This window comes from Nonomuraea sp. NPDC049309, from assembly GCF_043196965.1.
GTDB classification, from domain to species: Bacteria; Actinomycetota; Actinomycetes; order Streptosporangiales; family Streptosporangiaceae; genus Nonomuraea; species Nonomuraea fastidiosa.
This window is the reverse complement of sequence record NZ_JBICSH010000007.1, coordinates 1-228,373: the sequence shown is the minus strand read 5'-3', so window position 1 is coordinate 228,373 and position 228,373 is coordinate 1. Positions and strand designations below refer to the sequence as shown.

203 protein-coding genes, 2 tRNA genes and 1 pseudogene (1 of these 206 cut by a window edge) are annotated in these 228,373 nt (G+C 71.2%); 110 read left to right on the top strand and 96 right to left on the bottom strand.

Annotation, left to right across the window (positions count from 1 at the left end):
* Positions 1-167 carry the 5' portion of an SGNH/GDSL hydrolase family protein gene (locus ACGFIM_RS35410; protein ID WP_393209856.1) on the bottom strand. The gene continues 802 nt to the left of window position 1, outside the view, so only the first 167 of its 969 coding nucleotides appear in the window; the start codon lies at positions 165-167; the stop codon falls past the left edge of the window.
* A gap of 145 nt (positions 168-312) precedes the next feature.
* Here ACGFIM_RS35410 and ACGFIM_RS35405 point away from each other — a divergent pair, with 145 nt between their 5' ends.
* Entirely contained in the window at positions 313-1,683 is a 1,371-nt protein-coding gene (locus ACGFIM_RS35405; protein ID WP_393209853.1) for a cystathionine beta-synthase, read from the top strand.
* A gap of 106 nt (positions 1,684-1,789) precedes the next feature.
* On the opposite strand, the gene ACGFIM_RS35400 is transcribed toward ACGFIM_RS35405, so the two are convergent.
* The gene (locus ACGFIM_RS35400; protein ID WP_393209850.1) at positions 1,790-2,926 is read right to left on the bottom strand and encodes a sensor histidine kinase; all 1,137 of its coding nucleotides are present in this window, start codon (positions 2,924-2,926) and stop codon (positions 1,790-1,792) included.
* Between the two features lie 138 nt (positions 2,927-3,064).
* Between ACGFIM_RS35400 and ACGFIM_RS35395 the strand changes: the two genes are divergently transcribed.
* A complete protein-coding gene (locus tag ACGFIM_RS35395) occupies positions 3,065-3,313 on the top strand; it encodes a hypothetical protein (RefSeq protein ID WP_393209847.1) in 249 nt (82 codons plus the stop codon).
* Between the two features lie 204 nt (positions 3,314-3,517).
* Positions 3,518-4,657, top strand: a complete 1,140-nt coding sequence (locus ACGFIM_RS35390) for a cystathionine gamma-synthase (RefSeq protein ID WP_393209844.1) — start codon at positions 3,518-3,520, stop codon at positions 4,655-4,657.
* Between the two features lie 36 nt (positions 4,658-4,693).
* On the opposite strand, the gene ACGFIM_RS35385 is transcribed toward ACGFIM_RS35390, so the two are convergent.
* Both ACGFIM_RS35385 and ACGFIM_RS35380 read right to left on the bottom strand, forming a co-directional pair.
* Positions 4,694-5,122 carry a hypothetical protein gene (locus tag ACGFIM_RS35385; RefSeq protein ID WP_393209841.1) on the bottom strand — a complete coding sequence of 143 codons (429 nt, stop codon included), beginning with the start codon at positions 5,120-5,122 and terminating at the stop codon, positions 4,694-4,696.
* Between the two features lie 10 nt (positions 5,123-5,132).
* A complete protein-coding gene (locus ACGFIM_RS35380) occupies positions 5,133-5,258 on the bottom strand; it encodes a hypothetical protein (RefSeq protein ID WP_393209838.1) in 126 nt (41 codons plus the stop codon).
* A 139-nt stretch (positions 5,259-5,397) separates the two neighbouring features.
* Here ACGFIM_RS35380 and ACGFIM_RS35375 point away from each other — a divergent pair, with 139 nt between their 5' ends.
* Complete coding sequence (locus ACGFIM_RS35375; RefSeq protein WP_393209835.1) at positions 5,398-5,820, top strand: DUF6292 family protein; 423 nt, start codon at positions 5,398-5,400, stop codon at positions 5,818-5,820.
* Between the two features lie 37 nt (positions 5,821-5,857).
* Here ACGFIM_RS35375 and ACGFIM_RS35370 read toward each other — a convergent pair whose 3' ends face one another.
* Positions 5,858-6,319 carry a VOC family protein gene (locus tag ACGFIM_RS35370; RefSeq protein ID WP_393209832.1) on the bottom strand — a complete coding sequence of 154 codons (462 nt, stop codon included), beginning with the start codon at positions 6,317-6,319 and terminating at the stop codon, positions 5,858-5,860.
* A complete protein-coding gene (locus tag ACGFIM_RS35365; RefSeq protein WP_393209829.1) occupies positions 6,316-6,903 on the bottom strand; it encodes a DinB family protein in 588 nt (195 codons plus the stop codon). The genes ACGFIM_RS35370 and ACGFIM_RS35365 overlap by 4 nt, the downstream gene beginning before the upstream one ends.
* Before the next feature lie 61 nt (positions 6,904-6,964).
* Between ACGFIM_RS35365 and ACGFIM_RS35360 the strand changes: the two genes are divergently transcribed.
* Positions 6,965-7,942: a helix-turn-helix transcriptional regulator gene (locus tag ACGFIM_RS35360; protein ID WP_393209826.1), complete on the top strand. Its 978-nt coding sequence runs from the start codon at positions 6,965-6,967 to the stop codon at positions 7,940-7,942.
* Here the strand turns inward: ACGFIM_RS35360 and ACGFIM_RS35355 are convergent.
* From ACGFIM_RS35355 to ACGFIM_RS35340, 4 genes are all read right to left on the bottom strand, one after another.
* Positions 7,937-8,320: a hypothetical protein gene (locus tag ACGFIM_RS35355; RefSeq protein WP_393209823.1), complete on the bottom strand. Its 384-nt coding sequence runs from the start codon at positions 8,318-8,320 to the stop codon at positions 7,937-7,939. The two genes, ACGFIM_RS35360 and ACGFIM_RS35355, sit on opposite strands and share 6 nt — an antisense overlap.
* Positions 8,321-8,382: 62 nt before the next feature.
* Entirely contained in the window at positions 8,383-10,344 is a 1,962-nt protein-coding gene (locus tag ACGFIM_RS35350) for a VWA domain-containing protein (protein ID WP_393209820.1), read from the bottom strand.
* A 354-nt stretch (positions 10,345-10,698) separates the two neighbouring features.
* Positions 10,699-11,433 carry a hypothetical protein gene (locus tag ACGFIM_RS35345; RefSeq protein WP_393209817.1) on the bottom strand — a complete coding sequence of 245 codons (735 nt, stop codon included), beginning with the start codon at positions 11,431-11,433 and terminating at the stop codon, positions 10,699-10,701.
* A gap of 63 nt (positions 11,434-11,496) precedes the next feature.
* Positions 11,497-12,888, bottom strand: a complete 1,392-nt coding sequence (locus tag ACGFIM_RS35340; protein WP_393209814.1) for a sigma 54-interacting transcriptional regulator — start codon at positions 12,886-12,888, stop codon at positions 11,497-11,499.
* A 171-nt stretch (positions 12,889-13,059) separates the two neighbouring features.
* On the opposite strand from ACGFIM_RS35340, the gene ACGFIM_RS35335 reads away from it, so the two are divergent.
* Positions 13,060-14,235, top strand: coding sequence for an FIST N-terminal domain-containing protein (locus tag ACGFIM_RS35335; protein ID WP_393209811.1), 1,176 nt, complete (start codon positions 13,060-13,062; stop codon positions 14,233-14,235).
* A gap of 238 nt (positions 14,236-14,473) precedes the next feature.
* Here ACGFIM_RS35335 and ACGFIM_RS35330 read toward each other — a convergent pair whose 3' ends face one another.
* The 5 genes from ACGFIM_RS35330 to hppD form a co-directional block, all read right to left on the bottom strand.
* Positions 14,474-15,157 carry a hypothetical protein gene (locus ACGFIM_RS35330; RefSeq protein WP_393209808.1) on the bottom strand — a complete coding sequence of 228 codons (684 nt, stop codon included), beginning with the start codon at positions 15,155-15,157 and terminating at the stop codon, positions 14,474-14,476.
* A gap of 53 nt (positions 15,158-15,210) precedes the next feature.
* Positions 15,211-15,756: an RNA polymerase sigma factor gene (locus ACGFIM_RS35325; RefSeq protein ID WP_393209805.1), complete on the bottom strand. Its 546-nt coding sequence runs from the start codon at positions 15,754-15,756 to the stop codon at positions 15,211-15,213.
* Between the two features lie 84 nt (positions 15,757-15,840).
* The gene (locus ACGFIM_RS35320; RefSeq protein WP_393209802.1) at positions 15,841-17,250 is read right to left on the bottom strand and encodes a M1 family metallopeptidase; all 1,410 of its coding nucleotides are present in this window, start codon (positions 17,248-17,250) and stop codon (positions 15,841-15,843) included.
* Between the two features lie 40 nt (positions 17,251-17,290).
* A complete protein-coding gene (locus ACGFIM_RS35315) occupies positions 17,291-17,578 on the bottom strand; it encodes an RDD family protein (RefSeq protein WP_393209799.1) in 288 nt (95 codons plus the stop codon).
* A 186-nt stretch (positions 17,579-17,764) separates the two neighbouring features.
* On the bottom strand, positions 17,765-18,874 hold the full coding sequence (gene hppD, locus ACGFIM_RS35310) for a 4-hydroxyphenylpyruvate dioxygenase (protein ID WP_393209796.1): 1,110 nt from the start codon (positions 18,872-18,874) through the stop codon (positions 17,765-17,767).
* A gap of 103 nt (positions 18,875-18,977) precedes the next feature.
* Between hppD and ACGFIM_RS35305 the strand changes: the two genes are divergently transcribed.
* Entirely contained in the window at positions 18,978-19,463 is a 486-nt protein-coding gene (locus tag ACGFIM_RS35305) for an Lrp/AsnC family transcriptional regulator (RefSeq protein WP_393209793.1), read from the top strand.
* 116 nt (positions 19,464-19,579) lie between these two features.
* A complete protein-coding gene (locus ACGFIM_RS35300; RefSeq protein WP_393209790.1) occupies positions 19,580-21,727 on the top strand; it encodes a transglycosylase domain-containing protein in 2,148 nt (715 codons plus the stop codon).
* A 123-nt stretch (positions 21,728-21,850) separates the two neighbouring features.
* On the opposite strand, the gene ACGFIM_RS35295 is transcribed toward ACGFIM_RS35300, so the two are convergent.
* Positions 21,851-23,812 carry a thioredoxin domain-containing protein gene (locus ACGFIM_RS35295; protein WP_393209787.1) on the bottom strand — a complete coding sequence of 654 codons (1,962 nt, stop codon included), beginning with the start codon at positions 23,810-23,812 and terminating at the stop codon, positions 21,851-21,853.
* 320 nt (positions 23,813-24,132) lie between these two features.
* Between ACGFIM_RS35295 and ACGFIM_RS35290 the strand changes: the two genes are divergently transcribed.
* Positions 24,133-25,281, top strand: a complete 1,149-nt coding sequence (locus ACGFIM_RS35290; RefSeq protein ID WP_393209783.1) for a hypothetical protein — start codon at positions 24,133-24,135, stop codon at positions 25,279-25,281.
* Between the two features lie 102 nt (positions 25,282-25,383).
* Here the strand turns inward: ACGFIM_RS35290 and ACGFIM_RS35285 are convergent, their stop codons facing one another.
* From ACGFIM_RS35285 to mca, 3 genes are read right to left on the bottom strand one after another with little or no spacing between them, the layout of a single operon-like run.
* The gene (locus ACGFIM_RS35285; protein ID WP_393209779.1) at positions 25,384-25,665 is read right to left on the bottom strand and encodes a GNAT family N-acetyltransferase; all 282 of its coding nucleotides are present in this window, start codon (positions 25,663-25,665) and stop codon (positions 25,384-25,386) included.
* Positions 25,666-25,917 (bottom strand): hypothetical protein, encoded by a 252-nt coding sequence (locus ACGFIM_RS35280; RefSeq protein WP_393209776.1) that lies wholly within the window; start codon positions 25,915-25,917, stop codon positions 25,666-25,668. It lies immediately after the preceding gene.
* Between the two features lie 34 nt (positions 25,918-25,951).
* Positions 25,952-26,839: a mycothiol conjugate amidase Mca gene (gene mca, locus ACGFIM_RS35275; RefSeq protein ID WP_393209773.1), complete on the bottom strand. Its 888-nt coding sequence runs from the start codon at positions 26,837-26,839 to the stop codon at positions 25,952-25,954.
* A gap of 135 nt (positions 26,840-26,974) precedes the next feature.
* Here mca and ACGFIM_RS35270 point away from each other — a divergent pair, with 135 nt between their 5' ends.
* The 12 genes from ACGFIM_RS35270 to ACGFIM_RS35215 all read left to right on the top strand — a co-directional run bounded on the left by ACGFIM_RS35270 (position 26,975) and on the right by ACGFIM_RS35215 (position 38,939).
* On the top strand, positions 26,975-27,394 hold the full coding sequence (locus ACGFIM_RS35270; RefSeq protein WP_393209770.1) for a DUF4307 domain-containing protein: 420 nt from the start codon (positions 26,975-26,977) through the stop codon (positions 27,392-27,394).
* A gap of 108 nt (positions 27,395-27,502) precedes the next feature.
* Positions 27,503-28,003 (top strand): transcription elongation factor GreA, encoded by a 501-nt coding sequence (gene greA, locus ACGFIM_RS35265; RefSeq protein ID WP_393209767.1) that lies wholly within the window; start codon positions 27,503-27,505, stop codon positions 28,001-28,003.
* Between the two features lie 122 nt (positions 28,004-28,125).
* Positions 28,126-29,292 carry a C40 family peptidase gene (locus ACGFIM_RS35260; protein WP_393209765.1) on the top strand — a complete coding sequence of 389 codons (1,167 nt, stop codon included), beginning with the start codon at positions 28,126-28,128 and terminating at the stop codon, positions 29,290-29,292.
* Between the two features lie 373 nt (positions 29,293-29,665).
* Positions 29,666-30,187 carry a hypothetical protein gene (locus ACGFIM_RS35255; protein WP_393209762.1) on the top strand — a complete coding sequence of 174 codons (522 nt, stop codon included), beginning with the start codon at positions 29,666-29,668 and terminating at the stop codon, positions 30,185-30,187.
* A gap of 215 nt (positions 30,188-30,402) precedes the next feature.
* Positions 30,403-32,232 (top strand): phosphoenolpyruvate carboxykinase (GTP), encoded by a 1,830-nt coding sequence (locus ACGFIM_RS35250; protein ID WP_393209760.1) that lies wholly within the window; start codon positions 30,403-30,405, stop codon positions 32,230-32,232.
* A 471-nt stretch (positions 32,233-32,703) separates the two neighbouring features.
* The gene (locus tag ACGFIM_RS35245) at positions 32,704-33,642 is read left to right on the top strand and encodes a TIGR04222 domain-containing membrane protein (RefSeq protein WP_393209758.1); all 939 of its coding nucleotides are present in this window, start codon (positions 32,704-32,706) and stop codon (positions 33,640-33,642) included.
* A 177-nt stretch (positions 33,643-33,819) separates the two neighbouring features.
* On the top strand, positions 33,820-34,692 hold the full coding sequence (locus ACGFIM_RS35240; protein WP_393209756.1) for a TIGR04222 domain-containing membrane protein: 873 nt from the start codon (positions 33,820-33,822) through the stop codon (positions 34,690-34,692).
* Positions 34,692-35,531 (top strand): DUF692 family multinuclear iron-containing protein, encoded by an 840-nt coding sequence (locus tag ACGFIM_RS35235; protein WP_393209753.1) that lies wholly within the window; start codon positions 34,692-34,694, stop codon positions 35,529-35,531. The genes ACGFIM_RS35240 and ACGFIM_RS35235 overlap by 1 nt, the downstream gene beginning before the upstream one ends.
* Positions 35,528-35,941 carry a hypothetical protein gene (locus ACGFIM_RS35230; protein ID WP_393209750.1) on the top strand — a complete coding sequence of 138 codons (414 nt, stop codon included), beginning with the start codon at positions 35,528-35,530 and terminating at the stop codon, positions 35,939-35,941. The genes ACGFIM_RS35235 and ACGFIM_RS35230 overlap by 4 nt, the downstream gene beginning before the upstream one ends.
* 117 nt (positions 35,942-36,058) lie before the next feature.
* Positions 36,059-36,604: a hypothetical protein gene (locus ACGFIM_RS35225; protein WP_393209747.1), complete on the top strand. Its 546-nt coding sequence runs from the start codon at positions 36,059-36,061 to the stop codon at positions 36,602-36,604.
* 47 nt (positions 36,605-36,651) lie between these two features.
* Positions 36,652-37,413, top strand: coding sequence for an isoprenyl transferase (locus tag ACGFIM_RS35220; protein ID WP_364068809.1), 762 nt, complete (start codon positions 36,652-36,654; stop codon positions 37,411-37,413).
* Between the two features lie 206 nt (positions 37,414-37,619).
* Positions 37,620-38,939 carry a PhoH family protein gene (locus ACGFIM_RS35215; RefSeq protein ID WP_393209744.1) on the top strand — a complete coding sequence of 440 codons (1,320 nt, stop codon included), beginning with the start codon at positions 37,620-37,622 and terminating at the stop codon, positions 38,937-38,939.
* Here ACGFIM_RS35215 and ACGFIM_RS35210 read toward each other — a convergent pair whose 3' ends face one another.
* Genes ACGFIM_RS35210 through ACGFIM_RS35200 form a run of 3 tightly spaced genes read right to left on the bottom strand, consistent with a single transcriptional unit; the run spans position 38,940 to position 41,556 of the window.
* Positions 38,940-39,449 carry a hypothetical protein gene (locus tag ACGFIM_RS35210; protein WP_393209741.1) on the bottom strand — a complete coding sequence of 170 codons (510 nt, stop codon included), beginning with the start codon at positions 39,447-39,449 and terminating at the stop codon, positions 38,940-38,942. It abuts the gene before it with no gap.
* Positions 39,446-40,885, bottom strand: a complete 1,440-nt coding sequence (locus tag ACGFIM_RS35205; RefSeq protein ID WP_393209739.1) for a sensor histidine kinase — start codon at positions 40,883-40,885, stop codon at positions 39,446-39,448. The genes ACGFIM_RS35210 and ACGFIM_RS35205 overlap by 4 nt, the downstream gene beginning before the upstream one ends.
* On the bottom strand, positions 40,882-41,556 hold the full coding sequence (locus ACGFIM_RS35200; RefSeq protein WP_393209736.1) for a response regulator: 675 nt from the start codon (positions 41,554-41,556) through the stop codon (positions 40,882-40,884). Before ACGFIM_RS35200 ends, ACGFIM_RS35205 begins: the two co-directional genes overlap by 4 nt.
* A gap of 353 nt (positions 41,557-41,909) precedes the next feature.
* Between ACGFIM_RS35200 and ACGFIM_RS35195 the strand changes: the two genes are divergently transcribed.
* Together ACGFIM_RS35195 and ACGFIM_RS35190 are read left to right on the top strand one after the other, a co-directional pair.
* Positions 41,910-42,533: a lytic transglycosylase domain-containing protein gene (locus ACGFIM_RS35195; protein ID WP_393209734.1), complete on the top strand. Its 624-nt coding sequence runs from the start codon at positions 41,910-41,912 to the stop codon at positions 42,531-42,533.
* Positions 42,534-42,603: 70 nt separating this feature from the next.
* Positions 42,604-44,598 (top strand): glycosyltransferase family 2 protein, encoded by a 1,995-nt coding sequence (locus tag ACGFIM_RS35190; RefSeq protein WP_393209731.1) that lies wholly within the window; start codon positions 42,604-42,606, stop codon positions 44,596-44,598.
* On the opposite strand, the gene ACGFIM_RS35185 is transcribed toward ACGFIM_RS35190, so the two are convergent.
* The 5 genes from ACGFIM_RS35185 to ACGFIM_RS35165 form a co-directional block, all read right to left on the bottom strand.
* Complete coding sequence (locus tag ACGFIM_RS35185) at positions 44,588-45,742, bottom strand: tannase/feruloyl esterase family alpha/beta hydrolase (protein ID WP_393209729.1); 1,155 nt, start codon at positions 45,740-45,742, stop codon at positions 44,588-44,590. The genes ACGFIM_RS35190 and ACGFIM_RS35185 overlap by 11 nt on opposite strands.
* Positions 45,743-46,741 carry an alpha/beta fold hydrolase gene (locus ACGFIM_RS35180; RefSeq protein WP_393209726.1) on the bottom strand — a complete coding sequence of 333 codons (999 nt, stop codon included), beginning with the start codon at positions 46,739-46,741 and terminating at the stop codon, positions 45,743-45,745.
* On the bottom strand, positions 46,738-48,003 hold the full coding sequence (locus ACGFIM_RS35175; RefSeq protein ID WP_393209723.1) for an MFS transporter: 1,266 nt from the start codon (positions 48,001-48,003) through the stop codon (positions 46,738-46,740). The genes ACGFIM_RS35180 and ACGFIM_RS35175 overlap by 4 nt, the downstream gene beginning before the upstream one ends.
* 62 nt (positions 48,004-48,065) lie before the next feature.
* A complete protein-coding gene (locus ACGFIM_RS35170) occupies positions 48,066-49,955 on the bottom strand; it encodes a helix-turn-helix domain-containing protein (RefSeq protein WP_393209720.1) in 1,890 nt (629 codons plus the stop codon).
* Positions 49,955-50,707 (bottom strand): 3-hydroxybutyrate dehydrogenase, encoded by a 753-nt coding sequence (locus ACGFIM_RS35165; protein ID WP_393209717.1) that lies wholly within the window; start codon positions 50,705-50,707, stop codon positions 49,955-49,957. The genes ACGFIM_RS35170 and ACGFIM_RS35165 overlap by 1 nt, the downstream gene beginning before the upstream one ends.
* Before the next feature lie 241 nt (positions 50,708-50,948).
* Between ACGFIM_RS35165 and trpD the strand changes: the two genes are divergently transcribed.
* A complete protein-coding gene (gene trpD / locus ACGFIM_RS35160) occupies positions 50,949-51,995 on the top strand; it encodes an anthranilate phosphoribosyltransferase (protein WP_393209714.1) in 1,047 nt (348 codons plus the stop codon).
* A gap of 94 nt (positions 51,996-52,089) precedes the next feature.
* Here the strand turns inward: trpD and ACGFIM_RS35155 are convergent, their stop codons facing one another.
* The 3 genes from ACGFIM_RS35155 to ACGFIM_RS35145 form a co-directional block, all read right to left on the bottom strand.
* Complete coding sequence (locus tag ACGFIM_RS35155) at positions 52,090-53,475, bottom strand: class II fumarate hydratase (protein WP_393209711.1); 1,386 nt, start codon at positions 53,473-53,475, stop codon at positions 52,090-52,092.
* Between the two features lie 553 nt (positions 53,476-54,028).
* Positions 54,029-56,023 (bottom strand): protein kinase, encoded by a 1,995-nt coding sequence (locus tag ACGFIM_RS35150; protein ID WP_393209708.1) that lies wholly within the window; start codon positions 56,021-56,023, stop codon positions 54,029-54,031.
* 35 nt (positions 56,024-56,058) lie between these two features.
* Positions 56,059-57,165, bottom strand: coding sequence for a serine/threonine-protein kinase (locus ACGFIM_RS35145; protein WP_393209705.1), 1,107 nt, complete (start codon positions 57,163-57,165; stop codon positions 56,059-56,061).
* A 760-nt stretch (positions 57,166-57,925) separates the two neighbouring features.
* Here ACGFIM_RS35145 and ACGFIM_RS35140 point away from each other — a divergent pair.
* A complete protein-coding gene (locus ACGFIM_RS35140; RefSeq protein WP_393209702.1) occupies positions 57,926-58,114 on the top strand; it encodes a DUF5999 family protein in 189 nt (62 codons plus the stop codon).
* A complete protein-coding gene (locus ACGFIM_RS35135; RefSeq protein ID WP_393209699.1) occupies positions 58,111-58,620 on the top strand; it encodes a GNAT family N-acetyltransferase in 510 nt (169 codons plus the stop codon). The genes ACGFIM_RS35140 and ACGFIM_RS35135 overlap by 4 nt, the downstream gene beginning before the upstream one ends.
* Before the next feature lie 94 nt (positions 58,621-58,714).
* On the opposite strand, the gene ACGFIM_RS35130 is transcribed toward ACGFIM_RS35135, so the two are convergent.
* Together ACGFIM_RS35130 and ACGFIM_RS35125 are read right to left on the bottom strand one after the other, a co-directional pair.
* Positions 58,715-60,367 (bottom strand): fumarate hydratase, encoded by a 1,653-nt coding sequence (locus tag ACGFIM_RS35130; RefSeq protein WP_393209696.1) that lies wholly within the window; start codon positions 60,365-60,367, stop codon positions 58,715-58,717.
* A gap of 80 nt (positions 60,368-60,447) precedes the next feature.
* On the bottom strand, positions 60,448-61,329 hold the full coding sequence (locus ACGFIM_RS35125) for a DMT family transporter (RefSeq protein WP_393209693.1): 882 nt from the start codon (positions 61,327-61,329) through the stop codon (positions 60,448-60,450).
* An 80-nt stretch (positions 61,330-61,409) separates the two neighbouring features.
* On the opposite strand from ACGFIM_RS35125, the gene ACGFIM_RS35120 reads away from it, so the two are divergent.
* Together ACGFIM_RS35120 and ACGFIM_RS35115 are read left to right on the top strand one after the other, a co-directional pair.
* Positions 61,410-62,840, top strand: a complete 1,431-nt coding sequence (locus tag ACGFIM_RS35120; protein ID WP_393209690.1) for a PLP-dependent aminotransferase family protein — start codon at positions 61,410-61,412, stop codon at positions 62,838-62,840.
* 37 nt (positions 62,841-62,877) lie between these two features.
* A complete protein-coding gene (locus ACGFIM_RS35115; protein WP_393209687.1) occupies positions 62,878-63,816 on the top strand; it encodes a Gfo/Idh/MocA family oxidoreductase in 939 nt (312 codons plus the stop codon).
* A 94-nt stretch (positions 63,817-63,910) separates the two neighbouring features.
* Here the strand turns inward: ACGFIM_RS35115 and ACGFIM_RS35110 are convergent, their stop codons facing one another.
* Both ACGFIM_RS35110 and ACGFIM_RS35105 read right to left on the bottom strand, forming a co-directional pair.
* Positions 63,911-65,071 carry an MFS transporter gene (locus ACGFIM_RS35110; RefSeq protein ID WP_393209685.1) on the bottom strand — a complete coding sequence of 387 codons (1,161 nt, stop codon included), beginning with the start codon at positions 65,069-65,071 and terminating at the stop codon, positions 63,911-63,913.
* An 88-nt stretch (positions 65,072-65,159) separates the two neighbouring features.
* Positions 65,160-65,828 (bottom strand): DUF998 domain-containing protein, encoded by a 669-nt coding sequence (locus ACGFIM_RS35105; RefSeq protein WP_393209682.1) that lies wholly within the window; start codon positions 65,826-65,828, stop codon positions 65,160-65,162.
* Between the two features lie 189 nt (positions 65,829-66,017).
* Here ACGFIM_RS35105 and ACGFIM_RS35100 point away from each other — a divergent pair, with 189 nt between their 5' ends.
* Complete coding sequence (locus ACGFIM_RS35100; protein ID WP_393209679.1) at positions 66,018-66,668, top strand: DUF1707 domain-containing protein; 651 nt, start codon at positions 66,018-66,020, stop codon at positions 66,666-66,668.
* Positions 66,669-66,707: 39 nt separating this feature from the next.
* On the opposite strand, the gene glpX is transcribed toward ACGFIM_RS35100, so the two are convergent.
* Positions 66,708-67,742: a class II fructose-bisphosphatase gene (glpX, locus tag ACGFIM_RS35095; RefSeq protein ID WP_393209676.1), complete on the bottom strand. Its 1,035-nt coding sequence runs from the start codon at positions 67,740-67,742 to the stop codon at positions 66,708-66,710.
* 170 nt (positions 67,743-67,912) lie between these two features.
* Between glpX and ACGFIM_RS35090 the strand changes: the two genes are divergently transcribed.
* The 5 genes from ACGFIM_RS35090 to ACGFIM_RS35070 all read left to right on the top strand — a co-directional run bounded on the left by ACGFIM_RS35090 (position 67,913) and on the right by ACGFIM_RS35070 (position 71,615).
* Positions 67,913-68,533, top strand: coding sequence for a TetR/AcrR family transcriptional regulator (locus ACGFIM_RS35090; RefSeq protein ID WP_393209673.1), 621 nt, complete (start codon positions 67,913-67,915; stop codon positions 68,531-68,533).
* Between the two features lie 11 nt (positions 68,534-68,544).
* Positions 68,545-69,075 carry a DUF4245 domain-containing protein gene (locus ACGFIM_RS35085; protein WP_393209670.1) on the top strand — a complete coding sequence of 177 codons (531 nt, stop codon included), beginning with the start codon at positions 68,545-68,547 and terminating at the stop codon, positions 69,073-69,075.
* A 19-nt stretch (positions 69,076-69,094) separates the two neighbouring features.
* Positions 69,095-69,343 (top strand): exodeoxyribonuclease VII small subunit, encoded by a 249-nt coding sequence (locus ACGFIM_RS35080; RefSeq protein ID WP_393209667.1) that lies wholly within the window; start codon positions 69,095-69,097, stop codon positions 69,341-69,343.
* A gap of 996 nt (positions 69,344-70,339) precedes the next feature.
* Positions 70,340-70,783: a hypothetical protein gene (locus ACGFIM_RS35075; RefSeq protein ID WP_393209664.1), complete on the top strand. Its 444-nt coding sequence runs from the start codon at positions 70,340-70,342 to the stop codon at positions 70,781-70,783.
* 385 nt (positions 70,784-71,168) lie between these two features.
* Positions 71,169-71,615 (top strand): hypothetical protein, encoded by a 447-nt coding sequence (locus ACGFIM_RS35070; protein ID WP_393209661.1) that lies wholly within the window; start codon positions 71,169-71,171, stop codon positions 71,613-71,615.
* A gap of 92 nt (positions 71,616-71,707) precedes the next feature.
* On the opposite strand, the gene ACGFIM_RS35065 is transcribed toward ACGFIM_RS35070, so the two are convergent.
* The gene (locus ACGFIM_RS35065; protein ID WP_393209658.1) at positions 71,708-72,118 is read right to left on the bottom strand and encodes a nitroreductase family deazaflavin-dependent oxidoreductase; all 411 of its coding nucleotides are present in this window, start codon (positions 72,116-72,118) and stop codon (positions 71,708-71,710) included.
* Positions 72,119-72,209: 91 nt separating this feature from the next.
* Between ACGFIM_RS35065 and ACGFIM_RS35060 the strand changes: the two genes are divergently transcribed.
* On the top strand, positions 72,210-72,809 hold the full coding sequence (locus ACGFIM_RS35060; RefSeq protein WP_393209655.1) for a TetR/AcrR family transcriptional regulator: 600 nt from the start codon (positions 72,210-72,212) through the stop codon (positions 72,807-72,809).
* A gap of 66 nt (positions 72,810-72,875) precedes the next feature.
* Here the strand turns inward: ACGFIM_RS35060 and xseA are convergent, their stop codons facing one another.
* Positions 72,876-74,093 (bottom strand): exodeoxyribonuclease VII large subunit, encoded by a 1,218-nt coding sequence (gene xseA / locus ACGFIM_RS35055; RefSeq protein WP_393209652.1) that lies wholly within the window; start codon positions 74,091-74,093, stop codon positions 72,876-72,878.
* Between the two features lie 28 nt (positions 74,094-74,121).
* Positions 74,122-75,108, bottom strand: a complete 987-nt coding sequence (locus tag ACGFIM_RS35050; protein ID WP_393209649.1) for a hypothetical protein — start codon at positions 75,106-75,108, stop codon at positions 74,122-74,124.
* 101 nt (positions 75,109-75,209) lie between these two features.
* Here ACGFIM_RS35050 and ACGFIM_RS35045 point away from each other — a divergent pair, with 101 nt between their 5' ends.
* Positions 75,210-76,178, top strand: a complete 969-nt coding sequence (locus ACGFIM_RS35045) for a 4-hydroxy-3-methylbut-2-enyl diphosphate reductase (protein ID WP_393209646.1) — start codon at positions 75,210-75,212, stop codon at positions 76,176-76,178.
* Positions 76,179-76,195: 17 nt separating this feature from the next.
* On the opposite strand, the gene ACGFIM_RS35040 is transcribed toward ACGFIM_RS35045, so the two are convergent.
* Complete coding sequence (locus tag ACGFIM_RS35040; RefSeq protein ID WP_393209643.1) at positions 76,196-76,705, bottom strand: DUF6542 domain-containing protein; 510 nt, start codon at positions 76,703-76,705, stop codon at positions 76,196-76,198.
* Between the two features lie 17 nt (positions 76,706-76,722).
* A complete protein-coding gene (locus ACGFIM_RS35035; RefSeq protein ID WP_393209640.1) occupies positions 76,723-77,979 on the bottom strand; it encodes a DNA recombination protein RmuC in 1,257 nt (418 codons plus the stop codon).
* A 96-nt stretch (positions 77,980-78,075) separates the two neighbouring features.
* Here ACGFIM_RS35035 and ACGFIM_RS35030 point away from each other — a divergent pair, with 96 nt between their 5' ends.
* From ACGFIM_RS35030 to ACGFIM_RS34970, 13 genes are all read left to right on the top strand, one after another.
* Positions 78,076-78,798, top strand: a complete 723-nt coding sequence (locus tag ACGFIM_RS35030) for a hypothetical protein (protein ID WP_393209637.1) — start codon at positions 78,076-78,078, stop codon at positions 78,796-78,798.
* A 76-nt stretch (positions 78,799-78,874) separates the two neighbouring features.
* Positions 78,875-79,951 (top strand): redox-regulated ATPase YchF, encoded by a 1,077-nt coding sequence (ychF, locus tag ACGFIM_RS35025; RefSeq protein WP_393209634.1) that lies wholly within the window; start codon positions 78,875-78,877, stop codon positions 79,949-79,951.
* A gap of 341 nt (positions 79,952-80,292) precedes the next feature.
* Positions 80,293-80,592 carry a hypothetical protein gene (locus ACGFIM_RS35020; protein WP_393209632.1) on the top strand — a complete coding sequence of 100 codons (300 nt, stop codon included), beginning with the start codon at positions 80,293-80,295 and terminating at the stop codon, positions 80,590-80,592.
* A gap of 825 nt (positions 80,593-81,417) precedes the next feature.
* Positions 81,418-82,239, top strand: coding sequence for a conjugal transfer protein (locus tag ACGFIM_RS35015; RefSeq protein ID WP_393209629.1), 822 nt, complete (start codon positions 81,418-81,420; stop codon positions 82,237-82,239).
* A 75-nt stretch (positions 82,240-82,314) separates the two neighbouring features.
* Complete coding sequence (locus ACGFIM_RS35010; RefSeq protein ID WP_364069128.1) at positions 82,315-82,566, top strand: hypothetical protein; 252 nt, start codon at positions 82,315-82,317, stop codon at positions 82,564-82,566.
* A 55-nt stretch (positions 82,567-82,621) separates the two neighbouring features.
* Complete coding sequence (locus ACGFIM_RS35005; RefSeq protein WP_393209626.1) at positions 82,622-86,839, top strand: TcpE family conjugal transfer membrane protein; 4,218 nt, start codon at positions 82,622-82,624, stop codon at positions 86,837-86,839.
* Positions 86,840-86,886: 47 nt separating this feature from the next.
* A complete protein-coding gene (locus ACGFIM_RS35000) occupies positions 86,887-89,364 on the top strand; it encodes an ATP-binding protein (protein ID WP_393209623.1) in 2,478 nt (825 codons plus the stop codon).
* Positions 89,361-91,631, top strand: a complete 2,271-nt coding sequence (locus tag ACGFIM_RS34995) for a type IV secretion system protein (protein WP_393209620.1) — start codon at positions 89,361-89,363, stop codon at positions 91,629-91,631. The genes ACGFIM_RS35000 and ACGFIM_RS34995 overlap by 4 nt, the downstream gene beginning before the upstream one ends.
* Before the next feature lie 19 nt (positions 91,632-91,650).
* Positions 91,651-92,277 (top strand): hypothetical protein, encoded by a 627-nt coding sequence (locus ACGFIM_RS34990; RefSeq protein WP_393209617.1) that lies wholly within the window; start codon positions 91,651-91,653, stop codon positions 92,275-92,277.
* Positions 92,274-93,368: an NlpC/P60 family protein gene (locus ACGFIM_RS34985; RefSeq protein WP_393209614.1), complete on the top strand. Its 1,095-nt coding sequence runs from the start codon at positions 92,274-92,276 to the stop codon at positions 93,366-93,368. The genes ACGFIM_RS34990 and ACGFIM_RS34985 overlap by 4 nt, the downstream gene beginning before the upstream one ends.
* Positions 93,365-93,754 carry a (deoxy)nucleoside triphosphate pyrophosphohydrolase gene (locus ACGFIM_RS34980; protein WP_393209611.1) on the top strand — a complete coding sequence of 130 codons (390 nt, stop codon included), beginning with the start codon at positions 93,365-93,367 and terminating at the stop codon, positions 93,752-93,754. The genes ACGFIM_RS34985 and ACGFIM_RS34980 overlap by 4 nt, the downstream gene beginning before the upstream one ends.
* 94 nt (positions 93,755-93,848) lie before the next feature.
* Positions 93,849-95,699 carry a hypothetical protein gene (locus ACGFIM_RS34975; protein ID WP_393209608.1) on the top strand — a complete coding sequence of 617 codons (1,851 nt, stop codon included), beginning with the start codon at positions 93,849-93,851 and terminating at the stop codon, positions 95,697-95,699.
* A gap of 98 nt (positions 95,700-95,797) precedes the next feature.
* On the top strand, positions 95,798-97,189 hold the full coding sequence (locus ACGFIM_RS34970) for a hypothetical protein (RefSeq protein ID WP_393209605.1): 1,392 nt from the start codon (positions 95,798-95,800) through the stop codon (positions 97,187-97,189).
* Between the two features lie 183 nt (positions 97,190-97,372).
* On the opposite strand, the gene ACGFIM_RS34965 is transcribed toward ACGFIM_RS34970, so the two are convergent.
* The 7 genes from ACGFIM_RS34965 to ACGFIM_RS34935 all read right to left on the bottom strand — a co-directional run bounded on the left by ACGFIM_RS34965 (position 97,373) and on the right by ACGFIM_RS34935 (position 104,845).
* Positions 97,373-98,146, bottom strand: coding sequence for a succinate dehydrogenase/fumarate reductase iron-sulfur subunit (locus ACGFIM_RS34965; RefSeq protein WP_393209602.1), 774 nt, complete (start codon positions 98,144-98,146; stop codon positions 97,373-97,375).
* Positions 98,143-100,047, bottom strand: coding sequence for a fumarate reductase/succinate dehydrogenase flavoprotein subunit (locus ACGFIM_RS34960; protein WP_393209600.1), 1,905 nt, complete (start codon positions 100,045-100,047; stop codon positions 98,143-98,145). Before ACGFIM_RS34960 ends, ACGFIM_RS34965 begins: the two co-directional genes overlap by 4 nt.
* 14 nt (positions 100,048-100,061) lie before the next feature.
* Positions 100,062-100,850, bottom strand: coding sequence for a hypothetical protein (locus ACGFIM_RS34955; RefSeq protein ID WP_393209597.1), 789 nt, complete (start codon positions 100,848-100,850; stop codon positions 100,062-100,064).
* Positions 100,851-101,043: 193 nt separating this feature from the next.
* A complete protein-coding gene (locus ACGFIM_RS34950; protein WP_393209594.1) occupies positions 101,044-101,493 on the bottom strand; it encodes a response regulator in 450 nt (149 codons plus the stop codon).
* Positions 101,490-102,740, bottom strand: a complete 1,251-nt coding sequence (locus ACGFIM_RS34945; RefSeq protein ID WP_393209591.1) for an ATP-binding protein — start codon at positions 102,738-102,740, stop codon at positions 101,490-101,492. The genes ACGFIM_RS34950 and ACGFIM_RS34945 overlap by 4 nt, the downstream gene beginning before the upstream one ends.
* On the bottom strand, positions 102,737-103,870 hold the full coding sequence (locus ACGFIM_RS34940) for a PP2C family protein-serine/threonine phosphatase (protein WP_393209588.1): 1,134 nt from the start codon (positions 103,868-103,870) through the stop codon (positions 102,737-102,739). Before ACGFIM_RS34940 ends, ACGFIM_RS34945 begins: the two co-directional genes overlap by 4 nt.
* 45 nt (positions 103,871-103,915) lie before the next feature.
* Positions 103,916-104,845, bottom strand: coding sequence for a LysR family transcriptional regulator (locus ACGFIM_RS34935; protein WP_393209585.1), 930 nt, complete (start codon positions 104,843-104,845; stop codon positions 103,916-103,918).
* A gap of 133 nt (positions 104,846-104,978) precedes the next feature.
* Here ACGFIM_RS34935 and ACGFIM_RS34930 point away from each other — a divergent pair, with 133 nt between their 5' ends.
* The 3 genes from ACGFIM_RS34930 to ACGFIM_RS34920 are packed head-to-tail and all read left to right on the top strand — an operon-like array spanning position 104,979 to position 108,384.
* On the top strand, positions 104,979-105,728 hold the full coding sequence (locus ACGFIM_RS34930) for a succinate dehydrogenase cytochrome b subunit (protein WP_393209582.1): 750 nt from the start codon (positions 104,979-104,981) through the stop codon (positions 105,726-105,728).
* Positions 105,725-107,647, top strand: coding sequence for a fumarate reductase/succinate dehydrogenase flavoprotein subunit (locus ACGFIM_RS34925; protein ID WP_393209579.1), 1,923 nt, complete (start codon positions 105,725-105,727; stop codon positions 107,645-107,647). Before ACGFIM_RS34930 ends, ACGFIM_RS34925 begins: the two co-directional genes overlap by 4 nt.
* A complete protein-coding gene (locus ACGFIM_RS34920; protein WP_393209576.1) occupies positions 107,644-108,384 on the top strand; it encodes a succinate dehydrogenase/fumarate reductase iron-sulfur subunit in 741 nt (246 codons plus the stop codon). The genes ACGFIM_RS34925 and ACGFIM_RS34920 overlap by 4 nt, the downstream gene beginning before the upstream one ends.
* Before the next feature lie 411 nt (positions 108,385-108,795).
* Here the strand turns inward: ACGFIM_RS34920 and ACGFIM_RS34915 are convergent, their stop codons facing one another.
* Positions 108,796-109,416, bottom strand: a complete 621-nt coding sequence (locus ACGFIM_RS34915) for a TetR/AcrR family transcriptional regulator (protein WP_393209573.1) — start codon at positions 109,414-109,416, stop codon at positions 108,796-108,798.
* A 79-nt stretch (positions 109,417-109,495) separates the two neighbouring features.
* Between ACGFIM_RS34915 and ACGFIM_RS34910 the strand changes: the two genes are divergently transcribed.
* Positions 109,496-110,944: a DHA2 family efflux MFS transporter permease subunit gene (locus tag ACGFIM_RS34910; RefSeq protein WP_393209570.1), complete on the top strand. Its 1,449-nt coding sequence runs from the start codon at positions 109,496-109,498 to the stop codon at positions 110,942-110,944.
* Here ACGFIM_RS34910 and ACGFIM_RS34905 read toward each other — a convergent pair.
* From ACGFIM_RS34905 to ACGFIM_RS34890, 4 genes are all read right to left on the bottom strand, one after another.
* On the bottom strand, positions 110,878-111,288 hold the full coding sequence (locus ACGFIM_RS34905) for a hypothetical protein (protein ID WP_393209567.1): 411 nt from the start codon (positions 111,286-111,288) through the stop codon (positions 110,878-110,880). The genes ACGFIM_RS34910 and ACGFIM_RS34905 overlap by 67 nt on opposite strands.
* Before the next feature lie 4 nt (positions 111,289-111,292).
* A complete protein-coding gene (locus ACGFIM_RS34900) occupies positions 111,293-112,447 on the bottom strand; it encodes an RtcB family protein (RefSeq protein WP_393209564.1) in 1,155 nt (384 codons plus the stop codon).
* Between the two features lie 127 nt (positions 112,448-112,574).
* Positions 112,575-113,381, bottom strand: a complete 807-nt coding sequence (locus ACGFIM_RS34895; protein ID WP_393209561.1) for an NAD(P)H-binding protein — start codon at positions 113,379-113,381, stop codon at positions 112,575-112,577.
* Positions 113,382-113,667: 286 nt separating this feature from the next.
* Positions 113,668-114,288 (bottom strand): phosphotransferase, encoded by a 621-nt coding sequence (locus ACGFIM_RS34890; protein ID WP_393209558.1) that lies wholly within the window; start codon positions 114,286-114,288, stop codon positions 113,668-113,670.
* A gap of 294 nt (positions 114,289-114,582) precedes the next feature.
* Between ACGFIM_RS34890 and ACGFIM_RS34885 the strand changes: the two genes are divergently transcribed.
* Positions 114,583-116,271: an ABC transporter transmembrane domain-containing protein gene (locus ACGFIM_RS34885; RefSeq protein ID WP_393209555.1), complete on the top strand. Its 1,689-nt coding sequence runs from the start codon at positions 114,583-114,585 to the stop codon at positions 116,269-116,271.
* Between the two features lie 7 nt (positions 116,272-116,278).
* Entirely contained in the window at positions 116,279-118,588 is a 2,310-nt protein-coding gene (locus tag ACGFIM_RS34880) for an ABC transporter ATP-binding protein (RefSeq protein ID WP_393209552.1), read from the top strand.
* A 783-nt stretch (positions 118,589-119,371) separates the two neighbouring features.
* On the opposite strand, the gene ACGFIM_RS34875 is transcribed toward ACGFIM_RS34880, so the two are convergent.
* The 3 genes from ACGFIM_RS34875 to ACGFIM_RS34865 form a co-directional block, all read right to left on the bottom strand.
* Positions 119,372-119,983: a VOC family protein gene (locus tag ACGFIM_RS34875; protein ID WP_393209549.1), complete on the bottom strand. Its 612-nt coding sequence runs from the start codon at positions 119,981-119,983 to the stop codon at positions 119,372-119,374.
* Between the two features lie 370 nt (positions 119,984-120,353).
* Positions 120,354-121,889 carry an alpha/beta fold hydrolase gene (locus tag ACGFIM_RS34870; RefSeq protein ID WP_393209546.1) on the bottom strand — a complete coding sequence of 512 codons (1,536 nt, stop codon included), beginning with the start codon at positions 121,887-121,889 and terminating at the stop codon, positions 120,354-120,356.
* 253 nt (positions 121,890-122,142) lie between these two features.
* Positions 122,143-124,209 (bottom strand): prolyl oligopeptidase family serine peptidase, encoded by a 2,067-nt coding sequence (locus ACGFIM_RS34865; protein WP_393209543.1) that lies wholly within the window; start codon positions 124,207-124,209, stop codon positions 122,143-122,145.
* A gap of 33 nt (positions 124,210-124,242) precedes the next feature.
* Between ACGFIM_RS34865 and mshB the strand changes: the two genes are divergently transcribed.
* The 3 genes from mshB to ACGFIM_RS34850 are packed head-to-tail and all read left to right on the top strand — an operon-like array spanning position 124,243 to position 126,089.
* Positions 124,243-125,148: an N-acetyl-1-D-myo-inositol-2-amino-2-deoxy-alpha-D-glucopyranoside deacetylase gene (mshB, locus tag ACGFIM_RS34860; protein WP_393209540.1), complete on the top strand. Its 906-nt coding sequence runs from the start codon at positions 124,243-124,245 to the stop codon at positions 125,146-125,148.
* Between the two features lie 11 nt (positions 125,149-125,159).
* On the top strand, positions 125,160-125,585 hold the full coding sequence (locus ACGFIM_RS34855; RefSeq protein ID WP_393209537.1) for a DUF6113 family protein: 426 nt from the start codon (positions 125,160-125,162) through the stop codon (positions 125,583-125,585).
* A 9-nt stretch (positions 125,586-125,594) separates the two neighbouring features.
* Positions 125,595-126,089, top strand: a complete 495-nt coding sequence (locus ACGFIM_RS34850; protein WP_393209534.1) for a flavin reductase family protein — start codon at positions 125,595-125,597, stop codon at positions 126,087-126,089.
* Between the two features lie 190 nt (positions 126,090-126,279).
* Here the strand turns inward: ACGFIM_RS34850 and ACGFIM_RS34845 are convergent, their stop codons facing one another.
* Complete coding sequence (locus tag ACGFIM_RS34845; RefSeq protein ID WP_393209531.1) at positions 126,280-126,981, bottom strand: hypothetical protein; 702 nt, start codon at positions 126,979-126,981, stop codon at positions 126,280-126,282.
* Between the two features lie 390 nt (positions 126,982-127,371).
* Here ACGFIM_RS34845 and ACGFIM_RS34840 point away from each other — a divergent pair, with 390 nt between their 5' ends.
* The gene (locus tag ACGFIM_RS34840; RefSeq protein ID WP_393209529.1) at positions 127,372-127,797 is read left to right on the top strand and encodes a hypothetical protein; all 426 of its coding nucleotides are present in this window, start codon (positions 127,372-127,374) and stop codon (positions 127,795-127,797) included.
* 90 nt (positions 127,798-127,887) lie between these two features.
* Here ACGFIM_RS34840 and ACGFIM_RS34835 read toward each other — a convergent pair whose 3' ends face one another.
* From ACGFIM_RS34835 to ACGFIM_RS34800, 8 genes are all read right to left on the bottom strand, one after another.
* Positions 127,888-130,386, bottom strand: coding sequence for a penicillin acylase family protein (locus tag ACGFIM_RS34835; RefSeq protein ID WP_393210109.1), 2,499 nt, complete (start codon positions 130,384-130,386; stop codon positions 127,888-127,890).
* Between the two features lie 112 nt (positions 130,387-130,498).
* Positions 130,499-131,740, bottom strand: coding sequence for a cysteine--tRNA ligase (locus ACGFIM_RS34830; protein WP_393209526.1), 1,242 nt, complete (start codon positions 131,738-131,740; stop codon positions 130,499-130,501).
* Between the two features lie 21 nt (positions 131,741-131,761).
* Positions 131,762-133,606 (bottom strand): sigma factor-like helix-turn-helix DNA-binding protein, encoded by a 1,845-nt coding sequence (locus tag ACGFIM_RS34825; RefSeq protein ID WP_393209523.1) that lies wholly within the window; start codon positions 133,604-133,606, stop codon positions 131,762-131,764.
* Positions 133,607-133,654: 48 nt separating this feature from the next.
* Positions 133,655-135,487: a UvrD-helicase domain-containing protein gene (locus ACGFIM_RS34820; protein ID WP_393209520.1), complete on the bottom strand. Its 1,833-nt coding sequence runs from the start codon at positions 135,485-135,487 to the stop codon at positions 133,655-133,657.
* Between the two features lie 4 nt (positions 135,488-135,491).
* Positions 135,492-137,570 carry a hypothetical protein gene (locus tag ACGFIM_RS34815; RefSeq protein WP_393209517.1) on the bottom strand — a complete coding sequence of 693 codons (2,079 nt, stop codon included), beginning with the start codon at positions 137,568-137,570 and terminating at the stop codon, positions 135,492-135,494.
* A gap of 226 nt (positions 137,571-137,796) precedes the next feature.
* Positions 137,797-138,573: a class I SAM-dependent methyltransferase gene (locus ACGFIM_RS34810; RefSeq protein ID WP_393209514.1), complete on the bottom strand. Its 777-nt coding sequence runs from the start codon at positions 138,571-138,573 to the stop codon at positions 137,797-137,799.
* 102 nt (positions 138,574-138,675) lie between these two features.
* Positions 138,676-139,746, bottom strand: coding sequence for an ABC transporter substrate-binding protein (locus ACGFIM_RS34805; RefSeq protein WP_393209511.1), 1,071 nt, complete (start codon positions 139,744-139,746; stop codon positions 138,676-138,678).
* Between the two features lie 17 nt (positions 139,747-139,763).
* Entirely contained in the window at positions 139,764-139,994 is a 231-nt protein-coding gene (locus tag ACGFIM_RS34800; protein WP_393209508.1) for a hypothetical protein, read from the bottom strand.
* Positions 139,995-140,099: 105 nt separating this feature from the next.
* On the opposite strand from ACGFIM_RS34800, the gene fdxA reads away from it, so the two are divergent.
* The 3 genes from fdxA (at position 140,100) to ACGFIM_RS34785 (ending at position 142,341) form a co-directional block, all read left to right on the top strand.
* Entirely contained in the window at positions 140,100-140,426 is a 327-nt protein-coding gene (gene fdxA, locus ACGFIM_RS34795; RefSeq protein ID WP_364068974.1) for a ferredoxin, read from the top strand.
* 90 nt (positions 140,427-140,516) lie between these two features.
* The gene (gene dapC / locus ACGFIM_RS34790) at positions 140,517-141,587 is read left to right on the top strand and encodes a succinyldiaminopimelate transaminase (RefSeq protein ID WP_393209504.1); all 1,071 of its coding nucleotides are present in this window, start codon (positions 140,517-140,519) and stop codon (positions 141,585-141,587) included.
* Between the two features lie 94 nt (positions 141,588-141,681).
* A complete protein-coding gene (locus ACGFIM_RS34785; protein WP_393209501.1) occupies positions 141,682-142,341 on the top strand; it encodes a DUF4178 domain-containing protein in 660 nt (219 codons plus the stop codon).
* Between the two features lie 4 nt (positions 142,342-142,345).
* On the opposite strand, the gene ACGFIM_RS34780 is transcribed toward ACGFIM_RS34785, so the two are convergent.
* Positions 142,346-143,125 carry a hypothetical protein gene (locus ACGFIM_RS34780; RefSeq protein WP_393209498.1) on the bottom strand — a complete coding sequence of 260 codons (780 nt, stop codon included), beginning with the start codon at positions 143,123-143,125 and terminating at the stop codon, positions 142,346-142,348.
* 73 nt (positions 143,126-143,198) lie between these two features.
* Here ACGFIM_RS34780 and ACGFIM_RS34775 point away from each other — a divergent pair, with 73 nt between their 5' ends.
* From ACGFIM_RS34775 to ACGFIM_RS34750, 6 genes are all read left to right on the top strand, one after another.
* On the top strand, positions 143,199-144,032 hold the full coding sequence (locus tag ACGFIM_RS34775) for a 2,3,4,5-tetrahydropyridine-2,6-dicarboxylate N-succinyltransferase (protein ID WP_393209495.1): 834 nt from the start codon (positions 143,199-143,201) through the stop codon (positions 144,030-144,032).
* A complete protein-coding gene (dapE, locus tag ACGFIM_RS34770; RefSeq protein ID WP_393209492.1) occupies positions 144,032-145,087 on the top strand; it encodes a succinyl-diaminopimelate desuccinylase in 1,056 nt (351 codons plus the stop codon). Before ACGFIM_RS34775 ends, dapE begins: the two co-directional genes overlap by 1 nt.
* 371 nt (positions 145,088-145,458) lie before the next feature.
* On the top strand, positions 145,459-146,256 hold the full coding sequence (locus tag ACGFIM_RS34765) for a TIGR00730 family Rossman fold protein (protein WP_393209489.1): 798 nt from the start codon (positions 145,459-145,461) through the stop codon (positions 146,254-146,256).
* A 10-nt stretch (positions 146,257-146,266) separates the two neighbouring features.
* On the top strand, positions 146,267-146,851 hold the full coding sequence (locus tag ACGFIM_RS34760; RefSeq protein WP_393209486.1) for a TIGR00730 family Rossman fold protein: 585 nt from the start codon (positions 146,267-146,269) through the stop codon (positions 146,849-146,851).
* Positions 146,852-146,933: 82 nt separating this feature from the next.
* The gene (locus ACGFIM_RS34755) at positions 146,934-147,713 is read left to right on the top strand and encodes a hypothetical protein (RefSeq protein WP_393209483.1); all 780 of its coding nucleotides are present in this window, start codon (positions 146,934-146,936) and stop codon (positions 147,711-147,713) included.
* Positions 147,710-148,261 (top strand): DNA-3-methyladenine glycosylase I, encoded by a 552-nt coding sequence (locus ACGFIM_RS34750; RefSeq protein WP_393209480.1) that lies wholly within the window; start codon positions 147,710-147,712, stop codon positions 148,259-148,261. The genes ACGFIM_RS34755 and ACGFIM_RS34750 overlap by 4 nt, the downstream gene beginning before the upstream one ends.
* A gap of 142 nt (positions 148,262-148,403) precedes the next feature.
* Here the strand turns inward: ACGFIM_RS34750 and ACGFIM_RS34745 are convergent, their stop codons facing one another.
* Both ACGFIM_RS34745 and ACGFIM_RS34740 read right to left on the bottom strand, forming a co-directional pair.
* Positions 148,404-149,180, bottom strand: coding sequence for an enoyl-CoA hydratase-related protein (locus ACGFIM_RS34745; RefSeq protein ID WP_393209477.1), 777 nt, complete (start codon positions 149,178-149,180; stop codon positions 148,404-148,406).
* On the bottom strand, positions 149,177-149,974 hold the full coding sequence (locus ACGFIM_RS34740) for a PaaX family transcriptional regulator C-terminal domain-containing protein (protein ID WP_393209474.1): 798 nt from the start codon (positions 149,972-149,974) through the stop codon (positions 149,177-149,179). Before ACGFIM_RS34740 ends, ACGFIM_RS34745 begins: the two co-directional genes overlap by 4 nt.
* Before the next feature lie 160 nt (positions 149,975-150,134).
* On the opposite strand from ACGFIM_RS34740, the gene ACGFIM_RS34735 reads away from it, so the two are divergent.
* Positions 150,135-150,302 carry a DUF3117 domain-containing protein gene (locus ACGFIM_RS34735; protein WP_020545024.1) on the top strand — a complete coding sequence of 56 codons (168 nt, stop codon included), beginning with the start codon at positions 150,135-150,137 and terminating at the stop codon, positions 150,300-150,302.
* 82 nt (positions 150,303-150,384) lie between these two features.
* Positions 150,385-151,791 (top strand): leucyl aminopeptidase, encoded by a 1,407-nt coding sequence (locus tag ACGFIM_RS34730; RefSeq protein WP_393209471.1) that lies wholly within the window; start codon positions 150,385-150,387, stop codon positions 151,789-151,791.
* 196 nt (positions 151,792-151,987) lie between these two features.
* Here the strand turns inward: ACGFIM_RS34730 and ACGFIM_RS34725 are convergent, their stop codons facing one another.
* Complete coding sequence (locus tag ACGFIM_RS34725) at positions 151,988-152,626, bottom strand: O-methyltransferase (RefSeq protein WP_393209468.1); 639 nt, start codon at positions 152,624-152,626, stop codon at positions 151,988-151,990.
* Between the two features lie 184 nt (positions 152,627-152,810).
* On the opposite strand from ACGFIM_RS34725, the gene sigE reads away from it, so the two are divergent.
* From sigE to ACGFIM_RS34705, 4 genes are all read left to right on the top strand, one after another.
* Positions 152,811-153,443, top strand: a complete 633-nt coding sequence (sigE, locus tag ACGFIM_RS34720) for an RNA polymerase sigma factor SigE (RefSeq protein WP_393209465.1) — start codon at positions 152,811-152,813, stop codon at positions 153,441-153,443.
* A gap of 1 nt (position 153,444) precedes the next feature.
* Entirely contained in the window at positions 153,445-153,975 is a 531-nt protein-coding gene (locus ACGFIM_RS34715) for an anti-sigma factor family protein (protein ID WP_393209462.1), read from the top strand.
* A 178-nt stretch (positions 153,976-154,153) separates the two neighbouring features.
* Positions 154,154-156,100, top strand: coding sequence for a trypsin-like peptidase domain-containing protein (locus tag ACGFIM_RS34710; protein ID WP_393209459.1), 1,947 nt, complete (start codon positions 154,154-154,156; stop codon positions 156,098-156,100).
* A 638-nt stretch (positions 156,101-156,738) separates the two neighbouring features.
* On the top strand, positions 156,739-157,107 hold the full coding sequence (locus ACGFIM_RS34705) for a sec-independent translocase (protein ID WP_378785171.1): 369 nt from the start codon (positions 156,739-156,741) through the stop codon (positions 157,105-157,107).
* A gap of 88 nt (positions 157,108-157,195) precedes the next feature.
* Here ACGFIM_RS34705 and ACGFIM_RS34700 read toward each other — a convergent pair whose 3' ends face one another.
* The 3 genes from ACGFIM_RS34700 to ACGFIM_RS34690 form a co-directional block, all read right to left on the bottom strand.
* Entirely contained in the window at positions 157,196-158,332 is a 1,137-nt protein-coding gene (locus ACGFIM_RS34700) for an Mrp/NBP35 family ATP-binding protein (protein ID WP_393209455.1), read from the bottom strand.
* Positions 158,333-158,491: 159 nt separating this feature from the next.
* Positions 158,492-159,016 carry a DUF1003 domain-containing protein gene (locus ACGFIM_RS34695; protein ID WP_393209452.1) on the bottom strand — a complete coding sequence of 175 codons (525 nt, stop codon included), beginning with the start codon at positions 159,014-159,016 and terminating at the stop codon, positions 158,492-158,494.
* On the bottom strand, positions 159,006-160,217 hold the full coding sequence (locus tag ACGFIM_RS34690) for a magnesium transporter MgtE N-terminal domain-containing protein (RefSeq protein WP_393209449.1): 1,212 nt from the start codon (positions 160,215-160,217) through the stop codon (positions 159,006-159,008). Before ACGFIM_RS34690 ends, ACGFIM_RS34695 begins: the two co-directional genes overlap by 11 nt.
* Before the next feature lie 100 nt (positions 160,218-160,317).
* Between ACGFIM_RS34690 and ACGFIM_RS34685 the strand changes: the two genes are divergently transcribed.
* Entirely contained in the window at positions 160,318-161,307 is a 990-nt protein-coding gene (locus tag ACGFIM_RS34685; RefSeq protein ID WP_393209446.1) for a DMT family transporter, read from the top strand.
* 65 nt (positions 161,308-161,372) lie between these two features.
* Here ACGFIM_RS34685 and ACGFIM_RS34680 read toward each other — a convergent pair whose 3' ends face one another.
* Positions 161,373-161,750, bottom strand: coding sequence for a hypothetical protein (locus ACGFIM_RS34680; RefSeq protein ID WP_393209444.1), 378 nt, complete (start codon positions 161,748-161,750; stop codon positions 161,373-161,375).
* Positions 161,751-161,826: 76 nt separating this feature from the next.
* Between ACGFIM_RS34680 and ACGFIM_RS34675 the strand changes: the two genes are divergently transcribed.
* Positions 161,827-162,759, top strand: a complete 933-nt coding sequence (locus tag ACGFIM_RS34675) for an HpcH/HpaI aldolase/citrate lyase family protein (protein ID WP_393209441.1) — start codon at positions 161,827-161,829, stop codon at positions 162,757-162,759.
* Here ACGFIM_RS34675 and ACGFIM_RS34670 read toward each other — a convergent pair.
* Both ACGFIM_RS34670 and ACGFIM_RS34665 read right to left on the bottom strand, forming a co-directional pair.
* Positions 162,749-163,294, bottom strand: a complete 546-nt coding sequence (locus tag ACGFIM_RS34670) for a DUF6529 family protein (protein ID WP_393209438.1) — start codon at positions 163,292-163,294, stop codon at positions 162,749-162,751. The genes ACGFIM_RS34675 and ACGFIM_RS34670 overlap by 11 nt on opposite strands.
* Positions 163,291-164,022 (bottom strand): hypothetical protein, encoded by a 732-nt coding sequence (locus ACGFIM_RS34665; protein WP_393209435.1) that lies wholly within the window; start codon positions 164,020-164,022, stop codon positions 163,291-163,293. The genes ACGFIM_RS34670 and ACGFIM_RS34665 overlap by 4 nt, the downstream gene beginning before the upstream one ends.
* Before the next feature lie 99 nt (positions 164,023-164,121).
* On the opposite strand from ACGFIM_RS34665, the gene ACGFIM_RS34660 reads away from it, so the two are divergent.
* Together ACGFIM_RS34660 and ACGFIM_RS34655 are read left to right on the top strand one after the other, a co-directional pair.
* The gene (locus ACGFIM_RS34660; protein ID WP_393209432.1) at positions 164,122-165,093 is read left to right on the top strand and encodes a CPBP family intramembrane glutamic endopeptidase; all 972 of its coding nucleotides are present in this window, start codon (positions 164,122-164,124) and stop codon (positions 165,091-165,093) included.
* 185 nt (positions 165,094-165,278) lie between these two features.
* Positions 165,279-168,344: a hypothetical protein gene (locus tag ACGFIM_RS34655; RefSeq protein WP_393209429.1), complete on the top strand. Its 3,066-nt coding sequence runs from the start codon at positions 165,279-165,281 to the stop codon at positions 168,342-168,344.
* Between the two features lie 26 nt (positions 168,345-168,370).
* Here the strand turns inward: ACGFIM_RS34655 and ACGFIM_RS34650 are convergent, their stop codons facing one another.
* Positions 168,371-168,775 (bottom strand): NUDIX hydrolase, encoded by a 405-nt coding sequence (locus ACGFIM_RS34650; protein WP_393209426.1) that lies wholly within the window; start codon positions 168,773-168,775, stop codon positions 168,371-168,373.
* A 74-nt stretch (positions 168,776-168,849) separates the two neighbouring features.
* On the opposite strand from ACGFIM_RS34650, the gene ACGFIM_RS34645 reads away from it, so the two are divergent.
* Genes ACGFIM_RS34645 through ACGFIM_RS34635 form a run of 3 tightly spaced genes read left to right on the top strand, consistent with a single transcriptional unit; the run spans position 168,850 to position 171,160 of the window.
* Positions 168,850-169,476, top strand: a complete 627-nt coding sequence (locus tag ACGFIM_RS34645) for a DUF6758 family protein (RefSeq protein WP_393209423.1) — start codon at positions 168,850-168,852, stop codon at positions 169,474-169,476.
* A 52-nt stretch (positions 169,477-169,528) separates the two neighbouring features.
* Entirely contained in the window at positions 169,529-170,257 is a 729-nt protein-coding gene (locus ACGFIM_RS34640) for an MBL fold metallo-hydrolase (protein WP_393209420.1), read from the top strand.
* Positions 170,258-170,284: 27 nt separating this feature from the next.
* Positions 170,285-171,160, top strand: a complete 876-nt coding sequence (locus ACGFIM_RS34635) for a RecB family exonuclease (protein ID WP_393209417.1) — start codon at positions 170,285-170,287, stop codon at positions 171,158-171,160.
* A gap of 78 nt (positions 171,161-171,238) precedes the next feature.
* Here ACGFIM_RS34635 and ACGFIM_RS34630 read toward each other — a convergent pair whose 3' ends face one another.
* The 3 genes from ACGFIM_RS34630 to ACGFIM_RS34620 form a co-directional block, all read right to left on the bottom strand.
* Positions 171,239-172,135 (bottom strand): oxygenase MpaB family protein, encoded by an 897-nt coding sequence (locus ACGFIM_RS34630; protein ID WP_393209414.1) that lies wholly within the window; start codon positions 172,133-172,135, stop codon positions 171,239-171,241.
* Between the two features lie 13 nt (positions 172,136-172,148).
* Complete coding sequence (locus tag ACGFIM_RS34625) at positions 172,149-173,039, bottom strand: alpha/beta fold hydrolase (RefSeq protein WP_393209411.1); 891 nt, start codon at positions 173,037-173,039, stop codon at positions 172,149-172,151.
* Positions 173,040-173,671: 632 nt separating this feature from the next.
* A complete protein-coding gene (locus ACGFIM_RS34620) occupies positions 173,672-175,522 on the bottom strand; it encodes a DEAD/DEAH box helicase (RefSeq protein WP_393209408.1) in 1,851 nt (616 codons plus the stop codon).
* A gap of 350 nt (positions 175,523-175,872) precedes the next feature.
* Here ACGFIM_RS34620 and ACGFIM_RS34615 point away from each other — a divergent pair, with 350 nt between their 5' ends.
* Positions 175,873-176,517, top strand: coding sequence for a ferritin-like fold-containing protein (locus ACGFIM_RS34615; protein ID WP_393209405.1), 645 nt, complete (start codon positions 175,873-175,875; stop codon positions 176,515-176,517).
* Positions 176,518-177,778: 1,261 nt separating this feature from the next.
* On the opposite strand, the gene ACGFIM_RS34610 is transcribed toward ACGFIM_RS34615, so the two are convergent.
* The 6 genes and pseudogenes from ACGFIM_RS34610 to ACGFIM_RS34585 form a co-directional block, all read right to left on the bottom strand.
* Positions 177,779-178,012, bottom strand: coding sequence for a DUF3107 domain-containing protein (locus ACGFIM_RS34610; protein WP_393209402.1), 234 nt, complete (start codon positions 178,010-178,012; stop codon positions 177,779-177,781).
* 88 nt (positions 178,013-178,100) lie between these two features.
* Positions 178,101-178,721, bottom strand: coding sequence for a TetR/AcrR family transcriptional regulator (locus ACGFIM_RS34605; protein WP_364069045.1), 621 nt, complete (start codon positions 178,719-178,721; stop codon positions 178,101-178,103).
* A gap of 123 nt (positions 178,722-178,844) precedes the next feature.
* Complete coding sequence (locus tag ACGFIM_RS34600; protein WP_364069047.1) at positions 178,845-179,060, bottom strand: hypothetical protein; 216 nt, start codon at positions 179,058-179,060, stop codon at positions 178,845-178,847.
* Between the two features lie 34 nt (positions 179,061-179,094).
* A complete protein-coding gene (gene ligD, locus ACGFIM_RS34595; protein ID WP_393209398.1) occupies positions 179,095-179,967 on the bottom strand; it encodes a non-homologous end-joining DNA ligase in 873 nt (290 codons plus the stop codon).
* Positions 179,964-180,077: pseudogene (locus ACGFIM_RS34590) on the bottom strand (hypothetical protein); the annotation flags it as partial. The gene ligD and the pseudogene ACGFIM_RS34590, both read right to left, overlap by 4 nt.
* Positions 180,078-180,095: 18 nt before the next feature.
* Positions 180,096-180,305, bottom strand: a complete 210-nt coding sequence (locus ACGFIM_RS34585; RefSeq protein ID WP_393209395.1) for a hypothetical protein — start codon at positions 180,303-180,305, stop codon at positions 180,096-180,098.
* On the opposite strand from ACGFIM_RS34585, the gene ACGFIM_RS34580 reads away from it, so the two are divergent.
* Together ACGFIM_RS34580 and ACGFIM_RS34575 are read left to right on the top strand one after the other, a co-directional pair.
* Positions 180,304-181,200 carry a Ku protein gene (locus tag ACGFIM_RS34580; RefSeq protein ID WP_393209392.1) on the top strand — a complete coding sequence of 299 codons (897 nt, stop codon included), beginning with the start codon at positions 180,304-180,306 and terminating at the stop codon, positions 181,198-181,200. The genes ACGFIM_RS34585 and ACGFIM_RS34580 overlap by 2 nt on opposite strands.
* 1,231 nt (positions 181,201-182,431) lie before the next feature.
* Complete coding sequence (locus ACGFIM_RS34575; protein WP_393209389.1) at positions 182,432-182,746, top strand: hypothetical protein; 315 nt, start codon at positions 182,432-182,434, stop codon at positions 182,744-182,746.
* A gap of 1,188 nt (positions 182,747-183,934) precedes the next feature.
* On the opposite strand, the gene ACGFIM_RS34570 is transcribed toward ACGFIM_RS34575, so the two are convergent.
* From ACGFIM_RS34570 to ACGFIM_RS34560, 3 genes are all read right to left on the bottom strand, one after another.
* Complete coding sequence (locus tag ACGFIM_RS34570; protein ID WP_393209386.1) at positions 183,935-184,237, bottom strand: hypothetical protein; 303 nt, start codon at positions 184,235-184,237, stop codon at positions 183,935-183,937.
* A 445-nt stretch (positions 184,238-184,682) separates the two neighbouring features.
* Positions 184,683-185,030, bottom strand: a complete 348-nt coding sequence (locus tag ACGFIM_RS34565; RefSeq protein WP_393209383.1) for a hypothetical protein — start codon at positions 185,028-185,030, stop codon at positions 184,683-184,685.
* Positions 185,031-186,206: 1,176 nt separating this feature from the next.
* Positions 186,207-186,587, bottom strand: a complete 381-nt coding sequence (locus ACGFIM_RS34560) for a hypothetical protein (protein WP_393209380.1) — start codon at positions 186,585-186,587, stop codon at positions 186,207-186,209.
* 156 nt (positions 186,588-186,743) lie between these two features.
* On the opposite strand from ACGFIM_RS34560, the gene ACGFIM_RS34555 reads away from it, so the two are divergent.
* From ACGFIM_RS34555 to nudC, 12 genes are all read left to right on the top strand, one after another.
* Entirely contained in the window at positions 186,744-187,643 is a 900-nt protein-coding gene (locus tag ACGFIM_RS34555; RefSeq protein ID WP_393209377.1) for an alpha/beta fold hydrolase, read from the top strand.
* A 44-nt stretch (positions 187,644-187,687) separates the two neighbouring features.
* Positions 187,688-188,869, top strand: coding sequence for an adenylyltransferase/sulfurtransferase MoeZ (gene moeZ / locus ACGFIM_RS34550; RefSeq protein ID WP_393209374.1), 1,182 nt, complete (start codon positions 187,688-187,690; stop codon positions 188,867-188,869).
* 38 nt (positions 188,870-188,907) lie between these two features.
* On the top strand, positions 188,908-189,630 hold the full coding sequence (locus ACGFIM_RS34545; RefSeq protein ID WP_393209371.1) for a hypothetical protein: 723 nt from the start codon (positions 188,908-188,910) through the stop codon (positions 189,628-189,630).
* Entirely contained in the window at positions 189,624-190,853 is a 1,230-nt protein-coding gene (locus ACGFIM_RS34540; RefSeq protein ID WP_393209368.1) for a S8 family serine peptidase, read from the top strand. The genes ACGFIM_RS34545 and ACGFIM_RS34540 overlap by 7 nt, the downstream gene beginning before the upstream one ends.
* 219 nt (positions 190,854-191,072) lie before the next feature.
* Complete coding sequence (locus ACGFIM_RS34535) at positions 191,073-191,813, top strand: hypothetical protein (RefSeq protein WP_393209365.1); 741 nt, start codon at positions 191,073-191,075, stop codon at positions 191,811-191,813.
* Positions 191,807-192,958 carry a S8 family serine peptidase gene (locus ACGFIM_RS34530; RefSeq protein ID WP_393209363.1) on the top strand — a complete coding sequence of 384 codons (1,152 nt, stop codon included), beginning with the start codon at positions 191,807-191,809 and terminating at the stop codon, positions 192,956-192,958. Before ACGFIM_RS34535 ends, ACGFIM_RS34530 begins: the two co-directional genes overlap by 7 nt.
* A 153-nt stretch (positions 192,959-193,111) precedes the next feature.
* A complete protein-coding gene (locus ACGFIM_RS34525) occupies positions 193,112-193,471 on the top strand; it encodes a hypothetical protein (RefSeq protein WP_393209360.1) in 360 nt (119 codons plus the stop codon).
* On the top strand, positions 193,459-193,773 hold the full coding sequence (locus ACGFIM_RS34520; RefSeq protein ID WP_393209357.1) for an MGMT family protein: 315 nt from the start codon (positions 193,459-193,461) through the stop codon (positions 193,771-193,773). Before ACGFIM_RS34525 ends, ACGFIM_RS34520 begins: the two co-directional genes overlap by 13 nt.
* A gap of 208 nt (positions 193,774-193,981) precedes the next feature.
* The gene (locus ACGFIM_RS34515; RefSeq protein WP_393209354.1) at positions 193,982-196,729 is read left to right on the top strand and encodes a CDP-glycerol glycerophosphotransferase family protein; all 2,748 of its coding nucleotides are present in this window, start codon (positions 193,982-193,984) and stop codon (positions 196,727-196,729) included.
* Between the two features lie 257 nt (positions 196,730-196,986).
* Complete coding sequence (locus ACGFIM_RS34510; protein WP_393209351.1) at positions 196,987-200,157, top strand: ATP-dependent helicase; 3,171 nt, start codon at positions 196,987-196,989, stop codon at positions 200,155-200,157.
* The gene (locus tag ACGFIM_RS34505) at positions 200,151-203,423 is read left to right on the top strand and encodes an ATP-dependent helicase (protein WP_393209348.1); all 3,273 of its coding nucleotides are present in this window, start codon (positions 200,151-200,153) and stop codon (positions 203,421-203,423) included. The genes ACGFIM_RS34510 and ACGFIM_RS34505 overlap by 7 nt, the downstream gene beginning before the upstream one ends.
* A 213-nt stretch (positions 203,424-203,636) precedes the next feature.
* Positions 203,637-204,608 carry an NAD(+) diphosphatase gene (nudC, locus tag ACGFIM_RS34500; RefSeq protein WP_393209345.1) on the top strand — a complete coding sequence of 324 codons (972 nt, stop codon included), beginning with the start codon at positions 203,637-203,639 and terminating at the stop codon, positions 204,606-204,608.
* A gap of 297 nt (positions 204,609-204,905) precedes the next feature.
* On the opposite strand, the gene ACGFIM_RS34495 is transcribed toward nudC, so the two are convergent.
* Entirely contained in the window at positions 204,906-205,154 is a 249-nt protein-coding gene (locus tag ACGFIM_RS34495; protein WP_393209342.1) for a mycoredoxin, read from the bottom strand.
* Positions 205,155-205,230: 76 nt separating this feature from the next.
* The gene (locus tag ACGFIM_RS34490; protein ID WP_393209339.1) at positions 205,231-206,094 is read right to left on the bottom strand and encodes an alpha/beta hydrolase; all 864 of its coding nucleotides are present in this window, start codon (positions 206,092-206,094) and stop codon (positions 205,231-205,233) included.
* 190 nt (positions 206,095-206,284) lie between these two features.
* Here ACGFIM_RS34490 and ACGFIM_RS34485 point away from each other — a divergent pair, with 190 nt between their 5' ends.
* The 5 genes from ACGFIM_RS34485 to ACGFIM_RS34465 all read left to right on the top strand — a co-directional run bounded on the left by ACGFIM_RS34485 (position 206,285) and on the right by ACGFIM_RS34465 (position 211,046).
* Positions 206,285-208,330, top strand: a complete 2,046-nt coding sequence (locus ACGFIM_RS34485) for an ATP-dependent DNA helicase UvrD2 (protein WP_393209337.1) — start codon at positions 206,285-206,287, stop codon at positions 208,328-208,330.
* Between the two features lie 834 nt (positions 208,331-209,164).
* Positions 209,165-210,034 (top strand): acyl-CoA thioesterase II, encoded by an 870-nt coding sequence (gene tesB / locus ACGFIM_RS34480; protein WP_393209334.1) that lies wholly within the window; start codon positions 209,165-209,167, stop codon positions 210,032-210,034.
* A 113-nt stretch (positions 210,035-210,147) separates the two neighbouring features.
* Positions 210,148-210,414 (top strand): hypothetical protein, encoded by a 267-nt coding sequence (locus tag ACGFIM_RS34475; RefSeq protein WP_393209331.1) that lies wholly within the window; start codon positions 210,148-210,150, stop codon positions 210,412-210,414.
* 130 nt (positions 210,415-210,544) lie between these two features.
* Positions 210,545-210,814: a WhiB family transcriptional regulator gene (locus tag ACGFIM_RS34470; RefSeq protein ID WP_393209328.1), complete on the top strand. Its 270-nt coding sequence runs from the start codon at positions 210,545-210,547 to the stop codon at positions 210,812-210,814.
* Positions 210,815-210,881: 67 nt separating this feature from the next.
* Positions 210,882-211,046 (top strand): hypothetical protein, encoded by a 165-nt coding sequence (locus tag ACGFIM_RS34465; protein ID WP_393209325.1) that lies wholly within the window; start codon positions 210,882-210,884, stop codon positions 211,044-211,046.
* A gap of 974 nt (positions 211,047-212,020) precedes the next feature.
* Here the strand turns inward: ACGFIM_RS34465 and ACGFIM_RS34460 are convergent.
* Positions 212,021-213,367: an ABC1 kinase family protein gene (locus tag ACGFIM_RS34460; protein WP_393209322.1), complete on the bottom strand. Its 1,347-nt coding sequence runs from the start codon at positions 213,365-213,367 to the stop codon at positions 212,021-212,023.
* A gap of 62 nt (positions 213,368-213,429) precedes the next feature.
* Positions 213,430-215,268 carry a ThiF family adenylyltransferase gene (locus tag ACGFIM_RS34455; RefSeq protein WP_393209319.1) on the bottom strand — a complete coding sequence of 613 codons (1,839 nt, stop codon included), beginning with the start codon at positions 215,266-215,268 and terminating at the stop codon, positions 213,430-213,432.
* 241 nt (positions 215,269-215,509) lie between these two features.
* Here ACGFIM_RS34455 and ACGFIM_RS34450 point away from each other — a divergent pair, with 241 nt between their 5' ends.
* The 3 genes from ACGFIM_RS34450 (at position 215,510) to ACGFIM_RS34440 (ending at position 217,456) form a co-directional block, all read left to right on the top strand.
* Positions 215,510-216,292: an enoyl-CoA hydratase/isomerase family protein gene (locus ACGFIM_RS34450; RefSeq protein WP_393209316.1), complete on the top strand. Its 783-nt coding sequence runs from the start codon at positions 215,510-215,512 to the stop codon at positions 216,290-216,292.
* 67 nt (positions 216,293-216,359) lie between these two features.
* Positions 216,360-216,875: a M48 family metallopeptidase gene (locus tag ACGFIM_RS34445; protein ID WP_364069107.1), complete on the top strand. Its 516-nt coding sequence runs from the start codon at positions 216,360-216,362 to the stop codon at positions 216,873-216,875.
* Complete coding sequence (locus ACGFIM_RS34440; protein ID WP_393209313.1) at positions 216,872-217,456, top strand: hypothetical protein; 585 nt, start codon at positions 216,872-216,874, stop codon at positions 217,454-217,456. The genes ACGFIM_RS34445 and ACGFIM_RS34440 overlap by 4 nt, the downstream gene beginning before the upstream one ends.
* An 84-nt stretch (positions 217,457-217,540) precedes the next feature.
* On the opposite strand, the gene ACGFIM_RS34435 is transcribed toward ACGFIM_RS34440, so the two are convergent.
* From ACGFIM_RS34435 to ACGFIM_RS34425, 3 genes are all read right to left on the bottom strand, one after another.
* On the bottom strand, positions 217,541-218,500 hold the full coding sequence (locus ACGFIM_RS34435; protein ID WP_393209310.1) for an endonuclease/exonuclease/phosphatase family protein: 960 nt from the start codon (positions 218,498-218,500) through the stop codon (positions 217,541-217,543).
* Positions 218,501-218,562: 62 nt separating this feature from the next.
* Positions 218,563-219,123, bottom strand: a complete 561-nt coding sequence (locus ACGFIM_RS34430; protein WP_393209307.1) for an NUDIX hydrolase — start codon at positions 219,121-219,123, stop codon at positions 218,563-218,565.
* On the bottom strand, positions 219,120-220,361 hold the full coding sequence (locus ACGFIM_RS34425) for a zinc-dependent metalloprotease (RefSeq protein WP_393210106.1): 1,242 nt from the start codon (positions 220,359-220,361) through the stop codon (positions 219,120-219,122). The genes ACGFIM_RS34430 and ACGFIM_RS34425 overlap by 4 nt, the downstream gene beginning before the upstream one ends.
* Before the next feature lie 130 nt (positions 220,362-220,491).
* Here ACGFIM_RS34425 and ACGFIM_RS34420 point away from each other — a divergent pair, with 130 nt between their 5' ends.
* From ACGFIM_RS34420 to ACGFIM_RS34395, 6 genes are all read left to right on the top strand, one after another.
* On the top strand, positions 220,492-221,565 hold the full coding sequence (locus ACGFIM_RS34420) for an NAD-dependent epimerase/dehydratase family protein (RefSeq protein WP_393210103.1): 1,074 nt from the start codon (positions 220,492-220,494) through the stop codon (positions 221,563-221,565).
* 16 nt (positions 221,566-221,581) lie between these two features.
* Entirely contained in the window at positions 221,582-222,007 is a 426-nt protein-coding gene (locus ACGFIM_RS34415) for a molybdenum cofactor biosynthesis protein MoaE (protein WP_393209304.1), read from the top strand.
* Between the two features lie 10 nt (positions 222,008-222,017).
* Positions 222,018-223,064, top strand: a complete 1,047-nt coding sequence (locus ACGFIM_RS34410; RefSeq protein ID WP_393209301.1) for a PDZ domain-containing protein — start codon at positions 222,018-222,020, stop codon at positions 223,062-223,064.
* A gap of 142 nt (positions 223,065-223,206) precedes the next feature.
* Positions 223,207-226,140, top strand: coding sequence for a UPF0182 family protein (locus ACGFIM_RS34405; protein ID WP_393209298.1), 2,934 nt, complete (start codon positions 223,207-223,209; stop codon positions 226,138-226,140).
* 54 nt (positions 226,141-226,194) lie between these two features.
* Positions 226,195-226,271 (top strand) — tRNA-Met (locus ACGFIM_RS34400).
* A gap of 127 nt (positions 226,272-226,398) precedes the next feature.
* A tRNA-Met gene (locus tag ACGFIM_RS34395) sits at positions 226,399-226,475 on the top strand.
* Between the two features lie 129 nt (positions 226,476-226,604).
* Here ACGFIM_RS34395 and ACGFIM_RS34390 read toward each other — a convergent pair.
* Both ACGFIM_RS34390 and ACGFIM_RS34385 read right to left on the bottom strand, forming a co-directional pair.
* Entirely contained in the window at positions 226,605-226,796 is a 192-nt protein-coding gene (locus ACGFIM_RS34390; protein WP_393209295.1) for a hypothetical protein, read from the bottom strand.
* Positions 226,797-226,904: 108 nt separating this feature from the next.
* A complete protein-coding gene (locus ACGFIM_RS34385; protein ID WP_393209292.1) occupies positions 226,905-228,089 on the bottom strand; it encodes a hypothetical protein in 1,185 nt (394 codons plus the stop codon).
* Positions 228,090-228,373: the final 284 nt, after the last annotated feature.

The window sequence follows — 228,373 nt, the reverse complement described above, 5'->3', positions numbered from 1 at the left end:
TAGACGCCGTCGGACGGCGGCCCGTCCAGGCCGTGCGGGCGGCCGATGGCCTTACGCGCGAGCAGGCTCTCCGCGATCAGCAGCCCGTAGGCGGTGGCTCCGAGCGCCGTCAGCCCGCCGCCCCCGAACGCCGCTGCCGTCGCGATCTTCTTCGCCGCTCGTGCCATGCCGGCAGGCCACACCACGTACGTGCCCTCCTCAGTCGAACTCGGCGGTAGCGTTTGCTTGAAACTAACCGAGGGCCGGCCACCCCCACTGGACCTCGGCCATCGGCAAGCTGACCAAGCTTCGGTAAAGAAGGTGAACACCCCGGTGCGCGTTTACGATTCCCTTGTCGACCTGATGGGCAACACGCCACTCGTCAGGCTGCACAAAGTCAACGCGGGCGTGCCCGCACAGGTGCTCGCCAAGGTCGAGTACTTCAACCCTGGGGGTTCGGTCAAGGACCGCATCGCGGTACGCATGATCGAGGCCGCCGAGAAGTCCGGCGAGCTGCGCCCCGGCGGCGTGATCGTCGAGCCGACCTCGGGCAACACCGGCGTCGGCCTCGCCATCGTGGCCCAGCAGAAGGGCTACAGGTGCCTGTTCGTGGTGCCCGACAAGGTGGCCCAGGACAAGATCGCGGTGTTGCGCGCGTACGGCGCCGAGGTGGTGGTGTGCCCGACCGCGGTCGCGCCCGACCACCCCGAGTCCTACTACTCGGTCTCCGACCGGCTGGCCCGGGAGATCCCCAACGCCTGGAAGCCCGACCAGTACTCCAACCCGAACAACCCCGACTCCCACTACCACTCGACGGGGCCGGAGATCTGGGAGCAGACCGAGGGCCGGGTCACGCACTTCGTGGCCGGCATCGGCACCGGCGGCACGATCAGCGGCACCGGCCGCTACCTCAAGGAGGTCTCCGACGGCCGGGTGAAGGTCATCGGTGCCGACCCTGAGGGCTCGGTCTACTCCGGCGGCACCGGGCGTCCCTATCTCGTGGAGGGCGTCGGCGAGGACATCTGGCCGGCCACGTACGACAGGAACATCTGCGACGAGATCATCGCGGTGTCCGACAAGGACTCCTTCACCATGACCCGCAGGCTCGCCCGCGAGGAGGGGCTGCTGGTCGGTGGGTCCTGCGGCATGGCCGTGGTGGCGGCGCTGCGGGTGGCGGCCACGGCCTCGCCCGACGACGTGGTGGTGGTCCTGCTGCCCGACGGCGGCCGCGGCTACCTGTCGAAGATCTTCAACGACGACTGGATGGCCGACTACGGCTTCCTGACCACCACCTCCGACGAGGGGCTGGTCGGCGACGTGCTGGCGCGTAAGGGCGGCGGGCTGCCGGAGTTCGTGCACGTGCACCCGCACGAGACGGTCGGCACGGCCATCTCGATCATGCGCGAGTACTCCGTGTCGCAGCTCCCGGTCATGAAGGAGGAGCCGCCGGTCATGGCGGCCGAGGTGGTCGGCTCCATCGTCGAGCGCGATCTCCTCGAAGCCCTCTACCACGGCAGGCTCTCCTCCGACGACCCGATCTCCGATCACATGTCGGCGCCGCTACCCACGATCGGCAGCGGTGAACCTGTGGCCATCGCGGTGGAAGCGCTGGAAAAGGCGGATGCGGCGGTTGTGCTGACCGACGGCAAGCCGACCGGCCTGATCACCCGCCAGGACCTGCTGGCCTTCCTCGCCAACCATTGACGCTCCCGGCACTCAGGCGGCACACCCCGGGGACCGGGCCGAGACCGGCGGGCGGTTCTCCGGGGAGGCGCCGCGGCTCGGCTTCGTCCCGCCCGCGCCGGCCGGGTCAGGGGAGCGGGAACTCGGCGACGACCTCCCACGCGCCCTCGGGGGTCGGGCCCGCGTGGAGCCTGCCGCCCAGCGCCTCGACGCGTTCGGCCATGCCCACCAGCCCGAACCCGCCGCCGAGCCGGGAGATGCGCGGGTCGGCGTCCGAGCCGAAGTTCCGCACCCGCAGCACCACCAGCCGGTCCACGCGGCGCAGGCTCGCCTCCACCCAGGCGGTGCGGGAGGCGTGCTTGCGCACGTTCGTCAGCGCCTCGAGCAGCACCCGGTGCAGGGTGGTCATGACCTCGGGCGGCAGCGTACGGTCGTCCAGGCCCTGGCCGATCTCGAAGGCCACCTTCGGCCCTTCGGCCGAGAACCGGTCGGTCATCATGCGCAGGTCGGCCAGCGTGACGCCCGGCGTCCTGTCGGCGCCGTCCTCGGCTCGTAAAACGGTGACCATGCGGCGCATCGAGGTCAGCGCGTCCGTCCCCGCCGTCGCGATCGCATCCAGCGCGGGCAGCACGGCCTGCGGGTCGGTCTCGGCGACCGTACGCGCCGCCTGGGCCTGGACGACGATGCCGGTGATGTGGTGTGCGACCAGGTCGTGCAGCTCCCGGGCCAGCTCCAGCCGCTCCGCCCTGCGTACGGAGTGGACCGCCTCCTTGCGCCGTTCCTGCTGGAAGCGCAGGTAGCCGCCGACGCCCGCGGTCATCGACCAGCTCGCGAACAGCAGGAACGAGACCGGCAGCCCCGACTCGACGCGCCCGTTGGCCTCCATCATCAGCACGAACAGGTCGAGACAGGCCAGCAGGGCGGCATGCCGCACGGGCTCGACATGGCGCAGCACGCCGAGCATGAGGATGAGCAGCGCGCCGGTCTCCGCCATGCCCGGCAGGCCGCGCTGGCCCGTGATGATGATCGCCGCCGTCGCCACGAACGACAGTCCGAGCACGGCGAGGAACACCTGTGTCCGGTATTTCTGCCGCAGCATGAGCGCCACGCAGCCGGCGAGCCCGCAGACCGGCACCAGCCACTGCGCGCCCCCGAGCTGCCAGGCGGCCGCGAGGTCGCCCAGCAGAAGCAGGCCGAGCCAGCCGTACATGGCCAGCTCGCTGAGCCGGCGGATCCAGTACACGACGCGTTTGGAGCTCACCACGGCGTCGAGCCTAAGCCGGAAGTCGGACATCTCGTATCAACCGTTCGGCCGAGCGAGCCTCCCGGAGACCAGCCCTAGAGCCGAGGTGGAACAGGCGGTGCCTGGACGATGCTGAATCATGTCGGAAAGGGGACAGACATGATGGTCATCGGATTCACCCTTCTCGGGGCCGGGCTGGTCGTCGCGGCATTGCTCGCGCTGGCCGATCCGATCCTGCTCTCCCGCATCAACGGCGAGCCCGCCGAGGGCGCCAGGGGGCGCTTCATCAAGGCCGAGCCCGTACGCGAGGCCGAGGCCGGACATGAGACGGCCGCCGTGCGCGAGGCGAAGGTCGTGCCGCTGCCCGCGCGGTCCGGCGGGGACCGGCACGCGACCCGGGCGGCCTGACCGCTGCTCCGGGCACGCGTTCCGGCAGGCTCAGGGCGGGTTCCGGGCACCGCCCGGAGGCCGTTTCGGACACCGCCCGGAGGGCTGTTTCGGGCACCGCCCGGAGGGCTGTTTCGGGCACAGTCCGGGGGTTGTTTCGGGCACGGCCTAAAGCGGGGGCGTAGGACGTCTTGAGCGCTGCCGGCGTCCACTAACGTGGCTGGTATGAGCAACGGTTTTGAGACCCTGGCCATTCACGCAGGTCAGGAGCCCGACCCGCTGACCGGCGCGGTCGTGCCGCCGATCTACGCCACCTCGACCTACAAGCAGGACGGCGTGGGCGGCCTGCGGTCCGGATATGAATACAGCCGCTCGGCCAACCCGACCAGGACCGCGCTCGAAACCGCGCTGGCCGCTGTGGAGGGCGGGGCACGCGGGCTCGCGTTCGCGTCGGGCCTGGCCGCCGAGGACACCCTCCTGCGCACGGTGTGCAAGCCGCAGGACCACGTCATCATCCCCGGCGACGCCTACGGCGGCACCTACCGGCTCTTCGACAAGGTCCTCCGGCGCTGGGACCTCCACTACGACCCCGTGCCGCTGCACGACCTCGACGCCGTCGCCTCCGCGATGACGCAGAAGACCAGGGTCGTCTGGGTCGAGACGCCCACCAACCCGCTGCTCGGCATCGCCGACATCGCAGGACTCGCGCAGCTCGCCCACGACAACGGTGCGCTGCTGGTCGTCGACAACACCTTCGCATCGCCGTACCTCCAGCAGCCCATCACGCTGGGGGCCGACGTGGTCGTCCACTCCACCACCAAGTACGTCGGCGGGCACTCCGACGTGGTGGGCGGCGCGCTGGTGGCCGCCGACGCGGGGCTCGGCGAGGAGCTGGCCTTCCACCAGAACTCGATGGGCGCGGTGGCCGGGCCGTTCGACGCCTGGCTGACGCTGCGCGGGCTCAAGACGCTCGGCATCCGCATGGACCGCCACTGCGACAACGCCGAGCGCGTCGTCGATCTGCTGCTCTCCCACCCGAGGGTGACCGAGGTGTTCTACCCGGGGCTGCCCGACCATCCCGGCCACGTGGTGGCGTCCAAGCAGATGCGCAGGTTCGGCGGCATGGTGTCGTTCCGCGTCGCCGGCGGCGAGGCGGAGGCCGTGGAGGTGTGCAACCGCGCCGAGCTGTTCACGCTGGGGGAGTCGCTCGGGGGAGTGGAGTCGCTCATCGAGCACCCCGGCCGCATGACCCACGCCTCGGCCGCGGGATCGCCGCTCGAGGTGCCCTCCGACCTGGTGCGGCTGTCGGTCGGCATCGAGACCATCGACGACCTGCTCGCCGACCTCACCCAGGCGCTGGGCTGAGCCGCCCGCGGCGGTGGGCCCGCGGCGGGCCCACCGCTACTCCGGCACCACCATCAGGAAGAGGATCACCAGCCAGATCACCGACAGCAGGCTGCTGATCGCGGCGATCCGCCCCTTCTCCACCTTCGCGTCGTCCTCGGGGCTCTCGTTGGAGAGCGCCTGTACGGCGGCGCGCAGGTCGCGGTCGATGATGAAGAGCAGCACGATGCCCACGATGAACAGCGTCATCGACGCGCTCATGTACCACCGGCCGAGCACCCCGTTGCCCATCACGATGCCGAGCACCAGGCCGAAGACGAACACGCCGATGCTGCCGATGGCGTAGATCCTGGTCGTGCGCTGGATGAAGCTCAGCGCTTGCACGTTCTTCTGCCGGATCACCCGGGGCGCGGCCATCGTCGTGGCGACGATCGGGCCGAGCGTGAAGATCGCGAATCCGATGTGCAGCCAGAGAAGCAGGGACATGCCGGAGAGACTAGTCCCCGGTGATCTCGCTGCGGGACTCGACACTCTCTTTGCTCTTCACCGAAGAGTGCAGGCACAGCTCCATGGCCGCCACCGTGACGACCATCAGCACGACGAGGAGCACCGCGAGCATCATGGGTCCCCCTCCTTCCCCGTCACGGACGTAAATATCGTCCGTAATGACTAGACGGCTGTGCATCGGAATAAGTTCGGCGCCGGTATGGTTGTTCAACGCCGCTTTTTCCTTACCGTTTGGGCACAAGGGGGTGCCGTCCGTGGCCATCAGGCATGTCGAGCCGTACACCGAGGAGTGGCTGCACCAGCCGATCAGCTACGTGCAGCGCGTCGTCGAGGTGCTCGGGTCAGAGGTCACGGACTGGTGGGAAGGGCCCTGTGACCCGCGCTGCGCCACGGTGCGGCTGAGCGATGGCGGCGCGCTGGTGTGGGACGAGGAGAGCGGGTGGCGCTTCGGCCGGTTCGTCTCCGGCGGTCGCGGCCTGCCGACCGAGCTTTCCGGCGTACGTTACCTCGGCCACGGCCTGCTGCCGCGGCCCGAGCGGGTGCCCGAGGCGCTGCGCGACGCGCGGGCCGGGGTGGGAGCCAGCTCGGCCTGGCGGCCCTGCTACCGCTCCCACCGCAACTGCCGCGACGGGTTCGACGTCGCACTCGACTTCTACTCCCGCCTCGTCGACGCCTGACCCCCGCGCCCCCGCGCACGGCCGCTGCGCGCGCCGTTCAGTCCAGGCAGAACTCGTTGCCCTCGGGGTCGAGCATCACAATGAAGCCGGCGCTCATCAGATTGTCGGGCTCGTGCCTGCGCACCCGGGTGGCGCCCAGCTTGAGCAGCCGCTCGCACTCCGCCTCCAGCGCCGCCATCCGCTCGTCACCCTTGAGGCCGGGCGCCACACGTACGTCGAGATGCACGCGGTTCTTCGCGGCCTTGCCCTCGGGCACCCGCTGGAAGAACACGCGCGGCCCGACGCCGTCCGGGTCCTCGATGGCCGAGGCCATGTTGCGCTGCTCCTCGGGCACTCCTGAGCGCTCCAGGAACTCGTCCCACGCGGCCAGCGGATCCGCGCCGTCGGGCAGCTCCACGCCGGGCGGCGCCGGATGGACGTAGCCCAGCACGTCCCGCCAGAAGGTGGACAGCGCCTTGGGGTCGTGGGCGTCGAAGGTGATCTGGACGTGACGGCTCATCGCTGGGCGCCTTCCGTGGCGGCGTGGGTGTGCAGGTAGAGGTCGCGCAGCAGGCAGACCTCCGCCAGATGGTGGATCAGCTCGCGGTGGATGTGCTGGATCAGGGCGGCCATGGGCGCGTCGGGGAAGGCCTCCTGCTCGCCGATCGGGCGGCGCAGCTCCTCATCGCTCAGGCCGCGCACCCCCGTCAGCCAGCGGTCGAGCTCGGTGTCGAGCTGGTCGAGCGCCTCGGCCGCGGTGCCGGCGTACGCCCAGGTCTCGTACGACGCCGGCGGGCCGCCGAAGTGGGTCGCGTTGCGGACGGCGAGCACGCCGACGATGACGTGGCCGAGCCGCCAGGCGATGGTGGTGAACGGCGCGGGCTTCGGCTCGGGGAAGGCGAAGTCGATGGTGAAGTCCCCGGAGCCGGCCTGGACGGGCGCCGTGGACTTGCCGCGCGGCCACACGTTCCAGGAGTTCGGCACCGGCGACCAGAAGTACTCGTCGTCGGTCAGGCCCTCGAGGCGGGGACGCAGCTGGTCGGCCCAGTGCCATTCGATCTGCTCGCGCAGCGTCCGGTTCCAGTCGATCTCTTTCGTGCTCATGCGCCCAGGCTGGCACCCCTAGCGGACAGGATCGGTCCGCATTCTCTGGCATGGTGAAGAAATGACTCTGGCGGGCGAGGACGAGCGCGGCACGACCGAACGAGTGCTCACGCTGCTCGGGCTGCTCCAGCAGCGCCGCGTCTGGACCGGGCCCGAGCTGGCCGAGCGGCTCGGCGTGACGCCGCGCACCGTACGGCGCGACGTCGAGCGCCTGCGCACGCTCGGCTACCCGGTGCACGCGAGCCAGGGCGTCGGCGGCGGCTACCAGCTCGGCTCCGGCCAGGCCCTGCCGCCGCTGCTGCTCGACGACGAGGAGGCGATCGCCACCGCCGTCTCGCTGCTGGTCGGCGCGGGCGGCGCGGTGGCCAGCGCGGGCGACGCGGCGCTGCGGGCGCTCACCAAGCTCGACCGGGTGCTGCCGGCCCGGCTGCGGCACGAGGTACGCGCGCTGGCCGACTCCGTCGAGTCCTTCGCGGGAGGCGGGCGTCCGCCGATCGACCCCAAGGTGCTCATGACCCTGGCCAGGGCGTGCCGCGACGAGGTCGAGGTCGCCTTCTCCTACCCGTCCCGGGAGGGGCGGCGGACGCGGACGGTCGAGCCGTACCGGCTGGTCGCCTCCGACCGGCGCTGGTACCTGCTCGCCTTCGACCTCGACCGCGACGACTGGCGCACCTTCCGGGTCGATCGGATGAGCGAGGTGGCCGCCCGCACGCGGCGGTTCCGGGCCCGGGAGGCGCCCGACGCGGCGGCGTTCGTGCAGGAGGGCGTGGCCAGCCGGGTCTACCGGTACCAGGCGCGCTTCCTCGTGCACGCGCCGTACGACACGGTGCGGGCGCAGGTGCCGTCGTCGGCGGGCGTCGTGCTCGACCTGGGCGGCGGGCGCTGCGAGGTGCGCACCGGCGCGGACAACCTCGACCACATCCTCATGCACATGATGCTGCTCGGGCACGGCTTCAAGGTGATCGAACCGCCCGAGCTCGCCGCCCGCTGCCGGGAACTGGCCGCCCGCCTTCTCGCGGCCGTACCGGGAGACTCATAGGGTGGGGACGTGACCGCCGGCTCGCGCCGCCGCCGGCAGCTCAAGGACTTCCTGCGCGCCAAGCGCGGGGCGCTCACGCCCGCCGGCGCCGGGCTGCCCGACGCCGGCCGCCGCCGCACCCCCGGGCTGCGGCGGGAGGAGGTGGCGGTGCTCGCCGGGGTCGGCGTACAGCGGCCGGATGGTCTCTCCGGCGAGGAAGAGCGCCATGGCCCGGCTGCCGACGCCGCGCCCCCAGAACGCGCGCCCGAACCAGTAGCCGATGAACCGCCGACCCTCCTCCCACCAGGCCACCACGCTGCCCGCCAGGTCGTCGCCGGCCGGCACGGCGCGTCCGAGGACCGCCGGGTCGCCGAGGACGTTGCTCAGCCGTACCTCCATGCCCGGAGTCTTCCAGCCGGCACCGACGGTTTCCGCCGCCCCGGCGGAGCCGGGCGGAGAGGTCAGCGCCGGGCGCGGCGCAGGCGCAGGAAGTCGCTCACGACGTACTCGCCGAGCCGGTCGGCGCTGGGCGAGAAGACCCGGCCGCCGTTGCGCCGCGCCACCTCGTCCACGAATTCGCGCAGCCGGTCGTCGGCGGCCAGCATGAAGATGTTGATCGTGGCCCGCCGCCGGGTCATCTTGTCGACCTCGGCCAGCGTCAGCTCCAGCGTCTCGTGCGAGGGCGGCCATTCGAACGCCGAGCGGCCGTTGCGCATGAGGTGGGCGGTCGGCTCGCCGTCGGTGACGACCAGCACCACCGGCTCGAAGTCGGGGTGGCGGTCGAGGTGGCGTCCGGCGATGAGCAGGGCGTGGTGCAGGTTGGTGCCCTGGACCATGTCCCAGTCGAGTCCGGCCAGCTCGTCGGGCTGCAGCACCCTGGCGTAGTTGGAGAAGCCGATGATCTGTACGGCGTCCTGCGGGAACTTCGAGGCCACCAGCGCCTGCAGGGCGAGCGCGGTCTGCTTGGCGGCGGCCCACGTGCCGCGCAGCGCCATCGAGTACGACAGGTCCACCAGCAGGCAGACGGCCGCCGCGCTGCGCCGCTCGGTCTCGGCCACCTCGAAGTCGTCGACGGACAGCCGCACGCCGACCCGGTCGCCGAACGTGACGCCGCCCCTGCGCACGCCGTTGACCAGCGTGCGGACGACGTCGATGGGCTGCTCGTCGCCGAACCGCCACGGCCGCGACGACCCGGTCAGCTCCCCGGCCGCGCCCGCGTCGTGCTGGTCGTGGTCGCCCCTGCGGCCGGCGTCGAGTGACGAGAAGACCCGGCGCAGCGCGGTCTCGCCGAGCCTGCGCACGGCCTTGGGCGTCAGCTCCAGCTTGCCGCGCTTGCGCAGCAGGTAGCCCTGCTCCTCCAGCTCGCGTTCGATGCGCTTGAGCGCTTCGAGGTCGTCGACCGCGGAACGGCCGAGCGCACGGCGTACGGCGGCCTCGTCGATGTCGTCGAGCCGCGCGCCCGGGTAGTCCTGGCGCAGGGCGGTCTCCAGCTGGGTGAGGTCGGCCAGCTCCTCGAGGGCGGTGACGGCGTCGCCCATGGCGAGCGGTTCTTCGCCGGTGAGGCGTTCGGGGGCGTTCCAGGCCAGGTCGGGACGGCGGGCGTAGAGGGCGTCGCCGAGGCGGCGCATCTCGTCGGCCAGGCCCGCCTGTTCCAAAGTCTGGTGCATGAGGTTGGCCAGCTCCTCGCGCTGGCGCGGCGTCATCGAGGCCAGCATGCGCTGGGTGGCGGCGGCGCGGCGGGCGAGGATGTCGACCAGCTCGTCCAGGTTCCTGGGCTTCTCCGGGAACAGGTCGCCGTACTTCGCCATGAACTGCTCGAAGTCGGCCTGGGTGTGCTCGCCGCGGGCGTCTTTGTCGAGCATCTCGTTGAGGTCCGCCATCATCCGGCGGATGCGCTCCATCGCCTGCGGGTCGGGGTTGGCCAGAGCGTCGCGCAGGCCCCTGAACTGGCTGTCGAGCACCTCCCGGCGCAGCAGGTCGCGCAGCTCCTCGAAGGTCTGCCTGGCCGCCTGGGAGCGCCAGTCGTACGTGCTCAGCTCCTGGATCGCGCTCGCGGTGTCCTCCGGCAGCGCGTCGAGGCCCGCCTCCCGCAGCCGCGCCTCGTCGGACGGGTCGGGGAACAGCTCGGCGCGCTCCTGGCCGATCGCCTTGTCCAGCAGCGCCCTGGCCCGCTCCAGTGTGCCGTCGAGCCGGCCGCGCTCGCGCAGGTCGCGGCGGCGCTTGCGGACCTCCCTGAGCATGTCGTCGAGCCCGCGCCGCTCCCGCGCGCCCGGCAGGCCGCGCCTGAGCAGGTCGCGCAGGGCGCGGACCGGGGTCGATCCCGACAGGATGGCATCGCCCATCTCGTCGAGCGCGGCGCGTACGTCGTAAGGAGGCGCCAGGGGATCGGGGCCGTCGTGGTACTCGCCATAGCGGAAGGCCATCACGAACCCACGCTAACCCCGAAAACCCTCCCATGGCTTACGCCCACGGCTGAGGAGCCCGAAACCCGCCTCTGCGCGCCGGGAAGCTCGTCTTCGGGGCGCGCAGGTGCCAGGAGCGGCGCGCTCGGCGGTGCGGGCCGGTTCAGAGTGCGGGCGCGCTCGGCGGTGCGGGCCGGTTCAGAGTGCGTGCGCGCTCGGCGGTGCGGGCCGGCGCAAAGTGCGGGCGTGGAGCGCCGCGCGCGCCGCCCCGGGTCGCCGCCCGGATCCCCGGCCTGTCGATCGTGGCCGGACACGACGGCGCGGTCGTCTCGGCGGCACGGCCGGAGAGGACCCCAGGGCCCGCGCCGGTCGGGGTCAGGCGTCGCCGTAGACCTCCCAGACCTGGTTGAGCGCGCCGGACCCGGGCGTGTAATCGATTTTCACCAGGACGGGGTGCTTGACGGTCTTCAGGGCCTTCGTCAAGTCCTTCCACGTGCACGCCTTCTTGCCCAGTCCGTTCTTGCCGGCGTTGACCGGGCGGCCGGCGAGCCAGCCGTCGCCGCAGCGGGCGGTGGTGCGCAGGAACGACGTCATGTACGTGGAGCCGAGCTTGACCGTCTTTCCGCCGCTCGCGAACAGCACGGTCGTGTCGTTGACCCGCTTGATCGTGCCGGTGGCCGTCCGCGGCTCGGGCCACTCGTCGAGCAGGATCTCGTTGATCCTGGTCGCCGTGCCGCCGCGGTATTCGACGCGCACGGGGACCGGCCCCTGGGCGAGCGTGGCGGTCAGGTCGGAGGGGGTGCAGCGGGTACGCCCGAGGCCGTTGCCGTCGAGCGCGACCCTGCCCTCGGTCTCCTTCAGGTCGCAGGCGGTGGTGACCCGGCCGTAGGCCGCCTTGGCGTAGCCGAGCCGCAGCTCCTTGACCCCGGTGGCGCTCGCCAGCCGGTGGAACTTCGTGCCCTTGACCCGGGTCGCCTTCTGCGGCACCAGCCGCAGGTGACCTTGCCCGTCGGCCCAGGCGTACCCGTACGCGGACGTGGCGGCCGCGGCGGGCACGGCGAAGGCGCCCATGACGAGAGCGGCGGCGGTGGCACAGGCAAGCAGGCGCATGACGGTCTCCCCCGGCGAAGTGAACGAACTCACCCCGTTTGACGCGGGAGACCGCCCGCTTGTTCACGTGCGGTAAACGGTCATCCCGTCAAGATCTTCCTTGGAAAGCCGCCGCATCAGGTAAAGACCTTCGAGCGCGAACTCCAGGGCCGCCGCCGCGTGCCCGGGGGACTCCTCGCCCTCGCCCATGCCGAGCCGCGACATGATCTTGGCGAGCCCGGCCACAGGACCGATGCGGGTCAGCAGCTCGCGGGCGGGCACCAGCTCGCCCGACTCCACCTGGTTGCCCTCGGCGAACTTGTCGGTCACCGCCGACAGGTCCATGCCGCCCAGCCGGCTCCTGAACGTCTCGGCCGTCGCCCGCCGCAGCAGGTGGGCCAGGATCTCGGTCTCCCTGCCCTCCTCGCTGACCTCGAACTCCACCTTGCCGCGCAGGCTGTGGACCACGCAGGCGAGGTCGACCACCCGGGTGACCGGCTGGTCCTCGCCCGCGATGGCGGCGCGGCGCACCGCCGAGGCGGCCGCGGTCTCGGCGGCGGCGATCGAGAAGCGCGCCGACACGCCGGACCTGGCGTCCACCGCCGTCGACTCGCGCACGAGGCGGGTGAAGCGGGCGATCACCTCGATGAGGTGCTCGGGGACGTCGGCTCCGATGTCCGGCATGGACTCCTGGCGGATCAGCCGCAGCTCGTCCTCGACCGTCAGCGGGTAGTGGGTGCGGATCTCGGCGCCGAACCGGTCCTTCAGCGGCGTGATGATCCGGCCCCTGTTGGTGTAGTCCTCGGGGTTGGCACTGGCGATGAGCAGCAGGTCGAGCGGCAGGCGCAGGTTGTAGCCGCGCACCTGGACGTCGCGCTCCTCCAGCACGTTGAGCAGCGACACCTGGATGCGCTCCGCCAGGTCGGGCAGCTCGTTGACGGAGAAGATGCCCCGGTTGGTGCGGGGCACCAGCCCGTAGTGGACCGTTTCAGGGTCGCCGAGCCGGCGCCCTTCCGCGATCTTGATGGGGTCGACGTCACCGATCAGGTCGCCCACGGAGGTGTCGGGGGTGGCGAGCTTCTCGCCGTAGCGCTCGTCGCGGTGCTTCCACGCCACCGGCAACTCCTCACCCAGCTCGCGCGCCAGAGCCTGGCAGCGGGTGCAGACCGGCGCGTACGGGTGGTCGTTGATCTCGCAGCCGTCGATCACCGGGGTCCACTCGTCGAGCAGGCCGGCGATCGTACGGATGAGCCGGGTCTTGCCCTGGCCGCGCTCGCCCAGCAGAACCAGGTCGTGCCCGGCGAGCAGCGCCCGCTCGAGGTGGGGCAGGACGGTGTCGTCGAAGCCCACGATGCCGGGGAACCGGGGCTCACCCGCTCGCAGCTTGGCCAGCAGGTTTTCCCGGATCTCGGCTTTGACGCTGCGATGAACGTGGCCGCTCTCTCGCAACTCGCGGAGAATTCGTGGCTGTTGCACGGGATCGAGACTACGTCCCCTGCGCGGAATGTGGCAGAGACTTTCGCACCTGGCGGAGATTTCGGATCTTGACTATTAGGTGACGGTTCGTGCGCGTGCTTGTCCCTTTAGTGGGGAGAATCGGGCCTAGGGAACTTGGACATGTCGAGGGAGGCGAGTTCCGTGGCCTTGATGACAAGCCGCATCGCCGACGGCCTCGCCGTGGGTTCCGACCTGGTGGAGGCCGCGGAGAACGCCGTCGGCCAGGCACTGTCGAGGCTCAGCGGCCAAGCAGATCTGGTCTGCTTCTTCATTTGCGGCGACGACCCGGATGACGTCGCCAGGGCCGGCGAGGCCGCGATGAAACTCGCGCCCGAGGCGCACGTCATCGGGTGCAGTGCCACCGGGGTGATCGGGGACGGCCAGGGGGTGGAGCTCACGCCCTCCGTCAGTGCGCTGGCGGCGACCCTGGAAGGGGCGCGGCTCACCACGTTCGCACTCGAGACCCTGGCCGCCGAGGACCGGTTCGTGGTCGTGGGGCTGCCGGAGCGCAGCCCGGACGACCACGTGGCGATCCTGCTCGCCGACCCGTACAGCTTCCCGACCGACGCCTTCGTGGAGCGCTCGGCCGACGTGCTCGGCGAGCTGCCGCTCATCGGCGGCCTCGCCAACGGCCTGCAAGGACGTGGCTCCGTACGCCTCTTCGCCGACGGCGAGATCTACACCGAGGGCGCGATCGGCGTGATACTCAGCGGGCCCATCAAGATCAGCACCGTGGTGAGCCAGGGCTGCCGCCCGATCGGCCCGAGCATGGTCGTGACCGCCGCCGAGGACAACCTGCTGCTCGAACTCGCCGGCCAGCCCGCGCTCGCCCGTCTTGAGGACATCGTCAGCGACCTCGACGAGGACGACCGCGAGCTGGTCGCCTCCGGGCTGCAGATCGGCCTGGCCATGGACGAGTACGCGGAGCGCCACGAACGCGGCGACTTCCTCATCCGCGGCGTCATCGGCATCGACCCCGACAGGGAGGCCGTCGCCATCGGCGACATCGCCGAGGTCGGCAGGACCGTACGCTTTCAGGTCCGCGACGCCGCCACCGCCGACGAGGACCTCTACGACCTGCTCGACGCCCACCGGGAGGAGATCGGCAAGGTGGACGGGGCGCTGCTGTTCTCCTGCAACGGCCGCGGCTCGGCCATGTTCGGCACCTCCGACCACGACGCGGTCGCGCTGCGCGACACGCTGGGCCCGATCGGCGTGGCCGGCTTCTTCGCCGCGGGCGAGGTCGGCCCGGTCGCCGGGCACAACCACGTCCACGGCTTCACGGCCTCCGTCCTGGTCTTCTCCAGCACTTCGGGCAACCCGTGACGGCGCGCTCAGAGGCGCTCGGGCGGCCGGGGCCGGGTGTCCGGTAACGGCGCAGGTGCTCGGGCGGCCGGGGCCGGTGTTCAGTAGCGGCGCGCCCCGGCCGGGTGGCCCGGGACAGGATCTGCGCGCAAGGGAAGCCGCCGGCCTGCCGCACCGGGAGCCCAAGAGCGCGACAGGCCGGCGGATTCGGTGCCCCCGAGCTGCTCGGGAGGAGGGGGCACCAGGTGATCGGAACCCGTCAGGGGTTCGTGGTGGCGGTGATCGTGGGGCCGTCGCCCGGCTGGATCTGCGAGGTCTGCGGGCCGTCCTCAGGCCCCTTGAACCGCTCGACGGTGCTGCCGTCCTTCGGCTTCTCCTCGCCCTTGTCGTCCTGGGTCTTCTCGTGGGTGTAGCCGTCGGCGGGCGGCGCCTGCGGAGCGGAGACGGGCTCGCACTCCGACACCGGCCCCTGGACGATCTCCATGGCGGTGGCCGACGGGGGCGCCGAGTCTCCGCCGGCGCTCTTGGTGACGGACAGGACCAGCGTGAACCCCTCGGGCACCTGCCCCTTCTCGATCTCGAAGGCGATGCCGACACCGTTCCTGCGGATGGCGGTGGCGAACCCGTTTCCACGGTCGCCGTGCTCGCCGCGCGGCCCCTTGCAGGTCTGCCCCTCGGGCAGGTAGTCGACATGCGCCGCGACGCCGGCCTCGGCCAGCTCGCGTTCGAGCCCTTCGGGGTCGGTGAAGGAGTTGATCCGCACGCTGACCCCGCCGTCGGCCGAGGTGGACACCGCGTACGCCGGCTCGCTGCCGGCGCCGCCCAGCACGACCACCGCCGCCGTGGAGGCCGCCGCGACCCCCGCCACCGCGGCGGCGAGCCCCACCAGCCGGCGCGAGCGCCGCGCGGGCGCAGGTGCCACGGTCGTCGTCCCGTTCGCCATCCGAGTCCTCATTTCGTCCTTGAGTGCACTGAGAAGGCGGTCCTCGAAGTTGCTCATGTCTGTCCTTCCAGGTACACGGTCGATGGCGAGGCGACGGTCGAGAGGGCACGCCTGGCCCGGTGGAGCCTGACCCGCGCGGTCACCTGCCTGATGCCCAGGGCCGCCGCGGCCTCGGAGACGGTGAGCTGGTCGATCGCCACCAGCTCCAGCACCGCCCGTTCGCCCTCGGGAAGGTCCGCCATGGCCTGCCAGGCGGCGCGCATCTGCCGCTCGGCGTCGATGCGCTCCTCCATCCTGGCCACGTCGTCGTCGTCCATCAGGCGGCGGCCGGCGATGCGTCCCGTGGCCTTGGCCTCCCTGGCCGCCTTGCGGTGCTGCGCCGACACGACGTTGCGTGCGATGCCGAACAGCCAGGCGACCTCGCTGCCCCGTCCGGGGCGGTAGGTGTCCGCCGAGTTGAGCACCGCCAGGAAGACATCCGCCGTGAGGTCCGCCGCCACGTGGGGGTCGCTGACCCGGCGGACCACGAATCTCTGGACGGCGTCGACGTGGCGGCGATAGAAGGCCTCAAAGGCCCCAGGGTCTTCGTTGAGGCGCACGGGCCTCGCTCCCTTCGTCGTTCGCCCTTACACCCCTTCTTGGACCGAGCGACGGAGAGCGTTTCCGGGTCGTCAGGCGGGTCGTCAGGCGGGGCGTTCGGGCCGGAAGAGCCAGGCGTCGAAGAGCGGGCCGAGGTCCTTGCCCGACAGCCGCTCGGCGAGGTCGATGAACTGCTCGGTGGTGACGTTGCCGTACCGATGTTCGGACGTCCACGTTCTGAGCAGCGTGAAGAACGTCTCGTCGCCGATGGCCTTGCGCAGCGCGTGGAGCGTCATGCCGCCGCGGGTGTAGACGGACTGGTTGAACAGGTCGTCGGGCTTGGCGCGGCCGGGCGGGTAGGCCCACATGGGGTCGGACGCGGGACGCTGGAGGAGCTCGTTGAACGTGGCCTCGGCGGTTCTCTTGCCCTTGTGCTCCGCCCACAGCCACTCGGCGTAGGTGGCGAAGCCCTCGTTGAGCCAGAGGTCCTTCCACCGCTTGATCGTCAGGCTGTTGCCGAACCACTGGTGCGCCAGCTCGTGCGCGATGATCGCCTCGTCGGGCGCGAAGCCGCCGTACAGGGGCTTGGTCTGGTTCTCCAGGGCGTAGCCCGCGGAGTAGTCGTCGATGATGCCGCCGGTGGAGGAGAACGGGTAAGGGCCGAAGACCGTCGCCCAGTAGTCGGTGATCTCGGCCGACTTGGTGTAGAGGGCGTCGAGCGAGCGCTTGAACCGGGGGTCGGTGGCGGCCAGGGTGGGGATGCCGGAGGCGCTCTTGCCCTGGCGCAGCTCGAACTTGCCGAGCGTGGCCGTGGCGAGGTAGGTGGCCATGGGGTGGCGCTCGCTCCACCGGTAGGTGGTCTTGCCGCCCTTGGTGGCGGGTGGGGCGGTCATCTCGCCGTTGGCCAGCGCGGTCACCCCGGCGGGCACGGTGATGGTGAAGTCGAACGTGGCCTTGTCGGCGGGATGGTCGTTGGCCGGGAACCAGGTCTTGGAGCCGTTGGGCTCCGAGGCCACGAAGGCGCCGTCGGAGGTGGGGATGAAGCCGTACGTGCCGAGGTTCGCGCTGTCGTTGGCGGGCCGCGGCCGGCCGGAGTAGGAGACCTTGACCGTGAAATCGGAGCGTGCGTTGATCATCTTCGCCGGGCGCACGGTCAGCTCGTCGCCCTGCCGGGTGAAGGTGGCGGGTGCGCCGTCGACGGTGACCCCGCGCACGTGGAGGCCGGTGAAGTCGAGGTTGAAGCTGATGAGGTCCTGGGTGGCCGCGGCGCGGATGGTGGCGGTGCCGTCGAGCCGCTTGTCGGCGGGGGAGTAGTCGACCGCGAGGTCGTAGTGGGCGACGTCGTAGCCGCCGTTGCCGTCCTTCGGGAAGTCGGGGTCGCCGATGCCCGCGGCCCCGACGTGTTCTTCCGCGACGACGGAGTTGCCCATCGGCGGTGGCTCGTCGCCTGGTGAGCAGGCGACCAGCGTGGTGAGCGCGGTGACCACGGCCAGCCCGCCCCTTGCCAAACGCATACGAGCCCCCTTCGCATCGTGACCAGGATATTACGCTGAGTCAGGCGATGACGACGGCGGTCCTCGCTGCCTTGTCGTGCAGTGCCTGCTTGCGCGGGTCGAAGAGGATCCGGCCGAGACCGAGCGGAGCGCCCGCGTGGCGCAGCCGGATGAGCGCCCTCCCGGCGGCCTGCGGACGGCCGCCTGCCCCCACACCCAGTCTGCCGCTGCTTTCCCGCACGACACGGATGCCGGAGAGTTTCTTGCCCGGGGGCTGACCGTCCCAGAACGCGTGCAGGGGCCGGATATCGAAAAAGGCCGCCAAACCGGTGAAGAACGTGTGCTCCACGGGATGGCGGGCCCGCACGCCGCTGCCCCGGAGGCCGTGCCGGCCGGGGGTGGCCGAAGGGGGCGGTGACGGCGTCGATGAGCGGCCGGCCGAGGACGCCGGCGAGCAGCCGCCGCCGGCGTCCGATCGGCCCCGGTGGCGGCGGCCCCATGCTCGGTGGACGACCGCCGCCTGCTCGCGGGAGGCCTAAAGGTTGCCCCTGCGTTCCTGCTCCCGCTCGATGGCCTCGAAGAGCGCCTTGAAGTTGCCCTTGCCGAAGCCGAGCGAGCCGTGCCGCTCGATGAGCTCGAAGAAGACCGTGGGCCTGTCCTGCACCGGCTCGGTGAAGATCTGCAGCAGGTAGCCGTCCTCGTCGCGGTCCACGAGGATCCTGCGCTTCTTCAGCTCCTCGATCGGCACCCGCACCTGCCCGATGCGCTCGCGCAGCTCGGGGTCGTCGTAGTACGAGTCGGGCGTGTCGAGGAAGCGCACCCCGTTCGCCCGCATGTGGTCGACCGTGGTGAGAATGTCGTTGGTGGCGAGCGCGATGTGCTGCACGCCGGGACCGCCGTAATACTCCAGGTACTCGTCGATCTGCGACTTCCTGCGGCTGATCGCCGGCTCGTTGAGCGGGAACTTCACCTTGCGGCTGCCGTCGGCGACCACCTTCGACATCAGTGCGGAGTACTCGGTGGCGATGTCGTCGCCGATGAACTCCGCCATGTTGGTGAAGCCCATGACCCGGCGGTAGAACTCCACCCACTCGTCCATCTTGCCCAGCTCGACGTTGCCGACGCAGTGGTCGATCGCCTGGAAGAGCCGGCCGTTCTTGGTGGCGGGCGGGGCGACCAGCGGCTCGGCGGCCACGTAGCCGGGCAGGTAGGGCCCGTCGTAGTTGGACCTGTCGATCAGGGTGTGCCGGGTCTCGCCGTACGCGGCGATCGCCGCGATCATCACCTTGCCGTGCTCGTCCTCCACCGTGTACGGCTTCGCCAGCCCCTTGGCGCCGTTCGCGACCGCGTGGGCGTAGGCGGCCTCCACGTCGGGCACCTGCAGCGCCAGGTCGATCACGCCGTCGCCGTGCGCGGCCACATGCCGTGCGAGGTCGGTGCCGGGCCGCAGCGAGCCGCGGAACTCGAAGACGGCGCTGCCCGAGGTCAGGACGTACGCGGCCGTGTCCCTGTCGCCGTTCTCCGGGCCGCGGTAGGCCACCAGCCGCATGCCGAAGGCGGTCGAGTAGTAGTGGGCCGCCTGGCGGGCGTTCCCGACGGCGAACACCACGGCGTCCATGCCGTTGACAGGAAAGACATCGCTCATGCCACCAACTGTCGATTTCTCTGGACGAGTTGCGCAAGAGTTACCTGAATGAGTGCACAATCTGCCTAGTGAAAAGCCGGTATCGCCGGTAAATCTGTACAGCATGACAATCGACGAGCTCGACGCTCGCCTCATCGCCCTGCTCGCGGCCGAGCCCAGGCTCGGCGTGCTGGAGTGCTCGCGCCGCCTGGGCGTGGCGCGCGGCACGGTGCAGGCCAGGCTCGACCGCCTCATGGACCGGGGTGTGATCACCGGTTTCGGCCCCGACGTCTCGCCCGCCGCGCTCGGCTACGGCGTGACCGCGTTCGTGACGCTGGAGATCAGGCAGGTGGCCGGGCACGACCCGGTGGCCGACCGGCTCGCGGCGATTCCCGAAGTTCTGGAAGTGCACACGATCACCGGCGATAGCGATCTTCTCTGCCGCGTGGTGGCGCGGACGAACGCCGATTTGCAGCGCGTTATCGATTTGATCGTCGATGTACGAGGCGTACTCAGGACTAATTCGATCATCGCCCTTGACACGCCGGTTCCCTACCGAGTGCTGCCTTTGGTCGCCGATGTGCCGCGTCGCGAGAGCGGGCGGTCGTAGTATCGCTAGGGACGAGGCACCGTTGTGGATCGTTTACCCTTGGCATTCGCCCAGCTTGCGGGGGTTGGGCGAGGCTCGACGAGGGGGGTGGCCGAGGGGTGCGGAGCAGCAAGGGAATGCGAAAGCGGCGGATTCTCCGAATAGTCCTGATATCCGGCGGCGCGACAATCCTCGTACTCGCCGGACTATTCGCCGTCGCGTGGGCGCTGACCCCCATTCCCGACGAGACGCAGAAGCAGGCGACCGCACAGGGTTCGGTGATCTATTACCGCGACGGAAAGACCGTGCTCGCCCGGCAGGGCGTCGATCGCCGCCGAGTCGATCTCTCGCAGGTGCCCGAACACGTGCGCGATGCCGTCATCGCCGCCGAAAACCGCTCGTTCTACGAGGACGCCGGTGTGTCGATCAAGGGCACCGCGCGCGCCGTCTGGTCCACGATCACCGGCCGCCAGCTCCAGGGCGGCTCCACCATCACCCAGCAGCTCGTCCGCAACTACTACAGCGGCCTGAGCCAAGAGCGCTCCATCACCCGCAAGTTCAAAGAGATCCTCATCGCGATGAAGGTCGACCAGTCCAAGTCGAAGGACTGGGTGCTGGAGCAGTACCTCAACACGATCTACTTCGGCCGGGGCGCCAACGGCATCCAGTCGGCCGCCCGCGCCTACTTCGGCAAGGACGTCGAGAAGCTCACCGTCGCCGAAGGCGCCTACCTGGCGGCGGTGATCCAGCAGCCCAGCCGCTTCGCCGACCCCAAGGGCTCCGACCTCGCCGCGGCCAAGGCCCGCTGGCAGTCGGTGATCAAGGCGATGGGCCAGACCGGCGCGCTCGCCCCCGAGCAGGTGGCCGCCCAGCGCTTCCCCAAGCTGGCCGAGCCGAAGAAGCCGTTCGAGCTCAAGGGCCAGGCCCAGTACATGCTCGAACAGGTCACCGCCGAGCTCAACCGGCGCGGCTACAGCGACGAGGACATCAACAGCGGCGGCCTCAAGATCGTCACGACGTTCGACAAGAAGCTCATGCAGGCCGCCAAGAAGGCCGTCGACGAGGTGCTGCCCGACAACACGCCGAAGAAGGTGCGCACCGGCCTCGCCGCCGTCGACCCCGCCACGGGCGAGGTCGTGGCCTTCTACGGCGGCAAGCCGTCGCAGTCGAAGTACTACGACAGCGCGTTCTCCGCCAAGGTCATGGCCGGATCGACGTTCAAGCCGTACACGCTGGCCGCCGCGCTCGACAACGGCTTCGACCTGTCCACCAGGGTCAACGGCAACTCGCCGCTGCGGGTCGCCTCGGCGCCGCAGGCCATTCCCAACGACGGCGGACGCTCCTACGGGCAGATCGACCTCGTCGCCGCCACCCGGAACTCCGTCAACACCGCCTTCGTCGACCTCGGGCAGAAGGTCGGGCTCGACAAGGTGGCCAAGGTCGCCGAGCTGGCCGGCATCCCCGCGGCGCAGCTCGAGCAGCACAAGAACGCCGCCGCCTTCCCGCTCGGCGTGGCCTCCGTCAGCGCCGTCCAGAACGCCTCCGGCTTCTCCACGTTCGCCAACAAGGGCGTGCACATGGAGGCCCACGTGGTGAAGTCGGTCACCGACGCCGAGGGCCGCGAGCAGGTCGTCGAGCCGGTCGCCACGCGGGTGGTCAGCGAGCAGGCCGCCGCCGACACCACGTACGCGATGCAGCAGGTCGTCAAGTACGGCACCGGCACCGCCGCCCGCCTCTACGACCGCCCGGTCGCCGGCAAGACCGGCACCACCGACGACTCGAAGTCCGTCTGGTTCAACGGCTACACCCCGCAGCTCGCGGTCGCGGTCGACATGTTCCGCGACGACAACGCCACCGTCACCATCCCCGGCTACGGCACCCAGTTCGGCGGCCAGCTCCCCGCGCAGATCTGGCGGGCGTTCATGACCGAGGCGATGGCGGGCAAGCCCGTCGAGGAGTTCCCCGAGCCGTCCGACTACGGCTGGTCGTCCGGCTACTCCGACCCCGGCTTCGACCGCGACGAGCCCAGGCACGACTACACGCCGCCGGCCGAGCCCGACTGGGACCGGCCCGAGCCCGACCCCGAGATGCCGCCGCCCGACGGCCCCGAGCAGGACGAGCAGCAGCAGCCCGACGACCTCGGCCGCTCCGGCGAGCCGCCGGCCGAGGTGGGGCCGCCCGAGCTCGACGAGCCGGACCCGCCGTCCCTCCAGGAGGACGTGCGCCCGCAGGAGGGCCGCTCGCAGGACACCGGCCGCGGCCGCGAACGCCAGCCCGCGGCCTGACCCGGGCGGGCCGGCGGCGGCCGTGACGGCTGGGGCGTGGAGCGGCCGTGACGGCCTGGTGAACGGCGTTCTTCCGCGGCGGCCGTGACGGCCCGGTGAACGGCGCCCTTCCGGAGGCCGGGGTCAGCCCGCCAGCTCCGCCTTGAGGTCCTCGACGGTCGTCACCGGCATCCGGCACGTGAAGTCCCTGCACACGTACGCCGCGGGCGCGCCGCCCACCAGATCGCGGCCCTCCAGCAGCGCGGGATAGCCGTCACCGCCCGGCCGGCCGAGCGCCACCACCAGGCCGGGCGCGCCGGACAGCAGCGCCGCCCGGTGCAGCTCACGCGTGCGCGGATCGTCATCGGGACCCACCACCGCGACCTCCACCGGCCCCGACAGCGCCGCACGCGCCACGGCCAGCCCCCACCCGGCGAACCTGGCATGCCGGGGAGCGAGCACCGACACCGTGCCCAGAGCCGCCTGCGCGGCCACGCGGTGCCGGGCCGAGCCGGTCAGCGCGGCGTACGACAGCAGCGCCCCCGCGGCCGCGTACTGGCCTGAGGGGGTGGCGTTGTCGGTCGGGTCCTGCGGCCGCTGGAAGAGGCGTTCGGCGTCGTCGGCGGTGTCGTAGAAGCCGCCGGTGCCGTCGGCGAACCTGTCGAGCACGGTGTCCAGCAGCGCGCCCGCCAGCCGCAGCCACCTGGCCTCTCCCGTGACGCCGTACAGGGTGATCAGGCCCTCGGCGACGTCGCCGTAGTCCTCGAGCACGCCCGCGTTGCCGCCGGGACGGCCGTCCTTCGACGTGCGCAGCAGCCGCCCGCCGTCGATGTGGACGCGTTCGAGCAGCTCGGCCGCCGTCGTGGCCGCCTCGACCAGGTCGGGCCGGTCGAAGGCGACGCCGGTCTCGGCCAGCGCCGCGATGGCCAGGCCGTTCCACGCGGCCACCACCTTGTCGTCGCGGCCCGGCCGTACCCGCCGCTCCCGGGCGGCCAGCAGCCTCGCGCGGACATCGGCGTAGCGGGCCGGGTCCTCGGGGTCGCGCAGGAGCTGCAGCACCGACGTGCCGTGCTCGAACGTGCCCTGCGGCGTCACCTCGAACAGCCCGGCCGCCCACCGGCCGTCGTCCTCGCCGAGCACCTCGCGCAGCTCGTCCGGCGTCCAGACGTAGAACTTGCCCTCCTCGCCCTCGCTGTCGGCGTCGAGCGCGGAGGCGAAGCCGCCCTCCGGCGTGCGCAGCTCGCGCAGCATCCAGCCGGCGGTCTCCAGCGCCACCCGCCCGGCCAGGTCGCCGCCGCCGTCGCGCCACCAGTGCGTGTAGACGCGCAGCAGCAGGGCGTTGTCGTAGAGCATCTTCTCGAAGTGCGGCACCACCCACATGTCGTCCACGCTGTAGCGGGCGAAGCCGCCGCCGAGCTGGTCGTAGATGCCGCCGCGGGCCATCGCCTCCAGCGTCGCGCCGCTCATCTCGCGCTCGCCCGAGCGCAGCAGGAACTCCAGCACCATCGACGGTGGGAACTTGGGCGCCCCGCCGAACCCGCCACGGGCCGCGTCGAACGACTCCCGCAGGTTGGCCACGGCCTGCCGCAGCGTCTCCTCCGACGGCAGCGGCCCGCTGGGCAGCGAGGCGTGCGCGTTCAGCGCCTCGACCACCTTGGCGCCCTGCGTGAGCACCGTCTCGCGGTCGCCCGTCCAGACGCGGTGCACCTCCTGCAGCAGGCGGCGGAACTGCGGGCGCGGGAAGTAGGTGCCGCAGTAGAACGGGTGCCCATCGGGCGTCGCGAACACCGTCATCGGCCAGCCGCCCTGCTGGGTCATGGCCTGGGTGGCGTTCATGTAGACGGCGTCCACGTCGGGACGCTCCTCGCGGTCGACCTTGACGTTGACGAAGTACGCGTTCATCAACTCGGCCGTCTCGGGGTCCTCGAAGCTCTCGTGGGCCATGACGTGACACCAGTGACACGCCGAGTAGCCGACGCTGATCAGCAGCGGCACGTCGCGGCGGCGCGCCTCCGCGAACGCCTCCTCGCCCCACGGGAACCAGTCGACGGGGTTGCCCGCGTGCTGCAGCAGGTAGGGGCTCGTCGCGTCTTTCAAGCGGTTCATCATGACCTCCACGGCCCACACTAAACGCCCCGATCACCCTCCCCCTTCCCCGCAACCCCTCCCCGCTGCCGCCGCCGTGGACCCCTCGCCCACCCCACCGCCCCGCGGACGTCCCCCGCCCACCGGTCGTTTCCCGCCGCCTGACGCTGACGGCGCGCCCCCCGACGCCGGCCGCTTGGCTCCTGACGCGGTCTCCGTCGTGAACCGGGTCGCCCTGCCGGGCCGGTGGTGCGGTGTGCGCACCGCAGACGGGTGCCGAGGGGCGCGGTCTCCGAGTGGCGGTCTGACGGGTGGCTTGAGGGCGGCGTAGGTTACGAGGGGTGGATATCGAGTACGTCTGCACGCACGCCGCCCGCCCCGCGACGGCCGTCACCCGCAGGGACGTCGCGCGCGCCCTGCTCGCCGTGCCGTCCGGCGTGGCCCTCGTGGCTCTGCCCGACCTGAGGCGCGCCATGGAGGCTGCGGGCAACCCGTTGTCCCCCCGCTTCTGGCAGTCCGCCAGAACGACGCTCAGCGCCATCGAGGCGGGCCTGGCGACGGTGGGGGACGTGCAGCACTGGCTGGAGTCCACCGGCACCGAGCCGATCATCCTGACGCCCTCGTACTTCAGCTGGCCTGAGGAGGACGAGCGCGGGCCGGTGGCGACGGAGATGCACGGGAAGCTGGTCGCCTACCTGGAGGAAAGGGTCGCGAAGGGGGAGATCGACCCCGACGCGCTGGCGGCGGGCGACGCCGAGGCCCGCACGGCGTACGAGGACATCCAGGAGCGCTGGCTGAGCACGCCGCTGCCCGACGGCCGGGTGCCGAGGGACGCGGTGAGCGACGAGACGGACCAGGCGGTGCTGCAGGACTGGCGGTTCGAGGACGAGGTCGCGCTGCAGGAGCTGGACGGCATACTCGCCGAGCTGCCCGCGCAGCCGGAGGCGCCGGCGGCGGAGCTGGCGGAGGCGGCGGCCAGGCTGCGCGCGCTGCTGATCATGCCCGGCTACCCGGCGAACGTGCTGCGTGCCTGCGCAGGGCTGGACGACCGGCCGATGCCCGACGACGACCGGCTGCTGTGGCTGGAGGTCGTGGCGGGGCTGGTGCGGCCGGTCGGCGACCTGCCGGAGGACGAGGACACGCTGGAGGAGTTCATCGATCTCGACGGCGAGCTGAGCGAGGAGGACATCGCGCTGGCCAACATCTGCGCGCTCCAGCACGGTGACTGGCTGGCCGGGGTGGGCGAGCTGGTCAGGATGGGGCCGGGCGCGTCGGCCTCGCCCGAGCGCATCGCGCAGCTGATCGCCGAGGCGGAGGAGGCCGGGGGCGACGAGCCGGACGAGGACGAGCTGCGCACGGTCGAGGAGCTGTTCGCGTCGGTGGTGAGCATGTGGGCGCTGCTCGGCATCGTGGACGCCGACAACGCGCTGACCCCGCTGGGCTGGTGGGGCCTGCCCGGCGCGCTCAAACTGGCTTGGGGCGAGCGCTGAGCCGAGGGCGAGCACTTCACGCCGGGGCGAGTGCTGCGAGCCGAGGGTGAGCACTTCACTCCAAGGCGAGTGCTCCGAGCCGAGGGTGAACGCTGAGCCGGTCTAACCGTCGACGAGCTCCTGGAACTCGGGGTGGCGCTCGATGTAGCCGGCGACGTACGGGCACTCCGGCTTGACCTTCAGCCCCGCGTCGGCGCTGGCCCGCAGGGCGTGGGCGACGAGCGCGGAGGCCAGCCCCTTGCCCTCGTAGGCGGGCTTGATCTCGGTGTGCAGAAAAATGATCTTGGTGGGCAGCAGGCGATAGACGGCGAAGCCGGCGACCTCGCCGTCCACGTGGATCTCGAAGCGGCTCTCCGCGGTGTTGTCGACGATCTCGTGGGTCATCTACGAGCCGGCCTTGCCGTCGGCCTTGTCGGCACCCGCCTTGGCCCCAGCGGTCTCCGCCTTCGGGGCCTCCGGAGCCTTCGAGGTCTTCGAGGCCTCGCCCGCGGCCTGCTCGTCCTCGCGCGGCACCTCGATCTTCGACATCTGCTTGTTCATCGACTTGATCAGCCAGTAGAGCGCGAAGCCGAGCAGGGCCACGACGACGAACCCGAGCAGACCCGGGCTGACTTCACCTGCTGCTAGAACGGTCACGACTCCAGTCTGCCACCGGGATGCGGTGGTCGGGTCAGTGGCAGGCCGGTTCGACCTCGTCGGCGTGGATGCCGGCGAACAGGTCGTCCTCGGGCAGCGAGGTCTCGACCAGCGAGCGCGCGAGGTGGTAGTCCTCGGTCGGCCAGATCTCCTCCTGCAGCTCGCGCGGGCAGACGAACCAGAAGCCGTCCTCGGGGTCGACCTGGGTGGCGTGCGCCAGCAGGGCCTGGTCGCGGATCTCGAAGTACTCGCCGCACGGCACGCGGGTGGTGACCGGCCACTTGGCCGGGCGGTCCTCCCAGCGGGCGATCCAGTCGGCGTACGGGGAGCCGAGGCCGCGCGCCATCATGGCCTCGTGCAGCGCCTCGAAGCGCTCCTTGGTGAAGCCCATGTGGTAGTAGAGCTTGAGCGGCTGCCACGGCTCGCCGGTGCCCGGGTAGCGGTCGGGGTCGCCGGCCGCCTCGAACGCCTCCACCGAGACCCGGTTGGTCATGATGTGGTCGGGGTGCGGGTAGCCGCCGTCGTCGTCGTACGTGATGATCACGTGCGGGCGGAACTCCCTGACCGCGGCCACCAGCGGCGCCGCCGCGTCCTCCAGCTTCTGCACGGCGAAGCAGCCCTCGGGCAGCGGCTCGTCCTCGCTCTCCGGCAGCCCGGAGTCGACGAAGCCCAGGAAACGCTGCTGCACACCGAGGATCTCGCGCGCCTTGGCCATCTCGGCCTTGCGCACCTCGGCGATGTTGGCCACGATCTCGGGCCGGTCCATCTTCTTGTTGAGCACGGATCCGCGCTCACCGCCCGTGCACGTACAGACCAGAACTTCCACACCCTCACGCACGTAGCGCGCCATCGTGGCGGCGCCCTTGCTCGACTCGTCATCGGGGTGGGCGTGTACGGCCATCAGCCTCAACGGTGCACTCACGGGCTCGAAGCTCCTCAGTCACGGACCGGTCACCCGCCCAGACAGGTTAGTTTCTGCTGGGCGGTCGCGAGGGCACACCCCCCGCGGGCGACAATTGTCTCGGATAACGCCGAGGGAGTGCAGGGAGATTCCGCCATGGTCACCAGAGATGCCGGGGACGGGCCAGTCCTCGGCACGCCCGACGACTTCCCAGATCGGCCCAGGAAGGGCGGCCGGCTCGTCGTCCATGTGGTGATCGGCGTGCTGGTGGCCATCATCGCGGGCGGATGGGGCTACGTGATGTGGTCGATGACGTCGGGCGGGTCCGAGGCGCCGTCGCAGGTGGTGGCGTTCGAGATCGTCAGCCCCACGCGGGCGGAGATCACCTTCCAGGTCTACAAGCCCGACGATAGGGTGGCGGTCTGCCGGATCAGGGCGCTGGACGTCGATCATGCGGAAGTGGGCAGCAAGGAAGTAAGAATCCCGGCTGGTGAGGGTAATAAGCAGCTCAAGGAAAGCCTCGACACGAGCGGTCAGGCGACTTCCGTCCACATCCAGTACTGCAATCTCGTATAGTGAGACATTTGGGGAAGCGTTCGGGCGGTTGACTTGTTAGCCTTTCGCAATTCAACCGTACGTAACCTCAAGTGATCTCAGGGCCCCCTAGGCAAGCAAGGAGAACCCGTGGCCGACTCTCGCGATGAGAACGTCACATGGCTGACGCAGGAGGCGTACGACCGCCTGAAGGCGGAGTACGAATATCTCTCTGGTCCCGGGCGCGTCGACATCGCCAAGAAGATCGAGGCCGCTCGGGAAGAGGGCGACCTGCGTGAGAACGGCGGTTACCACGCCGCCAAGGACGAGCAGGGCAAGATGGAGGCCCGGATCTTCCACCTCAGGCAGATCCTCGACAACGCTCAGGTGGGAGAGGCCCCCAAGGCCGAAGGCGTCGTCGGCCCCGGTATGACGGTGACCATCCGGTTCGTCGGCGACGACGAAGAGGTGACCTTCCTGCTCGCCTCCCGTGAGGAGAGCGGCGCGCCGATCGATGTCTACTCGCCCAAGTCCCCGCTCGGGGCGGCGATCAACGGCAAGAAGGTCGGCGAGAAGGCCACCTACTCCCTGCCCAACGGACGGCAGAACACCGTCGAGATCCTCGAGGCTGTGCCGTACATCGGCAACTGACACCACCGCACGACGACCGCCGGGTCCCCGCTGGCCCGGCGGCATTTTCGCATGGGTCGGGAATTCGCCAGGATCTCAGCTACCTGGTGAGGAGCCGCAGGAGGCGTGACACGACGAGGCTGGTGCCGTTCATCGTGGTGGCGCTGGTCGCGGTGCTGACCGCCGACGTGCTGTTACTCGCGCGGCCCGAAGGCCTCATGGAGCCCGAGGCGCCGCGCGCCATGCCGAAGCAGTCGCTGCTGGCTCAAAAGCGCCCCCAGAGACAGCCGCAGCGCGCCCAGGCGACGCCGACGGCGGCGGCCGTGCAGCCGGTCGCGCCACTGCGCAAGCTGCACAAACCCCACCTATTCGTGCTCACCCGCAAGCCGTTCACGCAGCAGATGCTGGAGCGGGTCGCCAAGGTGCCCGGTGTGCGGGCTCTCGAGCTGGCCGACGCGGCCTCGATCATGCTGGACGGCAAGCGGGTGCAGACGCTGGCGGTCGATCCGTCCACGTTCCGCTCGTACACCCCCAAGGTGACCGCCGCGTCCGACGCGCTGTGGCAGAACATCGCGGCCGGCGACGTGGCCGTGTCGTTCGTGCTGGGCAACGACGGCGGTCTCGCGCTGCACAGCCGTGTCACCGCCGGTTCGTCGATGCAGCTGCGGGTGGGCGCGTACGCCACCACCGGCTTCGGCGCCGTGGACGCGGTCGTCTCCAAGGACGTGGGCCGCCGCCTGGGCCTGCCGCGTGACAACGCGCTCATCGTCAGCGCCCCCAAGGCCGACTCCGAGGTGCTGCGCAAGCGCATCCTCGCCAGGCTGCCCAAGGGCACCCAGGTCGCGCTGGTCAACCCGGTGCTGCGGCAGCCGAAGCAGAACACGGCCCAGAACTGGCCCGCGGGGTCGTTCATGACGGGCGAGCAGCTCACGACGGCGCTCAGGGCGGCCGCGTCGAAGCTGGGGCGTCCGTACGTGTGGGGCGCCGAGGGCCCCGACTCCTTCGACTGCTCGGGGCTCGTGCAGTGGGCCTACGCGCAGGCCGGGGTGCGCATGCCCCGGGTGACCCACCAGCAGTGGGTGACGGGGCCGCAGGTGCCGCTGAGCCAGGCGCAGCCGGGCGACCTGCTGTTCTGGCGGAACGATCCGACAAATCCCGATTACATTTCCCATGTGGCGATTTATTGGGGTAACGGGCAAATGCTGCATGCGCCGCGTACCGGAGACGTCGTGAAGATCGCCCCCGTGAACACCCGGAACCTGGCCGGCGTGGTCCGCGTCAGCCCCATCACCGCCGCGCGAGTCCGCTGACCCTTTCGCGGCCATGATGGATCCGCCGGCCGGGACCGAGCCTTGCCGGGGTGGTGACAGGCCTTCCGGTCCGAACCGGGCCTGAGCGCGGCCGCGAGAGATCCGCTGACCGGAATCCCGCCCCGCCGCCGCGAGGGGCCGGCCGGTCGGGAACCTGTCCCACCGTGACAGGCCCGCTGGTCGGGAACCTGTCCCACGGTGACAGGCCCGCTGGTCGGGAGCCTGTCCCACCGTGACAGGCCCGCTGGTCGGGAGCCTGTCCCGTCGCGTCGGGTCGGCCGACCGGCGGGGGCCGGTCCGTCGGTGGGGAGCCGCGGACGAGAGACGCTCGGCCTCCTGCTCGCGCGAGCCGCAAGCATGTAATGTTGATTACATGGCAACAGACGACGTGACGGCGCAGGTGCGCGGGTGGTTCGCCGGGCGGCTGCCCGACGGCTGGTTCACCGGCGCCCCCGAGATCATCATCGACCGCGAGGAGATCGCGGTCATCGGCACGCTCCCCGACCCGCCGCAGGACGTGCCCGAGGCCGAGCGGGCCGCGCTCATCGACGGCCTCGTCCGCCGCTTCAGGGAGGAGACCAGGGAGCGGCGCATCGAGATCGCCAGGGAGGCGGAGCACAAGTTCCGCCAGAAGGTGTCCTGGGGCGTGGTGTGCGGCGGCGAGACTGTGATGTTCACCACACTCTCCGTGCCCGTCATGACCCGCCTGCGCCAGGCCGAGCGCCAGGTTCTCGACACGCTCGTGGCCGCCGGCGTGGCGAGAAGCCGCAGCGACGCGCTCGCCTGGTGCGTACGGCTCGTCGGGCGACACACCGACACCTGGCTCGCAGATCTGCGAGAGGCGCTTCAGCATGTCGATCGCGTGCGCGCCGCGGGCCCCGACATCAATTCCTGAGACCCGCCAGCGGAAACGGGCCGACGAATGGACTAAACCACTCCGGAAATTGGTTTAGACCAGGGTGAATGGTTTGGACCACTGCCCGGAAAATCACTCTTTTAAATCTCCTCCGGTTGGGTAGGCTCCCCCAATCGTCAGGGCCGCTGCCTGCGGCGACGTCCTTGGACGACAGGTCTATGCCAATTGGCGTCAAAGCCGCTTCGTCGTTAATGATGACGTGGCCCTGGGAGAGTGGAGGAGTCAGCGTCGTGTCCGTTTCCGTAGAAGTAACCGCGCCTACCACCAATAAGAAATTGGCGTCGTGGGTGAACGAGATAGCCGCACTCACCCGGCCCGATCGCGTCCATTGGTGCGACGGGTCAGAGGAGGAGTGGACGCGGCTCACCAACCTTCTCGTCGAGCAGGGGACGTTCACGCGTCTCGCCGCCCGGCCCAACAGCTTCTACGCCAAGTCCGACCCCAGCGACGTGGCCAGGGTCGAGGACCGCACGTTCATCTGCTCCGAGCGCGAGGAGGACGCGGGGCCGACCAACAACTGGATCGCCCCCGACGAGATGCGCCGCACGTTCGGCGAGCTGTTCAAGGGCTGCATGCGCGGCAGGACCATGTACGTCGTCCCGTTCTGCATGGGCCCGCTCGGCGGCGAGATCTCCCAGCTCGGCGTCGAGATCACCGACTCCGCGTACGTCGCCGTCTCCATGCGCATCATGACCCGCATGGGCGACAGGGCGCTGCGGCTCATCGAGGAGCGCGGCGACTTCGTCAAGGCCGTGCACTCCGTGGGCGCTCCGCTCGAGCCCGGCCAGGAGGACGTGCCCTGGCCGTGCAACTCGACCAAGTACATCAGCCACTTCCCCGAGACCCGCGAGATCTGGTCCTACGGCTCCGGCTACGGCGGCAACGCGTTGCTCGGCAAGAAGTGCTACGCCTTGCGCATCGCCAGCGTCATGGCCCGCGACGAGGGCTGGCTCGCCGAGCACATGCTCATCCTGAAGCTCACCCCGCCGTCGGGCGAGGTCCGCTACATCGCCGCCGCCTTCCCGAGCGCCTGCGGCAAGACCAACCTCGCCATGCTGCAGCCGACCATCCCCGGCTGGAAGGTCGAGACGATCGGCGACGACATCGCCTGGATGCGCTTCGGCGAGGACGGCCGCCTCTACGCGATCAACCCGGAGGCCGGCTTCTTCGGCGTCGCGCCCGGCACCGGCGAGACCACCAACGCCAACGCGGTCAAGACGCTCTGGGGCAACAGCATCTTCACCAACGTCGCTTTGACCGACGACGGCGACGTCTGGTGGGAGGGGCTGACCGAGAAGCCGCCCGCGCACCTGATCGACTGGCGCGGCCGCGACTGGACGCCCGACAGCGACGAGCCCGCCGCCCACCCGAACGCCCGCTTCACCACCCCTGCCTCCCAGTGCCCCACCATCGCACCGGAGTGGCAGGACCCCAAGGGCGTGCCCATCTCGGCGATCCTCTTCGGCGGCCGGCGCGCCACCGCCGTGCCGCTGGTGACGGAGTCGCTGAGCTGGCAGCACGGCGTCTTCCTCGGAGCCAACGTCGCCTCCGAGAAGACCGCCGCCGCCGAGGGCAAGGTCGGCGAGCTGCGCTACGACCCGTTCGCGATGCTGCCGTTCTGCGGCTACAACATGGGCGACTACTTCGGCCACTGGCTGGAGATCGGCCGCCGACCCGGAGCCAGGCTGCCGCGCATCTACTACGTCAACTGGTTCCGCAAGAACGCCGAAGGCCGGTTCATATGGCCGGGCTTCGGGGAGAACAGCCGGGTGCTCAAGTGGATCGTGGAGCGCCTCAACGGCGAGGCCAAGGCCGTGCCCACGCCGATCGGGCTGCTGCCCGCCGACCTCGACACCGAGGGCCTGGACCTGTCCGAGGAGGACCTGCGCACGCTGCTGACCGTCGACAAGGACGTCTGGCGCGAGGAGGCTGCGCTGATCCCGGCCCACTTCGAGAAGTTCGGCGATCACCTGCCCAAGGAGCTGTGGGACGAGTACCACGCCCTGCTCGATCGCCTCGGCTGATTCCGGTTCCCGGCAGGGGCCCCGCCGCTGAGGCGCACCCTGCCGGGACCACGAACGGCGCCGGCCGCCTCGCAACGGCCGGCGCCGTTCGCGTGCCCGGGGCGACGACGCCGGGCCTGCCCCATGACGCGGCGCGCGCCGAACCCGGAACGGCGGCCCGGCTCCGCGTGTGCCGGGTGGCGGGCCGGTTTCGTGCGTGCTGGGCGGCGGGCCGGGCTCGCGTCATGTGCCGTGACTCGGTGCGCGCCCCGCTGCCGGGCCGCGTGCCTTCCCTCCGGTCACACGGCTTGCTCTTCGTCGCAGAAGCGGGCGGACGGTGGCGACGAAAGCAAGGACGAAAGCAAGGACGAAAGCAAGAAGGTGGCGAGCTAAAGGAGCAAAACCCCCGTTGGGCCGGACGAGCCTCTTACCGTGCAAAGCAGGAGTCATGTCAGGACATGGCGCCGATCGACCGCACGAGGGAGGTCGTTCATGAACGTGTTCCTGCTGCTCGCCGCGGTGGCCGTCGCAATCGTCGCCGCCGCCGCGGCGGCCGCCCGGTGGAGGATCGCGCACACGGGGGCTCGCGCCGCATCCGCCTATCGGGACCTGGGCTGCTACGAGCTGGGGTACCTGGCGGGAGGCCCCGGCCGGGCCGCGGAGACCGTGATCGCGCACCTGGTGAGCACCGGCGCGGCGCGCCTGTCCAGCGGCGGGCGCGTGCACAAGGTCAAGGCGAGCCGGACCGCGGGCGATCCCGTGGAGGAGGCCGTCGCCGGAGTCGTCGCACGCCGGTCCGGGCTGACGGTGGCCGCGCTGAAGGCGGAGGTGGCGCGCAGCGTCGCCGTCGGCGAGCTCGGCAAGAACCTGGCGCAGGAGGGGCTGCTGCTGGCGGACCGGCCCAGGGCGTGGTTGCGCGGGTGGACCCGCCTGCTGCTCTGGGCGGGGGTGGCGGCGCTCGCGGGCTTCGTCGTCACGCTGGTGAGCCTGTTCGGCGGGCCCGGCACGTACGGACTGATCGCCCTGCTCGTCTTCGGGGGCACCGCCGTGGCCGCGGGGATCGCGCTCCGCGGCCACCGGCGGTACATGCGGGCCCCGCTCACCCCGTCGGGCCGTGCGGCCCTGGCGGCGGCGCGGCGAGCTGACGACGCCCGCGACGAGCCCGTGTCCATTGCGCTCAACGGCGTGAACGCGGTGCGCGACACCCGGCTGCGCGTGGAGCTCAGGCGGACGCCGCCGCGGCCGCGCAGGGTCAGTTCGGGCCGGCGGGCCGGCGGGTTCGCCCGTAGCCGGTACCAGGGCGCCGGCTACGGCGTCGTGCCCTACAGCGTCACGAGCATGCCCGGGAGGGGCGCCTGCGGCGGCGGTTCGTCGAGCTGCGGCGGTGGGGGCGGCTGCGGTGGCGGCGGCTGCGGCGGTGGTGGCGGCTGATCGCGGCACAGGCGCGGATCGCGGCGGAGGCTGCTGGTCACGGCAACGGGTGCGGATTGCGGCGGAGGGCGCTGGTCGCGGCAAGAGGGTGGATTGCGGCGGAAAGTGTCGATTGCGCCGCGTGGCGCGGGCGCCCGCTGGGAATGATGTTGATCGACCGCACGAGGGAGGTCGTCCATGAACCTGTTCTTACTCCTGACCGCAGTGGCGCTGGCGCTCGTCGCCGCCGCGGCGGCCGCCGCCAGGTGGCGGATCGCGCACGGGGGTTCCGCCGCCCGGTCCGGCCATCGGAAGCTGGACGTCTACGAGCTGGCGTACCTGGTGGGCGGCCCTGAACGCACCGCGGAGACGGCGATCGTCGGCCTGGTGAGCACCGGCGCGGTCCGCCTCGCGGACGGCGGGCACGTCGAGGAGGTCAGAGCCGGCGGCATCGGCCGTAAGCCCGTCGAAGAGGCCGTCGCCGGACTGATCGCAGAACGGTCGGGGCTGACGGTGGGCACGCTCGAAATGGAGGCGGCCCACAGCTCGGCCGTCCATACGCTCGGCCGGGAGCTCACGGACGAGGGACTGCTCCTGGCGGACGAGCCGAGGGCGCGGCTGCGCCGGTGGGCCCGCCTGCTGCGCTGGACGGGGGCGGCGGCGCTCGCGGGCTTCGTCGTCACGCTGCTCAGGCTGTCCGGCGCGCCCGGCACGTACGGACTGATCGCCCTTGTCGTCTTCGGGGGCACCGCCGTGGCCGCAGGGGTCGCGCTGTGGAACCACGGACGCTACATGCGGGCCCCGCTCACCCCGTCGGGCCGTGCGGCACTGGCGGCGGCGCGGGAGGCGGAGCAGGGTTCCGGCGGAGAACTGCCGGCGGTCGCGCTCAGGGGCATCGGCGCGCTGCCCGGCAGTGTCGTGAGCCGGGAGCTCCCGCGGTCGCGGCGCAAGGAACGACGGCGGCGGCGTACCGCCCGCAGGCTCCTCATCAGCGGCGGCAACGGCTACACCTACGGCGGCTACGAGTACCGCCACACCCACACCCGCAGCCACTTCGGCGTGAAGGCGTGATGATCGGGGGAGCGGAGGCCGCCATGGATCGGCTGGGCGTGGGGATCGGCTGGCGGCCGGAGCTGGACCTGACGATCGAGCGCATGGAGGGCGTCGGCTTCGTCGAAGTGGTCGCGGAGAACGTCTGGCCGGCCGGCCTGCCGGAGTCCTTGGTGAGGCTGCGCGAGAGGGGCCTGCCGGTGATCCCGCACGGCGTCTCGCTCGGGATCGGCGACGCCGAGCCGCCCGACCCCGCCCGGCTCGCCCACCTGGCCGCCTGCGCGGAGGCCTTGGGGTCGCCGCTGGTCAGTGAGCATCTGGCGTTCGTACGCGGCGGCGGCATCGAGGCGGGGCATCTGCTGCCGGTGCCGCGCACCCGCGACGCGCTGCGGGTCGTCATCGAGAACGTGCGCCGCGCCCAGGACGCCCTGCCCGTGCCGCTCGCCCTGGAGAACGTCGCCGCCATCTTCGGCTGGCCCGACGACGAGCTGACCGAGGCGCAGTTCCTGGCCGAGCTGGTGGAGGCCACGGACGTGGGGCTGCTCATCGACGTGGCCAACCTCTACAACAACGAGGTCAACCTGGGCCTGCCCGCCGTGGCGGCGCTGGACGTCCTGCCGCTGGACCACCTCACGTACGTGCACGTCGGCGGCGGCTACGAGGCCCACGGGATCTGGCACGACACCCACACCACGCGGGCCCCGCAGGCGGTGCTCGACCTGCTGACCGAGCTGTGCGCGCGCACCACCCCGCCCGGGGTGCTGCTGGAATGGGACGACGACTACCCGAGCGACGCCGTGCTGGCCGATGAGCTGGCCAGGATCAGGACGGCGATGGCCGCGGCAGGAGCCCGCCGATGACCCCGCGCCGGCCCGCCGTGAAGCCCCCGCAGGACGAGCAGGCGGCGGACGCGGCGCGGGCGGCGCTGGCGGAGCGGCAGGGGCGCGTGGTGGCGGCGCTCGTGGCCGGGGGCGAGCCGCCGCCCGGGTTCGACCGGGAACGGATGCGGGTCCAGGCGCACAGCCTGCTGGCCAAGCGGCGCGCCATCGTGGCCAAACTCCGCCCGGACGCGGCCGAGGCGGCGGGCCCCGACCTCGCGGCCGAGTTCGCCGCGTACGCGCAGGCCAGGGCCGAGCCCCCGCCGGGCTACCGTGCCGACGCCGGCGACTTCGCCGCCTGGCTCAGGGCGCGCGGCAGGACGTTCCCCGAGGACGAGCGGAGCAGGCCGTGGTGGTCCCGCCTGCCCGGCCTGCGCGGCCGCGCGTCCTGACAGGCGCACACGTGGTCCGGCGGGCCTCCGCCGGAAACCGGCGCACACGCCGGCCCGCCGTCCATCGGAGCAGGTGAGGGCGGGTTTAGCAGGCATTCCCCCGGAAATCGTGAGGGGATGGGAGGACTACGTTGTGTCGACGGCTCGTACCTGACCGTCACTCCTGTCGCGTGCACCGACAGCGTCGGCACGCCGTACGAGGTCACCCTTGAGCTGCACCGCGACGGCACGCCCTACGGCAGCGTGGGCGAGCGCTGCGGCTGGTTCCTGGCCCGGCTGGCGCGGGGCGTCGAGGAGGCCCGCGCGGGCCGGGGTGCGGCGCGCAAGTGGGCGGACCCCGACGACCGATTCCCGGGCGACGGGCCCGACGGCGAGCTGTTCTCCTTCCGCTACCGCACCAGGCGCGGCCTGCCGGGCGGCGAGCTGCGCTGCCAGCTCAGGACGATCCCGGTCTGGCAGGCGGGGCGGGGGGAGTGGCGGCTGACCCGCAGGGCGTACGTCGAGGCGTGGGCGGCTTCGGGCGTCGGCGCGCGGGCGGTGCTGACCTCGTCGGAGCTGTCGGCGTTCGTGCGCGAGCTGCTGAATGAGGCGGAAGGGTGCATGGCAGGTAGAGATATGGTGAGGAATCGAAGGGACGGAGCAGGCACGGGCGTTTCGCGGTGATAATTGCCTGTTAGGGCATGAAAGACCGAACGCTGAGGAGGCGCTCCGTGGGCCTGCGCGATCTGGTCTACCGGCTGTACGAACGCCGGCTGGAGGCCAAGCTGTCGAAGGACAGCATCCCTCGGCACGTCGGAGTCATCATCGACGGCAACCGCCGGTGGGCTCGTGCCATGGGCTTCCAGGACGTCTCCTCGGGCCACCGCAAGGGCGCCGACAAGATCTCTGAGCTGCTCACCTGGTGCCGCGACACCGGCGTCGAGGTGGTCACGGTCTGGATGCTCTCCAACGACAACCTCAACCGGCCCAAGGAGGAGCTGGAGCCGCTGCTGCGCATCATCGAGGACGTGACGCAGGAGCTGGTGGCCGAGGGCTGGCGGATCATCCCGGTCGGCGCGCTCGACCTGCTCCCCGACCGCACGGCGAATGTCCTGAAGAACGCAAAAGAAGCGTCATCACACCGTCCCGGCCTGATTGTGAACGTTGCAGTTGGGTATGGAGGAAGGCGTGAGATTGCCGATGCGGTGCGCTCACTGCTCCAAGAGCACGCGAGCAAGGGAGCGAGCATCGAGGACCTCGTCGAGGTGCTCGATGTGGAGCACATCGCGGAGCATCTTTACACTCGCGGCCAGCCCGACCCGGACCTCCTCATCCGGACCTCGGGCGAGCAGCGCCTGTCCGGCTTCATGCTCTGGCAGAGCGCTCATTCTGAGTTCTACTTCCACGAGGCCTACTGGCCGGACTTCCGCAAGGTCGATTTCCTTCGGGCGCTGCGCGACTACGCTGCGAGACACCGACGTTACGGTTCTTAACGCGACAATCGGGTATCTAGGACGTAACGTTGGAAATGTCCGGTCACAGGTCGGACATTTCGGAGAGGGCCCGCCTTTGCACCATCACTTGCCGAGGGGGCCGGACTCCGGCGCCGACGGCGAAGAGCGGTCGGGGACGCGGGTCCGGTCCGATTCCCACCTCGTCTGCAGGGTGCCCGCGCCGACGGGCGCCCGGGGGAGAACGTGTGGCAGTGTCCTCGAGCAACCCTAAGAACCAGCAGGCCAAGCGCACGTACGTGCTGGACACTTCGGTCCTGCTGGCCGACCCGGCGGCCATGACCAGGTTCGCCGAGCACGACGTCGTCCTTCCGATCGTGGTCATCACGGAGCTGGAAGGTAAGCGCCACCATCCGGAACTCGGCTACTTCGCGAGGAAGGCCCTTCGCTACCTCGACGACCTGCGTGTCCAGTACGGCAGGCTGGACGAGCCGATGCCCACGGGGGACGGCACGATCAGGGTTGAGCTCAACCACAGCGACCCATCCATCTTGCCCGCGGGATTCCGTCTGGGCGACAACGACACGCGCATCCTCACCGTGGCCCGCTCGCTGGCCAGCGAGGGCTGCGACGTCGTCCTCGTCTCCAAGGACCTGCCGATGCGGGTCAAGGCCGCCTCGATCGGCCTCGCGGCCGAGGAGTACCGCGCCGAGCTGGTGCACGAGTCGGGCTGGACGGGCATGGCCGAGATCCAGGTGACCGCCGAGGACGTCGAGACGCTCTTCGAGGCGGGCACCGCGGACCTGGAGGAGGCCAGAGAGCTGCCCACGCACACCGGCCTGCGGCTGCTGTCGGCCAAGGGCTCGGCGCTCGGCCGGGTGCAGCCGGACAAGTCCGTACGGCTGGTGCGCGGCGACCGCGAGGTCTTCGGCCTGCACGGCCGCTCCGCCGAGCAGCGCGTCGCGCTCGAACTGCTGATGGACCCGGAGATCGGCATCGTGTCGCTGGGCGGCAGGGCCGGCACCGGCAAGTCGGCGCTGGCGCTGTGCGCGGGTCTCGAGGCCGTCCTGGAGCGCCGCCAGCACCGCAAGGTCGTCGTCTTCCGCCCGATCTACGCGGTCGGCGGGCAGGAGCTCGGCTACCTGCCCGGCACCGAGGGCGAGAAGATGGGCCCGTGGGCGCAGGCGGTCTACGACACGCTCGGCGCGATCACCTCGCCGGAGGTGATCGAGGAGGTGCTGGATCGGGGCATGCTGGAGGTGCTGCCGCTCACGCACATCCGCGGCCGGTCGCTGCACGACGCGTTCGTGATCGTGGACGAGGCCCAGTCGCTCGAGCGCGGGGTGCTGCTCACCGTGCTGAGCCGCATCGGCGCCAACTCGCGGGTGGTGCTCACCCACGACGTGGCCCAGCGCGACAACCTGCGGGTCGGCCGGCACGACGGCGTGGTCGCGGTGGTGGAGAAGCTCAAGGGCCACCCGCTCTTCGCCCACGTCACGCTGACCAGGTCCGAGCGCTCGCCGATCGCCGCGCTGGTCACGGAGATGCTCGAAGACATCACCATGTGATCATTTCAGCTCGCCGCAGGTGAACCGCCCCTCGAGCTTCGGGGGGCGGTGCGGGTTCTCGCGTACGATCCTCACCTGCTCGAACGCCGCGTCCTGCTGCGCGGTGCACACGATCTGCGCGATGCCGATCTTGGTGAGCGTGCCTTCGCCGCTGATGTAGACGGTCAGCGTCGAGGTGCGCGGGAGCTGGATCTCGTCCCGCTGCGGTGGGTTGATGGAGTTCTTGGTCCGCAGGTACGTGAAGCCGCGCAGCGCGGTGTCCCGCCCGTCGAGCAGCGGTTTCCTGGAGGCGTCGAAGAGCGCGCCGAGCAGGCTGTCCACCGTGTCGTCCTCGACGTCGGCGGGCTCCAGCGTGAGCTTGCCGTCCCTGATGAGGTAGATGGTCTTGGACGGCGGCGGGATCTTCGCGGTGGGCGCGTTGCCGCGGTCCTCCACGTCGGTGGGAGAGATGCCGCAGGCCGCCGCCCCGGCCAGCAGGGTCGCGATGGCGAGGACACGGATGGTCTTCATGTGTGCGGTAGCCAGACGGTGAAGAGGGTGCCGGGGCTCTGAGGGCGTACGGAGATCGTGCCGCCGTGCAGCAGCACGTTCGAGCGGGCGATGGACAGGCCGAGCCCGCTGCCCTGGCTGCGGGCGCGACCGGCGCCCGCCTTGAAGAAGCGGTCGAAGACGTGCGGCAGTGCCTCGGGCGGGATGCCCTTGCCGTGGTCGCGCACCTTCACCTCCAGGCCGTTCTCCGTGGTCCTGGCGCTGACGATCACCGGGGGCGCGCCGTGCTTGAGCGCGTTGCCGACCAGGTTGGCCACGATGACGTCGAACCTGCTGGGATCGAGGTTGGCGGTCAGGCCCTGCGACGCCTTGACCGTCACCTGGTCGGTCCAGCCGCGCACCTCCAGGCAGTCGGCGATGCTGTCGGCCACGTTGACCGGCTCCAGGTTGAGCGTGGCGGTGCCGGCGTCGAAGCGGCTGACCTCGATGAGGTGCTCGACCAGCTCGCGCAGCCGTTCGACCTCCCTGAGCACCAGCCTGACGGCCTCGGCGGGCGCTTCGGGCAGGTGCTCGGCCTCCTCCGAGAGCACGTCGGCCACGGCCGTCATCGCGGTCAGCGGCGTGCGCAGCTCGTGGGAGACGTCGGCGACGAACCGGCGCGACATGGCCTCGAGCGAGCGCAGCTCGGCCACGCTCAGCTCCAGCGCGGCCGCGGCGTCGTTGAACCTGGCGGTCAGCCCGGCCAGCTCGTCGTGGCCGTGCACGGGCAGGCGGGTGTCCAGCCTGCCCTCGCCGAGGGCCTTGGCGGCGGCGCTGAGCCGGCGCACCGGCAGCAGCACCTGGCGGGCCGACAGCAGCGCCACGACCAGCGCGATGACCACGATGACGAGGCTGGTCCTGGTCAGCGTGTTGCGCAGGGTGGCGAGCTGGGCCTCGTCGTCGTGCATGGGGAAGAACGCGAAGGCGCGCAGGCCCGTCGGCTCGGGCACGCCGGAGTTCTCCCGGTAGACCTCGGCGCCGACGATGAGGTACAGGTCGCCGTGGATGTACTTGCGCTGGGTGACGACGCTCTGCTTGGCCCGGCCGTACAGCTCGTTGGGCACGTCGCTCATCGACAGCGGGCCCTCGACGGCGAGCATGTTGCCGTACTCGACGAACACGCTGCGTCCGGGACCGCTGAGCGCGTGCGCGACGCGTTCGAGGTCGCGCTGGGTGGGCGGGGCCTCGCCCGGCCTGAGCTTGCCGACGGGGAAGGTGATGCCGCTCAGCTCCCTGGTCACCAGGTCGAGCGCGGTGGCCTCGGCCCTGGTGACGAGCGCGGTCTTGGCCAGCTCGTACCCGATGGTCGCGACGAGCAGGGCCGCGCCGACGGCGACGAGGGTGAAGGTGATGACCAGGCGGCCGCGCAGCCCGGTGGGCCGGAGCAGCCGGGGGAGCCGGCGGAGCAGGGGGATCACGGCGGGCTGAAGCGGTAGCCGAAGCCGCGCACCGTGTGGATGAAGACGGGTTCGCCCGGCTTGGGCTCGATCTTCGCCCTGATGCGCTGCACGCAGGCGTCCACCAGGCGCGAGTCGGCGATGTGGGTGTGATCCCAGACGGCGCGCAGCAGGTAGCGGCGGTTGAGCACCTGCCCGGGGTGGCGGACGAGCTCCAGCAGCAGCCGCAGCTCGGTCGGCGTCAGGTGGATCTCCTTGCCGGACAGCGTGACCTTCAGCGCGCCCCGGTCGATCACGAGCTCGCCGAACGTGATGCGGTCGGAGGCGGCCGACTCGGCCCTGCGCAGCACGGCGCGGATGCGGGCGTCGAGGACGCGCGGCTCGACCGGCTTGACCACGTAGTCGTCGGCGCCCGCTTCGAGTCCCACCACGATGTCCAGGTCGTCGCCGCGCGCGGTGAGCAGGATGACGGGGAGCTGGTCGAGCTTGCGGACGCGGCGGCACACCTCGATGCCGTCGATGCCGGGCAGCATGACGTCGAGGATGGCGATCTCGGGACGGCGGGCTCTGATGTGGTCGAGAGCCTCCTCGCCCGTCGCGTACGACGTGACGGAGTGTCCCTGCCTGGTCAGCGCCAGCTCGAGAGCCGTGCGCACCGAGGGATCGTCTTCTACAAGGAGGATGCCAGCCACGCGCACATTATTATTCCACGTCCTGATTGCACGGGTTGTGTCACCGAACTGTGACATGTTCTCTACAAGATCAATAAGAAGCGCACCCTGGTTCAATGCGCCCTTCAGCTCGCGGCGGCGATCTGTCCGCTAGATGACTCCCATGTGACCAAGGTCACAATATTTCGGAAATCGTGAGCCAACCTGGTGGTTGGTGAAATTTACGGCAAGCAATTCCCCTGTTTCGGTTGCGGAGCACCCCCTAGGACAGGGCAAGCTCATCCATCGTGAGCCCCGGTCCGAAGCTGAAAGAGCGCCCTCCGAAGGAAGACCTTCCGCCGAGGCGCCGGTCTTCGCGCATCACCCCCAAGCGGGTGGTCATCACCGTGGTCTCGCTGGCCGTCGTCGCAGGCGGTGGCGGCTTCGTCGCCTACCGCGCCGTGCAGAACGCCAACGAGACCAAGCCCTCCTTCACCGTGGAGGACCTCGGCCGTCTGGCCAGCGGCGACCTCTACGCCCCCGACCCCAAGGCGGACCTGCTCAAGGCCGAGGCCGAGCAGGCGTACCGGGCCGACCAGCTCAAGAAGAAGAGGTCGGGCGCGGCGGGCAAGGACCTCGACTGGATCATCCCCAAGCGCGCCCCCGGCGGCGACGGCTTCCCCGCCCAGAACTTCCCGCCGGGCAGCACCCCCTCGCCGGGCTCCAACAAGGCCACCGCGAAGCAGATGCTGGCCGCGTTCGGGTTCGGCCAGGACCAGTGGGGCTGCCTGGAGCGGCTCTGGCAGAAGGAGAGCGGCTGGAACGAGCGGGCGATGAACCGCTACTCCGGCGCGTACGGCATCCCGCAGGCCCTGCCGGGCAGCAAGATGGCCAGCGCGGGCAGCGACTGGCAGATCAACGCCGCCACCCAGATCAAGTGGGGTCTCGGCTACATCAAGGGCCGCTACGGGTCGCCCTGCGCCGCATGGGGCCACTCTCAGTCCCGGGGTTGGTATTAACGGGTCAACTTTCCTTCTCCAATCGGCAAGCCGTCGCGCCTGATCCTGTATACGGGCGCACGCTGGCCGCATGGGTCTGAAGGTCAGTGTGATCGTCGATGTCTGCAATCCGGGTGACACCGCCGACGCGAGCATCCGTTCCACCATGGAGCAGACGATGCCCGCGGACGAATACGAAGTGATCTTCGTGGACGACGGGTCCACGGACGGGATCGCCGAGCGCCTCGACGCCATCGCCGCGATCAGGCGGAACGTGCGTGTGCTTCACCTGCCGCACACGGGCTCGCCCATGCGCGGGCGCAACGTGGGGCTCGCCGCGGCGGCCGGTGACTACGTCTTCTTCCTCAGCCAGGGCGACCGGCTGGAGAAGGACGCGCTGGCCCGCATGCACGAGCGCGCCGTGGAGAGCGACGCCGACGTGCTGGTGGGCCGCCTGGTGCGCGACTGGGGCCCGCCCATGACCGCCTTCGAGCGCAGCACGTCGCGTGCCGACATCCTGCGTGACCGGCTGCTGACCGCGCTCGTCCCGCAGCAGCTCTACCGCCGTGCCTTCCTCGAGGAGCACGAGCTCGGCTTCCCCGTGCCGGGCGGCCGCATGGGCGAGCAGGCGTTCGTGACCCGGGCCTACCTGCACGCCAAGGTCATCGCGGTGCTGGCCGAGCACGTCTGCTGCCACCTGGGGGAGCGGCGGCGCTCTGCGGAGGACCCGAGGGCCATCGTCAAGGAGCTGCACCGGCTGCTCGACGACGTCGACAAGTACCTCGGCGAAGGCCGCCAGCGCGACCGCGTCTACGCGCACTGGTTCCGCACGGCCGTGCTGCGCCCGCTGATGACCAGCAAGTTCGCCGACTCCTCCATCGACCGCGGCGCCCTGTTCCGGGTGGCGCAGGAGCTGACCGAGCGGCGCTTCCCCGAGAGCCTGGACCGCCACCTGCCGGTGCAGCTCCGCCTGGTGGCGGCGTACGTGCGGGCGGGCCGCCTCGACCAGATCGTGCTCATGGCCAACGCCACCAAGAAGGCCGGGCTGCGCGCCGACCTCACCGAGGTGCGCTGGGACGCCCACGTGCTGGTGCTCGGCGTGACCGTGGAGGTCGTCACCGGCGACGGCACGCCCGACCGCTACCGGGTGGAGGGCGACCGCCTGCACTGGATCCCGCCGCGCGTCCTCGACACCAGGAAGCTGCCCGACGACATCACCGACATCACCGACGCGGTCGAGCGGGCCCGCGTCGAGCTGTACGTCCGGCACACCGAGACCGGCCTGGTGCACTTCCTGCCGCTGACCCAGGAGGTGGAGCGCATCGAGGACGGCCGGCGCAGGATGCGGGTGCGCATCAAGGCCGAGACCCGGCTGGACGTCACCCAGGCCGCGCTGGGCGAGCCGCTGCGCCCCGGCCAGTGGGAGGTGCACGTGCGCATGTTCTCGGGCGCCAACCAGGCGCGGAGCCGGGTGAGCAGGCCGGAAGGGCCGTTCAACTGCCTGGGCGTGCTGGCCCAGCGGCCCAGGACGCGGCTGGTGGTGCCGTGCTGGAGCGACCAGGGCGAGCTGGGCCTGGCCGTGGAGCCGCGCTCGTTCTCCGAGTCGATCGCGCTGGTCTCGCCGGGCGTGGAGGTCAAGCACATCGGCGGGCACGCCTACGTGGTGCTGCCGGTGCCGTACGTGCCGCCGAGCGGCGGCCCGCCGCTTGAGCTGGTGATGCGCGGCACCGGCAAGCGGGCCCGGGAGGTGTGCGCGCCCGCCCTGGTCGAGGCCGGCGTGCCGGGCAGGTACGCGGGCCAGCTCGTCGCCAAGGTGCCGGTCAAGCGGCTGCTGCCGGGCGTCGAGCACCTCGGCCCCGGCTCGTGGACGTGCTGGCTGCGCTCGGCCGAGGAGGAGGTCGGGCTGCGCTTCGCGCTGGAGATGCGCCGCGGCAAGATCGAGGCCAGGCCCGCCGCGGCCGCCGAGCCCCAGCGCTCGCCCATGGGCCGCGACACGGTGCTGCACAGGATCGGCAGGCGGCTGCCCGGCGCGCGTCACATCGTGCGCCTGGCACGCGCGGGCGGCCACCGCTACCTCACCGACTGACCCAGCGCTCCAGCTCCTCGAAGGCGCTTCTGAAGGCCGGCAGCATGGGCGTGAGCCGGTCGGGATAGACGTCGACGAGGCTGTCGAGATGGTTGCCGCCCTCGATGCGGTGATAGCGGAAGGGGCGGTGCGGGCCGACCATCTTCGCGTACACGTCGGAGTCGCGCGAGATCGGCAGCAGCGTGTCGAGCGTGCCGTGCAGCGTGATCAGCGGCTTGGTGATGCGGCCGGTCAGCGCGATCTTCTTCATGGCCGCGTACGGGCGGCGCGCGTCATAGTCGTAGTCGGCGGGCGCGCCCGTGTAGGAGGGGTCCAGCTCCTTCTGATAGAGCTCCTGGGTCAGCTCCCAGTAGTAGTCGCGGTGGAACGGCCACAGGAACTCCGAGCCCGCCGCGAAGCCGGCCGCCCGCACCCCCGCCTCGTCCGGATACGCCTTCAGCGCCCGCGGCAGGAAGTTCAGCAGGTTGTCGCCCTCGAGCCGCCAGAGCGTGCCCTCCCAGTCCACGCCGCCGTCGTAGAGCCACCCGCGGTTCTCCAGCTGCCACCTGACCAGGTAGCCGCCGTTGGAGATGCCGGCCGCGAACGTGCGCCTGGGCGGCTTGCCGTAGTGCCGCGTGACCACGGCCTTGGCGGCGACCGTGAGCTGGGTGAGCCGCTCGTTCCACTCGGCGATGGCATCGCCGGGGCGGCGGCCGTCGAGGTGGAAGTCCACGCCCACGTTGCCCTTGTCGGTGGCGGCGAACGCGTAGCCCTTCGACAGCACCCAGTCGGAGATCGTGTAGTCGTTCGCGTACTGCTCCCTGTTGCCCGGCGTGCCGCTGACGACCAGGCCGCCGTTCCACTTCTCGGGCAGCCTGATCACGAACTGGGCGTCGTGGTTCCAGCCGTGGGTGGCGTTGCCGGTGGAGGTGTCGGGGAAGTAGCCGTCGATCTGCACGCCGGGCACGCCGGTGGGGTTGACGGTGGCGGCCGAGTGCAGGCCCGCCCAGTCGTCGGGGTCGGTGTGGCCGGTCGCGACCGTGCCCGCCGTGGTGAGGTCGTCAAGCCGGGCGACCACGGCGTGCTCGGCGCCCGGGACGGTGAGCGCCTGTGCCGGCTGCGGCGGCGTCAGCAGGCTCGCCGCCAACGTGAGCGCGACGAACATCTACGCCTCCCCGAGGTGCTCGGCCAGCGCGCGGCGGAAGTCGTCGGGGCGCTCGATGTGCGGGCTGTGGCCGCAGTCGTCCAGCACCACCTCGCGGTAGTCGCCGTAGCGCTCCAGCACCGCCCGCGTCTGCGTCACCATGGGCTGCGCGGGCGTGCCGGGTGAGCCGGGCACCGCGCCGATCCGCCCCAGGTGGGCGAGGTCGAGCAGCGAGGTGTCGGAGACGATCACGTCGTCCGCGCCCCTCAGCCACAGGATCGGCGGCTTGGGGTCGATCTCGTGCAGGTCGTCCAGCCGGAAGTAGACGGGGGAGATGGCGTTCAGCACGCCGGTCCTGCCCGGCGCGACGCCCGGCCAGGCGTCGGAGGCGGCCGCGTCGCCGGGGTAGTTCGACTCGCCGACGCGGGTGGTCAGCATCGAGCGCAGGTAGAAGTCCTCGTCGGGGACCGGGTTCTTGACGTAGGTGGACCTGAAGACGTTACGCGGCGACGTCGGCGACTCATCCGACAGGTCGCCGGCCTTGAGCCTGGCCACGAAGTCGGGGTTGGCCGCGCCCGCGCCCGAGCCGGTGCCGTCGGCGTGCGTCAGCCGCCCGTCGGGGCCCTCGGTGCCGCCCCAGCCGTACGGGGAGACCGGGTTGACCAGCGTGACGCTCGCGACGGCGGACGGCCGGTCGCGCAGCAGTTGCAGCACCACGCCGCCGCCCAGGCTCCAGCCGACCAGGTGCACGCCGTCCAGCTCCAGCGCCTCGATCAGCTCGATGAGGTCGTCGGACCAGTCGCGCACGCCTCTGGTCGCGTCGATCGGCGCCGGGTCGCTGTCGCCGAATCCGCGCAGGTCCACCGCCAGCGGGCGGAAGCCGTCCGGCACCGCGGGCAGGGTGTCGCGCCAGAACGCCGACGAGGAGACGTTGCCGTGCACGAACAGCACCGGCGCGCCGGTGTCCCTGCCCTCGACGGTCATGACGTGCTGGGTGAGCCGGGAGGTGGTGACCTTCATCGCGTGGTGATCCTTTCCGCGAGGTCGCTGCCCCGCGTTTCGCGTGCCGCGTACACGGCGGCCAGCGTGAGCACCGCCGCGAGCGCGAGGTAGAGGGAGATGGGCAGGCTGCTGCCGAAATCGCGCAGCAGGGCAACGGCGATGATCGGGGCCAGCGCCCCGGCCACGATGGCCGACAGCTGCGCGCCGATCGACACGCCGGTGTAGCGGGTCCTGGTACCGAACAGCTCCGAGAAGAACGCCGCCTGCGGACCGTACATCATGCCGTGGAAGAGCAGGCCGACGGTGACCGCCAGTGTGATGACCCAGAAGTTCCCGGTGCCGACCATCGGGAAGAACGCGAAGATCCACACCCCGATGCCGGCCGCGCCGCCCAGGTAGAGCGGGCGGCGGCCGACCCGGTCCGACAGCGCGCCCCACATCGGGATCGTCACGAAGTGGATGGCCGAGGAGACCAGCACCGCGTTCAGCACGGTCGAATCGTCCACGCCGCTCTGCTTGGTGTACGTGATGACGAAGACGGTCAGCAGGTAGAAGGAGATGTTCTCGGCCAGCCGGGCGCCGATCGCCACCACCACGTCCTTGGCGTGGTGGCGCAGCACCCCGACGATCGGGGCGCGCGGCTCCGGCGGCGCCGCCTGGAAGACCGGCGACTCGCTGATCGTCAGCCGGATCCACAGGCCGATCAGCACCAGCACGCCCGACAGCAGGAACGGCACCCGCCACCCCCACGCCAGGAACGTCTCGTCCGGCTGCAGGGCCGCAAGCACGCCGGTGGCCAGCAGGTTGCCGCCCGGCGCGCCCGCCTGCGGCCACGAGGCCCAGAAACCGCGCCGCGCCGTGTCGCCGTGCTCGGAGACGATCAGCACCGCGCCGCCCCACTCGCCGCCGAGCGCGAAGCCCTGCACCAGCCGCAGCGCCGTCAGCACCAGCGCGGCGGCGGGGCCCAGCGTCTCGTACGTCGGCAGGCAGCCGATCAGGAACGTCGCCGTGCCCATCATCAGCAGGCTGACGACCAGCAGCGTCTTGCGGCCGACGCGGTCGCCGAAGTGGCCGAAGACCAGGCCGCCGAGCGGGCGGGCGACGAAGCCGACCGCGTAGGTGAGGAACGACAGCAGCGTGCCGGTCAACGGTTCGGAATCGGGGAAGAAGAGCTTGTTGAACACGAGGGCGGCTGCCGAGCCGTACAGGAAGAAGTCGTACCACTCGATGGTGGTGCCGATCAGGCTCGCGGCGACGATCTTCTTGATGGAAGTGGCCATGCCGGTCACCGTAGGATGTGACCGGAGTCACTCATATGGTGCGAAAGCCCACAGTCTTCCGCTCAGCTGTGTGGTTCGGCGGTGCGGCCCAGCCGGTGCAGCCGGAGCGCGAGCTGGATCTCCAGTGCCCGCTCCGGGTCCGTCCAGTCCCCGCCGAGCAGCTTGGCGACCCGGTCGAGCCGCTGCGTGACGGTGTTGACGTGGATGTGCAGCGCCTCTGCCGTGCGCGACGGCGAGCCGCCGGTGCCGAAGTACGTCGTCAGCGTCTCGGCGAGCGCGGTGCCCCGGCGCGCGTCGTACTCGATGAGCGGGCCGATCACCCTGGTGACGAAGCCGCGCACGTCGCGGCCGTCGCCCATGAGCAGCCCCACGAAGCCCAGCTCCACCGCCCCCGCGCCGTCGCCCTCGCGGCCGAGCGCGATGAGCGCGTCGGCGCACCTGCGCGCCTCCTGGTAGGCTGCCGCGACCGCGTGCGCGCCGCCGGTCTCCATCCGCCGCCCGGGCTGTGCCCAGGCGCCCGCCACGTTGGCCGCACCGGCCGTGGCGGGGCTGTGCAGCGAGGCCGTCAGCTCCGCCGCCACCCGCCTGGCCAGCCTGCCGGGGTCGTCGCCCGGCAGCAGCAGCACGACCTCCTCGCCCCGGCCGGCCGCGAGCCCACGGCGTACCGCCGCCTCGGAGGACGCCCAGAACGCGGCGCGCTCCCGCTGGCCGCCGTGCTTGACCACGACCACGACGTGCGGCGCGCCCAGGTCCATGCCGAGCCTGCGCGCCCGGTCGGCCAGGCCCGGCGAGTCCGGCCGGGAGATCAGGTCGTCCAGCAGCTCACCCCTGACCCGGCCCTCGGCCTCGGCCACGCTCCTGCGGAACAGCAGCAGCAGCGCGCACACCAGCGCCGCACGCTCCAGGATCCGCTCGTCGGCGTCGTCGCTGCGCAGGATCAGCGTGCACAGCGGCTCGCCGCCCACGTCCACCGAGGCGATCAGCAGGTCGCCCCTGCGCACCGTACGGCCCAGCGCCCGCGACGCCTGCGCCGCCTCGAACACCCCGGGGTCCAGCTCGCCCACGTCGCCGCAGATCGCCCTGCCCAGGTCGTCGAGCACCGCCAGCGACCCGCCGAGCACGTCCGTCACCACGGCCGCGACGTCCTCGATCCCGCCGCCGCGCAGCACCAGCGAGGTCATCCTGTCGTGCGCGAGCGCGGCGCGCTCGACCGCCGCGCCGTGCTCCCTCGCCGTCCTGTGCGCCTGGGACAGCTCCTCCAGCGCGTTCCTGGTCTCCTGCAGCAGCCTGGCGTTGTCGATCGCGATCGCCGCGTGCGCCGCCAGGCTCGCAAGCAGCGACACCTCCTCCTGATGGAACGGCCGCGCGCTGCGGTTGGCCGCCATCAGCACCCCGATCACCCGCTGGCCGAGCCGCAGCGGCACGCCGAGGATCGCGACCAGGCCCTCCTCGGTGACCGCCTCGTCGATGTGCTCCTGGTGCTTGAAGCGGGAGTCGGCGAAGTAGTCCGCCGTCGCGTACGGCGTCGCCGTCTGCGCCACGAGACCGCCGAGCCCGTGCCCCATCGCCAGCCGCAGCGCGCGGAACTTCGCCGAGATCGACCCGTCCGTGACCCGCATGTACGTGTCGCCGCGCTCGGGGTCGTGCAGCGTCATGTACGCGATGTCGGTCGCGAGGAGCTGCCTGGCCCGGTGCACGATGGCCTCCAGGACGGCGTCGAGGTCGCGCAGGGCGGCCAGGTCGCCGGCGGTGTCGTACAGGGCCGACAGCTCGGCCTCGCGGCGGGCCCGCCGCTTGAGCATGTCGCGCACCTTCAGCGCCTCGACCTTGGCCCGCTCCAGCTCCTCGATCTCCGCCGGGTCCGCGCCCGCCGCCCTGGCCTCGATGATCGGCCCCTCGAACTCGACCGCCGACGCCTCCCTGGCCAGCAGCTCGAGAAACCGCCTGGCCACTAGTGCGCCGTCCAGCCGCCGTCCACAGGCAGCGACACCCCCGTGATGAACGCGCCGCCGGGACCGCATAGATAGGCCACCAGGCCGGCCACCTCCTCCGGCTCGATCAGCCGCTTGATGGCCGCCGGCTCCAGCATGATGTCGGTGACGACCTGCTCGGGCGGGATGCCGTGCACCCGCGCCTGGTCGGCGATCTGCGCCTCCACCAGCCCGGTCCGCACGTACGCGGGGCAGACGCACACCGAGGTCACCCCATGGGGCGCGCCCTCCAGCGCCACCACCTTGGAGAACCCCTCAAGGGCGTGCTTGGCCGTCGTGTACGCCGACTTGAACGGCGAGGCCCGCAGACCGTGCACCGACGAGATGTTCACGAACCTGCCCCAGCCCCGCTCGTACATGCCGGGCAGCACCTTGCGCGCGATGAGGAACGGCGCCTCCACCATCACCTTCAGCATCGTGGTGAACACCTCGGGCGGGAACTCCTCGATCGGCGCCACATGCTGAAAGCCGGCGTTGTTGACCACGATGTCCACCGGGTCATCGGGCAGCGCCGCCACGAAGCCGGGATCGGCCAGGTCCGCCACCACCGCGGTGCCGCCCACCTCGCCCGCCACCTGCTCGGCGGGCTCCGCCCGCACGTCGACGACCAGCACGTTCGCCCCCGCCTCGGCCAGACGCCGGGCGATGGCCGCCCCGATGCCGCTGCCGGCGCCCGTCACCAGCGCCGTACGCCCCGTCAGCTCCTTCGCCATACTCCGCACCCTAGGCGCTCTCCCGCGCGGGCAGCATGGGGCCGAGCGACATAGATGAGCGGCCTCCTATGTGGATCAGCGGCATCTGCTATGTTGAGCGCATGATCGCGCATTTGTCCCAGTGGTGGTCCGCCTCCTAGGCGGTCCTCCCGGCACGATGCGCGCACGGCCGCCTCGACGAGGCGGCCGTCACCGTGTGGTGGGTGTCCCCCCGTCGAGCACAGACGAGAAGGGGGACCACATGACCACCACCTGGCCGCAGCTCCTCACCACGCTGCTCGACGGCGTGTCGCTCACCTCCCGCCAGGCCGCCTGGGCGATGGAGCAGATCATGTCGGGCCGCGCCACCGACGCCCAGATCGCCGCGTTCGCCGTCGCGCTGCGCGCCAAGGGCGAGAGCGTGGCCGAAGTCTCAGGGCTCGCCGACGGCGTGCTGGCGAGATCGGCGGCCATCCGGGTGCCCGGCGACCCCGTCGACATCGTCGGCACCGGCGGCGACCGGGCCGGCACCGTCAACATCTCCACCATGGCCGCCGTCGTGACCGCCGCCGCGGGGGCCACGGTCGTCAAGCACGGCGGCAGGGCCGCCTCCTCCCAGGCCGGCGCCGCCGACGTGCTGGAAGAGCTGGGCGTGGTCATCGACCTGCCGCCCGCCGCCGTGGTCCGGGTGGTGGCGGAGACCGGCATCACGTTCTGCTTCGCGCCCGCCTTCAACCCGGCGCTCAAACGCACTTCGGGACCGCGCCGCGAGCTGGGCGTGCCGACCGTCTTCAACTTCCTCGCCCCGCTCACCAACCCGGCGCTGCCGCCCGCCCAGGCCGTCGGCGTCTACCACCCGTCCATGGCGCCCGTGATCGCGGGAGTGCTGGCCGAGCGCGGCTGCTCCGCGCTCGTCTTCCGGGGCGACGACGGGCTCGACGAGCTGACCACCTGCGGGCCCTCCACGATCTGGGTGGTACGCAAGGGCAGGGTCACCCGCACCGCCTTCGACCCGCTCGAACTGTCGATACCCCGGGCCCGCCCCGAAGACCTGCGCGGCGGCGACGCCCGGCACAACGCCGAGGTCGCCCGCGCGGTCTTCGCCGGCGAGACCGGGCCCGTGCGCGACGTCGTCCTGCTCAACGCCGCCGCCGCGCTGGTCGCCGCCGGCGGCGCGCCGCCCGCGGCCGACCTGACGCCCGCGCTGGCCGCCGCCGCCAAGCGCGCGGCCGACGCGATCGACTCCGGCGCGGCGCGCACGCTCCTCGCCCGCTGGGCCCAGGCGACCCGGCAGGCCGCCGGCCGGTGACGCAGGCGTCGCGGCAGGCCGCCGGCCGGGTGATCCGCGGTCCTGTCGTGGCGCGTCCTGCGCGCGCCGGAGCCCTCAGGACCTGGTCATGGGGTCACGGCCTGGTCATGGACAGCACGTCGAGCACGGCGTCGAGCTGCTCCTCGGTGATGGTGCCCGCTTCGACGTGACCGCGCTCGATGACGACCTCCTTGATCGTCTTGCGCTCGGCCAGGGCCTGCTTGGCGATCTTCGCGGCCTCCTCGTAGCCGACGTAGCGGTTCAGCGGGGTCACGATGGACGGGGACGACTCGGCGTACTCGCGCAGCCGGTCCACGTTCGCCGTGATCCCGCTGACGCAGCGGTCGGCGAGCAGCCGCGACACGTTCGCCAGCAGCTTGATCGACTCCAGGATGTTGCGGGCGATCAGCGGAAGCTGCACGTTCAGCTCGAAGTTGCCGGACGCGCCCGCGAACGCGATGGCCGCGTCGTTGCCGATCACCTGGGCCGCGACCATCGCCGTGGCCTCCGGGATCACCGGGTTGACCTTGCCCGGCATGATCGACGAACCGGGCTGCAGGTCCGGCAGGTTGATCTCGCCGAGCCCGGCCCGGGGGCCCGAGCCCATCCAGCGCAGGTCGTTCGCGATCTTGGTGAGCGACACCGCGACCACCTTGAGCTGCCCCGACAGCTCCACGATCGAGTCCTGCGCGCTCTGCGCCTCGAAGTGGTCGCGCGCCTCCACGAACGCGATGCCCGTCGCCTCGCGCAGCTTCGCGATCGCCGCCTGCGCGAAACCCTGCGGCGTGTTGATGCCCGTGCCCACCGCCGTGCCGCCGAGCGGCAGCTCGAGCACGCGCTCCAGCGCCGACTCCACCCGGGCCACCGCGTTCTCGATCTGCGTGGCGTAGCCGCCGAACTCCTGGCCCAGCGTCACCGGCGTGGCGTCCATGAGGTGGGTGCGCCCCGACTTCACCACGCCGTCGAACTCCGCCGCCTTCTCCCGCAGCGCCCCCGCCAGGTGGCGCAGCGAGGGCAGCAGGTGGAAGCTGACCTCGGTGGCCGCCGCCACGTGGATCGACGTCGGGAACACGTCGTTGGACGACTGCGAGGCGTTCACGTGGTCGTTCGCGTGCACCGGGCGGCCCAGCCGCTCCTGCGCCAGCGTCGCGATCACCTCGTTGGTGTTCATGTTGGACGAGGTGCCCGAGCCGGTCTGGAACACGTCGATCGGGAACTGGTCGTCGTGCTCGTTCTCCGCCACCTCGGCGGCGGCCTGCGCGATCGCCTCCGCCATGTCCTTCTCGATCACGCCCAGCTCGCCGTTGACCTCCGCCGCCACCGCCTTGATCAGGCCGAGCGCGGCGATGTGCGACGCTTCGAGCGTGCGGCCGGAAATCGGGAAATTCTCCACCGCTCGCTGGGTCTGGGCACGCCACTTCGCGCCGACCGGCACGCGCACCTCGCCCATCGAGTCATGTTCGATCCTGAACTCACTCATGACCTCCAGTCTTACTCACGCCCCCGTATTCCCTTCAGCAGGCGGGTTTCGCGGCGGGCCGCCGTATTTCGGCGGGTCTGGGGTGTCCGTACGCACGGATGCCCTGAGCCTTCGCCGCTTGTCTCGAACGCGACGCCGTGGCGGCGGGCCGCCGAATGGAAGCGTCGCGAGTTCGCCCGCCTGCATCCGGCGAGGACCGCCCGCCCGCCCGGTCCGCCTCGTTCCGCCTTGGACCCGCGCACAGCCCCGCCGGGCCGGGCGCTCTGCCTGGCTGGACGTCCTGCTCGGCCTGGGGCGTCGTTCCCGGCTGAGGCGCGCTGTCCGGCCGAGCGCAGCGTTCTGCGAGCTCTGGTGAGGTTGCTCACGCCTTAAGCGAGGCTTCCGGTCGCGAGGCGCCGTCACCCGTCGCGTCTGACGGGCCGTCCGTCGCCGCCGCCCGTTCGCCGGTGAGCGTGCCGCTCACCGGCCGCTTCGTGTTCCGGTGAGCGGGTCCTTCAGGCGTGGTCAGGTCGCGTGCCGTCGTTCAGGCCGGTCGCCGGGCGCCGGCCGGGGGTCAGCTGGAGAAGTAGGCGACGATGAGGATGGCGATCACCACGGCGGCTGCGGCGGCCCCCGCCATCAGGATGAGCATGCCGTTGCGGTTGGCCGGCGTCTGCTTCTCCGGCGGGCCGGCGATGGCGAACAGGTCCGTGCCCAGGCCGTGGCTCTGGCCAGGGAACTGCTGGCCGGGCTGCTGCGGGCCCTGTTGCTGCGGGCCCTGCTGCTGGGGGTTCGGCTGCTGGGCGTTCGGCTGCCGGCCCGGCTGGGACGGCGGCACGGGGTAGACCTGCTGGCCGGGCGGGTTGGGGATACGGGTGGTGACCACCGCGCCCTCGTCGTTCTGCGGCGGCTGCCCGCCCGGGCCCTGGTCCGCCGGCGGGGGCGGGAACGGGCCCTTGGGGCGTGCGATGCTGATCGTCCGCTCGGGGTCGTAGCCCTCGCCGTCACCGGCACCCTCGCCGGTACCGGCCGCGCCGCCCTGGGCGGCTCCTGGCGCGTTCCCGTGCGGCTGTGCGGATCCCTGCTGTGCGGATCCCTGCTGTGCGGCTCCCTGCGGGCCGGTGCCCGGCGTGTTGCCGTACGGGCCGCCTGGCGCGTTCCCATGGGGGCCGGTACCCGGTCCGCCCTGCGCGGTGCCCGGGGCCGCCGGGGTGGCGAAAGCCTGCGGCCGGCCCGGCGGAGGATAGGGGGTGTTGATGTGCGGCAGAGTCGGCGAGTTCGGGCCGCTCACCGGGCCCTGAGGACCGGATGCCGCCTGAGGACCGGATACCGCTTGCGGGCCTGACACCGCCTGCGGGCCTGATGCGGGGCCACTGCCGCCGGCCGCGGCCGGTCGCCGGCCCGGCCCCACCGGGCCGCCCTGACCGCCCGGGACCTGACCGCCCGGCCCGCCCGGGCCGCTCGGGAGCTGTCCGCCGGGACCTCCGGCCGGGCGTTGAGCGCCGGGTCCGCCCGGTCCGCCGTACACGCCGGGGCCGCCCGGAGCGCCCGGAGCGCCGGGAGCGCCGGGGACGGGGCCGCCGGGGCCGTGAGGTCCCGGCGCGGACGGCCCCTGGGGGCCGCGTCCCTGCCCGGCGGGGCCCTGCGGCCCGTTGCCGGATCCTGCTTGCGTTTTGGCGAACGGGTCGGGCAATGCGGCCTCCTGCGCCTTAAGAGCCTCGGCCGTCAGCGCCGGCATCTCGCTCGTGGGGGTGTCGGCGACCATGCGCAGCAAGGTCTCCGCCTTGGCAGCGGTGAGCCGCTGCCGGTAGTCCTTGTTCAGCAGCCCGTTCAGCACGGGCCGCAGCCGCCCGGCCTGGGTCGGCGGGTCGGCGTTCTCGGTCAGCAGCGCCGCCAGCGTCTCGGCGACCGTGGAACGCTCGTACGCGGGCCGCCCCTCGACGGCGAAGTACAGCGTCGCGCCGAGCGACCAGATGTCGGACTCGGGCCCGGTGTACTCGCCCCTGGCCCGCTCGGGCGCGGTGTAGCCGGGGGAGCCGATGACCATGCCCGTCTTGGTGAGCCGCGAGTCGCCTTCGGCCTTGGCGATGCCGAAGTCGGTCAGCACGACGCGCCCGCTCTCGGTGATGAGCACATTGGCGGGTTTGACGTCGCGGTGGGTGATGCCCTGGGCATGGGCGGCGCGCAGCGCGCCGAGCAGGTCGACGCCGATCTCCGCCACCAGCCGGGGCGGCAGCGGCCCTTCCTCCTCGATCACCTGCTCGAGCGAGCGGGCCTCGATGAGCTCCATGATGATCCACGGGCTGTTGTCATGGATGATGACGTCGTGGATCGCGGCCACGGAAGGGTGGTTGATCCGCGAGGCGATGCGTCCTTCGCGGACCATGCGTTCGCGCAGCTCCGCCCGCTGTTCCTCGGTGAGTCCGGGGTCCTGGCGGATTTCTTTGACCGCCACCTCGCGCCCTAGCGCGCGATCGCGGGCGCGCCACACGGTCCCCATCGTGCCCCGGCCGAGCGGGGCGACGAGCTCGTAGCGCTCCGCGAGCAGGCGTGTCTGCTGTTCCGGCATGAGAAGAAGATATCGATTCTCGCTTGGGAAGTGCTTTACCCTCGCTTGCGAAGTTCTCTTGGCCAGAACCGCCGAGGAAGGAACAACTTTATCACCGTCGCTTTGAAACGGGCATAAGACGACGGCTGAGGCCGCTGTTCGACGCGCCTTCGGTGGACGCCTTCGCTGCTTTTACGATCGAGCCTCGGCGAGGGCACGGAGAACGGCGCCGCGGGCGGGTCGGCGCGGTGCAGCCCCCGGTGCGAGGGCCTGCGTACGAAAGGGGGCTGGGGAAGGGACGCCGGAATCCTGCCGCCCTGGGACTTGCCCTGTGCCTTGCCCGCTGATTTGCCCGCTGATTTGCCCGCCGACTTGTGCGGCGACTTGGCGCGCGGCAGCGGCTCCTCGGCCGAGCCGCCCGCGGCCACCCTGGCGAGCATCAGCGAGGCGCGCACGGAGTCGAGCCTGGTGGCCGGGTCGATCCGCAGCAGCGCGTCGAGCACGGGCGCGAGCGGCCCCGCCTTCGGCATCGGGATCGGCTCGCCGCTGGTGAGCGCGGCCAGCGTGGCGGCGGCCGTACGCCTGCCGCTCAGGCCCCGGCCCTCGACGGCGGTGTAGAGGGTCGCCCCGAGCGACCACAGGTCGGCGGCGGGGCTGGCCTTCGAGCCGAGCACCCGCTCGGGGGCGATGTAACCGGCGGACCCCAAGACGATGCCCGCCTGGGTGATGGAGACGTCACCTTCGAGTGCGGCCAGCCCGAAGTCGGTGAGGACCGCGCGGTCCTCGGTCACCAGCACGTTGCTCGGCTTGACGTCGCGGTGCAGGATGCCCTTGGCGTGCACGGCGCGCAGTGCGCCGAGGATCTGCCGGCCGATCTCGGCGACCCTGCGCGGCTCGAGCGGCCCCTCCTCCTGGATGATCTGCTCCAGCGACCTGGCGTGGAGCAGCTCCATCACGATCCACGGCCGGTCGTCCTCGGTGACGACGTCGAAGACGGTGATGACGGACGGGTGCGCGACCATCGCGGTGGCCCGGCCCTCGCGCTCGGTGCGGGCGCACAACTCGGCGCGCAGCTCCTCGTCGAGCACCTTGGGCAGGCGCACTTCCTTGACCGCCACGTCCCGGTCGAGCAGCTCGTCGTGTGCCCGCCAAACGGTGCCCATGCCGCCACGACCAACCGGCTCAAGAAGCCGATAGCGCGCGGCGAGGAGGTAACCGGAAGGCGCACGCATGGCAGGCAGCTTACCTATTTGTGTAAACCGACCAGTAGAGGCAGGGCCGATTAATTGTTGCGAACTTCAGTCAACCCGCATGACTCGTCGCGTCAGCAAACCCCCTGGTCACATCAGCAACCGGAGGGCCCGGCGGCCCCGCGGCCTGCCTCCGGTAGCCCAGCGTACGCGATCACCTCCCGTTCGTCGTCATCGGGGTCGCTCTTGAGGCTTGGCCGGATCGGAGTTTGCCCAGCTTGTACGCCGGATGTGTCGATCGGCACAGCGTGCGGGCGAACGGTTGTGCATGATGCCTGGTAGGGGGTTTCCGCCGTACGGCAGGCTGGTCGGCATGGACCACGGGGCGCCGTCGGCAACGTGAAAGAGTGCCGTAAGAGGACGGGGGCATGGTCAAGGTGTAGGAACCCGGCGAAGTGCCCAGGCGTACTCGCGGGGAAGTGTCGGTACCCATCGTCAGACTGAAGGCGCAGGCCGAGGTCCCGCCCACCGCGGACACGCGGGCACACCGTGAAGGACGTGATGAAGATGCGACAGAGCCAGGTTCGCCGCCGGCCGAGGAAGCCGGTCAGGGTCGCCGCTCTCGACCTTCGCACGCCGTCGGGCCGCCGCCTGCCCTACTGACCACTTGCCTGCAGCCCGCTGACGGAGATCATGAAGATAACGATCAGGAGCGCTATCTGAGAGGTGCGCGATGTGCAGTCACTACCCGCCTTGCCCGAGTGCCGACTCGCCCGACCGTGAGCGGGCCCACGTCATCGCGGCCCACCCCGATCAGGGCTGGAGCCTGCTCTGCAACGGTGTCGTGCTGTTCGAGGACACCGGCCTGCTGCTTCCCGACGGCAGCGTCGTCGCTCCGCACCGCGCGCCGGTCGCCGCATGAGCGACGCCTGGGTCACCAGGCCTGAGGAGGAGCGCGACGCACGGGCGATCCGTGAGGTCCTGCTCGCCGCGTTCCCGACCGCGCTTGAGGCCGACCTGGTCGACGCGCTGCGCGAAGACGCCGCGTGGATACCCGGCCTGTCGATCGTGACCGAGCACGACGGCACGGTCGTCGGCCACGCGCTGCTCACCCGCTGCCACGTCGGCGACACGCCGGCGCTCGCACTCGCACCCTGCTCCGTGCTGCCCGCCTACCAGCGGCGAGGCGTCGGCACCGCGGCCATCAACGCCGCGCTCGACGCCGCCCGCGCGCTCGGCGAGCGGCTGGTGCTCGTTCTCGGGCACCCGTCCTACTATCCGCGCTTCGGTTTCGTCCGAGCCTCCATCTACGGCATCCGGGCGCCGTTCGACGTGCCTGACGAGGCGATGATGGCCCTGCCGTTCGGGTCGGGGCCGGTGCCGTCGGGCACGATCGCCTATCCCGCGCCGTTCGGCATCGCCGCCTGACCGCCCCGCCGCCGGGGGCGAGCCCCCAGCGGCGAGTCCGGCACGCGGGCCTCAGAAGCCCGGCACCCGGGCCTCGGCGACGTCGGTACGCGTCTCAGCGGCGGCCGATGGTCAGCAGCGGGCCGGTCGTGTCGGCGAAGAAGTCCCCGCCCTTGTCGTCCACGACGATGAACGCGGGGAAGTCGACCACCTCGATCTTCCACACCGCCTCCATGCCCAGCTCCGGATACTCCAGCAGCTCGACCTTCTTGATGCAGTCCTGCGCCAGCCGGGCCGCGGGGCCGCCGATGGAGCCGAGGTAGAAGCCGCCGTACTTCTTGCAGGCCTCGGTGACCTGCTTGGAGCGGTTGCCCTTGGCCAGCATCACCATGGAGCCGCCGGCCGCCTGGAAGCGATCGACGTAGGAGTCCATGCGCCCGGCCGTGGTCGGCCCGAACGAGCCGGACGCGTACCCCTCGGGCGTCTTGGCGGGGCCGGCGTAGTAGACCGCGTGGTCCTTCATGTACTGCGGCATCTCGCCGCCGTTGTCCAGCAGCTCGGCGATCTTGGCGTGGGCGATGTCGCGCGCCACGACGAGCGGGCCGGTGAGCGACAGGCGGGTCTTGACCGGGTACTTCGACAGCTCGGCCAGGATCTCGGGCATCGGCCGGTTGAGGTCGATGCGCACGACGTCGTCGGAGAGCTGCTCGTCGGTGGTGTCGGGCAGGAAGCGGGCCGGGTCGGTCTCCAGCTGCTCCAGGAAGACGCCCTCGGGCGTGATCTTGGCGAGCGCCTGGCGGTCGGCCGAGCAGGAGACGGCGATGGCCACCGGGCAGGACGCGCCGTGGCGGGGCAGGCGGATGACGCGGACGTCGTGGCAGAAGTACTTGCCGCCGAACTGCGCGCCGATGCCGAGCTTCTGCGTCAGCTCGAAGACCTTGGCCTCCATCTCCAGGTCGCGGAAGCCGTGGCCGGAGGTGGAGCCCTCGGTGGGGATGGAGTCGAGGTAGCGGGCGCTTGCGTACTTGGCGGTCTTGAGCGCGTACTCGGCGGAGGTGCCGCCCACGACGACGGCCAGGTGGTACGGCGGGCAGGCGGCCGTGCCGAGCGACCTGATCTTCTCCTCCAGGAAGGCCATCATGCGCTTCTCGTTGAGCACGGCCTTGGTCTCCTGGTACAGGAACGACTTGTTGGCCGAGCCGCCGCCCTTGGCCATGAACAGCAGTTTGTACTCGTCGGGGTGCCCGTGGGGGTCCTCGGCGTAGAGCTCGATCTGGGCGGGCAGGTTGTTGCCGGTGTTCTTCTCCTCCCACATGGTCAGCGGGGCCATCTGGGAGTAGCGCAGGTTGAGCTTGGTGTAGGCGTCGTACACGCCGCGCGAGATGTGCTCGGCGTCGCGCCCGTCGGTCAGCACGTGGCGGCCGCGCTTGCCCATGACGATGGCGGTGCCGGTGTCCTGGCACATCGGCAGCACGCCGCCGGCCGAGATGGAGGCGTTCTTCAGCAGGTCGAGGGCGACGAAGCGGTCGTTGCCGCTGGACTCGGGGTCATCGATGATCTTCCTGAGCTGGGCGAGGTGCGAGGCGCGCAGGAAGTGGGAGATGTCGTGAACGGCGGTCTCGGTCAGCAGCCGCAGCGCCTCAGGATCGACTTCGAGGAACGTCCGCCCGGCCGCTTCGACCTTCCGCACCCCCTCCGAAGTGATCAACCGGTATTCGGTGTCGTCGGCTCCAAGCGGAAGCAGGTCGGTGTAGTCGAACTCGCCCATGTCCATCCTTTCGGTCGCTCCAAGAGATTACGCGCCCTTGAAGCCGGCCTGGGAATGGCTCTACGCAGCTCTGGGCGGCTTTACGCCTCAGAGGGCTGGACGGCGGGTTCCTGGCCGCCGGCGCGTGCCGAGCTCAGGCCCACGAGGATGCCGGTGACGACGAGACCGGCGCCGGCCAGGTCGTACGCGGTGGGCGTGGCGATGCCGAGCACCGCGCCCGTGACGATCGCCGCCACCGGGATGAGCCCGGCGAACAGCCCGGCCCGCCCGGGGCCCAGCTTGGGCAGCGAGCGGTACCACAGGAAGAACGCGATCACCGTCACCACGATCGCGAGGTAGCCGAGCCCGAGCGCCTCGGGCAGGGTGGGCGTGCGCAGCATGGCGGGGCCCTCGGCCACCCAGCCGACCAGGGCCAGCATGGGCACGGCCAGCGCGGTCGAGTACGCCGAGACCCGGATCGGCCCGAGGCGCGGCAGCAGCGGGATGGCGAGCAGGGAGAAGCTGACCTCGCCGACGAGCGCGCCGAGCGCCCACAGCAGGCTCTCGGTGGTGCCGCTGCCGAGCCCGGTGGCCAGTGTCGCGCCGGTCACCACGACGGCGGCGCCGAACAGCAGCCGGGGCGCGGGCCGGCCGCCGGCCAGCGCGAGCGCGAGCGGCACGGTGCCGAGCACGGTGCCGACGAGGGCGGGGCCGGAGGCGCGGGTGGACTCGATGACGCAGACGTTGAAGAAGACCAGGCCGAGCAGCGTGAGCCCGGCCAGGCAGAGCACCTCGCGCCGGGTCATCCGGACGAACCGCAGGCCGAGCGCCCGGGTGATGGAGAGCAGGACGGCGGACGCGACGAGATACCGGACGGCCTGGCCGCCGTAGACGGGGTAGGCGCCGATCAGTCCCGCGACCCCGGCCAGCGTTCCGACGAGGAACATGGCCGCGGCGGCGCCGAGGATGCCGTTTCTTCTCATGCGAGCGATGCTAGGGAGACAATGGTTCGGGAAAGCAGTCCAACACCGACCCGGAAATCCGGACCAATCACGGGACCGTCATGGCCGATCTGCACATTCGTATAGACCGCGCGAAGGGCGGCATCGCCGGGCAGATCGCCGCTGAGCTGCGCGACTCCATCCGCGGCGGGCGGCTCGAGCCCGGCACCCGCCTGCCCGCCACCCGCGATCTCGCCGCCGACCTCCAGGTCTCCAGAGGTGTGGTGGTGGAGGCGTACGAGCAGCTCGTCGCCGAGGGTTTCCTGGTCTCCAAGGTCGGCGCCGGCACCCAGGTGACGCCGGCGAACACCCCGCAGCGCGCCGCCGCGCCGCCCGGCCCGCAGCCGGTGCGCGGCGGGACGGCGAGCGCCGTCGCCGGTCACGTTCCCTATCACGGCCATCGCCCCACTTCCCCCGACCTCAGCCATTTCCCCCGTGAACGCTGGCTGGCGGCCGTCAGGCACGTCCTGACCACCGTACCCTCGGACGCCCTCGATTACGGGGACCCCGGCGGCGTGCCCGAGCTGCGCGAAGAGCTGGCCGGCTACCTCAGGAGGGTCAGGGCGGCCGACGTGCGCCCCGAGAACCTCATCGTCGTGAGCGGCGTGGCCCAGGGCCTGAGCCTGGCCCTTCATGTCATGGCCGGCCGCATCACCGGCCGCCCGCTGCGGCTGGCCGTCGAGGACCCGACGAGCCACCGCCAGGTGCCGCTCATCAAGCGGGCGGGCGCGCGCGTGCTGCCGGTGCCGGTGGACGAGGAGGGACTCGACGTGCGCCGCGCGGGCGGAGACGCCGTGCTGGTCACGCCGGCGCACCAGTTCCCGACCGGGGTGGTGCTGTCGCCGGCGCGCCGGGCCGCGCTCATGGAGTGGGCGTACGCGGGGCGCCGGCTGGTGCTGGAGGACGACTACGACGCCGAGTTCCGCTTCGACCGCGACCCCGTCGGCTGCCTCCAGGGCCTCGCGCCCGACCGGGTGGTCCTGTGCGGCAGCGTGAGCAAGGCGCTCGCCCCCGGTCTGCGCCTCGGCTGGGTGGCCGCGCCGCCCGGTCTGGCCGAGGCGATCCGCAGGGCGCGCGGCGAGCTGGACCTCGGCTCGCCGGTCATCGACCAGTACGCGCTCGCGCACTTCCTGCGTACCGGCGCCTACGACAAGCACCTGCGGCGCATGCGCAGGGAGTACCGCCGCCGCCGCGACGCCCTGGTGAGCGCGCTGGCGGCCGAGCTGCCCGGGGCGCGCGTGCGCGGCATCGAGGCCGGGCTGCACGTCTACCTGGAGCTGCCGGACGGCTGGGACGAGCAGCGCACGGTGCGGGCCGCCGCCGAGCTGGGCCTGCTGGCCGAGGCGGTGGGCCCGATGCGGCGGACGCCGGGGCCGGCGGCCGTGGTCATGGGGTTCGCGCGGCTGCCCGCGCACAAGGCGGAGGCGGCCGTACGAGGCTTGAAGGTCAGAATGTCTGGACAAACCTTGACTGAGGGAGAGAGGCGTGCCTAGAAAGAGAATCTGATTCCAGTGAGAGGGGGAGGACGCCATGCGTGTGGGTTTGCTGGGTCTGGGAAGGATCGGCGCCTTCCACGCCGCCACGCTCGCCGCGCACCCGCTGGTCGACGAGCTGATCGTGGCCGATCCCGTACGCACGTCCCCGTACGGCAGGCCGGGCGACCCCTTCGAGGCGGACGCCGTCGTCATCGCCACGCCGACGGGCACCCACGCCGAGCTGATCATCGCGGCCTGCGAGCGCGGCATCCCCGCCTTCTGCGAGAAACCGGTGGCGGGCACGGTCGCCGAGACCGTCAAGGTGCTGGAGTCGCGCGGGGACAACCGGGTGCAGATCGGGTTCCAGCGGCGATTCGACCCCGGTTACGTGGCCGCGGCCGCCGCGTTGCGCGCCGGGGAGCTGGGGGAGCTGCACCGCGTCCACATGGTCACCGCCGACCCCGCGCCGCCGCCCGCCGAGTACCTGCCGGCGTCCGGCGGGATCTTCCGCGACTGCCACATCCACGACTTCGACATATTGCGCTGGGTCACCGGCAGGGAGGTGGTCTCGGTCTACGCGCGCGGGGCCAACCGCGGCGCCGCGTTCTTCGCCGAGGCCGGCGACGTGGACAACAGCGCCGCGCTGCTCACCCTCGACGACGGCACGCTCGTCACACTGCAGGGCTCGCGCTACAACGGCGGCGGGTACGACGTGCGGATGGAGCTGGCCGGCACCCGCCGCACGCAGGCCGTCGGCCTCGGCCCGCGCGCCCCGCTGCACTCCACCGAGCAGCCCGAGGCCGGCGCCGAGCCCTGGCCGGACTTCGTCACCCGCTTCGAGGCCGCCTACCGCGCCGAGATCGACGCGTTCCTCACCGGCGAGTCCAGCCCGTGCACGATCGAGGACGCGCTCGAGGCCCTGTACGTCGCCGAGGCCGCCGACCTGTCGCTGCGCGAGGGCCGCCCGGTGGAGGTGGCGGAGGTCCGCCGCTGACCCCGGGCCTTACAGCCCCGGCCGGGACGCGGGGTCTTGCAGGCCGGCCGGGGCGACCGCCGGGAGCGCTGGGCGGGAGCGCGGCCCGGCGCCGTCAGGTGGTGGCGGGGGCGCGTTTCGGCTCGAAGCCGGGCGCGAGCGCGATGATCGCCGCCGCCAGCACCAGCGGCGCCGCGAACGCCACCCGCATGTCGGCGGCGTCCGCGATCCCGCCCACCAGGGCCGCGCCCGCGATGAACCCGACGTAGTTGAAGAGGTTCACCCTGGCGATGGCCACGCCGGTGCCCGCGGGGTCGAGCCGGCCCGCCGCCGAGAACGACTGCGGCGCGACCACCGACAGTCCCACCCCGGTCAGGCCGAACGCGACGATGGCGAGCGGCTGGTTCGGCGCGAGCACGACGCCGAGGAACCCGGCCGTGGCGATCACGCCGCCGATCCGCACGATGGCGGCCGGACCGTAGCGGCGCACGGCCAGGTCGCCACCGAGGCGGACGGCCAGCGTGGTCGCCTGGTACGCGACGTAGGCCAGCGGGATCACCCGGGGCCCCGCCTCCAGCACGTCCTTCATGAACACGGTGTTGAAGTTGGAGACGGCGGCGTCGCCGACGTACAGGAAGCCCATGGCCAGGCAGAGCGGGATGATCGGCCGCCACGGGAGGCGCCCCGCGAAGGTCTCCGCCTGCGGCGCGGCCTTCTCCTCCTCGGGAGAGCACAGGTGCCGCCCCGCGTAGAGCGAGCCGGCCACCGCGAGCACCATGGGGACGGCCATGATGACCGGCAGCGGCAGATCGGCGGCCGCCGACGCCCACAGCGCGCCGAGCATGCTGAGCGCGCTCCACACGCAGTGGAAGCCGTTCAGCACCTGCATGCCGTAGCGGCGTTCGACGGCCACGCCCTGCATGTTCATGCCCGCGTCCACCGCGCCCACGGCCACGCCGAACAGCAGCAGCACCGGCAGCAGCAGGGGAACGTTCGGGGCCAGCCCGGCCAGCACCACGGCGGCGGCCACGGCAGGCTGGGCGATGCGCAGCAGCGGCCTGCTGCCCCAGCGGGCGGCGAACGCGCCCGCCGCCACGCTGCCCGCGCCCGCGAACACCGGCACGACCAGCAGCAGCAACGTCAGGCCGCCCTCGTCGAGATCGTGTTCGGACTGCAGCGCGGCGACCTGGATGAGGAGCGAGGCGAAGGACAGGCCCTGGACGCCGTAGACGACATAGGTGGCGATACGGGCCTGGCGATCACGTGAGGACGGCACAGCGGCCTCCTGAAGGGGGGTTTCAAACGTGAGGCTGGGTCAGGTTAGCCCGCCGTCTCCGTCCGGCACCAGCACGAGATCGCCACGGTTACGTGGACGTCTCCATCACCGCCCCGGCCGCTCCGCGTCCAGGTTCGGCCACGTCGATCGGCCGGGCCGCCGCCCACACGCCGAGCGCCAGCAGCGCCGCCACCTCCGTGGCCGCGAGCCCGCGTTCCACCAGCCCCAGCGGCATGACGCGATACCACGGCAGCCCCTCGGCCGAGGCGTAGAACATCATCGAGGCGATGCCTGCCACCCACAGCACCGAGCACACCCCGAAGCCGAACGCCACCAGCGTCGCCCGCGACCGGTGCCGGTGCCACGGCCGGGCGATGAGCACGGCGGCCAGCGGCAGGCACAGGAAGGCCACGAAGCTGCCCGCCCGGTGAATGCTGCCGCTCAGGCTCGGCCCCACCGACCAGTCGTGCTTTTCGAACCAGGCCGTCACGAACAGCCCCAGGCTCCAGCCCATCAACGCGATGGTGCCGAGCACCCCGGCCAGCCGCCTCCTGGCCAGCGACACACCGATGGCGATCGACCCCGCCGCGAGCAGCCCCACGCCGAGGCCGAACACCCAGCCGTCCGGCCCCAGCCCGTGCTCGCTGATGGTCCTGCGGAACGGATCCATCTCGTCCAGGCTGGAGAGGTCCAGCCACACGATCACCGCTATGCCGGCGACTGCCGCGCCGAGTCCCCACCGCGCAGGTCGATGCACACAAGCCTCCCTTTTGCCGGATCAACGACCACAAGGGGCGCCTGGATTCCGAAGAAACGCCGGATACATCACGTGACGAAACGCCGGAGAAAGCGGAACACGCCCGGCACGCGGCCGTTCGCCGAGCTCATCGGACACCTCACCGCCGAGGACGAGCGATCAGGGCGGCCGCCGGATATCGTCGGAGATGTGAACGAACGCGCGGGATCGTGGTTGCCGAAACTTCAGGAAGTCGGGGAGCGGCTGGCCGAGGAGTTCGTGTCCGCCCGCAAGCCGCAGACCCGGAGCGACCTGCCGCAGCCACACGAGCTGCGCGCGTCCGACGCCGACCGCGAGCGCATCGCGCAAGTGCTTCAGGACGCCCACGCCGACGGCCGGCTCCAACTCGACGAGCTGGAGGAACGTCTCAGCGTGCTCTACTCCTCCCGCACGCTCGGCGAGCTGGCCAAGCTCACCGCCGACCTGCTGCCCGCCGACCAGCAGCCGCTCAACCTCGACGGCCGCCCCGTCTCCGCCATCTTCAAGCAGGAAAAGCGCGGCGGACGCTGGGTGGTGCCCGCCGAGGTCGACGTGACCGCCATGTTCGGCACCACCAAGCTCGACTTCCGCGACGCGATCCTGCAGAACCGCCGGATCATCATCAACGCCACCCTCGTCTTCGGCGGGCTGGAGATCCACGTGCCCGAAGGGCTCGAGGTGATCAGGGTCGCCAAGGACAAGACCGTACGGCTGACCAAGCAGCCCACCGAGCCCGGCGCGCCCGTCGTCGAGGTGCGCACCACGAACTTCGCGGGCGAGATCAAGGTCAAGGAGCCGCCGCGCCGCAAGCGCCGCCGGTGACGCGGTCCCTGTGCACGTGTGCGTCCACGCGCGCGGGCCTCAGCCCGCCGTGTCGAAGTTGATGGCGCTGTACGCCCGCAGCTTCCAGAGCTGATGCTCGCTCTCGATCTTCCTGATCGTGCCGGACCGCCCGCGCATCACCAGCGACTCCGTCACCGCCGAGCCGGCGCGGAACCGTACGCCCTTCATCAGCTCGCCCTGCGTGATGCCCGTCGCGGCGAAGAACACGTCGTCGGACTTCACCAGGTCGTTCGTGGTGAGCACCTGGTCGAGGTCGTGGCCCGCGTCGATGGCCCGGGAACGCTCGGCGTCGTCGCGCGGCCACAGCTTGCCCTGGATGACGCCGCCCAGGCACTTGAGCGCGCACGCCGCCACGATGCCCTCCGGCGTGCCGCCGATGCCCAGCATCAGGTCGATGCCCGTGCCCTGGCGGGCCGCCATGATCGCGCCGGCGACGTCGCCGTCGGTGATGAACTTGATCCGCGCGCCCGCCTCCCTGATCTCCTTGACCAGCCGCTCGTGGCGGGGCCGGTCGAGCACGACCACGGTCACGTCGGACGGCGAGCAGTGCTTGGCCCTGGCCACCGCGTTGATGTTCTCCGCGACCGGGGCCTCGATGTCCACCACGTCGGCCGCCTCCGGCCCGGTGACCAGCTTCTCCATGTAGAAGACGGCCGACGGGTCGTACATCGAGCCGCGCTCGCTCACCGCGATCACCGACACCGCGTCCGGCATGCCCAGCGCGGTCAGCCGGGTGCCGTCGATCGGGTCCACCGCCACGTCGCAGTCGGGGCCGCTGCCGTCGCCGACGTGCTCGCCGTTGAAGAGCATCGGCGCGTGGTCCTTCTCGCCCTCGCCGATGACGACCACGCCGTTCATGGAGACCGTGTTGATGAGCTGGCGCATGGCGTTCACGGCGGCGCCGTCCGCGCCGTTCTTGTCGCCCCTGCCCACCCAGCGGGCCGCCGCCATCGCGGCCGCCTCGGTCACGCGTACGAGCTCCAGAGCCAGGTTGCGATCAGGGGCGTGCTCGCTGGTGGCGAGCGCCGGCGGCACGGAAGTCTGGTCGGACATGATGGCTGGCCTCCTCGTGGGACGTCTCCCTCGATCGTAGTTGCCGGTCTATTCCCGGTCGGAGGGGGATAATCTGCAATCGGAGCGCGGAATTTGTGCCATACGCCGTGCGCGCCGGGGATCTCGACTCCACCATGGTGCGTGGCGCCCCGCCGTGGAGGAGATCCCAAATGAGCGAAGTGACCAGCGACGCCGACGCCGTCGCCCTTCAGCCGCGCGTGTCCGAGCGCGGTGCGGCCACCCGCAGCTCGCTGCTCGCCGCCGCCCGGGAGGTGTTCGTCTCCAAAGGGTTCGCCGAGGCCGGGGTGACCGACGTGGTGGCCAGGGCCGAGGCCAGCGTCGGCAGCCTCTACCACCACTTCTCCGGCAAGGCCGACCTCTACCTCACGCTGTGGGAGGAGTTCCAGACCCGGCAGGCCCAGCGCACCAAGGAGGCCGCCCGCGCGGCCCGCGCCGCCGGCGAGAGCGACCCCATGGGCGTGTTCGTCCGCGCCGCCCGCGCGTACCTCGACGGCTGCCTCGAAGAGCGCGAGCTCGCCGCGCTGTTCCTGCGCGGCGACGGGCCGCCCGGATTCGACGTCCTCATGCGCGACCGGCTCCGGCAGTGGGCGCAGCGCAACGCCACGCTCTTCGAGGACGACCACGCGCTCGTCATCGTGATCACCGGCGCGCTCGCGGCGGCCGTCTCCGAGGTCGTACGCACCGGCGACCCGCGACTCGCCGACGACGTCCTCGCCATCATCGGCGGCATCCGCCCGGCCGCTTCGTCGACCGGCCACTCCAGCGGGTAACCTCGCCAGGTGTGCGACGGTTCACCCAAGGTTTCTACGGCTACGCGGTAGCCCTCTTCATCTGCCTCGCGGGGGCCGGGCTCTTCCTGCTGGTCACCCCGCAAAGCCGTGACGAGCACATCCCGCGGCGCGACTACTCCATCACCGTCGCCAACTTCGGCCACAGCGTCCCGTACGGCGTGTGGGCCCCCAAGGAGGACCCGCCCGGCTGGGTGCCCAACAGCAACAGGATCGCCGACGGCGAGAACGGCGCGAAGGTGCTCTACCTCGGCTACGCCACCGCCAAGCGCGAGCACGCCATGTTCGTCCAGAGCAACGAGCAGCCCGCCGCCGGGTTCGCCAGCCGCATGGCCAACAGCGACAAGTCCGTCGGCACCCAGCAGGTCGGCGGCGTCACCTGGGAGCAGCGCTACCGCGCGGACAAGAACCAGCGCTCGCTGATCCGCATCCTGCCCGACGTCACCCTCGTCATCACCGGTACCGCCGACTGGGCAGAACTCGCCGACCTCGCCGCCCGCCTGCAGCAGCGGCCGGTGGGCTGACGCGTCTAGGCTGGGATCCGTGGCAGACGAGAAGGAGCCCGCGGGCGAGAGGAAACTCTCCTACGAGCAGGCGCGCGAAGAGCTGACCGAGGTCGTGCGGCGGCTGGAGACCGGCGGGCTGACCCTGGAACAGTCGATCGAGCTGTGGGAGCGCGGGGAGAAGCTGGCGGCCGTCTGCGAGGAGTGGCTCCAGGGGGCCCGCGTCAAGCTCGCCGCCGCCATGGCCCGCCGCTCCGACCAGCCCTCCTCCGACGACACCCCCTTCTGACCCCCGCGGCTCCTCGCCTTGTGGCGCCTGCCGGCGCACGCCTTCCGCCGGTGGTTCATCCCACCCGCTGCCCGCCGATGCGGTGATCCCGCGATGCCCCCGGACCTGGGGAGCGTCCTGTGAGGGGGTTGGCCGGCGGCGCGGCGCTCCGGGTGTTGACCGGTGTGGCTCCTGTGTGTGGTCAACCCGGGGACCGTCGGCCGGGTGGGCCAGGGGCACGGGGCTCTAGGTATTGACGTATTGACCGGTGTGCCCTCCGGCGCTGTGCCGGTCATCCACGCCCTCTTCGCCTTCCTCGGGCGCCCAGGCCCCCGGTCCTGCCGGGTCGCCTTGTCTCCGTTTTCCGGTGGCGGCGCGTGGCCTGCCCGCTGAGCCCTGCCTAGAGCCGCCGCCATGGCCGAGCGCGACGAGACCGGGCCGGCGGACATCGCCGCCGAGCCGGCCCGCACGGCCGGGCTGTCCACGAAGGACCTGCGCTTCTTCGGCGACCCGGCCGCACGGATCCTTCCCGACGGGTATCCGCGTGTCCGTCGTCGCCGCGCTCAGCCGAGCGTGCCGCCGTCCTGGGCGGCTCTCGCGAGGCCGTGCCGGCCGGACTGCGCGCGCCTCGGCTACGCCGGCACTTCCGGTGACATCGGCTGGGTGCCCGGCGCGCTCGTGCCCCGGCGTACGCACCACGGGCCGCCTTCTGCGGCGGCGGATCCGCCGTGCCCGCTCGCGCGGCGGGCACGCGTCCCCGGAACCCTCGCCCGCCCTGCGGGCGCCGTCCCGGGCGACGCGACCCTGTCCCACCCCGCGCTCCTGACGCGCCCTGAACCTGTCCCCGCACGACGTGGACAGGTGACGCGGCGGTGAACGCAAGGTGGCCGAACGAGACCCCACTTGATCAAGGGCAAAGATCGATGCGAGATTGATTGAGCCTTCAACCAACAACTGGTTGTCGTTCTGTAAGGGCCTGAGTCATCACTCATGCATGGCGCTCACCTAAGGGGAGACATGAAGCGCACTCTTTCCGTCCTCATCGCCGCGGGCGTGCTCGGCACCGCACTGGCCGCCGGCGGCCCCGCCGCGGCGGCCACGTCGTCGATCGACTGCGAGTCCCTGCACAGTGACTGGGACTACGCTTTGGAGCTTTCCCAGAGCAACAACTTCGAGAAGAAGGCGATCACCAACTACCTTTGGCAGGCGAACGGTTACGAGACCACGTACGAGATCTGCCTCGATGTCCCGGACGGTGAGACGCTCCACCTCGTTCTCAGGGACCTCAGAAAGGAGACCCGGGAGCAGGTCCTCCTCACCGACGACCGGCCCGGGGACAAGATCGTCCGGTTCACGATGCCGCCCAACAGCTGGTTCCGGTACGACGGCACGCTGACCGGGCCTGAAGGCCAGAAGGGCCACTACCGCTGGTACGAGAAGCTCACCCCGCACATCCCCTGATCCGGCGGGTCGGCCGACGGGCCGGCAACTGATCGCGAAGGGGCCGCGTCCATCGGCCGGGACGCGGCCTCTTTGTGTTGCGTGGTGCGGGCTTGAACTCATCTCTGCCGGTGCCGGGGCGGGCTCCCGTTCGCCCTGCATGTGCGGGGCGGCTCGGCGGGCCTGCGCGCCTCCACCATGTCCTGCCGTGCGCCGTGCGGGTGTCTCCCGGTCCCGGGTGACCGCGCGATGAACGTGACGGTCAACGGCAGGCGACCGAATGGAACTTTCTTTGTCCGGGCTTGATCAAGAGCGGAGACCGGTGCATCATTAGTTGAGCCTTCAACCAACAGGTTGGATGTCGCTCTTGTAAGGGCATTGTGTCAGCGCTCATCTAAGGGGAGACATGAAGCGCACTCTTTCCGCCCTCATTGCCGCGGGCGTGCTCGGCACCGCACTGGCCGCCGGTGGCCCCGCCTCGGCGGCCACATCGCCGTCGATCGACTGCGAGGCCGTCCGCAGCGACTGGGACTACGTCTGGAAGGATCTCGCCGTGCCCGCCGGCACGGTGAAGAAGGGGCTCGACAACACCACGTGGCACGGAAACGGGTACGAGACCACGTACGAGATCTGCCTCGACGTTCCAGACGGTGAGACGCTCACCTTCCTTGTCACGGACTACAGGAACGCCACCCGGGGCGACATCCTCTATAAGGACGACCGGCCCGGGGACAAGATCGTGCGGTTCACGCTGCCGCCCGACAGCTTCTTCCGCTACGACGGCACGTTCGGGCCTGACGGCAACTCCGGCTCCATCGACTGGTACGAGAAGCGCATCCCGCACGTCAGCTAGGACGGCGCGCCGGCGGACGGACTGGAAGCCGATCACGCAGAGGCCGCATCCCCGGACATCGGGATGCGGCCTCTCCGTGTGATGGCTGCGGATCAGGAGGCGGTGGGGGTGAGGGCGACGACGGGGATGCGGCGGGTGGTCTTCTGCTCGTACTCGGCGAAGGTCGGAGCCTGCTCGACCATGCGGGCGTAGAGCTGGTCGCGCTTGTCGCCCTCCACGAAGGACGCCTTGGCGGAGAACTTCTCCGTGCCCACCTCCAGCGTGGCCTCCGGGGTCGCGCGTAGGTTGTGGTACCAGGCGGGGTGGTTGTCGGCGCCGGCGTTGGAGGCGATCACGATGTAGTCGTCCCCGTCCTTCAGGTACATGACGGGCGTCGTGACGTCCTTGCCGCTCTTGGCTCCCTTGGTGGTGAGCAGGCACAGCGGCTGGCCTTCGAACATGCCGCCCACCCGGCCCTCGTTGGCCCGGAACTCTTCGATGATCTTGGCGTTGAAGTCGTTCATGGCTTCCGCTCCCTCTCGGCTAATCGGAGAAATCTCCGTTTGAGGCAGGGTAACCGGAAGATCCTCCGTTTGTCACGGGTATGCTCGGTCCGTGAGGGAATCTCGATTCCTGCCCGTCGTCGGGCAAAGCCAGCAGGAACGCGCCGACGCGGTGCGCAACCGCAGGAAGATCCTCGACGTGGCGGCCAGGATGCTCGCCGAGCACGGCACCGAGGTCCTGTCGCTCGACGAGGTCGCCCGCGCGGCCGGGGTCGGCGTGGGCACGGTCTACCGGCGCTTCGGCGACCGTACGGGACTGCTGCTCGCGCTGCTTGACGACCACGAGCGGCGCTTTCAGGACGCCTTCATCTCCGGCCCGCCGCCGCTCGGTCCCGGCGCGCCGCCCCGCGAGCGCGCGCTCGCGTTCCTGCACGCGCTCGTCGATCGCGTCGTGGCTCAGGAGGCCCTGTACGTGATGCTGGAACGCAGCCGCAAGTCGAAGGCCGGAACGGGCCCCTACCTGCTGTACCACATGCATCTGGCCGGGCTGCTGTCGGAGGCGCGGCCCGGCCTGCCCGCCGCGTACGTGGCCGACGCGCTGCTCGCCGCCACCGGCGCCGGCCTGATCGCCTACCAGCGCCGCGAGCGCGGCATGAGCACCGAGGACATCAAGGCGGGCCTGACCCTGCTCGCCGAAGCGATCCTCACCTGACGGCCCCTCCGCGCCGCTCCCGCCGCCGCGCACCGGCCTCCACGCCGGACGCCGCTCCGCGCGGGTTCATTCCGCCTCGCCGGGCTCTTCGGTGCGTACGTGCAGCCGATCGTCGCTCAGCCTGATCGTCAAGCGGGAGCCGGGTTTGACGTCCCTGGCCAGGCGTACGACCTCGCCCGACGGATGCTGCACGATCGCGTAGCCGCGCTCCAGCGTCGCGGCGGGGGACAGGGCGACCAGGCGAGCGCGCAGATGGGTCAGGTCGTCCTCGGCGCGGTCCAGCGAGGCCGACAGCGCCCGCCTGGCCCGGTCGCGCAGCGCCTCCGCCTGCTCGGCGCGGCGCTCCAGCTCGCGTACGGGGTCGGCGAGCGAGGGCCGCGAGCGTACGGAGGTCAGCCAGGACATCTCACGATCGAGCCAGCCGCTCAGCACCCGGCGGCCACGGTCGCGGAGCTGGCGGATGAGCGTGAGCTGCTCGCCCACGTCGGGCACCACCTTCTTGGCGGCGTCGGTGGGCGTGGAGGCGCGTACGTCGGCCACCAGGTCGAGCAGCGGGCTGTCCTGCTCGTGGCCGATCGCGCTGACCACGGGGGTGCGGCAGGCGGCGACGGCGCGTACCAGCGTCTCGTCGGAGAACGGCAGCAGGTCTTCGAGCGAGCCGCCGCCCCGGGCGATCACGATCACCTCGACCGCGGGGTCGGCGTCGAGCTTGCGCAGGGCCTCGGTGACCTCGCCCACCGCGTACGGCCCCTGCACGGCGACCTCCTCGACCTTGAACGTCACGGCGGGCCAGCGGCGCCGGGAGTTCTCCAGCACGTCGCGCTCGGCCGCCGACTCGCGCCCGCAGATGAGGCCGATCGTGCCGGGCAGGAACGGCAGCCGCCGCTTCCTGTCGGCGTTGAACAGCCCCTCGGCGGCCAGGAGCTGCCGCAGCCGCTCCAGCCTGACCAGCATCTCGCCGACCCCGACGGGGCGCATCTCCAGCGCGGTGAAGGCGAACGAACCCCTGTTGACCCAGAAGTCGGGCTTGACGTGCATCACCACGCGCGAGCCGTTGGACGGCCTGGGCACCGTCGCCTCGTACACGCCGCGCGGGGCGGTGACCCTGGCCGACACGTTGGCGACCGGGTCGCGCAGGGTCAGGAACACCGTGCCGCCTCGGGCGCTCAGCTCGGTGATCTCACCTTCCACCCAGACCGTGCCGAGTCTGCCGATCCAGCCGCCCACCATCTGCAGGACCGTGCGGATCGGCAGGGGAGACTCGGGCGAGGTCTTCGAGGTCATGCCGGAAGACTACGGGGTCCGCGGCGATTCACTCCGCGGCCTGGAGCTTGGCGAGGCGGTTCTCGAACATGCGGATGACCTCGGGACGCGCCGTGGTCGCCTTCTCGTACTCGAGGAACGCGCTGATCTGCTCGGCCGTCTTGCCGCGCATCCTGGCGCGCAGCGAGGCGATGGTGAGCTGGGAGTAGCCGGGCAGCGGCTCGGCGAGATCGACCTTCGCGGGGGCGGCGGGCTCGGGAGCGGCGGCGGGTTCGGGGGCCTTGGCGGGCTCCGCGGTGGCGGCGGCGGGCTCGGGCGCGGCCACCGGCTCAGCGGCCTTCGTCTCGGCGGGCTTGGTCTCGGCGGGCTTGGTCTCGGCGGGCTTGGTCTCGGCGGGCTTGGTCTCGGTGGGCTTGGTCTCGGTGGGCTTCGTCTCGTCGGGCTTGGCCTCGGCGGCCTTCGGCTTGGAGCTCTTGGCAGCGGCCGGTTTCTCGGAAGCGGCTTCAGCGACGGCGGGCTCGGTCTCGGTGAGCGCGGGCTTCGCGGTGGCCTCGGTGGCGGTCGTCTGCGCCTTCGTCTCGGCGGCGGGCTCGGGCTTGGCAGGCTCGGTGGCGGGCTCGGTCGCGGCGGGCGCGGTCTTGGCGGGCGCGGTCTTGGCGGGCTCGGTCTTGGCGGGGGCGAAGATGACCGGGTCGGGCTTGGTCTTGGCGACGCCGTTCGGCTCGGGCCGCGGCGCGAAGATGACCGGCTCCTTGCGCGCCGGCTTGTCCTGCTCGGATGCGGCCTCGGTCTCGGTGGGCCCGGCGGCGATCTGCTCGGCCGTGGAGGTGCGGGTCTCGCGCTCCTCCTCCTGCTCTTCCTTGGAGCCCAGCCCCTTGATCGAGTTCTTCATCCGATCGACGAGCAGCAGCGCCTGCCCGGCGGCGCTCAGCGTGGTCTGGACGACGAGCAACGGCAGGTCTTTAGCCTTTTCCTTAAGCTCGTCCTTGTTGGTGACGGTCTTAGCGATGTTGCGTAGCACGTCGCTGAAGGACATGTACGTCTCCCTGGGAGGTCAGTTTTGAACGGCCAGTCTGGCGCAAGGCGGGCCGGCATGCACGCGCAGGCCGGATGGCCGCTCCACGTAGCATAAGAAGTATGGAGCCCCAGACCCCCACTTCCCGCCGAGTCCTCGTCGCCAAGCCACGGGGCTACTGCGCCGGAGTCGATCGAGCCGTTGTCGCGGTCGAGAAGGCTCTGGAGCAGTACGGCGCGCCGGTCTACGTCCGTAAGCAGATCGTCCACAACACGCACGTCGTCAAGACCCTTGAGGCCAGGGGCGCCATCTTCGTCGACGAGACAGAGGAGGTGCCGGAGGGCCAGATCGTGGTGTTCTCGGCCCACGGCGTCTCGCCGGCGGTGCACGAGGAGGCGAGGCGGCGCAACCTGCGCACGATCGACGCCACCTGCCCCCTGGTGACGAAGGTGCACAACGAGGCCAAGCGCTTCGCCAAGCAGGACTACGAGATCCTGCTCATCGGCCACGAGGGCCATGAGGAGGTCGAGGGCACCTCGGGCGAGGCGCCCGAGCACATCCAGCTCGTCGACGGCCTCGACGCGGTCGACAAGGTCGAGGTGAAGGACCCCGACAAGCTGGTGTGGCTGTCGCAGACCACGCTGTCGGTCGACGAGACCACCGAGACGGTGGCGCGGCTCAAGCAGCGCTTCCCCAACCTGCTCGACCCGCCGAGCGACGACATCTGCTACGCCACGCAGAACCGCCAGAGTGCGGTGAAGGAGATCGCGGCCGAGGCGCAGCTCGTCATCGTCGTCGGCTCGGAGAACTCCTCCAACTCCAAGCGGCTGGTCGAGGTGGCGAAGGACTACGGCGCCGACGCGGCGTACCTCGTCGACAACGCCGACTACATCCAGGACGAGTGGCTCGAAGGCGTCACCACGGTGGGCGTCACCAGCGGCGCGTCGGTGCCGGAAGAGCTGGTGCAGGGGGTGCTGGCACGGCTGGCCCGCCACGGGTTCGACGACGTCACCGAGGTCGAGCCGGTGCAGGAGAGCATGCGTTTCGCGCTGCCCCACGAGCTGCGCAAGGACCTGCGGGTCGTCTCCTAGACGGGGCCTGGCGGCCGTCAGTCCTCGCCGCGCGGGGTGCCGTAGACCCGGGGCTCGAAGTAGCCCTCGGGCTCGGGTACGAACGTCTGGCGCGGGCGCGCCGCCTCGGCGCCCGCCTTCAGCTCTTCACGCAGCTCGCGTACGTTGTCGCGCAGGCCGCGCCGCCAGGCGACGCCGAGCACGATGGCCGAGCCGGCGAAGAGCCACGGCGCGCCGCGCGTCATCGAGGTGTAAAGGCCGAGCGCCAGCGACTGCACGATCGACACCGATCCGAACGCCCGCCCGAGCTCGACGAAGAGCGTGGCGCAGAAGAACGTCAGCGGCGGCGTCACCACCAGCGACAGCAGATCGCGCTTGTTGACCATCAGCACGCCGAGCGTGCTCGCGAGTACGAACGCGGCCCCCACGATGTGCTCGATGCCGAGCAGGGCGGCGAGCACGTAGCCCGCCAGAGTGGCGACCAGGGCGAGCGCGATGGCACCACGAGCCGTCAGCCTGACGGCGGAACGCCTGCCCTTCTCAGCCACGGTTGGCCCACCCCCATTTACTGCGACCCGTTGGCCAACTTACCGTTCGCGTGGGTTATCGGAGATGAGGTTTCGAGCAGTTCGGGCGAGGCCAGCGGCCTGGGCAGCCCTTCGAGCATCTCGGGTGTGTCGAGTTCGCCGTCCACGACGCCCAGATCGTTGAGTTTGCGCGCGGTGACCAGGACGCGGCTTTCGAGCGATCCGACCGACTTGTTGTACGCCTCCACGGTCCGGGTCAGCGCCCGGCCCAGCGACTCGACGTTCCTGCCCAGCGAGGCCAGCCGCTCGTACAGCTCCTTGCCCAGCTCGAACACGGTCCGCGCGTTCTGGCTGAGCGCCGCCTGCTGCCAGGCGTAGTGCGCGGTGCGCAGCATCGTGATCAGCGTGGTCGGGGTGGCGATGTGGACCCGGCGGGCCATCGCGTACTCCAGCAGGCCCGGGTCGCGTTCGAGCGCCGGGGCGAGGAACGCCTCACCCGGGATGAACAGCACCACGAACTCCGGTGACGGGTTGAACCCCTGCCAGTACGACTTGGCCGCGAGCCGGTCGATGTGCTCGCGCACGTGCCTGGCGTGGGCGTCGAGCCGGGCCGATGCGATCGCCTCGTCGTCGGTTTCGGCCGCCTCCAGATAGGCCGCGAGCGAGACCTTGGAGTCGACCACGATGTTCTTGCCGCCGGCGAGCCTGACGACCATGTCGGGCCGCATGGAGCCCTCGGTGACCTGCTCGTCGAAGTCGCAGTAGCGCTGCATGCCGGCGATCTCGGCGACCCTGCGCAGCTGCAGCTCGCCCCACCGCCCCCGCGCCTCGGGCCGCTGCAGCGCCCTGACCAGCGCGGTCGTCTGGGCGCGCAGCTGCTCGTTGCTCTGCCTGACGAGCTCGATCTGCTTGGCCAGCTCCGCCCTGGCCACCCGCTGGCCCGTCTCGGTGTCGCGCAGCTGCTCCTCGACCCGGGCGAGCGCGTCCTTCAGCGGCTCGACCAGGTGCTCGACGGCCTGCTTGCGCTGCTCGAGCTCGCCGGCCGCCTCCGCACGGGTGGCGGCCAGGCGGGTCTCGGCGAGCTCGAGGAAACGTACGTTGTTCACGTCGAGCGCACGCGTGGACAGCGCCTGGAAGCGCTCGGCGAGCTGCTCTTCGACGTAGGCCAGCTTCTCCTCGGCGGCCTTGGCCCTGGCGTCCGCCTCGGCCACCCGCACCGCCGCGCGGGTGCGCGCCACGAGGAAACCGACGAGCAGCCCGATGGCGAGACCGATGACAAGCGCGACGACGTCCATCCCAGCGATGATGGCAAAACTTGGGCCCTGGCTTCTTCCCGACACGCTTGGGCGTTCCGCTTGTGCCGCGGGTTCGCGGTCACGCAGAGTGAAGCAATGGACACGCTTGCGAAGGCGGCGGCCGCCTGCGGGGCCGTGACGTCCGTGCTGATCGCGCTGGCCGGGGCCGTCATCGCATGTGCGCCGGCGAGCGGGCGCGAGACCCAGCGGCCCGTGCTGCGCTGGTCGCCGGGCGCGTGCGTGACGGCCGAGTACGCGCTGACCGCGTGCAACGGCGGCAGCTCCGAGGTGATCGCGATGGCCCCCGACCCGCCGGGGCCGGGTGACTGCCCGGAGGACACCGACGACGTGCTGCGCGTCGGCCAGGGCAGGACCGCGTGCGTGCGCAACTTCCTCGAACCGCACCCCGGCGCGCCCGGTGGTGGCGGCGGCCTGCTCAGGCCCGGCGACTGCGTCTCGCTCGACGGCCGCGAGCACCCCTGCTCGGGCCCCGGCTGGTACGGCCGCGCCATCGCGATCGTCACCGACCAGGACGCCTGCCCTCCCGGCACCCTCGACACGCTCGACGCCGGCCCCCAGGTCGTCTGCCTCGGGCGGGGCGGGCAGGTGCTGGAGGAGGGCGCCTGCGTGGCCAGGCCGCCCGCCGAGGTGACCGCGAGGTCCGCGCTCGTCCGCGTCCCCTGCGGCGATCCGCGCGCCTGGGCGAAGGTCCTCGCGTTCACCGCCTCGCCCGGCGACTGCCCCCGGCGCTCGCGCCACTACCTCCGCTCCGCCGGTGGCCATCGTCCGGTTACCTGTCTGTACGTCGCCAGCGGATAAACTCGCTGACCGTGAACGAGCGCAGCGAGGCGACCACCAGCAGTCAGAGACTTCCGCGAGAGACGGAGCCGCTCCGATGAGTCTGTCCATCGGCATCGTCGGGCTTCCCAACGTCGGCAAGTCCACGCTGTTCAACGCCCTGACCAAGTCCGGCAACGCGCTCGCGGCCAACTACCCGTTCGCCACCATCGAGCCCAACGTCGGCATCGTCGGCGTCCCCGACGACCGGCTCCCGGTGCTGGCCAAGATCTTCGGCTCGGCCCGCATCCTGCCCGCCAAGGTCGAGTTCGTCGACATCGCGGGGCTGGTCAAGGGCGCCTCCGAGGGCCAGGGGCGAGGCAACCAGTTCCTCGCCAACATCCGCGAGACCGACGCGATCTGCCAGGTCATCCGCGTGTTCAGCGACCCCGACGTCACCCACGTCGACGGCGACGTCTCCCCCAAGCGCGACATCGAGACCATCAACACCGAGCTGATCATGGCCGATTTGCAGACGGTGGAGAAGGCACTGCCGCGCCTGCAGAAGGAGGCCCGCCACAACAAGGACAAGAAGGCCGCTCTCGAGGCCGCCGAGGCCGCGAAGTCCGTCCTGGAGACCGGCAAGACCATCTTCGAAAGCGGTCTCGACAGCGCGGAGCTGCGCGAGCTCCACCTGCTGACCGCCAAGCCGTTCCTGTACGTGTTCAACCTCGACGCCGACGAGCTGACCGACACCGCGCTCAGGGAGCAGCTGTCGGCGCTGGTCGCCCCGGCCGAGGCGGTGTTCCTCGACGCCAAGATCGAGTCGGAGCTCGTCGAGCTCGACGAGGAGGAGGCGCTGGAGCTGCTGCAGTCGGTCGGCCAGGAGGAGTCGGGGCTGCGCCAGCTCGCCAGGGTCGGCTTCGAGACGCTGGGCCTGCAGACGTACCTGACGGCCGGTCCCAAGGAGGCCAGGGCCTGGACGATCCGCAAGGGCGCCACCGCGCCCGAGGCGGCCGGCGTGATCCACACCGACTTCCAGCGCGGCTTCATCAAGGCCGAGGTGGTCTCCTTCGACGACCTGGTGGAGGCCGGCTCCATCGCCGCCGCCCGCGCCGCAGGCAAGGCCAGGATCGAGGGCAAGGACTACGTCATGCAGGACGGAGACGTGGTCGAGTTCCGCTTCAACGTCTGACCGGTCACCGTCACTGACGCCTCGGCGTCCCGCCTGTCGCGTCGCGGACGTTCCGGTGCCTGGTCCGTCGCGTCGCGGACGCCTTGGTGCCCGGCCTGTCGTGTCGCTGAAGCCACCGCGACAGGCCTGGCCAGCCGCTGACACCCCGGCCGCCGCCAATCACCGTAGGTGATCTTGCCTTGCGGTAGGTTACCGACGGCGGTCGGCGGTGCAGCCCGTCTCGGCGCGTGATCTCCCGGTGGCGGCCGGATACCTGCCGCCGGGACAGCTGACGCGTCAACCGTTTTGGGCCCCCGCGCGTCGAATCGTCACGGCGTTCACGCTGACTCGGGAGGCCCTCAATGATCCGGCGCATCATCAGGAAACGACGCCCGGCACCCGCACTGACCGGCATCAGCCTGGAGGAGGAGCTGGCCCTCATCAGGGTCGAGCTCATGTACGGCCTGCGCGTCGACCGCGAGGAGTACCTCCGCAGGAAAGTGGACGAGCGCAACGAGATGATCACCCGCATGCGCGAGCGCGAGCCCGCCGAGATGCTCGCCGACCTGCGCGGCTCGCTGGAGCGTACCGTCCGCCCGACCGTCGTCGACCTGCACAGCCGCCGCCAGGCGCGCAGCCGCCAGGACCCGGAACCGGCCTGACGGAGACGATCCGCACGGCACTTCCGCCGGGCCGCACCTGCCCGGCGGACCGGCGCCACCGCCCGGCCGCCGCGCGGAACCTCCGGCCGATCGCCTGGCACGGCGTTGACGTGCCGGACGGACCCCGGCCGATCAGCGGCGAGACCTCGATGCGCCGGGCGAAAGAGCGCCGCCCGCGACCGTGACCCGCAGGGCTGGATCGCCGGGTGTGACCAGGACGCGCCGGGGGAAGCTTGGTCGGCGCCTTCCGTGCGGGCTCGCCGGGCGAGACCCGTCCCGGCCCCGATGGCGCGGGGCTCGCAGCGGGTACTTGGTCCCTTGTGTGCGACTCATGCCGAATCCGCAGGTCGCGACAGTCCATGCCTGTTTTGGACAGGAATCCGTGGCCTCCGCGCTACCGGTTTTTAGGCGTCTGGCCTGGTCAAAAGGCCTTTCTTCCGGGAACTGACAGGAATCGGCACTGTGGCCTGTCATGCAGGTTCGGTTTGCCGTGCGGACTGTCATGCCGCAGCATGGGCGTGGCTTTCCTGGAAGAATGGCGGAGACCGGATAGGGTGACTACTTCACCGCGGATGATGGGGATCGGCACTGGACGACACCGCGCCAGCCGGGGGGATCGGCGCGAGCGGAGGCGTGATGGCTCGTAGGTCTACCGTCCACGATCCTCGGATCGCTGACGGCCCCGGGCTTCCCGCAACCCTTGACGCAGCCGACTTCGACGCGCCGCCACCGCGCAGGCCGCGGCGCGGCGGCTGGTCGGGTGGCGGCGGCCGCTGGCTGGTGTGGACCGGCCGCGTCATTCTATGGGCGCTTATTGTGGTTATCGTGGTGAATGGGATTCGTGCCCCATTTGAGCGGTTTACCCAACAAGAGCCTGCGACGTCCAATGCCGCCGCGCCGGCCGACCATGGATTCCCGACCGGGCGGGGCATGGCATTCGCCGCCCAGTTCGCCGGGGTCTATCTCAATTTCAGCCCGGAAGACGCCGCGAGCAGGTCGGGCAAGCTCGCCGCATTCCTCGCCGCGGGCATGGATCCCCAGATGGGCTGGGACGGCTACGGCAAGCTGTCCGCCGTCGCGATCCAGCCGTACGACATCGAGGTGAGCGACGCCCACAACGCCGTGGTCAGCGTGGCCTTCCAGTCGGGCCCGCGCCGCATGATCCTCACCGTGCCCATCTATTACTCCGGCGACCCCGGCGGGCGCTTCGCGGTCTCCGGCCGCCCCGCCATCCTGCCCGCGCCCGCACCGGCCGACGTGCCCCAGGCCGCCGGACCGGAGACCGACGACGCGGCGGCGGCAGAGCTCAAGCCCCAGCTCGAAGGCTTCTTCAAGGAATACGCATCCGGCGACACCGCCGGGCTGCAGCGTTACGTCGCCGCCGGCAAGAGCCTGCCCAGCTTCGGCGGCGCGTTCACCTTCTCGCAGCTCAAGGAAGTCGTGGTGCCTGTGGGGGGTGCCACAAGAGAGATTCAGGCGGTCGTGGTGTGGGCCGTGCCGAACGGCACTGCGACGCCCTCTCCCGATGCCACCGACCCCGCCGCGGTCGGCGGCACGCTGGAGCAGGCCTACCGGCTGACCGTCGAGAAGCAGGGCGACAAATGGTTCGTCGCCGACATCCGCGGCGGCGGCCGATCCGTTGGATAGACGCACGGCCGCGCTGCTGAACGGTACCCCCCGGGAGGACAAGAAGTGATCTTGAAGACCATAGCGCTCACCTTGATGGAGATGACGCCGACGCCGACCTCCACGGGCATCGACACCGGGGGCCTCGCCGACTTCCTGCGGGCGTTCTTCGCGCCGCTCTTCCTCGTGGTCGTCTCCGTGGTCGCGTTGTTCTTCCTCTTCACGCGGGAGATCACCCGCTTCGTGCAGTTCCTGATCCTGGCCGTGGCCATCGGCGTGATCTTCTACGTTCCCAACATCATCGAGGTGACGGCGCGGGCGATCGCGGGCGCACTAGGCATCAGGTAAGGGTTGAGACCGTTCTCCGGCGGTCATGAACGAGCGGGTGGAGAGGAGGACCGCGTTGGACCTGCCCACGTATACGAACATCTGGCGTATCGAGAAGCGGCTCTACAAGCTGTACGACCTGCGCCTGCCGATGCCGCTGCCCATCGTCTGGATCGGCGTGTTCGTCGGGGTGTTCGTACCGTGGTCCCTCCTGCTGGTCCTGGTCGGCGTGCCGGTGGAGATGCCCTGGCACGTGCTCTTCCTGGTGCCGCCCGGCATCGTCACCTGGCTGTCCACCCGTCCGGTCATCGAGGGCAAGCGCCTCACCGAGCTGCTGGAGTCCCAGCTGCGCTATCTCGGCGAGCCCAAGGCCTGGTACCGCCTCGCGCCCTCCTCCGAGCCCGACGTCATCACCTTCTCCGGGCGGGTCTGGCGTGCCGCGCCGCGCCGCGCCAAGGCCACCAAGGCCACCCGGGCGGGCAAGGTCGCCAAGACGGCGCGCAAGGAACGCCAGGCGGAGCGCCGCCGCGCGGGCCGTCCCGTCACCGGGCCGCGCCAGGTCCGTCCCGCCGTCGCCGCCGCTGCCGCCGCCGCATCGCAGGCGCCCGTGGCCGAGCCGGCGTCCACCCGTACGGGGTGGGGGGCACGCAGGGGGACAGCGCCCGCTCTGAAGGCTTCGGGGATGCCCGCGGGCACTGGGGCCGGGGGCGGGACCGTACGGCGCGAGGAGGGGCTCTCAGGGGGCTCTGGACGGGTTCAGGAGCCGGTGCCTCTCGTGGACGAGGTCGTCGGCACCGCCCGCCGCGCCGGGGCCGCCGATCGGGCCGTGCCCCGTGACGCCGATTCCGCCGATCGGGCCGTGCCTCGTGACGCCGATTCCGCCGGTCGGGCCGTGCCTCGTGACGCCGATTCCGCCGGTCGGGCCGTGCCTCGTGACGCCGATTCCGCCGGTCGGGCCGTGCCTCGTGACGCCGGCCCCGTCGATCGGGCCGTGCCGCGCGACGCCGACCCCGCCGTACCTCCGGATCTCGAGGACTTCGCCGAACCGACGGACTTCGCGGCGGACGGCCCTGCCGAGGTGACGCACGACTCCGGCTCCGAGCCGGCCGCTCTCGCCGGGGCGGGGCGCCGATCCGAGCCGGACGCCGTCGCCGGGGTGGGACGCGGCTCCGAGCCGGACGCCGTCGCCGGGGCGGGGCGCGGCTCCGAGCAGACCGCTCTCGCCGGGACGGGGCGCGGCTCCCTGGCCGACGCCTCCGGCGAGGCGGCGCATTCCGCAGACGGCCCTGGGGCGAGGAGCAGCGGAGCGGCGAGCTCTGCGGACGGCAGCTCCGTAGGGGGCAAGCCGATCGACACGGAGGCGCTGCGGCGGCTGCGCAAGCTGGCGGCCAGCGCCGACGCGCCGTCCGAGCCGGCGGACCGCACCGACCCGGTGCCCCGGGCGGACGCGCCGTCCCATGCCGAGGGCGACGTACGTACGCGGGACGCACGGCACGAGGAAGAGATCGCCCGCGACCAGCACAGAAGGGGCCAGCCGCCCCGGCTCAACCCCGCGCTGCTGCTGTCGGGCACGCACCGCGTCTGGCCCCCGCTCAACCAGAACGCCAAGCCCGCCCCGCACCTGTCCCGCCGCAAGGACGACGCCCAGACCGCCGATCCTGCCGACACCACCGACCTCGTCCCGGCTTCGCCGGACACGCCGGTAGGCCGCGCCGACACCCCACACGTCGCCCCGGCCGACGCGACCGGGGACCGGGCCGACACCGCGGGCGGCCCGGCCGACACGATGGGTGGCCGCGCGGATGGTCAGGCCGGTGCGGCGGGTGGCCGTCAGGACGGTCTGGTCAACGCGGCGGGTGGCCGTCAGGACGGTCTGGTCAACGCGGCGGGTGGTCATCAGGACGGTCTGGTCAACGCGGCGGGTGGCCGTGGGGACGGTCCGGCCGGTGCGGCCGGTGGCCGCGGGGACGGCCCGGCCGGTGCGGCGGGTGGCCGTGCCGACGTGGCGGGCGCGACCACAGAGACCACAGGTGGCCAGGCCGGCGTTGCAGAAGCCGCGTCAGCGGAGTCCGCGCCGCCGGCTTCGGCGTCGCTGGAGTTCACGTCGCCGGTGGCCGCGTCGCGGTCGGCCGTCGAGCCGAATCCGGACGACGTGCTCCCGCCGCTCCCCAAGATGCCCGCGGACGGGCCCAGGCCGCCGGAGCGTGCGGGGGCGGGCGAGCCGCCGGCCCACGACACCACGTCCGCTGACAAGAGCGACAGCGGGTCCGCAGTCGGTGAGGACGCCGCGCAGGACATCTCCCAGGACGTGGTGCTGCGCGCAGACGGCCGGCGGGCCGTATCCGCAGAGAGGCAGGCCGACGACGCGAAGCAGGCCGACGACGCTCGGAGCGCCGCCTCCTCGGAAGCTCGAGTCGGCGACGATCAGCGCGCGGCCTCCCCGGAGGCCGACGACGGCGAGCCAGGCGCTGCGACGGCGGACCCGGTGGGTGACCTCCGGGACGCTCCGGTTTCCGAGCAGGCGGGTTCCGACCGGCAGAAGGATGCTGCTGTCGAGCCGAGCTCGGCCGCGAGCGATCCCGGCGAGCGCACGGTGGAGCCGGCGGCCGCGCAGACCACCGAAGACGACCGGGCCGACCGGGAACCGGCCCCTGCGGCCGTCGCGACTCACGATGAGTCGGCGGTCGAGCACGAAACCACGGCGGTGACCGTCGCCGATGAGACCGCCGGCCACCCGGCCGATGCGACGGCTCAGGAGGGTCGCGGTGAGCACGCGGCCGAGCCGGCGGACGGCGAGCAGGCCCCGCAGGCGCCCGAGGACGAGCAGCCGGCGGCCACGGCCCGCACACGGCCGCGCTCTGCGGCCGGCGGTGAGGCGGCGGCTGGGCGGTCGGACGCGGGCAGTGAGCCGGCGGCTGCCGGTGGGGCTGGCGAGGTGCGCGTGCGGTCGCGTTCCGAGGCCGGCGGTGAGGCGGCTGGGCGCCCGGCCGCGGGTGATGAGCCGGAGGCGGCTGAGCGGGTGGTCGCCGCCCGTGAGGCCGAGGCGGCCGAAGCTCAGGTGATCCCGCTGGAGCGGGAGCGTCGTGCGCACAGGGAGGCCGCTGCCGAGCGCTCGGGCGAGGATACCGGTCGAGCGGGGACCTCTGAGCGGCCGGTACGCGAACGTCCGAGGCGCGCGGCGGGCACGCAGGAACCCGGACACACGTCGGCGGCCGCCCAGGAACCGGGGCACGCGGCCGCGCGGCACGCTGAGGCCGGTGCCGGCCAGGCCGGGGACCGGGAGGGGCAGCGGCAGCGGGGGGTCGCGCCGGTGCCGGGGCCGAGGGCCGGGGAAGGCCGGGTGCGCAGGGTCGAGTCCGTGGTGGGGCGCGACTCGGGCGGCTGGCGGCGGATCGCCCAGGTGGTCGTCGGCGGCGCCGGCGTCCGTACGGACGGCTCGGAGATCGACGAGGCGCGGGCGCGGGCCGTGTTCAGCGGCAGCCGCAGGATCGTCGTGCTGGGCTGCACCGGCGGAGCCGGGCAGAGCACGACGGCGCTCATGCTGGGGCACACGTTCGCGCAGTACCGGGACGACCGGGTGGTCGCGGTGGACGCGAGCACCGGCGGGGGCGGGCTCACCAGCAAGATCGAGCCGGAGACCCCGGAGACCCTGACGTCGTTGCTGTCGGGTCTCGACCGGGTCAGCGGCTATCTCACGATGAGGGGATACACCACGCGGACCGCCTCGGGGCTCGAGGTGATCAGCGCGGACACCGACGCGGGCGCCGAGCAGCGGCTCGCGGACCGGTCCTTCTTCTCCGACCGCCGGATCGGCGAGTCCATGCGCCTGCTCGACCGCCACTACAAGCTGGCCGTCATCGACCCGGCCGCCGCGCTGGCGGCCAGGCTGCTGCCGTACGCCGACCAGCTCGTGCTGGTGGTGCCGGCGAGCGAGGAGGCGCCGGAAGCGGTCGCGATGACGTACGAGTGGCTCGACGGGCATGGCTGCGCGGAGCTGCGCAGGCGTGCGGTGATGGTGGTCAACGGCGTCAGCAGGCGTTCGATGGCCGACGTCGAGCAGGCGGAGTCGGTGGCCAGGGGCAGGTGCCGGGCCATCGTCAGGGTCCCCTGGGAGGACGACCTGGCGCCGGGCGGCGCCGAGGTGGTCGATCCCGGGCAGTTGCGCGCGGCCGGGCGGCGGGCCTATCTCGCCCTCGCCGGTGTGGTGGTCGCGGGCTTCGCGGCGCAGACCGTACGACCGAGCGAAGAGGAGTTGGCGAGTGACCCCCCGGGCACGAGAATCGGTGAGCGATAAGTGAACAAGCGAGCAGGTCTGGCCCGTTCATGCGCCGAGGGGGCGGCATGAGCAGGGCGTCCCGAGCGCATCAGCGCCTCGCGGTCCGCTATTTCGACGACCGCATCCTGCTCACGGACACCTGCGCATGGGCGTACTTCCGGCTTCCGACGGTCAGCTACGAGTTCGTCACTCCGGAGGAGCGGGAGGCGCTGGCCACCAACATCACGATCGCGCTCGCCGCGATCAGGATGCCCGACGCCGAGGTCCATCTGAGGGTCGCGCACCGGGCGTATCCGGCGGCGGAGTGGGCCATGGCGCTGAACGCCACCTCCGACGAGGGGCCCGGCTGGCGCGACTACCTGGAGGAGATGTACCGGCACGTCTGGGCGAAGGACTTCTGGACGAAGGAGGTCTACCTGGGCGTGCGGCTCGGGCCGCGCGGCAAGCAGCTCGGCAACGGCGTGCTCTCCCAGCTCTTCGGCTTCTACCAGAAGACGGAGAAGGCGCTGGGCATGGAGGACGACCACGTGCCCGACAGCGAGATCAGCCGGTGGACCGAGTCGGCGGAACGCCTCGGCCGGGCTCTGGCGTCCAGTGCCCTGTACGCCAGGCACGCCACCTCGACGGAGGTGGCGTGGTTGTTCCAGCACGCGGCGGCGGGGGCGATCGGCGATCCGCCGCCGTCGGCGAGCCCGCGGCGGCGCTGGGGCAGGGGCGAGATCGAGTCGCTGGTCGAGGGTGAGATCCACAACGGCAGGTCGCTGCTGCGGATCGTGCAGCCGCAGGGCGACTCGTACGTGGCGTACCTGTCGTTCGCCCGCTTTCCCGACCTGATGCCGTTCCCCGACGGCGAGCCGTGGATGCACTTCGCGGACCAGCTGCCGTTCCCGGTGGAGATCTCCTCGCGGATGCGGCTGATCCCGCCGGTCAAGGCGTCGAAGGACGTGGCGCGCAAGCTGGCGCACGCCCGCGACATGGACCACCACATCCGTGAGGCGGGCGCGGAGGCGCCGCTGGCGCTGGCCGAGCAGATCGACGCCGCGCGCATGCTGGAGCACGGCATCACCAAGGAGCGCCTGCCCTTCGTGTACGGCTGGCACCGCCTGATCGTCTCGGCCCCCACCGAGGACATCTGCGTGCAGCGGGTGGAGGCGGTGGTCGAGCACTACCGCGACATGGGCATCGACGTGGTCAACTCGACGGGCGATCAGTTCTCGCTGTTCTGCGAGTCGCTGCCGGGCGAGAAGGTCAGGGTCAACGCCTACGCCCAGAGGCAGCCGCTGCGCACGATCGCGGGCGGCATGGCCACGGCCACGGTGGAGCTGGGCGACCGGCTGGGCGAGGGCAACGAGGGCTGGATCGGCCCGTACATCGGGGAGACGGTCGGCAGGGCGCGCACCATCGTGCACTTCGACCCGCTGGTGGCGGCGACCCGCAACAGGCCGACGGCCATCGCGATCACCGGGGAGCCGGGCGGCGGCAAGACCACGCTGGCGCTGCTGATGATCTACCAGATGGCGCTGCGCGGCGTGACGGTCGCGGTGATCGACCCGAAGGGCGACGCGGAGTCGCTGGTGAAGCTGCTGGAGAAGCGCGGGCGCAAGGCGAGGGTGATCCCGCTCGGCTCGGCGGCGCCGGGACTGCTCGACCCGTTCTCGTTCGGCGACGACATCGCGGCGAAGAAGACGATGGCCACCGAGACGCTGCGGCTGCTGCTGCCGCGCATGTCGGAGGAGCGCGAGTCGGCGATGATCCAGGCGGTGGCGGCGGTCTCCAACGCCCCGAACCCGTCGCTCGGCAAGGTCGTCGACTATCTGGAGCAGGCCGAGGACGCCGCGTCGAAGAACCTGGGCGCGGTGCTGCGCTCGATGTCGGAGATGCATCTGGCGCGGCTCTGCTTCGACCCGTCGGGCGGCGAGCAGATCGACACCGAGGGCTGGACGACGGTGTTCACGCTGGGCGGGCTGACCTTGCCCGACGTGGCCACCAGCAGGGAGGACTACTCCTACGAGCAGCGCCTCTCGGTGGCCCTGCTCTACCTGGTCTCGCAGTTCGCGCGCAGGCTGATGAACGGCCTCGACCGGCGCGCGCCCAAGGCGATCTTCCTGGACGAGGCGTGGGCGATCACCTCCACGCCGGAGGGCGCCAAGCTGGTGCCCGAGGTGAGCAGGATGGGGCGCTCCCGCAACACGGCGCTCGTCCTGGTCTCGCAGAACGCCGGAGACCTGCTGAACGAACAGGTGACCAACTGCCTGTCGTCGGTCTTCGCCTTCAGGTCCACCGAACGGGTGGAGGTGGACCACGTCATGTCCCTGCTCGGGGTGGAGCCGCTGGAAGAGCACAAGGCCGTGCTGCGCTCGCTCGGCAACGGCGAATGCATATTCCGAGATCTGGATGGCAGGGCGGGCCGCATCGGAGTAGACCTGATCTCCGAGGAGCTGCTCCGTTGGCTCGACACGAACCCGACACACGACAAACCCGATGGCGCGGGGCATGATGATCTTCAAGGGGGCGTGGGCAGGGCGCAGGAGGTACGGTCATGAAGATCCGACTACCCAGACGGCTGGCGCTGGCGTTCGCGCTCGTCACCGGGATCCTGGTGGTGCCGATCGTGGTGGGCGCCGCCTCCACGCCGGCGGCCGCGGCCCCCTGTGACCTGTCGGGCCCGCTGTCGCCCGAGATGGTGGGCAGCGGCGTCGACGGCCTGATCCAGCCGCCCCCGCCCGAGGGCGGCCCGCAGGCGCCGAGCACCAACTACGCCCAGTTCGGCATGAGCGGGCAGTTCTGGCACACGCACGAGCTGACCTGCTCCGACTACGTGGCCGTGCTGGGCAACATGTGGGCCAACGGCATCTTCACCGCGGCCAAGGCGATCGACCGGCTCACGATCACCACGTACCAGGCCGCGGCGACCGAAGGACCGCTTCAGTCGATCAAGGACGTCGTCGACGACATCGTCACGAACCTGGCCAACGCCATGTACTGGCCGTTCCTGCGGCCGATCATCATCCTCGGCGCCATCTGGCTGGCCTGGTACGGCCTGATCCGCAAGCGGGCCACCACGACCGCCGAAGGCGTCATCTGGATGGTGCTGGCGGTCACCGTGGCGGTCTGGTTCTTCAGCCGGCCCGGCGACTTCACCGGCCTCGGCAAGGAGGTCACCGACAAGACGGGCGAGGTCGTCAACTCCGCGTTCGCCGGGCTGCCCGGCGCGGGCGGCGCGTCCTGCCTGCAGCCGCCCGGCCAGCCCGACGCGCAGGTCAAGGCGGGCGGCTACGCGCAGGCCGGCACGCCGGGCGTCGAGCAGAACGCCGACGCCCTGTGGTCCACGCTGGTCTGCAAGCCGTGGCTGGTCGGCCTGTTCGGCACCTCCGACCCGCAGCAGCCGATCGTGCGCGACTGGGGCCGCAAGGTGCTGGAGATGCAGTCGGTCCCGCAGGCCGTGGCCGGGGAGCCGGCGCCCGACGTGGGCGCCCGCCAGTCCGCGTACGCCGACTTCGCCGACAAGCTCCGCAACGACCCCCGGTATGCGACCTTCTCCGGCCGCGACTGGTCCAACCGGCTCGGTGTGGCCGTCGGCGCGTTCATCGCCGCGCTGGTGGCGGGGCTGCTCATCTTCCTCGTGGCGGTCTCGCTGCTGGTGCTGAAGGTGGGCTTCCTGCTGCTGCTGATACTCGGGCCGATCTTCCTGCTGATCGGCGTCCATCCGGGCAGCGGCCGCATCATCGCGATGCGCTGGGTGGAGATGCTCATCGGCACGCTGCTGCGGCAGGCCGTGCTGACCATCGTGCTGAGCGTGCTCATCTACGGGTACGCGCTCATCATCTCCACCGCCATGCCGTGGGGCATGCAGGTGCTGTTCATGGCGCTGCTGACGATCGCGGTGTTCTTCTACCGGCGGCCGTTCCAGCACCTGTTCGCCTCGATCAACGGCCACACGGTCACCACCCGCATGCTGGGCGAGGCGGCGAGCTCGCCGGTGCTGGAGCGGTCGGCGGGCGTGCTGCCGCCGGTCGCCTCGGCCAGGATCGGCCGCTGGGGCCTGCGCAAGGCCGAGCCCGTCATCAGGGCGGCCGGCATGGTCAGCGGCACGGGTGCGGCGGCCTCTGCGGCCTCCGCCGCCGCGGCCGGGCAGGTCCGCGTCCAGGAGGGCGAGGGCACACCGTCCGGCGCGCGCGTGCCGGCGACGGCGGCCCCGCTGGACACCGACCAGCAGGGCGGCAAGGCGGCGGGCCGGGCGGTTCCCGAGCCGCGCAGGGGCACCGCGCCGCCGCTCAACCTGGGCGGCGCCTCCGGGCGTACGCGGGGTCCCGGCGGCCCCCGGGTCGGCGGTTCCGGCTCCAACGGCTCGCCGGGCGGCTCGGGCATCGCGGCCGGGTCGGGCGGCGGCTCCGGCGGCGGCTCCGCGGGCGGCTGGTTCGGCGGCGGGTCGGGCGGCGGCTGGGCCCGGCGCGGCGGGTCCGCGAACGGCACCCGCGGCACCCGTACGTCCCGCTTCAGCGGATCGGGCTCGGGAGGCTCCCGGTCGGGCGGCAGCCTGTTCGGCGGCGGGTCGCGCTCGGGCGGCAACGGCTCGCGCTCCGGCGGCGGGCTGTTCGGCGGCTCGGCACGCTCCTCCTCCGGAGGCGGCTCCCGGTCGGGCGGCGGCACCTCGCCGGGCACCAGGATCTTCGGCTCCGGCGAGACCTCGTCGCGCGCCTCCGAGGCGCCCCCGCTCTGGCTGCGCAGCAGCCGCGACGGCGGCGACTCCGGTGGCGACAGCCCTGCCGTGCCGTTCTGGCTCAAGCCGAGTAACCCCGACAAGGACTGAGACCCCGGAGAACTGAGATATGGCGCAGCCAGGTGACAGGCGGGGGGTGGCCTTCGCCGCCGTCGTCGTGGTCATCGCGGCGGTCGGCCTCTACCTGACCATGTGGCCGGACTCGCCCGACCAGGACGCGGCGGAGCCGGCGCCTCCCAGCGCCACCGGCACCGTCGTGGCCACCAGCACGCCGCTGGCGACCGCGAGCTCCGCGCCGTTCGACGTGTACGCGTACCTGCCGATGACCAAGGAGCAGCTCGCGGCGGCGGCGGACCTCGCCGAGCGGTTCACCGCCGAGTACGGCACCTTCCGCTACGACGAGGACCCGGCGGCGTACGCGGCCAGGCTGAAGGCGTACACCACGCCCGAGCTCGGCAACACGCTGGCCAGGACCCTCGCATCGGCGGGCACCGTCGAGCAGAACCGCGACGACGAGATCGTCTCCACCGCCACCGCCCGGATCAAGGAGATCAGGCAGGTCGAGAAGACCTCCATCGTGTTCGTCGTCACCGCCACCAGGCAGATCTCCGCCAAGAGCGGCGATAAGCAGGCGAACGAGGAATACGCCGTCACGGTCAGCCAGTCCGGCAGCGACTGGCGGATCTACGACATCCTGCCGGCCGCCGAGGGCCAGGAGGGAGACACCTCGGGGTGAACCTCACACGAGGCCGCATCGCGCTGCTCCTCGGCCTGGCCGGCTTACTGCTACTGGCCGCGGTCGTCGTCTCGCCGCTGCTGCTCATGTCGATGCCGTCGTTCCTCGGCAACGGCGGCACCACCGTCGACTGCGAGGACCAGGTGCAGGTCGAGGAGGCGTCCGACTCGGCCACCTCCGACATCCCGCCCGAGTACCTGGAGCTGTACAAGGAGTACGGCAAGAAGATCGGCGTCCAGTGGAACGTGCTGGCCGCGGTGGGCAAGCGCGAGACCGACCACGGGCGTTCCAACCTGCCCGGCGTCAAGAGCGGCACCAACCACGCGGGCGCGGCGGGGCCGATGCAGTTCCTCATCTCCACGTGGGGCGGCAAGGCCAGGATCTCGATGTCGTCGAAGTTCAACGGCTACGCCTCCGACGGCGACGGCGACGGCATCGGCGACGTGTACAACCCGGCCGACGCCATCCTCGGCGCCGCCAAGATGCTCAAGCGCAACGGCGCGCCCGAGAACGTGCGCCGGGCGCTGTTCGTCTACAACCGCGCCTGGTGGTACGTCGACCAGGTCGAGGAGATCGCCAGGAGGTACGCCAAGTCGGGTGAGGTGAAGGTGCCGCCGCAGGCGACCGACGACTGCGACGACCCCCTCGTCGAGGCGGCGCCCAGCGACGTGGTGGCCAAGATCCTCGAGTACGCGCTGGCGCAGCGCGGCAAGCCGTACCTGTGGGGCGGCACGGGCCCCGACGCGTTCGACTGCTCCGGCGTCGTCTACGCGGCCTACCGGGCGGCGGGGCTGTCCATCCCGCGTACGACGTTCGGGCAGTGGCCGTTCGGCGTCCGCATCAAGGAGGGCGACGAGCAGCCCGGGGACCTGGTGTTCTTCAACTCCGGGCCGGGCACCTCGCCGAACAACCCCGGCCACGTCGGCCTCGTCGTCTCCAAGGGCAAGATGCTGGAGGCGCGCTGCCGGCTGTGCGGGCCCATCAAGGTCACCAGCTACATGGCCAGGCAGGATCGCGTCGGCTTCACCCGTCCCCTGCAGAACCCCGATGTGCAGGAGCAGCTGAAGAAGCTGCAGAATCCTGCGCTATGAGGACAGTCGTCGCCGCCGTCATCGTGGCTCCCGGCGGGCGGGTGCTGGCCGCGCAGCGCGCCGAACCGGCCGCGCTGGCGGGCGGCTGGGAGTTCCCCGGCGGAAAGGTGGACCCCGGCGAGAGCGAGGAGGCGGCGCTCATCCGCGAGTGCCGCGAGGAGCTCGGGGTCGAGGTCACGGTCGGCCGGCGGGTGGGCGCCGACTGGCCGCTCGCCGAGGGGTACGTCATGCGCGTCTGGCTCTGCTCGCTGGCCTCCGGCGAGCCCGTCGCCAAGGAGCACCTGGCGCTGCGGTGGCTCGGGCCGGGCGAGTACTACGACGTCGCGTGGCTTTCGGCTGATCTGCCCATCATGCGGGCTGTGGAGAACCTGCTCCCCCAGGATTAGGACATCACCTTCTGTGACACAATGATTACTACATGTCATTTGTCGTCGCGGTGGGGGAGTGGAAGCGATGCGGCGTGGGTGGATCGTCGCCGGTGTGCTGATCCTGGTGGCGGTGCCGTCCGTGCCCGTGGCCGCGGCCGGGGTGTCGCTGGTGCTCGAACGGGTGAAGGGGACCGAGGACGTCGGCAAGTGGGTCAGGACCGGAGACGTCCAGCGCTTCCGTGTCCGGCTGAACGGGATGGGCAAGGGCGCCAAGGTGGCGGTCGCGGCCAACCCGGTGGAGGCGCTGACCGAGGTGACGTGCACCGCCGATGCGCGGGTGGCGGCCGGCGGCGGGCACGCGGGCTCTCAGACGACGGTTCACGGAACGGGCGGCGGGGCCGTGGGCGCCGGGGCTTCCGAGGTGCCCGGCTCTGCGGCGTCCGGTCTCGCTGCGCCTGGTGCCGCGGGGGCTGGTGTTCCAGCGTCTGGTTCCGCGGCGTCTGGTTCCGCGGCGTCCGGTTTTGCAGCGCCGGATCTTTCGGCGCCTGGTCTTTCGGCGCCTGGTCTGTCGGGGGCGGGTGACGGAACGGCGGCGGCCTCCGGGGTGGCAGGAGCCCAGGCGGCCGGCCCCAAGGCGGCGGGGAGGCTGGCCGCGCGGGCGCTGATCGCCGCCGGTGCGGCCAAGCCGGACGGTCCGCTGCCGCAGCTGAGCGCGGGGGCGAGCGGGACCGTGCCCACCGCCCCAGGCGTGGCTGCGGCGGTGCCGAAGGAGGCGGTCGTGCCGGGCGCTCGCGTGTGCGCGCTGGGCGAGGTCTCCGGGACGAAGGCGGTCGACGTGACCGTGCGGGCGCCTGAGGGGGCCAGGCGGGTGGTGGTCGCGGCGGTGGCCCGGGTGCGGGACGGCGGAAAGCCGACGACCATGAGCAGGACGGCCGCCGTACGGGTGCGGGGGCCGATCACCGGTGACGCCGCCACCTTCAGCGGCCCCGCCCACCGCCTGCCCGCCGCCACCGCACCGGCCGCCCAGGCCTCGCCCGGACCCGCCGCTCCGCAGAGGACCCTGGCACGTGCGGCCGGAAGCCGGGCGGACGCGACGCGGACGGGTGAGACGCACGCCGGCGTGGTTCGCACCGGCCGGGCGCACGTCGCGGCGACCCCGCGCGACGCAGGCCGCGACGTCGGGGACGCGAAGCCGGGGAAGCGGACGCGCACGAGCACGGGCGCGTCACCAGGAAGACGCGCTCACGCCGGTGCGGCGAACGCCGGGAGGCGCGCCGGTGCCGACGCGGCGACCATCCCCGCCACCCAGGCCGCGACCGCGAGTGGCACTGAGAGGGGCGCGGCCCGAGCGACGGGGAACGAGAGTGCGGATGCGGCGCGCGGCGTGAAAGGGAGCGCGGCCCGCCCTGCGGGCGAGGCGCGTGCGGCTGCGGTGAGCGGCGCGGACAACAATGCGGTGAGCGGCGCGGACAAAGGGGCGGTTGTGGACGCGGGCGCGGGTGTCGCCGGGGGCGTGCGTGCGGGGGCGACCGGTGACGTGGCGGGCGGAGCGCCGGGGCTGGTGCTGCCCGAGGCCGTGCCCGGAGGGCCGGGCGGCACCGGCGGCGTCACGGGCGGCGGGACGGGCACGACGGGGTCCGCGCTGAGCGGGAGCGTGCCCGGTGCGGCCGGGGGCGGAGTGTCTGGTGGGACGGGTGGTCAGCAGCCCGTCGTGCCGAGTGTCGCGCCGCCCGGGAGTGCGGTGGGTGACGCCGGAGCGGCCGGGACGTTGACGGGCGGTGAACCCCCGTTGCCGTGGGAAATGGGCGTACGGGCGAAGCCGGCCAAGCCAATCGCATGGGTGAGCCCGATTGACGGCCCGGCGGCGTTTCCCCTGGTCGTAGCGTCAATCGCCGTTCTGATGTGCGGCTTGTGGCTGGTTGTCACGCTACAAAAACGACGTAAGTGGAGAAAGGTGCTCTAATTCCGTCTTTACTGTTACTTTGACCGGACTAGTATTCCCTTGACCATCGTTACGGGAGTACGCGGAGGGCGCCGGTGGCACGCACACGAGCGACAGCCGTGTCCGCTATCGTCCTTGCGCTCGGGCTGTCGGGTGCCGGTGCCGCGCCGTTCATCATGCAGAGCGCGAGCGCCTCCGTGGTCGCGGCCGATCCGGTCGAGCCCTGTGACGTCGGCGAGGTGTGCGACCTCGACCCGCCCGAAGACGTCACCGTCACGGTCACCACCACCGTCGGACAGCCGCCGCCGCCGGAGGAGGACCAGGAGGCCCCGGCCACGACGGTCACCACAACCGTCACCGCGAGCCCCGAGCCCACGACGACCAAGACGGTCACGGCGACGCCGACCAAGAGCACGAGCACGCCCACCGAGAAGCCGAGCACCCCGGCCACCACCCAGGCCCCTCCGTCGCAGCCGCTGCCCACGCAGCCGGACATCCAGGTCCCTCCGGTGACTCCGACGTCCAGCACGCCCACGGCCGAGGCGTCGGTCGAGATGCCGACCGTGGCGCCGACCGACCCGGTCACCACCGCGCCGCCGCCCAGCCAGTCGCAGGCCGCCTCCACCGAGGAGGTGCCGCTCGAGCTGCGGCAGGCCGCCCCCGAGTACGACCAGCGCACGCTGACGGGAAAGCTCGCCATCCCGGCGCTGGTGATGGTGCTGCTGGCGCTGTTCGGCGTGCTCATCTTCGAGGGACGGCTGCGCAGGATGGCCCACGCGGCGGCCATGCGGAAGGCCGGCCCGCAGCTGCCCCCGGATGTGCCGCCCATGCCGCCCGGCGGCTACCCGGCGGGCCCCGCCTACGCGACGGCGCACATCGCCGCCCCCGGCTACCCGGGCGGCACCGCGTACGCGCCGATCATCAGCTTCGTGCCGGTGCAGACCTTCCCGAGCACGCCGCCACCCGGCTACCAGGACCCCCACCAGCCCTACCCGCACGGCTACGCGCAGGAGCCCGCGCCGTACGCCGAGCCGCCGCAGGAACCGGTGGTGCTCGGCCCGGAGCAGTTCGACTCCTACAGCGAGCCGCCGAAGTCCCGCGAGCGCGACCTGTTCGAGCCGGCGATCCCGCCGGAGCCGCCGGCCTCGGACATTCCGCCGGGCGGGGCCGGCCCGTTCGATCCTGACAAGGACCAGCCGCTCGGGCCGGCCTCGGCTGCGGAGGCGGGTGACTCCGAGCCGTGGCAGCAGCACCAGCGCGGGCTGTTCGAACCGGCCAAGGAGTACGAGCCGCCGCCCTACCTCCCGGCGGATGTCCCGGCGGGCGAGGCGACGGCCGTGCAGCCCGTTCCGCCCCAGCCCGGCTCGGGGCCGCAGGCTCAGGCGGGCGAGCAGCAGGACGCCCAGCAGCAGGAAACACAGCAGCAGGAAGCACAGCAGCAGGACGCGACCCGGGTGATGCCCGGGGGGTCCGGCGCCAAGCGCCGCCTCTTCGGCAGGAAGAAGAAGTAGTAGCGTCCCGCCGCCTCCGACGGCGACGAGCAGCAAAAGGGAAGGGCCGGAACCCCGGTCGGGGTTCCGGCCCTTCGCGTTGGACGAGCCTTTTCGTCGGGTACGCGGCACCGGCGGCCTGTGCGCGGGCGCCCGGCGGGCGAGCCACGTGGGCGGCCCGCCGGGGGCACGGCGGCCTGGCGGCTACGGCTTGGTGGTGCCGGAGCTCGCGCCGCGCTTGAAGATCTTGTTGCCCAGCCACACCAGCGGGTCGTACTTGCGGTCCACCACGCGCTCCTTCATCGGGATCAGCGCGTTGTCGGTGATCTTGATGTGCTCGGGGCAGACCTCGGTGCAGCACTTGGTGATGTTGCAGTAGCCGAGCCCGTGCTCCTGCTGCGCGGCCTCCTTGCGGTCGGCCACGTCGTACGGGTGCATGTCCAGCTCGGCGATCCGCATGAGGAAGCGGGGGCCGGAGAAGTTGGTCTTGTTCTCCTCGTGGTCACGGATGACGTGGCAGACGTTGTTGCACATGAAGCACTCGATGCACTTGCGGAACTCCTGCGAGCGCTCGACGTCCACCTGCTGCATCCGGAACTCGCCGGGCCGCACGTCGGCGGGCGGCGTGAAGGACGGGACCTCACGGGCCTTCTGGTAGTTGAAGGACACGTCGGTGACGAGGTCCTTGATGACGGGGAACGTCCGCATCGGCGTGACCGTGATGGTCTCGTCCTCGGAGAAGGTGGACATGCGGGTCATGCAGCCGAGCCGCGGCTTGCCGTTGATCTCCATGCTGCACGAGCCGCACTTGCCGGCCTTACAGTTCCACCGTACGGCGAGGTCGGGTGCCTGGGTCGCCTGGAGGCGGTGCAGGATGTCGAGGACGACCTCGCCCTCGTTCACCTCGACCGTGAAGTCCTCGAGCCGGCCCTCGCCGCCCTCACCGCGCCAGACCTTGAACTTTGCCTTGTAGTTCATGACGTCTTCGCTATCCTGTCGAATTCGGCCATCTCTTCGTCGGTGAGGTACTTCTTCAGCTCGTCACGGTCGAACAGGGTGATGAGGTCGTCGCGCATCGGCGGCTGCACCTTCACCTCCACGTTGACCGTCGAGCCGTCCTCGGTGGAGCAGACGAGCAGCTTGCGGCGCCATTCCGGGTCCATCGCGGGGAAGTCGTCACGGGTGTGACCGCCGCGGCTCTCCTCGCGCATGAGCGCGGCACGCGCCACGCACTCCGAGACCAGCACCATGTTGCGCAAATCGATGGCGAGGTGCCAGCCGGGGTTGTAGATGCGCGAGCCGCCCGCGCCGACCATGCGCACGCGTTCCTTCAGCTTCTCGATCACGCCGAGGGCCTCGGTGATCTCGTTGGCCTTGCGGATGATGCCGACCAGGTCGTTCATCGTCCGCTGGAGCTCGTGGTGCACCTCGTACGGGTTCTCGCCGCTGCGGCCGAGCGGCGCCAGCGCCTCCTCCTTCGCGGCGTCGACCTGCTCGGCGGCGACCTTGGGCCGGGCGGGCAGCGCGTCGACGTACGCGGCCGCGCCCGCGCCCGCACGGCGGCCGAAGACCAGCAGGTCGGACAGCGAGTTGCCGCCCAGCCGGTTGGAGCCGTGCATGCCGCCGGACACCTCGCCGGCCGCGAACAGGCCGGGCACGCAGGACGCGCCGGTGTCGGCGTCGACCTCGACGCCGCCCATGATGTAGTGGCAGGTCGGGCCGACCTGCATGGGCTCGGTGGTGATGTCGACGTCGGCCAGCTCCTTGAACTGGTGGTGCATCGACGGCAGCCGCCGCTTGATCTCCTCGGCGGGCAGCCGGGTCGAGACGTCGAGGAAGACGCCGCCCTGGGGTGAGCCGCGGCCGGCCTTCACCTCGGCGTTGATGGCCCTGGCCACCTCGTCACGGGGCAGCAGCTCCGGTGGGCGCCGGTTGTTGGCCTGGTCGGTGTACCAGCGGTCGGCCTCTTCCTCCGTGGTCGCGTACTTGTCCTTGAAGACCTCGGGGATGTAGTCGAACATGAAGCGCTTGCCCTCGGAGTTGCGCAGCACGCCGCCGTCGCCGCGGACGGACTCGGTGACGAGGATGCCGCGCACGGAGGGCGGCCAGACCATCCCGGTGGGGTGGAACTGGATGAACTCCATGTTGATGAGCTTCGCGCCGGCGAGCAGGGCCAGCGCGTGGCCGTCGCCGGTGTACTCCCAGGAGTTGGAGGTCACGACGTACGACTTGCCGATGCCGCCGGTGGCGAGGACCACGGCGGGCGCGTCGAAGAGCACGAAGTTGCCGGTCTCGCGCCAGTAGCCGAACGCGCCGGAGATCGCGTCGCCGTCCTTCAGCAGCCGCGTGATCGTGCACTCGGCGAAGACCTTGATGTAGGCCTCGTAGTCGCCGTGCTTTTCGTAGTCCTCCTGCTGGAGCGCGACGACGCGCTGCTGGAGGGTGCGGATGAGCTCCAGGCCGGTACGGTCGCCCACGTGTGCGAGCCGCGGGTACTCGTGACCGCCGAAGTTCCGCTGGCTGATCTTGCCGTCCTTGGTGCGGTCGAACAGCGCGCCCCAGGCCTCCAGCTCCCAGACGCGGTCGGGAGCCTCCTTGGCGTGCAGCTCGGCCATCCGCCAGTTGTTGAGGAACTTGCCGCCCCGCATGGTGTCACGGAAGTGCACCATCCAGTTGTCGTCGGGGTTGACGTTGCCCATCGCGGCGGCGGCGCCGCCCTCGGCCATGACCGTGTGCGCCTTGCCGAACAGCGACTTGCAGACGATGGCCGTGCGCTTGCCCTGCTGGCGGGCCTCGATCGCGGCCCGCAGGCCGGCGCCTCCTGCGCCGATGACGACGACGTCGTACTCGTGGCGCTCGATGTTGTGCGTGTTTTCCACGGTGAAAACTGTCCTTACGCGTACGGGAAGGCGATGATGCCCTTGGCCACCAGGCGGACGTACAGGTCGGCGCCCATGACCGAGAACATCGAGGCCCACGCGAGCTGCTGGTGCTTGGCGTTGAGCTTGGAGACGAACGTCCAGGCCTTGTAGCGCAGCGGGTGGCGGGAGAAGTGGTTGAGCCGGCCCGCCGTGATGTGCCGGCACGAGTGGCAGGAGATCGTGTAGGCGTTGATCAGCACCGCGTTCAGGATGAGGATCCAGGTGCCCAGGCCGAGCGGCTTGTGCACGAGCGCCAGCACCGCGTCGTAGGCCAGGATGAGACCGATGACGATCGCCGCGTAGAAGAAGTAGCGGTGGATGTTCTGCAGGATGAGCGGGAAGCGCCGCTCACCGGTGTACTTGCCGTGCGGCTCCTGCACCGCGCAGGCCGGCGGCGACAGCCAGAACGAGCGGTAGTAGGACTTGCGGTAGTAGTAGCACGTGAGACGGAATCCGCCGGGCAGGCCCAGGATGAGCAGGCCGGGCGAGAGCGTGTACCAGTCGCCGATCGGCGCCCACCCGAACAGCTGGGCACCTTCCGGGCACGTCGCCGCCGCAAGGCACGGCGAGGCGAACGGGGCGATGTACGGATCGTGAAAGATGCTGTTGTCGATGATCGCCCATACGCCGTAGACGAGGAAGGAGGCGAGCCCGAGGAACGTCACGAGCGGGGCCAGCCACCATCTGTCTGTTCGCAGGGTGCGTACTCTGACTTGCGCACGCTGCCGTCGAACCGGAGCTTCGGGTGTCGTCTGGGTCATCGCGGACCTCTCCACCTCCCGCGGACCCGTCGCGCAGGGGGTCCGTGGTGTCGTTTCGCTGGGCGCGCTCACACGGCGGGATCCGCTCGGGCGCGCGTTGGTGGGGGATACGTTACGACGACAGGATCGATTTTTGTGAGCGAGGTCACTCACTTTTTCGATGACTTGCTGTGATTCCCGTCACGTACCCGCGTCAGAGGCGCTGCCCCTGCGTCGGCAACTTAACCACCGATACGAAAAAATCATCGATTTGCCGGACAACACGGATAAACTGCTCGAAATCTACTGGTTTTGTGACATAAGCATTGGCGTGGAGGCGGTAGCTCCGAAGAATGTCCTCCTCCGCCTCTGAGGTCGTCAGCACCACCACCGGGATCGTCCGCAGCACGGCGTCCGCCTTGACCTCGCGCAGCACCTCCGTCCCGCTCATGCGCGGCAGGTTGAGGTCGAGCAGGATCAGGTCGGGGCGCGGCGCGTCCGCGTAGGCGCCCTCCCGGCGCAGGAACGCCATCGCCTGCTCACCGTCGTTGACCACGTTGAGCCGGTTGTGCACCTTGTTGAGGTCGAACGCCTCCCTGGTCAGCAGGATGTCACCGGGGTCGTCCTCCACCAGGAGCACCTCGATGGGCCGCCATCCGTTCATCGCGCGCCCTCCGCCCTGTGCTCCGCCGCGTCCTCCGCTGTGTGGGCCGCTGTGTGGGCCGCTGTGTGGGGCGCTGTGTGGGTCGCTGTGTTGTTCGCCGTGTGGGTTGCCGGGCTGTCCGCCGCCGGCAGCGTCCAGCGGAACGTGGCGCCGGGCCCCGCCGCGCCGCCGTCGAGCCAGAGCCGCCCGCCGTGATACTCGACGATCTTCCGGCACAGCGCCAGCCCGATGCCGGTGCCGGGATAGACGTCGCGGGCGTGCAGCCGCTGGAAGATGAGGAAGATGCGGTCGGCGTACTTGGGCTCGACCCCGATGCCGTTGTCGGAGCAGCTGAACTCCCACATGTCGCCGTCGCGCCGCACCCCGATGTGCACGCGCGGCGGCTCCTCGGAGCGGAACTTCACGGCGTTCTCGATGAGGTTCTGAAAGAGCTGGGTGAGCTGCGTCCGGTTGCCCATGACCGCGGGCAGCTCGTCACGGGTGACCGTGGCCCCCGACTCCTCGATCGCGGCCGACAGGTTGTCCAGCGCCCGGTCCAGCGCCGCGCCGGACTCGGTCGGCGCGCGCCCGGCGGTGACCCTGCCCACCCGGGAGAAGTCCAGCAGGTCGTTGATGAGCAGCTGCATCCGCTTGGCGCCGTCCACGGCGAAATGGATGTACTGCCTGGCCCGGTCGTCGAGCCGGTCGGTGTAGCGCTGCTCCAGCATCTGGGTGAAGCTCGCCACCTTGCGCAGCGGCTCCTGGAGGTCGTGGCTGGCCACGTACGCGAACTGCTCGAGCTCGCCGTTCGACCGGCGCAGCTCCTCGGCCTGGTCCTGGGCCGTCCGCCAGGCCGACAGGATGCGGCCGCGCATGGAGTCGATGTGGCTGGACAGCTCGGCCAGCTCGGAGGGGTGGTCCACGTGCAGGTCGCGGTCGAAGTCGCCGGCGGCGACCGCGCGCACCTGGTCGGTGAGGCGGCCGATGGGCTTGAGCACCGCGTACCTGACGACCAGCGCGAGGCCCGCGGCGCAGACCAGCAGCAGCACGAACACCACGATCAGCGCCACGATCAGCCGATCGACCTGCTCGGCCACCTCGGGGCGCGGCCTCAGCTCGGCCGTGCGCGCGGCCATCGTCATCACCGTCGCGACCCCGGCGGCGAACGTCAGCCCGGCCAGCACCCCGAACAGCAGGAACCAGCGGGCGACCGGCACCCGGCCGAGCCCGATCGGCTCCTTGGGCGGAGGAAGCGGGTGGATGCTCACGTCTTCCTCCTCCGCAGCCTGACCACGGCCAGATCGTCGGTGAGCGTGCCGACCTGGCCGATCAGGGCGTCGAGGTCGGCGATGCCGTGCTCGCGTACCAGATCGACCAGGCCCTCCACACCGAGCATCCTTCCCTGCTCCTGCGCCGACGCCTCGATCAGCCCGTCGGTGTAGAGCATCATCGACCACTCCTCGCCCAGCGGCACGTCGATGACCGACCACGCGGCGTCGGCGAAGATGCCGAGCGGCGGCCCGGACGGCGTGCCGTCCACCACCTCGACCGTGCCCTCCCGCACCAGCACGGGCGGCGGATGGCCGACCACGCGCATGGTCGCGTGGCCCAGGTCCGGCGAGATCGTGGCCATGCACAGCGTGGTGAAGATCTCCGGGGCCTGGCGCTCGGCCCGCAGCAGTGCGTCCAGCGTGCGCAGCAGCGTGTCGCCGGTCTGCCCGGACAGCACCAGCGTGCGCCATGCGATGCGCAGCGCCACGCCCAGCGCGGCCTCGTCGGGGCCGTGCCCGCACACGTCGCCGATCACCACGTGCACCGAGCCGTCGGGGGTCTGCACGGTGTCGAAGAAGTCGCCGGCCAGCGTGCCGCCGCTGCCCGGCAGGTAGCGGGTGACGTGCTCGATCTCCCGCGTACGCAGCAGCGGGTCGGGCAGCAGCGCGCTCTCCAGGCGCGCGTTCTCCCTGGCGATCAGCTCCGCCTGGACGAGCTTGAGCTGCGCCACGTCCGCGCGCTTGCGCTCCATCGCGTACCGGATGGACCTGGCCAGCAGCCTCGCGTCCACGTCGCCCTTGACCAGGTAGTCCTGTGCGCCGGACTGCACGGCCGCGACGCCCACGTGGACGTCCCTGAGCCCGGTCAGCACCAGCACGGCGGTGAACGGCGCGAGCGCGATGACCTCCTCCAGCGCCTCCAGCCTGCTGGCGTCGGGCAGCGACAGGTCCACCAGCACGCACTGGATCTCTGGGGTGAGCCTGCGCCGCGCCTCGCTCAGGCTGCGCGCGCGGAAGATGCGGGGCGGCGCCGCCGCCTCCTTGAGCAGCTCCTCGACCAGGAAGGCGTCGCCGTCGTCATCCTCGATGAGGAGCAACGTCAGCGTTTCGGAGAGAATGGCGGTCAAAACACCTCTTCGGGGGATGTGGCGCCCAGGTGGTGCCCTAGGTGCTCATTCTGCGATGAGCTCTACCCCCTGCGGAAGCGTGCCGTCCCGGCCGGCCTCCACCACGTACGACAGCAGCGTCTGGCGGAACGCCTGCGCGGCGCTGGTCGGCTCCACGTCCTTGCGGTGCGCCAGCGCGATCGTCCTGCTCAATCCCGGCGGCGCGAGCGGCGTGCCGCGCAGCCCGGGACGGCCGTCGAGCACCATCGACGGCACCACCGCGATGCCCAGCCCGGCCTCGACGAAGCGCAGCACCGCGTCCATCTCGCCGCCCTGCACCGCGAGCTGCGGCTCGAACCCGGCCTGGCGGCAGGCCGCCAGCGTCGCCTCGCGCAGGTCGTAACCGCGCCTGAACATCACCATCTGCCGGTTCCGCAGGTCCTCGATGCGCAGGTAGGGGCCCTTGAGCCGCTCGTGCGCCGAGGCGACGACGACGAGGTTCTCGCGCAGGATCTCCTCGGTCACCAGCGAGGGGTCGTCGCTCTGCAGCGGCATGATGATCAGCGACAGGTCGAGCTGCCCCCTGGCCAGCGCCTTGACCAGGTCACGCGAGCCGCCCTCCTCGACCAGCAGCTCGATGCCGGGGTACGAGCGGTGGAAGCGGGCGAGCGCGTCGGCCACCAGCCCGGCGCACAGCGAGGGCGTGGCGCCCAGGCGTACCCGGCCTCTGCGCAGCCCGGCGAGCTGGGCCACCTCCTGTCTGGCGGTGTCGGCGTCGGCGAGGATGCGGCGCGCCAGCGGCAGCAGCGCCTCACCCGCCGCCGTCAGCGTGACGTTGCCCCGCGCGCGGGAGAACAGCCGGGCGCCGAGATCCTCCTCCAGCGCCTTGATCTGCTTGCTCAGCGAGGGCTGCGCGACCCGCATGCGCTCGGCCGCCTGGGTGAAGTGCCGGGTCTCCGCGACCGCCACGAAGTACGCGAGCTGCTGGAACTGCATGTGATTTTCCTCGCATCCGCGCGCGACGGGAACTCCGAGAAAGCCTCATCTACCCGCATCATAGCCGCAAGCTATCGAAACCAGGTCCACCATGACTTGGACGGATCATCGCTGCATACCTAGCTTGTGCAATGTGACTGCCACGATAGAGCGCGGCTCCGCCACCGCGCCTGTTTCCGCCCCCAAGAAAACCCCGGCGGGCAAGAAGCCCGGCGGGTTCTTCAGCTCGTCCAACGGCAAGAAAGTCGTCATGGCCGTCACGGGCGCCGTGATGGTGCTCTTCCTCGTCGGCCACATGCTCGGCAACCTGAAGATCTTCCTCGGCCGTGACTCCTTCAACGAGTACGCCCACGCGCTGCGCACGCTGCTCGAGCCCATCGCCCCCTACCGCACGCTGCTGACCATCGTCGAGATCGTCCTCGTCGTCTCGGTCGCGCTGCACATGTGGGCCGCGATCTCGCTCTCCCGCCGCGCGGGCAAGGCCAGGCCCGTCAAGTACGTCACCAAGAAGTCTCAGGCGAGCGGCTACACCACGCACATCATGCGCTGGGGTGGCGTGACGATCGTGCTCTTCGTGCTCTGGCACCTGCTCGACCTGACCTTCGGCGTCGTCAACCCCAAGGGCTACGACTCCGCGCCCGCCGACCGGATGATCGCCGGCTTCGACGCCTCCCGGTGGTGGGTGACCCTGATCTACCTCGTCGCGGTCGTCATGGTCGGCCTGCACCTGCGCCACGGCATCTGGAGCGCCTTCCAGACGCTCGGCTGGGCCAACCGCAACCGCTACCGCGTCCTGCGCGGAACCGCCGGCGTCGTCTCGGCCCTGCTGGTCATCGGCTTCCTGGCCCCGCCCCTCGCGATCACGTTCGGAGTAGTCAAGTGAAGTACACCGAAGGCCCTGAGATCCGGGACACCAAGGCTCCCTCCGGGCCCATCGAGGAGCGCTGGGAGAAGCGCAAGTTCAGCGCCCGCCTGGTGAACCCCGCCAACAAGCGCAAGCTCAACGTGATCGTCGTCGGCACCGGCCTGGCGGGCGGCTCCGCCGCCGCGACCCTCGGCGAGCTGGGCTACAACGTCAAGTCCTTCTGCTACCAGGACTCGCCGCGCCGCGCCCACTCCATCGCCGCCCAGGGCGGCATCAACGCCGCCAAGAACTACCGCGGCGACGGCGACTCGATCTACCGGCTCTTCTACGACACCGTCAAGGGCGGCGACTTCCGCTCCCGCGAGTCGAACGTCTACCGCCTCGCCCAGGTCTCGGTGAACATCATCGACCAGGCCGTGGCGCAGGGCGTGCCGTTCGCCCGCGAGTACGGCGGCCTGCTCGACACCCGCTCCTTCGGCGGCGCCCAGGTCTCCCGCACCTTCTACGCCCGCGGCCAGACGGGCCAGCAGCTCCTGCTCGGCGCGTACCAGGCGCTCGAGCGGCAGATCGCGGCCGGGACCGTCACCATGTACGCCCGCCACGAGATGCTCGACCTCATCGTCTCCGACGGCCGCGCGCGCGGCATCATCGTCCGCGACATGGTCACCGGCGAGATCGAGCGGCACTTCGCCGACGCGGTCGTCCTCGCCACCGGCGGCTACGGCAACGTCTTCTACCTGTCGACCAACGCCAAGGGCTGCAACACCACCGCCATCTGGCGGGCCCACGAGCGCGGCGCGTACTTCGCCAACCCGTGCTTCACGCAGATCCACCCGACCTGCATCCCCGTGTCGGGCGAGTACCAGTCGAAGCTCACCCTCATGTCGGAGTCGCTGCGCAACGACGGCCGTGTCTGGGTGCCGAAGCGCAAGAACGACACCCGCGCCCCCGGCGACATCCCCGAGGAAGAGCGCGACTACTACCTCGAGCGCATCTACCCGGCGTTCGGCAACCTCGTGCCGCGCGACATCGCCTCCCGCGCCGCCAAGAACGTCTGCGACGAAGGCCGCGGCGTCGGCCCCGGCGGGCTCGGCGTCTACCTCGACTTCCGCGACGCCATCAACCGGCTCGGCCGGGAAGCCGTCGAGAAGAAGTACGGCAACCTCTTCGAGATGTACGAGCGCATCACCGGCGAGAACCCGTACGACGTGCCGATGCGCATCTACCCCGCCGTCCACTACACGATGGGCGGCCTGTGGGTGGACTACGACCTGCAGTCCACCATCCCCGGCCTGTTCGTCATCGGCGAGGCCAACTTCTCCGACCACGGCGCCAACCGCCTCGGCGCGTCCGCCCTCATGCAGGGCCTCGCCGACGGCTACTTCGTGCTGCCCACCACCATCGGCGACTACCTCGCCGACGGCCCGTTCGGCGACGTGGACGAGGAGGCCGTGGCCGAGGCCGAGATCCGCGTCCGCAGCAAGATCGACCGGCTCATGTCGGTGAACGGCACCAGGACGCCCGACTCCTTCCACCGCGAGCTCGGCAAGCTCATGTGGGACTACTGCGGCATGGAGCGCACCGAGGAGTCGCTGCGCAAGGCCCTCGAGCGCATCCCCGAGCTGCGCGAGGAGTTCTGGAACAACGTCAAGGTGACCGGCACCGCCGAAGAGCTCAACCAGGTGCTGGAGAAGGCCGGCCGGGTGGCCGACTTCTTCGACCTCGCCGAGCTCATGTGCCTGGACGCCCTCGTCCGCACCGAGTCCTGCGGCGGCCACTTCCGCGCCGAATCCCAGACCGACGACGGCGAGGCGCTGCGCGACGACGAGAACTTCGCGCACGTGGCCGCCTGGGAGTACACCCCCGACGGGCCGATCCTGCACAAGGAACCGCTCGAGTACGAGTACGTCAAGATGACCCAGCGGAGCTACAAGTGAACCTGACCCTACACGTCTGGCGTCAGAAGGGCCCTTCCGACAAGGGCCGCATGGTGACGTACAAGGTTGAGGACGTCTCCCCGGACATGTCGTTCCTGGAGATGCTGGACGTACTCAACGAGCGCCTCATCCTCGAAGGCGACGACCCGATCGCCTTCGACCACGACTGCCGCGAAGGCATCTGCGGCATGTGCGGCATGGTCATCAACGGCGTACCCCACGGCGAGCAGCGCGCCACCACCACGTGCCAGCTCCACATGCGCCACTTCGAGGACGGCGCCGAGATCACCATCGAGCCGTGGCGCGCCGCGCCGTTCCCGGTCGTCAAGGACCTGGTGGTGGACCGCAGCGCGTTCGACCGCATCATCCAGGCGGGCGGCTTCGTCTCCGTACCGGCCGGCTCGGCGCCCGACGCCCACAGCATCCCGGTCCGCAAGGAGGACGCCGACGCCGCCTTCGACGCCGCCACCTGCATCGGCTGCGGCGCCTGCGTGGCGGCCTGCCCCAACGGCTCGGCCTCCCTCTTCGTCGCCGCCAAGATCACCCACCTCGGCCTGCTGCCGCAGGGCCAGCCCGAACGCATGTCCCGCGCCAAGGCCATGGTGGACCAGATGGACGCCGAAGGCTTCGGCGGCTGCACGAACACCGGCGAGTGCACCGCCGTCTGCCCCAAGGGGATCCCGCTGGACGCGATCGCGCGAATGAACAGCGACTACCTGAAGGCGAACTCCAAGTAGCCCTTGTCGCGTTAAGGGGTGGGTGGGCCTGGCTCCGCCCACCCCTTGTCTTTTTCCGTGGCTGCCGGCTCCGCCCACCCCGGACCGCCGGAGCGTCCCTTGGGAGGTGGCCTGGGAGCCTCTTGAAGCGTGGAGTGTCCCTGTGGGTGGCTGACCGAGCGAGCCCTTTGAGGGGTGGGACGACGTCATCCGCGCGGATCTCTTCGCCGTGATCGAGGGGGCGGTCGGCGAGCAGGTGGCGATGGGCGTCGACACCGCGCCTTGTTCTTGGCTCGCCGCACGCCGTTCACCGGCTGAGGGGCCTCCCGGTGCGGGTGCCGACGGCGGATCCGGCTGAAGTTGAGACGGCCGCCGGTTGCTCGCCTCCTGCTCCCGCTGCGTCCGTGCCTTCGATGGGGCGGCGGGGCCGGGTCAGGAGACGTCCCAGGCGCGGGCGAACGCGTCGACGGCCGCCTGCGCCATCGCGTCCAGCTCCGCCTCGGGCAGTGTCCGGGTGCCGAGCTGGGTGCGGGCTTCAAGGGGGCCGAGCAGCAGCGCGAGGAACTGCTCGGCCGCGAGGTCGGGGTCGCCGGCGCGGAGGCGGCCGGCGAGGGCGAGCCTGGCCAGCCGGTCGGCGAGCGCCCGGGTGAGCCGGTCGGGCCCGCTGTCCTTGACGATGTCGAGGATGTCGGGGAAGTGGGTGACCTCGGAGTAGAGCAGCCGCCGCAGCGCGCACGAGCGCCCGTCGGTGTGGAGCCGGAGCAGGCGTCCGGCCGCCTGGTGCAGGGCGGCGCGCAGGTCGTCACCGGCGTCGGCGAGGGGTTCGAGCGCGGCGATGCGCTCGTCGAGCACCGCTCGCGCGGCGGCCTCCAGGGAGTGGCGGAACAGCGTGGCCTTGTCGGTCATGTGGTTGTAGACCGTCGGCTTGGCCACCCCCGCCTCGCGGGCGATGGCCTGCACGCACGCCTGCGCGTAGCCCTCGCGGGCGAAGACGGTGAACGCGCCTTCCAGGATCGCCTGGCGCTTGTCGATCCGGCCGCGAGTGGTGCTCATGCCCTCGATTGTACTCATGAGTTCAGATCAGTAGACGAGAGGGTTGTGTTCGTACGGACTAGGTCATTAACTTGAACTCATGAGTTCAAATGAATATGACCGGATGGATGGGCGGCTGCTCGCCACCATCGCCGTGGTGCTGCTCGGCGGCATGATGGGCATCCTCAACAGCACGATGGCCGCCGTCGCCACCGACAGCCTGGCCAAGATCTTCGAGACCTCGCTGAGCACGGTCGGCTGGGCGTCCACCGGGTTCCTGCTCGCGGTCACGGCCACCATCCCGTTCACCACCTGGGCCGTCGACCGCTATGGAGGCAAACGGCTGTGGCTCGCGGGGCTCGGCGTGTTCATCGCCGGATCGCTGGCCGCCGGGCTGGCGTGGGACATGGGCAGCCTGATCGCGTTCCGGGTGGTGCAGGGCTTCGGCGCGGGCCTGCTCGACCCGCTCGTGCTGATCCTGCTGGCCAGGGCGGCGGGACCGCGCAGGGCCGGGCGCGTGATGGGCCTCATGGGCGTGGTGCTGTCACTCGGACCCGTGCTCGGGCCGATCGCCGGCGGAGCGATACTCGGATCGCTGTCGTGGCGGGCGATGTTCCTGCTCAGCGTGGCCGTGGGAGTCGTCGCGCTGGTGCTCGCCGTGCGCGTCATCTCGCCCGATCCGCAGCAGGGCACGGGCCCCGCGCGCCTCGACGTGCTGGGCCTCGCGCTGCTCGGCCCCGGGTTCGCGGCCGTCGTGCTGGGGCTGTCGCAGACGGCGGAGCAGGGCGGGTTCGGGGCGTGGCAGGTGCTGCTGCCGCTCATCGCGGGGGCCGTGCTGCTCATCGCGTACGGCGGGCACGCCCGGCGCGGCGAGCGCCCGCTGATCGACCTCGGGCTGTTCCGCAGCCGCGGTTTCACCGCCAGCGTCACGATCATGGGGCTCGGCGGCATGGGCCTGTACGCAGGTCTGTTCGCGCTGCCCCTGTACTACCAGCAGGCGCACGGGCACGGCGTGCTCGCGGCCGGGCTGCTCATGGCGCCGCTGGGGCTCGGCGGCTCCATCGCCATGCCGCTGGCCGGCCGGTTGTCGGACCGGCTGGGCGCGCGCGGCCTGGCCACGGGAGGCGCGCTCGTGGCGCTGCTCAGCGCGTACGGGCTGACGCAGATCGGGCCCGGCACGCCCGAGGTGTGGCCCGCCCTCGCGGCGCTCACATTCGGGCTGGGCAGCGGCTGCTTCAGCGCGCCCACCATGGGCTCGCTCTACCGTACGCTCCCCGAGCCGATGGTGGCCCAGGGCAGCTCCGTGCTGTACATGCTCAACCAGCTCGGCGCCGCCCTGGGGGTCGCCGTCGTCACGCTCGTCGTCCAGGCCGCGGCCGGGACCATGAGCGGGCTGCGCGGCGTGTTCTGGATCTCGTTCGCCACCGTCGTCGTCGTCCTGGCGCTCATCCCGCTGCTGCCGGGACGGGCGGCGGCGCCGGCTCAGGAGTCTGATGAGACGGGGGCCGTCTCCGCCGGAGCCACTCCCCACCAGAACGGGATCAGGTAGCGCGGCGGCCCGCCCAGGAACGCGGTGAGATCGTCCTCGGTGACCTCCAGCGTCATGGCGGGCCCCGGCCGCCCGGGGTCCCAGCCCCGCTCCAGCGCCCGCCTGATGCAGGCGGCCACCAGAGCCGGCGTGACCGGCAGCGTCCGCTCGTACACCCAGTTGTCCGGGCGGGCGCACGGCAGCGACACCACCAGGGCGGCCCCCGGCTGCTCGGCCCGCTCGACCGCGAACCTCAGCGGAGCCCAGGCGTTGGCCTGGGAGTACGGCGCCCGGCGGCGCACCTGCCAGCGGTAGTCGGCACCGTCGACGATGATGCGCCGCGAGCCCTTCTTCGGCATCGCCACCGGCTCACCCCTTGTAGTTGAAGATCTGGCGCAGCGTGTGCTGCACCTCGACCAGGTCCTGCTGGTCGGCCATGACCTGGTCGATCGGCTTGTACGCCTCCGGGTGCTCGTCCACCAGGGCCGCCGCCCGGTCGGCGTTCCAGGTGCGGCCGCTCATGGCCTCGGTCAGCGACTTCACCGACAGCTCGCGCTTGGCCTTCGTCCGCGACATGCGGCGTCCCGCGCCGTGCGAGCACGAGTTGTAGGAGTCGGGGTTGCCGCGCCCGCGCACGATGTACGAGCGGGTGCCCATCGACCCCGGGATCACGCCCTCGTCACCGCGGTCGGCCTTGATGGCGCCCTTGCGGGTGATCCACAGCGACTTGCCGAAGTGGGTCTCCTGCTGGGTGAAGTTGTGGTGGCAGTTGATCGTCCTGACCCGCTGCCCCTTGCCGACGACCTTGAACAGCGCGTCGATCAGCACCCGGTCCATCCGCGCGCGCGAGGCCATCGCGTAGCGCTGCGCCCACAGCATGTCCTCGATGTACGCGGTGAACTCCGGCGTGCTCTGCACCAGGTATGCCAGGTCCGGGTCCTCGAGGCCGACCTGCTGCTTCTTCATCAGCTTCTTGGCGCCCGTGATGTGGTACTGGGCGAGCTGGTTGCCGATGCCGCGCGAACCCGAGTGCAGCACCGTCCAGACCCGGTCGCGCTCGTCGAGGCAGACCTCGACGAAGTGGTTGCCGGAGCCGAGGGTGCCGAACTGGTCGGCGACCTTCTTGGTCTGCTTCGGGCTGAGGTCGGTGTGGGGCAGGCCGAGATCGCTCAGCGCACGGTCGATGCCGGGGTCGTCGTGACCCTTGCCGACACCGGCCGGGATGCGCCGCTCGACCAGCGGCATCAGCGCGGCGAGCGAGTCGGGCAGGTCGGCGGCCGTGAGCGTGGTCTCGGTCGCCACCATGCCGCAGCCGATGTCCACGCCGACGGCGGCGGGGATGATGGCGTTCTCGGTCGGGATCACCGAGCCGACCGTCGCACCGATGCCGACGTGAGCGTCCGGCATGAGAGCGACGTGACCGGCGACGAACGGCAGGCGGGCAGTGCGTGCGGCCTGCATGATCGCACCTTCGTCGATCTCGCTGGCCCACGACAGCAGATTGGGTGCGGGCTGGTTCGGCATGGAAAGGAATCTCCTCACTGAGTCGTGATCAGTGTGTCGTGACCAGAGAGGATTTCCCACCTATTTTACCGTTCGGGGGCTGCGCGCCCGAGGGGTCGATCGCCGTACGGGCGCGTGAACGGCCAGGTCAGAGCCGCCATGCTCCCGCCGCGGCGGCGTCCGCCACATACGCCTCGAAGGACTTCGGCGGGCGTCCCGTCACCTCCTCGACCGCGCCCGACACCGGCTGATCGCCGAGCGCGCGCAGTGCGGCGAACGCCTTGGCCGCCCCGATCGCCTCGTCCGCGAACGCGTTGGCCGCGATGTAGTCCTCCTCGCCGCCCCGGTAGCGCACCTCCCGGCCGATCGCCCGGCCGATGATCTCCGCCGCCTCGCCGAACGACAGCGCGCGCGGGCCGGTGATCTCGTACGAGCGGCCGGCGTGACCGTCCTGCGTCAGCGCCGCCGCGGCCACCGCCGCGATGTCGCCCGCGTCCACGAACGCCTGCCGCACCTCGCCGAGCGGCAGCACCAGCTCGCCCGCCATGACCGCGGGCCGCAGGAAACCTTCGTCGAAATTCTGGTCGAACCAGCTCGGCCGCAGGATCGTCCACGCCGCGCCGCAGCCGCGCACGGTGTGCTCGGCGGCCAGCAGGCGCTCGTCGCGCATCGCCTCGATGGCGCCGCTGGACAGCAGCACCACCCGTTCGACGCCACGGCTGACGGCCAGCGACACGAAGCCGGGGTCGATCGGGACGCCTTCGGGCGCCATGAGGTAGACGGCCGACGCGCCGGCGACGGCCGGCTCCCAGGTGGCGCGGTCGGACCAGTCGAACCTGGTCTCGCCGCTTCTGGACGCCGCTCGGACGGCGTGGCCGCCGGCCCGCAGGATCTCCGCCACGCGGCGGCCGGTGGTGCCGGTGGCACCGAGGACGAGGTTCACGTGTTCTGTCATGCCCGCACCTAAGCAAAGCCCACCGACAAAACGGCACAATCCCCGGTCGGGGCGGGCGACTCCGGACCGGCGGTGCGGTGTGGGGGTCTTGGGGCTGACCCGGTCGGGTGGTGGGGCGGTCTTAGGGGTGGTCCGGTCGGGTGGTGGGGTGGGGTCGGGGTGTGGTGTGGCGGTGTGGCGGTCTCGGGGGCGATCCGATCGGGTGGTGGAGCGGTCTTGGGGTGGTCCGGTGCGGTAGGTCGTGAGGGCGGACTGGCCGGGCGGGTGGTGCGGCGGCGCCTCCGGGTCACTCCGTCCAGGCGGTGGTGGTGTCGAGGCGTTCGCGCCACAGCTTCTCGCCCTCTCCGCCCGGCTCCCAGCGGGCGCAGAAGTCGAGCATGGCGTGGCAGCGGTCGATCATGGCGGCGTGGCGCTCGGGCCAGGCGGGGACCGGTTCGCCGTACGCGGCGAAGAAGCGGGGCAGCAGCGGCACGTGCTCGGGGTGGTGGGAGCGGACGATCCACTCCGCCCAGGCCAGGTCCTCGACCGGCCGGCCCGGGTGCGCCCACTCCCAGTCGAGTATCGCGGCCGTCTCGTAGGTGGCCGGGTCGAACAGCATGTTCTGCGGCCCGTAGTCGCCGTGGACGATGCCGAGCCGGTGGATGCGGGCCAGCATGCGCCCGCACTCGGCGAGCACCTCCTCGGCCCGCCCCTCGTCCAGGAGGTCCTGGCCGTGCAGGCCCTCGACGTACCGGGTGGTCAGGCTGGTGGCGGTGACCTGGTGGACGCGGGGGACGGGCAGGCGGCCGCGCAGGCGGCGCAGGTAGCGGCTCTCGGTGCTCAGCCTGAAGGCGGCCTCGGGCCCCTGGTAGCACTTCACGACCAGGGCGCCGTCGCCGAACGTGCTGTTGGTGTACCCGTGCTTCACAAGGGTCGATTCTCGCCTACCCGTCCCTCTTCGGGGTGCTCCGGCGCACGATCCGGACGGCCTCGATACACGATGTAAGAACGGGATGAATCGCCCAGCGGGCCGGAAATCTCACGCGCTGCGGAGCTGGGCGGGGAGAGCGCGGCGCGCAGTGTTCCGGGCGGGACGTGCATCGTGTAAAGAACGCCGGGTGGGCCTTCTCCGGGCGCAGGTGCGGCTGTTCACGGGGCGTACATGTAACTGGATGAAAACGGTTTGCCGGTCCAGGTGGCGCCTTGTCAAGGTGGTCGGGCTATGCGCTCCCTCCCTGAGGCCGATCCCGGCGTGCCCGACATCCGCAGCCCGCTGCGCTACCTGTGGTGGAACGCCGGCCGCCAGGCGCCGTCCCTGCTCCTCGGCATCGGCTTCGGTGTCCTGTGGTACGGGGTGCAGGCCCTCATGCCGGCCGTGCTCGGGCAGGGGATCCAGGCCGTCACCGCCAAGGACACCCCGGCCCTGATCACGTGGTCGGCGGTGCTGCTCGGGCTGGGGATCGTCCAGGCGTTCAGCGGCGTCATGCGGCACCGCATGGCCGTCTACAACTGGCTCGCCGCCGCGTACCGCACCGTCCAGCTCACCTCGCGGCAGGCCGCCAGGCTCGGTGCCACGCTGCCCAAGCGCCTGTCCACCGGCGAGGTCGTCAGCGTCGGAAACTCCGACATCGCCCACATCGGCGGCAGCATCGACATCCTGCTGCGCGGCAGCGGCGCGGTCGTCGCCATCGTCACCGTCACGGTCATCCTGCTGTCCACTTCACTGCCGCTCGGGCTGCTCGTGCTGTTCGGGGTGCCGGTCATGGCCTTCGCCGTCTGGCCGCTGCTCCGGCCCCTCCACCTCCGCCAGCGCCGCCAGCGCGAGCTGACCGGCGAGCTGTCCACCCGCGCCGCCGACATCGTCGCCGGGCTGCGGGTGCTGCGCGGCGTCGGCGGCGAGCAGGTCTTCGCCCGGCGCTACCGCGAGGAGTCCCAAGGCGTCCGGCAGGCGGGCGTCCACGTCGCGCGCGTGGAGTCCGTACTCGAAGGCGCCCAGATCGTGCTGCCCGGGCTGCTCATCGCCGTCGTCACCGGCATCGGCGCGAACTTCGCCGTCGCCGGCGACATACCCACCGGGCAGCTCGTCTCCTTCTACCTGTACGCGGTCTTCCTCATCGGCCCCCTGCGCACCCTCACCGAGGCCGCCGACAAGCTCACCAAAGGCCACGTCGCCGCCGGCCGGGTGATCCGCATCCTGTCGATCGAGCCCGAGATCACCGGCGGCAACGGCAGCAGCGGAGGCGGCGTCCTGCGCGACTCCTACAGCGGTGTCACCCTCCAGCCCGGCCGGCTCACCGCGCTCGCCGCCCCCACCCCCGACCAGGCCGCCGCCATCGCCGACCGGCTCGGCCGCTACACCGAGGGCGACGTCACCTTCGGCTCCGCCGAGCTGCGCACCCTCCCCATCGACGAGGTACGCTCCCGCATCCTCGTCGCCGACAACGGCGCCCGCCTGTTCAACGGCCGCCTCCGCGACGAGCTCGACGTCCGCGGCGAGGCCACCGACGAGGACATCCACCGCGCCCTGCACGCCGCCTGCGCCACCGACATCGCCGAAGCCCTGCCCGACGGGCTCGACACCGAGGTGGCCGAGGCGGGACGCGAGTTCTCCGGCGGGCAGCAGCAGCGGCTCCGCCTGGCCAGGGCCCTGCTCGCCGACCCCGAAGTGCTCATCCTCGTCGAACCCACCAGCGCCGTCGACGCCCACAGCGAGGCCCGCATCGCCGAACGCCTCGCCGCCGCGCGCGCCGGACGTACCACGCTGATCTGCACCACCAGCCCCCTCGTGCTCGACCGGGCCCACCACGTCATCTACGTCGAAGACGGCCGGGTCGCCGCGGAAGGCACGCACCGGCAGTTGCTCGGCTGCTCGCCCGCGTACGCGGCGACCGTGACCCGCGGGGAGGACTGAACACCACATGGCACGCGAGATCCTGCCGGTCGCCGACCGCGAACAGGTGCGCGCCTACGCCAGGCGGCTCACCCTCAAATATCCGCGCGAGCTCGGCGTCGCCCTCCTCCTGCACGGCCTGGCCGCCGTCGCCGGCCTGCTCGCCCCATGGCAGCTCGGCAAGCTGGTGCAGAACGTCCAGTACGGCGCCGCGGTCGACGTGCCGCTCGTCGCCGCCGCCATCGGCGCGTTCCTGCTGCTCCAGGGCGTCCTCATCCGCTACGCCGTGCTCGCCTCCGCCAAGCTCGGCGAGAAGGTGCTGGCCGAGCTGCGCGAGGAGTTCGTGGACCGGGTGCTCGCCCTTCCCCTGTCCACCGTCGAACGCGCCGGCTCCGGCGACCTCATCACCCGCACCTCCCGCGACGTCGACGCCCTGTCGCGCACCGTGCGCCACGCCGTGCCCGAGACCCTCATCGCCATCGTCACGTTCGTGATCACGGTCGGCGCGCTGCTGCTCGTCAGCCCGCTGCTCATGCTCCCCATGCTGGCCGCCGGGCCCATCCTCTACATCGCCACCCGCTGGTACCTCGCCCGCGCCCGCGACGGCTACCTGCGCGAGAACGCCGCCTACGCCGACATCACCGAAGGGCTCGCCGAGACCATCGAAGGCGCCAGAGCCGTCGAGGCGCTCGGCCTGCGCGAGCGCCGCCGGGTGCGCACCGACCGCGACATCGCCCGCTCGTACGCCGCGGAACGCTACACACTCGGCCTGCGCACCACCTGGTACCCCGCCGTCGAGCTCGGCTACGTCATCCCCGTCGTCGCCGCCCTCCTCGTCGGCGGCCTCTTCTACACCAACGACTGGGTGACCCTCGCGCAGGTCACCACCGCCGCCCTCTACGCCCAGCAGCTCATCGACCCGCTCGACCGGTTCTTGATGTGGATCGACGAGCTCCAGGTGGGCGGCGCATCGATGGCCCGCCTCCTCGGCGTCTCCAACGTCCCCCACGACCGCCACCCCACATCTTCGACCCCCGCCTCCGACGACACCGGCGCTGCCCCCACGCCCTCGACCACAGCGGCCACCGCCCTCACACCCACCACCGCCCCGCCAGTCACCACGCCCGGCTCCAAGACCTCCGCTACCGTCGCTGCGACCTCCGCCCCGGGCCGCGGGAACGACACCGGCCCCACCGTTTCCATGCCGAGCGCTGCGGCTTCGATAGCGGGCTCGGAGAGCGGCACCGGCGTTGCGGATTCGGTGGTGGTCCCGGAGAGCGGCACCGGCGCTGCGATTCCCGTGCCGGGTTCGGCAGGTGCTGCGGCTTCGATAGCGGGCTCGGGGAGTGGCGCCGGTGCTGCGGCTTCGGTGGCGGGCTCGGGGAGCGGCACCGGCGCTGCGGCTTCCGCAGCGAGCCCGGCGGCCGTCTCCGACGACACCCCCACACCCACCCGCGTCTCCGCTGACACCCCCATCACCGCCATCATCAACGGCGCGGCACCAGCTTCCGGCGACCGCGAGGCCGCATGGGATGGGCGCGAGGCGGCGTTCGTCGAGCGGCACGAGGCCGCACTGGATGGGTACGAGGCGGCGCTCGAAGGAAAAGCGTTGCGCGCGTCCGACGTCCGTTACGCCTACCGGGAAGGGCGCGATGTGCTGCACGGCGTGTCCCTGACCGTCCGGCCGGGGGAGCGTCTGGCCGTGGTCGGACCTTCCGGGGCGGGCAAGTCGACGCTCGGACGGCTGCTGGCCGGCATCCACGGCCCCCGCACCGGGTCCGTCACCGTCGGCGGCGTGCCACTGGTGGAGCTGCCGCTCGACGAGCTGCGTGGCCAGGTCGCCCTCGTCACCCAGGAGCACCACGTCTTCAAGGGCACCATCCGCGACAACCTCATCATCGCCCGCCCGGACGCCGACGACTCCGCGGTCGCCGAGGCGCTCGAAGCCGTGGACGCCCTCGACTGGGTGCTGGCCCTGCCCGGCGGCCTGGACACCGAGGTCGGCTCCGGCGGCCACGCCGTGTCACCGGCCCAGGCCCAGCAGCTCGCCCTGGCCCGGCTCGTGCTCGCCGACCCGCACACCCTCGTCCTCGACGAGGCCACCTCCCTCATCGACCCGAGGTCCGCCCGCGACCTCGAACGTTCCCTCGCCGCCGTCCTGGAGGGCCGCACGGTCATCGCCATCGCCCACCGCCTCTACACCGCCCACGATGCCGACCGGGTGGCGGTCGTCGAAGACGGCCGGATCACGGAGCTGGGCTCGCACGACGAACTGGTCGCGGCGGGCGGCTCGTACGCGGCGCTCTGGCGCAGCTGGCACGGCACCCCCCACCCCTGACGGCCGGCCCGTTGGTCGGCTGATGCTTTCGGTCCCTTCGGCGGTGCAGGTCGGTCTGCAGTGCAGGTCCGCTCGGGGCACAGGTCGCTTGGCGATGTGAGGCTTTGGGAGCGTGGGGTGCTCGGCGGTGCGGGTGCGTTCGGGGTGGGGTCGCTCGGCGGTGTGGGTCTTCCGGAGTGCGAGCGCCCGGCGGTGCGGGGCGCTCGGTGGTGTGGGTCTTCCGGGGTGGGGTCGCTCGGTGGTGCGGGGCTTTGGGAGCGTGGGGCGCTCGGCGGTGCGGGTGCGTTCGGGGTGGGGTCGCTCGGCGGTGTGGGTCTTCCGGAGTGCGAGCGCCCGGCGGTGCGGGTCGCTCGGTGGTGCGGGTGCGTTCGGGGGTGGGGGTTGCTCGGTGGTGCAGGTCGATCGGCGGCGCGGATCCCCCCGGGGTGCGGGTGCTCGGTGGTATGGGTCTTTCGAGAGTAAGGGGCGCTTGCGGCAGGTGGCTCTTCTGCGGCGCGGGCCGCTTCGGGCAGGTGCTGTTCTGCGGTGCGGGCCGGGTGGTTTCTACGGGGTCGGCCGTTACGGGCGGGTGACTCGTCCGCTGTGTAGTCACCACGCCAGCTGACCAGGTCAAACTCGTACACCACTCCCGTGGACGCAACCCGGGCGGGTGGCAGGGGCGGCGGCGGGGCGGATGGCAGAGCCGGGCTGGCGGGTGGTGACGTCGCTGGTGGTCGGTGGGCTGGGCTGGTGGGGGTTCTACTGGGTTGGTGGGTGGTGGCGCTGGGCGGTGGGCGGGGTGGGTTAGGTGAGGGTCAGGGAGCCGCGGGGGGATCTGAGGACGGCGGTGAGGGTGGGGGTGGTGCCGTGCTCGAGGTCGAGGTGGACGCCCAACGCCGACAGGTCACGGCCTATCGCCTCCGGGTCGGGGTGGCGGGCGCGGAACGACGTCAGCTCGACCGTCGGCAGGTCGGTTTCCGTGGGATGGCGGGTGGTGCCCCAGTCGATGAGGAAGGGCACCAGGCCGGCCTTGGACGGTGGGGTGAGGCGCCAGCTCAGCAGCTCGCCGGAGGGCGTGTGGCGGGACATGTCCTGCGGGTCTCCGGGGTCGTAGCCCCGCTCGCGGGCGCGGGCGACCGCCGCGTCGATGTCCGTCACCGCCGCCGCCCACGTCACCAGCCGCGCCATGGTGAGCGTGTCGATGCCGAAGGGACGTGGCCCGGCCGGCGGCTCCTGCTCCGGATCCGGGCCGATGATCTCCAGGTACGCCCTGCCGCCCAGGCCGAGCAGCCGGTTGCGGGTGCCGAGCCCTGGATGCCGCCCGCCCTCCACCATCCGCACGTCGAGCTGCTGTTCGATCTCGGCGACGGTGGTGTCGAGGTTGGGCGTGGCGTAGACAAGGTGATCCAGCGTCATGTCAGCATTCCAACATCCCTTGTCGCTGAGCCGGGTCCCGGGGTGTCCCCTTGTCGCTGTGCGGGGTGCGGGGTGCGGGGTGCGGGGTGCGAGGTGCGGCGTGTGGGGTGTGGGGGTGTTCGCCTGGTGGTGTGCCGGGTGCTGGGGTGTCCCCTTGTCGTTATGCGGGGTGCCGGGTGCGCGCCCGCCTGGGGGTGCCGTGCCGGGTGTGCGCCCGCTGGAGGTGCCGGTGCCGGGTGTGCACCTGGGGTGGGTTGGTGCCGGGTTCCACTGGCTGGGTGCTGGGGAGCCGACATCGTGGGTGGTGGGTGGTCTGGTGTTGTTTGTGGTCGATTGGATTTTGTTCTTTCGAGGGGCTCGGTTCTCTGGGTCAGCACCTCGTGGTCTTCGGGGGAAGGGCGCCGGTGGTGAGGTACGTGTCGATGTGGTCGCGGGCGCAGGCGTTGGTGCCGTAGAGGGTGTGGCCGGGGCCGTCGTGGCGGATGACGACGCTGCCGGGGACCTGGGAGAGCACGCGCTGCGCCGAGTCCGACTCGTGCCATGCGCCGGCGCCGAGCAGCGGTGGCAGGCCCTTGGGCAGGGCGGCCGGGGGATTGGTGACCGGGACGGGCCAGCCGATGCAGGTGAGGGTGGCCGAGACAGGGGTGTTGGCGGCCCCGGTGTCGGGCGCGAGCTTGCGGAGCCTGGCCAGGGTGGTCGTCAGCTCCTTGCGGGTGGCGGGGCGGGGCCAGTCGGTGCACTCGGTGACCGGGGTGGCCTGGTCGGGGTAGCGGGCGCCACTGGCGGGGACGAAGCCCGAGGCGTCGCCTCCGGCGGCCTTGCGGATGGCCTCGGCGAGCTTGGGCCAGGCGGTCTCACCCTGGCGGGCGAGGCCGAGGGCGAAGGACTGGAGGTCGATGGCCCGGTAGGCGACGTTCGCCGTGCCGGTGGGGACGGGGGAGCGGTCGGCGCGGGCGATCAGCTTGCGCCAGAGGGCCTGTACGGTGCCGCAGCCGTTGGCGGCGCACCACGTGAAGAAGCGTCGCATGGACTGCTCGTTGGACTTCGCCGTCGCCTCGAGCTCGCGGGTCCAGTCGGCGGTGCTGTGGTTGAGCGTGCCGTCGAGGACCATCGTGCGGACGCGGCCGGGGAAGAGACGGGCGTACGCCTGGCCGTAGAAGCCGGCGTAAGAAGCGCCGTAGAAGTTGAGCTTGTCCGCGCCCAGGGCCTTCCTGATCGCCTCCATGTCCCTGGCGTGGTCGGCCGAGCTCATGTTCGCGAACAGCTCGGGGTCTTTGATGCGGCAGGCCTCGGCGTAGCCGCGGTTGGTGTCGGACAGGCGGCCGAAGTCGGCGTCGTCGCGCGGCACGGCGGCGATGGGGATGCGGGTCCACGAGCAGGGCAGGCCGGTGCTCAGGCCTCCGAACTGCTCGCCGTAGCCGCGGGTGTCCCACGTGATGACGTCCATGTGGCGGCGGAGCCGTGTCCACCAGCCGGCGAGCGATTGCGTCATGGCGATGCCCGGGGCTCCAGGACCGCCGTACGCCACCAGGACCTGGCCCTTCGACGGACCGGTGGCCTTCAGCCTGCCCAGCTTGAGGGTGATCTTCCGGCCCTCGGGTTTCCGCCAGTCGACCGGCACTTCGAGGTCGGCGCAGTCCATCGCTTCATCCCCGCTGCTCGGCGGGCAAGGCCGCCAGCTCAGCGATGACGGGGAGCCGCTCGTGGCCGCTGTGGAGGCGGGGGTGGTGGTCGGTCCACGCGTCTCGGCGGTGGTCGAGGGCTGTTGCAGCGTGGCGGGTTGCAGCCGGGCGCCGGGCTGTTGCTGGGTGGTGGGTTGCAGCGTGGCGGGCTGTTGCAGGGTGGCGGGCTGCTGGGGGACGCTCGTCGTGAGCAGGGTCAAGGCCAAGGTCAGGGGCTTCAGCATGGTGATCACAATGCCGGAGCGGGGGCTCGGCTCGCGTCGGACCAGGGTTTGGTTTCCGGAGGCCTGTTGTACGACCTGGGTTCGACCCGTACGCGAAAAGGCTGGCCACAGGGCTCGAAGCACGAAGGCCGGGCAGGGCTCGAAGCCCCGCCCGGCCTTTCGCGTGAAGGTCGCCGGCCCAGCGCCTTTCTGCCGCCGGCCCAGTTCTTGCCGCCGGCCCAGCGCCTTCTTACCGCCGACCCGGTTCTTGCCGCTAGCCCAGCGCCTTCTTCAGGAAGTCCACCTGCAGCAGCAGGAGGTTCTCCGCCACGACCTCCTGCGGCGTCATGTGCGTCACCCCCGACAGCGGCAGCACGCTGTGCTGCCGCCCGGCCGCGAGCAGCGCGGAGGACAGGCGCAGCGTGTGGGCGGACACGACGTTGTCGTCGGCCAGGCCGTGGATGAGGAGCAGGGGGCGTTCGAGCTTGGCCGCGTCGGCGAACAGCGACGACTTCTCGTAGACCTCCGGCTGCTCGTTGGGGTCGCCGAGGTAGCGCTCGGTGTAGCAGGTGTCGTACAGCCGCCAGTCGGTCACCGGCGCGCCCGCGACGGCGGCGTGGAAGACGTCAGGGCGGCGCAGGACGGCGAGCGCGGCGAGGAAGCCGCCGAACGACCAGCCGCGGATGGCGACCCGGGACAGGTCGAGATCGTCGGGGTACTGCTCGGCGACGCCCTGCAGCGCGTCGATCTGGTCTTCGAGCGCGGGGGTGGCGAGGTCGTTGAGCACGGCCCGCTCGAAGTCGACGCCCCGCCCTGGGGTGCCGCGGCCGTCGGCGACGATGACGGCGAAGCCCTGCTCGGCGAACCACTGGCTCTCGAGGTACGACGCCCGCCGGTTGAGCACCCGCTGGGCGTGCGGGCCGCCGTACGGATCCATCAGCACGGGCAGTTTGCGCGAGCCCGGCTCGTGCCAGGAGGGCAGCACCACGGCGGTGGCGAGCTCGCGCCGGCCGGAACGGCCGATGGAGACCCGCAGGTCGAGGCCAGGACGCTCGGCGAAGGACGGGATCGGCACGGCCATGCCGTCGCGGCGCACGACCGTCGTGGAGACGCCTTCGGCGTCGAGGCTCTGCTCGGTCAGCACGCCGACGCCGCCCGCCATGCGTCCGGAGAACACCCCGGACCGGGTCGAGACGGGCAGCAGCGAGTGGCCGTCCCACGTCCAGAGCTGGATCTCGGTGGGGTCGCCGCTCGCGGTGAACAGCACGCTGTCGTGATCGACGTCGAGCACCGCGCGCACCTGGAGGGTCGGCGGCGTGACGGCGCGGTCGCCGACGAACAGCCGGTGGCCGCCCTCGGAGTTGGCCACCCAGACCAGGGAGCCGTCGTCGAGGTGGGCGGGCACGCCGGGCACGATGTCGACCCAGGCGGGGTCGGTGTCCTCGCGGACGAGCGTCGTGGCGCCGCTGCCCGGATCGACCTCGAACAGCCGCATCGTGCGCTGGTCGCGGGTGAGCGTGACGATCGACAGGGCGTGGGCGTCCCAGGCCGCGTTGACGAGGTATTCCTCCTCGTACGGCACCCCCACCCGCGACCCGTCGAGCCCCAGCACGTAGAGCTCGGTGATCGCGTTGGGCGTGCCGGCGGCGGGGTAGCGCTGGGCGGTCGCGGGACGGTCGGGGTTGGCCGGGTCGGCGATGTGCCAGACCTGGACGGGGGCCTCGTCGGCGCGCTCGACCAGCAGCGCGTCGCTCTGCGGCGACCACCAGTAGCCGCGCATCCTGTCCATCTCCTCGGCGGCGATGAACTCGGCCAGCCCGTACGTCACCGTCGGCGACTCCGGCTCGGCCAGCGCGCGGTCATGGCCGGATGCGAGGTCCTGGACGCGCAGCGCGCCGCCCGTGACGTAGGCGACGTGCCGTCCGTCGGGGGACAGGCGGGGGTCGATGACCGCGCCCGGCGTCTCCAGCCTGCGCGTCTGCCCGCTCGCCAGGTCCGTCACGTAGAGCTGCCCGGACAGCGCGAAGCTGACCTTGCCGACGTGGAAGTCGGTGGCGTAGGCGACGATGCCGCCCGCCGCCTCCCTGCTGCGCTCGCGCCTCGCGCGCTCCTCGGGCGGAAGGTGCTCCTCGTCCTCGCCGTGGAGCTCGCGCGGGTCGACGACCAGGCGCTCGACGTGGGTCTCGGTGTCGAGCTCCCACAGACAGGTCACCGGATCGGTGCCCGTCTTCGTACGCAGGAACACCACCCGGCCGCCGTCCGGGGAGATCGTGAAGCCTCTGGGAACGCCCAGCGTGAAGCGGCGGGTCCTGGCATTCAGGCGCGGGAAGCTCTCGCTCATGGCCTCAATCCTGCCATTGCTACGCTCATGACCATGACTGACCGACGGCTGCTGCTCGTGCACGCCCATCCGGACGACGAGTCGATCGGCACCGGCGCCACCATCGCGAAGTACGTCGCGGAGGGCGCTCATGTGACGCTCGTGACGTGCACGCTGGGCGAGGAGGGTGAGGTCATCCCCGGCGACCTCGCGCATCTGGCGGCCGATCGTGACGACGCGCTCGGGCCGTACCGCGTGGGCGAGCTGGCCGCGGCCTGCCAGGCGCTCGGCGTGGAGGACCACCGCTTCCTGGGCGGGCCGGGCCGCTGGCGCGACTCGGGCATGATGGGCGTCGCCTCCAACGACCACCCGCGGGCGTTCTGGCGCGCCGACCTCGACGAGGCGGCGGGGGAGCTGGTCAAGGTCATCCGCGAGGTACGCCCGCAGGTCCTGGTGACGTACGACGAGAACGGCTTCTACGGCCACCCCGATCACATCCAGGCGCACCGGGTGTCGCGCAGGGCGTACGACCTGGCGGCCGAGCCCGATTTCGGCGAGGGCGAGCCGTGGCAGATCGCGAAGTTCTACCACACCGCCGTCCCCCGCTCGGTCCTGCGGCGCGGCGTAGAGGCGCTGCGCGAGGCCGGCACGGGCTTCATCATCGAGGACGTCGAGGACATGCCGTACGGCTGCGCCGACGAGGACGTCACCACCGAGATCGACGCCCGGCCCTGGATCGGCAACAAGATCGAGGCCATGCGCGCCCACGCCACCCAGATCACCGTGCGCCCGCCGTTCTACGCCCTGTCCAATGACATCGGCCAGGAGATCCTCGGCGTCGAGCACTACAGGCTGGCCGTCGGCGTGCCGGGCCCTTCGGTGCCGGGGCCGCCGGTCGAGGCCGGGGGACTCGGTGAGCCGCACAACCGGGAGAACGATCTCTTCGCCGGCATCCATTAACCTCGTTCGACATGGAACATCGCAGCCAAGCCGAGTCGGCGCTGGGGGGCGCCGCGTACGGCATGCTGTTCGTGCTCGGCGTCGTCATGGCGGTCGTGGGCGGGTTCACGCATCCGGAGTGGCAGGTCGGGCCGGTGCCCGGCGCGGCCGTGCTGTGGGTGCTCGCGCTGTTCGGGGTGTGCTTGGGCGCGGGCAAGCTGATGGGCGCGCGGCTCGGGGCCATGGCGACGGCGCTCGGGTGGCTGCTGGTGACGATGCCGTTCACGCTGGAGCTGGGCGCGGGCGATCTGGTGATCGCCGCCGGCGCTCCGGGATATGTCTACCTGTACGGCGGTTTGGTGAGCCTTGTCGCGGCTTATCTGCTTTCGCCCTCGTCAGGGGGAGGTTCGTGGCTTTTGAAGGGGTACCCCGTTAAAGAGCCGGACGTCAAGGCATAAAGTAGCTGAGTGCATTCTCTAGAGCGGCACGTAGACCCTGCAAGGTTCCGTAAGGTCGTCGGCCGCTTCGCCACCGGAGTCGCGATCGTCACCACCCGGCTCGGCGATGTCGATCACGCGATGACGATCAACTCGTTCACCTCCGTCTCGCTCGATCCCCTGCTCGTGCTCTTCTGCGCGGAGAAGATCGCGCGCTTCCACGACGCCGTGATCGAGGCCGGAGTGTGGGGCGTGTCGGTGCTGCCGGCCACCATGGAGGACGCCTCCCGCTTCTTCGCCCACCGCGGCCGGCCGCTCAACGGGCAGCTCGCCACCTGGGCGCACCACCGGGGCGAGTCGGGCGTCGCGCTCTTCGATGACGCCATCGCCACCCTGGAGTGCACGACCACGGCCGTGCACGACGGCGGCGACCACTCGATCGTGGTGGGCGGCGTGACGGCGCTCGGCACCCCGTCGGGCGCCGCGCCCCTGCTGTATCACGAGGGCCGCTACAAGTCGCTCTGACGTTGAGTGCGCCGGGACCTGCCGGGCCGGGCGCCGGCGCCTCGGCCACGAACCCTCTCACGGGCGTGCTCACGACGGCGTGGGGCCGAAGGGGGTGGACGTGAGACGGGCCAGGCGCCCCAGGCCCGGCCCGTTCACGGTGAGATGACGTGTCCCGGCGGCGACAAGCCGGAGGACCCCGTGCGGGGTGTTACTGGACCGGGACGCTGCCCGTCTGGGACGGGTCCGGAGCCGGGGGCTCCGCCGGAGTCTCCGTGGGAGATTCTGTGGGAGTCTCCGTGGGGACGCCGGTCTCGGTCGGAGCCGGTTCCCCGGTGGGTTCCTCGGCCGGAGGCTCGGACGGCGGCGGACAGGTCGGGATGGCGTCCGTCGGGGACTCCGTCGGGGCCGCGGTCTCCGTGGGCTCCGTGGGGACGCCGGTGGGCGTCTCGGTCGGAAGGACCGGCACGGAGGGCGACGGGGCCGCCGTGTCCGTGGGAGTGTCCGGCGGCGTCGGCGCCGGAGTCTCCGTGGGAGTGCTCCCGTCCTCCGGAGGCGCGGACACCGTGGGGGTGGGCGTCTCGGACGGGTCGGCAGGCGGTACGGACTCCGTGGGCTCCACGTACGGCCGGCAGGTGACGGTCACCGTGGGCCCGGGTTCGGTCACGGTGACGGTCTCGCGCACGGTGACGGTGGGCAGCGGCGCCACGATGGCGGTCGGCTCACCGCGCTTCCGGTACGTGCCCCGGCCCAGCCGGCTCTCGGCGGTGCCCTGGCCGCCGGCCACGATCAGGTCGACACCGGCCGTCTTGCACGACCGTCGCTTGCACACCCGCTGCTTGATGTTGAAGAAGGCCGCGCTCTCATAGGCGACCGAGACGTTCAGATAGGAGACGCCCCGCCGCTTGACCACCTTCGTCTCGGCGGTGAACTCCCCGCTCGTGGGACTCTCCGTCGGCGTGGGGGCCGGGGTGAGGGTCTCTGCGGGCGGCGGCGACGTCGTGGGGGCTCCTGTGGGGGACGCTGTGGGGGCTTCTGTGGGGGGCGTCGCGGTTGGTGAGGTCGTGGGGTCCACCGTGGTGGGCTCCACGGCTAATGCGACACGCTGCTGTGAGGGGTTGCCAGTGAGTTGGAGGGGTTCGGACGACGATGTCTGGGTGATTGCGACTCCACCGGCTCCCGCGAGTGCGACGGTGCCGAGAAGTGCGCCCAGGATTGAGAATCTCATGATCCTGCTCTTGTGGGAGATTTCAGGACGGGTCTCATTGGTCCGACTTGTCAACCTTGGTCAAGACTGAGACGCATGGACGGACGCTTCCGGTTCCGGCGCGTGGCGAACTATGTGAATCTTTCGACGCCACTCGGATTGCTGATCGCCGCCATCGGCGGCGCGACCACGCGGCCCGGCCCGAACGGGCTCATCCTGGCCTTCGGCTACCGCCACCGCTTTCCCGCCGCCGCGGCGTTCACCGTCGGAAACGTGGTCCTGACCAGGAGAAACGCGCTAAGCGAGCGGCTCGTCCTGCACGAAGGCCGGCATGCCACGCAGTGGGCCTGGTGCCTCGGGCTACCCATGCTGCCGCTCTATCTGCTGGCGATGCTGGTGTCCGTGATGGTCTGCGGGAACCAGGCGGCGTACAACATCTTCGAACGATTGGCGGGCCTGGACGACGGCGGTTATCCCCGCAAGGCGGCGTGGTGGCGCAGGCGGCGTGGCAGCCAGGGTTGACTGGTTCTTGTCAAGAGCGCGGCTCGCCTGGAGCCCCAGCGCCGCCCGGCGGTGGCCCCGCCGCGTGGCGGGGGCGCGGGGAAGGGCCGGTCAGGGGTTGAGCTTCAGGGTGTGGGCGGCGGCCTTCTTCACCGCGGCCTCGGACGAGTACATCGGCATCAGGTCGCCGCGCGCCCACGCCTCCGCCTGGTCCCAGTAGTTGTCGTGGAACGCGTGCCCCGACGCCCCCGTCAGGTTGATCCACTGCGACTTGTCCAGATCGGCCAGGTCGACGACCATCCGCATCGACGGCACCGCCGTGATCTCGTACCCGCTCTGAACGTTCCAGCCGGTCGCGTTGACCGCGTCCTTGCCGCCCGCGACCTTCAGCGGCCCCCGGTTGAACAGCGCCTCGATCGGCGCGATGCCGGAGGTGCCGAGGGAGCCGTTGACGAGCTCGAGCGTGTGCAGGTCACCCCAGCGCCACGCCGTGACGTCCTCGCCGAGCCGCTCGGTGAGCTCCTGGTGCGCGGAGGCCATGGCCTGGCGCAGGATGTCGTCGCGGGTCTCGGTGTAGTCCTTGGTGGTCACGTCGTCCCAGAACGGGTCGTCGGGGGCGTCGAGCAACCGCCTGACCACCTCGTACCAGCGGTCGCCGCCGGTCGGCCTGGCCCCTTCCGGCAGGTCGTCGTTGAAGGTGAGGATGAGCAGCTGCCGCCAGACGGCGTTGAAGTAGGCCGCGGCCGCCGAGTCGAGGCTCTGCGACCGGTCCCACGACTTCAGCAGGTCCCTGGCCTGCACGGCGGGGCCGGCCAGGTCCACCTTCAGCAGGACGGGCACCAGCGTGTCGGCGAAGCCGTTGCGGGTGTCCTGCTGGATGCGGGCCATGGTGGCCGCGTCGATGGGGCCCTTCTTGATGGCCTCGCGGATGAGCGTGCGGATGCGCTCCGAGCGGTAGCCGTAGGACCAGTCCTGGGTGAGCAGGGGCTGGTAGCGGCTGGGGTCGATGACGGCGTTGTTGGCGGTGACGATGAAGCCGTCGGCCGGGTTCTCGATGCTCGGGAGCTGGTCGTACGGGATGGGCGCGGGCTTCCAGTCGTACTCGCCGGTCCAGCCGGGCACGGGCCAGGTGCCGTCGCCGTTCTCGCGTACGGGGATGCGTCCAGGCGCCTGATATCCGATCTTGCCGGAGGTGTCGGCGTAGATCAGGTTCTGGGCGGGCACCTCGAACAGCGCGGCGGCCGCCTTGAACTCGTCCCAGTCCTTCGCCCTGTTGAGCGCGAAGAGGGCGTCGGCCGTGCGTCCCGGCGTCAGGGCGGTCCACTGCAGCGCCACCGCGTTGGCCTCGCCGCTCGGCTTCGCGCTCGGGATCACCTCGTTGATGAGCGGCCCGTGCACGGTGCTCCTGACGGTCAGCGTGACCGTCTTGCCGCCGGCGACCTTGATCTTCTCCTCGCGGACGTCCAGCGGGAGCTGCTGGCCCTTGTAGAGGTACGCGTCGCCCTCGACCTGCTCGAGGAAGAGGTCGGCCACGTCGGGCCCCAGGTTGGTGAACCCCCACGCGATCCTGTCCGTGTGCCCGATGATCACACCGGGCACGCCGGAGAAGGTGAACCCCGTGACGTCGTACGGGCACTCCTCGGTCACCTTCCTGCAGTGCAGCCCGGCCTGGTACCAGACGGACGGCATCTGCGGCGACAGGTGCGGGTCGTTGGCGAGGAGCGGCTTGCCGCTCGCGGTGTACTCGCCGGAGATCACCCACGAGTTGGATCCGATGCCCGCGAGGTCGCCCGCGCTCATCGTGCTCGGGATGTCCGACAGCGTCTTCGCGGCCTGCTGGAGCGCCCGCCTGGCGCCGGGCTGCCGGATGGGGGCCGGCTCGGGGTGCTGCTCGAAGCGGCCCTGGCGGATGCCGCCCTCGTTGACGATCGGCGCGTGCCGGTCGTACGGGTAGCCGGGCCAGAGCTGCTCGACCCGCTCCCTGGGCAGCTTGGTCGCCGCGAGCGCGCGGTCGATCTCGTCCTCCATGTTCGTGCGCAGGTCCCACGCCATGGCCTTCAGCCAGGCCAGCGAGTCGACCGACGTCCACTTCTCCGGCTTCCCGCCGGCGCCCTGCAGCTTGAGCAGGGAGTATTCCAGGCTGCGGTCGGAGGCGTTCGGGTTGGCGGACAGCCAGGCGTTGACGCCCTTCGCGTACGCGGCCAGGTAGTCCCGCGTCTCCTGGGCCAGCTCGGGCAGCTCCTGTTCGGCGACCCGGCGCCAGCCCATGGTCCGCAGCGCCTTGTCGTTGTCGAGGGTGGCCTCGCCGAAGAGCTCCGACAGGCGGCCGGCGGTCAGATGGCGGCGGAAGTCCATCTCGTAGAAGCGGTCCTGGGCGTGCACGAAGCCCTGGGCCATGAACAGGTCGGCAGGAGTGTCGGCATAGATGTGCGGGATTCCTGATTTATCGCGATAAATCTCCACACTTTCTGACAAACCAGGCAGCCGCAACGACCCGTCCACTTGCGGGAACGACCTGCGCACCGTGTAGACGAACACCCCTGCCAGCACCACCGCAAGCGCCAGCAGGACGGTCACCACCCGAGCGAACCACCGCAGGGGCCACGGCATCCACGCAAAGGGCCTCACCGCCACCTCCTTCATGCCGAACTGGCATCAAGTTTGGCAGTTCGCGATCACTCCTCAGACCCGGAGCCGACGTCTCCGCAGGTCGCAGCGGTGCTCAGCGCCAGATCTGACCTTCGGGAGCGTCGGTCACGCGGACGCCGAGATCCGCCAGCTCCGCGCGCAGCCGCTCGGCCGCCGCCGCGTCACCGTCCTCCTGCGCCCGCTCCCGCGCGGCCAGTAGCTCACCCGCGCCCGGCGGCAGGGCGGGCGGTTTGCCGATGCCGCTCGACAGGTCGAGCCCCAGCAGGGAGTCGAGGTGCAGGAACGTCTCGAACTTCGCGCCCGGCGCCACCGAGGCGTCCAGCTCCAGCTCGCGCAGCACCCGCAGGGCGGCGGGAGTGTCGAGATCATCGGCGAAGGCGGACTCGGCGCGCTCGGCGTACGCGGTGGCCATGGGCGCGCTGACCGACTCCGACCACTCCGCGACCCTGGCCCGCCACCGGCGCACCATGCCGTCGGCGGCGCGCAGCGCCTCCCACGTCAGGTCGAGCGGCTCACGGTAGCGGCGCCGCAGGAACGCCATGCGCACGGCGAGCGGATCGAGCCCCGCCTCGGTCACCTCGGACAGCAGCGGCGGGGCCGAGCCGCCGGACCGCACGGGCCCTGCGTGCACCCAGTGGCGGGTCACCTCGTGCCCGGCGGCCGCGCCGGACTGGGCGCGCACGTTCTCGTGGTGGGGGAAGAGCAGGTCGCCACCGCCGGTGTGGACGTCGATCCTGGGGCCCAGGAAGCGCAGGGCCAGGGCCGAGCAGCCGGTGTGGGGCCCGGGCAGGCCGCGCCCCCACGGTGACTCCCAGGCCGTCTCACCGTCCGCGGGCTCCCACAGCGCCCAGTCGCCGGGTCCGGCATCGGCGGCGCCTGCGCTGCCGCCGGAGAGCTCGCCGTATGCGGGGAAGCCGCGCACGGCGAAGAAGACCGAGCCGTCGGCCGCCGTGTACGCGTGCCCCTTCTCGAGGAGCGTCGCGATCAGCCCGATCACGGGCTCGGCCGACTCGCTCACCCGGGGCGCGTACTCGGGAGGGCGGACGTTGAGCGCGGCGGCGTCGGCCGTGAACGCCTCCTCGTGCTCGCGCGCCCGCTCGGCCGGCACGCCGAGGTCGTCGACGCCCTGGCAGGCGACCACCCGCACCTTGCGCCGCTCCAGCACCCGCCTGATGAGGTCGGACAGCACGCAGGCGCGCAGATCGCCCACGTGCGCGCGGCGCCGCACATCGGGCCCGCACACGTACATCCGCAGCGCCCGCCCGGCGGCGATCTCCTCGGTCCGCCCGGCGCGCGTGTCGTGGATCCGCACCATCACCCGAGCTTAGCCCGGCCGTCAGACGCCGAGGAAACCGAGGATGTCCCTGTCGCCGCGCTCGCGCAGCCTGGCGATAACCTCTTCGCGGGTCGCGTTCTCCGACAGCCCGATCCGCGCGCCGATGAGCCGCAGGCCCTCCATCTCGGAGCTGACCGGCGCGGTGTAGCCGAGCAGGTAGAGCGCCCGGTTGACGGGCGGCATGCCGGGAGGGGCGGCGGGCAGATAGCGGGTCAGCAGCTCGCCGCCGTCGGAGACGGTGAGGAAGACGTGGTCGCCCTCGCTCGCCTTGTACTCCAGCAGCACGTTCCTGATCGAGCCCATGGTCGGCTGGTTGTGCCAGCTGATCACCACGTCGCCCGACGGCGCGGAGGCCGTGAGCTGCCCGCCGGGCGCCATCCCCAGATAGGCGGCGAACCCGGTCGGCAGCGGCGAGCCGGAGCCGCGCAGGTGCTCGGCGTTGATGTCCACCCGGTGCCACCAGCGGCCGTCGCGGGAGCGGAAGCTGCGCCGCGTCTCCGAGACGTCCTTACGCGGCTGGTACGGCTCCACCTCGCCGGTCGGCGAGGTGCCCGCGACCCTGATCCAGCCGCGCTGCGTCCGCTCGAACCCGGGACCGCCCGCGTAGGCGCGCACCGAGCTCTCGCTGACGTCGTAGCGCGAGGTCAGGTTGGCCACGATGGCGCTCACCGGAGCCTCGCCGCCGGCTCGCTCGATCTCCCTGACGATCATCTCGCGGATGCCGAGGTACTCGTCGCCGCCCCAGCGCGTGAGCCCGTACTTGTTGCGGTCGACGCGGCGGAACCGGTCGTCGGCGGTGAGCTGGTTGCGGATGCCGACGAGGCTGTAGTCCTCGCCGATGCGCTCCTGGATCTCCTCGGGCGACAGCGGCGTGCCCGCCACCGCCAGCACCGCCTCGGCCTTGTCGTTGATGCTGCGCGGCCACGGCACGACGTGCTGGCCGAGCACGCGAAGCTGCGGCACGGCGAGGATCCACCGCTCCGCGAGGTCCTCCCGCACGCCGAGCTGCGACACCATGGCGATGGCCTCGGGCAGCGGGCGCGGGCCGTCGGCGAAGAGCTGGCGGGTCTTCTCCCGCAGGTCGTCGGCGCCGCCCGCGACCAGCCAGCCGTCCGACTCCTCGTAGCCGGTCAGCAGCGTGCGGACGAAGCGCCAGGCGGGGATGCCCAGCGAGCGCAGCTCGGCGCGGTGCCACGGCACCGCCGCCTGGAGGTCGTCGGCCGGCACCGCCGAGCCCAGCCGCCCGCGCAGCCACGAGACGTGGGCGACGAGCGCGGCGGCCTCGGGCTTGCCCAGCCACGCCTCCACGTGCTCGCGCAGGTCGCGCTCGATCTGCCGGATGCGCTCGCGGGTGACCGAGAAGCGCTGGGCCAGCTCGTCGAGCGTGGCCCTGCGGGTGGCGTACAGGCGGTCGCGGGCGATGGCCCGTTGCCGGTCGTCCAGCCTGCCGAACAGCTCGTCGATGAGGTCGGGCAGCGGCTTGTCCGGCCGGGACGGCGCGGGCGCGGCGTCGGGCGCGGGTTCGAGCAGCCGGTCGAAGACGCCGGTGAACAGCTTCTGTACCACGTCCCTGCCCAGGGCCTCCGGCGTGCGCTCCGCCTCGGCGGGGTCGGAGAAGCGCAGCAAGGGCAGGATGTCGCCGAGCATGAGATGCCCCCAGCAGGCCGCGGCGAGGTCGGCCAGGTGGCCCGCCACGGTCTGCGTGCCGATGATGGCGCACGCCCGGTCGAGCGGGATCGCCTGCCACCAGGCCTCGGGCAGCTGGGGCTCCTCCACGATCGGCGCGATCTGACCAGGAGAGGTCCAGCGCAGGGGTGGAGCGAGGTCGCTCAGGCTGAGGTTCATTGAGGTCCAACCGGCAATGGGAATATATCCGCAGTTCAGACTATGTGATCAGAGGGGTAGAAACGGGCTGCCCCTTCCGGAATGGGAGATATAGAGGATCGAACGGGCACGCGTGCAAGCGACGAACAGTATGCTCCGTTCGCGCTCGAGCGCACGAGCCCGCGTGTACGGATCGGGCGGCGGATCCTGCGGCAGCGGCCGCGGCACCACGCCCTCGGCCACGCCGATCAGCGCCACCCGCTCGAACTCGAGGCCCTTGAGGTGCTGGAAGGTCAGCGCCCGCACCTCCAGGCCGCCGAGCGCCTGCTCGGCCGCGCGCACCAGCCGCCGATCGCGGGCCCCGACCGCGATCTCCTCCGGCGGCACGCCGTCGGCCAGCCACGACTCGACCGTGGCGCGCAGGCCGGCCAGCTCGGCCTCCTCCGACGCGTACGCCCTGACGACCGGCCGCTCGCCGTGGCGGGTCGCGGTGTAGTCGTACATGACGGTGGCGCCCTTGACCAGGCCGGGGGAGGGGCCGCCGCCGCGCAGCCGTACGACGAAGGACAGCACCTCACGCGACAGCCGGTGCGAGACCCCGAGCATGTGCTGGTCGGCGGGGATGCCGACGGCGCCGAGCACCACCCGCGTGTCGGTCACCCGCTGGTGCGGATCGCCCACGATGAACAGGTCGTCGCGCGCCCGCGGCACCACCGCGCGCAGCAGCCGCCACTGCGCGGGGCTGATGTCCTGCGCCTCGTCCACCACCACGTGCCGGTACGGCTTGCGCCCCGGGTCCACGTCGTCGAGCAGGTCACCCGTGGAGATCGACAGCACCCGCAGCGCCTCGTCGGTGATCTGCGCGAGCGACCGCGCCCCCGGCCCCACCAGCGCGGGACGCCGGCCCTCGGCGCCGGCCACGATGCGGATCGCGAGGCGCTCGGCGTTGTCCACCTCGACCCGCTTGCGGACCACCTCGTCGTCGATGAGCCGGTCCAGGCGGGCCGACAGCTCCTCGGCCAGGCTCTGGGAGAACGTCACCAGCAGCACCGGCCCCGTGCCCCGCGCGGCCAGGTGAGCGGCCCGGTGCAGCGCGACCACCGTCTTGCCGGTGCCCGCGCCGCCGATCACCAGCACGGGATGGTCGTAGCCCGCCGCCCTGGCCAGGCGGTGCTGAGCGGGACGCAGGAACGTGCACCACTCGGGCGCCTCCAGCACCCGGTCGAGCGCCACCTTGTCGGGCACGAACACCGCGCGGTCCGGGCTGCGCCGCAGCGCCGCGTACAGGTCGTCCGGGTCGATCGGGCCGGTCTCGCCGTCGGACGGCCGCAGGGCGTCCAGCTCGCGCCACGCCTCGGCCAGCGTGCCGCCCCTGGCCAGCACCGCGAGCGGCGCGTACTGGGTGGGCGGCAGCAGCGGCTCCAGCGCGGTGACGTCGGCCTCGGTCGTGATCAGCCGGAACAGCGGCAGCGCCGGCGCGTCCAGGCCGAGGCCCAGCAGGTCGCCGTCGCAGATGGCGTCGAGCAGCCGGGACGGGCGCATCGAGCGGCGTAACGCGGGCTCCACCCGCTCCAGGGCCTCGGCGTCCCACTCCTCGATGACGCCGAGCACGGGGTTGACGCCGTAGCGGTGGCGGCGGGCGTACGACCACGCCTCGGGCTCGGGCAGGACCGTACGCAGCCAGTACACGTCCCGTTGCCGCACCACCACGCCCCGGTGGCCCTGCGCCAGGCGCAGGGTCGCCACCCGGGGGTCCCTGGCGCCCCGCACCCGCTCGGGATGCGGGGCGCCCGGCACGTTCAGCAGGAACCGGCGCAGCGCGACCACGGCGTCCCTGCGCACCGGCGGGGCCAGTGCGCTGAGCTCCCTGGGAAACTCAGGGCCGATCGCGAGCCGCGGCACCGGCTCAGTCCAGCAGTTCGAGCAGGTCGCGGTCCCCGCGCTCGCGGAGTCTGTCGAGCAGGTCGGGCAGGGACACGGGGCCGGGCATGCCGATGCGGGTGGCGATCACCCTGGCGGCCTGCTCCCTGGTGCCGCCCGGAGCCGTGTATCCGACGAGCCGGAGCGCCTTGGTGATCTTCTCGGCTCCGGCCGCCGCGGCCGGCAGGTGCCTGGCGCGCAGCACGCCCTCGTCCGACAGCGTCAGAAACAGGTGGCCGCCCTCGCGGGCGCCCACGTCCACCAGCAGCCGCTCGATCGACTCCAGCACCGGCCTGCCGTGCCAGGACATCGTCAGCTCGCCCGCGGCGCTCCTGACCGTCTTGCTCTCGCCGGGAGACAGCCCCAGGTACGACGCGAACCCCGTGGGCAGCGCGCACTCGCCGCCCGCGAGCTGCTCGGCCGTCACGTCGATGCGCAGCCACCAGCGGCCGTCGGGCTGGCGGAAGCAGCGCCGCGTCTGCGAGACGTCCTTCAGCGGCTGGTACGGCTTGTCGCCATCGCCCGCGACGCCGTTCCCGTCGCCCGACGGCGGGACGACCGGCGTGAACGCCTGGAACTGCGGCGGTCCCGGCGGCGGCGCGGGCGTCATGTGCACCGGGCCGAACGCCGACGGCACCAGCTCCACCGGCGGCTGCGGGTACGGCTGCTGCTGGCGCTGCGCCTTCCGCCTCGGCAGCGGCTCCGCCGGCGGCTCCGGGACGGCCGGAGGCGGCGGTGGCGGCGCGAGCGCGGTCAGCACGACCTGCCAGGCGGGGACGTCGAGCGCCTGGATCCGCACCTGGTGCCAGTCGGCCGCGGCGATCAGCTGCTCCTTGGGGGCGTTCTGGCCGAGCGTCCTGACCAGCTCGTCCAGGTGCGCACGGAACGGGGCCGCCTCGTCGCTGGCCAGCCAGCGGTCCAGCTGGGCGCGCAGCTCGATCTCCGTGGAGATGATCTCCGCCTCGGGCACGGCGAAGAGCTTGGCGAGCTGGTCGGCCGCCGACGGCTCGTCGGTGAAGACGCGGTTCTGCGCCACCGCCCAGCTCTTGTCGTCGAGCCCGGCGAACGCGGCCTCGATGAGCTGCGGCAGCTCCTGCCCGGCGGACTGGGCGGGCTCCTCGTCGCCGTGCTCGTCATCGGGGGTGAACTCGTAACCGGCGTGCCCGGCGGCCGCCGCCGCGACCTCGGGCTCCGGCTCGGGCTCGGGTTCGGACGGGGCCTCGGCCGCCTCCTCAGGCTGGTCGGCCGCCGCCTGCGGCTCGGCCTCGGCCTCGGCTCCGGCCTGCGGCTCGGCGGCCGCCTCCGGCCGGGCCTCCTCCTCGGCAAGCCCCTCGGCACCGTGGACGGCCTCCTGCGCGGATGGCTCCTCGGCGTCTTGGGCGGCCTCTGGCGTCTCGCCGGCCGCTGCAACGGCCTCCTGCCCGGGAACGGCCTCGTCTTCGGGCGCCGCCTCGGGAGCCGGCTCGGCCTCGTGGGCGGCCTCCTCGACGGGAGCCGCCTCCTCGGCCGGAGCCTCTGCGCGCGCTTCTTCCAGGACCTCCGCCGCGGCCTCTGCCAGTGCCTCTGCCGGGGACTCCGCCTCCTGGGCGACCGGCTCCGGTGCGGGCGCGCCGGCGGCGACCGCCTCGGGAGCGGCCTCCGGCTCGGGAGCCCCGGCGGCCATGGGCGCGGGGGCCGGGGCCTCGGCGGGCGCGTCCGGCACGGGCATCGGCATCACGGCCGGCGCGGACGCCGCCGCGGCGGGCACCACGTCCTCGTCGTCCTCGGCGGGCCTGACGGGGGAGAAGCGGAGCAGCGCGGCGGAGAACAGCGTGTTGAGCACCGGCCGCGCCTGGATGAAGGGCTGATCCATCAGCTCGCGGATGGTCAGCGAGAGCAGCCCCGCCCACGAGCCGGCCCGGTCGAGCGCGATGGCGACGGCGGGCTCGTCGGCCTCTTCGGGATCCAGTACGTGCAGCGCGGGCAGCACGTCGCCGATCGCGGCGGCGGGCCAGTGCTCGAGGGCGATCTCCGTCAGCAGCTCGCCCAGCGACTCGGGACCGATGGCCGCGAGGACGCGAGGCATGGGCAGGCTCCGCCACCACGCGTCCGGCAGATCCGGCTGCCCGGTGAGCAGCGTGATCGTCGACGCGTCGCTCCACCTCAACGGTGGTACGAGGTCGCTCAGGCAGAAATTCATCCCGTTCCGTTCACCAGCCCCTCACGCCGCCGCAGCGGTGCAGCCATAATCTCGCCGCCCACGGAACAGACCATAGTCCGGCAAAACAGCCCTACGCATCATGCTCTACGCATCAGCGCCGAACGGCGGCAAAGCGTAGACGCACGTAGTCGGCCATCCAGCCGGACTCCCTGCGGAGTGCGGGCGCCGCGAGTTCGTTCACGCGCCGGAGCAGGGGCTCCACGATGTCGGGGGGAAGCCCGTCGAGCGCCGACGCGGCGAAGGTGCGGACCCAGTCGGCGGCGCCGCCGGGGCACTCGTCCAGGGGTGTGGGACGGTCGAAGTATTCCAGCAGCCTGACGACGAACCCCTCTTGTTCGAGGCGGTGCGCGTACTCGGCAGGCGTGGGAAAGTACCACGGCAGCTCGGGTTCGCGCAGGCCGTATTCGCGCCAGGCGGTCAGCATCGCGGCGGTCAGCTCGGCGCAATTGCCGGCTCCGCCCATTTCCGCAATGAAACGTCCGCCAGGCATGAGGGCCTCGCGGACGTTCGCGATGACGGCGCGGGGGTCGCGGCTCATCCAGTGCAGCGCGGCGTTGGAGAAGACCGCGTCGTACTTGTCGGCGACCGTGAAGTCGTGACCGTCGCCGACGATGAAGTTGATGCCCGGGTATTGGGCGAGCGCCTTTTCGATCATCGCGGGCGAGCCGTCGATGCCGAGGACGTCCGCGCCCCTGAAGGCGATCTGCGCGGTCAGCACCCCGGTGCCGCAGCCGAGGTCGAGCACGCGCTCGCCGGGGCGCGGGTCGAGCAGGTCGACAAGCGGCGCGCCCTGCGTGGAGACGTAGCCGAAGCTGCTGTCGTAGGCGCGACTGTTCCACCGCTCCAGGCTCGGCGTGTCGTATCGCAAGACGATCAGCTCACAATCGATCAGACATCGGGCCCCCGTGGCCGTGCTGTCCGTTCACTTTAGAGCCTGATTGTCCCTACGACATATCAAGTCACATGGGACTCATCCCACACTCTTGGTCCATTCCCTCTTCAGATACGCCTTCGCCGCATCCTGCTGCGGGATCGTCATGAGCACCGGCGGGCCTGGCGGCTTGGGCAGCTTGGCGGCCTGCTCGGTGTCGAGCGTGCCCTTCATCAGCATCGCCTCGCCGCGCGCCGGGCGGGCGAAGCCCTTCTGCAGGAGGTTCTGGCCCTCGTCGGAGAAGAGGAACTCCTGCCAGAGCCGGGCCGCGGCCGGATGCGGGGCCGCCTTGTTGATCGCCTGCACGTGGTAGCCGCCGAGCGCGGCCCCCTGAGGGATGACGACCTTCCACGCGTCGCCCTGCAGGGCGCTGCGCGCGGCGTTGAGGTGGTCCCACGAGACGACCACGTTGGCCTTGGACATGTCGGTGAGCCGGCCGGCCTGCTTGAGCTTGGCGAACAGTTCCACACCCTGCTCGGGCCGGGGTGCGCCGGTGGTCATCGACGCGGCCATCACGCCGCCGAACGCCGCCGACGAGCGCAGCGGGTCGCCGTCGAGCGCGACGCGGTAGCCGGGCTTGAGCAGGTCCGAGAAGGAGGCCGGCGGCTTGACCGCGCGCGGGTCGTAGCCGATCGACATGTAGCCGCCGTAGGCGGCGTACCAGGCACCCGACGGGTCCTTGACGTGGTCGGGCAGGTCCTGCCAGCCCTGCACCTTGTACGGCGCGAACTTGGCGGCCCCGTAGACCGCCATGTCCATGGTCAGGTCGAAGACGTCGGGTTTGAGCTGTGCGGCGACGTCGAGCTCGCGCTTGCTGTTCGCGGTCGGCTCGAGTTCGTTGATCTTGATGTCGTACTTGTCGGCGAAGGTGTCGAGGATCTCGCCGAAGTTCACCCAGTCGCGGGGCAGCGCGATGACGTTGAGCTCGCCTTCGCGCTGCGCGGCCTCGACGAGGCGCTCCATGGTGCCGAAGCCCGACTTCAGCGAGGCGGCCTTGACGTTGACGGGCGGCAGATTCTTCTGCTCCGTGGTGGTGGTGTCGGTGGACGACGCGCCGCATCCGGCGCTGGCGAGGATGGCTGCTGCGGCGGCGCAGGTACGTACGGTCACAGATTGAATACTTACCGCTACATCCTCCCAGGTCGAGGAGGCGCGGCCGGTACGACCTTGGCTGCCACCAGCGTCTCCTCGGGGATCTCCACCACCGTGCCATCCCTTTTGCGGACCTTGAGAATTCCGTCCGACCACGACACGAGGATGCCGACCGCATCGCGGAACCCGCCGGGGACACGCCTTCTGGTGGTGATGCGGGCGCCGATGTCGTGACTTGTGATGGCGACGACGAGGCGTCCGGCCACGAGTTTGCCCCCCTCCGTTTCGGCCAGCGAGCAAGCACGGCAATACTAGGGCGTAGCAAACCGCGGTCAGAGTCATGCCATGGTGCGGAGAAGAAGGAGCTCGAGGTGACCTACGTCATCGCGCAGCCTTGCGTGGACGTCCTGGACAAGGCGTGCATCGAGGAGTGCCCCGTCGATTGCATCTACGAGGGCGAGCGCATGCTTTACATCCACCCCGACGAGTGCGTGGACTGCGGCGCGTGCGAGCCTGTGTGCCCCGTCGAGGCCATTTTCTATGAGGACGACCTTCCCGAGCAGTGGAAGGACTTCTACAAGGCGAACGTGGACTTCTTCGAGGACCTGGGCTCGCCCGGCGGCGCCTCGAAGGTCGGCAAGATCGAAAAGGACCACCCGATCGTGGCCGCCCTGCCGCCGCAGGGCGAGGGCCACTGACGATCGCTTCCTCGTCGTGCACGGGCGCATCCGGCCGGATGCGCCCCGTACGCGCGCGCCTCGTACGGCGACGCAACACCCTGGAGAACCGTGAACAACCTGCCTGACTTCCCTTGGGATCGGCTGGAGCCGTACAAGCAGCGCGCGCTGGCACACCCCGACGGCATCGTCGACCTCTCCGTCGGCACGCCCGTCGATCCCGTGCCGCAGATCGTCCAGGACGCGCTCACCGCGTCCGCGAACAGCCCCGGCTATCCGGTCACCCACGGCACCCGAGAGCTGCGCGAGGCCGCGGCCGGGTGGCTGGAGCGCAGGCATGGCGTGACCGTCGACCAGCGCGACGTGCTGCCGGTGATCGGCACCAAGGAGTTCGTCGCGTGGCTGCCCTCCTACCTGGGCGCCCGCAAGGTGGTCTTTCCCGAGCTGGCCTACCCCACCTACGACGTGGGCGCCAGGCTCGCAGGAGCCACGGGCATCGCCTCCGACAGCACGCTCGCGCTCGGTCCCGAGCGGGTCGATCTCATCTGGGTCAACTCCCCGGGCAACCCCACGGGACGGGTGCTGCCGGCCGAGCACCTGCGCAAGGTCGTCGACTGGGCCCGCGAGCGCGGCGCGGTCGTGGCCTCCGACGAGTGCTACATCGAGCTCGGCTGGGAGGAGCGGCCCGTCTCGATCCTGCACCCCGACGTCTGCGGCGGCTCCCACGAGGGGCTGCTCGCCGTCCACTCGCTCTCCAAGCGCTCCAACCTGGCCGGCTACCGCGCCGGGTTCGTGACCGGCGACCCCGCGCTGGTCAAGCGGCTGCTGGAGATCCGCAAGCACGCCGGCATGATGGTGCCGAAGCCCGTACAGGCCGCGATGGCCGCCGCGCTCGGCGACGACGAGCACGCCGACCGGCAGCGCGAGCGCTACGCCGCCCGCCGGGAGCTGCTGCGGCCCGCGCTGGAGCGGGCCGGCTGGACCATCGACCACTCGACGGCCGGGCTGTACTTCTGGGCCACGAACGGCCAGAGCGCCTGGGACCAGGTCGGCAAGCTTTCCGAAATCGGCATTTTGGTCGCGCCCGGCGAATTCTATGGATCGGCAGGTGAGCGGCACATCCGGGTCGCGCTCACGGCCACCGATGAGCGGATCGCTGCGGCGGTGCGCCGCCTCCAGTAGGATCACCCGGCGAAGCCCGGCGGGAGCCGGGTCCGCGCGCATAAATGGATAAGGGCTTATGCCGAGGCAGACCGCGAGTGGAGCGAGCTGATCGATGAGCGTGACCTCCATGGTCGTTCTCGGGCTGAGCATCGCCACCGTCTTGCTGCTGCTTGGCGCTTTCTGGGCCACCCTGCGGCAGGACAGAAAGGGCCGCTCCAGCGCCGCCGCGCCGGCCGAGGTCGCCTCCGTCGAGGCCCCGCTGGCGGCGCCGGTGAGCGCCCCTGGTCGTGCCGGCACCGACTACACCGACCCTCGCACGATCCAGGTCGGCGACCGGATCGAGGTGCACGGGTCGCCCGCGCGCGTGCTCGGCGCCATGCACATCTCCTGGCAGGGCCAGCAGTGGGTGGAGTTCCTGCTCCGCGACGGTTCGCGGCGGCTGCAGTGGCTCTCGGTCGAGGTGCGTCCCGGCGACCCGCCGCACCTTGAGGTGCAGCTGTGGAACGATGTGCCGACCCAGGGCATGGTCCCCGCGAAGAGCTCGCTGATCATGGAGGGCGTCGAGTTCCACCCCATCGAGCGGGGCACGGCCGCGTTCAGGAGCGAGGGCGACACCGGAAACCCCGACCGGGGGCTGCTCGACTTCGCCGACTACCGCGCCTCCGACGGGCGGCTGCTGTCCTTCGAACGCATCCAGGGCCGCGCCTGGACCGCCGCCTACGCCCAGCCGCTGCCGCCCGGCTCGATCTCGATCGTCCGCCGCGCCTCCTGACCCGTCACGAGAGCTCGACCCGGCGGGCGCCGGCCGTGCCGCCGTCCCGCCAGCCCTCGGCCTCGACGTTGAGCCAGGTGGCGCCGTTGTAGCCGACGCGGGTGATCGCGTACTTCTCGGCGTGGGCCACCGACCAGGCCGCGATCAGCCAGCCGCGCCGCTTGCTGGTGATCGCGGTGCTGCCCAGCGCCCTGGCGAGCTGCTTGCGCGCGGCGGCCGTGCGCGGCTTCGGCGCGGGGGTCTTGCCCGACGGGTACCAGCAGTCCACGGCGCGCGGCACGCGGCCGGTGAAGGCGGCGGCGAGGATCTTCGCATCGCCCTCGTGCGCCGCGTACGCGTAGCCGGCCGCCGACCGCTGCACCGCCTGGGCCGCGTCGGCCAGCGGGATCTTCCGGTAGTCCTTCACCTTGACCAGCTCGGCGAAGAACTTGTTGGTGGCGTAGACCGGGTCCTGCAGCTGCTTCTTCGTGCCCCAGCCCTGCGACGGCCGCTGCTGGAAGACGCCCACCGAGTCGCGGTCGCCGTAGTCGAGGTTGAGCAGCTTCGACTCCTGCAGCGCGGTGCCGTACGCGATGACGACGGCCCGCTCGGGCAGCCGCCGCCGCGCCGCCACGGCCGCGATGGTCGCGGAGACCTGCGCCTGCTCGGGGGAGAGCGTCAGCTCCCCCTCAGGGGTCCTGACCACGCAGATCGGCTCCCTTTCCACCGCGAGCCTGGGTGCCCGCTTGGCGAGGTGGTACAGGCCCACGGACACGCCGACGGCGAGCACGACAACGATGATCATGATGGTGATCACTGAACGGGAGAAGCGCGGGCGCACGCAGGAAAACCTACCCGGCCGGATAAGCTCCCAGGCCATGAGCAACGTGCGCACGACGTCTCCGCTGCCCGCCGTGGTGGACGAGCTCTGGGAGCGCAGGGCCGAGCTGTCGCCCGCCGACGCCGAGGCCCGCCACCTCGTGGTGGGCGCGGTGGACCTGCTCGACCGGGGCGAGGCCAGGGTCGCGAGGGTGATCGGCGGCGAGGTCGTGGTGGACGAGCGGGCCAAGCGCGCGATCCTGCTCGCCTTCAAGGTGCTCGGCATGACGCGCTCGCAGGTCGGCGACTTCCACCACCACGACAGGGTGCCGCTGAAGAGCTCGTTCGAGGGCGTGCGGGTGGTGCCCGGCGCGATCGCGCGGTGGGGCGCGTACATCGCGCCCGGAGTGGTGCTCATGCCGTCGTTCACCAACATCGGCGCGTACGTCGACGAGGGCACGATGGTCGACACGTGGGCCACGGTCGGCTCCTGCGCCCAGATCGGCAAGAACGTGCACCTGTCGGGCGGCGCCGGCATCGGCGGCGTGCTGGAGCCGCCGAACGCGGTGCCGGCGGTCATCGAGGACGGCGCGCTCATCGGCAGCCGGGCGATGATCGTCGAGGGCGCCAGGGTCGGCGAGGGCGCGGTCGTCGGCGCCGGAACGATCCTGTCCGCGTCGATGCCGGTGATCGACGTCGAGACCGGCGAAGAGCTGTCCCGCGGGGCGATCCCGCCGTGGTGCGTGGCGGTGGGCGGCACGCGGCAGAAGGAGTTCCCCGGAGGCACGTTCGGCCTGCCGTGCGTGCTGGTGCTCAAGCGCCTGGAGCCGGGGAGCAGGCACGACAAGGCGGCGCTCAACGAGGTGCTGCGCGAACACGGAGTGAACACCTGATGCTTGACCTGACCCAGGACGTACGCGACCTGACCGCCGCGATCGTGGACATCGAGTCCGTCAGCGGCGGCGAGAAGGCGCTGGCCGACGAGGTCGAGCGGGCGCTCGCCGCGCTGCCGCACCTCACGGTGACCCGGTCGGGCGAGACGGTCGTGGCCCGCACCGAGCTGGGGCGCTCCGAGCGCGTGCTGATCGCGGGCCACCTCGACACCGTCCCCGTCGCCGGCAACCTGCCCAGCAGGGTCGAGGGCGACCTGCTCTACGGCTGCGGCGCCACCGACATGAAGGCGGGCGTCGCCGTCGCCCTCAGGCTCGCCGCCACCCTGCCCGCGCCCAACCGCGACGTCACCTACGTCTTCTACGACTGCGAGGAGGTCGAGGCCGAGCGCAACGGGCTCGGCAGGGTCGCGCGCGAGCACGCCGACTGGCTGGCGGCCGACTTCGCGGTGCTGATGGAGCCCACCGACGGCGTCATCGAGGGCGGCTGCCAGGGCACGCTGCGCGCCGAGGTCATGGTGACCGGCAAGCGGGCGCACAGCGCGCGCTCCTGGTTCGGGATCAACGCCATCCACGGCATCGAGCCGGTGCTGGCCCGGCTCAACGCCTACGAGCCGCGCCGGCCGGTGGTCGACGGGCTCGAATACCGCGAAGGGCTCAACGCGGTCGGCGTGCGCGGCGGCGTGGCCGGCAACGTCATCCCCGACCTGTGCGTGGTGAGCGTCAACTACCGCTTCGCGCCCGACCTGTCGATCAAGGAGGCGGAGCAGCACGTACGCGAGGTCTTCGACGGCTTCGCGGTGAACATCGTGGACGCGGCCCCCGCGGCGCGGCCGGGGCTGACGCACCCGGTGGCGGCGGCGTTCACGGCGGCGGTCGGCGGCGAGCCGCGCGCCAAGCTGGGCTGGACCGATGTCGCCCGCTTCTCCGCGCTCGGCGTGCCCGCCGTCAACTACGGCCCCGGCGACCCCAACCTCGCGCACCAGCAGGGCGAGTACGTGTCGCTGCGGAAGATCGTGGAGAGCGAGCGGGCGATGCTCGACTGGCTGTCCGCCTGACACGCCACCGGGGACCCCGGAAACGGACCCTCACGTGAAAGTGGCCTTCCTCGCCGGCCATTTGGCGGGGAAGACCACTTTCAGTCCCGAGCAGCACCCTCGCCGATTAGACGCGGGCGGGCCGAAATCTGGTTCCCCGCTTCCTACAAGTTTTTTCAGAACGCCTTCCCACCCCCGTCACCTGCGGTTCCGTGCTCGGGCCGGATGCTGGAGACGCGTGGGGGAGGCGGGTGGGCCGGGCCGGGACCGGCCGCCTTCCCGCCTCCGTCACCTGCGGTTTCGCCCTCGGGGCGGATGCCGGAGACGCGCCGGGGAGACGGGGCGGGCCGGGCTGGACCGGCCCGCGCACGAGAAGGGCTAGCGTGATCCGCATGGAAAAGATCCGTCGAGAACGCCGACAGGGCCAGGCTTTCGTGCGCGGCAGCCTCGTCCCCCGCTCCACCCACGACCAGCGGCTGCTGGCCCCCCAGGGGCCGACCGACTGGGTGCACATGGACCCGTGGCGGGTGCTGCGCATCCAGGCCGAGTTCGTGGAGGGCTTCGGCCAGCTCGCCGAGCTTCCCCCGGCCGTGACCGTCTTCGGCTCGGCCCGTACGTCCCCCGACTCGCCCGACTACGCGCTGGGCCGCGCGCTCGGACGCAAGCTCGCCGAGGCCGGCTATGCGGTGATCACCGGCGGCGGTCCCGGCGTCATGGAGTCGGCCAACCGGGGCGCGAGCGAGGTCGACGGCGCGATCTCGGTGGGGCTCGGCATCGAGCTGCCGTTCGAGCAGCGCATGAACGACTACGTCGATCTCGGCATCGAGTTCCGCTACTTCTTCGTCCGCAAGACGATGTTCGTCAAGTACTCCTGCGGCTTCATCACGCTGCCCGGCGGCTTCGGCACGCTGGACGAGCTGTTCGAGGCGCTCACGCTGGTGCAGACCCAGAAGGTCACCTCGTTCCCCGTGGTGCTGCTCGGCAGCGAGTTCTGGGGCGGGCTGATCGACTGGATCAAGAGCCAGCTGCTCGGCACCGGCAAGATCGCCGCCCAGGACCTCGACCTGATCACCGTCACCGACGACCCCGACGAGGCGGTGCGCATCATCGTCGAGTCCGACCGGGCCCGCTCCCGGCAGCGCGAGGAGGAGATCGCGGCCGCCGCCGCGCAGCGGGCGGAGCCCCAATAGGCTCGGCGGCGTGAACATCTGTGTCTACTGCGCCTCCAGCCAGAACATCCACGCCAAATATGTCGACCTGGCCGCCTCTGTCGGCACCGAGCTGGCCCGGCGGGGCCACACGCTGGTCAGCGGCGGCGGCTCCGTGTCCTGCATGGGCGCCGTCACCGCGGCCGCCCGCGCCGCAGGCGGCCGGACGATCGGCGTGATCCCCCAGGTTCTGGTGGACATGGAGGTGGCGGACGAGGAGTCGGACGAGCTGATCGTCACCGACGGCATGCGCGAGCGCAAAGGTGTCATGGACGCCCGCTCCGACGCGTTCCTCGTGCTGCCGGGCGGCATCGGGACGTTGGAGGAGCTGTTCGAGATCTGGAGCGCGCGGGTGCTCGGCATCCACGACCGCCCGCTCGTGCTGCTCGACCCCTTCGGCCTGTACGACCCGCTCAAGGCGCTGGTCGAGCGCATGTACGACGAGGGCTTCACCCGTCCCGACGTGTTCGACGCCATCTCGTGGACCACGACGGTCGAGGAGGCGTTCGCGCACCTCGAAGGGCGTGCGCAGCCGGTCAGGCCGAGCGTCGCCGAGCTGGGCGAGGCGTCCGGCTGACCGGTGTCCGCGCCGCCCGGTGACGCACCGGTTGCGCCATGTGCGGCACCTCGTGCCCCGATGCAATGAGTACGATGCCCATGTGCTGGTCATACTCGCCATCGCCGCCATCGCCATCCTGGTCTGCGTGGTCCTGGTCTCCCTGGGCAAGGGCGGTGAGCTGACCGAGTTCCCGCCCGACGTGCCGTCGCTCGACCTGCCGGAGGCGGCGCAGCTCACGGCGGCCGATGTCATGGCCATCCACCTGCCGGTCAACCTGGTCGGCTACCACACGCAGAGCGTCGATGAGACGCTGCGCAGGGCCGCGGGGGCGATCAGCGCGCGCGACACCCGCATCGCCGTGCTGGAGCAGCGGGTCTCCGAGCTGCTGTCCAACCGGCTGTACGAGCGGCAGGAGAGCTACGCCGCGCCCGGCTCGGGGCCGCGCACCGAGCACGCGCCGGAGGCTCCCGCCGTCTCCCGCGAGCTGCCCGAGTCGGGCGATCCGGTGACCTCCAGCGGCGCCTCGGTGTCGTGGGACGGCGGCGCCCGGCTGGCGAGCCCGCCCGAGGACCCGGAGTGGCGGCTGCCCGGCGTTCAGGCTCAGACCGAAGCGGAGGATCAGGGCGAGCCCGTCGCGGCCGAGACCGAGACCGGCGAGAAGACCGGCGAGGAAGCCGGCGAGGAAGCCGAGGAGAAGGCCGAGGAGAGGGCCGGGCAGAACGGCCAGGCCGCGCAGGACGGCCGGCACACGGACGAGAGGGCCGACGAGAAAGTCGGTGGGAAAGCCGGCGAGAAGGCCGAGGAGAAGGACGGCGAGCCGGAGCGTGAGGCGTCCGCGCGGGCCGCGCTCAACGGCCAGGAGGATGATCAGGGCAAGTGACCGAGCCGATTCGCTGCGCATGGGCCGGTCTGTCCGACCCGATGTACCTCGAGTACCACGACAAGGAGTGGGGCCGCCCGCTCAAGGGCGATGACGCGGTCTTCGAGCGGGTGTCGCTGGAGGCGTTCCAGTCGGGCCTGTCGTGGCTGACGATCCTGCGCAAGCGGGAGCACTTCCGGGCCGCCTTCGACGGCTTCTCGATCCCGAAGGTGGCCGCGTACACGGACAAGGACGTCGAGCGGCTGCTGGGCGATGCGGGCATCGTCCGCAACCGCGCCAAGATCGAGGCCGCCATCACCAATGCCAGGGCCGCGCTCGACCTGCCCGGCGGCCTGTCGGAGCTGGTGTGGAGGTACGCCGAGCCCGACCGGCCCGCGCCGCGCACCATGGCCGACGTGCCGGCCGCGACGCCGGGCTCGAAGGCGCTGGCCAAGGAGCTGAAGCGGCACGGGTTCGTGTTCGTCGGCCCGACCACCGCCTACGCGCTCATGCAGGCGATCGGGCTGGTCAACGATCACCTCGCGGACTGCGTCGCGCGCGGGTGGTGAGCGCGGCGGCGTGGCTGCGCCCGAGCCGTGACGAGCTCGAAGGCGGCCGCTGCGCCGTCGCCGGTGTCATCCGCCCGCTGGCGGCCCGAACGCCTCTCCACGGCCGTTCTGGCCGCCGGCGAGGTGCCCCCGTGCCGGCCGGTCACTCTCCGCTGAACGTCGGCTGCTCCTTGGCCAGGAAGGCGCGGGTGGCGTTGCGGTGGTCCTGGGTGGCGGCGCACTGGTCCTGCAGGTCGGCCTCCAGGGCGAGCGAGTCGGCGAGCGCGTGCGTGGCGGCGTAGGCCAGCGCCCGCTTCGTGGCCGCGTACGCGAGCGTGGGTCCCTGCGCGAGGCGTGCGGCGAGGTCCGTCGCGGCCTTCACGACCTCGTCTGCGGGCACCACGCGGTTGACCAGGCCCAGCTCCAGCGCGCGTGCGGCGTCGACCGGCTCGCCCAGCAGCATCAGCTCGGCGGCGCGCCCCTGACCGACCAGGCGCTGCAGCGTCCACGACGCGCCCGAGTCCGGCGCGAGCCCGATCCCGGCGAACGCCAGCGCGAACTTCGCCCGCTCCGACGCCACCCGCAGGTCGCAGGCGAAGGCCAGCGACGCGCCCGCGCCCGCGGCCACGCCGTTGACGGCGGCCACGACGGGCTTCGGCATCGTGCTGATCAGCTCGATGATCGGGTTGTAGTGCAGGCGCACGGTGTTGGCCAGGCCGCGCCCCGACTCCAGGTTCTCGGCGTGCTCGCGCAGGTCCTGGCCCGCGCAGAAGGCCCGGCCCGCGCCGGTCAGCAGCACCGCCCTGACCGCGCGGTCGTGCGCGGCCTTGCGCAGCGCGTCGTGCAGCGCCTGCTTGGCCTCGACGGTCAGCGAGTTCATCGCCTCCGGCCGGTCGAGCGTGATGGTGGCGACGGCGTCGGCCACGTCGTAGCGGATCACATCAACTCCCTGTCGACGAACGCGGCGGCCGCCGGCAGCAGCCTGGCGGCCTCCTGCTCGAAGAAGGCCCTCGCCTTCTCACCCGGCCAGCCCGGCGGCAGCAGCTCGGGCGGCAGGCCGGGGTCGCGGAACAGGAAGTTGCGCCACCCGTGCACGAGCCTGCTGCGGGTGGCGAACACCTGATCAGGCGACGCCTCTTCTGGCAGAGTGCTGATCAGCGTGACAGCCTCGGCCAGCCAGTGCTCGTACGCCTCGCCGATGGCGTCGAGATCCCACGCCCTGGCCACCAGCTCGCGCGGGTCGCCCTCGAGCGCCGCGTCGAACCTGTCGGCCCGCACCCCCTCGCTCTCCAGCAGGTTGTCCAGCTCGATCGAGGAGCGCGGGCCGATCCACGTCGTCTCCGACAGCGAGGCGTAGCCCAGGAAGGTGAGATCCGCCCGCAGCCGCTCCCTGCGCTGGCGCTCCTTCACGGGCTCGAAGACGATGAGGTGCCAGCGTCCGTGCCAGGTGAGGGTTCCAGCTCGGTAAATTCTCAGCGCGGCCTCATCGAGCCGTCTGACGCACTTCGGGGTGAGTCCGTAGCCCGCTCCCTGCGGCAGCCGCACCGGTCTCAGCCACCCCTGACGCACCATCCGCGACACCGCCGTACGTACCGCGGGAGCCGCGATTTCCAGGGGTTTCATGAGACGCACGAGGGCGGCGATGGTGGCCTGCCCGCCGCGCGAACGCAGGTGATCTCCGTAGAGGTCGAACAGAGCGGCGCGAGCGTGCACGAAGTCCAGTTTGGACGTCATCGCCTGGCTCGACAACGCATTCTGGGAGGAGATCGTTACCCATGAGCGCTCTCGATGCGGGAGAATAGGACATCACAGAAGACGTGAATGCGCCGGCCACCCTCCCGGGGTGGCCGGAAATCGCGGGCCGCGGGAGCCCAAGGCAGGAAGGGATACACGCATGGCGGCGATGAAGCCGCGGACCGGCGATGGTCCGCTCGAGGTCACCAAGGAAGGGCGCGGCATTGTCATGCGAGTCCCTCTGGAGGGTGGCGGCCGGCTCGTCGTGGAGATCTCCGCCGACGAGGCCAAGGCGCTCGGTGAGGCGTTGAAGAACGTCGTCGGTTGAGCGCTCCCCGGAGGAAGACCCTTGTTCTACGACCCTGGCGTGGCCACGACGCCAGGGTCGCTCACGTTTGAGGAGAGGTTCCGTGCCCATTGAGACCACTGCTTCGGTGGTCACCGAGGTTCCAGACGACGCCGAACTCCTGGCCGTTCCCTACGACTCCGGTCTCAGCCCGTCCGTCGAGCTGCCGCTTCCGGCCGCGGACCTGCTCGCGCACTACGACTCCAAGGGCGAGGCAGGCGAGGTCGTCGAGGTACCGGTCGCGCGCTCCGGCGGCGTGGGCCGGGTCCTGCTGTACGGCGTCGGCGACGGCTCGCCGCGCGATCTGCGCAAGGCCGCCGCCGCGCTGACCAGGAAGGTCAAGGGCAGGGAGACGCTGACCGTGGTGCCGCCGGCCGCGGACGACCTGACACCGTTCGCGGAGGCGGCGCTGCTGGCGGCGTACACGTTCAAGATCGGCAAGCCGGGCAAGGAGCCGGTGCGGTCGCTCGTGTTCGCCGGTGCGGACGAGGGCCAGGTACGCCGCGCGGAGACCGTCGCGCAGGCCGTGGCCTTCGCCCGCGACCTGGCCAACACGCCGTCGTCGGTGAAGAACCCCGCCTGGCTCGCCGAGCGGGCCCAGGAGACCGGTCTGCCCGTCGAGGTGTGGGACGAAGAGCGGCTGCGGGCCGACGGCTTCGGCGGCATCCTCGCCGTCGGCCGGGGCTCGGCCAGCCCTCCGAGGCTCATCAAGCTCTCCTACACCCCCGACGAGCCGGCCACCCGGCACATCGTGCTGGTCGGCAAGGGCATCACGTTCGACTCGGGCGGGTTGTCGCTCAAGCCGACCGACAACATGAAGACCCAGAAGACCGACATGGCGGGCGGCGCGGTCGTCATCGCCGTGCTCAAGGCGCTGGCCGCGCTCAAGGCCCCCGTACGCGTCACCGGCCTGGTCGCCGCCGCCGAGAACATGCCGTCGGGCACCGCGCAGCGGCCCAGCGACGTGATCACCCACTACGGCGGCCGCACGGTCGAGGTGCTCAACACCGACGCCGAGGGCCGGCTGGTGCTCGCCGACGCGCTGGCGTACGCCGACGCCGTGCTCGACCCCGACGCGGTGGTCGACATCGCCACGCTCACCGGCGCCATCACGGTCGCGCTCGGCCGCGTCTACGGTGCCGTCTACTCCACCGACGACGAGCTCGCCGAGCGGCTCGTCGCGGCGGGGCAGGCATCCGACGACCGGCTGTGGCGGATGCCGCTGGTCGAGGAGTACAAGCCCGCCCTCGACTCGCCGATCGCCGACCTCGCCAACGTCGAGTCCGGCAGCAAGTTCGGCGCCGGGTCGATCACGGCGGCGCTGTTCCTGCGGGAGTTCGCGGGTGAGCGGCCGTGGGCGCACCTCGACATCGCGGGCGTGGGGCGCAGCACGTCCGACGAGGGCACGCTCAGCAAGGGCGCGACGGGCTTCGGCGTACGCGTGCTGCTGGAGTGGCTCACCAAGAGCTGACCGGCGCCGCCCGCCGGGCCCGATGCTCACCGGGCCGGCGGGCGGCCGCGCCCGGGGCTCACGGGGCGCCTGCGGCTGCGGCTCACGGGGCGCCCGGGGCCGGAGGCCGGCGGGCGCCGTGCTCGGGGTCGGAGGCCGATCGCCGGCCCCCTGAGAGGGTTCTCCTGGGGCCGGCGGGCCTTTTCGGTGCCTTGGCTCAGTCGGAGATCTTCACGGCGGCCAGCAGGCCGTCGCCGAGCGGCATGAGCACCGAGCGCAGCCGCTCGTCCGACTGCACGAGCTTGCCGACCTCGCGCAGTGCCACCGTGTCGGTGTCGCGCTGCGTCGGGTCGGCCACGCGGTTGTGCCACAACATGTTGTCGAAGGCCACGATGCCGCCCACGCGCAGCAGGCGCACGGCCTCGGCCAGATAGTCGGCGTACTCATGCTTGGCGCCGTCGGCGAAGACCATGTCGTACCCGCCGTCGGACAAACGCGGCAGCACGTCCAGCGCGCGCCCCGAGATGAGCCGCACCCTGCTGCCGGAGAACCCGGCCTCCGTGAACGCCTGACGGGCCAGCCGCTGGTGCTCGGGTTCGACGTCCACGCTCGTCAACGTCCCGTCAGAACGCATGCCGCGCAGCAGCCACAGCCCCGACACGCCGCAGCCCGTGCCGATCTCGACGACCGACTTGGCGTTGATGACGGTCGCCAGGAAGCACAGGGCGGCGCCGCCGCCGGGAAGGATGGGTGTGGCACCCATCTCCAGCCCGCGCTGCCGCGCCGCGTGCAAGATCTCATCCTCGTGATGGAACTGCTCCGCATAGGCCAGAGTGGCCTCCACCGGAGTGGTCATCGGCCTCCTCCCCCCACTTTCATTGCGATAGGTCGCGAGGTATACGCGTGATTGGCACCGATCGCAGCCTAGGGGAGACACGCCGGGACGGGAACTCAGGAGGGCATCGAGGCGTTGCAGGTTTAAACGGGCTTTGCCGGTCCGGAAGGCAGGCAGTGCGCACGAAGGGACGAAACCAGGCACTATGGCGGTAGCGGTGGTCCCAGAGAGAGGAGTTCTGGTGGACGAGAGCGACCACCAGACCGATACTCCGGTGTCGTCCGAGTGGACGCCTCCCACCTGGGAGGAAGTGGTGCGGACGCACTCCGCGCGCGTGTATCGGCTGGCATACCGGCTGACCGGCAATGTCCATGACGCCGAAGACCTCACGCAGGAGGTCTTCGTCCGGGTCTTCAGGTCGCTGTCGAGTTACACCCCGGGCACGTTCGAGGGGTGGCTGCACCGGATCACGACCAACCTGTTCCTCGACATGGCGCGGCGCAAGCAGCGCATCAGGTTCGAGGGGCTCGCAGACGACGCCGCCGAGCGACTGCGCGGTCGTGAGCCGTCCCCGGCCCAGGCGTTGCATGACGCCCACCTGGAGCCCGACATCCAAGACGCCCTCGACGCGCTCGCCCCGGAGTTCCGGGCCGCGATCGTGCTGTGCGACATCGAGGGTCTTTCTTACGAGGAGATCGCGGCCACGCTCGGCGTCAAGCTGGGTACGGTCCGAAGCCGTATTCACCGTGGCCGGGCGCAGTTGCGGGAGGCTCTCGATCACCGAGCCCCCCGTAATACTCAACTCCCCCCGACCGTGATCCGTGGGGAGGAGATCTGACATGGCTCATTTGGGAGAACGCGCCTCCGCGCTTGTCGATGGAGAGCTGAGTCACGCCGAGCGCGAACGCGCGCTGGCACATCTGACTTTCTGTGCTGACTGTCGTCGTGAAGTGGAGTCGGTAAGGGCTCTGAAGTCCCGCCTGCGCTCGCTCGAGATGCCGGCGATGCCCGCCGACCTGACGATGTCCTTGCTGCGCATGGCGGAGCCCGGCGGGCCGCTGCCGCCGCGGGAACGCCCTTTTCCTACCCGTACGTTCGGGGGAGTGCCCATCCCCGGGCCGCACACGATCGCCCCCATCGACAACCGTCCGCGTCGCGACGGCAGTGGCGGCGCTTCGGGTCCTGGCCGCGGTGGTAGCCGGCGGCGGTCCACGTACGTGGCGGTCGGCGTGGTCTCGGCGGCCGTGGCGCTCGGCACCTTCTTCGCCGCGAGCGGAATCGGGCAGAACAATCCCGCTCCGCCGGTTGAACTGTTCCAGCAGCAGGCCCGTACTACGCCTACGAACGCCTCATCTAACGCCACACCTTGACCTCGGGCTCACCTCGTTGGTGCCGGCGGACATTCGGTTGGCGTAGTCGGCGGCAGAGCGGGCATACGATCTGGGTTCGGGAATTGTCACAGGCAAGTCCTGACAAAAGCTTTAGATCACTCGTATGCCGCAAAAGCCAGCGTTTGCGGTGGCCGAGCCAAGGAGTGGTGAGATCTGAATGACCGACGAGACGCGGTCCCCGGGAGGGCGCACACCGTCGGACTCCCCCGAGCCACAGGGGCGGCCGGACTTCCTGCCCGCGGACGACAGGTCCGAGCAGCGGCCGGAGCCGCCCGCCTCCTTCGGCTCCTCGTGGGGCGACCCGTCGGGCCGCTCCGGAGGCTCCGGCTCGCCGCCGTACGAGCCGCGGCCGTACGACGCCCCGGCCGACCGGTCCCCGTACGGCGGGCCTGGGTCCCAGCAGGGCGCGGGACCGCAGCACGGCGCGCCGCCGTTCGGCCCGCCCGACCGTCCCCAGGCTTCTTCCCCCGAGAACTCCTACGGCCGTCCCGACACCGAGACCCGCGTCTACGACGGCCCCTCCTTCGGCCCGCACAACTCCTCGGGCCCGCAGGGCTCCGCAGGCCCCTCCTCCGGCCCGCAGGGCTCCCCGGGCCCCTCCTTCGGGCCGCCCGGCTCGGCTGAGGCCCCCTTCGGCTCGTCCGGCTCGGCTGAGCCTTCCTTCGCTCCGCCCGGCTCCACTGAGCCCTTCTTCGCTCCGCCCGGCTCGGCTGAGCCTTCCTTCGCGCCCCCGAACGGCGACACGCGTGCGTACGAGAGCCCGTTCTTCGGACCGCCCGACGGGGGCGCCCGCGCCTACGACGGCCAGCCGCTCGGGTCGTCCGGCGAGCACCGCGGCTTCGGCGACCACCCGGGATTCGGCGGGCCGCCCGGCTCCCACAGGCCGCCCCAGCCGCCGCCACCGCGCCAGGCCATGGGCATGGGCCCCGGCTGGGGGCCGCCGCCACCCGGACGGGACACCGCCGCCGCGCACCGGGGGCCGCGCACCGGCTTCCTGATCGCGATGGCCGTGGTGATCGCGCTGGTGGCCTCGATGCTCGGCAGCGTCGGCACGTACCTGCTGACCCGGCCGACCAGCAGCGCCACCGACCCCTCCTACAGCCTCGGCCCGCCGCCCACCGGTGCCACCAACCGCGCGCCCGACTCCGTCGCCGGCGTCGCCGCGCGGGTGCTGCCCAGCGTGGTCTCGCTGGAGGTCGGCAACGGCACCAACACCGAAGGCGCCTCCGGCTCCGGATTCGTGATCAAGAACGGCTACGTGGTCACCAACAACCACGTCGTCGCGCTGGCCGCGCAGGGCGGCGAGATCCGGATCATGTTCAACAACCGCAAGACCACCACCGGCCGCATCGTCGGCCGCGACCCGGGTTCCGACCTCGCGGTGATCAAGCCTGAGGAGACGTTCGGCACGCCGGAGATCACGCTCGGCAACTCCGACCAGGTCGTCGTCGGCGACCCGGTCATCGCCATCGGCTCGCCGCTCGGCCTGACCGGCACCGTCACCACCGGCATCGTCAGCTCGCTCAACCGGCCCGTCATCGCCGGTGACGAGTCCGGCAACAACGAGGAGCCCGCGTACATCAGCGCCATCCAGACCGACGCCGCCATCAACCCCGGCAACTCCGGCGGCCCGCTGGTGAACGGCAAGGGCGAGGTCGTCGGCGTCAACTCCGCGATCGCCACGCTCGGCCGTTCGATGACCAGCCAGAGCGGCAGCATCGGCCTCGGCTTCGCGATCCCCGTCAACCAGACGCGGCGGGTCGCCGAAGAGCTGATCACCACCGGCCGGGCCAAGCGGCCCAAGATCGGCGTCGTCCTGGAGAAGGACTTCAGGGGGCAGGGCGTCAAGATCGCCACCGAGCCCGCCGCCGGCCAGCAGCCCGTCACGCCCGGCGGCCCCGCCGACAAGGCCGGCCTCAAGCCCGGCGACGTGATCCTGGAGATCGACGGGCTGGCCCTGCAGGACAGCAACGAGCTGATCGCTCTCATCCGCAGCAAGGAACCCGGCTCCAAGATCAAGATCAAGTACCAGCGCGACGGCCAGGACCGCACCGCCACCCTCACCGTGGTGGCCGAAGACGGCCCCGCGCCGTCGCCCTCCTGACCTCGTCCCAACGATCACCCGGCCACCCCGGACCCGCGGGCGGCCGGGTGACACGTTGCTGAACGGCAAGACGTCCGGACCCACCCCAAGGAAACCGCCCCACCCCGGCCTCGCGCATGGCTGTGAGAGAGCGGGCCGCGAACCGTGGGGGGTGGACCGCAGACTGCTCACGCCCTGGTCTCGCGCTTGGCTGTGTGGGAGCGTGCCGCGAACCGTGGGGGCGGACCGCGAACCGTTCCCGCCCTGGTCTCGCGCTTGGCTGTGTGGGAGCATGCCGCGAACCGTGGGGGCGGACCGCGAACCGCTCCTGCCCCGCCTCACGCTTGGCCGCGCGGATGGCGGGGTGGTGTGTTCGGGCGGTGGGTGGTTTGAGCGCGGGCTGCTGCCCGGCCCGTGCAGACCGGCTCGCCCGCAAGCTCGCCACTCACGCGTGCCGGCGAGTTCGCGGGCGGCGATGCCGGTGTGAGAGGCGTCGCCCCGGGGTGGTCCTCGTGTGGGTGCGACGGCGGGCGGGTGTTGCCATCGGGGCGTGGGTGGTTTGTCCTAGGGGGGGACGACTCAGCCACGGCCGGAAGCCCTTAGTCTGTGGATAGGCCGGGGTTGTCCTCGGAGAGGTTGGACTGCGGTAGGAGCTCACGGTGTTCGGACTCGGGTGGATGGAGGTCGGAGCGCTGATCGTGATCGCGCTCCTCGTCTTCGGTCCCGACAAATTGCCGCAGGCCGCCGCGCAAGCGGGCCGGACCCTGCGCAACCTGCGCCGGATGGCCAACAACGCGCGTGAGGACCTGCGTGCCGGGCTCGGTCCCGAGTTTCAGAATTTCGACCCGGCCGACCTCAACCCGCGCAACTTCGTACGCAAGCATCTCCTCGACGACCTCGAGGACGACTGGAACAACGCGGGCAAGCCGAAGGAGCTGGAGCCGGTCGCGGCGACGTACACGCCGGAGCCGGTGGTCGATGAGCTCGGCTTCGGTGAGATTCCCCCGTACGACTCCGAGGCCACCTGACGCCCGCCCCGCACAAGCGCACGCGTCACCGGCCCTGCGCACGAAAACGGGCCCGTCTCGAACGAGAGCGGGCCCGTATCGGAGAAGGTCAGCGGCGGGGCGAGAGGCCGAGCTGCATGCCCTTGAGGCTGGTGGAGCGCTTGCTCAGCCCGGCCGCGATCGAGCGCAGCTCGGCGGCGGCCGGCGAGTCGGGGTCGGTGAGCACGAGCGGCTTGCCCTCGTCGCCGCCCTCGCGCAGCCGCATGTCGATGGGCACCTGGCCGAGCAGCGGCACGCGGGCGCCGAGCGTGCGGGTGAGCGCGTCGGCGACGGTCTGGCCGCCGCCTTCGCCGAAGACCGCGATGCGCTCGTCGCAGTGGGGGCAGGGCAGCCACGCCATGTTCTCGATGACGCCGGCGATCTGCTGGTGGGTCTGCGCCGCGATGGAGCCGGCGCGCTCGGCGACCTCGGCGGCGGCCATCTGGGGCGTGGTGACGACGAGGATCTCGGCCGACGGCAGCCGCTGGGCGACGGAGATGGCGATGTCGCCGGTGCCGGGCGGCAGGTCGAGCAGGAGCACGTCGAGGTCGCCCCAGTAGACGTCGGCGAGGAACTGGTGCAGCGCCCTGTCGAGCATGGGGCCGCGCCAGACGACGGGGGTGTTGCCCGCCGGCTTGAACATGCCGACCGAGATGACCTTGATGTCGTGGGCCACCGGCGGCATGATCATGTCTTCGACCTTGGTGGGCCGCTCGGAGGCGCCCAGCATCCGGGGGACGCTGTGGCCGTAGATGTCGGCGTCGACGATGCCGACCTTGAGGCCGTTGGACGCCATGGCGGCGGCGAGGTTGACCGTGACCGACGACTTGCCGACCCCGCCCTTGCCGCTCGCCACCGCGAAGACGCGGGTCAGCGAGCCCGGCTGGTTGAACGGGATCTCCTTCTCCGGCCCGCGGTCGCCCCTGAGCTTGGTCTGCAGGCTCTTGCGCTGCTCGGCGCTCATCACGTCGAGCTCGATCTGCACGGCGGTGACACCCTCGACCTTGGAGACGGCGGCGGTGACGTCGCGGCTGATGGTGTCCTTCATGGGGCAGCCGGCGACGGTGAGGTAGATGCCGACGCGCACCGCACCGTCGGGGGCGATCTCGACGTTCTTGACCATGTCGAGGTCCGTGATGGGGCGACGGATCTCGGGGTCGATGACGGTGGACAGCGCGGCCGTCACGAGTTCCTGGGTTGGTGCCATCGAAGTCTCGGCACGAGGGAGTGTGCCGTCCCTCCTTTGTCGGTCTATGTGTGACAGGCGCTGAAACGCCAGTAGTGAGGATGCCCCTCCATGGTATGAACCACGGTCCGCAGTGGGTTAATCCGCACTGTTAGATGTCTGTGCAACAGCGGTCCAAGGTTACTCCCCGGTGCTCTTGCGCGACGAGCGGCCGTCCGGGGAGGCCCCGCCGTCGACGGCGTCCATCTCCCGTAGCTCGTCGAGCAGCCGCCCGAGCTCGGCGCGCAGGTAGTCGCGGGTGGCGACCTCGTTGATGGCCAGGCGCAGGCCGGCGATCTCGCGCGTCAGGTATTCGATCTCGGCCTGGTTGCGCTCGGCGGTCTCGCGGTCCTGCTCGTACTGGATGCGGTCGCGGTCGTCCTGGCGGTTCTGGGCGAGCAGGATGAGCGGCGCGGAGTAGCTCGCCTGCAGCGAGAGCATCAGCGTGAGGAAGATGAACGGGTACGGGTCGAACCTCAGGTGCGGCGGCGCGAACACGTTCCACAGCACCCAGACCGACACGAACACCGTCATGTAGACGATGAACCGGGCGGTGCCCAGGAACCGGGCGATCCGCTCCGACAGCTGGCCGAAGGCCTCGGGGTCGTAGTGGGGGCGCAGGGAGCGGCGCAGCTCGCGCGGCTGGTCGAGCCGTTCAGTCGTCATGCTCGTGGTCCCTCTCCCGCCAGTCCTCGGGCAGCATGTGGTCGAGTACGTCGTCCACGGTCACCGCGCCGACCAGGCGGCCGAGCTCGTCCACGACGGGGGCCGCGACGAGGTTGTAGTTGGCCAGGTAGTAGGTGACCTCGCGGAGCGTGAACTCCGGCTTGATGGGGTCGATCGACGGGTCGAGCGCGCCGCCGAGCAGGGTGGACGGCGGCTCGCGCAGCAGTCGCTGGAAGTGCGCGACCCCGAGGTAGGTGCCGGTCGGCGTCTCGGTCGGCGGCCTGGTGACGTAGACCTGGGCGGCCACCGCGGGCGTGAGGTCCTGCTGCCTGATGTGGGCGAGCGCCTCGGCGACGGTGGCGGTGGGCGGCAGGATCACCGGTTCGCTGGTCATCACGCCGCCCGCGCTGGTCTCCGGGTACGTGAGCAGCCGCCGCACCGGCGCCGCCTCCCCGGGCTCCATGAGTCCGAGGAGCTGGGCCGCCTGTTCTTCCGGCAGGTCGTGCAGCAGGTCGGCGGCGTCGTCGGGGCCCATCTCCTCCAGGACGACGGCCGCCCGCTCGGGCGGCAGCACGCTGAGGATGCCGATGCGGTCGTCGGGCGGCAGCTCCTCCAGCACGTCGGCGAGGCGGGTGTCGTTGAGCGCGCGGGCGATCTCCAGCCGGCGCTTGCTGGGCAGGCCGTGCAGGGCACTGGCCATGTCGGCGGCGCGCAGCGACTCGAACGCGGCGATGAGCCCGGCCGCGCCCTGGTCCTTCTGCAGGGTGTCGAACCCGGACACCTCGTCCCAGTCCACGATGCGCGGGTCGCGCCGCTTGCGCCGGTAGACGGCGACCTTGGTGATCTCCCAGACGGAGGGCTTGATCTCCTCCATGGCGACGTCGTAGACGGTCATGGGCTCGCCGTCGACGGTCACGGTGAGGTCGAGCATCTCGCCGATGACCAGCGTCTCGGTGGTGCGCTGCTCGAACCTGCGCATGTTGAGCTTGCCGGTGAAGACGACGGCGCCCGCCTCGATGCGGCGTACGCGGGTGATGGGGAGGAAGACGCGGCGGCGCGGCTGCACCTCCACCACGAACCCGTGCACGGTGGGCCGCCGGGCGATGCGCAGCCCGACCACGACGTCCCTGACCCGGCCGATCTGGTCGCCGGCCGGGTCGAACACCGGGGTCCCGGGCAGCCGGGCCACGAAGATCTTCACCCGGTCAGGCTAACAGCGGGGGCCCATTGCGCTCGGGAGCCCGGACGTGTCAGTATCAAACCTGCTTAACGGTGATTACGGGGTATGCAGGGGGTCTGCGATGAGGTATGCGGGGTTGGCGCTCGCGTTCGTGTCCTCGTGCTGTTTCGCGTTCTCGGGGCCCATGGCGAAATATCTCAACGCGGCCGGGCTCGCGCCCATCGAGGCGGTCTGGACGCGCATGGCCGGCGCCGGGCTGCTGCTGATGACCGTGCTCGCCGTGGTGCGGCCGCGCGCGCTGCGCATCCGCCGCTCCATGCTGCCCTTCGTCGCCCTGTACGCGGTCATGGCCGTCGCCGGGGTGCAGGCCCTGTACTTCGTGGCGATCACCCGGTTGCCGGTCGGCATCGCGCTGCTGCTGGAGTTCATGGCGCCGGTGATGGTGGTGGCGTGGGTGCGTCTCGTCCGCAAGGTGCGCCTGGTCAAGGCCGCGTACGTGGGCGCGGTCGTCGCCGTCGTGGGCCTCGGCATCGTCGTCGAGGCGTGGCAGGGGATGCGCCTGGACGCGCTCGGCCTGCTGCTCGGCCTGCTCGCCGGGGCGTGCTGCGCCGGATATTTCCTGATGAACGATAGCTTCGGCGACGAGGTGGACCCCCTCGGCCTCATCGCGTGGGGCATGGTCGGCGCGGCCGTGGTGCTGGCCCCGTTCTCCCGGCCGTGGGACATCCCCTGGAGCGCCTTCACGGCCACCGCCACCCCCGAGGGCGGCATCACGCTGCCGGTCGCCGGCGCGTACCTGTGGATGGTGGTGGTCGCCACCGTGGTCGCCTACATCCTGGGCGTGAACGCCGTGCGGCGGCTGTCGGCCGCGGTCGGCGCGACCGTGGCCTCGCTCGAGGTGATCTTCGGTGCCGTCGTGGCGTGGGCGCTGGTGGGGGAGCGGCTCGGCGTGTTCCAGATCGTCGGCGGGCTGATCGTGATCGGCGGCGCGCTGCTCGCTCAGACCGCCACCTCGGCCACCCGCCCGCAGGCCGCACCGGAGCCCCTTGAAGGGACCGGCGAGGAGACGGGTCAGGAACCCGGCCCCGAGCCGGTCACGTCCGCGGGCTGAGCCCGCGCCCGCCCTGCCCGCGGCCCCTCCGCACGGGCCGCGCGGACCGGGGCCGGACGGGCCGCTCAGACCTGCGGCGTGAGCCGCCACACGGTGGACTCGCGGGCCCAGCGCTCGGTCAGATGCTCGCTGTCGGGGGCGTTGAGCCGCTCCTTGGCCAGCACCGCCACCGCGTCGGACGCCGCCGCCTGGTCCACCTTCTCGACCGTCGCCTCGAACTCCGCAAGGCGCGCGCCGTTGTCCTTGCTGCGCAGCGTGACCGTGACCCGATCGCGCGACTCCAGGCCGGGCAGCTCCTGCTCGGCGCCCCCGGAGACGAGGTAGATGGCGCCGTCGTGCCAGGCGTGCCAGGCCAGGCGCGGACGGTCGAGGGTGAGCCAGCAGACGCCCGACTTCTTCGCGCCCTCTTCGACGGCCGCGGCGCTCACAGATCCCTCGCTCACAGGCACGACTGTAACCGCCGGAAGCGGGCGCGGTCACCGGGCGGCCGTGAGCAGGCCGCGCGAGTAGGTTGAGCGCATGCGCTCACGACGTTCGGTGCTCGCCGTGCCAGGCAGCAACCCCCGGTTCCTGGAGAAGGCCCAGACCCTGCCCGTGGACGAGGTCTTCCTCGACCTCGAGGACTCCGTCGCCCCGCTGGCCAAGGAGGAGGCGCGGGCCAACATCGTCCGCGCCCTGCGCGAGGGCGACTGGTCCGGCAAGACGCGGGTGGTCAGGGTGAACGACCTGACCACGCAGTGGACGTACCGCGACGTGATCGAGATCGTGGAGGGCGCGGGCGAGCAGCTCGACTGCCTCATGCTGCCGAAGGTGCAGGACCCGACCGAGGTGATCTGGCTCGACACGCTGCTCACGCAGATCGAGAAGACCATGGGGTACGAGGTCGGCCGCATCGGCATCGAGGCGCAGATCGAGAACGCCCGCGGCCTGGTCAACGTGGACGCCATCGCCGGGTCGTCCAAGCGCCTGGAGACGCTGGTGTTCGGCCCCGCCGACTTCATGGCCTCCATCAACATGCGCACGCTCGTCGTCGGCGAGCAGCCGCCCGGCTACGCCGAGGGCGACGCCTACCACTACATCCTCATGCGGCTGCTCATGGCCGCGAGGTCGCACGACCTGCAGGTCATCGACGGCCCCTACCTGCAGATCAAGGACGTCGAGGGCTTCCGCAGGGTCGCGACGCGCGCGGCGGCGCTGGGCTTCGACGGCAAGTGGGTGCTGCACCCCGCGCAGGTGGACGCCTGCAACGAGGTGTTCTCGCCGTCGCAGGAGGACTATGACCACGCCGAGCTCATCCTGGAGGCGTACGAGTACTACACCACCGTGGAGAAGCGCGGCGCGGTCATGCTGGGCGACGAGATGATCGACGAGGCGAGCAGGAAGATGGCGCTCGTCGTGGCCGCCAAGGGCCGGGCGGCCGGGCTGCGCAGGACCAAGCGGTTCACACCTTGATGCCGACGGCGGTGAAGAACCAGAACGACGAGGTCAGCCAGAGCCCCACGAGCACGGTGAACGCGAGCCCGCCGAGCACCGGCAGCGTCCAGCCCGGCGCGTCCCGCCTGGGCAGGGCCAGCATCTTCGCGGTGAACACGCCGTAGAAGAAGCAGCCGAGCAGCGAGTGGGCGAGCACTCTGGGTACGTCGTACTGCAGGCCCAGGGCGTACAGGCAGTGGAAGGCGACGGGGATCGTGAGCAGGAACGCCGCCCGCCCCGACCAGCGGTGCACGGCGGGCGGGATCGCGACGCCCAGCCTGCCCCACAGGGACAGGGCCGAGATGACCTGCACGATCGCCAGCACGAACGCGCCCGTCGTCAGCCACACCTTCATCGGCAGCGCGCCGGAAAAGCCGGCCACGCCGACCGCGAAGCCGGTCGGCGTGTGCGCGCGGCCGTACACGCCGAGTGCGATCATCAGCAGGCCGCCGGCGAGCAGCGGCACGAGCAACGGGGTCAGGCCGCGGGCGGGCCGCTGGGGGATGGCGGTCATGGCATCTCCTCGACGAACGAGTCGGCGTCCTTGGGGTAGACGGTCGTGCCCTCGACCGTGATGGGCGCGGTCGGCTGAGCGGCGTCGAGCTGCGGGACGTCGATCTGCTCCTTGCCCGCGAACGCGGCGCCGACCTGGGAGTAGCCCCCGTTGGGGTTGCGCACCAGGATCCAGCCCGCGCGGAACTTGGCGCCGCGCACGATCGCGGTGGCGCGGTAGAGGCCCGACGGCTTGGTGACGGCGGGGGCTTTGAAGGAGAACCGCTTGCCGGCGACGGTGACCGTGCCCTCGGCCCGCCCGCCGTCCAGCTCCGCCCTGACCGTGGAACGGGGGTCGGCGACGCCCTTGAGCCGCAGCTCGCCGGCCGACTCCGTGCCCGTGAACCAGGCTTCGAGGCGGCCGTCGCAGAAGTAGCCGACGGCCTTGCCGTTCCTGATCGAGATGGCGATCAGCCCGCCGTTGCCCTTCACCCGGCCGCCGTAATCGGCCTTGTCGATCTTCTTCGGCTCGGTGGCCGTGGGGGAAGGGGACGCGGATGCGGTGCTCTCCCCGGCGTTCCCCGATGGGCTCGCCTCGGCTGCGGGGGCCTCGGCGGCGGTGTTCGTACGCGTGTCGGTGGCGGCGGAGTCTCGAGCCGCCGGTGCCGCGGCGATGCTGGCGACACCCAGCCCCAAGGCGAGCACCGCGCCCGCCGTGAGGGTGATCACAGGTCCCAGCCGTGACGACATGGACTGCTCCCAGGGTCGAAAGGTCTACGCCATCGAGCATCCGCCGCTTTCCCGGACCCGTCTGTGAACTATTACGTATGGGACAGACAGAATGGAGAGATGCAGCAGAAACCAGGGCCGCAGTATCCGTACGGTGGCTATCCGTACCCGCCGCCGGCGCCGTCCTGGTTCCTGCCGGTCCCGCGCGGGGCCCGCTATGACCACCTGGCCAGGACTCCCGCCACCCGGCCATGGCAGGCGATCGTCGGCACGCTGATCGTGGCGGCCGGGTTCCTGCTCATCGGCGTCGTCGTGGTGACCATGTTCGTGGTGGGGGCGGCCGTGCTCGGCCTGCCCGCGCCGATCCACCCCAGTGGGCTGCCGAAGGGCACGCCGGCCGGCCTCGCCATGTCGCTGCTGTCCATCGCGCCCGTGCTGCTGCTGGTGTTCGGCACCGCGGCGCTCATTCAGCGGCGCCGCCCCGGGACGCTCTCGTCCGTGGCCGGGCGGTTGCGCTGGACGTGGCTGCTGTCCTGCGCGGCCGTGGCGCTGCTCGCGATGGTCCTCGGGCAGGTCGCGCAGTACGCCGCGCTGGCCTCGGCCGGCCTGGACACCGAGATGTTCGGCTGGGCCGGGTGGGAGACCTTCCTGCCGCTGCTCGTCGTGATCGTGCTGCTCGTGCCGTTCCAGGCGGCGGCCGAGGAGTACGTCTTCCGCGGCTGGTTCGTGCAGGCCGTCGGGGCGCACGTGCGCAACCCCGTCTGGTCGATCCTCATCGGCTCGGCACTGTTCGCCTCACTGCACGGCTACTCGTGGGCCGGGCTGCTCGACGTGTTCATGTTCGGTGCGGTGATGGCGTGGCTGAGCGTACGCACCGGAGGGCTGGAGGCGGCCATCGCGCTGCACGTGCTCAACAACGTGATCGCCTTCGGGACGAGCGCCGCCGCGGGCACTCTCGACGACGCCCTGAACCAGGGCAAGGTGCCGGTGCCGTGGCAGGCGTTGGCGGGAACCGTGGTGCAGCTCGGGGTGTATGCGTTTGGTGTGATGTATCTAGCTAAAAAGCGGTCGATTAGCGCTATTTCGCAATAAAACGGGCGAGGGGTGCGGGGAATCTCGCTAGAGAGGTCTCGCTATTCCGGCCGAGACATGTTGGTCTGGATGCTGTACGGGACGGCGAGGGCAGGGACAGTCCCCGGGCCCGGACCTTCCTGGAACGGTCCGCGACAGCGGCCGGGATCGACCTGTACGACTCGTTCGACTAGGAGGGACGCCGCGTGGCCTCCGGCCCCAGCGAACCGCCACGGCGACCGCCGGAAGACGACGAGCCCCGTGCCGAGGGCCCGTCCGCTCCCCAGCCGCATGCCGAAGAGCCCAGAATCAGCCACTCGCCGCCCGGTCCCACCGACGACCGTGCCCGAGGGCTGCCCCTGGCCTCGCCGTGGGGCATGCCGCCGTTCGCCGCCCCGATCCCCGACGAGGAGCCGGAGCCGCCCAAGGGGCGCCGCCCGTACAGCTCGCCCGCGGCCGAGCCCGACGCGGAGCCGCGCCGCCGGCCCCGGCGCATCGTCAACCGGCCGGACAAACTCGTCGCGGGCGGCCCGCTGAGCCGGCCGCGACCGGCTCAGGAGGGCGCGGGCGGGGCCACCCAGCCGCTGGCCGCCGCCCCCGGCGCGCCGGTCCAGGACGCCCCCGCCCAGGACGCCCCCGCCCAGGAGGCCGGTCCGGCTGAGGAGGGGGCGCAGCGGCGGCGGGACCGTACGCCGCCTCCGTACCGGCTGGTCTATCCGCTCCCGTCCCGCGAGACCTCGCAAGAGCCCCCAGCACAGGAGCCGTCAGCACAGGAGCCCCCAGTACAGGAGCCCCCAGCACAGGAGGCGCCGCCGCAGGAGCCCGCGCCGCCGCAGGAGGAGCGGCCGGGCGGCGAGGACGAGCCCGAGGTGCGGCGCGTCGGACGCCCGCCCGCCGGCCGCCCCACCCGCCCCGACCTGCTGGTGGCCACCGGCCCCGCCCGCCCCACGGGAGCGGGCGGACGCCACCACAGAGGCCCCGCCCCGGCCGCGTTCCGCCGGGCCGGTCCGGTGCGCAGGCGCAGCAGGGCCGTGCCCGTCGCGCTGACCGTGGCCGCAGCCGTCCTGGTGGCCGCCGGCGTGCTGGTCTGGCAGTGGCTCGGCGACGAGAGCCCGGCGCTGCGCCTGGAGGCGGGCACCGGGCGTTCGGGCGACGAGCTGTTCACGGTCCCCGCCGCGGGCGAGGGCGTCAACCAGAAGCTCAACGACATGGCCTCGGCGGGCAAGGCGGTGGTGGCGGTCGGCAGCGACACGACCAGCCCGACCCCGCGCCCGCTCTTCCTGTTCTCGCCGGACGGCGGCAAGCACTGGCAGCTCGGCCAGGTGAACGGCACCTCCGCCACCTCGACCGTGCGCAGGGTGGTCGGCGGCGACGGCCGCTGGCTGGCCAGCGGCGGCGACGAGGCCACCGGCGAGCGCGGCCTGTGGACCAGCACCGACGGCTACAGCTGGACGGCCGTGCCGCCATCGCGCCTGGCCGCGTTCCGGCCGGGCGACCACATCGAGGACATCGCGCGCACGAAGTCAGGGTTCGTCGCGGTCGGCCGCACCACGGGCGCCGGCGGCGGCACGGGACCGGCGGCCTGGCGCTCGGCGGACGGCTCCGCATGGGAGCGCGCCGAGCTGAGGGAGCCGGACGTCCGTGAGCTCAGGGCCGTCGTGGCCAGGGGCGACACGGTCGTGGCCATCGGAGTACCCGCGGACGGCGAGGGATCGCGGGTGCTCCGATCGGCCGACGGAGGGGGCACCTGGCAGGCGACCGGCTTCCGCCTCCCCGAGGCGGGCGACCCGCGCGCGGGGACGGTGGCGGTGCTGCCCAAGCGGTTCGTGCTGGTGCCGACGCGGCGGCGGACGATCGAGGGCGACGTACGCGTCTACTGCTCGCAGAACGGGACGCGGTGGTCGCAGTGCGGCTCCATCCGCGGGCTTGACGCCACCAGCACCGGCGTCGAGTCGCTGATCTCCTACCCGTCCGGCGTCGCGGCGATCGCCCAGGCGGGCATCGGCCGCTACGCGGTGCTGACCAGCACCGACGGGCGCGACTGGGACAAGCGGGCCGACCTGCGCGACCTGAGGGGCGCCACGCTGCGCGGGTTCACGATCGCCGAGGGCGGGACCCTGTTCGCGGGCGGCGACCAGGCGGCCTCCGACGTCGACAACCAGATCGTGCTCGTGGCCGCGCCGCAGCGCGGCTCGGTCTCACGGGTCGACGTCGCCGGAATCGACGGCCTGACCAGGATGTCCCGCGAGACCAACGCGCTGGCCGCCTACGACGGCAGGTACGTCGCCGTCGGCTCGGCCTCGGGCGACGCCGGCCTGTGGACGATCAGGAACTGGCAGCGCTGGAAGTCGATGAGCCTCGGCGGCCCCGGCAGGCAGACGCTGGAGGACGTCGCCCACGGCAGCCGCGGCTGGCTCGCCGTCGGCGGCACCGAGACCGGCGTCGCGCTCACCGACCCGCTCCTCGTCACCTCGCAGGACGGCGAGAACTGGAAGCGGGTGAACGTCACCGGCGACCTGGCCCGCCCCCAGGACGACCCGTTCCTGCGCACCGACGTGGTCACCGCGGGCGCGAAGGGCTATGTGGTGGCCGGCGAGTCGCGCGACCAGGCGGGCGTGTCGCGGGCGGCCATGTGGTTCACGCCCGACACGCGCAAGTACACCAGGTCGGAGAAGCTGCCGCAGGGCGGCTCGGGCGTGCACATCCACGACGTGGCCGCGGCCGGGGACGGGTTCGTCGCGGTCGGCGGCAAGGGCACCGGCGACCGCGAGGACGCCGTCGTCTGGTACTCCGCCGACGGGCTCAACTGGCGGGCCCGCGAGCCGGCCGCCCCGGACGGCGCGAGCGCCGCCGGGCTGCGCAAGGTCGCGGTGCACCAGGGGCGGCTCGTCGCCATCGGCACGGCGGTCGCGGACGGCTCGCGCCGGGCGTACGCGGCGGTCTCCGACGACGACGGCGAGAGCTGGCGCACGGCCTGGCTGCCCGCCGAGCGCGCGGCCGGCGTCTTCGACCTCGCGTCGGCCGACGCGGGCCTGGTGGCGGTCGGCTGGCACGGCACCCAGGGCGAGGGCGACAGCGCCGCCTGGACCTCGCAGGACGGGCTGACCTGGAACCGCATGGAGCTCACCAGGGACCGCCTGGGCGGTCAGGGCGCGCAGTGGCTGTCGGCGGTGGCCGTGGCGGGCACGGAGGTGGTCGCGCTCGGGCGCTCCACGACGTACCAGGCCGACCACCTGATCCTGTGGACCTCCAGCCTGACGTCGAGCCGGTAGCGGCCGAGCGGGCAGGGCGCAGGCGTTCAGGCCGGGGGCAGCGCGTCCCACTCCGTGAGCGACTCCAGCAGGCCCTCGGTGAGCGGCAGCCGCGCGAGGTCGTCGCGCGTGCACCAGCGCACGTCGGCGGCGTCGTCACCGGCCGCGGCGACGTCATCGGGATCGGACACGGTCGCGAGATAGTCGCGGATCACGTACGTCACCCCGCCGGGCCCCGGACGCTCCACCGTGCCCGCGAGGCGGCCGACCCGCACCCGCAGCCCGGTCTCCTCCAGGACCTCGCGGCGCAGCCCGTCCTCGTCCGTCTCGCCCGGCTCCAGCCGCCCGCCAGGGATCGACCACAGGCCCATGCCGGGCGGATGGCCGCGCTGGACGAGAAGCAGCCGGTCAGAGGCGTCGAAAATGATCGCTCCGACACAATTTACGTGCACATGACCAAGATTACGACGCGATAACGAGGAGCGGCCTTGACGGGGCCGCACCGGAGAAAGCACCGTGGGTAGTTGTGAGAGCGGCACCAACCTGCCCGCGGTGTTTTGGCCCGCTTCACGGGCCGAGCGCCTGGTCGAGCGCGTATCGATGCGACACGCACGGCGATGTCCTGCCGTACCAGGCTCCGTGGCCGCCGACCAGCACCGGGCTGGAGGCGATCCGCAAGAACTCGGTCGTGCCCGTGTGGCTGCCGTGGCCGCTGCCGGTCGGCTGGCTGGTCACGGGTTTCGGAGAGGTGGGCGATGAGCGCACGGGAGGCCGCGCCAGCCTCGTCGCCCTGAGCGGGCCCTCACTCACGGAAGGTCCGGCCGACCTGCTCATCGTCGCCGAAGAGCCGGGCGTCGGGATCGGGGCGGGGTTCGCCGGCCTCGACGGGCCCGACCCGGGTGAGGGGTTCGACGCGGGGCCGCCCAACGCCAAGATCGTCGTGGCCGGCCATCCCACCGCGCTGTGGTGCGTCGACGGCCGCAGCGACCGCGCCGTGTACGCGGGCGAGGCCATGGGCAACTGGCTGTGGGCCATCGCCTGGCCGGCCGAGGCGGGATGCATGATCGCGCTCGCCGAGCTGTCCCTCATCGACGCCCGCGACCACGACCTGGACGTGCCGTTCGGGGCGTTCTCTCCCAGACTTGAGGGTTAGGACGCGCGATCGAGATTCGCTCTGTCAGGTAGACGGGCTAGAGTTCGGAGGCGTGACAGCGCGTATCGAGCGAGTGGTGACCGAGGGTGTCGTCGACATCGACGGCACCGAGCACAAGGTCGAGAACAACACGTGGATCGTGGGTGACGACGACGAGGTCATCGTCATCGACGCGGCGCGTGACGCCGACAAGATCATGGAGCAGGTGGGCGAGCGCGAGGTGCTGGCCGTCATCTGCACGGCGGGCCTGCCCGACCACGTCGCGGCCGCCATCGAGGTGGCCAGCAGAGACGAGGCCGTGATCGCCCTGCACCCCAAGGACAAGCCGCTGTGGCGGGAGACCTGGCGGGAGACCTGGCCCGACATCGACATGGAGGACGACGGCATCTTCGAGGTCGCCGACGTCCAGCTCGACGTCATGGAGACGCCCGGGGTCACGCCGGGCGGCGTGTCGCTCTACTGCGACAAGCTCAAGGCCGTGTTCACCGGCAAGGCCCTGCAGGCCGACGGCCCCGGCAAGATCGGCGGCGAATACCCTGCGCTCGCCGACCAGCTCACCTCGATCGGCGGGCGGCTCTTCACGCTCCCGGCCGAGACGCGGGTGCTGCCCGCCCACGGTGAAGAGGTCACGATCGGCGACCTGGAGCCTCACTTCGACGACTGGGTCTCCGGCTCGCTGACCCGGAGCAAGAGCGACGACGAGGGCGACGGCGACGCCGAGACGCCGCTCACCGACGGCACCAAGATCTCCGGCATCACGCTCGGCCCGGGCGACGACTAGGTGCAGGGGCAGCTTCCGCTCGAAGGGATGCCGCGGCGGCTCTACTCGTGCACGCCGTCGCGGTTGAACACCTGGCTCGACTGCCGGCGCCGCTACCGGTTCACCTACCTCGACCGGCCGCAGCCGTCCAAGGGCCCCGCCTGGGCGCACAACAGCGTGGGCGCGAGCGTGCACAACGCGCTGGCCGGATGGTGGCGCGAGCCGTACGAGCGCCGCACGCCGCTCACGGCCGCCGTCCTGCTCACCAACGGATGGATCACCGAGGGGTTCAGGGACGCCGAGCAGTCGGGGCGCTGGCTGGAACGGGCCCGCGACCTCGTGTCCGGCTACGTGGCGACCCTCGATCCGGCCGACGATCCCGTGGGCGTCGAGCGCACGGTCGCCACACGGACCAAGGTCATCGCGCTGTCCGGCCGCATCGACCGGCTCGACCGGCGCGGCGACGAGCTGGTCGTGGTCGACTACAAGACGGGACGCCGGCCGCTCACCCAGGACGACGCCCGCTCCTCGCTCGCCCTGGCCGCGTACGCGGTGGCCGCCTCCACCATGATGCGCACCCCGTGCCGCACGGTGGAGCTGCACCACCTGCCCACCGGCGAGATCGTCCAGTGGCGCCACACCGACGAGTCGCTGGCCCGCCACATCGCCCGTGCGGAAGAGGTGGCCATGGAGGCCGCCGAGGCCGACGACCGCTACCGCGAGGCCGTCGCCACGCCCCAGGGCACCCGCCGCGCGCCCGGCGATCGGCAGCAGGCCGGGCCCGCGCAGGTGCCCGCCGAGGTCGACAAGCTCTTCGCGCCCAACCCCGGCCCGCTCTGCTCGTGGTGCGACTTCCGCCGGCACTGCCCTGAGGGGCAGGCGGCGGCCCCGGAACGCCGGCCCTGGGACGGCCTCGCCGAGTGACGGGCGTCCCCGGCCTGGGCGCTCCGGCCTGCGGCGACGGCCGTGGCACGGGCGCGGGCCTCAGCGGCTGTACCGGGGCTACGCGGCTTTGGGCCAGCGGCGGGGGTCGATGAGGCCCCTGAGCCCCTTGCCAACGTCGTAGCCCGCCGCGCCGAGCCGTTCCCGGGCGCCCCGCAACATGCCGCGGGTCGCGGGCATGAAGGCGCGGTCGTGCACGGGCTCGGGCAGCGCGTTCAGCCCGAACCTGAACGCCTTCAGCGCCGCCGTCACCGCGGCCTGCGGCACCTCGGGCAGCAGGCCGTACATGCGCCTGGCCCAGTCCGGCAGCGTGTAGTAGCACAGCGCGCCGAACGGGAAGTAGACCGGCTTGCCCGGCGACAGCATGCGCAGCTCGGGCGGCAGCTTCGGCCACAGCAGGAACCGCACCGCCGACACCGCCTCCGGCGTCACCCGCAGCCGGGGGCGCACCTCCTTGAAGTAGGCGGCCATCTCCGCGCACGAGCCGGGCACGTCGTCGGGGTGCAGGCCCACGTACGCGGCGCTCTTGCGCTGCTCGCGCAGGTAGCGGTCGGCCTGCCGCTCGGTGAGCGCGAGCCCGCCGCGCCTTGCCACCTCCAGGTAGGACGACACCTCCGCGCAGTGCACCCACAGCAGCAGCTCGGGATCGTCCACGCGATGCGTCCTGCCCGTCTCGGGATCGCGGATGCGCAGCGCCTTATGGATGCCGCGCACCCGGCGGCCGATCTCGTCGGCCTCCTCCGGGCTGCCGAACGTCACCCGCCCCACGAAGTCGGCCGTGCGGCGCAGCCGGCCGAACGGGTCGTCCTGGAAGTTCGAGTTCTGCCAGACACCGAGCATGGCCAGCGGGTGCAGCGCCTGCAACATCAGGCCGCGTACGCCGCCCACCCACATCGACCGGTCGAGATGCACCACCCAGGTCGCCGCCTGCGGCGGCTGAACGACGAGGTCGGTCATAGTGAACGAAGAATTACACGGTGCTGGACCTCGTGTCCAAAAAGTGCTTCTCGGCCGCGTTCCAGAACCGCACCAGCGCCGCCGCCGTCGTCTCCGGCGCCTCGACCGCGGGGGAGTGGACCGCGCCCGGCACGACCACGCACTCCGCCCCGAGCCTGGCCGCCATGTCCGACTGTGTCTCGGGCGGCCAGCCGTCGTCGTGCTCGCCGTACAGGACCAGCGTCGGCAGCTCGATCTGGCGCAGCTCGTCCGTACGGTCGCGCATCGTCAGCACCTGCTCGGCCATGCGCGACAGCCCGACGGGCGAATTGGCCAGCAGGCGCTTGTGCAGGAACTCGACGATGTCGTCCGGCACGTCGTTGGCCAGCACCTCGGGCTCGAACCTGGAACGCCAGACGTGCTCCAGGCCCAGCACCGGCGCCTCCTCCTTGATTTTGCCGGCGTGGTGGGCGCGCCTGCCCTCGATCGGGCCGGGGCCCGAGCTCATCATCGTGAACGAGGCGAACTTCGTCCGGCCGTCGATCACCGCCTCCCGCGCCACCAGCCCGCCGAACGAGTGGCCCACCAGGTGGACCGGGTCGCCCTCGCCGATCACCTGGGCCAGCGCGTCCACGTCGGCGCCCAGGGCGGCGCACGTGTAGGCGGCCGGGTCGTCGGGACCAGGGGTCTCGTACTGGCCGCGCAGGTCGATCGCCAGCACGCGGCGGCCCGACTGGGCCAGCGTCATCAGGACCGCGATGAAGTCTTCCTTGCTGCCCGTCAGCCCCGGCACGAGGAGCGCGGGCCAGCGCTCGACCACGCCGCTGACCGGCACCGCCTCCAGGGCCGCGAACGTGCCCTGTGGCGTCTCGATCTTCTGGGGTGCAACGCCAGGAGGCAGGTCGAGGAATCGCGGCGTACTCACGTGGGGCAACAATACCCAGAGGTCAGCGCCTCGACACCGGCATGACGATGACGCCGGTGCGAGTTCTGGCCGCTTGCGAAGAATGGGCGGATCGCGAAGATGGGGGTGCCGAAGCGCGCCGATTTCGGACTCCGGCGCTCTGGCGGCTCTGAAACGCCCGCACAGCCCGTCACTTGTCGCGGCGTCCTCTGTGTCCAAGGAGACGACCCAGACACCTCAGCGTCCCGCTGAGCGCCGTCTGCGTGCCCCTGAGCCTGCGCTCAGTCCGGAGGTGCACGCGACGGGAAACCGGTGACGTACGCGACGAGAAAAACATCGGGCACGGGAAACGCACGCTCCCGCCGCCCCGTCCCGTTCGGTCGGCCGTCGCGGGGTCGGCGCACCCGGGTGGATGGGCGCCGGCCGCGCCGGCCGCTCACCCGCGAAGGGGGCGTGCACGCGAAGGAGGCGTGCAGGCGAAGGAGACGTGCAGGCTAAGGAGGCGTGCGCGCGAAAAGGCGTGCACGCGAAGGGGCGTACGCGCGAAAAGGGCGGCCGCACCCGCAGAAGGCGGCCGCGCACGCAAAAGGCGCGCACCCTGACTCGACTCCGGGTGCGCGCCCTCTGCTCGCGCTGCGGTGCTCGCCCTGCGGTCAGCCGCGCCGGCGGCCGCCGCGGGACTGGCGGCGCTGCTGCTTGCGCTCGGTCGCGGCCGACGGCGCGATGTCGTCGTCGTCCGTGGCCAGGTCCGGCGACTGGAAGATCACCGTGAACGGGTTCGGCGGGATGATCCGCTCCGGCTCCTTGCGCGGTGGAGCGGGCGGCGCCGGGTGGTCCGCCTCGGGCTCGTCGTCGTACCGGCCGGACGGCGCGGCGACCGGCGGGGCCGCCTCGACGGTCGCCGGATCGGAGGCGACCTTGCGCCCACGCGTACGACGCGCCGGCGCCTCGCTCTCCTCGGCAGCCTCGGCGGAACGGCGTGCGCGGGTGCGCCTGGCCGGCGCCTCCGCCGTCTCCTCCGCCTCGGCGGCGCCGCGCCGGGCGCGGGTGCGGCGGGCCGGCGCTTCGGGGGCGTCGGTGAGCGCCTGCTCGATGGCCGAGGAGGCGGCGCCCCTGCGCGTACGCCCGCGCCTGGCCTCGCCCGCGGCCTCGATCTCGTCCGTCGTGAAGATCGCCGGAGTCTCCTCCGCCTGGTTGTTCACGGGCTCGACCTCCGGCTTCTCGACGGATGCGGTCTCCACCAGCTCCTTGCCGCCGCGCAGGCGGCGGCGCTGGCGCGGCTGGCGCGCCGGACGCTCGTCGCGCTCGTCCCTGCGCCGCCCGCCGCGCGTGCGGGCCCGGCCGGTCTCGCCGAGGTCCTCGATCCGCTCGGCCGCCAGCCCCGCACGCGAGCGCGCCGCGTGCGGCAGCACGCCCTTGGTGCCCTCCGGGATGTTGAGCTCGGAGTAGACGTGGGGCGAGGTCGAGTACGTCTCGGCGGGCTCGGGGAAGTCGAGGCCGAGCATCTGGTTGATGAGCTTCCAGCGGGTCAGCTCCTCCCACTCGACGAACGTGACCGCGGTGCCCGTGCGCCCGGCCCGGCCGGTGCGGCCGATGCGGTGCACGTAGGTCTTGTCGTCGGTGGGGCAGTCGTAGTTGACCACGTGGGTGACGTCGTCGATGTCGATGCCGCGCGCCGCCACGTCCGTGGCCACCAGCACGTCGATCTTGCCGTTGCGGAACGCCCGCAGCGCCTGCTCGCGCTGGCCCTGGCCGAGGTCGCCGTGGACGGCCGCGACCGCGAAACCACGCGTGTCGAGCTGGTCGGCGACCATGTCGCAGGCCCGCTTGGTCTCGCAGAAGACCATCGTGAGCCCGCGGCCCTCGGCCTGCAGCAGGCGGGCCAGGATCTCGATCTTGTCCATCCGGTGCGTGCGCCAGACGATCTGGCGTACCTGCGGCGTGGCCTCGCCCTCGCCGCTCTCCAGCTCGGCGCGCACGTGCGTCGGACGGTTGAGGTACTTACGCGACAGGGCGACGATCTCGCCCGGCATCGTGGCCGAGAACAGCATCGTCTGCCGCTGCGCCGGGATCAGCTTGAAGATCCGCTCGATGTCGGGCAGGAAGCCCAGGTCGAGCATCCTGTCGGCCTCGTCGAGCACGAGCGTGGTGATCTGGCCCAGGTCGAGGTGCTTCTGCTTGACGAGGTCGAGCAGCCGGCCCGGCGTGCCGACGATGACGTCGACGCCGGCCTTCAGCGCCTCGATCTGCGGCTCGTACGCGCGCCCGCCGTACACGGTCAGGACCCGGGAGCCGAGCTTGCCGGCGGCGGTCACCAGGTCTTCGCTGACCTGCACGGCCAGCTCGCGGGTCGGCACGACGACCAGCCCGCGGGGCTTCTTGCGGTTTTTACGCGGCTTGCCGATGCTCTGCAGCATCGCGATGCCGAACGCGTAGGTCTTGCCCGTACCCGTGCGCGCCTGACCGATCAGGTCCTGGCCGCTCAGCGCGAGCGGAAGTGCCATCTCCTGGATGGGGAACGGTGTGACGATGCCCTCGGTCTCAAGGGCATCGGCGATCTCTGGTGTGACTCCGAGGTCTCGGAAAGTCGTCAGCGTGGCCTGCCTCAGTCTCAAATGAAGGCGGGCCTGCCGGGACCGACGGGCGGATACAGCCCCCGTGTCGTGGGTCCTCGCGGTAGAGCCAGCCCTCTCGCGTCATCAGCGACCGCGCACCCGGGGAATCGGGGGTATTCGGGACAACGGCCCGAATTAACACAGTGCGGTCGCACTTTCACAGAGCAGTGTACTCGATACCACAACGCTGGCCGAGCTTGCGTATGTTCCCGAAGAATAGCCGAAGTACGCTGCCTTCCATGAAGGAGTCTCCTGGAGTCGTCGACCTGCTCGGTGTGCTGGCGTACGCGGAGCTCAGCGCGTACGCGCGCATGACCGAGGACGCCGCCACGCTGGCGCCCACGCTGGCGGACCGCGCGGCGCTGAGCGAGCTGGCCGTCACCGAGTACGCCCACTTCCGCCTGCTACGCGACCGGCTCGCCGAGCTCGGGGCCGATCCCGACGAGGCCATGGCGCCGTTCGTGGGCGCGCTGGACGCCTGGCACGCCCAGACCCGCCCGGCCGACTGGCTGCAGGCCCTGGTCAAGACGTACGTGGGGGACGGCATCGCGCACGACTTCTACCGGGAGGCGGCGCGGCACCTCGACCCCGAGATCGCCTCGCTCGTCGATGAGGTGCTGGTCGATGAGGAACGGTCGAAGTTCGCGGTCGGAAGGGTGCGGGCGGGCATCGAGGCCGAGCCGACGGCCGCCGGACGGCTCGCACTGTGGGCGCGCCGCCTGGTGGGCGAGGCGCTGAGCCAGGGGCAGCAGGTGGCCTCCGCACGTCCTGAGCTGGCCCGGCTGCTGATGGAATCACAGGGCGAGGGGCACACCGACATCTCGCGCCTGTTCGCCAGGCTCACGGAGGCTCACAACAAGCGCATGGCCGCCATGGGCATCTGACCCCCACCCGACCTTCGACCGACCGGCCGGGCACCGCCTCCACCCGGACTCCCTCACCCGTCCACACAGTGCCGCGTGCGCCCGGCCGTCCTGCACCGCGAGACCGTGTCACCCGCGCCCGGCCGTCCTGCACCGCGAGACCGTGTCACCCGCGCCCGGCCGGAGTCGCGCCGCCCGCCTCTCCAAGCGGTCACTCGTCTCGTGGAGGCCGTCCGCTCTGCGTCTCTCAGCCGCCATCCGTGCTGCGGAAAGGAGCACTCCTCCCGGAGACCGTCGCCCGCATCGCGGAGGTCCGCTCCTTCACCGCCGCCGGCACCGCACTCCCTGTTCACCGGCCCGCCCTGGCGACAGGCCGCAACCATCACCGTCAGCACCTCACCCTGGCAGATACCGTTCTGCGCAGTCGCCGTCCTGCCGGCGGGAGCCGCTCGGACTCAGAAAGGTCCGCACCTCCTGGAGGAAGGCTCGAACGCCTGCCCTGAAGCTCCTCGCGCTCCAGCGGAGAGATCGCGCCGCGCCCCTGGAGGGAGGAGATCGCGCCGCGCCCCTGGAGGGAAAGGCGCGTAAGCCCATCAGGTAGCCCGAACGGGTGGTAGGCGTGCGTCTGCGGAGTGGTTCTGGGAGTGCTGGGTGGCTCGGGGGAGGTGGTGTTGCGCTAACGGGCGGCGCACGGCGCGGAACGGTTGTACCGTGCCGACATGAGGGCCTCGCGCCGCTACGGCAATTCCTTGACGAGATGTGGGCCGAACCGCTGGGTACCCCGCGCTGTGCTGCGACGGGAGAGCGCGGCCTGCCCGGCTGCGGAGCCGGGCCGGACGTGCGTCCCGTGCCCCCGCCGCCCCCGCGGCTGCCTGCTCCGCCGCTACCCCCGCGTCTGAACCGCCACCGCTACGTTCCGCCCGAAACGGGACTTTCCAACTCGCTGACCCGCACGCTTCCGCACACCCGACCGCTCGCGCCGCCATCGCACGCTGCCCGCCGCCATCGTGGGGAGCCGAAGAAGACGGGGCGCGGCACGACTCAAGTCCGAGCCCAGGCTCCGGCCCGAGCCCTGAGCGAGGCCGGCCTCAAGCTCCGGGGCCGAGCCCTAAGCCAGGCCGATCACAGGCTCTGGGCCGAGCTCAAGGCAACCGATTCGCCAGGTCACCGGGCCTTCACCGCCGCCGAGCCCGAAGGCCACGAAGGGCCCGGCACGGCTGAACACCGCCGGTGACGGCGAAGGGTACGGCGGTCGCAGCCGTACCCTCCCCGGAAACAGCTCCTACAACGTCCCGCCGAACCCGACCGGGCGGGCCTCGTCCTCTCCGATCTCGACGAACCCGAGCGAGGCCACCGGCACCACGACCCGCCTGCCCTTGACATCGGTCAGCGCGAACACGCCGCCGCGATCGACGGACAGGGCGTTCCTGATCTCCTCCTCCACCTGCTCGGCGGAGAGGTCGGTCTCGACAACGAGCTCGCGGTGTACGGAACGTACGCCGATCTTGACTTCCATCGTGGCTCCCTAGGTGACGGGCTGGCTCACCTTCATCGTGGCCGGTCACACCGACCGGCACGACGAATGATCGCGCCCAGCGAACGGGTTAAGCCGTACGCGGAAAACCGCTGATGCCCCGCCACGCGAGCCGGGCCATGAGCTGCTCGGCCGCGTCCTTGGGGATCGACCCCTTCGTGGTGACCCAGTAGCGCGCGCTCACCTCGGCCATGCCGACCAGGCCCACACCGAGCAGATGAGCCTCGTCGCTGGTGCAGCCGGTGTCCTCCTGGATCAGCTCGCTGACCATCTCGGCGCAGTCGCTCAGCGCGCGTTCGACCCGCTGCCGCACCGGCGCGACGTTGCGCAGGTCGGACTCGAAGACCAGCCGGAACGCCTCGCCCTGCGTGGAGACGAAGTCGAAGAAGGCGCTGAACGTGGCCTGCACGCGCAGCTTGTTCTCCTGCGTGGAGGCGAGGGCCTCGCGGCAGCGGTTGACCATGTCGTCGACATGGAGGTCGAGCAGCGCGAGGTAGAGCTCGAGCTTGCCGGGGAAGTGCTGGTAGAGCACGGGCTTGCTGACCCCGGCCCGGTCGGCGATCTCGTCCATGGCGGCCGCGTGATAGCCGTTCTCCACGAACACTTCCTGCGCGGCGCTCAGGAGCTGCCGGCGGCGGGCCAGGCGGGGCAGCCGGGTGCCCCGGGGCTTGGCATCCGGGGTTGCGGTCACGCGGGTCTCCATTGGTCTGTCAGCGAACTGTGCGGACATCCTACGTGCGGCAGGTCGCCGGCGTCGGACGCGTCCGGCCGCCTCCGGCCTCCTTCACGCAGGTCACCGCCGCCGGGCCGGGGCTCAGCGGTAGTAGTCGTCGTCGTCGAGATCGACCACGCGGTCCTGGTCGGCCCCGTCGGCGGGGTCGACGTCGAGCGGGAGCTCCCGGCGCAGCTGTCCGGTGCTCTGGAGCATCTCGCGCTGCTGCTCGATCGCGTCCGCCTCGGGCGTCTCGATCGACAGCTCCTCCTCTTCGGTGTACGGACCTTCGTCCCCGCGTACGTCCATCTCCGACATCTTCGGCCCCCTTCTCGGTGTGGACGGAACCAGACTACGCCCGGCTGAAAAGGTCGCCGTGCTTCTCCACTCTCGCAAGTACGTCGGGCGCCGTGAACACCAGATCCTCGGGGTGTTCGCAGCCCCCGACCTCTTCCCAAGTGAGCGGAGTCGACACGGTCGGTTGTTCCCTGGCACGCAGAGAATAGGGTGCCACGGTGGTCTTCGCGGGGTTGTTCTGACTCCAATCGATGAACACCTTGCCGGGCCGCGCCTTCTTCGCCATGACGCTGACGACCTGATCGGGGTGCTCCTTCTCCAGGAGCTGGGCCAGCCTCTTGGCGTACGCGGACGGCTCCTCGCGGCGGTCCCAGTCCGCGTACAGCTGCATGCCCTTGCTGCCGCTGGTCTTCGGCAGCGCGGTGAGCCCTTCGGCGTCGAGCACCTCGCGGAGCATGAGCGCCACGCGCGTGCACTCGACGATCGTGGCCGGCGGGCCGGGGTCGAGGTCGAACACCAGCGTGTCCGGCGGCAGCGCCCGCCCCTCGTCGTCCACGCGCCACTGGGGGACGTGCAGTTCGAGCGCGGCGAGGTTGGCGTAGTAGACGAGCGTGGGCAGGTCGTCGACGATCGCGAAGTCGATGGTCTCGCGGTTCTTGGTGCTGCCGGGCGCCGGGAGGTTGACGCGCCTGACCCAGCCGGGGGTGTGCTCGGGGGCGTTCTTCTCGAAGAACGACTGCCCGGTCACGCCGTCGGGGTAGCGCTTGACGGTCAGGGGACGTCCCCGCAGGTGCGGCAGCAGGACGGGGGCGACGCGGCTGTAGTAGTCGATGACCTCGGCCTTGGTGAACCCGCTGTCGGGATAGAGCACCTTGTCGAGGTTGCTCAGCGTGAGCTCGCGCCCGTCGACTTTGACCGGCACCTTCATGGCGTCACCTCCGCGGGGAGCTTGTCGGGGCGCAGGCCGCGCCACACGGGGTGTCGCAACCGCTGGTCGTCGGTCCACGTCGTGTAGGCCACCTCCCCTACGAGATCGGGCCTAACCCACCGATTCCGTCACGGCACCGCGTCGGCGAACGGGCTGTGCGGCACCTCCAGCGGGCGTTGCCCGCGGTGCGGGTCGTCGAGCACGGCGTACGGCGAGCGCGTGCCCGGACGGTACTTCCCCAGGTACGGCGAGCAGCGGTTCGAGCGGGTATGGCATTGCTTGCCCCACGACGGGTATGTGCCCCACGGTGGGCCGCTGAGAGCTTGAGGAGTGACCATGCGCAGCATCTGGAAAGGTGCGATCTCCTTCGGTCTGGTCACGATCCCGGTCAAGCTGTACTCGGCCACGGAGCAGAAGGACGTCACGTTCCACCAGGTCCACCGCAAAGACGGCGGACGCATCCGCTACAAGCGCGTCTGCACCCAGGACGGCGAAGAGGTCCCCTACTCCGACATCGCCAAGGGTTACGAACTCGCCACCGGCGAGATCGTCGTGCTCACCGACGAGGACTTCGAGGACCTGCCGCTCAGCACCTCCCGCAGGATCGACGTCCTGCAGTTCACCCCCGCCGAGCAGATCGACCCCATCTACTTCGCCAAGTCGTACTACCTGGAGCCCGACGCGCAGGGCGCCAAGCCGTACGTGCTGCTGCGCGACGCCCTGGAGAGCTCGGGGCAGGTCGCCGTCGTCAAGGTCGCTCTGCGCCAGCGCGAGTCCCTCGCGACGCTGCGCGTCCGCGAGGGCGTCTTCGTCCTGGAGACCATGCTCTGGCCGGACGAGATCCGCGAGCCCGACTTCGCTTTCCTCGACGAGGACATCGAGGTACGCCCCCAAGAACTCAAGATGGCGGAGTCGCTCATCAGCACCATGGAGTCCGACTTCGACCCGAGCGAGTACCACGACACCTACCGCGAGGCCCTGCAACAGGTCATCGAGGCCAAGGTGGCGGGCAAGGAGGTCATCGCGGCGCAGGAGGAAGAGGAGGCCAAGCCCGCCGTGGACCTGATGGCCGCCCTGCGGGCCAGCGTGGAGGCCGCGAAGCGGGAACGAGAAGGCGCCTCCAAACCGAAGAAGGCGGCCGCCGGGAAGGCGAAGGCCTCCAAGACGTCGTCCAAGGACTCGAAGGACGAGGAGAAGGCACCCGCCAAGCGCAAGACCCGCAAGACCGCCTGACCCCTTCGGCACCGCCACTCGACTCCGGCCGCTCAGACACCCCTCCCGACCCGGCTGCCCCGGCATTGCACCTACCCCCTGGGCCCGAACCCCCAGCAGGATCGTTGCGTCTGAACGTCAGCGCCCGAACAAAGGCCCGAACGTGAGGCCTTGAACACAAGATCCGAACGCTGAGACCTGATGAGCCCCGAACATTGAGCCCCGGACAGTGAGCCCCGGACAGTGAGCCCCGGACAGTGAGCCCCGGACACTGGGGCCCGGACACTGGCGCTGCTTCGGGCACCGGGCACCCACCCCTGACCGTCTGGCCGGCACTGGGCGCCGCGGGCGCGCGGCCTGCCGCCCGCGGCGGGACCGCCCGGTTCCCCATTCACCTGTGGGCTTGAGGCGAGTTCCCCTGTGGGCTGGAGGCGAGGCGTCCCGCCTGTTCCGCCTGCGACACTCACCGGCCGCCCGCGGCATTCCGCCGCCAAGTCGCCAAACTTCTCCCACCGAGCCGCCCGCGCTGGCGTCAGCGGACGCGGGTCGAGCGGTGCGCCTGGCGGACTCGGATCACGTGGCGGCCGCAGCGGACTTGGGTCGAGTGGTGTGCCCGCCTCTGTGTTCCTGTGCTGTGCCTGGCGGATGCGGTCGAGTGGTGTGCCCGCCCCTGCGTTCCCGCGCTGTTCCTGGGCGGACTCGGATCGCGCGGCGGGCTCGGTGAACTTGGGGCGCGTGGCATGTCCCCTGCGTTCCCGTGCTGTGCGCCTGGGGGAGTGGCCGCGCTTGCGACGTTACGTGCGCTGGGCTCATCACTCGGCGCCAGCGTCACGACGTGCCGGCTCCTGGCGCACAGCGGCGGCATCCCGTGGCATAGAGCTCCTCGTCGCCCGCCGACGCCCTAGACGTCGTCTCGCCGCCGCATGCACTGCGACCTTCACTCCCACCCACCTGACTCCGCGCCGAGGCCCCTGCAACGAAGGCTTGCGCCCTCAGGCCGCCAGGGCCGCCGCACCCGAGGCACGCCATCCAAAGGGACATATCATCACAATTCGTGTTATTTCATTGGATAGACGTTTAATGCAAGCAATAAGATTCTTAATGCAGAGCAAAATGAATGCGCTTCTGTTTGTGCGCTGAACTGCCGGAAATGACACTTCGTGGATGACTCTTCAGCAGGCGTCCAAGACCTGTTCCCGGTTATCCGGGGACGTCGAGAACGGGGCAATCGATCCTTTAGGGGGAAAACGCAATGCCCAAGCTCAAGAGTGTTATCGCCGGCCTCGCCATCAGCACCGCGCTGACCGGCGCCGCGGTCAGCGTTGGTGCCGCCACGACCTCCGCCAGCGCCGACGCTGCCACGCAGGTCAGCACCGGCAACTCCGTCCTCGCCGGCTGCGGCGGCTGGGGCTGGGGCTGGCGGCGCTGCGGCTGGGGCTGGGGACACCGTCGTCACCACCACAAGCTGCGCGTGAAGGTCAAGATCCACAACCGCAACGTCAACCGCAACCCTGAGCACCGCCGGTTCGTGCCGCGGGACCGCGTCCTCGACGCGAACACCCGTTGATATGACCGCGTGACAATGGCGTAGGAAATTCCGGTTTCCTAGTCTCCGCGGGATTCAAGGTGAGGGCTTCCCGGTACTGCCGGGGAGCCCTTGCTGCGTCATTCTCGGTTCGTCCTTGAGTTTTGATGGCGGGCCTTTCCCGGGGTTGTGCGCGAATTGCAATACGACGGAAGATGGCCCGGCGATGATGAGCCGCTGCCGCGCGGGTCCGTGCCCGTGCGGCTTCTTGTTCGCCGCCTGGATCAAGGCCGTCCGGGTGGCGGCTGCGGCCGAGCGCCCCAGGCTCGCGCACGCACCGGCGTCGCACGCCGTGTGTTCGCTGCGGATGGCTGTGCCCAGGTTGGGCCGCCGCGCAGGCCGTGGCGCCGCGGGCATGAGGGGTGGAAAGGGCCGCCGGACTAGGAACGCCGCCGTGCCGGGTGGGAAGGGAGGACCGCGCTTCTGGTGCCGGCAGGGCGAGGGTGAATGCGCGCTGTGAGGCCGGGATCGCGCATGGCTGGGGTTGGGGTGTGCGGCGCCTGCGTGCTGTGGGGTCGGGGTTGCGGATGGCTGGGGTTGCGTGGGCGGTGCTGGGCTGGGGGTGTACGGCGTCTGTGCGCTGTGACGCCGGGGTCGTGCACGGCTGAGGTTGCGCAGGCGGCGCTGGGGTGGGTTTGTACGGCGGGTTCGTCGCAGAGCGAGGGACGACCGGGCAGCGCTGTGGTCGGTGCGTGGTGGCGTCGGTGGCTGATGTGGTGTCGGCGGCGCGGCCGGTTGGGGACTGGACTCGTCCTGGGGCGTGGGTTGCTCCGGGTGGGCTGCGTTGAGTGGCTGGGCGAGCGGTGTTCGTGCGGTGGGGTGGTGGCCGCGCATGTCGCGATTGTCGCGGCGGGGCTGCGTGAGTTGCCGGTCGCCAGGTCGCTGCGGTGATCCGTCGGGACGTTGAGGGACGGGTGTGGTGGCCGCCCGGGTGCGGCGGGGCGATGGGGGACCGGTCGTACCGGGCTGTGGAGGACCGTTGGGTGGTCTCTGGGTGGTGAGGATGGGGACCTTGTGGGGTGCGAGAGGGGGAGGGGTGAGGGGGCGAGTGCCCGTACCCGGTGGGCCCTGTCCTTGGCGCCGAGGACGGTAGGTGCCTCTCGGTCGGTACGGGCACTCATTTCAGGTTCGGCCTGAGTTCATCGCATGGGCGGACTCAGCGGCCGGGGACTACCAGCGCCTGTCGGAGCGGTTGTCGTTGTGGTTCTTGTTGATGATGACGATGCGGATCCGGCCGATACCGTGGTGGCGACGGTGGTTCCACTTCTTCCAGCGCTTCCAGCCCCAGCCCCAGCCGCAGCGGCGGGGACGCCAGCCGCAGCCGTGTCCGGCCAGGACCGACTTGCCGGCGGTGATCTGGGTGGTGGCGGCATCGGCGCTCGCGGTGGTGGTGGCAGCCCCGAGGCTGACCACGCCGCCCGTAAGAGCGGTGCTCAGGGCGAGACCGGCGATGACACTCTTGAGCTTGGGCATTGCGTTTTCCCCCTAAAGGATCGATTGCCCCGTTCGCGGATGAGACTTGCGATTCATCCGCACAGTGCATATTTCCCGGCGAAAGCAGAAGAAACGGACATTAGGGGCTCTTGTCCTAGTCCAGTACTTCTCATGACGTGGCGCATCCATAGAAGGGCGGAAGAACGCCGCGGAGCCAGGCGAATATGCCGCGCATGAAGAAGTCGCGGGCATGAGAAAACGCCTCAAGGCGTGGAACGTACGCGCGTCGGCGTCTTTCGTTCCATACGCGAAAGCCCGGCCGCGAAGGCGGTCGGGAAAAGACGTAGTGAGGGCCTCCCGGACGAGCCGGGAGGGCCCTCACCAGTAATCCATGAAGACGAGGAGAGTGAACCTCAGGCCGAACCGCGCGCGAAATGCGGACCGTCCTCGAGAACTCCTTGCGCCATCAATGCACGGTCATTCACTACCGGACGCCGTCGCGGCGGTGGTGGTGACGGGGGCCGTTGTCGTTCACGTTGTCGTTGCGGACGACGATGCAGATCTCGCCGCGGTGACGACGGTGGCCCCAGCCCCAGCCGCCCCAGCCCCAGCCGCCGTGGTGGTTCTTACCGCAGCGGGCGTGGTGGTGGTGACGGTGGTGACGGCGGTGGCCCCAGCCCCAGCCCCAGCCGTCGTCCATGAGGACGGACGCGCCGTTGCTGACCTGGGTGGTGGCGCCCGCGGCGGACGTGGCCGCGCCCACGCCCACAACGCCGCCGGTCACCGCCGTGCTGAGGGCGAGGCCTGCGATAACACTCTTGAGCTTGGGCATTGTGTTTCCCCCTAAAGGATCGATTGCCCCGTTCTCGGCTGTTTCCTATTCGATAGGAAACAGATCTTGGACGGCTGCTGAAGGCTCATCCGTCGAATGTCATTTCCGTGCCGATGGGCGGGCAAACGGCGAAGACTCCATTTTGCACTGCATTAACAATCTTATTGCTCGCATTACATAATTATCAAATGATAAGAGATGATATGTCCGATTCGACGGCATATCGAGCCGCGATGCGCAGGCGGCGATAGGCGGCCGGAACAGGTCGCCGGGCGTGCCTGGGCGCGCCATTCACGGCGGTCGTACGCAGGCGGTTATTACGCGCGCGGATGTGAAATTCCGCGAGCGCGATAAAGGCCGCGACGCTGGGCCCGATAAAACGCCGGACGTCGTGGTGAGGCCGGCCGGATGCACCATTCAGGTGATGCGTGCGCGGCTGCTCGCCGATATCGGGCGTCGTTCGGGCGCGGCTGTGGCCATCGTGATACGGGGAGGTGTCCCCGGAGATGTCTGCCGCTCCTGCGTTGGTCCCCGGGCGTGACATCCTGCGGCCGCTCGCCGTTAACGGTGAGTGGTGCTGGTGTCACGCTGGGTACCGTGATGCTTTCCGGGTGGGTGTGTCATAAACGGCAAACGCCAGCTTTTGCCACATGCTTGGAGCGCCAAGAGATCGATTAGAGATCTATGACGTGAAATATCCGGGTTTGTACGCATCTGTCCCATGGTGAAGGCGTGGGGTCGGTGGGGCGGATGGGGTATTTGGGATGGCGAGCGAGAGTGGACTGGGCGGGTGGGTTGCTCGGGTGACCGGCGTTGGCGCGGGATGGGGAAGTCGGGGCGGTTCCGTCGGCGGGGTGGCCGGGGTGAGGGCGGACTGGGCGAGTGGGGTCGCTCGGGTGATCGGTAATGCGGGGGTGGAGATCTGTGTTGCGGGGATGCGGGCTGGGGCGGTTTCGGTCGGTGGGGTGGTCGGGGTGGGTGCGGATGGGCGGGTGGGGTTGCTCGGGTGCTTGGCGTTACGGGGGCGGGGCGGTCCGGTCGGTGGGGCGGCTGGGCGATCGGCCGTGTTCGGTCGGCGGGACTGTTGAGCTGATCGGGGTGTTCGGTCAGGCGGGTGCTGGGCGACTGGGGTGTTCGGTCAGGCGGGTGCGGGTGCGGGGGTGTCGTGGTGAGGCGTCAGCGGCGGCCTAGCTTTTTGAGGTAGTGGCTGTAGGCGTAGCCGGTCAGCTTGTTCTCCGTCCCCCGGATCCGGCGCCAGTCGCCGACCTTCGTGCACGGTCCCCACGTGCGGTCACCGGGGTAGATCTTGTCCAGTACCTCGCCGCCGGGCTGGGCCCGGACGTTCAGGCGAGTCTTCACGCGGACCACCCGGTAGAGGCACTCCACGCGCTCCTGCGAAGCGGCCGCGGCGGCGGGGGCGGCCGCGCGGGCGGGGCGGGCGGTGGCGCAGCACAGAGCCGCGCAGCACAGAACCGCGCAGCACAGAACCGCGCAGTACAGGGCGCCGCAGCACAGGGCTGCGGCGGTCAGGCGAGCGGCGATACGGCTGGTGAGCATGGGCTACCCCCTGTCCCCGTCTGGGGGCTATCGAGCCACATGTCCAGAAAAATCATGGAAATAACCACGCTGTACGGAATCCAGACCCCCTGTAGAAGCGATGGTTATCGTCAGAAGAAGGGGAAGACGCCGTTCGAGGAGCGAGGAGGAGCAGCGATGACCGCGGAGCCGGTCCCGCACTGGCCGGGCAGGATGATCGGCCCGGTGCACGTCAGGTCCACTCCCGAAGGCCCCGCGGAGCAGGCGGTGTTCGTGCACGGCCTGGCCGGCTCGGCGACCAACTGGACCGACCTGATGGACGAGCTCAAGGACACGGTCACCGGCCACGCCATCGATCTTCCCGGCGCCGGCTTCTCGCCCGCCCCCGCCGACGGCGACTACTCCGTGGCGGCCCATTCCAACGTGGTGATCGGCCTGCTGGAGCACACGGGCCCCGCCCACCTGTTCGGCAACTCGATGGGCGGCGCGATCTCCGTCAGGGTCGCCGCCCAGCGGCCCGACCTGGTGCGCTCGCTCACGCTCATCTCCCCCGCGCTGCCCGACCTGCTGCCCCGCTACGGCCCCATCCGGGTGGCCGCCGCCGCGATACCCAAGCTGGGCGAGTGGGTGGCCGACCGGCTGCGCCTGGTGCCCGTCGAACAGCGCATCACCGCGTCCATGGCCATGGTCTACGCCGACATGCGGGCGGTCCACCCCGTACGCCTGCGCGACGCCATCGAGGAGCAGCGCAGGCGCGACGAGCTGCCGTACGCGGGCCAGGCGATCGTCGGCTCGGCGCGCGGCATCGTGTCGGAGTACTTCCGCAGGGGAGAGGAGAACCTGTGGCGGCAGGCGGCCAAGGTCAAGGCCCCCACGCTGATCATTCACGGACGCCACGACCGGCTGGTCCGCCCGGCGATGGCGGACAAGGCGTACCGTACGTTCAGGCAGGTCAGGCTGGTGCTGCTGCCGACGGCGGGACACGTGGCGATGATGGAGATGCCGCGCGTCGTGGCGGCCGAGGCGCGCCGTCTGATCAGTGAGACGCGATTGGGGAATGCCCCACTGCCCAGCTAGGTTTCACAAGGAGATGGGTCCCCTTTAAAACGGGAGCGTAGAAAGTGTCGTTGCCACCGCTGGTCGAGCCGGCCGATGAGCTGACCGTCGACGAAGTGCGCCGCTACTCACGCCACCTGATCATTCCCGACGTGGGCATGGCGGGGCAGAAGCGGCTGAAGAACGCCAAGGTGCTGTGTGTGGGCGCCGGGGGCCTGGGCTCGCCCACGCTGATGTACCTCGCCGCGGCGGGCGTCGGCACCCTCGGCATCATCGACTTCGACGTGGTCGATGAGTCGAACCTGCAGCGCCAGGTCATCCACGGCCAGTCCGACGTGGGCAGGCCCAAGGCCGAGAGCGCCGCCGCGACGATCCGCGAGATCAACCCGCTGGTCAACGTCGTCATCCACGACACGATGCTGGCCGTCGACAACGTCATGGAGATCTTCTCCGGCTACGACCTCATCGTCGACGGCACCGACAACTTCGCCACCCGCTACATGGTCAACGACGCGGCGGTGCTGCTCGGCAAGCCGTACGTCTGGGGCTCGATCTACCGCTTCGACGGCCAGGCGAGCGTCTTCTGGGCTGAGCACGGCCCCTGCTACCGCTGCCTCTACCCGGAGCCTCCGCCTCCCGGCATGGTGCCGTCGTGCGCCGAGGGCGGCGTGCTCGGCGTGCTGTGCGCGTCGATCGGCTCCATCCAGGTCAACGAGGCCATCAAGCTGCTGACCGGCATCGGCGACCCGCTGGTCGGCCGGCTGATGATCTACGACGCCCTGGAGATGAAGTACCGCGACGTCAAGGTCCGTAAGGACCCCGAGTGCGTGCTGTGCGGCAAGAACCCGACGCTGACCACGCTCCTCGACGACTACGAGGCGTTCTGCGGCGCGATCTCCGAGGAGGCCGCCGAGGCGGCCAGCGGCTCGACGATCACGGCGCAGGAGCTCAAGGGCATGATGGACCGCGGCGAGAACATCTTCCTCGTCGACGTCCGCGAGCCCAACGAGTACGAGATCGTCAACATCCCCGGCGCCACGCTGATCCCGAAGGGCGAGTTCCTCAACGGCTCGGCCCTGGAGAAGCTGCCGCAGGACAAGAAGATCGTGCTCCACTGCAAGTCGGGTGCGCGGTCGGCCGAGGCGCTCGCGGTCGTCAAGAACGCCGGCTTCTCCGACGCCGTCCACGTCGGCGGCGGTGTGCTGAGCTGGATCAAGACGGTCGACCCGAGCCTGCCCACCTATTAAGCGGTTTCCGCCGGGACCTCCCGGTTAAGGTCGTTGCCGTGAACTCCGCCCGTCCATGGCCGACCCTCGTGGTGGCCTCCGCGCTGATGCTGATCTGCGCGGTGGCCGCCGGGGTCGCGGGGAGCGCGGCCGGCACGGAGCTCACCCGCGGCCCGACGGCGGCCGAGCTGCGTGCCGCGGCCCAGCGCGAGGTCGCAGAGCGCTGGCGCACCTGGCCCGCGGGCCGCATCTTTCCCGCGACGCTGCCCTACTCCGCCGAGCAGGGCGGCCGGGAACGTGCCAGAAGAATCGGCATCTCGCCGCGCACCGCCTGCGACGGCGAGGCGGTGGACGCCGCCGCCGTCGAGGCGCTGCGCCGCGCCGGCTGCAAGGGCGTGCTGCGGGCCACGTACGTCGACGCGCTGCGCGGCGTGCTCGTCACCGTCGGCGTCGTGGTGCTGCGCGACGAGGCCCACGCCGTACGCGCGAGGTCGGCGTTCTCCGACACCGGCAAGCCCACTCCGGGGCTGCGGCCGGTCGCGTTCCGCAAGACGCTGGCCGACCGGTTCACGCCCGGGGTGCGCGAGGCGGGATCGGTCCGCCAGGCGGGCCCGTACCTCGTGCTCACCACCTCGGGCCAGGTGGACGGGCGGCCCGCGAAGGCGGCGGGCGAGCCGCGCCCATCCATCTTCGCCTTCGCCACCGAGATCTCCGAGCAGGTGCTCGCCGAGCTGAGCAGGCCGCGCATGCCCGACTGCGGATCGGGGGAGTGGCGGTGCTGAAGGAGCGCGCGAGGGCGTTGCGCAGGGGGGCGGCGGCGGCCGCGGCCGTCGCGCTGCTGTGGCCGCCCGCGCCCGCCTACGCCGACGACGTGCGCGGCGGGCAGCGCGCGGTGATCGAGACGCTGGCGCTGACCAAGGCGTGGCGGGTCAGCAAGGGCGCGGGGGTGACGGTGGCCGTGCTGGACTCGGGCGTCGATCCGCACCACCGCGACCTGGCCGGGTCCGTACGCGTCGGCAAGGACTTCACCGCGGGCGCGAACCCCCCGGGCACGGCTCCCCGCAGGCTGCACGGCACGTACATGGCGTCGCTGATCGCCGGGCACGGCCACGGGCCGGACCGAAAACGGGGGATCATCGGCGTGGCGCCGGAAGCGGACGTACTGTCGGTACGGGTCATCCTGGAGGACGAGGAGCCGGGTTTCCTGACGTTCAACTCGGCCGAGCGCTTCGAGAACGTGGTGGCCAGGGGCATCCGCTACGCGGTCGACGAAGGGGCCGACGTGATCAACCTGTCGATCTCGAAGGAGCTGGCCACCCGCGAGGAGCGGGCGGCCGTGCGCTACGCGATCGGCAAGGGCGTGGTGCTGGTCGCCGCCGCGGGCAACGACGGCGACAGGAAGACCCACGGCGACTTCGCGCCCTACTCCTATCCTGCGGCGTTCCCCGGCGTGGTCTCGGTGGGCGCGACCGACCGGCGGCTGCGGCGGGCCGCGTTCTCCAACTGGAACTCCTCGGTGCTGGTGGCCGCGCCGGGTGTGGACATCATGGGCGCGGGCCCCGGCGACGAGTACTGGGTCGGCAGGGGCACGTCGCAGGCGACGGCGCTGGTGTCGGGCGTCGCCGCCCTCATCAAGTCGAAATTTCCGGAGATGTCGCCGCCGCTCGTGGCCCGTGCCCTGGCCGCGGGCGCCAAGGACCTGCCGCCCGGCGGCTATGACACCGGCACCGGCTTCGGCGTCGTCAACGCCGCGCGGGCGCTGTCCGAGGCCTCCAGGCTGGCGGGGCACACCGAGGTGGCCGAGGGCGAGCAGGCGCACGACCCGGCCAGGCCGCTGGCCGGCGGGCGTTCGGGCCCCATCGACGTGGTCATCAGGGACGAGCGGCGCGTCACGATCTGCGCGGCCGTCGCCGCCGGTGCCGCCGCGGGAGCGCTGGCCTCCCTCGCCGTCATCTTTATCCTGGTCAGACGCGTACGGCGGGGGCACATGTCGCAAGACGCATGATCCGCCCCTTCAGGGGGACGAAATAGACATCGACGCGAATGCGGGAACGAGGCGGTGGTGAAGGCACGTAGGTCGACCACAGGGCTACCGCGCGCCGAGGGGGACGCCACGCAGAGGCGGAGGAACCCGCTCGGCGCCACAACCGGCCGCCGCTCGCGCGTGCGCTCGTGGCCGGCGGCCAACTCGCGTCAGCGCACGGCGGCCAGGCAACGCGCCGAAATGGCGGCGCTCCAGCAGGGAATCCGTTACCGCCGCGCGTTCGTGGTGCTGCTCGGAACCATCATCGCCGTCTCGGCTCTCGTCGTCCTGCTCGGCACCGTCGGGCTGTTCACCGAGACCCGCTCGCGGCCCCTGACGTCCGCCGAGCAGAGCCGCTACCAGCAGGAGGAAGTGGCCCGCCGCTGGCAGGCGTGGCCCGCCACCGGCGTCTTCCCCGAAGAGGTCAAATACCTCGGGCTCGACCGCGCCCAGCAGTACGCGAGGCGCGTCGGCATCGCGCCCGAGACCGAGTGCGGCAAGGGCGTGGACGCCTCCGTCGCCGCCGTGCTGCAGAACCACGGCTGCAGGACGCTGCTGCGGGCCACCTACGTCGACCAGACCGCCACCTTCGTCTTCACCATCGGCGTGGCCGTGCTCGAAGACGAGGAGGCGCGCATCTCCGCAGGCGAGGAGCTGACCCAGGACGACCGCGTCGGCGTGCTGCCCGTGGCCTTCCCTGGCACCGTCACCGAGCGCTTCGGCCCCGAGCAGCGGCAGCGGACCGGTTGGGTGGGCGCGGGACCGTACATCGTCTTCTCGACCGGCGGGTACGCCGACGGCCGCACCAGGGCCGCGATCCCGCCCGAGGAGATCCTGCACAGCGAGCTGTGGCCGGCCGCCAAGTCCATCGGCAACCAGATCGCCTACTTCCTCGCGGACCCGCCCACGGTGCCGCCCTGCACTCAGGGGAACGTGTGCTGACCGTCGTACGCGTGCTGACCGCCGCCGTGCTCGCCTTCTCGGGCACCACGGCGGACCCGGTGAGAGAGCAGCAGGAATGGGTGCTGGACGCGCTCAACGTCAAGCAGGCGTGGACGGTCACCAAGGGCGAGGGCGTCACCGTCGCCGTCGTGGACAGCGCCGTGGACACGCGCGTCAAGGAGCTCAAGGGCCGCGTCACCACCGGCCCCGACATGACCACGGGCTCGGTGCAGCGCCGGCTGCCGCCGGGCCGCCACGGCACCGCCATGGCCGCGCTCATCGCCGGCTCCGGCAAGGGGGGCGGATACACCGGCGTCGCGCCGTCCGCGCGCATCCTGTCGCTGCCCATGGTCATCGACGACGAGCCGGGCTCGGCCGTGCCCCCCATGGAGGACCAGCCGGGCCTCCAGAGCCCGCTGGCCCGCGCCCTGCGCTACGCGGCCAACCACGGCGCGCAGGTCGTCAGCATGTCGATCGGCTCCTACGGCCCGCTCAGGTCGGAGCGCGAGGCGGTCTCGTACGCGCTGAGCAAGGGCGTCGTGCTGGTCGCCGCCGTCGGCAACGACGGCCAGACCGCGTACGCCAGGGAGAAGAACACCTCCTACTGGAGCTTCCCGGCCGGCTACCCGGGCGTCATCGGCGTGGCCGCCACCGACAAGCAGGGCAAGCGGGCCGCGTTCAGCAGCGACAACCTGTCCGTGCTGGTCTCCGCGCCCGGCGTGGACGTCCCCGTCGTCAAGCGCGGCAGCGGCTACGAACTGTCCCAGGGCACCAGCTCCGCCGCCGCGCTCGTAGCCGGTGTGGCCGCGCTGCTCAAGGCGCGCTACCCGGCCCTGGCGCCCGAGCAGGTGGCGCAGGCGCTCTCCGCCAGCGCCAGGGGACGCCCCGCCGCCGGCTACGACGACGAGACCGGCTTCGGCGTGGTGGACGCCGCCGCCGCGCTCAACGCCGCCGAGCGGCTCGTCGGCGCCAAGCGCAGCATCACGCCCGGCATCGAGCACTTCGGGCAGGGCGAGGACACCCCGGTGCCCAGCAGGCCCGGCCCCGACCCGGTCCGGCTGTGGCTGTACGGGGGCGGCGTGCTGGTGGCGCTCGCCATGTTCTGCGGCGCGATCGTCGTGCTCAACCAGCGCAAGGAGCAGTGACCTCGAGTAACGGCAGGCCGGTTGACCCCGATCGGTGACAAGGAGCGGTGACTCCGCTCGAGCCCCGCGCGTAACCACGGATCCGACCAGGCATAACAGCGGTTTCGTGAACAGGTTTCCGAGTCGGGAGAAGATCCGCTATGGTCCCCCGTCATGGGATACGAGCTGCGAGTGGTACGCGAGTCGCCACTCGCCTTCGCCGAGCTGGCGAAGGCCATCGCGCCGGCCGGTTTCGAGCTGCACGGATCCGATGAGATCGTGGCCGGACACGGAGACGCCAAGCACACCGTGGCCCGCTGGCAGGGCCAGGTCGTCGGCGAGCCGGGCTCCGACTGGCAGGTGGCCCAGCTCCTGCGCCTGTCCACCGCGCTCGGCGCCCGGCTCGTGGGCGAGGACGGCGAGGTCTATTCGCTGCGCGACGGCGTGATGGAGGTCGCCACCGGCGACAGCGTCATGGAGCTCGGCAAGTTCGACGAGATCATCGAGGCGGGTCCGGCGGCGTGGAGCCCGTGAGCCCGTTCGCCGAGCGGGTGCTCGACCTCGTCGAGCGCATCCCGCCCGGCAAGGTCATGTCGTACGGCGACATCGCCGAGTATCTCGGCGAGGGCGGCCCGCGCCAGGTCGGCAAGGTGATGTCCGTCTGGGGCGGCGGCGTGCCGTGGTGGCGCGTCGTGCACGCCGACGGCTCCGGTGCGGCCCCTGACCACCTGCAACGCTGCCTGGCCCACTGGCGCGAAGAGGGCACGCCGCTGCGCGGCGAGCGGGTCGACATGCGCCGGGCCCGCTGGGACGGGCGTTCAGCCGATTTTCAGTAACCCACCTGACCTGCACTTTCGTCGAACAGGCGAATTCGTGACATGTGACTCCCATTACCATGGGCGAAACAGTGATGGCGGCCTGAAAGGCGGTGCCTCCCCTATGGCCACCGGCGTCACAGCCCGAAGCCAGGGTGGCGACTCGCTCGCCGACCGCCTGAAGGCTGTCCAGGATCTCTGCGATCGTGGTGAGCCTCTCGAAGCGGTCATGCGAGCGGTCGGCCCCGGCGGTCGCGACGCGGCGTTCGACACCGAGGTGCTGAGCGGTCCCCTCGGGGGCCGTATCGACCTCGCGATCAAGCGCGGCGCCGCGCGTCGGCGCGAGATGCTCGACCTCGTGCGCCCGTACCTCGCGGGCGTCGACCCCAAGGTCAAGCGCGACCTGCCGGTCGCGCGTCGTCTCATCGTCCACCTGATGGAGACGCGTCCAGACGAGGAGCTCGTCGAGGGCGAGACGCTGCTCAAGGTGGTCACGGCAGCGGCGGAGCCGTCCAAGCGCATCCGCAAGGGCCTGCGCTGGTACGCCGACCTGCCGTTCCGTGACGAGCTGCCGCCCGACCTCTACCGGTTGCGCCGCTCCGACCTGGTGCCGGTCACCCACATCGACGACATCGTCTGGGTCGACGGCAAGCTGCGCGTCAGCGGCTACGCCTACCTGGCCGGCCTGTCGGTGCGCAGCCGCAGGTTCAACTGGGCGACCGTGGTGCTGCGCGGCCCGCGCTGGCTGCCGCCGGTCCGCATGCGCACCCGCCGCGTCCTCGCCCCCGAGGCCACTCACGGCGCGCGCGAGCCGGGCTGCAACTACGACTGGTCCGGCTTCACCGCCGAGCTGAACCCGTGGCCGCTGCGCTGGCGTGGCGCCGTGCGCGGCTTCGTCCACGGCGTGCGGCGGCGCATGCGCCACCGTCCCGGCGTGCCCGATGCCACCACGTGGCGGGCCGAGATCGTGTTCTGGAGCCGTGGCGCGCGGGCCACCGGCCTGCTGCGCGGCGCCTCCATCGGCCGTCCCGAGCGGCCCGCGGGCCTCAACGTCAAGCCGGGCTGGTGGCTGCGCCCGGTGTGGACGTCCGACCGCGCGCTGCAGGTCGTGCTCCAGCCCAACAGGGCCGAGCTGAAGTCCGTCGAGCTCGACGGCGAGCGCCTGGAGCTGAAGATCTTCCTGCCGGGCCGGCAGGTCACCAAGGGCCACGCCAGGCTCGGCGGTCACCGTATCGCCGCCGACTTCACGCCGTCCGGCGACGGCACGCAGGTCGTGGTCGGGCTGGCCGTGCCCGCGCTGCTGCAGGAGAAGGACGGCAGGCGGCTCTGGGTCGAGCCCAAGGGCGACCCGGCGGCCCCCGTCATGCTGGCCGGCGCCGCCGAGACGCGTTCCATCGTGGGCGACCGCGAGATCACCGTGCTGGGCGACCGCCGCGACCGCGTCGTGGTCTCCGCCCACCGCATCAGGCCGGTCATCGCCTCGGCGGTCTGGGAGGGCTCGGCGCTCGTGCTGCGCGGCCGCTACCCCGACGCCGAAGGCCCCCGCACGCTGACCCTGCGCCACCGCTCCGGGCTGACCTACCAGCTTCCGATGGAGCGCTCCGGCGCCGAGTTCACCGTGCGCGTGGAGCCCGCCGCGATGGACCGTTTCGGCGAGCCGGTGCCGCTCGCGTCCGGCACGTGGAACATGTCGCTGCGCCATCCGTCGGGCGAGATCGTGCCGCTGCGCATGGACCACGCCGCGCTGCCCGGCCTCGACGAGGACCCGCGCACGATCGGCGGCCACGTCTTCCGGATGATCTCCACCCGCTTCGACGTGCCGGTGATCACGGTCGAGGAGGACAAGCCGGCCGAGGAGCGCGGCGTCGCCGGCACCCACGTGCTGCGCCGCGTCTTCTACCCGGCGCAGCGCAGCGAGCCGCTGCGCGACACCACGGTCTACGTCGTCAACGACGGCCGCTTCTACGCCGACAGCGTGCGCGCCATCTACGAGGAGCGGGTGCGCAGGGGCGACGACGGCGAGCACGTGTGGATCGTCAAGGACGGCGCCTTCGTGCCGCCGGGCCCGGCGAAGGTCATCCGCGCCGGCAGCCGCGAGCACCACGAGGCGCTGGCCAGGTCGCGCCACATCGTCACCAACGCGTTCCTGCCCGCCTGGTTCCGCGCCCGCGAGGACCAGGTGGTCGTCCAGACCTGGCACGGCACCCCCGCCAAGCTCATCGGCGCCGACCAGGCCCACATGAAGCGCGACCCGAGGCCGCCCATCTGGTACCGCCAGGCGGCCGAGGTGCGCGGCTGGAGCCTGCTGCTGTCGCAGTCGCCGTGGGCCACGCAGGTGCTGCGCAAGGCGTTCGGCTACAAGGGCGAGATCCTGGAGAGCGGCCTGCCGCGCAACGACGTGCTCAACGCGCCCGACCGCGAGGCGCGGGCCGCGGCGGTGCGCGAGCGGCTCGGGCTGGCCGGGGGCAAGCGGGTGGTGCTGTACGCGCCGACGTACCGCGACTACGACCGCAAGAACGCCATGGTCAAGCTCGACCTCGCCAAGGCGCGCCAGGCGCTGGGCGCCGACCACGAGATCCTGGTACGCGCCCACCCGATGCAGGCCATGCCCGCCGTCCCCGACATCGCCCGCGATGTCACCACCTATCCCGACATCGCGGAGCTGCTGCTGGTGGCCGACGTGCTGGTGACCGACTACTCCTCGGTCATGTTCGACTTCGCCGCCACCGGCAAGCCGATCGTCCTGTACGCCTACGACCGCACGAAGTACTCCAACAAGCGGGGTCTCTACCTCGACCTGGACGAGCAGGCGCCGGGGCCGGTGCTCGCGACGTCGGCCGAGGTGATCGAGGCGCTGCGGTCGATCGACGAGGTCGCCGCCGCGCACGCCGACCGCTACGACGCCTTCCGCGCCACGTTCGCCCCGCGCGACGACGGCAAGGCCACGGCCCGCGTGGTCGACCACCTGTTCTCCTGACGTGACGGCGTCACGGCCCGGGGCCCACAGCCCCGGGCCGTTCTTTTCGCCGTACGGCGTTTGACGCCGACGGCGAACACGGCGCCCGGCGTGTCACGAGAAAAACCGGTATCTACCTCGATACCGTAGGCGGATCGCTGAGGGAGACCGGGCAAGTCGGCACGATCTACCCCTGTGGTCTGGTGGAATCTAGTGCTGTGAGTGCTCAGACCTGGCGGTTGGTGCGGCGAGGCAGCGGGGGGCCCGATGCGCCTCCTGTGCTCGATGAGCACCAGCGTGCCGTGGTCGAGCACGAGGGCGGTCCGCTGCTCGTCCTCGCGGGTCCCGGCACCGGCAAGACCACCACGATCGTCGAGAGCGTGGTCGACAGGATCGAGCGGCGCGGCCTCGACCCCGAGCGGGTGCTCATCCTCACCTTCAGCCGCAAGGCCGCCGAGGAGCTGCGCAGGCGCGTCACCGGCCGGCTGCGCCGCACCACCCGCACACCGCTCGCGCTGACCTTCCACTCCTACGCCTACGCGCTGCTGCGCCGTGAGTCGGTGCTCGCGGGCAGGGAGCCGCCGCGCCTGCTCACCGGCCCCGAGCAGCTGCTGGAGATCCGGCGGCTGCTCCACGGCGAGCTGGAGCAGGGCGCCCCCGGCTGGCCCGCCTCGCTGCGCGAGGCGCTGAAGACCCGGGGCTTCGCCGAGGAGCTGCGCGACTTCCTGGCCCGCGCGTACGAGCGGGGCCTCGACCCCGAGCGCATCGTGGCGCTCGGCCGGCTGCACGGGCGGGCCGACTGGGTGGCCGCGGGCCGCTTCGCCGAGCGCTACCAGGACCGCTTCGACCTCGCCCCGGAGGAGACCTTCGACTACGCCGAGCTGATCGGCGCCGCCTGCGCGCTGCTCGACCGGCCGGAGGTGCGCGAGCGCGAGCGCGCCGCCCACGACGCGGTCTTCGTGGACGAGTACCAGGACACCGACCCGGCCCAGGAGCGCCTGCTCGCCCACCTGGCGGGAGACGGCCGCGACCTCGTGGTGGTCGGCGACCCCGACCAGTCGATCTACGGGTTCAGAGGCGCCGACGTCCAGGGCATCATGCGCTTCCCCGAGCGCTTCAGGACGCTCGACGGCCGCGAGGCGCCGGTGGTGGCGCTGCGGGTGTGCCGCAGGAGCGGCGCCGACCTGCTGCAGGCGTCCCGGCGGGTGGCCGCCAAGCTGCCGGTCGCCCCGGCTCCCGAGCACGACCAGCGCCACGGCCACCGCGACCTCGTGCCGCTGCCCGATGCCGACCCCGGCGAGGTGCGGGTGCTGCTGGCCGACAGTACCAGCCAGGAGGCGGCGATCGTGGCCGACGCGCTGCGCCGCGCCCACCTCATCGACGGCGTTCCCTGGCACCGCATGGCTGTGCTGGTCCGCTCGGCCCGGCGGCAGGTGCCGCTGCTGCGGCGGGCGCTGACCAACGCCGGCGTGCCCACCATGATCGCCGGTGACGAGGTGCCGATCGCGCAGGAGCCGGGCGTGCGGCCGCTGCTCACGATGCTGCGGGTGGCGCTCGATCCGTCCCAGCTCGACGAGCCGGTGGCCGAGGAGCTGCTGACGGGCCCGCTGGGCGGCACCGACATGCTCGGCGTGCGCCGCCTGCGCCGCGCACTCAAGATCGCCGAGAACGAGGCCGTGGCCGCGCTCGCCGGCCTGCCGGCCCCGGAGGAGACCGGCACGGACGCGGACGAGCCGCAGGGGCCGCCCAAGGCGCGCTCGTCCGGCGAGCTGCTGGTCGCCGCCATCAAGGACGTGCGCGAGCTGACCCGCCTCGAGCCCCACGTCGCCTTGCCCGCAGAGCGCGTCGGCAAGCTGCTGAGCGAGGCCCGCAAGGCCGCCGCCGCGGGCGGCACGGCCGAAGACCTGCTGTGGACGATCTGGCAGGGCAGCGGCCTGGCCGAGCGCTGGAGCGAGCTGAGCCTGCAGGGCGGGCCGAGGGGCGCGCAGGCCGACCGCGACCTCGATGCGGTGGTGGCGCTGTTCGACCACGCGGCGCGGTTCGTCGACCGGATGCCGATGGCGGGCCCCGAGGTGTTCATCGACGACCTCGCCGCCCAGGAGATCCCCGGCGACACGCTGGCCGACCGCGCGCCCGACGGCGACGCCGTACGCGTGCTGACCGCCCACCGCGCCAAGGGCCTGGAGTGGGACGTCGTGGTGGTGGCGGGCGTCCAGGAGGGCGTCTGGCCCGACCTGCGGCTGCGCGGCTCCATGCTGGGCGTGGAGGACCTGGTGGAGGTGGCGGGGGGAGCAGAGCCCAACGCCGCCTCGCTGACCTCGAAGCTGCTCGCGGAGGAGCGCAGGCTGTTCTACGTCGCGGTCACCAGGGCCAGGCGCCGCCTGGTGGTGACGGCGGTGGGCGGCGAGGACACCGACGAGCGTCCTTCGCGGTTCCTGACCGAGCTGATGCCGGGCGGGGCCGAGGCGGCCACGGTCGACGACCGTTCGCGCTGGCTCTCCATGCAGGCCCTGGTGGCCGACCTGCGCAGCGCGGTCACCGACCCCACCAAGCCCCGCACGATGCGCCGCAAGGCCGCCCAGCAGCTCGCCCGGCTGGCCGCGGCGGGCGTGCAGGGCGCTCACCCCGACGACTGGTACGCGCTCACCCCCATCTCCGACGACCGCCCGCTGAGCTGGCCCGACGGCGTGGTCAGCATCTCGCCGTCGGCGGTGGAGAGCTTCACCAAGTGCGGCCTGCGCTGGCTGCTGGAAACGGCGGTCGGCGCGGCCGGCACGAGCACGGCCCAGGGCCTGGGCAACGTCATTCACGCGCTGGCGGTGCTCGCCCCCACCGACCTGCCGAGCGAGGACCTGCTCGGCGAGCGGCTCGACCAGATCTGGAACGAGCTCGACTTCGGCGGCGTCTGGTACAACCGCAAGCAGCGCCAGGTCGCCGAGCAGATGATCGGCCGCTTCCTGCGCTGGCACAAGGAGAATCCCCGCGAGCTGGTGGCCCTCGAGGAGGCGTTCACGGCGATGGTGTCGGAGGGCGTCCAGATCAAGGGCCGGGTCGACCGCGTCGAGCGCGACTCCGAGGGCCGCGCGGTGATCATCGACCTCAAGACGGGCGGCTCCAAGCCCAAGGCCGGCGAGATCGACCGCCATCCGCAGCTCGGCGTCTACCAGCTCGCGGCGCTGCTCGGCGCGTTCGCCAGGCACGGCATGACCGAGCCCGGCGGCGCGGCGCTGGTGCAGCTCGGCAAGGCGGCGGGCAAGCACGACGCGGTCGAGCAGAAGCAGCGCCCGCTCGGCGAGGACGACGACCCCGGCTGGGCCAAAGACCTGGTCGACACGGTGGCGATCGGCATGTCGGGCCCGTTCTTCCAGGCCAAGGTCAACGACGGCTGCCGCACGTGCGCGGCCAAGGCGAGCTGCCCGGTCAACGACAGCGGGGGGCAGGTGTGCTGACCCCGGCCGAACTCGCCGGCAAGCTCGGCATCCTGCCGCCCACGCCCGAGCAGGCCGCGGTGATCGAGGCGCCGCTGGAGCCGATGGTGGTGATGGCGGGCGCGGGCTCGGGCAAGAGCGAGACGATGGCCGGGCGGGTGGTCTGGCTGGTCGCCAACGGCCTCGTCAAGCCGGAGAACGTGCTGGGGCTGACGTTCACCCGCAAGGCCGCCGCCGAGCTGGCCACCCGGGTCAGGGAGCGGCTTGCCGGGCTGGCCGAGGCCGGTCTGGTCGAGCCGGGCGCGCTCGACAGCGAGCCGACGGTCTCCACCTACCACGCCTACGCCGCCCGCCTGGTCACCGACCACGCGCTGCGCGAGGGGCTCGAGCCGACGATGCGCCTGGTCACCCCGGCCGTATCGTGGCAGCTCGCCTCGCGGGTGGTGGCGATGCACGACGGGCCGATGGACAAGATCGAGCTGGGCCCGCCCTCGGTGACCGCGGCCCTGCTGGAGCTGGCCGGCGAGCTGTCGGAGCACCTGCGCACGCCCGCCGACGTGCGGCGGGTGGGGGAGTGGCTGGAGGAGCGCCTGGCGGCGCTGCCGGGAAGGACGACGCAGGCCCAGCGCAGGCCCGTCGCCGTCCAGGCGGCGCGCGAGCAGCTGCTGCCGCTGGTGGAGGCGTACGAGCGGCTCAAACGCTCCCGCGAGGTCATCGACTACGGCGACCAGATGTCGCTGGCCGCGAGGATCGCCTCACGGCACAAGGAGGTCGGCGAGATCGAGCGCTCCCGCTACCACGTGGTGCTGCTCGACGAGTACCAGGACACCAGCCACGCCCAGCTCGTGCTGCTGCGCTCCCTCTACGGCGGCGGCCACCCGGTCACCGCCGTCGGCGACCCCTGCCAGTCGATCTACGGCTGGCGCGGCGCGTCGTCGGGCAACCTGCGCCGCTTCCCCAGCGACTTCCGCACCGCCACGGGCGATCCCGCGCCGGTGCGGCAGCTCAGCGTGAGCTTCCGCAACGGTGACCGGGTGCTCGACGTCGCCGCCCGCGTGCAGCTTCCGCTGCGCATGGAGGCCCGCGAGGTGCCGGTGCTGGTGCCGGGCCCCAACCGGGTGGAGCGCGGCCGGGTCACCTGCGCCTTCCACGAGACCGCCGAGGACGAGGCGAAGTGGATCGCCGACGGCATCGCGAGGCTGCTCGGCCAGGAGACGGCGCCCGACGGCCTGCCGTGGGGCGAGAAGGAGCGCAAGAAGACGCTCGCCATCCAGCCGCAGGACATCGCGATACTCGCGCGCAAGCGCTCGCAGTTCCCCGTGCTGCGCAGGGCGCTGGAGGAGCGCGACATCCCGGTCGAGGTGGTGGGCCTGGGCGGCCTGCTGACCGTGCCCGAGGTGAGCGACATCGTCGCGACCCTGCGCGTCCTGTACGACCCCACCGCCGGCGACGCGCTGGCCCGGCTGCTCACGGGCCCCCGCTGGCGGATCGGCCCTGCCGACCTGCGGGTGCTGGGGGAGCACGCGCGTACGCTGGCCCGCGAGCTGAGCGAGAGCGGCCGCGCCGACGACCCGCTCGACCAGGTGGTCGCCGACCTCGCCGAGGAGCGGGGCAGCCTGATCGACGCGCTCGACGAGCTGCCCGAGCGGGAGGAGTGGCTGGAGCCGTTCTCGCCGCTGGCCCGCACCCGCCTGGTCGCGCTCGCCTACGAGCTGCGCCAGCTCCGCGCCCACACCGCGCAGCCGCTGCCCGACCTGATCACCGAGGTGGAGCGCAGGCTGGGGCTGGACATCGAGGTGGCGGCGCGCAGCGGCACGGCGAGCGCGTTCGCGGCGCGCGCCGACCTCGACGCGTTCATCGACGCGGCCTCCAGGTTCGCGGGCGACGCCGAGGACCCGACGCTGGGCGCGTTCCTCGCCTACCTCCAGGCGGCCGAGACCGAGGAGTTCGGTCTCGAAGCGGGCCGGGTCGGCGAGAGCAACAGCGTCAAGCTGATGACCGTCCACGCCTCCAAGGGCCTGGAGTGGCCGGTCGTGGTGGTGCCCGGCCTGTCGCAGCTCGTCAGCTCGAAGGGGACGATCGCGACCGGCAGCATCTTCCCCGCCACGCCGGTCATGAACAGCCGCTGGACGGAGAATCCGCGCAAGCTGCCGTACCCGCTGCGCGGCGACGCCGCGGACCTGCCGAAGCTGAGCGGGCTCAGCAAGGAGGAGCTGGCCGCGTTCGACGAGCAGTGCCGCGAGCGCGACCTGATGGAGGAGCGCAGGCTCGCCTACGTCGCCGTCACCCGCGCCCACTACCACCTCATCGCCTCCGGCTACCGCTGGGGCACCGCGACCAAGCCGCTGGAGCCGTCGGAGTTCCTGCTGGAGATCCGCGACACCGCCGACCGGGTCGCGGTCTGGGCCGACGAGCCCGCCGAGGGCGCGACCAACCCGCTGCTCGCCGAGCCCGCCGAGGCCACCTGGCCGGTCACGCCCGAGGGGCTGCGCTACGAGTCGGTGCTCGACGGCGCCCGCCTGGTGGAGGAGGCGCTGGCCGGCACGCTCGCCGACGAAGAGGGCGGCGAGGCGCTCAAGACGTACGAGGAGGAGCGGCTGCGCGCCTGGGAGCGCGACACCGACCTGCTGCTGCGCGAGCGCGAGCTGCACCGCCGCCGCCCGGCCACCACGGTCGAGCTGCCGCCGAAGCTGACCGTGTCGTCGCTGGTGACGCTGGCCGCCGACCCGAGCGAGCTGGCCCGCAGGATCCGCCGCCCGGTGCCGCTCAAGCCGGCGCCGCTGGCCAGGCGAGGCACCTCGTTCCACAAGTGGCTGGAGACCCGGTGGGACCAGCAGCGGCTCATCGACGACTTCGAGCTGTTCGACGAGGAGCCGGAGGAGGCCGACGTGCGCCTCGCCGAGCTGCAGGAGCGTTTCGAGCAGAGCGAATGGGCCGACCGGCGGCCGATCGATCTGGAGATCCCGTTCGAGATGATGATCGCCGACCGGCTGGTGCGCGGCCGCATGGACGCCGTCTTCGAGCGGCCGGGCGGCGGCTACGAGGTCGTCGACTGGAAGACCGGCGCGCCGCCACGCGGGAAGAAGGCGCAGCGGGCGGCGGCGGTGCAGCTCGCGGCGTACCGGCTGGCCTGGTCCCACCTCGCGGAGGTGCCGCTTGAGGAGGTGGGGGCGGCCTTCCACTACGTGCGCGACAACCGCACCGTGCGCCCGATCGACCTGCTCGACGCCGACGGCCTGGTGGCGCTGATCGAGAAGGTCAGGCTCGAAGACGATGGAGCGCCTTGACCGCGAAGCCCGGCTCCGTGACCCCAGAGCGCGCCGCACGGCCGCTGCGCGCCGCACGGCCTGCGTGCAGGCCGGCCCGGTGCCTCGGCCTGGCGGGCGAGCAGATGGGAACTCGCGATCTTTCCGGCCGAGATCATCGCGAGGTGCCGATTCTGTAATCGCCGGCTAACTGCGAGGTCATAGGATGACAGGGACTTCGGGAGGGGGCGGCCAGTGCAGACCGCGGAAGACAAGCTCATCGGACCACTGCTTCTCGCGCGGGGGACCATCGACAGATCCTCCGCGCTGCGGGCCGACGAAAGGTGGCTGGAGCAGGCGTGGTCCGATCCCGCGACCAGGGTGCTGGTGATCGACGAAGGCCACACGCTGGTGCGACGCACGGGCGACGAGGTCCACGCGGTGCTGTGCTCACCGGCCGACGCGCCGGCCGGCCCGCGCTATTTTCTGGGAGTCGAGGACGGGGTCGCCTACTTCGCGGTGTCGGCGCCGCTGCCCGGCCTGCCGGACGGCGACGTCAACGGCCGCCTCACCACGCCCATGGCGCTGCGCGACACCCCCGACGGCAGGCCGGTCTCCGCCGGGTTGCGCCAGGTCGGCGGGCTGCTCGGCGACCGCGAGGCGGGCCTGCTCGTCCACGCCGTGGCCCTCGACGCCTGGCACTCCACCCACGCGTTCTGCCCGCGCTGCGGCACGCGGACCGACGTCCAGGCGGGCGGTCACGTCCGGGTGTGCCCGAGCGACGGCAGCCAGCACTTCCCGCGCGTCGATCCGGCCGTCATCATGCTCGTACGCGACGCCGACGACCGCTGCCTGCTCGCCCGCGGGCCCCAGTGGCCCGAGGGGCGGCTGTCGATCCTCGCCGGGTTCGTGGAGCCGGGCGAGTCGCTGGAGGCGGCGGTCATCCGCGAGGTGGCGGAAGAGGTCGGCATCACCGTCACCAACCCGCGCTATCTTGGCAGTCAGCCCTGGCCGTTCCCGCGCAGCCTGATGCTCGGCTTCTTCGCCGAGGCCACCACCACCGAGCTGCGGCCCGACGCCGACGAGATCGCCGAGGCCCACTGGTTCACGCGGGAAGAGCTCACCCGCGCGCTGGACGCGGGCGAGCTGCGGCTGCCGCCGCCGGTGTCGATCGCCCGCCGCCTCATCGAGACGTGGTACGGCGGCGAGCTGATCGGCGACTGGTGACGCCGGGGCGCGCGTCCGGCCGTGATCCGGGGACGCCCGCCCCGGCTGCGGCGAGGTGGCTCGCGGACGCCCTTGAGACGCGCCTGCCGACGCTCTCAGGACGCGCCGACCAAGACCTTCAGGACGCACCTGCCGAGGCTTCAGGACGCGCCTGCGGGGCTCTCGGGACGCGCTGACCGACGCTTTCAGGACGCGCCTGCCGGGGCTCTCGGGACGCGCTGCCCGAGGGTTGGGGACGCGCCAGGCCCGTGCCTGCGCGGTGAGCCGACCGGGCTCGCTGTGCTTGGGGTGGGTACGTCAGGCCGCTTCGAGCAGGGCCTTGACCTCCTGCGCCGAGGGGTTCGTCCGCACGACGCGCCCCTTCGGGGTCTCGATGACCACGGTCGGCACCACCTGGTTGCCGTTGTTGACGCTCATGACGAATTCCGCGGCCTTCGGGTCGCTTTCGATGTCGACGTCCTCGAAAGCGATGCCCTCGCGCGTGAGCTGCGCCTTGAGCCGCTTGCAGGGGCCGCACCACGTGGTGCTGTAGACCGTGAGCGCCATGTTGGGGAATCCCTCCAAGGTCAGGAAATCAGGCGATCCGTGCAACAACCCGGAACGTCTGGTTAATCCCGTATTCCTACCCGATGCGTTCCGCGATCCAGGCCTGCACCCGCTCGGCCACGCCCGGCTCGCGGTAGAGCGGCGAACTGTGGTTGGTGCCCGGCGCCGTCAGCACCTTCACCGGCACGCCCACCTGGCCGAGCATCCGCTTGAGCAGCTGGCTCTGCACCGGCGGCACGAACTCGTTCTTGGAGTGCACGGTCAGCATCGGCGCGTCCTTACGGCTGGCGTGCCAGGCCACCTCCATGCTGGCCCAGACCCGCGAGCACTTGCCCTTGGGCGCGCAGCCGCCGGCCAGCTTGATGGCCGCCGTACGCAGCCGGCGCTTGTTCGGGTCGGTGGACTTCGCCCCGTCGGAGTACGCGCGCAGCGGCGAGATGATCGGCGACAGCCCCACCACGCCCTTCAGGCCGCTGATGCCGTCACCGTACGTGCCCACCGAGGCCGCGATGTGGCCGCCGGCGGAGAAACCGACCAGCACGTAGTTCTTCGGGTCGAAGGCCCACCTGTCGGCGTGCTTGCGCGCCATCGCGATGGCCGCCAGCGCGTCCGTGCGCTGAGCCGGCCAGGGCGCGTCGCCCGACAGGCGGTAGTTGAGGTTGAAGACCGTGTAGCCCAGCTCGGCGTAGCCGCGGACGATCTCCTTCATGTACTTCTTGTCGCCGCTGGACCACCAGCCGCCGTGAATGAGGAAGACGCCGGGGCGCTGCTGGCCGTCAGGCGTCCACCAGACGTCCATGTTCTGCCGGCGGTGCGAGCCGTAACTCACGGTCTCGACGGATAACCCGCCCAGCCCCTGCGGGTCGAGAGGGTTGTGCACCGTGGGCAGCGGGGAGGGATCTCCCGACGACGACGCGCTCGCGGCGACGGGTGTGAGCACAACGGCAGCGAGCGCGAGGGCGCTCACACAAACCGCAGTTCGCACGGCCTTCCTTTCCCCACATGCACATGGTCGGCCCCATTCTGGGGGAAGAGACCAGTTCTTTGCATCTCGGTGACTAGGAACATACGCCGGGGCGCATGAGGTCAGAATAAAGTCTGGCACCGCCGGCGGCTGGGAGGATGCAGGGGTGAACAACGCGGACGACGTACTGATCGGGCTCGACCCCGAGCAGCGGGCGGTCGCCGAGGCCGTGCGCGGCCCCGTGTGTGTGCTGGCCGGAGCGGGGACGGGCAAGACCAGGGCGATCACCCACCGCATCGCGTACGCGGTCCGCAGCGGCGTCGTCGAGGCCCAGAGCGTGCTCGCTGTGACATTCACCACTCGCGCCGCCGGAGAGCTGCGCCAGCGGCTGCGCGCGCTCGGCGCGCCCGGCGTGCAGGCCCGCACGTTCCACGCCGCGGCGCTGCGCCAGCTCACCTACTTCTGGCCGCGCGTCATCGGCGGCGAGGCGCCGTCCGTCATCGAGTCGAAGCTGCCCGTGCTCGCCGAGGCGTGCCGCCGCCTGCGCAGGAACACCGAGCGCGCCGAGCTGCGCGACATCGCCTCCGAGGTCGAGTGGGCCAAGGTCACTCAGATCGGGCCCGAGGAGTACGTCGAGGCCGCGGCGAAGTTCCACCGCACGCCGCCGATCAAGCCGGACGAGCTGGCCGACGTCTACGACGCCTACGAGCGGATCAGGCGCGAGCGCCACCTGGTCGACTTCGAGACCATCCTCGAGCTCACCGCCGCCGTCATGACCGAGCACCAGGAGGTGGCGGCGCAGATCCGCCAGCAGTACCGCTACTTCGTGGTCGACGAGTACCAAGACGTCAACCCGCTGCAGAAGCTGCTGCTCGACACCTGGCTCGGCGGGCGCGACGACCTGTGCGTGGTCGGCGACCCCAACCAGACCATCTACTCCTTCACCGGCGCCAGCCCCCGCTACCTCACGAACTTCGCCGTCGACTACCCCAACGCGACCGTCATCAAGCTCGTCCGCGACTACCGCTCCACCCCGCAGGTCGTCGACCTGGCCAACCTCGTCATCGCCAAGGGCACCTCGCCCCACCGCCTCGAGCTCGTCGCCCAGCGCCCCGACGGCCCCAAGCCGGCCTTCAAGGAGTACGACGACGAGCCCGCCGAGGCCGCCGACGTGGCACGCGCGATCAGAAGGCTCATCGACAAGGGCGTGCCGTCACGCGAGATCGCCGTGCTGTTCCGGGTCAACTCCCAGTCGGAGGCGTACGAGGAGGCGCTGGCCAAGGCCGGCATCCCCTACGTGCTGCGCGGCGCGGAGCGCTTCTTCGAACGTCCCGAGGTCCGCCAGGCCGTCGTGCTGCTGCGCGGCGCCGCCCGCTCCGCCTCCGGCGAGCCGCTGGCCTCCGAGGTCCACCACATCCTGGGCGGCATCGGCCTGACCCCCGCCCCGCCCGGCGGCGGCAAGGCCAGGGAGAAGTGGGAGTCGCTCAAGGCGCTCGCCGACCTCGCCGAGGACATGGCGGCCGAGGGCGCCGACCTGCCCGCGTTCGTCGCCGAGCTCGAACGCCGCGCCTCCGAACAGCACGCACCGCCCGTCGAAGGCGTCACCCTCGCCTCGCTCCACGCCGCCAAGGGCCTGGAGTGGGACGCCGTCTTCCTCGTCGGCGTCACCGACGGCATGCTGCCGATCATCTACGCGGAGACGCCCGAGCAGATCGAGGAAGAGCGCCGCCTGCTCTACGTCGGCCTCACCCGCGCCAGGGAGCACCTGACCATCTCGTGGGCGCTGGCCAGGGCCCCGGGCGGCCGCAAGAGCCGCCGGCCGTCCCGCTTCCTCGACGGCCTGACCGGCCGCGCCCCCTCCGCGCCGCGCCTCGCGCCCTCCGCCCGCGAACGCCGCCAGGTGGCCGCGCCCGTCAACTGCCGCGTCTGCGCCAAGACGCTCACCTCCGCCACCGAGCAGAAGCTCGGCCGCTGCGCCACCTGCCCGGCCGACTACGACGAGGCACTGCTCGAACGCCTCAAGTCCTGGCGCACGGCCACCGCCAAAGAGTCGAAGGTGCCGCCGTACGTCATCTTCACCGACGTCACGCTCCAGGCCATCGCGGAGCGCGCGCCGGCGACCGAACAGGAGCTGCGCGCGATCGCGGGCGTCGGCAAGGTCAAAGTCGACCGGTACGGCGAAGCCGTCCTCGCCCTCTGCCGCGCCTCCTGACCCCGTCAACCTGACGCCCACCCACCCGCGCCTGCCTGATGCCGGCTCACGGCCGCGCGTCCGACCTCGGCTACCTGACACCGGCCTACCCGCGCCCTCTCGTCCGGCTATCTGGCGCCAGCCCACCCCGCCCCTCTCGTCCCGGCAGCCCCACTCCGCCCCTCTCGTCCCGGCTATCCGGCGCCCGCCTACCCACGCCCTCCCGCCCCCGGCTCACCCGTGCCTCCTCCATCGCCCCCGCTTACCGGCCGAGGTCCACGGGCGCAGGCCGCCGGACCCGGCCTGTCGGACCCGGTGCGTCGAGCCGCGCCTACCAGCCGCAGCTCATCGACCGTGTTCCACCGGTCGCGGCCCATCGCGTGCCTTCCACGAGTAGGCGCCTCATTCGTCCCACCGCTGGCACCCGGCTCCCCACCGCAGGCGAGTCCTCCGTCTCCCTCCAGCCCCGTTGGCCGGGGCGTATCCCACAGCCGCAGCTGCGCCTGCCACGAGCAGCCGCGCTTCCCGTCAGCCTCACCACCGCCCACCGCCGCACTCCATCCGCTTCCCCTGGCACGGAGCCCTCTCCCCGGAGGCGTGTCCCGCAGGTGCTCCTCTTCTCACGAGCGGTCGCCGACGGACGGATCGCCCCGGGGACAGACGGACGTAACAGGGGTGCAGCGGACACCCGCAACCGGAACCCCCGAGGGACGGACGAAAGCGCGGACCGGGGAGGGGTGTAACAGGGATGCAACGGAACTACGGCATCATTCCGGCGAACCGACCAGGCCCACTTACGCCCCGGCCTGACCGGCACGTCACACTTGTCGCAGGAGAACCCAGGGGGGACGACACGTGAACGAAGCGCTGAAAGAGCTACTGGACCTGCTCGACCTCGAGCAGATCGAGCTCGACATCTTCCGCGGCAGGAGCCCGGAGGAGCGCATCCAGCGGGTCTTCGGGGGTCAGGTGGCGGCCCAGGCTCTGGTGGCGGCCGGACGTACCGTCCCGAATGACCGCAACGTCCACTCCCTGCACGCCTACTTCATCCGGCCGGGCGACCCTTCCATCCCGATCGTCTACAACGTCGAGCGGGTGCGCGACGGCCGCTCGTTCACCACACGCCGGGTCGTGGCCATCCAGCACGGCAAGGCGATCTTCACGATGTCGGCATCGTTCCACATCGAGGAGGAGGGCATCTCCCACCAGGCGTCCGTGATGCCCAAGGTGCCCGACCCCGAGACGCTGCCGACGTACCAGGAGCGCATGTTCGAGCTCGTCGGCGACCACCCCGAGCTGCGCGAGTGGGCCGCACGCCCGCGGCCGGTCGACGCCCGCTACGCCTCGCCGCTCACCTGGGAGGCGCACCTCAACCCCGAGCTGCGCAGCGCCCAGACCAACGTGTGGTTCCGGTACGACGCCGACCTGCCCGACGACCCGCTCCTTCACGTGGTGCTGGCCGCGTACGCCTCCGACTTCACGCTCGTCGACACCATCCTGCTCGCGCACGGCATGGCGTGGGGCGCGTCCGACATCATGGGCGCCTCGCTCGACCACGCCATGTGGTTCCACCGCCCGTTCAGGGCCGACGACTGGCTGCTCTATGCTCAGGAGTCCCCGTGGTCAGCGGGGGCCCGGGGGCTGGCGAGAGGCGAGATGTTCACCGCGTCCGGCGAACTCGTGGTCTCGGTCGTGCAGGAGGCCATGATCCGCCGAACAAAGTGATGAAATCGCAGGTAGAAAATATGTTGCCCGTTCCTGGCAACCGGGTTTAGGGTCTTGGTCAAGCGAGTCGGACAGCCTTGTTCCGACGATCTCATGAGTGGAGGTGAACCCCAGTGATCAGCATCGAGATGTCTGCCACGCCGTGGTTCGCCTCTGCGTGCCGTGCCTCGGTGGTGTCGCTGGCCGATGCTGCCAAGCTGCGGCAGGAGAAGTCTGCCCGTCGTCAGGCCGCCGCCGCCTTCTTTGCACGAGCTCACTCCGGTGTGGCCGCTGAAGGCGCTCCTGTCTACGCGGGACGTATCGAACTGCCGGCCTACCAGCTCACCAAGGGTGGACTGTGCGGTCCGCAACCCTGGCGGGATGCTCCGGTCATAACCTGACCGGCTTACAGCAGCCCCCAGGCCGCGGATCCACAGACTTGGATCCGCGGCCTTCTTGTTTGTCCGTGATCTCCGACCACCTACGAGGTGTCCGACCAAGATCAAAAAGATCGAACAAAAGGAGAAGCAGATGGGGGCGAAGACGATCATGGACGTGATCGACGAAGCCAAGATCCCCTGTCGTACCGACCCCGACCTGTGGTTCGCCGAGTCGCCTGAGGACGTCGAGTTCGCGAAGGCCCTCTGCGGCGGCTGCCCGATCCAGAAGGCCTGCCTCGAGCGCGCGCTCGAGCGCGAGGAGCCCTGGGGTGTCTGGGGTGGCGAGCTCATCCTCAGGGGAACGATCGTTCCCCGTAAGCGTCCGCGCGGGCGTCCCCGCAAGCACCCGGTCGCTGCCTGAAACACCGCACCCGCTCGAAAGCAAGGAGTACGTCACGATGAGGAACCAGTCGACGAGGAGTCTCGCAGTGCCCCATCTCATCCATGAACTGGTGAGTGACCGAATACAAACCCTCCACAAGGAGGCGGCGGAGCAGCGCGTCATCCTCCGCGCCCAGCGCCTGCATCGCGCGCGGCGCGACGTTCGACGCGCGAACGAGCGCCTCCGCAAGGTCCTGAGCCGCGAGTTCTGACCGTGGGAGATCCTGCCGCCGGCGCAGGATCTCCCAGCCAGGTCCGCGAGCGAAGGGACCGTCGGGTCCGTGAAGGGGCCGTCGGGTCCGTGAAGGGGCCGTCGGGTCCGTGGAGACGGCCGTCGGGTCCGTGGAGACGGCCGTCGGGTCCGTGAAGGGGCCGTCGGATCCGTGGAGAGGACCGTCGGTTCCGCGCAGGGGAGAGGAGCCGGGCGCGACTTGCGCCCGGCTCCTCTCGTTTTTCTGAGCACCTGTCACGTTTCGAATACCTATCACTGCCCAGAACTCAACGGCCGCGTTCGCGACGGTCACGGCCACGAGCTGCCGGTCAGGACGGCAGCGGCGAACGGGCGCACGAGTCGGTTCACGGCAACCGCCAGCTATGGTAACGCATAGTCCTATCATGGTTGCACTCTGTAATGAGCGGTCAACGTCGCCTACTCAACCTCACGCACGTGCTGACGAGCGACCTTCCCGCGCACGTGCCGATGGGCCGACTCACGCGCATGTGCTGATGGGTCGACTCACGCGCATGTGCTGATGGGTCGACTCGCGTGCAAGCGTCGATGGGGCGACTTACGTGTGCCTGCCGATGGGGCGACTCACGTGCGTGTGCCGATGGATCGTATGCCGAGGTGTCAACTCACGTGCATGTGCCGATGGGTCGACTTACGCGCATGTGCCGAGGGATCGACTCACGCGTACCTGCCGACGAGGACTCACGTGCACGTGCCGACGGGGACTCACGCGTACGCGCCTTCGGGTCGACTCACGCGCGCACATGCCGACGAATTGGCGTCCGGTTCTGGTTGCGACCCACCGGTTGAGACCGGCGGAGCTTGTTGCGCTGGCGGCGGGCGGGCGGCCTTGGCCGGCAGCCCGCTCCGGGTGGCGAAAGCCGGCAGTCTGCTCCGGGTGGCGAAAGCCGGCAGCCTGCTCCCGTTGGTGAGGGTGGTTGGAGCGTGGGTGGGAAGTCAGCCGATGGCCAACGCCTCGTCGTCCGCGTTCGGGTCGGCGTCGTCGGCGAAGCCCGGGACCCAGCGGATCACCTCGTCGCGGAAGCGGGCCGTGGTGCCCAGCTGGCAGAGGACGCCGACCCCGGCCGCGTGGACGCGGTGGATGAGCACGTACGAGGGCGGCAGGTTGAGCTGGCGTACCACGTTGTTGGGCCGCAGGTCGGTCACGGTGGCGGCCTGCGCCTGCAGCCACTCGCGGCTGAACGTGAACTCCTCCACCGCCGTCGGCTCCACGTACGGCGCGAGGAAGGCGCGCAGCGCGTCGGGATCGACCTCGACGCCCTCGCGGATGAAGCCCTCCTGGCGCAGCCCGGCCATCACGGTCTCCATGTCGCCCTGGATGAAGATCCGGGTGAGCTGGCCGAACGCCTTGGGGTAGCCGTCGGGCAGCCGGTTGACCGCGCCGAAGTCGAGCACGCCGAGCCGGCCGTCGGGGAGCATGCGGAAGTTGCCCGGGTGGGGGTCGGCGTGCAGCATCCCGACGCGCGCGGGCGAGCAGAACAGGAAGCGGACGAACAGCAGCCCGGCCCGGTTGCGCTCCTCCTGCGTGCCTTCGGCGATGATGCGCGACAGTGGCGTGCCGTCCATCCACTCGGTGACCAGCACCATCTCGTTGGCGGCGACGACGTCGGGCACGTAGAAGTCGGGGTCGCCGTTGAACTCCAGCGCGAACGCGTGCTGCGCCTCTGCCTCGCGCAGGTAGTCGAGCTCCTCGGCGATCCGCTCGCGCAGCTCGTTGAGCACGGACTTCATGTCGAGCCCCGGCAGCAGCGCGCCGAACAGCTTGCCCAGCCGCGCGAGCTGCGCGAAGTCACCGAGCAGCGCCTTGCCCGCCCCCGGGTACTGGATCTTGACGGCTACGACCCGGCCGTCGTGCCACACGGCCTTGTGGACCTGGCCGATCGAGGCGGCGGCGGTCGGCTGGTCGTCGAACGACTGGAAGTGCCGGCGCCAATCGTCACCCAACTGCTCGGCCAGCACCTTGTGCACGGTCGCCACCGGGAGCGGCGGCGCGGCCTCCTGGAGCTTGGTCAGCGTGGCGCGGTAGGGCCCGGCGATCTCCTGCGGAAGCGCGGCCTCGAAAATCGACAGGGCCTGGCCCAGTTTCATGGCCCCGCCCTTGAGCTCGCCGAGCACCTTGAAGATCTGCTCCGCGGTACGCTGCTGCACCTCCTGTGCCACGATTTCCGCTGATTTGCCGCCGATGCGCTTGCCCAGGCCGAGGGCGGCGCGGCCGGCGAAACCGAGCGGAAGAGTGGCCAGTTTGGCCGAGCGCGTGACGGCACGGCGCGGGAGATCGTTCACACTGGTGCGCGGAACCTCGGCGAGATACCGCTTCCCCCCTTCGTGATCATCCTTTGAGCACGTCAGTCACGGTTGGGTGCCATGACCATTCTTAGCGAATACTGTTTGTTTCGCATACAGCGACATTGCGGATGTATCGCCCACGATCTTCTTATCCACTGCCAATCAGGCGTTACCTCGAGTGTGCCGTTGGTCACAGCCGGAGTCCTTCCGTCGAGGAACGCCAGCGCGTGCCCCACCGCCCCCGCCGCGACGACACCCGCCATCGCCACGTCGCAGGCGATCTCACCGGGCGGATAGCCGCCCAGCTGCGCCGTGACCATCCCCCAGTCCGGATCACGGTCGCGCCGGGCCAGGTCGAGGCAGTGAACGCACGCCGTGAGCCCTGGCAGGACCAGTGGGCCCACCGCGCCGTGTCCCTCGAAGGCGGATACGAGAAGGTGGGGGATGTCGTAGTCGATCAGTTCGTTGACCAGCACCCCGTCGAGGGGTGTGACCGGCGCCAGAATGACGAGGTCAGGCCGTTCGGTCCTGTCCCCAAGATACGGCCCTCCGGCGAGCACATTGACCGTCGGCCGGCACGCATCCTCGCCCAGCTCTCGCTCGTACGCGCTGACACGGGGCACTCCGACGGCCTCCACGGCGCGGGTCTCTTGCCTGCCTCCGGCCCCTCCCACGGTGCGGGTCTTTTGCGTGGCTCCGGCCCCTCCCACGGCGCGGGCTTTTTGCGTGGCTCCGGCCCCTCCCACGGCGCGGGCTTTTTGCGTGGCTCCGGCTTCTCCTGCGGTGCGGGTCTCTTGCGTGGCTCCGGCTGTTCCGGCAGCCTCCACCGTTCCGGCCGTTCCAGCCGGGCCCGTGGTTCTCCGCGTTCCAGCCGGGTCCGTGGCTCTCCGTGCGGCTCTTTCCGATGCTCTCCGCTCGCCACCCGCTTTCCCGGTCCCCGTCCTGTTCGGGTCTTTCGCTCTCTCGCTGTCCGGCTTCTGCGCCGTCCCGCTGTTCGCAGTTTGTGGCGTTCCTCCGCCTGGTCCCTGAGCCCTCCGTCCGGTCGGTTCCTGTGCGTTCCTCGTGGTTGCTCGCTGCGGGCTCCTTTCGCGCGCTTCGTGCGGGGCCGCGCCGCCGCCCGGCCTCTGCGCCGTTCCTCCGGCCGGTCGTGGTGCGGGCCTGCCGGCCATGGCCTGGGCCGCCTTGTGGGCGATGGACGGGGTGATGCCGCCCCACTTCACCACCGAGTCCTGCGGGAAGCGCGCCGGCACGGTCGGTACGGCGGGGGAGGGGGCGGGCCGGACCAGGTCGCGGGCCTGGAACCGCGACGGCGGAGGCGGATCACCCGCGGTGAGGCGGCGGGCCACGGCCACGGCGCCCGCCTCGCGGGGCAGGCCGACCTCATCCCAGGTCAGCCCGCCGGGTGTGAGGTCGCATGGCCGGGCGGGATCGGGGTCGAGGACGCGGATGGTGCCCACCCCGGCGGCCGCGAGCAGGGCGACGATCTGCGCGCCGACCCGGCCCGCGCCGTAGACCCGCACCCGTGCCTTGCGGCGGCGCTCGAACGTCGTGATCATCCCGTCGGGCGCGTTGGAGGCGAGGTCGAGGGCGTCGAGGTCGGGCCTGAGCCGGTCGCGCTGGGCCAACGGCAGCTCGCTGAGGCACCCGGGAGCGGCGGAGGCGTCATGGAGCACGCCCTGGCCGGTGAGGTGATCGAGCAGGCACCGGGCACGCGGCTCGTCGAGCCCCGCGCGTGCGGCATCTCGCAGCACGGCCTGGAGGTCTCGCGTGCCGTCGAGACTCGCGATCCACTTGCGCACGCGCTCGCTCAGGCCGCTCAGCATGACCGCTCTGAGCGGATGCGTACCGAACTGGACGGTGGTCTCGTTGCGCGAGAGGTGCCGCAGGGCGGGCTTCACACGTGGCCTCATGCCGGGAAAGTTTCCACGTCAGAGCAAGATCAGGAGGCACTTCGCCACGGACTGTGGATAACTCGCTACAGGCGCAGTGGCCTGTGGATAATCCGCCGCCGCACGGCCGCGAGGCTCCGGGCGCGCACGCGTCCCCCGTTTCGGGCGCGTATCCCGTGTCCCGGGACGCGCACATTCCTGTCCCGCGCGCACCCCGGCCGACAAGACGCTCGCGCGTTACGCTCCCCGCATGAACGAGCTCTTGGTTGATCGCAAAGATGACGGAGTCGTGCTCATCACCCTCAACCGCCCCGACATGCGCAACGCCATGACCGACACCATGACGGCCGAGTGGCGCGAGGCGATGGCCGGGCTGCGGGACGACAGGCAGGCGCGCTGCGTCATCGTCACCGGCGCCGGTACGGCGTTCTCCTCGGGCGGCGACCTGTCGTGGATCAGTGAGCGCGGTACGGAGGCCGTCCCGCGGCTCCGCGACCGCATGCTCGCCTTTTACCGCACCTGGCTGGCGATCACCGAGCTCGAGATCCCCACCATCGCGGCGGTCAACGGCCCGGCGGTGGGTGCGGGTCTGTGCGTGGCGCTGGCCTGCGACCTCGTGTACGCCGCCGACGACGCCAAGCTGCTGGCCCCGTTCACGTCACTGGGCCTGCATCCGGGGATGGCGGCGACGTACCTGCTGCCGCAGCGCGCGGGCGCACGTCTGGCGCGGGAGATGCTGCTGACCGGTCGCAGCGTGTCTGGGCAGGAAGCTGCCGACAAAGGTCTCGTAAATCAATCTTTCCCGAAAAATCATCTAATGTCGGAAGTGGAGTCCATCGCCCGGAAGATCGCCCAGAACGCCCCCATTGCCACGCGGCTCACCAAAGTAGCCCTCAACCAAGACCATCAAGACCTGGAAGCCGCGCTGATGTGGGAATCCCTGGCCCAGCCCGTGACCATGGCCTCCGCCGACATGATCGAAGGGCTGGCCGCCCGTCGGGAAAGGCGCGTGCCCAAATTCACCGGGTCTTAATCATCTGACCAGCAGAAACATGCTCCACCCTCTGTGGAATTCCGTCAGTCTCGGCTAACGTGCATATGTGCCCCCCGAGACAGTCGAGGTTCGTCGCAGTTCTCGTCGCCGGCGTACGGTTTCCGCCTACCGCGACGGCGACAAGACGATCGTGCTCCTGCCCGCCTGGCTGAGCGGTGAAGACGCGGATGAATGGGTGAGCCGCATGCTGGATCGGCTGGCCGCGAAAGAACGCCGTCGCAGACCGACCGACGAGGCCCTCCTGGAGAGGGCCAAAGAGCTGTCGGCCAAATATCTGGACGGCGAACCCGACCCGGTGAGCGTGCGCTGGGTGGACAACCAGCGGCATCGATGGGGCTCGTGCACTCCCGAGACGGGTGCGATCAGGATCTCCACCAGGCTCAAGGGCCTGCCCGAGTGGGTCATCAACTACGTGATCATCCACGAGCTGGTGCACCTGCTGGTGCCCAGCCACGGGCCGAAGTTCTGGGCGCTGGTAGAACAGTATCCGAAGGCGGAGCGGGCCCGCGGGTTTCTTGAAGGGTTCTCCGCCGCGGCCCACACCGCACCGGAGGAGTGTTGACGCGGATCGTCGCGGTCCTGGTTCATCCGCACATGGCCCAGGCGGCGCCGCCCGGCGTCGACCCCGGCAGGTTCCTCGAAGCGGTGGCCGAGGACACGTACGAGATGGCCGCCGCGCTCGACCTCGTCACCCCCGTGCTCGCCACCAGCGTCCCCGGCCTTGAGGACATCGTCTGGCCGGGCACCGAGGTCATCACGATCGCCGAGAACGAGCCGCTGAAGACCACGCTCGCCCGCCTGGACGCCGATCAGGCGGCGGTGATCTGCGCCGACGCGCCCGACCTGCCGCCCCTGCTGGTGGGCAAGCTGTTCAGGGAGCTGGGCCGCGCCGAGGTCACGGTCTGCCCGGCGGAGAACGGCGGAGCCGTCGCCCTGGCCTGCGGCCTGCCCGCGCCGGAGTGGGCAGAGCCCGACCTCGACGCGTACGACATCGTGAAAGAGCTGCGCGCGCAGGCGCCGGGCCCTCGCAGGGTGGCCACCACGCCCGGCTGGCACCGCCTGCGCACCCCCGCCGACCTCACCCGCCTCGACCCCGGCCTGGAAGGCTGGGAGAGCACGAGGGCGCTGATCGGGGCCCGTTGAGCCGGGAGAGCGCCGATGCGCTGCTCAACGGCGCTCCAACAGCGCGGAGGCCCGCTCTCACGTGCATGGGGGCCGGGCCGGGGGTCACGGCACGATCAGCCGGGCCAGTACGGCGCGATGGTCGGTGAACGGCACGTCCCGCACGCTCACCTCCTGCACCCCCACCCGCCGGTCCACCAGCACGTGATCGATGGTGATGAGCGGCGGCACCTTCTTGTTGGCCGGCCAGGTGGGGATCAGCCCGGCCCCGACCTCGTCGGCGGCGTCCTTGTAGCCCCGCGAGAGCACCCTGCGCATAGAGGAGTGGTCGAGCGAGGCGTTGAAGTCGCCCGCGATGATCCGGATCCGGTCGGGGGAGGCGGGCGGGAAGGACTCGAGCGCCCGCTCCCAGTCGGTGACCTGCGGCCCGAGCGGCGGGTACGGATGGGCGTCGATGAACTCGACCGGCTCGCCCCCGGGCAGCGCGATCGTCGCCGCCGGCATGTGGTGGCCGGCGGGAGGGCTCCACCCGGCGAGCGGCTCCATGCGGTGCCTGGAGAACAGCCCGCTGCCGCTCGCGTTCCACTCGGCCTCCAGCACCCGGTACGGCATCAGCTCCGTCAAGCCCGCCGCGTCGAGGTCTTCGACCGCTCCAGGGGTCAGCTCCTGGGTGCTCAGCACGTCGGGCTGGAACTCGCGGACGAGCCGCACGATCGTCGCCGCGTCGGCCTTGCCGAAGAGCATGTTGACCGTCATGACCCGCATCGGCCTGCCCTTGGCCGCCGCGTCGGCGGTGCCGAGCGCCCTGGGCAGCACGCTGAAGCCGAGCGCCGCGCTTGCGAGCAGGGCGACGACGGTGGCGGCACGCCTGCGTCCGAGCGCGGCGATCATGAGGGGCAGCAGGGAGCCCGCCGCCGCGTACGGGGTCGCGGTCATGAGCTGCGTCGGCAGCGACCCGCGCTCGAGGCCGGCCACCCTGGCCACCGCCCACGCGGCGAACGGGGTCACGGCCATCCAGGTCAGCGCCGTCCGTGGCAGCCTGCGGCGTTTGCGAACCGGAGTCACGATCGTGCCACCGACAGCCGAACCCTCCACACGAGCCCCCCTTTGGAACGACGCAAAGGACTCTAGCCAAGCGTGCGTGAGCCCGAGTTAAGCGCCTCCCGCCCGCGCGCGGCCAGCCGTCTCGTGGCCTCGTCCGACGGCTCGGGGATGTCGTCGACGGGGAACCACCGCAGGTCGAGCGACTCGTCGCTGATGACGGCCGTGGCATCGGGAGGCGCCACAGCCGCGTATTCGACGTCGAGATGCCAGCTGTGCGGGGGATGGCACCACACCTGGTGCTTGTTCACGGCGAGCGGTCCCGGCAGCAGGTGAAGCCCGGTGATGCCGGACTCCTCCCACGCCTCCCGCAGCGCCACCTCGGCGAGCGAGGCGTCGGACGTCTCGCAGTGGCCGCCCACGGGCAGCCACATCTTGGCCTTGCGGTGCAGCGTGAGCAGCACCTGGGACCCGTCGTGCGACAGCACCGCCGTCGTCGCCGTCAGATGCCCGGGCACGCACTGGCGCAGCATCGCGTCGTCGTGGGTCCGCAGGTGGTCGAGGAACTCCAGGCGCAGCGCCTCTTCCTCGGGCGTCGGGGCGGTCCAGGAGGACAGCACCGTCACCGCGTCGGCGTGGAGGGTCAACTCGTGCCTTCCCCGCCCTTGTCGCCGCCCTCGCCGTCGTTTTCGCCGCCGTCCTCGGGCTTGGTCTCGAGCTGCGAGATGTCCCAGGTGGTCTCACCGCGTACGAACGCGTCGGGGTTGTCGAGGTCGTCGGCCGTCGGCATCAGGTCGGGGTGGTTCCACACCGCGTCCCGCCCGTCGAGACCGCGCGCGTCCTCCAGCGCCTTCCACAGCGCCGCCGCCTCGCGCAGCCGGCGCGGCCGCAGCTCCAGCCCCACCAGCGTGCCGAACGTCAGCTCGGCCGGCCCGCCGGTGGCCCGGCGCCTGCGCAGGGTCTCGGCCAGCGCCACCGCCGAGGGCAGCTTGCCCTGCGCGGCGTTGTCGACCACGGTGGCCACCCACCCTTCGACCAGCGCGAGCATCGTCTCCAGGCGGGACAGCGCGGCCTTTTGCCGCTCGGTCTCCTCGGGCTTGAGCAGGTTGCCCGCGCTCAGCGCCTCCTGGATGGCCTGCGGGTTGTTGATGTCGAGCCCGCGGATCTGCTCTTCCAGCCTGGAGGTGTCGACCGTGATGCCCCTGGCGTACTCCTCGACCGCGCCGAGCAGGTGGGAGCGCAGCCACGGCACGTGCTGGAACAGCCGGTGGTGCGCGGCCTCGCGCAACGCCAGATAGAGGCGGATCTCGTCGGCGGGGATCTCCAGGCCCTCACTGAAGGACGCGATGCCGCCGGGCAGCAGCGCGGCCGTGTCGGACAAGGGCAGCCCGATGTCGGTGGTGCCGATGACCTCGCGCGCCAGCGAACCGATCGCCTGCCCGATCTGCTGGCCGACCATCATGCCGCCCATCTGCTTCAGCATCCCCAGCAGCGGCCCCGCCATCTGCTGGGCCTCGGGTGGCAGGCCGGAGCCGCCGATGGCGCCGCCCATGGTCTCGACCATGCGCTCGGCGATCGGCTCGCACAGCTTGCGCCAGATCGGGATCGTGTTCTCGATCCACTCGGACCGGCTCCAGGCCTGCGGCGTCGACACGCCGCTCGGCAGCGTCGTCGCCTCGTTGAGCCACAGGTCGGCCAGGCTGAGCGCCTCGATGATCTGGCGGCGCTCGCCTTCCATGACACTCGGGTCGCCACCGGCCACCACGGAGTGCCTGGCGATGTTCTTGGCCATGTCCCAGTTGACAGGGCCTGAACCCTGCGGCGCCGACAGCATGTCGGCGAACTGGCGCATCGCCTGAGCCATCTGCTCAGGGTTGCCGAACATGGCGAACGGGTTCTCGTTGGGGTCGTTTTCGCGACCTGGCAGGTCAGTCACCGCTCTACCTCGTGCAGGATGGAGGAGTCCACATCCGCCACGTTAGTCGTCCTACGGCGGATCAGTGCAAAGTGAGGACCTGGTGCCAACCTCGAAACGCTCGCGCCAACCCGTCGTCGCCGTCACCGGCGCGGCCTCCGGCCTGGGCCGCGAGTTGCTCGCGAGGCTCGTATCCGCCGCGGATTTCCGCAGAGTGGTGGCCATCGACGAGCAGCGCGGCGACGTCCAGGAAGCCACGTGGAGAGTGATCGACGTACGAGATCCGCTCTTGGCGAACCGGATCTCCGACATCGACGTCCTGGTCCATCTCGCCGGCGACTACGCCGTCGACTCCGACCCGGGGGAGCGGCGTGCGTACAACCTGCGCGCCGCGCAGACCGTGCTCACCGCCTGCGCCGCCGCCCGCGTGCGCAAGGTCGTGCTCGTCACGAGTGCGATGGTGTACGGCGCCGCGCCCGACAACGAGGTGCCGCTGCCCGAGGACGCCCCTGTGGCGGCCGAGCCCGACACCGGCGTGGTCGGCGACTTCCTGGAGATCGAGTCCCTGGTACGCAGGTCCCTGCGCAGCCACCCCGGCCTGGAGGTCACCGTGCTGCGCCCGGCGGCCGTCGTGGGCCCCGGCGTCGACACCGTGATCACCCGCCACTTCGAGTCGCCCAGGCTGCTGACGGTCAAGGGGTGCAGCCCGCGCTGGCAGTTCTGCCACATCGACGACCTGGTGTCCGCTCTGGAGCTGGCCGCGCGCGGCCTGGTCAGCGGCGTGGTCGCGGTCGGCAGCGACGGCTGGCTCGAACACGAGCAGATCGAGGAGCTGTCAGGCATCCGCAGCCTCGAGCTGCCCGCGGGCGTGACGTTCGGCACCGCTCAGCGCCTGCACCGCCTCGGCGTCACCCCGGCGCCCGCCACCGATCTCCATTACGTCGTCTATCCGTGGGTGGTCGACTGCGCGACGCTGCGCGAGGCCGGCTGGAAGCCGCAGTGGACCAACGAGGCGGCGTTCCGGCAGCTCCTGGAGCTGCGGGAGAACCGTACGACCGTGGTCGGGCGCCGCCTGCCGGTCAAGGAGGCCACGCTCACCGCCGCGGGCGCCACCGTCGCCGTGATCGGTACCGCCGCGATCGTCCGTCAGGTACGTAAGAAGCGTCGCTCGTAACGGTTAGGCTCTTTCCGTGGACGTCATCCGCTTGCTCGGCATACGCGAGACCCCGCTCTCCGTCGACGAGGTGCTGGCCGCCGTGCGCGACCACGCCGCGGGCGGCACCGCCTTGTTCCTGGGCACCGTACGTGAGCAGGACCACGGCAAGCAGGTGAGCGCTCTGTCCTACTCCTCCCACCCCACCGCCGAGGCCGAGCTGCGGCAGGTGGCCGAGAAGGTGGCGGCCGACTTCCCGGTGACCGCCGTCGCCGCCGTCCACCGGGTGGGCGATCTCGCGCTCGGCGACATCGCGGTGATCGTCGCGGTCGCCGCGCCCCATCGGGACGAGGCGTTCAAGGCGGCGCGCCGGTTGATCGACGACCTCAAGGCGCGCGTACCGATCTGGAAACACCAGAGGTTCGCCGACGGCGAGACAGAATGGGTCGGCGCCGGCGAATAAGCTCGAAGACATGTCACGACGCGCCCTGACCCTCCTGCTCGCGGGATTTCTCGTGCTCGCGCTCGGCGTGGTGGGCGCCTTCCAGCCGGTCCCGTACGTCGTGCTGAGCCCCGGCCCGACCGAGAACACGATCGGCCTGGTCGACAACAAGCCGGTCATCTCGATCAAGGGCAGGCAGACCTATCCGACGAGCGGCGCGCTGCAGCTCGTCACGGTGGCCTATCAGGGCGGCCCCGCGGCCAAGATCGACCTGCTGACCGCGCTGCGCGGCTGGATCGATCCCACGGTCGCGGTGGTGCCGCAGGAGACGATCTTCGCGCCCGACCGCACCCCTGAGGAGGTCGAGCAGGAGAACTCCGTCGAGATGACCGACTCCCAAGACGCCGCCACCGCCGCCGCGCTCAACGAGCTGAAGATCCCCTACAGCATGGTCGTGGGCGTCGTCTCCACCGAGAAGGGCCGTCCCGCCGACGGCAAGCTGCTCAAGGGCGACGAGATCAACGCCGTCGACGGCAAGCCGACCAACGATGTCACGGCCGTCGCCGACGCGGTCAAGGCGCACAAACCCGGTGAAAACGTCACCTTCACCGTCACCCGCGGCTCACAGAAGCTCGACGTCACCGTGCCGACCGTCGCGGGCCCCAAGTCGCAGAGCGTCGTCGGCGTGATGATGCAGGCGAAGTACAAGTTCCCCTTCGAGGTGGAGATCAACGTCGGCGACGTGGGCGGGCCCAGCGCCGGGCTGATGTTCTCGCTCGGCATCATCGACAAGCTCACCCCCGGCGAGCTGACCGGCGGCAAGAACATCGCCGGCACCGGCACCATCACCCCCTCGGGCGAGGTCGGCGCGATCGGCGGCATCGCACAGAAGATGGTCGGCGCGAAGAAGTCCGGCGCCACGATCTTCCTGACCCCGCCCGACAACTGCGCCGAGGCGCTCAAAAGCGTTCCTGACGGGCTGCGGCTGGTCAGGGCCGACACGCTGCACAGTGCGGTGGCGGCGCTCGACGCGCTGCGCACCGGCAAGGGCGACGTGCCCGCGTGCGACGCCGGATGAAACCGCCGGATGAAACTTCTGGCGGTCGTCGTGCGTTAGCCGTACGGCTGGCGCTGCGGTGTAGGTTGCCAGACACGGACCGTTTCTTCATTACGACGAGGGGTTGGCCTTGAGCTTCCGGACCCCAGGAGCCGGCAGGGCGATGCGCTTGCCCCGCCGACCGCGACTGCTTCTGCCTGTGGCGATAGCCCTCGTGGCGATCGTCGCGTTGTTCTTCCTGTTCTCGGGCATCTATACCGACTATCTGTGGTTCGACTCGGTCGGCTTCACCACGGTCTTCAGCGGAGTGGTGCTGACCCAGATCGTGCTGTTCCTGGTCGGAGCGGCGCTCATGGTCGCCATCGTGGGCGGCAACATGCTGCTCGCCTTCCGCGCCCGGCCCATGTTCGGGCCGGCGATGTTCGGCGGGGCCAGCGGCGCCGACCGCTACCGCATGGCGCTCGACCCGCACCGCAAGCTGATCTTCATCGTCGGTATGGCGCTGCTGGCGCTGTTCTCCGGATCCTCGTTCTCGAGCCAGTGGGGCACGTGGCTGCAGTTCGTCAACGGGGAGTCGTTCGGCAAGACGGACAAGCTGTTCGGGATCGACATCTCGTTCTTCATGTTCGATTACCCGTTCATCCGGATGGTGCTGAACTTCCTGTTCACCGCCGTGATCATCTCGATCGTGCTGGCGACGATCACGCACTATCTGTACGGCGGGTTCCGCCTGCAGCAGCCCGGCGTCCACGCCTCACGCGCCGCCCGCATCCACCTGTCGGTGCTGCTCGGCGTCTTCGTCCTGCTCAAGGCCGTGGCGTACTGGCTCGACCGGTACGGACTCGTCTTCTCCGACCGGGGCTTCGTCCACGGTGCCTCCTACACCGACGTCAACGCCGTCCTGCCGGCCAAGACCATCCTCGCGATCATCGCGCTGATCTGCGCCCTGCTCTTCTTCGCCGGCGTGATCAGGCCCGGCGGCATGCTGCCCGGCGTCTCCTTCGGCCTGCTCGTGCTCTCGGCCATCCTCATCGGCGGCGTCTACCCGGCGCTGGTCGAGCAGTTCCAGGTCAAGCCCAACCAGCAGGGCAAGGAGTCGCCGTACATCCAGCGCAACATCGAGGCGACGCGCGAGGCGTACAACGTCGACAAGACAGAGGTCGAGACGTACAACGCGCAGGCCGACCCGAGCAAGGTGCAGGCCAGCGGCGACACCTCCGTCTCCGGCGTGCGCCTGCTCGACCCGGCCCTGGTCTCCTCGACGTACGAGCAGACCCAGCGCATCAGGGGCTTCTACAGCTTCGCCGACCCGCTCGACGTCGACCGCTACCCCGACAGCTCGGGCAAGCTGATCGACCACATCGTCGGCGTCCGCGAGCTCGACGGCCCGCCCGAGGGGCAGAACAACTGGATCAACCGCCACCTCGTCTACACCCACGGCTACGGCTTCGTCGCCGCGCCGGGCAACCAGGTCGACAGCAGCGGCCTGCCCGCGTACGACGCCAAGGACATGCCGGTCACCGGCCCGCTGGTCCAGAGCACCCAGCTCAAGGAGTCGCGCATCTACTACGGCGAGGACCCGGCATCGGCCGAATACGTCATCGCCGGCGGCAACCCCAACGCGCCGCAGGAGCTCGACTACCCGGAGACCGGCGGCACCGGGCAGAAGAACACCACCTACACCGGCCGGGGCGGCGTCCCCGTCGGCTCGTTCTTCAACCGGCTCCTGTACGCCGCCAAGTACGGCGAGGCGAACATCCTGCTGTCCGGCGACATCAACGACAACTCCAAGATCCTGTACGTGCGCAACCCGCGTGAGCGGGTCCAGAAGGTCGCGCCGTACCTCACGCTCGACGGCAACGCCTACCCGGCGATCGTCGACGGGCGCGTGCAGTGGATCGTCGACGGCTACACGACGAGCAACGACTACCCGTACTCGCAGAGCGAGAGCCTCGGTGAGATGACGCGCGACACCTCGACCGACCGCCGCGTCATCGCCCAGCAGCCGAGCGACCGCATCAACTACATCCGCAACTCCGTCAAGGCCACGGTCGACGCCTACGACGGCACCGTCCGGCTCTACGCCTGGGACAGCAACGACCCGGTGCTGAAGACCTGGAGCAAGGCGTTCCCCGGCACGATCCGCCCGGCCTCGGAGATGAGCCCGGAGCTGCGCCAGCACGTGCGCTACCCGGAGGACCTGTTCAAGGTGCAGCGCTACACGCTGTCGCGCTACCACATCACCGACCCGGCCGCCTTCTACAGCGGCCAGGACTTCTGGAACGTCCCCAACGACCCGACCCAGGGCGACAAGAACATCAAGCAGCCGCCCTACTACCTGACCACCACGATGCCGGGCGGCCAGCCGACGTTCTCGCTGACCACCACGTTCGTGCCGCGTCAGGGCCCGAACCTGGCGGCGTTCATGGCGGTCGACTCCTCGGCGAGCGGCGACTACGGCCGGATGCGCATCCTGCGGATGCCGTCCAGCACCCCGATCCCCGGCCCGGGACAGGCCCAGAACGCCTTCCAGAGCCGCTTCGCGGGTGAGCTGAACCTGCTGGGCGTCGGCGCCTCGTCGGTCCGTTACGGCAACCTGCTGACGCTCCCGTACGCGGGCGGCCTGGTCTACATCGAGCCGGTGTACATCCAGGTGGCCGCGGGCGGCGGTCAGGAGCCGTACCCGATCCTGCAGCGCGTGCTGGTCTCGTTCGGCAGCAAGATCGGTGTGGCGCGCACGCTGGAGGAGGCGCTTCAGGAGGTCTTCGGCGGTGAGCAGCAGCAACAGCAGCAGGAGCAGCAGCAAGAGCAGGAGCAGACGGAGGAGCAGGCCCGGCCCGACCAGGCCAGCACGGCGCTCAACAACGCGATCTCCAACGCTCAGAAGGCCTACTCCGACGCGCAGAAGGCGCTGCAGGCCAGCCCGCCCGACTGGGACGCCTACGGCGACGCCCAGAAGCGGCTGGAGGAGGCGCTGCAGCAGCTGGAGAAGGCGCAGAAGGAGCAGGCGTCGCAGAGCGGGTCTCCGGAGGCGTCACCGTCGCCCACGCCGACGGACTCACCGTCGGCTTCGCCCAGCCCGTCACCGACCGGCTAGCGATTCGGTTTGCGTACGCCCCGCGTCGCCCGGTAGCCTTCAAGAGCACAGCGACGCGGGGTGGAGCAGTTCGGTAGCTCGCTGGGCTCATAACCCAGAGGTCGCAGGTTCAAATCCTGCCCCCGCTACCAAGGCGAAAGCCCGGGATCCAGAGATGGAGACCCGGGCTTTCCGCATGATCGGGCTTCTGCAGGGGGTCGGCGGCCTTCATGGTCAAAGCACTCCTGCGGAGGCTGTAGAGTAGTGACAGCACACCGACGCGGGGTGGAGCAGTTCGGTAGCTCGCTGGGCTCATAACCCAGAGGTCGCAGGTTCAAATCCTGTCCCCGCTACCAAGCAGAGTCCCCGCCTCCGGTTCATCCGGAGGCGGGGACTTTTTCGTTGTCCGGGTGCGGGCGCCTCGCGCCCGGCTGATCTCGTCCTCGTCCGGCGGCACCCCTGCTCGGACGGCCCGGCTGAGTCCGTCAGATGGCCCGGCTGATCAGCTGGAACGCCTTCCGTACGGCCCAGCCGAAGAGGAGCACTCCGAAGACGACCTGGACGACGCGCATCCATAGGGGCGACCCCAGGTCCGCGTAGATCACCACGCCGACCCACATCAGGCCGAACAGCCCGACCAGGACGACAGCCGCCCAGTTCAGCCCACGTTGCCACATATGCGCAGTCTTACAGGCGGTGGGCCAAGGGCGGGTATGCCCGAAGTCGCCATCATGTCATCGCTTGTGTGGTGGTACTGGGGATCTGTCAGTGATCGCCGGAGTAGTTCACCGGCGGAGGTGGCGTGCGGTGCCGACGCAGCTCCGCATCCGCGGACCGCGGTGGCGCGGCAGGGCACGGTTGTTCGCCGGGCCCTCGGCCGGGGAGGTCGGGCCGTGCGGTGGCTCCAGGTCCTGGGCGGGGTGGACGGCGTGAGGGCCCGGTGAGTCCTGCCCGGTGAAGACCGGGCCGGCGAGGCTCGGGTCGGTGAGGCTTGGGTCGATGAAGGTCGCGTTGGCGGGGCTCGGGTCGGCGGAGATCGGGCCGGTGGGGCTTGGGCCGGTGAAGGTCGGGCCGGGGAGGCTCAGATCGGGGAAGGCCGGTCCGGCGGAGGTCTGTCCGATGGGGCCCGGGTCGGTGAAGGTCGGGTCGGCGGGGCTTGGGCCGTCCGTCCAAGGCGAGCCGCTGTCGAGCAGCTCGTACTCGTAGGCGATCGCCAGCCCATCCCGAGGCTCCGTCTCTCCGGGCTTGCCGGCTGCAGGCTGACCAGGCCGGAGCTGCCCCGCGTCAGCCGGATCCCGGTGAGCACGACCTCCGATGCCCGGGCCTTCGTGAGGCCGCCCTCCCCAGAGGCGGCCGTTGCGGGGGCGGCCTTCGTGTGGCAGGTCTTCGTGAAGCCGGCTCTCGTCGGGACGGCCTTCGTGGGATGGGCTCTCGTACAAACGGCTTTCATGGGGACGGCCTTCGCTGGGGCGGCCCTCGTAGGCACGGCCTTCCTGAGGCCGGTTTTCGTCAGGACGGACTCCGGTAGGCCGGGCCTCCAGGTAGGCGCGGAAGGCGGCAGCCGCGTGCGCGTCGGCGAGGATGCGCTGCACGGCCTCATCGTCCTCGGGCAGCTGGCCCCGCTCGGCCAGCTCGTGCCGGATGAAGGCCAGGGGGTCGGGCTCGCCGGCGATGGCAGCCGCCACCGTCGCCCGCGCCGCCGTCAGCAGCCGCAGGTAGTCGTTGCGCAGGGCGGCCTCACGCAACCGGGCGTGCTCCAGGTCGTCGATCAGAACATTGGCGATCCCCAGCAGATCCCCTAGGTGGGTCGTCTTGTCGGCGAGAAACGCGCGGATGTCGTCGAACTCCGACCGGGTCATAGCGGTCACCCCTCCGTGAGCGGAGTCTGCTCGTGACCTACTTCGTACCTGGGTGCGATTGCGGATGGCTTGCCGTCGGCTTGCCTCTGCGCGCCGGATGGGGAGTGACATGCCGAGGTTTGAGCGTCTGGAGGGGAGGGAAGTACCTGCTGATTACCTGAGTGGGCTCGAGTAGGTCGTGCAGACTGCTAGAGTTACTTCCCGCAGGGCCGCCGAGGGGCTCCCAGAGCCCCGGAGAAGCCCGGCAAATCCCACTATCTTCACGGTCGTCCGGCCGACGATTACGCATCGGTTCGGATCGGCTGGTAAGTTAGAGGGGTTGTCTCCGAAAGGGGATGCGGCTTAATTCTTGGCAAGTCGTTCGGGTCGGGTCAATTTGACAGGGCTCGGGGCGG

What these genes read in the sequence shown, in the direction of transcription:
- ACGFIM_RS34950 (WP_393209594.1), bottom strand. Translation starts at nt 101,493, where the DNA reads ATGAACGGATGGCGGCCCATCGAGGTGCTCCTGGTGGAGGACGACCCC.
- ACGFIM_RS35345 (WP_393209817.1), bottom strand. Translation starts at nt 11,433, where the DNA reads ATGCGCCTGCTTGCCTGTGCCACCGCCGCCGCTCTCGTCATGGGCGCC.
- ACGFIM_RS34425 (WP_393210106.1), bottom strand. Translation starts at nt 220,361, where the DNA reads ATGTTCGGCAACCCTGAGCAGATGGCTCAGGCGATGCGCCAGTTCGCC.
- ACGFIM_RS35360 (WP_393209826.1), top strand. Translation starts at nt 6,965, where the DNA reads ATGACTCTGGCGGGCGAGGACGAGCGCGGCACGACCGAACGAGTGCTC.
- ACGFIM_RS35010 (WP_364069128.1), top strand. Translation starts at nt 82,315, where the DNA reads ATGGAGATGACGCCGACGCCGACCTCCACGGGCATCGACACCGGGGGC.
- ACGFIM_RS35230 (WP_393209750.1), top strand. Translation starts at nt 35,528, where the DNA reads ATGACCCCGCGCCGGCCCGCCGTGAAGCCCCCGCAGGACGAGCAGGCG.
- ACGFIM_RS35000 (WP_393209623.1), top strand. Translation starts at nt 86,887, where the DNA reads ATGAGCAGGGCGTCCCGAGCGCATCAGCGCCTCGCGGTCCGCTATTTC.
- ACGFIM_RS35135 (WP_393209699.1), top strand. Translation starts at nt 58,111, where the DNA reads ATGAGCGACGCCTGGGTCACCAGGCCTGAGGAGGAGCGCGACGCACGG.
- ACGFIM_RS35295 (WP_393209787.1), bottom strand. Translation starts at nt 23,812, where the DNA reads ATGAACCGCTTGAAAGACGCGACGAGCCCCTACCTGCTGCAGCACGCG.
- ACGFIM_RS35320 (WP_393209802.1), bottom strand. Translation starts at nt 17,250, where the DNA reads ATGCGTTTGGCAAGGGGCGGGCTGGCCGTGGTCACCGCGCTCACCACG.
- ACGFIM_RS34565 (WP_393209383.1), bottom strand. Translation starts at nt 185,030, where the DNA reads ATGCCCAAGCTCAAGAGTGTTATCGCAGGCCTCGCCCTCAGCACGGCG.
- ACGFIM_RS34900 (WP_393209564.1), bottom strand. Translation starts at nt 112,447, where the DNA reads ATGCCGAACCAGCCCGCACCCAATCTGCTGTCGTGGGCCAGCGAGATC.
- ACGFIM_RS34835 (WP_393210109.1), bottom strand. Translation starts at nt 130,386, where the DNA reads ATGCCGTGGCCCCTGCGGTGGTTCGCTCGGGTGGTGACCGTCCTGCTG.
- ACGFIM_RS34575 (WP_393209389.1), top strand. Translation starts at nt 182,432, where the DNA reads ATGCCCAAGCTCAAGAGTGTTATCGCCGGCCTCGCCATCAGCACCGCG.
- ACGFIM_RS34775 (WP_393209495.1), top strand. Translation starts at nt 143,199, where the DNA reads ATGAGCAACGTGCGCACGACGTCTCCGCTGCCCGCCGTGGTGGACGAG.
- ACGFIM_RS35210 (WP_393209741.1), bottom strand. Translation starts at nt 39,449, where the DNA reads ATGAAGACCATCCGTGTCCTCGCCATCGCGACCCTGCTGGCCGGGGCG.
- ACGFIM_RS35020 (WP_393209632.1), top strand. Translation starts at nt 80,293, where the DNA reads ATGATCCGGCGCATCATCAGGAAACGACGCCCGGCACCCGCACTGACC.
- ACGFIM_RS35390 (WP_393209844.1), top strand. Translation starts at nt 3,518, where the DNA reads ATGAGCAACGGTTTTGAGACCCTGGCCATTCACGCAGGTCAGGAGCCC.
- ACGFIM_RS35130 (WP_393209696.1), bottom strand. Translation starts at nt 60,367, where the DNA reads ATGGGCGAGTTCGACTACACCGACCTGCTTCCGCTTGGAGCCGACGAC.
- ACGFIM_RS35365 (WP_393209829.1), bottom strand. Translation starts at nt 6,903, where the DNA reads ATGAGCACGAAAGAGATCGACTGGAACCGGACGCTGCGCGAGCAGATC.
- ACGFIM_RS34980 (WP_393209611.1), top strand. Translation starts at nt 93,365, where the DNA reads ATGAGGACAGTCGTCGCCGCCGTCATCGTGGCTCCCGGCGGGCGGGTG.
- sigE (WP_393209465.1), top strand. Translation starts at nt 152,811, where the DNA reads ATGGCGGTAGCGGTGGTCCCAGAGAGAGGAGTTCTGGTGGACGAGAGC.
- ACGFIM_RS34990 (WP_393209617.1), top strand. Translation starts at nt 91,651, where the DNA reads ATGGCGCAGCCAGGTGACAGGCGGGGGGTGGCCTTCGCCGCCGTCGTC.
- ACGFIM_RS34865 (WP_393209543.1), bottom strand. Translation starts at nt 124,209, where the DNA reads ATGAGCGAGAGCTTCCCGCGCCTGAATGCCAGGACCCGCCGCTTCACG.
- ACGFIM_RS34895 (WP_393209561.1), bottom strand. Translation starts at nt 113,381, where the DNA reads ATGACAGAACACGTGAACCTCGTCCTCGGTGCCACCGGCACCACCGGC.
- ACGFIM_RS35180 (WP_393209726.1), bottom strand. Translation starts at nt 46,741, where the DNA reads ATGAAGGTCACCACCTCCCGGCTCACCCAGCACGTCATGACCGTCGAG.
- ACGFIM_RS34875 (WP_393209549.1), bottom strand. Translation starts at nt 119,983, where the DNA reads ATGACGCTGGATCACCTTGTCTACGCCACGCCCAACCTCGACACCACC.
- ACGFIM_RS35285 (WP_393209779.1), bottom strand. Translation starts at nt 25,665, where the DNA reads ATGACCCACGAGATCGTCGACAACACCGCGGAGAGCCGCTTCGAGATC.
- ACGFIM_RS34780 (WP_393209498.1), bottom strand. Translation starts at nt 143,125, where the DNA reads ATGATCATCGTTGTCGTGCTCGCCGTCGGCGTGTCCGTGGGCCTGTAC.
- ACGFIM_RS35190 (WP_393209731.1), top strand. Translation starts at nt 42,604, where the DNA reads ATGGGTCTGAAGGTCAGTGTGATCGTCGATGTCTGCAATCCGGGTGAC.
- ACGFIM_RS34670 (WP_393209438.1), bottom strand. Translation starts at nt 163,294, where the DNA reads ATGACCGCCATCCCCCAGCGGCCCGCCCGCGGCCTGACCCCGTTGCTC.
- ACGFIM_RS34630 (WP_393209414.1), bottom strand. Translation starts at nt 172,135, where the DNA reads ATGACCGACCTCGTCGTTCAGCCGCCGCAGGCGGCGACCTGGGTGGTG.
- ACGFIM_RS35090 (WP_393209673.1), top strand. Translation starts at nt 67,913, where the DNA reads ATGAGCGAAGTGACCAGCGACGCCGACGCCGTCGCCCTTCAGCCGCGC.
- ACGFIM_RS35330 (WP_393209808.1), bottom strand. Translation starts at nt 15,157, where the DNA reads ATGGCGAACGGGACGACGACCGTGGCACCTGCGCCCGCGCGGCGCTCG.
- ACGFIM_RS35075 (WP_393209664.1), top strand. Translation starts at nt 70,340, where the DNA reads ATGAAGCGCACTCTTTCCGTCCTCATCGCCGCGGGCGTGCTCGGCACC.
- ACGFIM_RS35115 (WP_393209687.1), top strand. Translation starts at nt 62,878, where the DNA reads ATGCGTGTGGGTTTGCTGGGTCTGGGAAGGATCGGCGCCTTCCACGCC.
- ACGFIM_RS34495 (WP_393209342.1), bottom strand. Translation starts at nt 205,154, where the DNA reads ATGGCGCTCACGGTCTACAGCACCACGTGGTGCGGCCCCTGCAAGCGG.
- ACGFIM_RS34600 (WP_364069047.1), bottom strand. Translation starts at nt 179,060, where the DNA reads ATGTCGGAGATGGACGTACGCGGGGACGAAGGTCCGTACACCGAAGAG.
- mshB (WP_393209540.1), top strand. Translation starts at nt 124,243, where the DNA reads ATGACTGACCGACGGCTGCTGCTCGTGCACGCCCATCCGGACGACGAG.
- ACGFIM_RS35240 (WP_393209756.1), top strand. Translation starts at nt 33,820, where the DNA reads ATGAACCTGTTCTTACTCCTGACCGCAGTGGCGCTGGCGCTCGTCGCC.
- ACGFIM_RS34825 (WP_393209523.1), bottom strand. Translation starts at nt 133,606, where the DNA reads ATGAACCTCAGCCTGAGCGACCTCGCTCCACCCCTGCGCTGGACCTCT.
- ACGFIM_RS35270 (WP_393209770.1), top strand. Translation starts at nt 26,975, where the DNA reads ATGGTCACCAGAGATGCCGGGGACGGGCCAGTCCTCGGCACGCCCGAC.
- ACGFIM_RS34410 (WP_393209301.1), top strand. Translation starts at nt 222,018, where the DNA reads ATGTCACGACGCGCCCTGACCCTCCTGCTCGCGGGATTTCTCGTGCTC.
- ACGFIM_RS34405 (WP_393209298.1), top strand. Translation starts at nt 223,207, where the DNA reads ATGCGCTTGCCCCGCCGACCGCGACTGCTTCTGCCTGTGGCGATAGCC.
- ACGFIM_RS35335 (WP_393209811.1), top strand. Translation starts at nt 13,060, where the DNA reads ATGACAAGCCGCATCGCCGACGGCCTCGCCGTGGGTTCCGACCTGGTG.
- ACGFIM_RS35120 (WP_393209690.1), top strand. Translation starts at nt 61,410, where the DNA reads ATGGCCGATCTGCACATTCGTATAGACCGCGCGAAGGGCGGCATCGCC.
- ligD (WP_393209398.1), bottom strand. Translation starts at nt 179,967, where the DNA reads ATGAAGGTGCCGGTCAAAGTCGACGGGCGCGAGCTCACGCTGAGCAAC.
- ACGFIM_RS35070 (WP_393209661.1), top strand. Translation starts at nt 71,169, where the DNA reads ATGAAGCGCACTCTTTCCGCCCTCATTGCCGCGGGCGTGCTCGGCACC.
- ACGFIM_RS34715 (WP_393209462.1), top strand. Translation starts at nt 153,445, where the DNA reads ATGGCTCATTTGGGAGAACGCGCCTCCGCGCTTGTCGATGGAGAGCTG.
- ACGFIM_RS35300 (WP_393209790.1), top strand. Translation starts at nt 19,580, where the DNA reads ATGCGAAAGCGGCGGATTCTCCGAATAGTCCTGATATCCGGCGGCGCG.
- ACGFIM_RS35030 (WP_393209637.1), top strand. Translation starts at nt 78,076, where the DNA reads ATGGACACGCTTGCGAAGGCGGCGGCCGCCTGCGGGGCCGTGACGTCC.
- ACGFIM_RS34725 (WP_393209468.1), bottom strand. Translation starts at nt 152,626, where the DNA reads ATGACCACTCCGGTGGAGGCCACTCTGGCCTATGCGGAGCAGTTCCAT.
- ACGFIM_RS34765 (WP_393209489.1), top strand. Translation starts at nt 145,459, where the DNA reads ATGGAAAAGATCCGTCGAGAACGCCGACAGGGCCAGGCTTTCGTGCGC.
- ACGFIM_RS34785 (WP_393209501.1), top strand. Translation starts at nt 141,682, where the DNA reads ATGAGCGTGACCTCCATGGTCGTTCTCGGGCTGAGCATCGCCACCGTC.
- ACGFIM_RS34915 (WP_393209573.1), bottom strand. Translation starts at nt 109,416, where the DNA reads ATGAGCACCACTCGCGGCCGGATCGACAAGCGCCAGGCGATCCTGGAA.
- ACGFIM_RS34610 (WP_393209402.1), bottom strand. Translation starts at nt 178,012, where the DNA reads ATGGAAGTCAAGATCGGCGTACGTTCCGTACACCGCGAGCTCGTTGTC.
- ACGFIM_RS34880 (WP_393209552.1), top strand. Translation starts at nt 116,279, where the DNA reads ATGGCACGCGAGATCCTGCCGGTCGCCGACCGCGAACAGGTGCGCGCC.
- ACGFIM_RS34515 (WP_393209354.1), top strand. Translation starts at nt 193,982, where the DNA reads ATGCGAGCGGTCGGCCCCGGCGGTCGCGACGCGGCGTTCGACACCGAG.
- ACGFIM_RS35355 (WP_393209823.1), bottom strand. Translation starts at nt 8,320, where the DNA reads ATGGAGGTACGGCTGAGCAACGTCCTCGGCGACCCGGCGGTCCTCGGA.
- ACGFIM_RS34695 (WP_393209452.1), bottom strand. Translation starts at nt 159,016, where the DNA reads ATGACGACTGAACGGCTCGACCAGCCGCGCGAGCTGCGCCGCTCCCTG.
- glpX (WP_393209676.1), bottom strand. Translation starts at nt 67,742, where the DNA reads ATGTCCGACCAGACTTCCGTGCCGCCGGCGCTCGCCACCAGCGAGCAC.
- ACGFIM_RS35250 (WP_393209760.1), top strand. Translation starts at nt 30,403, where the DNA reads ATGACGTGGCCCTGGGAGAGTGGAGGAGTCAGCGTCGTGTCCGTTTCC.
- xseA (WP_393209652.1), bottom strand. Translation starts at nt 74,093, where the DNA reads ATGACCTCGAAGACCTCGCCCGAGTCTCCCCTGCCGATCCGCACGGTC.
- hppD (WP_393209796.1), bottom strand. Translation starts at nt 18,874, where the DNA reads ATGAGCGATGTCTTTCCTGTCAACGGCATGGACGCCGTGGTGTTCGCC.
- ACGFIM_RS34535 (WP_393209365.1), top strand. Translation starts at nt 191,073, where the DNA reads ATGGCGGCGCTCCAGCAGGGAATCCGTTACCGCCGCGCGTTCGTGGTG.
- ACGFIM_RS34815 (WP_393209517.1), bottom strand. Translation starts at nt 137,570, where the DNA reads ATGCCTCGCGTCCTCGCGGCCATCGGTCCCGAGTCGCTGGGCGAGCTG.
- ACGFIM_RS34840 (WP_393209529.1), top strand. Translation starts at nt 127,372, where the DNA reads ATGGACGGACGCTTCCGGTTCCGGCGCGTGGCGAACTATGTGAATCTT.
- ACGFIM_RS34885 (WP_393209555.1), top strand. Translation starts at nt 114,583, where the DNA reads ATGCGCTCCCTCCCTGAGGCCGATCCCGGCGTGCCCGACATCCGCAGC.
- ACGFIM_RS34830 (WP_393209526.1), bottom strand. Translation starts at nt 131,740, where the DNA reads ATGGTGCGGATCCACGACACGCGCGCCGGGCGGACCGAGGAGATCGCC.
- ACGFIM_RS34675 (WP_393209441.1), top strand. Translation starts at nt 161,827, where the DNA reads ATGCGCTCACGACGTTCGGTGCTCGCCGTGCCAGGCAGCAACCCCCGG.
- ACGFIM_RS34660 (WP_393209432.1), top strand. Translation starts at nt 164,122, where the DNA reads ATGCAGCAGAAACCAGGGCCGCAGTATCCGTACGGTGGCTATCCGTAC.
- ACGFIM_RS34470 (WP_393209328.1), top strand. Translation starts at nt 210,545, where the DNA reads ATGGGGGCGAAGACGATCATGGACGTGATCGACGAAGCCAAGATCCCC.
- ACGFIM_RS34710 (WP_393209459.1), top strand. Translation starts at nt 154,154, where the DNA reads ATGACCGACGAGACGCGGTCCCCGGGAGGGCGCACACCGTCGGACTCC.
- ACGFIM_RS35050 (WP_393209649.1), bottom strand. Translation starts at nt 75,108, where the DNA reads ATGTCCTTCAGCGACGTGCTACGCAACATCGCTAAGACCGTCACCAAC.
- ACGFIM_RS35385 (WP_393209841.1), bottom strand. Translation starts at nt 5,122, where the DNA reads ATGTCCCTGCTTCTCTGGCTGCACATCGGATTCGCGATCTTCACGCTC.
- ACGFIM_RS35255 (WP_393209762.1), top strand. Translation starts at nt 29,666, where the DNA reads ATGGCAACAGACGACGTGACGGCGCAGGTGCGCGGGTGGTTCGCCGGG.
- ACGFIM_RS34560 (WP_393209380.1), bottom strand. Translation starts at nt 186,587, where the DNA reads ATGCTCACCAGCCGTATCGCCGCTCGCCTGACCGCCGCAGCCCTGTGC.
- ychF (WP_393209634.1), top strand. Translation starts at nt 78,875, where the DNA reads ATGAGTCTGTCCATCGGCATCGTCGGGCTTCCCAACGTCGGCAAGTCC.
- ACGFIM_RS34910 (WP_393209570.1), top strand. Translation starts at nt 109,496, where the DNA reads ATGAGTTCAAATGAATATGACCGGATGGATGGGCGGCTGCTCGCCACC.
- ACGFIM_RS35185 (WP_393209729.1), bottom strand. Translation starts at nt 45,742, where the DNA reads ATGTTCGTCGCGCTCACGTTGGCGGCGAGCCTGCTGACGCCGCCGCAG.
- ACGFIM_RS35165 (WP_393209717.1), bottom strand. Translation starts at nt 50,707, where the DNA reads ATGGCGAAGGAGCTGACGGGGCGTACGGCGCTGGTGACGGGCGCCGGC.
- ACGFIM_RS35150 (WP_393209708.1), bottom strand. Translation starts at nt 56,023, where the DNA reads ATGCCGGAACAGCAGACACGCCTGCTCGCGGAGCGCTACGAGCTCGTC.
- ACGFIM_RS34525 (WP_393209360.1), top strand. Translation starts at nt 193,112, where the DNA reads ATGGGATACGAGCTGCGAGTGGTACGCGAGTCGCCACTCGCCTTCGCC.
- ACGFIM_RS35065 (WP_393209658.1), bottom strand. Translation starts at nt 72,118, where the DNA reads ATGAACGACTTCAACGCCAAGATCATCGAAGAGTTCCGGGCCAACGAG.
- ACGFIM_RS35350 (WP_393209820.1), bottom strand. Translation starts at nt 10,344, where the DNA reads ATGGCCTTCCGCTATGGCGAGTACCACGACGGCCCCGATCCCCTGGCG.
- ACGFIM_RS34870 (WP_393209546.1), bottom strand. Translation starts at nt 121,889, where the DNA reads ATGCTGAAGCCCCTGACCTTGGCCTTGACCCTGCTCACGACGAGCGTC.
- ACGFIM_RS34450 (WP_393209316.1), top strand. Translation starts at nt 215,510, where the DNA reads ATGAACGAGCTCTTGGTTGATCGCAAAGATGACGGAGTCGTGCTCATC.
- ACGFIM_RS35370 (WP_393209832.1), bottom strand. Translation starts at nt 6,319, where the DNA reads ATGAGCCGTCACGTCCAGATCACCTTCGACGCCCACGACCCCAAGGCG.
- ACGFIM_RS35380 (WP_393209838.1), bottom strand. Translation starts at nt 5,258, where the DNA reads ATGATGCTCGCGGTGCTCCTCGTCGTGCTGATGGTCGTCACGGTGGCG.
- ACGFIM_RS35045 (WP_393209646.1), top strand. Translation starts at nt 75,210, where the DNA reads ATGGAGCCCCAGACCCCCACTTCCCGCCGAGTCCTCGTCGCCAAGCCA.
- ACGFIM_RS34580 (WP_393209392.1), top strand. Translation starts at nt 180,304, where the DNA reads ATGCGCAGCATCTGGAAAGGTGCGATCTCCTTCGGTCTGGTCACGATC.
- ACGFIM_RS34965 (WP_393209602.1), bottom strand. Translation starts at nt 98,146, where the DNA reads ATGAACTACAAGGCAAAGTTCAAGGTCTGGCGCGGTGAGGGCGGCGAG.
- ACGFIM_RS34570 (WP_393209386.1), bottom strand. Translation starts at nt 184,237, where the DNA reads ATGCCCAAGCTCAAGAGTGTCATCGCCGGTCTCGCCCTGAGCACCGCT.
- ACGFIM_RS34700 (WP_393209455.1), bottom strand. Translation starts at nt 158,332, where the DNA reads ATGGCACCAACCCAGGAACTCGTGACGGCCGCGCTGTCCACCGTCATC.
- ACGFIM_RS34620 (WP_393209408.1), bottom strand. Translation starts at nt 175,522, where the DNA reads ATGGCACTTCCGCTCGCGCTGAGCGGCCAGGACCTGATCGGTCAGGCG.
- ACGFIM_RS34955 (WP_393209597.1), bottom strand. Translation starts at nt 100,850, where the DNA reads ATGACCCAGACGACACCCGAAGCTCCGGTTCGACGGCAGCGTGCGCAA.
- ACGFIM_RS34385 (WP_393209292.1), bottom strand. Translation starts at nt 228,089, where the DNA reads ATGTCACTCCCCATCCGGCGCGCAGAGGCAAGCCGACGGCAAGCCATC.
- ACGFIM_RS35305 (WP_393209793.1), top strand. Translation starts at nt 18,978, where the DNA reads ATGACAATCGACGAGCTCGACGCTCGCCTCATCGCCCTGCTCGCGGCC.
- ACGFIM_RS34635 (WP_393209417.1), top strand. Translation starts at nt 170,285, where the DNA reads ATGCCGCGGCGGCTCTACTCGTGCACGCCGTCGCGGTTGAACACCTGG.
- dapE (WP_393209492.1), top strand. Translation starts at nt 144,032, where the DNA reads ATGCTTGACCTGACCCAGGACGTACGCGACCTGACCGCCGCGATCGTG.
- ACGFIM_RS34615 (WP_393209405.1), top strand. Translation starts at nt 175,873, where the DNA reads ATGAAGGAGTCTCCTGGAGTCGTCGACCTGCTCGGTGTGCTGGCGTAC.
- ACGFIM_RS34740 (WP_393209474.1), bottom strand. Translation starts at nt 149,974, where the DNA reads ATGACGTCCAAACTGGACTTCGTGCACGCTCGCGCCGCTCTGTTCGAC.
- ACGFIM_RS34585 (WP_393209395.1), bottom strand. Translation starts at nt 180,305, where the DNA reads ATGGTCACTCCTCAAGCTCTCAGCGGCCCACCGTGGGGCACATACCCG.
- ACGFIM_RS35245 (WP_393209758.1), top strand. Translation starts at nt 32,704, where the DNA reads ATGAACGTGTTCCTGCTGCTCGCCGCGGTGGCCGTCGCAATCGTCGCC.
- ACGFIM_RS34555 (WP_393209377.1), top strand. Translation starts at nt 186,744, where the DNA reads ATGACCGCGGAGCCGGTCCCGCACTGGCCGGGCAGGATGATCGGCCCG.
- ACGFIM_RS34995 (WP_393209620.1), top strand. Translation starts at nt 89,361, where the DNA reads ATGAAGATCCGACTACCCAGACGGCTGGCGCTGGCGTTCGCGCTCGTC.
- ACGFIM_RS35175 (WP_393209723.1), bottom strand. Translation starts at nt 48,003, where the DNA reads ATGGCCACTTCCATCAAGAAGATCGTCGCCGCGAGCCTGATCGGCACC.
- ACGFIM_RS35140 (WP_393209702.1), top strand. Translation starts at nt 57,926, where the DNA reads ATGTGCAGTCACTACCCGCCTTGCCCGAGTGCCGACTCGCCCGACCGT.
- ACGFIM_RS34735 (WP_020545024.1), top strand. Translation starts at nt 150,135, where the DNA reads ATGGCGGCGATGAAGCCGCGGACCGGCGATGGTCCGCTCGAGGTCACC.
- ACGFIM_RS35235 (WP_393209753.1), top strand. Translation starts at nt 34,692, where the DNA reads ATGATCGGGGGAGCGGAGGCCGCCATGGATCGGCTGGGCGTGGGGATC.
- ACGFIM_RS34685 (WP_393209446.1), top strand. Translation starts at nt 160,318, where the DNA reads ATGAGGTATGCGGGGTTGGCGCTCGCGTTCGTGTCCTCGTGCTGTTTC.
- trpD (WP_393209714.1), top strand. Translation starts at nt 50,949, where the DNA reads ATGACCACCACCTGGCCGCAGCTCCTCACCACGCTGCTCGACGGCGTG.
- ACGFIM_RS34935 (WP_393209585.1), bottom strand. Translation starts at nt 104,845, where the DNA reads ATGCAGTTCCAGCAGCTCGCGTACTTCGTGGCGGTCGCGGAGACCCGG.
- ACGFIM_RS35145 (WP_393209705.1), bottom strand. Translation starts at nt 57,165, where the DNA reads ATGGGCACCGTTTGGCGGGCACACGACGAGCTGCTCGACCGGGACGTG.
- ACGFIM_RS35225 (WP_393209747.1), top strand. Translation starts at nt 36,059, where the DNA reads ATGGGAGGACTACGTTGTGTCGACGGCTCGTACCTGACCGTCACTCCT.
- ACGFIM_RS34665 (WP_393209435.1), bottom strand. Translation starts at nt 164,022, where the DNA reads ATGTCGTCACGGCTGGGACCTGTGATCACCCTCACGGCGGGCGCGGTG.
- ACGFIM_RS34390 (WP_393209295.1), bottom strand. Translation starts at nt 226,796, where the DNA reads ATGTGGCAACGTGGGCTGAACTGGGCGGCTGTCGTCCTGGTCGGGCTG.
- ACGFIM_RS35395 (WP_393209847.1), top strand. Translation starts at nt 3,065, where the DNA reads ATGATGGTCATCGGATTCACCCTTCTCGGGGCCGGGCTGGTCGTCGCG.
- ACGFIM_RS34855 (WP_393209537.1), top strand. Translation starts at nt 125,160, where the DNA reads ATGGAACATCGCAGCCAAGCCGAGTCGGCGCTGGGGGGCGCCGCGTAC.
- ACGFIM_RS35125 (WP_393209693.1), bottom strand. Translation starts at nt 61,329, where the DNA reads ATGAGAAGAAACGGCATCCTCGGCGCCGCCGCGGCCATGTTCCTCGTC.
- ACGFIM_RS35155 (WP_393209711.1), bottom strand. Translation starts at nt 53,475, where the DNA reads ATGAGTGAGTTCAGGATCGAACATGACTCGATGGGCGAGGTGCGCGTG.
- ACGFIM_RS35035 (WP_393209640.1), bottom strand. Translation starts at nt 77,979, where the DNA reads ATGGACGTCGTCGCGCTTGTCATCGGTCTCGCCATCGGGCTGCTCGTC.